The sequence below is a fragment of the Pseudomonas sp. SMV7 genome (assembly GCF_052041995.1).
In the GTDB taxonomy this organism is placed as follows: Bacteria; Pseudomonadota; Gammaproteobacteria; order Pseudomonadales; family Pseudomonadaceae; genus Aquipseudomonas.
On the sequence record NZ_JBKGGT010000002.1, the window covers coordinates 110850 to 341535 of the forward strand.

Annotated in this window: 192 protein-coding genes and 6 pseudogenes (2 of these 198 only partly in view); 102 read left to right on the forward strand and 96 right to left on the reverse strand. The window is 61.5% G+C overall.

What is annotated here, in order from left to right; all coding sequences use genetic code 11:
• The 7 genes from ACLEJP_RS03480 to ACLEJP_RS03510 form a co-directional block, all read left to right on the forward strand.
• A protein-coding gene (locus ACLEJP_RS03480; RefSeq protein ID WP_440804536.1) for a short-chain fatty acid transporter crosses the window boundary here: on the forward strand, positions 1-865 show its 3' portion. The gene continues 554 nt to the left of window position 1, outside the view; the window shows 865 of its 1419 coding nt (coding positions 555-1419); the start codon falls outside the window, past its left edge; it ends in the stop codon at positions 863-865.
• A 99-nt stretch (positions 866-964) separates the two neighbouring features.
• A complete protein-coding gene (locus tag ACLEJP_RS03485) occupies positions 965-1507 on the forward strand; it encodes a helix-turn-helix domain-containing protein (RefSeq protein ID WP_440804537.1) in 543 nt (180 codons plus the stop codon).
• Between the two features lie 250 nt (positions 1508-1757).
• Positions 1758-1934 (forward strand): EPS-associated small membrane protein EppA, encoded by a 177-nt coding sequence (gene eppA, locus ACLEJP_RS03490; protein WP_225777949.1) that lies wholly within the window; start codon positions 1758-1760, stop codon positions 1932-1934.
• A 225-nt stretch (positions 1935-2159) separates the two neighbouring features.
• On the forward strand, positions 2160-2714 hold the full coding sequence (locus tag ACLEJP_RS03495) for a polysaccharide biosynthesis/export family protein (RefSeq protein WP_225777948.1): 555 nt from the start codon (positions 2160-2162) through the stop codon (positions 2712-2714).
• Between the two features lie 24 nt (positions 2715-2738).
• The gene (locus tag ACLEJP_RS03500) at positions 2739-3854 is read left to right on the forward strand and encodes a hypothetical protein (RefSeq protein WP_440804538.1); all 1116 of its coding nucleotides are present in this window, start codon (positions 2739-2741) and stop codon (positions 3852-3854) included.
• 19 nt (positions 3855-3873) lie between these two features.
• Positions 3874-5436: a GumC family protein gene (locus tag ACLEJP_RS03505; protein ID WP_440804539.1), complete on the forward strand. Its 1563-nt coding sequence runs from the start codon at positions 3874-3876 to the stop codon at positions 5434-5436.
• 10 nt (positions 5437-5446) lie between these two features.
• Positions 5447-6253 (forward strand): CpsD/CapB family tyrosine-protein kinase, encoded by an 807-nt coding sequence (locus ACLEJP_RS03510; RefSeq protein WP_289135572.1) that lies wholly within the window; start codon positions 5447-5449, stop codon positions 6251-6253.
• Positions 6254-6292: 39 nt separating this feature from the next.
• Here ACLEJP_RS03510 and galE read toward each other — a convergent pair whose 3' ends face one another.
• The 3 genes from galE to ACLEJP_RS03525 all read right to left on the reverse strand — a co-directional run bounded on the left by galE (position 6293) and on the right by ACLEJP_RS03525 (position 11514).
• Entirely contained in the window at positions 6293-7261 is a 969-nt protein-coding gene (gene galE, locus ACLEJP_RS03515; RefSeq protein WP_440804540.1) for a UDP-glucose 4-epimerase GalE, read from the reverse strand.
• A gap of 108 nt (positions 7262-7369) precedes the next feature.
• Positions 7370-9988, reverse strand: coding sequence for a cellulase family glycosylhydrolase (locus ACLEJP_RS03520; RefSeq protein WP_440804541.1), 2619 nt, complete (start codon positions 9986-9988; stop codon positions 7370-7372).
• Entirely contained in the window at positions 9988-11514 is a 1527-nt protein-coding gene (locus ACLEJP_RS03525; RefSeq protein WP_440804542.1) for an O-antigen ligase family protein, read from the reverse strand. Before ACLEJP_RS03525 ends, ACLEJP_RS03520 begins: the two co-directional genes overlap by 1 nt.
• Before the next feature lie 92 nt (positions 11515-11606).
• Between ACLEJP_RS03525 and ACLEJP_RS03530 the strand changes: the two genes are divergently transcribed.
• The 12 genes from ACLEJP_RS03530 to ACLEJP_RS03585 all read left to right on the forward strand — a co-directional run bounded on the left by ACLEJP_RS03530 (position 11607) and on the right by ACLEJP_RS03585 (position 23680).
• A complete protein-coding gene (locus ACLEJP_RS03530) occupies positions 11607-12983 on the forward strand; it encodes an oligosaccharide flippase family protein (protein WP_440804543.1) in 1377 nt (458 codons plus the stop codon).
• 46 nt (positions 12984-13029) lie between these two features.
• Entirely contained in the window at positions 13030-13224 is a 195-nt protein-coding gene (locus ACLEJP_RS03535; RefSeq protein ID WP_440804544.1) for a hypothetical protein, read from the forward strand.
• Positions 13221-14687 (forward strand): FAD-dependent oxidoreductase, encoded by a 1467-nt coding sequence (locus ACLEJP_RS03540; RefSeq protein ID WP_440804545.1) that lies wholly within the window; start codon positions 13221-13223, stop codon positions 14685-14687. The genes ACLEJP_RS03535 and ACLEJP_RS03540 overlap by 4 nt, the downstream gene beginning before the upstream one ends.
• A gap of 104 nt (positions 14688-14791) precedes the next feature.
• Positions 14792-15409: an acyltransferase gene (locus ACLEJP_RS03545; RefSeq protein WP_440804546.1), complete on the forward strand. Its 618-nt coding sequence runs from the start codon at positions 14792-14794 to the stop codon at positions 15407-15409.
• Positions 15402-16358 carry a glycosyltransferase family 2 protein gene (locus ACLEJP_RS03550; RefSeq protein ID WP_440804547.1) on the forward strand — a complete coding sequence of 319 codons (957 nt, stop codon included), beginning with the start codon at positions 15402-15404 and terminating at the stop codon, positions 16356-16358. Before ACLEJP_RS03545 ends, ACLEJP_RS03550 begins: the two co-directional genes overlap by 8 nt.
• 8 nt (positions 16359-16366) lie before the next feature.
• A complete protein-coding gene (locus tag ACLEJP_RS03555; RefSeq protein ID WP_440804548.1) occupies positions 16367-16891 on the forward strand; it encodes a serine O-acetyltransferase in 525 nt (174 codons plus the stop codon).
• A gap of 5 nt (positions 16892-16896) precedes the next feature.
• Positions 16897-17874, forward strand: coding sequence for a glycosyltransferase (locus ACLEJP_RS03560; RefSeq protein WP_440804549.1), 978 nt, complete (start codon positions 16897-16899; stop codon positions 17872-17874).
• A gap of 10 nt (positions 17875-17884) precedes the next feature.
• Positions 17885-18886, forward strand: coding sequence for a VirK/YbjX family protein (locus ACLEJP_RS03565; RefSeq protein ID WP_440804550.1), 1002 nt, complete (start codon positions 17885-17887; stop codon positions 18884-18886).
• Positions 18887-18946: 60 nt separating this feature from the next.
• On the forward strand, positions 18947-20149 hold the full coding sequence (locus ACLEJP_RS03570; protein WP_440804551.1) for a glycosyltransferase family 4 protein: 1203 nt from the start codon (positions 18947-18949) through the stop codon (positions 20147-20149).
• Positions 20146-21333, forward strand: coding sequence for a glycosyltransferase family 2 protein (locus tag ACLEJP_RS03575; RefSeq protein WP_440804552.1), 1188 nt, complete (start codon positions 20146-20148; stop codon positions 21331-21333). Before ACLEJP_RS03570 ends, ACLEJP_RS03575 begins: the two co-directional genes overlap by 4 nt.
• Positions 21333-22085, forward strand: a complete 753-nt coding sequence (locus ACLEJP_RS03580; RefSeq protein ID WP_440804553.1) for a WecB/TagA/CpsF family glycosyltransferase — start codon at positions 21333-21335, stop codon at positions 22083-22085. Before ACLEJP_RS03575 ends, ACLEJP_RS03580 begins: the two co-directional genes overlap by 1 nt.
• 173 nt (positions 22086-22258) lie before the next feature.
• Positions 22259-23680 (forward strand): undecaprenyl-phosphate glucose phosphotransferase, encoded by a 1422-nt coding sequence (locus tag ACLEJP_RS03585; RefSeq protein WP_440804554.1) that lies wholly within the window; start codon positions 22259-22261, stop codon positions 23678-23680.
• A 27-nt stretch (positions 23681-23707) separates the two neighbouring features.
• Here the strand turns inward: ACLEJP_RS03585 and ACLEJP_RS03590 are convergent, their stop codons facing one another.
• On the reverse strand, positions 23708-24658 hold the full coding sequence (locus tag ACLEJP_RS03590) for a LysR substrate-binding domain-containing protein (RefSeq protein ID WP_440804555.1): 951 nt from the start codon (positions 24656-24658) through the stop codon (positions 23708-23710).
• 146 nt (positions 24659-24804) lie between these two features.
• Here ACLEJP_RS03590 and ACLEJP_RS03595 point away from each other — a divergent pair, with 146 nt between their 5' ends.
• A complete protein-coding gene (locus ACLEJP_RS03595; RefSeq protein ID WP_440804556.1) occupies positions 24805-26181 on the forward strand; it encodes an L-serine ammonia-lyase in 1377 nt (458 codons plus the stop codon).
• Between the two features lie 166 nt (positions 26182-26347).
• On the opposite strand, the gene ACLEJP_RS03600 is transcribed toward ACLEJP_RS03595, so the two are convergent.
• The 4 genes from ACLEJP_RS03600 to ACLEJP_RS03615 form a co-directional block, all read right to left on the reverse strand.
• Positions 26348-27025: a DUF3313 domain-containing protein gene (locus ACLEJP_RS03600; RefSeq protein ID WP_440804557.1), complete on the reverse strand. Its 678-nt coding sequence runs from the start codon at positions 27023-27025 to the stop codon at positions 26348-26350.
• A 110-nt stretch (positions 27026-27135) separates the two neighbouring features.
• Positions 27136-28431 carry an NAD(P)/FAD-dependent oxidoreductase gene (locus ACLEJP_RS03605; RefSeq protein WP_440804558.1) on the reverse strand — a complete coding sequence of 432 codons (1296 nt, stop codon included), beginning with the start codon at positions 28429-28431 and terminating at the stop codon, positions 27136-27138.
• A gap of 13 nt (positions 28432-28444) precedes the next feature.
• Positions 28445-29533, reverse strand: coding sequence for a polyamine ABC transporter substrate-binding protein (locus ACLEJP_RS03610; RefSeq protein ID WP_440804559.1), 1089 nt, complete (start codon positions 29531-29533; stop codon positions 28445-28447).
• Between the two features lie 306 nt (positions 29534-29839).
• Entirely contained in the window at positions 29840-31198 is a 1359-nt protein-coding gene (locus ACLEJP_RS03615) for a glutamine synthetase family protein (RefSeq protein WP_440804560.1), read from the reverse strand.
• A 192-nt stretch (positions 31199-31390) separates the two neighbouring features.
• On the opposite strand from ACLEJP_RS03615, the gene ACLEJP_RS03620 reads away from it, so the two are divergent.
• Positions 31391-32290: a helix-turn-helix domain-containing protein gene (locus ACLEJP_RS03620; protein WP_440804561.1), complete on the forward strand. Its 900-nt coding sequence runs from the start codon at positions 31391-31393 to the stop codon at positions 32288-32290.
• A 95-nt stretch (positions 32291-32385) separates the two neighbouring features.
• Positions 32386-34296, forward strand: a complete 1911-nt coding sequence (locus tag ACLEJP_RS03625) for an AAA family ATPase (RefSeq protein ID WP_440804562.1) — start codon at positions 32386-32388, stop codon at positions 34294-34296.
• A 37-nt stretch (positions 34297-34333) separates the two neighbouring features.
• Here ACLEJP_RS03625 and ACLEJP_RS03630 read toward each other — a convergent pair whose 3' ends face one another.
• A complete protein-coding gene (locus ACLEJP_RS03630; RefSeq protein ID WP_440804563.1) occupies positions 34334-35719 on the reverse strand; it encodes an aldehyde dehydrogenase family protein in 1386 nt (461 codons plus the stop codon).
• A 107-nt stretch (positions 35720-35826) separates the two neighbouring features.
• On the opposite strand from ACLEJP_RS03630, the gene ptrR reads away from it, so the two are divergent.
• The 4 genes from ptrR to ACLEJP_RS03650 all read left to right on the forward strand — a co-directional run bounded on the left by ptrR (position 35827) and on the right by ACLEJP_RS03650 (position 38780).
• Positions 35827-36711 carry a putrescine utilization regulator PtrR gene (gene ptrR, locus ACLEJP_RS03635; protein WP_440804708.1) on the forward strand — a complete coding sequence of 295 codons (885 nt, stop codon included), beginning with the start codon at positions 35827-35829 and terminating at the stop codon, positions 36709-36711.
• A 108-nt stretch (positions 36712-36819) separates the two neighbouring features.
• Positions 36820-37263 (forward strand): carboxypeptidase regulatory-like domain-containing protein, encoded by a 444-nt coding sequence (locus ACLEJP_RS03640; RefSeq protein WP_440804564.1) that lies wholly within the window; start codon positions 36820-36822, stop codon positions 37261-37263.
• 54 nt (positions 37264-37317) lie between these two features.
• A complete protein-coding gene (locus ACLEJP_RS03645) occupies positions 37318-38064 on the forward strand; it encodes a phytanoyl-CoA dioxygenase family protein (RefSeq protein WP_440804565.1) in 747 nt (248 codons plus the stop codon).
• Between the two features lie 194 nt (positions 38065-38258).
• Positions 38259-38780: an acyloxyacyl hydrolase gene (locus ACLEJP_RS03650; protein ID WP_440804566.1), complete on the forward strand. Its 522-nt coding sequence runs from the start codon at positions 38259-38261 to the stop codon at positions 38778-38780.
• Between the two features lie 205 nt (positions 38781-38985).
• Here the strand turns inward: ACLEJP_RS03650 and ACLEJP_RS03655 are convergent, their stop codons facing one another.
• Complete coding sequence (locus ACLEJP_RS03655) at positions 38986-41121, reverse strand: TonB-dependent siderophore receptor (RefSeq protein WP_440804567.1); 2136 nt, start codon at positions 41119-41121, stop codon at positions 38986-38988.
• A 180-nt stretch (positions 41122-41301) separates the two neighbouring features.
• Positions 41302-42192 (reverse strand): universal stress protein, encoded by an 891-nt coding sequence (locus ACLEJP_RS03660; protein WP_440804568.1) that lies wholly within the window; start codon positions 42190-42192, stop codon positions 41302-41304.
• Between the two features lie 126 nt (positions 42193-42318).
• Between ACLEJP_RS03660 and hisN the strand changes: the two genes are divergently transcribed.
• From hisN to ACLEJP_RS03700, 8 genes are all read left to right on the forward strand, one after another.
• The gene (gene hisN, locus ACLEJP_RS03665; RefSeq protein ID WP_440804569.1) at positions 42319-43110 is read left to right on the forward strand and encodes a histidinol-phosphatase; all 792 of its coding nucleotides are present in this window, start codon (positions 42319-42321) and stop codon (positions 43108-43110) included.
• 172 nt (positions 43111-43282) lie between these two features.
• The gene (locus tag ACLEJP_RS03670) at positions 43283-44014 is read left to right on the forward strand and encodes a hypothetical protein (protein WP_440804570.1); all 732 of its coding nucleotides are present in this window, start codon (positions 43283-43285) and stop codon (positions 44012-44014) included.
• Between the two features lie 267 nt (positions 44015-44281).
• On the forward strand, positions 44282-45268 hold the full coding sequence (locus tag ACLEJP_RS03675; protein WP_440804571.1) for an AraC family transcriptional regulator: 987 nt from the start codon (positions 44282-44284) through the stop codon (positions 45266-45268).
• 83 nt (positions 45269-45351) lie between these two features.
• A complete protein-coding gene (gene benA, locus ACLEJP_RS03680; RefSeq protein ID WP_440804572.1) occupies positions 45352-46710 on the forward strand; it encodes a benzoate 1,2-dioxygenase large subunit in 1359 nt (452 codons plus the stop codon).
• Positions 46707-47192, forward strand: coding sequence for a benzoate 1,2-dioxygenase small subunit (gene benB, locus ACLEJP_RS03685; protein WP_440804573.1), 486 nt, complete (start codon positions 46707-46709; stop codon positions 47190-47192). The genes benA and benB overlap by 4 nt, the downstream gene beginning before the upstream one ends.
• Before the next feature lie 73 nt (positions 47193-47265).
• Positions 47266-48276 (forward strand): benzoate 1,2-dioxygenase electron transfer component BenC, encoded by a 1011-nt coding sequence (gene benC / locus ACLEJP_RS03690; RefSeq protein WP_440804574.1) that lies wholly within the window; start codon positions 47266-47268, stop codon positions 48274-48276.
• A 148-nt stretch (positions 48277-48424) separates the two neighbouring features.
• On the forward strand, positions 48425-49186 hold the full coding sequence (locus ACLEJP_RS03695; protein WP_289135476.1) for a 1,6-dihydroxycyclohexa-2,4-diene-1-carboxylate dehydrogenase: 762 nt from the start codon (positions 48425-48427) through the stop codon (positions 49184-49186).
• A gap of 74 nt (positions 49187-49260) precedes the next feature.
• Positions 49261-50331, forward strand: coding sequence for a metal-dependent hydrolase (locus ACLEJP_RS03700; RefSeq protein ID WP_440804575.1), 1071 nt, complete (start codon positions 49261-49263; stop codon positions 50329-50331).
• A 44-nt stretch (positions 50332-50375) separates the two neighbouring features.
• Here the strand turns inward: ACLEJP_RS03700 and ACLEJP_RS03705 are convergent, their stop codons facing one another.
• The 3 genes from ACLEJP_RS03705 to ACLEJP_RS03715 form a co-directional block, all read right to left on the reverse strand.
• Positions 50376-51386 (reverse strand): aldo/keto reductase, encoded by a 1011-nt coding sequence (locus ACLEJP_RS03705; RefSeq protein WP_440804576.1) that lies wholly within the window; start codon positions 51384-51386, stop codon positions 50376-50378.
• A gap of 71 nt (positions 51387-51457) precedes the next feature.
• Entirely contained in the window at positions 51458-52978 is a 1521-nt protein-coding gene (locus ACLEJP_RS03710) for an FAD-dependent oxidoreductase (protein WP_440804577.1), read from the reverse strand.
• Between the two features lie 233 nt (positions 52979-53211).
• The gene (locus ACLEJP_RS03715) at positions 53212-54540 is read right to left on the reverse strand and encodes an MFS transporter (protein WP_440804578.1); all 1329 of its coding nucleotides are present in this window, start codon (positions 54538-54540) and stop codon (positions 53212-53214) included.
• A gap of 163 nt (positions 54541-54703) precedes the next feature.
• On the opposite strand from ACLEJP_RS03715, the gene ACLEJP_RS03720 reads away from it, so the two are divergent.
• Both ACLEJP_RS03720 and ACLEJP_RS03725 read left to right on the forward strand, forming a co-directional pair.
• Positions 54704-55801 carry a sugar diacid recognition domain-containing protein gene (locus ACLEJP_RS03720; protein ID WP_440804579.1) on the forward strand — a complete coding sequence of 366 codons (1098 nt, stop codon included), beginning with the start codon at positions 54704-54706 and terminating at the stop codon, positions 55799-55801.
• Between the two features lie 142 nt (positions 55802-55943).
• Complete coding sequence (locus tag ACLEJP_RS03725) at positions 55944-57083, forward strand: glycerate kinase (RefSeq protein ID WP_440804580.1); 1140 nt, start codon at positions 55944-55946, stop codon at positions 57081-57083.
• Positions 57084-57123: 40 nt separating this feature from the next.
• Here the strand turns inward: ACLEJP_RS03725 and ACLEJP_RS03730 are convergent, their stop codons facing one another.
• Positions 57124-57714 carry a site-specific integrase gene (locus ACLEJP_RS03730; protein WP_440804709.1) on the reverse strand — a complete coding sequence of 197 codons (591 nt, stop codon included), beginning with the start codon at positions 57712-57714 and terminating at the stop codon, positions 57124-57126.
• Here ACLEJP_RS03730 and ACLEJP_RS03735 point away from each other — a divergent pair.
• Positions 57693-58094 (forward strand): hypothetical protein, encoded by a 402-nt coding sequence (locus tag ACLEJP_RS03735; protein WP_440804712.1) that lies wholly within the window; start codon positions 57693-57695, stop codon positions 58092-58094. The genes ACLEJP_RS03730 and ACLEJP_RS03735 overlap by 22 nt on opposite strands.
• Before the next feature lie 55 nt (positions 58095-58149).
• On the opposite strand, the gene ACLEJP_RS03740 is transcribed toward ACLEJP_RS03735, so the two are convergent.
• From ACLEJP_RS03740 to ACLEJP_RS03750, 3 genes are all read right to left on the reverse strand, one after another.
• Positions 58150-60474, reverse strand: a complete 2325-nt coding sequence (locus ACLEJP_RS03740; RefSeq protein WP_440804581.1) for a putative bifunctional diguanylate cyclase/phosphodiesterase — start codon at positions 60472-60474, stop codon at positions 58150-58152.
• An 81-nt stretch (positions 60475-60555) separates the two neighbouring features.
• Positions 60556-61539 (reverse strand): SCO family protein, encoded by a 984-nt coding sequence (locus ACLEJP_RS03745; protein ID WP_440804582.1) that lies wholly within the window; start codon positions 61537-61539, stop codon positions 60556-60558.
• Between the two features lie 111 nt (positions 61540-61650).
• Positions 61651-65043: an Ig-like domain-containing protein gene (locus tag ACLEJP_RS03750; RefSeq protein WP_440804583.1), complete on the reverse strand. Its 3393-nt coding sequence runs from the start codon at positions 65041-65043 to the stop codon at positions 61651-61653.
• A 445-nt stretch (positions 65044-65488) separates the two neighbouring features.
• Between ACLEJP_RS03750 and codB the strand changes: the two genes are divergently transcribed.
• Together codB and codA are read left to right on the forward strand one after the other, a co-directional pair.
• Positions 65489-66754 carry a cytosine permease gene (gene codB / locus ACLEJP_RS03755; protein ID WP_440804584.1) on the forward strand — a complete coding sequence of 422 codons (1266 nt, stop codon included), beginning with the start codon at positions 65489-65491 and terminating at the stop codon, positions 66752-66754.
• A gap of 115 nt (positions 66755-66869) precedes the next feature.
• Entirely contained in the window at positions 66870-68111 is a 1242-nt protein-coding gene (gene codA, locus ACLEJP_RS03760; RefSeq protein ID WP_440804585.1) for a cytosine deaminase, read from the forward strand.
• Between the two features lie 12 nt (positions 68112-68123).
• Here codA and ACLEJP_RS03765 read toward each other — a convergent pair whose 3' ends face one another.
• From ACLEJP_RS03765 to ACLEJP_RS03775, 3 genes are all read right to left on the reverse strand, one after another.
• Positions 68124-69071: an ornithine cyclodeaminase family protein gene (locus tag ACLEJP_RS03765; RefSeq protein ID WP_440804586.1), complete on the reverse strand. Its 948-nt coding sequence runs from the start codon at positions 69069-69071 to the stop codon at positions 68124-68126.
• A complete protein-coding gene (locus tag ACLEJP_RS03770) occupies positions 69068-70066 on the reverse strand; it encodes a threonine/serine dehydratase (RefSeq protein WP_440804587.1) in 999 nt (332 codons plus the stop codon). Before ACLEJP_RS03770 ends, ACLEJP_RS03765 begins: the two co-directional genes overlap by 4 nt.
• 141 nt (positions 70067-70207) lie before the next feature.
• Entirely contained in the window at positions 70208-70813 is a 606-nt protein-coding gene (locus ACLEJP_RS03775; protein ID WP_440804588.1) for a helix-turn-helix transcriptional regulator, read from the reverse strand.
• Between the two features lie 240 nt (positions 70814-71053).
• Here ACLEJP_RS03775 and ACLEJP_RS03780 point away from each other — a divergent pair, with 240 nt between their 5' ends.
• Together ACLEJP_RS03780 and ACLEJP_RS03785 are read left to right on the forward strand one after the other, a co-directional pair.
• Positions 71054-72040 carry a DNA-binding protein gene (locus ACLEJP_RS03780; RefSeq protein WP_440804589.1) on the forward strand — a complete coding sequence of 329 codons (987 nt, stop codon included), beginning with the start codon at positions 71054-71056 and terminating at the stop codon, positions 72038-72040.
• Positions 72041-72097: 57 nt separating this feature from the next.
• Entirely contained in the window at positions 72098-72262 is a 165-nt protein-coding gene (locus ACLEJP_RS03785; RefSeq protein WP_440804590.1) for a DUF6021 family protein, read from the forward strand.
• A gap of 77 nt (positions 72263-72339) precedes the next feature.
• Here ACLEJP_RS03785 and ACLEJP_RS03790 read toward each other — a convergent pair whose 3' ends face one another.
• The gene (locus ACLEJP_RS03790; RefSeq protein WP_225777884.1) at positions 72340-72591 is read right to left on the reverse strand and encodes a hypothetical protein; all 252 of its coding nucleotides are present in this window, start codon (positions 72589-72591) and stop codon (positions 72340-72342) included.
• Between the two features lie 8 nt (positions 72592-72599).
• Positions 72600-73100 carry a DUF4142 domain-containing protein gene (locus ACLEJP_RS03795; RefSeq protein ID WP_440804591.1) on the reverse strand — a complete coding sequence of 167 codons (501 nt, stop codon included), beginning with the start codon at positions 73098-73100 and terminating at the stop codon, positions 72600-72602.
• Positions 73101-73252: 152 nt separating this feature from the next.
• On the opposite strand from ACLEJP_RS03795, the gene ACLEJP_RS03800 reads away from it, so the two are divergent.
• The gene (locus ACLEJP_RS03800) at positions 73253-74821 is read left to right on the forward strand and encodes a sensor domain-containing diguanylate cyclase (protein ID WP_440804592.1); all 1569 of its coding nucleotides are present in this window, start codon (positions 73253-73255) and stop codon (positions 74819-74821) included.
• A gap of 22 nt (positions 74822-74843) precedes the next feature.
• On the opposite strand, the gene ACLEJP_RS03805 is transcribed toward ACLEJP_RS03800, so the two are convergent.
• Entirely contained in the window at positions 74844-75353 is a 510-nt protein-coding gene (locus tag ACLEJP_RS03805; protein ID WP_440804593.1) for a GNAT family N-acetyltransferase, read from the reverse strand.
• A gap of 173 nt (positions 75354-75526) precedes the next feature.
• Between ACLEJP_RS03805 and ACLEJP_RS03810 the strand changes: the two genes are divergently transcribed.
• Positions 75527-75994 (forward strand): sterol desaturase family protein, encoded by a 468-nt coding sequence (locus tag ACLEJP_RS03810; RefSeq protein WP_440804594.1) that lies wholly within the window; start codon positions 75527-75529, stop codon positions 75992-75994.
• A gap of 33 nt (positions 75995-76027) precedes the next feature.
• On the opposite strand, the gene ACLEJP_RS03815 is transcribed toward ACLEJP_RS03810, so the two are convergent.
• Complete coding sequence (locus ACLEJP_RS03815; protein WP_440804595.1) at positions 76028-76921, reverse strand: bile acid:sodium symporter family protein; 894 nt, start codon at positions 76919-76921, stop codon at positions 76028-76030.
• Between the two features lie 178 nt (positions 76922-77099).
• Here ACLEJP_RS03815 and ACLEJP_RS03820 point away from each other — a divergent pair, with 178 nt between their 5' ends.
• The 9 genes and pseudogenes from ACLEJP_RS03820 (at position 77100) to ku (ending at position 84723) form a co-directional block, all read left to right on the forward strand.
• Entirely contained in the window at positions 77100-77981 is an 882-nt protein-coding gene (locus ACLEJP_RS03820; protein ID WP_440804596.1) for a Dyp-type peroxidase, read from the forward strand.
• 306 nt (positions 77982-78287) lie between these two features.
• Positions 78288-78407 (forward strand): annotated as a pseudogene (locus tag ACLEJP_RS03825) (KGG domain-containing protein); the annotation flags it as partial.
• Positions 78408-78467: 60 nt separating this feature from the next.
• Positions 78468-78665, forward strand: a complete 198-nt coding sequence (locus ACLEJP_RS03830; protein WP_440804597.1) for a hypothetical protein — start codon at positions 78468-78470, stop codon at positions 78663-78665.
• A gap of 21 nt (positions 78666-78686) precedes the next feature.
• The gene (locus ACLEJP_RS03835; protein ID WP_440804598.1) at positions 78687-80021 is read left to right on the forward strand and encodes an iron-containing redox enzyme family protein; all 1335 of its coding nucleotides are present in this window, start codon (positions 78687-78689) and stop codon (positions 80019-80021) included.
• Positions 80021-80974, forward strand: coding sequence for a methyltransferase (locus tag ACLEJP_RS03840; protein ID WP_440804599.1), 954 nt, complete (start codon positions 80021-80023; stop codon positions 80972-80974). The genes ACLEJP_RS03835 and ACLEJP_RS03840 overlap by 1 nt, the downstream gene beginning before the upstream one ends.
• Positions 80975-80980: 6 nt before the next feature.
• A complete protein-coding gene (locus ACLEJP_RS03845) occupies positions 80981-82138 on the forward strand; it encodes a carboxylate-amine ligase (protein WP_440804600.1) in 1158 nt (385 codons plus the stop codon).
• Positions 82139-82184: 46 nt separating this feature from the next.
• Positions 82185-82772, forward strand: a complete 588-nt coding sequence (locus ACLEJP_RS03850; RefSeq protein WP_440804601.1) for a 5'-methylthioadenosine/S-adenosylhomocysteine nucleosidase family protein — start codon at positions 82185-82187, stop codon at positions 82770-82772.
• A gap of 111 nt (positions 82773-82883) precedes the next feature.
• A complete protein-coding gene (locus tag ACLEJP_RS03855) occupies positions 82884-83789 on the forward strand; it encodes an SDR family oxidoreductase (protein ID WP_440804602.1) in 906 nt (301 codons plus the stop codon).
• A gap of 73 nt (positions 83790-83862) precedes the next feature.
• A complete protein-coding gene (ku, locus tag ACLEJP_RS03860; RefSeq protein ID WP_225777871.1) occupies positions 83863-84723 on the forward strand; it encodes a non-homologous end joining protein Ku in 861 nt (286 codons plus the stop codon).
• Between the two features lie 32 nt (positions 84724-84755).
• Here ku and ligD read toward each other — a convergent pair whose 3' ends face one another.
• The gene (ligD, locus tag ACLEJP_RS03865) at positions 84756-87269 is read right to left on the reverse strand and encodes a DNA ligase D (RefSeq protein WP_440804603.1); all 2514 of its coding nucleotides are present in this window, start codon (positions 87267-87269) and stop codon (positions 84756-84758) included.
• A 150-nt stretch (positions 87270-87419) separates the two neighbouring features.
• Here ligD and ACLEJP_RS03870 point away from each other — a divergent pair, with 150 nt between their 5' ends.
• Positions 87420-87884, forward strand: a complete 465-nt coding sequence (locus ACLEJP_RS03870; RefSeq protein ID WP_440804604.1) for a phosphotransferase system, HPr-related protein — start codon at positions 87420-87422, stop codon at positions 87882-87884.
• On the forward strand, positions 87881-88105 hold the full coding sequence (locus ACLEJP_RS03875; protein ID WP_289135391.1) for a metallothionein: 225 nt from the start codon (positions 87881-87883) through the stop codon (positions 88103-88105). Before ACLEJP_RS03870 ends, ACLEJP_RS03875 begins: the two co-directional genes overlap by 4 nt.
• A gap of 81 nt (positions 88106-88186) precedes the next feature.
• Here the strand turns inward: ACLEJP_RS03875 and ACLEJP_RS03880 are convergent, their stop codons facing one another.
• The 5 genes from ACLEJP_RS03880 to ACLEJP_RS03900 are packed head-to-tail and all read right to left on the reverse strand — an operon-like array spanning position 88187 to position 92497.
• The gene (locus ACLEJP_RS03880) at positions 88187-88618 is read right to left on the reverse strand and encodes a hypothetical protein (protein WP_440804605.1); all 432 of its coding nucleotides are present in this window, start codon (positions 88616-88618) and stop codon (positions 88187-88189) included.
• Between the two features lie 33 nt (positions 88619-88651).
• Positions 88652-89599 carry a lysylphosphatidylglycerol synthase domain-containing protein gene (locus ACLEJP_RS03885; RefSeq protein ID WP_440804606.1) on the reverse strand — a complete coding sequence of 316 codons (948 nt, stop codon included), beginning with the start codon at positions 89597-89599 and terminating at the stop codon, positions 88652-88654.
• Entirely contained in the window at positions 89599-90801 is a 1203-nt protein-coding gene (gene clsB, locus ACLEJP_RS03890; protein WP_440804607.1) for a cardiolipin synthase ClsB, read from the reverse strand. Before clsB ends, ACLEJP_RS03885 begins: the two co-directional genes overlap by 1 nt.
• On the reverse strand, positions 90798-91583 hold the full coding sequence (locus ACLEJP_RS03895) for an endonuclease/exonuclease/phosphatase family protein (RefSeq protein WP_440804608.1): 786 nt from the start codon (positions 91581-91583) through the stop codon (positions 90798-90800). Before ACLEJP_RS03895 ends, clsB begins: the two co-directional genes overlap by 4 nt.
• Positions 91580-92497, reverse strand: coding sequence for a DUF72 domain-containing protein (locus ACLEJP_RS03900; protein WP_440804609.1), 918 nt, complete (start codon positions 92495-92497; stop codon positions 91580-91582). The genes ACLEJP_RS03895 and ACLEJP_RS03900 overlap by 4 nt, the downstream gene beginning before the upstream one ends.
• A gap of 192 nt (positions 92498-92689) precedes the next feature.
• Between ACLEJP_RS03900 and ACLEJP_RS03905 the strand changes: the two genes are divergently transcribed.
• Positions 92690-93076, forward strand: a complete 387-nt coding sequence (locus tag ACLEJP_RS03905) for a low affinity iron permease family protein (RefSeq protein WP_225777862.1) — start codon at positions 92690-92692, stop codon at positions 93074-93076.
• 50 nt (positions 93077-93126) lie between these two features.
• On the forward strand, positions 93127-93678 hold the full coding sequence (locus ACLEJP_RS03910) for an ATP-dependent Clp protease proteolytic subunit (protein ID WP_289135373.1): 552 nt from the start codon (positions 93127-93129) through the stop codon (positions 93676-93678).
• A 24-nt stretch (positions 93679-93702) separates the two neighbouring features.
• Here ACLEJP_RS03910 and ACLEJP_RS03915 read toward each other — a convergent pair whose 3' ends face one another.
• Both ACLEJP_RS03915 and ACLEJP_RS03920 read right to left on the reverse strand, forming a co-directional pair.
• Entirely contained in the window at positions 93703-94101 is a 399-nt protein-coding gene (locus ACLEJP_RS03915) for an NUDIX hydrolase (protein ID WP_440804610.1), read from the reverse strand.
• Between the two features lie 16 nt (positions 94102-94117).
• Positions 94118-95674: pseudogene (locus ACLEJP_RS03920) on the reverse strand (CheR family methyltransferase); the annotation flags it as partial.
• A 263-nt stretch (positions 95675-95937) separates the two neighbouring features.
• Here ACLEJP_RS03920 and ACLEJP_RS03925 point away from each other — a divergent pair.
• Entirely contained in the window at positions 95938-96147 is a 210-nt protein-coding gene (locus tag ACLEJP_RS03925) for a general stress protein (RefSeq protein ID WP_114170448.1), read from the forward strand.
• Between the two features lie 144 nt (positions 96148-96291).
• Positions 96292-96561, forward strand: a complete 270-nt coding sequence (locus ACLEJP_RS03930; RefSeq protein ID WP_186685914.1) for a DUF6555 family protein — start codon at positions 96292-96294, stop codon at positions 96559-96561.
• A gap of 26 nt (positions 96562-96587) precedes the next feature.
• On the opposite strand, the gene ACLEJP_RS03935 is transcribed toward ACLEJP_RS03930, so the two are convergent.
• The 16 genes and pseudogenes from ACLEJP_RS03935 to paaF form a co-directional block, all read right to left on the reverse strand.
• Entirely contained in the window at positions 96588-96758 is a 171-nt protein-coding gene (locus ACLEJP_RS03935) for a hypothetical protein (RefSeq protein ID WP_289135365.1), read from the reverse strand.
• Positions 96759-96914: 156 nt separating this feature from the next.
• Positions 96915-98972 (reverse strand): phenylacetic acid degradation bifunctional protein PaaZ, encoded by a 2058-nt coding sequence (gene paaZ / locus ACLEJP_RS03940; RefSeq protein ID WP_440804611.1) that lies wholly within the window; start codon positions 98970-98972, stop codon positions 96915-96917.
• Positions 98973-99008: 36 nt separating this feature from the next.
• A complete protein-coding gene (locus ACLEJP_RS03945) occupies positions 99009-100241 on the reverse strand; it encodes an OprD family porin (RefSeq protein ID WP_440804612.1) in 1233 nt (410 codons plus the stop codon).
• Between the two features lie 39 nt (positions 100242-100280).
• A pseudogene (locus ACLEJP_RS03950) lies at positions 100281-101849 on the reverse strand (cation acetate symporter); the annotation flags it as partial.
• The gene (locus tag ACLEJP_RS03955) at positions 101840-102148 is read right to left on the reverse strand and encodes a DUF485 domain-containing protein (protein WP_440804613.1); all 309 of its coding nucleotides are present in this window, start codon (positions 102146-102148) and stop codon (positions 101840-101842) included. The gene ACLEJP_RS03955 and the pseudogene ACLEJP_RS03950, both read right to left, overlap by 10 nt.
• A gap of 170 nt (positions 102149-102318) precedes the next feature.
• Entirely contained in the window at positions 102319-103395 is a 1077-nt protein-coding gene (gene paaE, locus ACLEJP_RS03960) for a 1,2-phenylacetyl-CoA epoxidase subunit PaaE (protein WP_440804614.1), read from the reverse strand.
• A 15-nt stretch (positions 103396-103410) separates the two neighbouring features.
• Entirely contained in the window at positions 103411-103944 is a 534-nt protein-coding gene (paaD, locus tag ACLEJP_RS03965) for a 1,2-phenylacetyl-CoA epoxidase subunit PaaD (protein ID WP_440804615.1), read from the reverse strand.
• Positions 103931-104689: a 1,2-phenylacetyl-CoA epoxidase subunit PaaC gene (gene paaC / locus ACLEJP_RS03970; RefSeq protein WP_440804616.1), complete on the reverse strand. Its 759-nt coding sequence runs from the start codon at positions 104687-104689 to the stop codon at positions 103931-103933. Before paaC ends, paaD begins: the two co-directional genes overlap by 14 nt.
• Positions 104690-104697: 8 nt before the next feature.
• Entirely contained in the window at positions 104698-104979 is a 282-nt protein-coding gene (gene paaB / locus ACLEJP_RS03975; protein ID WP_013972614.1) for a 1,2-phenylacetyl-CoA epoxidase subunit PaaB, read from the reverse strand.
• A 25-nt stretch (positions 104980-105004) separates the two neighbouring features.
• On the reverse strand, positions 105005-105994 hold the full coding sequence (gene paaA, locus ACLEJP_RS03980; protein ID WP_440804617.1) for a 1,2-phenylacetyl-CoA epoxidase subunit PaaA: 990 nt from the start codon (positions 105992-105994) through the stop codon (positions 105005-105007).
• A gap of 208 nt (positions 105995-106202) precedes the next feature.
• Entirely contained in the window at positions 106203-107522 is a 1320-nt protein-coding gene (gene paaK, locus ACLEJP_RS03985; protein WP_440804618.1) for a phenylacetate--CoA ligase PaaK, read from the reverse strand.
• Positions 107523-107643: 121 nt separating this feature from the next.
• Positions 107644-108864, reverse strand: coding sequence for a 3-oxoadipyl-CoA thiolase (gene pcaF / locus ACLEJP_RS03990; RefSeq protein ID WP_440804619.1), 1221 nt, complete (start codon positions 108862-108864; stop codon positions 107644-107646).
• Entirely contained in the window at positions 108857-109297 is a 441-nt protein-coding gene (gene paaI / locus ACLEJP_RS03995; RefSeq protein WP_440804620.1) for a hydroxyphenylacetyl-CoA thioesterase PaaI, read from the reverse strand. The genes pcaF and paaI overlap by 8 nt, the downstream gene beginning before the upstream one ends.
• Positions 109290-110807, reverse strand: coding sequence for a 3-hydroxyacyl-CoA dehydrogenase PaaH (gene paaH / locus ACLEJP_RS04000; RefSeq protein WP_440804621.1), 1518 nt, complete (start codon positions 110805-110807; stop codon positions 109290-109292). Before paaH ends, paaI begins: the two co-directional genes overlap by 8 nt.
• Before the next feature lie 2 nt (positions 110808-110809).
• A complete protein-coding gene (gene paaG / locus ACLEJP_RS04005; protein WP_440804622.1) occupies positions 110810-111601 on the reverse strand; it encodes a 2-(1,2-epoxy-1,2-dihydrophenyl)acetyl-CoA isomerase PaaG in 792 nt (263 codons plus the stop codon).
• A gap of 33 nt (positions 111602-111634) precedes the next feature.
• Entirely contained in the window at positions 111635-112408 is a 774-nt protein-coding gene (paaF, locus tag ACLEJP_RS04010; protein WP_440804623.1) for a 2,3-dehydroadipyl-CoA hydratase PaaF, read from the reverse strand.
• 352 nt (positions 112409-112760) lie between these two features.
• Between paaF and paaY the strand changes: the two genes are divergently transcribed.
• Both paaY and paaX read left to right on the forward strand, forming a co-directional pair.
• Entirely contained in the window at positions 112761-113360 is a 600-nt protein-coding gene (gene paaY, locus ACLEJP_RS04015) for a phenylacetic acid degradation protein PaaY (protein WP_440804624.1), read from the forward strand.
• 77 nt (positions 113361-113437) lie between these two features.
• Entirely contained in the window at positions 113438-114361 is a 924-nt protein-coding gene (paaX, locus tag ACLEJP_RS04020; RefSeq protein ID WP_225777841.1) for a phenylacetic acid degradation operon negative regulatory protein PaaX, read from the forward strand.
• 60 nt (positions 114362-114421) lie between these two features.
• On the opposite strand, the gene ACLEJP_RS04025 is transcribed toward paaX, so the two are convergent.
• Positions 114422-115036: a class I SAM-dependent DNA methyltransferase gene (locus ACLEJP_RS04025; protein ID WP_440804625.1), complete on the reverse strand. Its 615-nt coding sequence runs from the start codon at positions 115034-115036 to the stop codon at positions 114422-114424.
• 211 nt (positions 115037-115247) lie between these two features.
• Here ACLEJP_RS04025 and ACLEJP_RS04030 point away from each other — a divergent pair, with 211 nt between their 5' ends.
• Positions 115248-115445, forward strand: a complete 198-nt coding sequence (locus tag ACLEJP_RS04030; RefSeq protein WP_440804626.1) for a DASH complex subunit Dad3 — start codon at positions 115248-115250, stop codon at positions 115443-115445.
• Between the two features lie 133 nt (positions 115446-115578).
• Positions 115579-115887 carry a hypothetical protein gene (locus tag ACLEJP_RS04035; RefSeq protein WP_440804627.1) on the forward strand — a complete coding sequence of 103 codons (309 nt, stop codon included), beginning with the start codon at positions 115579-115581 and terminating at the stop codon, positions 115885-115887.
• 406 nt (positions 115888-116293) lie between these two features.
• Here the strand turns inward: ACLEJP_RS04035 and ACLEJP_RS04040 are convergent, their stop codons facing one another.
• Complete coding sequence (locus ACLEJP_RS04040; protein ID WP_440804628.1) at positions 116294-116500, reverse strand: hypothetical protein; 207 nt, start codon at positions 116498-116500, stop codon at positions 116294-116296.
• A 178-nt stretch (positions 116501-116678) separates the two neighbouring features.
• Between ACLEJP_RS04040 and ACLEJP_RS04045 the strand changes: the two genes are divergently transcribed.
• From ACLEJP_RS04045 to ACLEJP_RS04070, 6 genes are all read left to right on the forward strand, one after another.
• Positions 116679-116942, forward strand: a complete 264-nt coding sequence (locus ACLEJP_RS04045; RefSeq protein ID WP_440804629.1) for a phage/plasmid replication domain-containing protein — start codon at positions 116679-116681, stop codon at positions 116940-116942.
• Between the two features lie 161 nt (positions 116943-117103).
• Complete coding sequence (locus ACLEJP_RS04050; RefSeq protein ID WP_440804630.1) at positions 117104-117436, forward strand: hypothetical protein; 333 nt, start codon at positions 117104-117106, stop codon at positions 117434-117436.
• A gap of 187 nt (positions 117437-117623) precedes the next feature.
• Complete coding sequence (locus ACLEJP_RS04055; RefSeq protein WP_440804631.1) at positions 117624-118097, forward strand: hypothetical protein; 474 nt, start codon at positions 117624-117626, stop codon at positions 118095-118097.
• 280 nt (positions 118098-118377) lie between these two features.
• Entirely contained in the window at positions 118378-120225 is a 1848-nt protein-coding gene (locus ACLEJP_RS04060; protein WP_440777627.1) for a Mu transposase C-terminal domain-containing protein, read from the forward strand.
• A gap of 20 nt (positions 120226-120245) precedes the next feature.
• Positions 120246-121139, forward strand: a complete 894-nt coding sequence (locus tag ACLEJP_RS04065; RefSeq protein ID WP_440777628.1) for a TniB family NTP-binding protein — start codon at positions 120246-120248, stop codon at positions 121137-121139.
• A complete protein-coding gene (locus tag ACLEJP_RS04070) occupies positions 121084-122217 on the forward strand; it encodes a hypothetical protein (RefSeq protein WP_440804632.1) in 1134 nt (377 codons plus the stop codon). Before ACLEJP_RS04065 ends, ACLEJP_RS04070 begins: the two co-directional genes overlap by 56 nt.
• An 87-nt stretch (positions 122218-122304) precedes the next feature.
• Here ACLEJP_RS04070 and ACLEJP_RS04075 read toward each other — a convergent pair whose 3' ends face one another.
• Positions 122305-122730: a hypothetical protein gene (locus ACLEJP_RS04075; protein ID WP_225777836.1), complete on the reverse strand. Its 426-nt coding sequence runs from the start codon at positions 122728-122730 to the stop codon at positions 122305-122307.
• Positions 122731-122820: 90 nt separating this feature from the next.
• Here ACLEJP_RS04075 and ACLEJP_RS04080 point away from each other — a divergent pair, with 90 nt between their 5' ends.
• Positions 122821-123090: a helix-turn-helix domain-containing protein gene (locus ACLEJP_RS04080; protein WP_225777835.1), complete on the forward strand. Its 270-nt coding sequence runs from the start codon at positions 122821-122823 to the stop codon at positions 123088-123090.
• A gap of 144 nt (positions 123091-123234) precedes the next feature.
• On the opposite strand, the gene ACLEJP_RS04085 is transcribed toward ACLEJP_RS04080, so the two are convergent.
• From ACLEJP_RS04085 to prpR, 8 genes are all read right to left on the reverse strand, one after another.
• A complete protein-coding gene (locus ACLEJP_RS04085; protein ID WP_440804633.1) occupies positions 123235-124356 on the reverse strand; it encodes an HNH endonuclease signature motif containing protein in 1122 nt (373 codons plus the stop codon).
• A 54-nt stretch (positions 124357-124410) separates the two neighbouring features.
• Complete coding sequence (locus tag ACLEJP_RS04090; protein ID WP_440804634.1) at positions 124411-124638, reverse strand: hypothetical protein; 228 nt, start codon at positions 124636-124638, stop codon at positions 124411-124413.
• 117 nt (positions 124639-124755) lie between these two features.
• Entirely contained in the window at positions 124756-125886 is a 1131-nt protein-coding gene (locus ACLEJP_RS04095) for a site-specific integrase (RefSeq protein ID WP_440777699.1), read from the reverse strand.
• Between the two features lie 265 nt (positions 125887-126151).
• Positions 126152-126652 carry a Mov34/MPN/PAD-1 family protein gene (locus ACLEJP_RS04100; protein WP_440804635.1) on the reverse strand — a complete coding sequence of 167 codons (501 nt, stop codon included), beginning with the start codon at positions 126650-126652 and terminating at the stop codon, positions 126152-126154.
• A complete protein-coding gene (locus ACLEJP_RS04105) occupies positions 126649-128442 on the reverse strand; it encodes a HesA/MoeB/ThiF family protein (protein ID WP_440777633.1) in 1794 nt (597 codons plus the stop codon). The genes ACLEJP_RS04100 and ACLEJP_RS04105 overlap by 4 nt, the downstream gene beginning before the upstream one ends.
• Positions 128439-129581 (reverse strand): SMODS domain-containing nucleotidyltransferase, encoded by a 1143-nt coding sequence (locus ACLEJP_RS04110; RefSeq protein ID WP_409287427.1) that lies wholly within the window; start codon positions 129579-129581, stop codon positions 128439-128441. The genes ACLEJP_RS04105 and ACLEJP_RS04110 overlap by 4 nt, the downstream gene beginning before the upstream one ends.
• 1 nt (position 129582) lies before the next feature.
• Complete coding sequence (locus ACLEJP_RS04115; RefSeq protein WP_440777634.1) at positions 129583-131082, reverse strand: SAVED domain-containing protein; 1500 nt, start codon at positions 131080-131082, stop codon at positions 129583-129585.
• Positions 131083-131631: 549 nt separating this feature from the next.
• Positions 131632-133584 (reverse strand): propionate catabolism operon regulatory protein PrpR, encoded by a 1953-nt coding sequence (gene prpR / locus ACLEJP_RS04120; RefSeq protein ID WP_326431150.1) that lies wholly within the window; start codon positions 133582-133584, stop codon positions 131632-131634.
• Between the two features lie 202 nt (positions 133585-133786).
• On the opposite strand from prpR, the gene ACLEJP_RS04125 reads away from it, so the two are divergent.
• The 7 genes from ACLEJP_RS04125 to ACLEJP_RS04155 all read left to right on the forward strand — a co-directional run bounded on the left by ACLEJP_RS04125 (position 133787) and on the right by ACLEJP_RS04155 (position 140962).
• Positions 133787-134845 (forward strand): phosphotransferase family protein, encoded by a 1059-nt coding sequence (locus ACLEJP_RS04125; protein WP_440777635.1) that lies wholly within the window; start codon positions 133787-133789, stop codon positions 134843-134845.
• Positions 134842-135198, forward strand: coding sequence for a 4-hydroxypentanoyl-CoA kinase subunit LvaB (gene lvaB, locus ACLEJP_RS04130; protein WP_010953701.1), 357 nt, complete (start codon positions 134842-134844; stop codon positions 135196-135198). The genes ACLEJP_RS04125 and lvaB overlap by 4 nt, the downstream gene beginning before the upstream one ends.
• A 53-nt stretch (positions 135199-135251) precedes the next feature.
• Positions 135252-136424, forward strand: a complete 1173-nt coding sequence (locus ACLEJP_RS04135; protein ID WP_213660793.1) for an acyl-CoA dehydrogenase family protein — start codon at positions 135252-135254, stop codon at positions 136422-136424.
• Positions 136424-137191, forward strand: a complete 768-nt coding sequence (locus ACLEJP_RS04140; protein ID WP_192440023.1) for an SDR family NAD(P)-dependent oxidoreductase — start codon at positions 136424-136426, stop codon at positions 137189-137191. Before ACLEJP_RS04135 ends, ACLEJP_RS04140 begins: the two co-directional genes overlap by 1 nt.
• A gap of 83 nt (positions 137192-137274) precedes the next feature.
• Entirely contained in the window at positions 137275-138927 is a 1653-nt protein-coding gene (locus ACLEJP_RS04145) for an acyl-CoA synthetase (protein ID WP_440777636.1), read from the forward strand.
• Positions 138928-138983: 56 nt separating this feature from the next.
• Positions 138984-139307 (forward strand): DUF485 domain-containing protein, encoded by a 324-nt coding sequence (locus ACLEJP_RS04150; RefSeq protein WP_213660794.1) that lies wholly within the window; start codon positions 138984-138986, stop codon positions 139305-139307.
• Positions 139304-140962 (forward strand): cation acetate symporter, encoded by a 1659-nt coding sequence (locus ACLEJP_RS04155; RefSeq protein ID WP_440804636.1) that lies wholly within the window; start codon positions 139304-139306, stop codon positions 140960-140962. Before ACLEJP_RS04150 ends, ACLEJP_RS04155 begins: the two co-directional genes overlap by 4 nt.
• A 49-nt stretch (positions 140963-141011) precedes the next feature.
• On the opposite strand, the gene ACLEJP_RS04160 is transcribed toward ACLEJP_RS04155, so the two are convergent.
• From ACLEJP_RS04160 to ACLEJP_RS04205, 10 genes are all read right to left on the reverse strand, one after another.
• A complete protein-coding gene (locus ACLEJP_RS04160) occupies positions 141012-141164 on the reverse strand; it encodes a hypothetical protein (RefSeq protein WP_326431162.1) in 153 nt (50 codons plus the stop codon).
• Between the two features lie 66 nt (positions 141165-141230).
• Positions 141231-142139 (reverse strand): NAD(P)-dependent oxidoreductase, encoded by a 909-nt coding sequence (locus tag ACLEJP_RS04165; RefSeq protein ID WP_326431164.1) that lies wholly within the window; start codon positions 142137-142139, stop codon positions 141231-141233.
• A gap of 54 nt (positions 142140-142193) precedes the next feature.
• The gene (locus ACLEJP_RS04170; protein ID WP_196145913.1) at positions 142194-143573 is read right to left on the reverse strand and encodes an aspartate aminotransferase family protein; all 1380 of its coding nucleotides are present in this window, start codon (positions 143571-143573) and stop codon (positions 142194-142196) included.
• Between the two features lie 96 nt (positions 143574-143669).
• Positions 143670-144920: a diaminobutyrate--2-oxoglutarate transaminase gene (locus tag ACLEJP_RS04175; RefSeq protein WP_440777638.1), complete on the reverse strand. Its 1251-nt coding sequence runs from the start codon at positions 144918-144920 to the stop codon at positions 143670-143672.
• Positions 144921-144965: 45 nt separating this feature from the next.
• Positions 144966-146390 carry a gamma-aminobutyraldehyde dehydrogenase gene (locus ACLEJP_RS04180; protein WP_409292180.1) on the reverse strand — a complete coding sequence of 475 codons (1425 nt, stop codon included), beginning with the start codon at positions 146388-146390 and terminating at the stop codon, positions 144966-144968.
• Positions 146391-146469: 79 nt separating this feature from the next.
• Complete coding sequence (locus ACLEJP_RS04185; RefSeq protein WP_440777639.1) at positions 146470-147801, reverse strand: APC family permease; 1332 nt, start codon at positions 147799-147801, stop codon at positions 146470-146472.
• A gap of 12 nt (positions 147802-147813) precedes the next feature.
• Positions 147814-148971 carry an iron-containing alcohol dehydrogenase gene (locus tag ACLEJP_RS04190; protein ID WP_440777640.1) on the reverse strand — a complete coding sequence of 386 codons (1158 nt, stop codon included), beginning with the start codon at positions 148969-148971 and terminating at the stop codon, positions 147814-147816.
• A gap of 218 nt (positions 148972-149189) precedes the next feature.
• Positions 149190-150065 (reverse strand): alpha/beta fold hydrolase, encoded by an 876-nt coding sequence (locus ACLEJP_RS04195; protein WP_054905271.1) that lies wholly within the window; start codon positions 150063-150065, stop codon positions 149190-149192.
• Positions 150062-151588, reverse strand: coding sequence for a flavin-containing monooxygenase (locus tag ACLEJP_RS04200; RefSeq protein ID WP_326431170.1), 1527 nt, complete (start codon positions 151586-151588; stop codon positions 150062-150064). Before ACLEJP_RS04200 ends, ACLEJP_RS04195 begins: the two co-directional genes overlap by 4 nt.
• Positions 151589-151891: 303 nt before the next feature.
• Entirely contained in the window at positions 151892-152470 is a 579-nt protein-coding gene (locus ACLEJP_RS04205) for a TetR/AcrR family transcriptional regulator (RefSeq protein ID WP_326431172.1), read from the reverse strand.
• Positions 152471-152858: 388 nt separating this feature from the next.
• On the opposite strand from ACLEJP_RS04205, the gene ACLEJP_RS04210 reads away from it, so the two are divergent.
• The 7 genes from ACLEJP_RS04210 to ACLEJP_RS04240 all read left to right on the forward strand — a co-directional run bounded on the left by ACLEJP_RS04210 (position 152859) and on the right by ACLEJP_RS04240 (position 161818).
• Complete coding sequence (locus ACLEJP_RS04210; RefSeq protein ID WP_326431173.1) at positions 152859-153746, forward strand: phytanoyl-CoA dioxygenase family protein; 888 nt, start codon at positions 152859-152861, stop codon at positions 153744-153746.
• A 71-nt stretch (positions 153747-153817) separates the two neighbouring features.
• Complete coding sequence (locus ACLEJP_RS04215; RefSeq protein ID WP_054905267.1) at positions 153818-154033, forward strand: hypothetical protein; 216 nt, start codon at positions 153818-153820, stop codon at positions 154031-154033.
• Between the two features lie 177 nt (positions 154034-154210).
• Positions 154211-154858, forward strand: a complete 648-nt coding sequence (locus ACLEJP_RS04220; protein ID WP_143492640.1) for a hypothetical protein — start codon at positions 154211-154213, stop codon at positions 154856-154858.
• Positions 154859-155362: 504 nt separating this feature from the next.
• Complete coding sequence (locus tag ACLEJP_RS04225; RefSeq protein WP_414703809.1) at positions 155363-156751, forward strand: DUF1329 domain-containing protein; 1389 nt, start codon at positions 155363-155365, stop codon at positions 156749-156751.
• A gap of 24 nt (positions 156752-156775) precedes the next feature.
• Entirely contained in the window at positions 156776-158422 is a 1647-nt protein-coding gene (locus tag ACLEJP_RS04230; RefSeq protein WP_416765767.1) for a DUF1302 domain-containing protein, read from the forward strand.
• An 8-nt stretch (positions 158423-158430) separates the two neighbouring features.
• Positions 158431-160845 carry an efflux RND transporter permease subunit gene (locus tag ACLEJP_RS04235; RefSeq protein ID WP_440777641.1) on the forward strand — a complete coding sequence of 805 codons (2415 nt, stop codon included), beginning with the start codon at positions 158431-158433 and terminating at the stop codon, positions 160843-160845.
• Between the two features lie 10 nt (positions 160846-160855).
• A complete protein-coding gene (locus tag ACLEJP_RS04240) occupies positions 160856-161818 on the forward strand; it encodes a WD40/YVTN/BNR-like repeat-containing protein (protein WP_440777642.1) in 963 nt (320 codons plus the stop codon).
• 116 nt (positions 161819-161934) lie between these two features.
• Here ACLEJP_RS04240 and ACLEJP_RS04245 read toward each other — a convergent pair whose 3' ends face one another.
• Positions 161935-162804, reverse strand: coding sequence for a phytanoyl-CoA dioxygenase family protein (locus tag ACLEJP_RS04245; RefSeq protein ID WP_326431180.1), 870 nt, complete (start codon positions 162802-162804; stop codon positions 161935-161937).
• Positions 162805-163042: 238 nt separating this feature from the next.
• Between ACLEJP_RS04245 and ACLEJP_RS04250 the strand changes: the two genes are divergently transcribed.
• The gene (locus ACLEJP_RS04250) at positions 163043-164296 is read left to right on the forward strand and encodes a PucR family transcriptional regulator (protein WP_326431181.1); all 1254 of its coding nucleotides are present in this window, start codon (positions 163043-163045) and stop codon (positions 164294-164296) included.
• Between the two features lie 46 nt (positions 164297-164342).
• Here ACLEJP_RS04250 and ACLEJP_RS04255 read toward each other — a convergent pair whose 3' ends face one another.
• Positions 164343-164951 (reverse strand): TetR/AcrR family transcriptional regulator, encoded by a 609-nt coding sequence (locus ACLEJP_RS04255; protein ID WP_440804637.1) that lies wholly within the window; start codon positions 164949-164951, stop codon positions 164343-164345.
• Between the two features lie 64 nt (positions 164952-165015).
• On the opposite strand from ACLEJP_RS04255, the gene ACLEJP_RS04260 reads away from it, so the two are divergent.
• The 3 genes from ACLEJP_RS04260 to ACLEJP_RS04270 are packed head-to-tail and all read left to right on the forward strand — an operon-like array spanning position 165016 to position 170693.
• Entirely contained in the window at positions 165016-166149 is a 1134-nt protein-coding gene (locus ACLEJP_RS04260; protein WP_440777644.1) for a MexC family multidrug efflux RND transporter periplasmic adaptor subunit, read from the forward strand.
• Positions 166150-166164: 15 nt separating this feature from the next.
• Complete coding sequence (locus ACLEJP_RS04265) at positions 166165-169290, forward strand: multidrug efflux RND transporter permease subunit (RefSeq protein WP_440777645.1); 3126 nt, start codon at positions 166165-166167, stop codon at positions 169288-169290.
• Positions 169290-170693: an efflux transporter outer membrane subunit gene (locus tag ACLEJP_RS04270; RefSeq protein ID WP_440777646.1), complete on the forward strand. Its 1404-nt coding sequence runs from the start codon at positions 169290-169292 to the stop codon at positions 170691-170693. The genes ACLEJP_RS04265 and ACLEJP_RS04270 overlap by 1 nt, the downstream gene beginning before the upstream one ends.
• Before the next feature lie 85 nt (positions 170694-170778).
• On the opposite strand, the gene ACLEJP_RS04275 is transcribed toward ACLEJP_RS04270, so the two are convergent.
• Entirely contained in the window at positions 170779-171336 is a 558-nt protein-coding gene (locus ACLEJP_RS04275; protein WP_326431187.1) for a TetR/AcrR family transcriptional regulator, read from the reverse strand.
• A 604-nt stretch (positions 171337-171940) separates the two neighbouring features.
• Here ACLEJP_RS04275 and ACLEJP_RS04280 point away from each other — a divergent pair.
• Both ACLEJP_RS04280 and ACLEJP_RS04285 read left to right on the forward strand, forming a co-directional pair.
• Positions 171941-172909 (forward strand): DNA-binding protein, encoded by a 969-nt coding sequence (locus tag ACLEJP_RS04280; protein ID WP_440777647.1) that lies wholly within the window; start codon positions 171941-171943, stop codon positions 172907-172909.
• 93 nt (positions 172910-173002) lie between these two features.
• Entirely contained in the window at positions 173003-173563 is a 561-nt protein-coding gene (locus ACLEJP_RS04285) for a hypothetical protein (RefSeq protein ID WP_440777648.1), read from the forward strand.
• 85 nt (positions 173564-173648) lie between these two features.
• Here the strand turns inward: ACLEJP_RS04285 and ACLEJP_RS04290 are convergent, their stop codons facing one another.
• The 4 genes from ACLEJP_RS04290 to ACLEJP_RS04305 form a co-directional block, all read right to left on the reverse strand.
• Entirely contained in the window at positions 173649-174584 is a 936-nt protein-coding gene (locus tag ACLEJP_RS04290; protein WP_440777649.1) for an HNH endonuclease, read from the reverse strand.
• 2 nt (positions 174585-174586) lie between these two features.
• The gene (locus ACLEJP_RS04295; protein WP_440804638.1) at positions 174587-176887 is read right to left on the reverse strand and encodes an AAA family ATPase; all 2301 of its coding nucleotides are present in this window, start codon (positions 176885-176887) and stop codon (positions 174587-174589) included.
• Positions 176874-180701: an NACHT domain-containing protein gene (locus tag ACLEJP_RS04300; RefSeq protein WP_440777651.1), complete on the reverse strand. Its 3828-nt coding sequence runs from the start codon at positions 180699-180701 to the stop codon at positions 176874-176876. The genes ACLEJP_RS04295 and ACLEJP_RS04300 overlap by 14 nt, the downstream gene beginning before the upstream one ends.
• A gap of 476 nt (positions 180702-181177) precedes the next feature.
• Positions 181178-185908, reverse strand: a complete 4731-nt coding sequence (locus ACLEJP_RS04305) for a hypothetical protein (protein ID WP_440777652.1) — start codon at positions 185906-185908, stop codon at positions 181178-181180.
• Between the two features lie 358 nt (positions 185909-186266).
• On the opposite strand from ACLEJP_RS04305, the gene ACLEJP_RS04310 reads away from it, so the two are divergent.
• Entirely contained in the window at positions 186267-187388 is a 1122-nt protein-coding gene (locus tag ACLEJP_RS04310; protein ID WP_440777653.1) for a hypothetical protein, read from the forward strand.
• A gap of 452 nt (positions 187389-187840) precedes the next feature.
• On the opposite strand, the gene ACLEJP_RS04315 is transcribed toward ACLEJP_RS04310, so the two are convergent.
• Positions 187841-188152, reverse strand: coding sequence for a hypothetical protein (locus ACLEJP_RS04315; RefSeq protein ID WP_440777654.1), 312 nt, complete (start codon positions 188150-188152; stop codon positions 187841-187843).
• Between the two features lie 1214 nt (positions 188153-189366).
• On the opposite strand from ACLEJP_RS04315, the gene ACLEJP_RS04320 reads away from it, so the two are divergent.
• The 4 genes from ACLEJP_RS04320 (at position 189367) to ACLEJP_RS04335 (ending at position 194000) form a co-directional block, all read left to right on the forward strand.
• Complete coding sequence (locus ACLEJP_RS04320) at positions 189367-189999, forward strand: hypothetical protein (RefSeq protein WP_440804639.1); 633 nt, start codon at positions 189367-189369, stop codon at positions 189997-189999.
• Between the two features lie 378 nt (positions 190000-190377).
• On the forward strand, positions 190378-191007 hold the full coding sequence (locus tag ACLEJP_RS04325; protein ID WP_440804640.1) for a hypothetical protein: 630 nt from the start codon (positions 190378-190380) through the stop codon (positions 191005-191007).
• Positions 191008-191110: 103 nt separating this feature from the next.
• Positions 191111-191899 (forward strand): hypothetical protein, encoded by a 789-nt coding sequence (locus ACLEJP_RS04330; RefSeq protein ID WP_440804641.1) that lies wholly within the window; start codon positions 191111-191113, stop codon positions 191897-191899.
• Positions 191886-194000 carry a hypothetical protein gene (locus ACLEJP_RS04335; RefSeq protein WP_440804642.1) on the forward strand — a complete coding sequence of 705 codons (2115 nt, stop codon included), beginning with the start codon at positions 191886-191888 and terminating at the stop codon, positions 193998-194000. Before ACLEJP_RS04330 ends, ACLEJP_RS04335 begins: the two co-directional genes overlap by 14 nt.
• Positions 194001-194855: 855 nt before the next feature.
• On the opposite strand, the gene ACLEJP_RS04340 is transcribed toward ACLEJP_RS04335, so the two are convergent.
• The gene (locus ACLEJP_RS04340; protein WP_440804643.1) at positions 194856-197732 is read right to left on the reverse strand and encodes an AAA family ATPase; all 2877 of its coding nucleotides are present in this window, start codon (positions 197730-197732) and stop codon (positions 194856-194858) included.
• Positions 197733-197995: 263 nt separating this feature from the next.
• On the opposite strand from ACLEJP_RS04340, the gene ACLEJP_RS04345 reads away from it, so the two are divergent.
• From ACLEJP_RS04345 to ACLEJP_RS04370, 6 genes and pseudogenes are all read left to right on the forward strand, one after another.
• Complete coding sequence (locus tag ACLEJP_RS04345) at positions 197996-201961, forward strand: DUF4365 domain-containing protein (RefSeq protein ID WP_440804644.1); 3966 nt, start codon at positions 197996-197998, stop codon at positions 201959-201961.
• A 322-nt stretch (positions 201962-202283) separates the two neighbouring features.
• Positions 202284-205250, forward strand: a complete 2967-nt coding sequence (locus ACLEJP_RS04350; RefSeq protein ID WP_440804645.1) for a DEAD/DEAH box helicase — start codon at positions 202284-202286, stop codon at positions 205248-205250.
• A 442-nt stretch (positions 205251-205692) separates the two neighbouring features.
• On the forward strand, positions 205693-207093 hold the full coding sequence (locus ACLEJP_RS04355; RefSeq protein ID WP_440804646.1) for a hypothetical protein: 1401 nt from the start codon (positions 205693-205695) through the stop codon (positions 207091-207093).
• A 182-nt stretch (positions 207094-207275) separates the two neighbouring features.
• Positions 207276-207922, forward strand: a pseudogene (locus tag ACLEJP_RS04360) (IS5 family transposase); the annotation flags it as partial.
• Positions 207903-208058, forward strand: a pseudogene (locus ACLEJP_RS04365) (Dyp-type peroxidase); the annotation flags it as partial. The pseudogenes ACLEJP_RS04360 and ACLEJP_RS04365, both read left to right, overlap by 20 nt.
• Before the next feature lie 4123 nt (positions 208059-212181).
• Positions 212182-212325, forward strand: a pseudogene (locus ACLEJP_RS04370) (histone-like nucleoid-structuring protein, MvaT/MvaU family); the annotation flags it as partial.
• Positions 212326-213131: 806 nt separating this feature from the next.
• On the opposite strand, the gene ACLEJP_RS04375 reads toward ACLEJP_RS04370, so the two are convergent.
• Entirely contained in the window at positions 213132-214118 is a 987-nt protein-coding gene (locus tag ACLEJP_RS04375; RefSeq protein ID WP_440804647.1) for an NAD(P)/FAD-dependent oxidoreductase, read from the reverse strand.
• A gap of 159 nt (positions 214119-214277) precedes the next feature.
• On the reverse strand, positions 214278-214688 hold the full coding sequence (locus tag ACLEJP_RS04380; RefSeq protein ID WP_440804648.1) for a winged helix-turn-helix transcriptional regulator: 411 nt from the start codon (positions 214686-214688) through the stop codon (positions 214278-214280).
• Positions 214689-214768: 80 nt separating this feature from the next.
• Here ACLEJP_RS04380 and ACLEJP_RS04385 point away from each other — a divergent pair, with 80 nt between their 5' ends.
• Together ACLEJP_RS04385 and ACLEJP_RS04390 are read left to right on the forward strand one after the other, a co-directional pair.
• On the forward strand, positions 214769-215845 hold the full coding sequence (locus tag ACLEJP_RS04385; RefSeq protein WP_440804649.1) for a catalase family peroxidase: 1077 nt from the start codon (positions 214769-214771) through the stop codon (positions 215843-215845).
• A complete protein-coding gene (locus ACLEJP_RS04390) occupies positions 215845-216432 on the forward strand; it encodes a cytochrome b (protein WP_440804650.1) in 588 nt (195 codons plus the stop codon). Before ACLEJP_RS04385 ends, ACLEJP_RS04390 begins: the two co-directional genes overlap by 1 nt.
• Before the next feature lie 170 nt (positions 216433-216602).
• Here ACLEJP_RS04390 and ACLEJP_RS04395 read toward each other — a convergent pair whose 3' ends face one another.
• From ACLEJP_RS04395 to ACLEJP_RS04465, 15 genes are all read right to left on the reverse strand, one after another.
• The gene (locus tag ACLEJP_RS04395) at positions 216603-217589 is read right to left on the reverse strand and encodes an amidohydrolase family protein (RefSeq protein WP_440804651.1); all 987 of its coding nucleotides are present in this window, start codon (positions 217587-217589) and stop codon (positions 216603-216605) included.
• Entirely contained in the window at positions 217586-218158 is a 573-nt protein-coding gene (locus ACLEJP_RS04400; RefSeq protein WP_440804652.1) for a 3-hydroxyanthranilate 3,4-dioxygenase, read from the reverse strand. Before ACLEJP_RS04400 ends, ACLEJP_RS04395 begins: the two co-directional genes overlap by 4 nt.
• 20 nt (positions 218159-218178) lie before the next feature.
• Complete coding sequence (locus ACLEJP_RS04405; protein ID WP_440804653.1) at positions 218179-218604, reverse strand: RidA family protein; 426 nt, start codon at positions 218602-218604, stop codon at positions 218179-218181.
• Positions 218597-219391 (reverse strand): 2-keto-4-pentenoate hydratase, encoded by a 795-nt coding sequence (locus tag ACLEJP_RS04410; protein WP_440804654.1) that lies wholly within the window; start codon positions 219389-219391, stop codon positions 218597-218599. The genes ACLEJP_RS04405 and ACLEJP_RS04410 overlap by 8 nt, the downstream gene beginning before the upstream one ends.
• The gene (gene mhpE, locus ACLEJP_RS04415) at positions 219388-220416 is read right to left on the reverse strand and encodes a 4-hydroxy-2-oxovalerate aldolase (RefSeq protein WP_440804655.1); all 1029 of its coding nucleotides are present in this window, start codon (positions 220414-220416) and stop codon (positions 219388-219390) included. The genes ACLEJP_RS04410 and mhpE overlap by 4 nt, the downstream gene beginning before the upstream one ends.
• Positions 220413-221345, reverse strand: coding sequence for an acetaldehyde dehydrogenase (acetylating) (locus tag ACLEJP_RS04420; protein ID WP_440804656.1), 933 nt, complete (start codon positions 221343-221345; stop codon positions 220413-220415). The genes mhpE and ACLEJP_RS04420 overlap by 4 nt, the downstream gene beginning before the upstream one ends.
• A gap of 10 nt (positions 221346-221355) precedes the next feature.
• A complete protein-coding gene (locus ACLEJP_RS04425; protein ID WP_440804657.1) occupies positions 221356-222165 on the reverse strand; it encodes a 2-keto-4-pentenoate hydratase in 810 nt (269 codons plus the stop codon).
• A 15-nt stretch (positions 222166-222180) separates the two neighbouring features.
• A complete protein-coding gene (locus tag ACLEJP_RS04430) occupies positions 222181-223641 on the reverse strand; it encodes a 2-hydroxymuconic semialdehyde dehydrogenase (RefSeq protein WP_440804658.1) in 1461 nt (486 codons plus the stop codon).
• Positions 223642-223860: 219 nt separating this feature from the next.
• Positions 223861-224580 (reverse strand): SDR family NAD(P)-dependent oxidoreductase, encoded by a 720-nt coding sequence (locus tag ACLEJP_RS04435; protein WP_440804659.1) that lies wholly within the window; start codon positions 224578-224580, stop codon positions 223861-223863.
• On the reverse strand, positions 224577-225812 hold the full coding sequence (locus ACLEJP_RS04440) for a dienelactone hydrolase family protein (protein WP_440804660.1): 1236 nt from the start codon (positions 225810-225812) through the stop codon (positions 224577-224579). Before ACLEJP_RS04440 ends, ACLEJP_RS04435 begins: the two co-directional genes overlap by 4 nt.
• Before the next feature lie 94 nt (positions 225813-225906).
• Complete coding sequence (locus tag ACLEJP_RS04445) at positions 225907-227304, reverse strand: OprD family outer membrane porin (protein ID WP_440804661.1); 1398 nt, start codon at positions 227302-227304, stop codon at positions 225907-225909.
• A gap of 75 nt (positions 227305-227379) precedes the next feature.
• Positions 227380-227694, reverse strand: coding sequence for a Zn-ribbon domain-containing OB-fold protein (locus ACLEJP_RS04450; protein ID WP_440804662.1), 315 nt, complete (start codon positions 227692-227694; stop codon positions 227380-227382).
• Positions 227682-228863, reverse strand: a complete 1182-nt coding sequence (locus ACLEJP_RS04455) for a thiolase family protein (protein ID WP_440804663.1) — start codon at positions 228861-228863, stop codon at positions 227682-227684. The genes ACLEJP_RS04450 and ACLEJP_RS04455 overlap by 13 nt, the downstream gene beginning before the upstream one ends.
• On the reverse strand, positions 228860-230224 hold the full coding sequence (locus tag ACLEJP_RS04460) for an MFS transporter (RefSeq protein ID WP_440804664.1): 1365 nt from the start codon (positions 230222-230224) through the stop codon (positions 228860-228862). The genes ACLEJP_RS04455 and ACLEJP_RS04460 overlap by 4 nt, the downstream gene beginning before the upstream one ends.
• Before the next feature lie 90 nt (positions 230225-230314).
• Positions 230315-230686, reverse strand: partial view of an ATP-dependent acyl-CoA ligase gene (locus tag ACLEJP_RS04465; protein WP_440804665.1) — the final stretch only. The gene runs 1242 nt beyond the window's last position; 372 of the gene's 1614 nt are visible here — the last part of the coding sequence; its start codon lies beyond the right edge, outside the window; the stop codon is at positions 230315-230317.

Consider the following 230686-nt stretch of genomic DNA (forward strand, 5'->3'; position numbering starts at 1 on the left):
CGGGGTGATCCCGTTCACCGAAACCATCTTTCTCTGGCAGTCCGGGGTGATGCTGGCCGCGCTGGTGGTGGTTTCGCTGGTCATCGCCTATGCCACCGCGCCAGGGCCGAACAGCGCGCGCAGCGCCCAGGACTGCGGCGTCGACCCCAGCTTCAGCGCGCCACCGGCACCCCAGCGTACCCGTCCGGGCGAGTGGCTGGAGCACAGCCCGATCCTGATCCTGCTGCTGGTGGCCTTGGCTGCTGGCTGGCTGTACCAGGAGTTCGCCAGCAAACCGGCAATTACCGCCATCTCCGGGCTGAACACCTACAACCTGCTGTTCATCATGCTCGGTGCCTTGCTGCACTGGCGCCCGCGCAGCTTCCTCGATGCGGTGGCGCGTGCGGTCCCGACCACCACCGGGGTGTTGATCCAGTTCCCGCTGTATGGCTCGATCGCCGCCATCCTCACCCAGGTGAAGGGCGTCGATGAACAGACCCTGGCCCACCACATTTCCGTGTTCTTCACCCAGGTAGCCACGCATGATACCTATGCCGTGCTGATGGGGGTGTATTCGGCAGTGCTGGGCTTCTTCATCCCCTCGGGGGGTGGCAAGTGGATCATCGAGGCACCTTACGTGATGCTGGTGGCCAACGACCTGCAGTACCACCTCGGCTGGGCGGTGCAGATCTACAACGCCGCCGAGGCCCTGCCGAACCTGATCAACCCGTTCTACATGCTGCCCCTGCTGGGTGTGCTGGGGCTCAAGGCACGTGACCTGATCGGTTTCTCGTTCGTGCAGTTGCTGGTGCATGTGCCGTTGGTGCTGGTGCTGCTGTGGGCGCTGGGTACCACACTGCAATATGTGCCGCCGGTCATGCCATGACGTTCGCCACGAAATGTGGGGCTGCGTAGCAGCCCCAGCATTTCCCCGGCAGTCCACGTATCATTGCCAGGCCGCCTTCGCCTGGGAAACCCGCGTCACATGTCTATCCGATTGAAACTGCTGCGCAAGAAACTGGGGATGACCCTGGAAATGCTGGCCGAAAAGACCGCCATGACCAAGAGTTACCTGTCCAAGGTCGAGCGCGGCCTGAACACACCGTCCATCGCCGCCGCGCTGAAACTGGCGCGGGCGCTGAACGTCAATGTCGAAGAGCTGTTCGCCGACGAACAGGCCGGCCCGGGCCGCTACAGCCTGGTGCGGCATGCCGAGCGTCAGGCCCTGGTGGGTGACGGGGCCGGGCCGGGGTACGCGGCCCTGACCAGCCAGGTGGGGCAACGCAGCCTGTTGCCGTTCCTGATCCAGCCTCCGCTGGAGTTCAGCGACCCCACCTTCAAGGAACACCTGGGCGAGGAGTTCCTGTTTGTCCACAGCGGCCAGGTAGAAGTGGATTTCATGAACGAGCGGGTCCTGCTGGAGCAAGGCGATGCCCTGCATTTCAACGCCCAGACCCCGCACCGGTTACGCTCGGTGGGGCCGCTGCCAGCGCAATTGCTGGTGGTTGTACACCACGCAGACGAATGAAACGGCGGGGCCTTGCGTCCCGTCTTCGGCTTTTCTCACCGATGAAACGTTGGCGCCAGCCAGCGCCTGCGCTCATGCACAGTTTGTCTGTCGGTATTTTGACGAGTCGGCCAGCCGCTCATTGAATTTTATTATTGTGTCGGATCATTGACGCAGTGGGTTTGTGCTCATAAGCTCAATTCAACAGCGAAACAACTCCCGCAACACCACGCCAATAACTAATTGATATTCCTCTTTAAAGGAGGGGCGTATGCGCACGGCTCTGATAATAAAGGCGATGTTCTTGCTGGCGTTGTTAAGTGGCGCGGCACGCGCTGCGGATTCGTATATCAACCAGAACAGTATCATGCCTGTTTCAACCGCAGGTTGGTTGTTTGCCTTTGCTGTCGTGGGTTTTGTGGCGGTCGCCAACAGAAGGAAAATCTGAGCCTGCCGCGGGCTTGCTTGTCAATTTGCCAAGCGTTGCTATATTGCCATTAGCCCCTGAAGGTCCACGGTTGCAGGCCATGCAACTCAGGCTGCACAGCGTCAAGGCAAGGGCGTCCAGGAAGGTGAGGCCGTCGCGGCAGGGTAGGCCGCAAAGCGGAGCGAGAGTTGGCGGGCTGTTCTCATTCAGTGCTCTTCGTCGGGCCTTTTGGCCGGAGGGACCCTCATGGTGCGTTCAATGTTTGCCGTGCTGTGCCTGTTGACGGTGTGGTCTGGTGCCGGCAATGCCGAGCCGAACGGTACCTACCTGCTCAGCCCCGGCGATGTGGTGATGGTTTCGGTGTGGCAGGAAGACAGCCTGCGTCAGGAAGCCACCGTATTGCCCGATGGCAGTATCACGTTCCCGCTGGCCGGGCGCATCGAAGTTGCCGGGCTGGATGTAACGGCAGTTGAAAAACAAGTGGCCGCCAAACTCGAAAAATTCCTCCCCGACCCGAACGTCAGCGTTGTCGTCAAGAGCATCGCCGGCAACCTGGTCTATGTACAAGGCAAAGTCATCAAGCCCGGGCCGGTACAAATGGCCGGCCCTACTGCAGTGCTGCAGGCCCTGAGCATGTCGGGGGGCCTCGACAAGTTTGCCGATGAAAGCGAAATCAAGGTGGTGCGTGGTACCGGCACTTCCCAAAAAATCCTGCCTGTGCGATATAAAGACCTGGTGTCTGGCAGGGATATGTCCACCAACATCCAACTTCAGGCTGGCGATACGCTGGTCGTTCCTTGATCTTGCCTTTAATAAGAACATTTGATGCCTTTTTTTAGAACAACTCGCATTGCAACGGCAATCTTGGTCTTGCCATTTACGGACGCGGTTCTGGCGGCAAATTGGCAATCGACGGTAGTCGTACCGACATCCGTCGAACATGACAGCAACCCGTTGCTGCTGTCGTCGGGAGAAAAGGGCATCACGCGCACGATCATCGCGCCCGATTACACCCTGATCGGCACCTTCGATCGTGACGAACTGCGGTTGGGGCTGGGCATGCATGTGATGCGCTCGTCCGACACGGCCGTGGTGGACAACCGTGAGGACCCTGATGTGAGCCTGGGCTGGCAACGCCAGACCGAACGCGGGCGTTTTGGCCTGCTGGCACGTTACAACGAAAGCTCGACATTGTCGGGAACGGTGCTGGATACCGGCGTGGTCACCACCGATGGCACGCAGAAGCTCTATACCCTGACCGGCAACTGGAGCCAGGCCGTTACCGAGCGCAGCACGTTGAGCAACGAGACTACCTACAACCGTGCCCGTTACGACATCAGTACGCTGACGGGTTACGAGGAACTGGGCAACGTGTTCACCTGGACCTACGCCTGGAGCGAGCGGACCGATGTATACAGCCGCTTCGGTGTCCGCCGTTACGAGCCCGAGCAGGACCAGACGGCGACGGCCTCGAACAGTTACAGCCCGGCGGTCGGGGTGAAGTATCAGCTGTCCGAAAGCCTCAGCGCCGATGCGCACGTGGGCGCCACTCAGGTCTCCGGTAGTGAAGGTGGCGGGCGCGGGGAGGGTGGTGTTGCGCTGCTGTACACCGGTGCGCGCGCGCTTGCCAGCTTCACCGCCGAGCGCAGCACGGTAGCCAGCGCCGAAGGCGGCTTCGCGGAACTGGACCAGGTGCGCGCTGTATGGAGCTATGCGCTCGGTGAGCTGACCCGGGTGGGTGCCGATGCCGCCTGGCAGGACAGCAAAGGGCAGACGCCCAACACCCTGCAGACCTACAGCGTGTGGGCCAGCCGCGAGTTTTCGCCGTACTGGGACCTGCGCCTGTCGCTGATGTACAAGGAACGGCAGCAGGATCACGAAGCCGATGCGAGCGCTACGATCGTGGGTTTGACATTGACGTACAGGTACCCCGACATCTGAACTTCAGGCAGGTGGCCCGATGAAGTCCGATTACGAGCTGTCCCTCAGAGATTACATCGCCATAATCAAGGACCGGGCCCTGTTGTTGGGGGTCAGCATCGTAGTCATCCTGGCGGCGACCGTCGCAGTTGCCGTGATGGTGCCACCCATCTACCAGGCGACCGGTACCATCCTGGTGGAGTCGCAGCAGATTTCACCCGAACTGGTCTCGACCAACAACGCCAGTTTTGCCGATGAACGCATCGAGGTGATTCGCCAGCGGGTGATGACCCGCGAAAACCTGTTGCGCATCATCGGCAAGTACAACCTGTTTGCCGACCAGCGCTTCAGTGAAAGCGACCGGATCGAGCAGATGCGCAGTGCCATCGTGGTCCAGAGCCTCACGACCTATGTGCGCGGGCGCGGTGAAGCGACCGTGGCGTTCAATGTGTCGTTCGAGCACCGCCAGCCGGAAGTGGCCAAGGAAGTCGCCGACGAACTGGTCACGCTGTTCCTCAACGAGAACCTCAAGCAGCGCACCGAGCGCGCCAACGAAACCACCGAGTTCCTGACCCAGGAAGCGAACAAGCTGGGGGCCGAGCTGGCCAGCCTTGAGAACCAGCTGGCGGACTTCAAGCAGGCCCATGCCAATGCCTTGCCCGAGCACCAGACCCTGCGCATGAACATGCTGTCGCGCTCGGAGCTGGAATTCCGCGAGGTCGACCGTGATTACAAGGCCGCCCAGGAAGAACTGCGTTACCTGGAACTGGAACTGTCTGCGGCCAATGCCGGGCTGGCGACCAAGGCGGTCGATGGCCCGCGGGTGGCGGCTGCCGATGAAGCCCAGGACCTGCCAAGCCTGAAGGCCGAGTATGCCCGGCTGCTGAGCCGCTACAAGGAAGCCCACCCCGATGTGGTGGCGGTCAAGCGCAAGATCCAGGCGCTCGAAGCCAGCGGCAATGCCACGGCGGCGGTTTCCACCAGCAGCCTCGACGCTGCCCGGGTGCGGGCCAAGATCAGCGCGGCACAGGTGCGCATCGCTTCACTGGCCGAGCAGAAACGCGAACTGACCAGGAAGATGGAAGGCTACGAGGCCGAGATTCTCGAGGCGCCGCAGGTCGAGCGTGGCCTGGTGACGCTGATGCGTGACCATGACAACGCGCGCAAGAAGTACGAAGAAATCCGTGCCAAGGAAATGGGCGCGAAGATTACCGAAAGCCTCGAGCAGGAAAACAAGGCCGAGCGCTTTGTCCTGCTGGAGCCACCGTTGATGCCGGAGAAGCCGGTCAAGCCCAACCGCAAGAAGATCGCCGCGCTGGGCCTGGTGCTGGCACCGGCAGGCGCTGGGGCGCTGGTGATGGTGCTGGAAATGTTCAACCAGCGCATTCGCGGCGTCGGTGCCCTGGAGAACCTGCTGGGCCGACGGGTGCTGGTGGCGTTGCCGTATATCGACACCAAGGCCGACGTGGCCCGGCGCAGGCGTTGGCGCAACTGGCTGTTGCTGGCGGCGTTGCTGCTGGTAGCTATCCTGATAGTGCTGGTGCACGTGTTCTACATGCCACTGGATGTGCTGCTGTTGAAAGTCATGTCTCGGTTTGCATAAGGAAGCAGTGATGGACAGGACCAAGCCGGCTGTGGGCAACAATCTTCACCCGGTAACCCCGGGTACCCCCCAGGCCTTGTCACCCGCCCCCGGTACGGCGCTGGCGGAAGTGCCGGGCCAGTTCGATTACGTGAACACCAAGGTAGTGCCGCTGCGCGCGGAGCATCTGGAGCGCCACCGCATTGTGGCGTACAACAAGAACTCCAACATGAACGGGCCGATCGACCTGCTGCGCACCCAAGTGCTCAGGACCATGGAAGAAAACGGCTGGCGGACCCTGGCCATCACCTCGCCAACGCCCGAAGCGGGCAAGACCGTGCTGGCCATCAACCTGGCCATGAGCATTGCCCACCACACCACCAGGACCGCATTGCTGGTGGATTTCGACCTGCGTCGGCCCAAGGTCGGCAGTACCCTGGGTTTGCCCATGGAGCAGGCATTGAACGAGTTTCTCAGCGACCAGGCCGAGTTGCAGGACTGCCTGGTCAACCCGACTTTGCCCCGGTTCGTGGTACTGCCAACCCGGGTGCCGGTGCCGATGTCCACCGAAATGCTGTCCTCGCCCAAGGTGGGCAACCTGATCAGCGACCTGCGCAACCGCTATGAGTCGCGCATCTGCATTTTCGATTTGCCACCGTTGCTCAGCTCCGACGATGCAATCACCGTGATACCTAAGTTCGACTGCGTATTGCTGGTGGTGGCCAACGGCATGAACAACAAGAAGGAGATCGAGGATTGCCTGCACCACCTGGCCAGGGTGAACCTGGTCGGCACAGTGCTGAACAAGGCAGACGAGCAACCGCGCACCTATTATTGAGCCTTTTGCCTGCAAGCAGGCATGGCGCATGCGCTAGCGCTAGCGCACCGGCCACGGATACTGCAACTCCCATTGCCACGCATGCCGCACGATCTGTTCCAGTTCGGCAAATTCCGGGCGCCAGCCCAGCATACGCATGGCCTTGCCGGCATCCGCCACCAGCCGCGGCGGGTCGCCCGCACGGCGCGGGGCATCGAGGCTGCGTATCGGCCGGCCGGTCACCGCCCGGGCCGTATCGATTACCTGCTGTACGGAAAAGCCCAGGCCGTTGCCCAGGTTGAACGCGGTGCGCTCGCCGCCTGCCAGCAGGTAGTCCACCGCCAGCGCATGGGCCGCTGCCAGGTCGCTGACATGCACGTAGTCGCGTATGCAGGTGCCATCCGCGGTGTCGTAGTCGCGGCCAAACACGGTGATTGCATCACGCCGGCCCGAAGCGGCCTGCAGCACCAGCGGGATCAGGTGGGTTTCCGGGTCATGCCGCTCGCCCAGTTCACCTTGCGGGTCGGCGCCCGCCGCATTGAAATAGCGCAGGCACACCGACTTCAGGCCATAGGCGCGCTCGAAGTCCTCGAGGATCTGCTCGACCATCCACTTGCTCAGCCCATACGGGTTGATCGGCCCCTTGGCGTGCGCTTCGTCGATCGGTACATATTGCGGGTTGCCATAGACAGCAGCGCTGGAAGAAAACACCAGGTAGCGGATACCGGCATTGACCATGGCCTGCAGCAGCGCAAGGGTTGCCGCGACATTGTTCTGGTAGTACTTGCCGGGCGCGCTGACAGATTCGCCCACCTGGATGAACGAGGCAAAGTGGAACACCGCATCGAACTGGCAAACGGCGAACAGCACGTCCAGCGCGGGTTCGTCGGCGATGTCCAGCCTGGCCCACTGCACGCCGGGGCCGGGCGAGACCAGGTCGGCGACCACCACCTCATGGCCACTGCCGAGCAGGTGCTTGACCATGTGCGAGCCGATGTAGCCTGCGCCACCGACAACCAGAAACTTCATCCATGCCTCCCGGACTCTGCTGTTGTACAGCCGCAGTGAATCATCCCTGGTCGAGACCGGGCGGGCGCTTCAGCTACAGGTCTGCTTGAGGGTAGATGGCCATATGCCCTATTTCAAGAACAGCCAGTTGGACATGTACTGGCCGTCGAACGTGATGCGGTAATGCCCATCCTGGTAGGCCACCGGCAAAGCTTTCAGCTGGGCCGGTGCCTCGCGGGCGAACAGCTTCAGGCCAGCAGGCGCCTTGATGGTCAGGCTGCCGGCAAGCGGCTCGACGTTGAACGGTGTATTGGCATCGGCCTTGGGCACGGCACGGGTGCCCAGCGACACCAGCAATTCGCGCGACTGGCCCAGGGGCTGGCCATCCAGGCTTTGCACCACGACGCTGGCATAGGCTGTCTGTGCCTGCACCTGGATAGCGCCGAGGCTGATCGAGCGGCCACCCAGCCAGCCGGTGGCGGCTTGCGTCAGCGCGCTGTCGATGGTGTAGATGCCTTGTTGCCAGTTGCGTTTGAGCTCACCGGTGTCGCTGACCGCTTCGCTGGCGTCGGCCGCCAGCAAGGTTTGCCCCGGGTCCTGCAGCACTTGTGCATCGGCCGGGATGGCCGCAGGTTGCAGCCAGGGCAGTTCCGGCGTCTGCGGCAGGGCGATCTGCAGTCGGCCCTTTTCCATGGCCGTGCGCAGCAGTGGCGAGTTGCGCGGGGTGATCTCCTGGTTGTACAGCATGGCGGGCGTCGGCGCGAATACGTAGCGGGTAGTGGCCTGGCGCACGTCTGCGCGGCGGTAGAGCAGGGCGGCGGCAGGCAGGGTGGCGAGCATGGCCGGGTCGTTGTAGGCATGCCAGTTATCCGCCGTGCGCCAGCCGGGATTGAAGGCCTGCTGGCTGTAGGCATACTGCAGCATGGCGACCCAGCCCTGGTGGCTGCCAGTAGCGGCCACGTACAGCGGCAGTGAATGGCGGTCGGGCAGCGGGAAGGGTTCGGCGTTCCACTCGCTGACGGTCATCGGTTTGCCGACCACCTGGGCGGCGGCCAGCCAGTCGATCATGCCGTCGCTGCTCAACGGGTTCTTTTCCAGCTGGCCATTGGCGCCGTAGCTGTGGGCATCGATCACATCGCCTGCGCTCAGCGCCGGCAGTGCACTGAGGCCGTTGCCGCCCCAGGTGCTGGTGGTGGCGATCGGCACCTTCACGCCGAGCTTGCGCAGGTGTGCAATCATCCCGGCATCGAAACGCTGCTCCAGGTCATTGAGAAACAGCTTCGACGGGCCGTGCTCCCAGGCACGCCAGACCCGGTCGCCCGGCAGGTCATGCTGGCGGGCGAACGCCTTGGCGGCATCCATGTAGCGTGCGCTGTGGCGGGGTACGTCCTTGTCCGGCAGCAAGGCGTTGCCGTAATGCTGGGTGAGGTCGTTCTCGTTGGTGAGCAGCACTGCGGCAATGGCCGGGTCGTCCTTGTAGGCCAGCCCGGTGTACGGGTTGACGTGGCTCAGGTACTGCTCGGCAAAGCGCTGCATGGCCTGCTGGATGCTGCGGTTGACATAGGCGTAACCCTTCAGGTCGACATGCTCCTGGCCCTTGGCGATCTCCTCGAAGTCGTCAATCTTGTCATTGGCGGTAAGCGCCCGCTGTACATGCATGTCCAGCCAGACATAGATGCCTTCGTCCTTGAGCGCCTTGATCCACACATCGAGCTTGCGCAGCGACTCGGCATCGAGCTGGCGGGTATCGCGCACCAGGGTGCCATCGCCGAACACGTTCGGGCTGACCCACGGCGAGTCATGGTGGTGCAGGCGCACCAGGTTGAAGCCCAGGGCCGACAGGCGCCTGGCCTGTACGCGGATTTCTTCGTCCGGGCTCTTGAACAATGCATAGGCGGACAGGTTGGTGCCCCAGAAGCGCGCCGGGGTGTTGTCGGCGAACATCAGTTGCTCGCCGACAGCCTTGACGAAGCCGCGCTTGCCTGCGGGCTTTTCCGCTGCATTGAGAAAGGACAGGTCTACAGGCGAGGTGCGCCAGTCCAGTTGGTCATCGGGCCAGCTGGCCGGGTCGGCCAGGCCAAAGCGCTCGCTGGGGGTTGGCCCCAGGTCGATGTCGCCGGTAACGTTCAGCACCGCCTTGATCTGCTGCCGGCCGGCGTTGATCGGGTCGCTGTAGAGGAACGCACGCACCTCGGACGGGTTGCCGCGTTCGAAATACAACTGGGCCAGCGGCGGATCGAAGCGCATCTCGATGCGTCGGCCCTGGTCTGGCTTGCCCCATGACCAGCCACGGTTGCCGGGCAGCAGCTGCGGGGCGCCCATGTCCCCGGCAATGTGCGCCGGGTCGAACTGGAACACCAGGCCACCGCCCATCACCCCGGCCTGGCGGCTGTGGGCGTCAAGGTCGAAGACCCAGCTCAGGGTCTGCGCCTGCTGCTTGCGGATATCCGCTGTCAGGTCGAAGTCCAGTGCCTTGTTCTTACCCTGTAGCGTGTAGTGGTAGGGGCCGTTGACCTTGACCGTGGTATCGAAGCCGGTCCAGCTCCAGTTGGCCGCCCAGAAGTCGAACCTGGCTTTCATCACCGGCCCACCGCCTTGGGTGACCGTGGGCAGGCCATTCTGTTCATCGACACTGGCTTGCCATTCCGATGCCCAGCCCGCCCCTGGCAGCAAGGCCAGGCCAGCCATGGCCGAGGCCCGCAGGGTTAGCACGACTGTACGGCGCAGGTGGGGCAGGTTCATAGGCATTACCCGGTTTGAAGATCCGCGTCGGCCAGCGCGGTGACCTGGCTGTGGTCAAGCCGGCGCACCATCTGGACATAGGCCACGCCCAGCCCGGCGATGGTCCAGTACACCACCGGGATGAAGGTGATGCTGCTGACGGTGAAAATGATCACCAGGATGCCGACCAGCGTCGCCAGCAATGCCCGGCCAAGCTGGCGGCGCTCGTCGTCCTTGTCGGGGAAGCTGCGCATGGCCTTGCGGATACCGTGCAGCACGGTAGCGAAGAACGCCACGAACAGGCCGAGCCCGACCAGCCCGACGCGCAACGCCAGGTTGATGTAGGTGTTGACGATGTCGATGATGCCTTCGCCCTGGATCATCGACTGCATTTCCGGGGTGTTGCGGAAATCGAACGAGCCGAACAGCGGGTTGCGCTGGATGACGATCCAGGCGTTGTCCATCAACCGCTCGCGGTAGGTGATGTTCTCCTTGTCCACAGTGCCGATGAACGGCAACAGGTCCAGTACCTTGTCGCCACCCGGCACGGCAGTCAGCAGGGGCAGCGCCAGCATGCCGGCCGCAGCCAGCAGCACCAGGCGCCTGAGCGCACCTCTGCCCAGGGCGATGAACACCACCACGATCACCATGGCGCCGATCCACGGGCCGCGCGACAGCGGCGCGAACAGCCCGGCGGCCAGCAGCAGGGCGCCCATCAGCCGCTGCCAGGGGCGGCGCAGGTAACCCTGAAGGAACAGGAACAGGCCGATGGCCACGCTCATCACGTAACCCAGGACGATGGCCTGCCCGGTGGTGACGCTGGCGCGCAACGAACCGCCCCTGCTCAGGTAGCCGGACATGCTCCACGGCACGCCCATGGCATCGATCAGGGCGCTGTACAGCAGCCAGTGGCGTACGTATTCGGCCACGCCGATCAGGGCCAGCAGGAACGACGCGAGCACGAACGCCAGCAGGGTGTCCTTGAACTCGCTGATCTGACGCAGGCCACGGCTGGCCACGTAATACGGCAGGAGCACGTCGATGAACAGGTACAGCGTCTGGCGCAGGGTGTCGGTCAGGGTGGTTTCACGCAGGTACAGCGCGCTCATCAGCAGCAGCCCGGCCGCCAGCAGCCGGTCGGGCCAGGTGCGGCCGAAGCGCAGGGTGTCACCTTGCCAGCGCAGGGCCAGGGCAGCCGGCAACAGCACGCACACGGTCAGCAAGCGGATGTGGTTGAGGTCGACCAGGTAGTTGACCAGGCCAAACCCCGGCACCTGCAGCGAAGCCGGCGGGATCAGGAACAGCAGCATGTAGAACAGCGCCATGGGGTTGTGCTCGCGGCGCCCGGCGAGGTACAGGATCACCGCGCCCGCGCCCAGGTACAGCCAGAAACTGTGCGAGACGAAGGCCAGCACGGTCAGCAGGAACCACAGGTTGCGCCTGCGCTTGAAGTCGCCCGGCGGGATCAGGTCGGTAGCAGGCCGCCGGGCCAGCAGGAAGACCACGCTGGCCAGGAACAGGATGACGATCAAAGCGCGAAAATGTTCAGGCATCGGCTATGTGCACCTTTCCCTCGGTGGGCAACGGCTAGCATCGTGGCTAATTGAAACTATAGTGACTTTTTAGTCAGTCAGAGATCGCAGTCATGCCGTCGATTGATGTGTCAGCCACCGCGAGCCTGCGCCAGCGGGCCCTCAGGGCCGGGTCGTGGAACCTGGTCTCGCAGGTGGCGTCACAGCTGATGCGCCTCGGCGGCAATCTGCTCATGGCCCGCTTGCTGGTGCCGGAAATGTTCGGGGTGATGGTGATTGCCAACACCGTTTCGGTACTGCTGCATCTGCTGTCCGACGTCGGCCTGCGGCAGAACATCGTCCAGAGCCCGCGTGGCGACGACCCGGATTTTCTCGATACCGCATGGACGGTGCAGATCATTCGTGGCTTCGTGCTGTTTGTCCTGACCTTGCTGCTGGCCGTGGCCGCCTGGTTTGCCCAGCTGACTGACTTGTGGCCGGCTGACGCAACCTATGCCGAACCGGTGTTGCCCTGGGTCCTGGCGGCCACCGGGCTGTCGGCGGTGATCTGGGGGTTCCAGTCCACCAAGATAGATGTGGCGGTACGAACTTTCCAACAGAAGCGCGTGGTGCTGGTCGACCTCGCCTCGCAGGTGGTGGGCCTGGTGGTGATGCTGGTGCTGGGCTACCTGACCCGCTCGGTCTGGGCGCTGGTCATCGCCGGCCTGGTGTCGGCCCTGGCCTGGACCCTGCTTGGCCACACCGTCCTCGAGGGGCCGCACAACCGCCTGCACTGGGAGCGCAGTGCGCTGAACGAACTGATCGTGTTTGGCCGCTGGATCCTGTTGTCGTCGATGGTCGGCGTGCTGGCCATGTACGGTGACCGCATCTGGTTCGGTGCCAGCATGACGACAGCGCAACTGGGCGTCTATTCGATTGCCGTGCTGATCCTGGGGGCGGTGCAGACCGCGCTGATGAAGGTTTTCGGGGCGGTGGCGCTGCCGGCCTTCAGCGAAGCGGCCAGGGCCAATGACAAGGAGCGCCTGAAGGCGCTGTACCACCGCTTCCGCCTGCTGGTCGACCTGCTGGTGCTGTTCGTCTGTGGTGGCTTCCTCACCGCCAGCCCGCTGCTGATCGGCTGGCTGTACGACGACCGCTACCGTGAAGCCGGGCCGATGCTGGCGATTCTTTCGCTGTCGTTCCTCACCTTGCGCTATACCTTGGCACACCAGGTGTGGATTGCCCTGGGCCTGACCAAGTACCAGGCCATCGACAACATCATCCGCCTGGTCTCGCTGTGGGGGTTGTTGCCGTTGTTGCTGGCGCTTGGCGGTGTGGACTGGGCGATCTGGGGCGTGGCGCTGCACACCCTGCCGACGCTGGTGCTGATCGTGTATGTGAATTGCAAGCTGGATATCTTCAGCTTAAAACGTGAACTGATGGTGCTGCCGATGCTGCTGGTCGGGGCGCTTTGCGGGGCGCTGCTGACAGCCTTTTGCAACTGGCTGTGAGGCGGCTTGCCGGGGTGAGACTTGAACGGGCACAGGCTACTGGACCATGGGGAAGTTGACTTATTGTGCTGCGCAGCCGGGGCGCAGGCGCTTTATCCAGAGTTGTGTCTTGCTGGGTGTCGGGGGCGCGCTGTTCGGTGCTACAGCGGCCAGTGGCGGTGAGCGTGTCGACAGCCACGGGTACGTACTGATCAATGGCTGGGTGCTGCCGTCCCGTTACTTCCGGAACGAGCAAGCATGATCAACGATTTCCAGTCGCAGAAGACGCTACGCGACGCCTATGACGTTTGCATCATCGGCGCCGGCCCGGCGGGCATCACCCTGGGCCTGCGCCTGGCGGCCGCCGGCTGGCGGGTGCTGCTTGCCGAAGGTGGCGGGCGTGAATACTCGTCGCTGTCGCAAAACCTGTATGCCTGCAAATCCACCGGCCTGGAGCTGTATGCCCAGGTATCCCGCCTGCGTTACCTGGGCGGCACATCCAACCATTGGGCCGGCCGTTGCCGGCCGTTCACGGCCTCGGATTTCGCCACGCCACCCATCGGCGGCCTGCCGGGCTGGCCCATCCCTTATGCGGAAATTGCCGCCTACCTGCCAGCCGCCATGGAGATCGTCGACTTGCCGCCTGGCTCGGATTTCGAGGCAATCAACAGCGGGCTGGTCGGTGACGAATTCGAACCAGACCGCTTTCTGCTCAGCCCGCCAACCCGGTTTGCGCAGAAGTACGCTGCGGCTCTCGAGCAGACCGAAGGCCTGGATGTATTCATCAACTGCAATTGCGTGGACCTGGAGTTCGACGAGGCCAGCGGCACCCTGGCCGCAGTGGTACTGTCCGATTACCAGCGCAATCGCCAGCGCCTGGTGGCGAGAAACTTCGTGCTGGCCACCGGTGGCATCGAGAATGCCAGGCAATTGCTCAACAGCGAATCGTTGCTGCGCGCGGGCATCGTCAGCCAGGACGGATTGGTCGGCGGCTGTTTCATGGAACACCTGAACATCGACCTTGGCACCTTCATCCTCCGCTCGGGGCTGGCCCCTGAGCCGCGCGAATACTTCACTACCGATGCCTTCACTGACGAGTACAAGGCCGGCAAGGGCAATGTCAGGGCCGCCTTGCTGGACGAGGTGCAGACCTACGGCCGCACTGCCGAGGTCAAGCATTTTCTGGAAAACCTGGCCTGTGACATGGGGGTCGCCAGCAAGATTGCCTTCGTGGCCCAGTTCAGTTGCCCCGGCGACGGTCTCATCAGCACGCTGATAGAGCAGTTCCCCAATCTGCACAGCCGCATTTCGCTGCTGGACGAGAGGGACGCGCTGGGCGTGGGCAAGGTCAACGTCAATTGGGCCCTGAGCGCCGATGACCGGCACACCATCAAGTGCATCGGCAGCGAGCTGGCCAAGCGCTGGGCCGACATGAACCTGGGCTTCATAAGGCTCAACGACTTTGTCTATGACACCTCGATACCGCTGAAGATGTCGCCGCATGCCCACCACATGGGCACCACGCGCATGGCATCCTCCGCGCAAGCCGGTGTCGTCGACAGCAACTGCAAGGTGTTCGGTGTTGCAAACCTCTACATCGCCGGCAGCAGCATCTTTGCCACAGGCGGTGCTTCCAATCCGACCTTGCCGCTGCTGCAGTTTGCCCTTCGCCTGGCCGACCACCTCGATGCCAGGATGAGCGGCGCCAGGCAAGCAGTGGGGTGATACAGGTGGGAAACGGGTAGAGTGCGCTGCGGTCAGCACCCATGACAACCAGACCGGATGCGCCTCAGGAACAGTCCAGATGGCTTGATTGCGAGGCTGGCAGGATGAACGGATGGATACGCAAGGCAGTGGCGCATTATGTTCATGCAACCGGGCGAGGCGCCTCGTTCTACCGCAGGTTCTGCCGGCCCACGCCGCTCGAGTGGGGCGCGTACCTTACCCGTTGGGGCAACTTTCATTCGGTGGGCAGGCACTTCCATGCCAACCCGGGGAGCAAGTTCCTCGACCCTTCGCTGGTGCGCATTGGCAACAGCGTGGGCCTGGCCGACTGCACGCTGATCGGCCATGACGGGGTGGTATTGCTGATCGAGCACCGCTTCGGCAAGCGCCTGGATTCGGTCGGTTTCATCGACATCAAGGACAACTGCTTCATCGGCCACGGCGCGATCATCATGCCGCGCGTGACCATCGGGCCCGAGTCGATCGTCGCCGCAGGCGCGGTGGTGACCAAGGACGTGCCGCCAGGCACGGTGTTCGGCGGCAACCCGGCAGAGTTCATCTGCACCACCGAAGAGTTGATCAAGCGGGTCGAGGCGCGTTGCGAAGCCTACCCGTGGATCGGCCTGGTCAAGCAGCGCAACGGTGCCTATGACCCCGAACTGGAACCGCTGCTGATGGCGCAAAGGCGCCAGTACTTCTTCGGGGAGGGCGGCAATGGCTAGCAAACCGGTCGATGTCATGGTGGTCAACTTCAACACGGCCGGGCTGCTGCAGCCGATGTTCGATGCGCTGCGCCGGGCTGATGGTGAACGCCTGGCCAACTACCTGGTGGTGGACAACGCCTCGGTGGATGACTCGGTGCAGCGCATGGCCCAGGTGTGCCCGCAAGCGCTGCTGCTGAGCAACACGCATAACGTCGGCTTCGGCCGGGCCAACAACCAGCTGCTGGCGCACCTGAAGGGCAAGTACGCCTTGCTGCTGAACACCGACGCCTTCGTGGCTGCCGATTCCCTGCAGAAGACCCTCGATTACATGGAAGCGCACCCCGAGTGCGGCGTGCTGGGCGTGCGCCTGGAGGGCCGCGATGGCGACCTGCAGCCCAGTTGCCGCTACTTTCCGACACCGTTCAATGTATTCGTCGGGCGTACCGGGCTAGGGCGTTTCTTTCCAGGCCTGAAGATGGTAGACGAGATGGACTGGGACCACGCGTCGGTGCGCGAATGCGACTGGCTGCCTGGCTGCTTCTACCTGGTACGCCGTGAAGTGCTCGACCAGGTTGGCCTGTTCGACCCGCGCTACTTTCTTTATTACGAAGAAGTCGACCACTGCAAGCGGGTCAAGGCGGCGGGCTGGAAAGTGGTGTTCTACCCGCACACCACGGTGGTGCACATCGGCGGCGAGAGCTCCCGCTCGGTAGCCGAACTGGAGGCGGCCAGCCGGCAGATTTCGGCCTACCAGATCGAAAGCGAACTGCTTTACTTCCGCAAGCATCACGGGCGGGCAGGGCTTGCCCTGCACATGTTGCTGGTGACCTTGGGCGACCTGCTGCTGGCACTCAAGGCGCTGTTGAAACGACGCGGTTGGGGCGCGATACGTGCCTGCTGGCGTCACTGTCGGGCGACCTGGTCCCTGCTGTTCAAGACCCGGTATGCCAGCCAACCGACCAGGTAGGTGGAGCCATGTTCGAAAATATCCGTGCCGACTTGCGCGCCCATGGTGGCGACTGGGGCGCCCAGGGCTTCTGGGTATTGCTGGTGTACCGCTTCGGCCGCTGGCGCTATGGCGTGCGCCCGGCACTGCTGCGCAAGCTGTGTTCCCTGCTGTACAAGGTGTTGTTCAAATGCGTGCAGATCACCACTGGTGTGGAGTTGCCGTGCGAAGTGGTGATTGGCCGCAACTTCGTCATCGATCATTTCGGCGGCATCGTGATCAGCGGCTATGCCCGGTTTGGCGATGATTGTCGTATCCGCAACGGCGTGGTGGTGGGCCTGAAGAACGTCGACGAGCCGATTGCACCGGTGTTCGGCAACAATGTCGATATCGGTACCGGGGCCAAGGTGCTGGGCAGCATTCGCATTGGCAACAACGTGGTGATCGGTGCCAACGCCGTGGTGCTGGTGGATGTGCCGGACGATTCGCTGGCGGTGGGGGTACCGGCCACCATCAAGGCCAGGCACGCGGCCACCACGGCGCCGGCCGGGTGAAGCCCATGGCGAGCGGGCTTGGCGTGGTGGTGATAGGCCGCAACGAAGGCCAGCGCCTCGAGCGTTGCCTGCGCTCGCTGGCGCATGGCGCGGACCAGGTGCTGTACGTCGACTCGGGTTCCTCCGACGGTTCACCGCACCTGGCCCGTAGCCTCGGGGTGGAGGTACTGGCGCTGGACATGGGCCAGCCGTTCACTGCTGCCCGCGCGCGCAATGAAGGCTTTGCCGCTTTGCAACGGCTGCTGCCGTCGATGCGCCTGGTGCAGTTCGTCGACGGCGATTGCGAGGTCGACGCTGGCTGGCTGGCGACGGCACAGGCGTTTCTCGACCGCCAGCCTGACGTGGCGGTGGTGTGTGGCCGGCGCCGCGAGCGTTTTCCGCAACGCTCGGTGTACAACCTGCTATGCGACCTGGAATGGGATACCCCGATCGGCGAGGCCAAGGCGTGCGGTGGCGACGCGCTGATGCGGGCAGACGCCTTCGCCGCTGTCGGCGGTTTCCGCAGCGGGCTGATCGCCGGCGAAGAGCCCGAGCTGTGCGTACGCCTGCGGGCCAAGGGATGGAAGGTCTGGCGGCTGGATGTCGAGATGACCCTGCACGACGCCGCCATGACCCGTTTCAGCCAATGGTGGCGACGCAGCCTGCGCGCCGGCCATGCTTATGCAGAAGGCGCCTACCTGCATGGCCAGGCGCCGGAGCGGCACTGGCTGCGCGAGTCGCGCCGGGCCTGGGTCTGGGGCCTGGGCATACCGCTGGCGACCCTGCTGGCCTGCCTGGCGTTCGGCGGCTGGGGCCTGGCGTTGGTGCTGGTCTACCCGTTGCAGGCCTGGCGCCTGGCGCGTGGCGGAGACCGATCGGCACGTGAAAACTGGCTACGGGCAGTGTTCCTGGTATTGGGCAAGTTCCCGGAAATGCTTGGGCAGTTGCGGTTCCTGCACCGGCACTTCGTGGCCGGCAAGCCGGCCTTGATCGAATACAAGTGAGGGACCACGGATGCTCGGCACGATCATCAAAAGCGTGTTCACCCTGCAACCGGGCTACTCGTTGCGGGCGCTGAACAACAAATACCGGCTGATGCGCCAGGTTGCCCGGCATTGGCCCGAGCTGAATGCCTTCGTGCAACGCATGACCCTGGCACTGGGCGAGGGGCGCTGGCGCCGGCTGGGCGTGGATTGCCTCGGCGTCGTGCAGTGGCCCTATATCAGCAAAAGCTGGGAAGCGCCGCAGCGCCTGGAGGTGGTGGCATCGCATTTCGAAGTGGTGGCCGGGCAATTTCCGCCGCTGTTGCTGCTGGACCGCGCAGACAGCCGGGTATTGTGCGAGCTGACCCGCCATTCGCCAGGTTGCCGCCTGGTGCTCGATCGGCCGATCTGGTTCAAGCGTGAAGGCGAGCTGGTGCTGAACCTGTTCCAGAATGACCTGCGCGTGGCCTCCCTGGCATTTACCCTGTGCCGCAGCCAGGGCGAATTGTGCCTGTTCATCGGTGCCGTGCAAGGCATTCACAAGGGGGTCGACAGCGAGACCTCGCTGGCCATCTACCGCGACCTGACCAAGGACTTCGAGGGCCTGCGCCCGCGTAGCCTGCTGCTCGAAGCGCTGAAGTGCCTGGCCAGACTGCTGGGGGTGCAGCACCTGTATGCCGTCAAGGATGCCTGTCGCCACCACCGACACGCGTATTTCGGCAACGACAAGGGCGAGGAACTGGCTGCCAATTATGATGCGATTTGGCAAGAGCATGGCGGCATAAGCTGCGAACGTGCTGATTTCCTTGAGCTGCCCCTGGCCCCGGCGCAGCGCGCGGAACAGGACATTCCAAGCAAGAAACGGGCGATGTACCGCCGCCGTCAGGCGTTGCTCGACGATGTTTTCGCACGTTTGCAGGCCGCTTTGGCAGGCAGCGGTCACAACCTTGGACTACAAGAGAAGCAGGGGGATGCGCCTGACGCAGGGGCATCGGCGGGACGCCGGCCACCGGTAATCGACAGCTTGAAGTAAGCGCTGGCGTTACTGTGGGAGGTCCAAGGGTTCATCATGCGGGTCTTGATCTGGATTCCTATGCGCATTGCCTATTTCGTCAACCAGTACCCGAAGGTCAGCCACAGTTTCATCCGCCGCGAAATCCTCGCGCTGGAGCGCCAGGGGGTCGCGGTGCAGCGTATTGCCCTGCGTGGCTGGGACGCGCAGCTGCAGGACGGCGAAGACGCAAACGAACGCGACAACACCCGCTATGTGCTGCGAAGCGGCATCGCCGGCCTGCTCAAACCCACCTGGCAAGTACTCTGTGCGCAGCCGCGGCAGTTTTTCCGCGCGCTGTGGCTGGCCCTGCGCCTCGGTCTGCGCGCCGACCGCGCCTGGCCCTACCACCTGGTCTACCTGGCCGAAGCCTGCCAGCTGCTGCAATGGCTGCAGGCAGGCAAGGCACAACACGTGCACGCCCATTTCGGCACCAACTCCACCGAGGTGGTAATGCTGGCCCACGTGCTGGGTGGGCCGGCCTACAGCTTTACCGTGCACGGGCCGGAGGAATTCGACAAGCCGCAGTTTCTGCACATGGCCGAGAAGGTGCGGCGTGCCGCGTTTGTCGCGACCGTCAGTTCGTATGGGCGCAGCCAGGTGTTGCGCTGGGTGGCACACGACCACTGGGCCAAGGTGAAGGTGGTGCATTGCGGCCTCGAGCGCAGTTTCCATGAGGTGGCGCCGGTCAGCCTGCCGGCGGCGCCGCGGCTGGTGTGTGTCGGCCGCTTGTGCGAACAGAAAGGCCAGCTGCTGTTGCTCGAAGCCGCGCGGATACTGGCCGCCCGAGCGCTCGGTTTCGAGCTGGTGCTGGCCGGCGACGGCGAGATGCGTGGGCAGGTCGAGGCGTTGATTGCCCGGTATGGCTTGCAGCGCCAGGTACGTATCACCGGCTGGATCAGCAGTGCCCAGGTGCGCGAAGAGATCCTTGCCGCGCGCGCACTGGTGCTGCCCAGCTTCGCCGAGGGGCTGCCGGTGGTGATCATGGAGGCCATGGCCCTGCGCCGGCCCGTGCTGACGACCTATGTGGCGGGCATTCCCGAGCTGGTGCAGCCGGGCGAGAACGGTTGGTTGTTTCCCGCCGGCGCCGTTGACGAGCTGGTGACGGCCATGGCCGAGTGCCTGGCGCAACCTGTCGAGGTACTGCAGCGTATGGGCGAGGCGGCCCGCCAGCGTGTGCTGCAACGGCATGATGTCGACACCGAGGCGGCCCGGTTGGCCGCTTATTTCAAGGCATCCGCATGATCAGTGTATTGGCTTGGTTACTCGGCATCCTGGCGCTCATCGTCCTGCTGCCGGTACTGCTGCTGTTGGGGCAGGTGCTGCTCGCCTGCCTGCCGAGGCAGGCGCAGCCCTTGGGCGGCAACCGGCGTCCGCAGGTGGCCGTGCTGGTGCCAGCGCATGACGAAGCAATGATCATCCGCGCCACGCTGGCAAGCATCACCCCGCAATTGCAGCCTGGCGACCGGTTGCTGGTGGTGGCGGACAACTGCACCGACGACACCGCGCCACTGGCCCGCGAGGGCGGCGCGGAGGTAGTGGAACGCCACGACCTGCGTTTGCGTGGCAAGGGCTATGCCTTGGACTTTGGCGTGCGCCACCTGGCCCGCCAGCCGCCCGAGGTGGTGATCGTGATCGATGCCGATTGCCGGGTCGGCGAGGGCGCGATCGAGCGCCTGGCGCGTCGTTGCCACGAAGCCGCCCGGCCGGTGCAGGCCCTGTACCTGACGCACGCCCCGGCGGGCGCCGGGACGAAAGTACAGATCGCCGAATTCGCCTGGCGGGTCAAGAACCTGGTACGCCCGCGCGGTTGGGCGCGGCTGGGCCTGCCTTGCCAGTTGATGGGCGCGGGCATGGCGTTCGGTTGGCGTGACCTGGCCCTGGTCGACCTGGCCAATGGGCACCTGGTGGAGGATGTGAAGCTGGGCCTGGACCTGTGCCAGCAAGGCAAACCCCCGGTGTTCTGCCCCGAGGCCTTGGTCACCAGCCAGTTTCCGGCCAGTCAGCAAGGCCTGAACAGCCAGCGCACCCGCTGGGAGCATGGCCACCTGGGGTTGATGCTGACCGATGCCCCCAGGCGTGCGCTGGCCGCCGTCAGGCAAGGCAACGGCAGCTTGCTGGCGATGACCCTCGACCTGCTGGTGCCGCCCCTGGCATTGCTGGTGCTGGCCCTGCTCGCGGTCAACCTGTTGGCCTGGCTGGCCTACCTGCTGTTCGGCGTCGCGGCACCTGCGTGGATCGCCCTGGGTGCGCTGCTGTCGCTGGGCCTTGCGGTCATGCTGGCCTGGGCGCGCTTCTGTCGTGAGCTGATCCCGTTTTCCGTGTTGCTGTATGCGCCGTTCTATGCGGCAAGGAAGGTGCCCATGTATCTGGGGTTCCTGATCAAGCGCCAGGTTGACTGGGTGCGCTCGAAGCGGGATGCAGACTGATGGCTGAGTGGCAGCAGCGCTGGGCCGGCATCATCGACAAGCTCGAAGCCGTGGCTGACGAGGCTGCCGCGCAGCGCCTGCTCGACCGGCTGGCCGCTGTGCAGACCCCGACCGTGCTCGGTTTCGTCAACGCCCATGCGATGAACCTGGTGGTGCGCGACGGCGCGTACGCTCAGGCATTGTCGGCGGCCGACGTGCTGCTGCGTGACGGCGCCGGCATGGCGATGCTCTATCGCCAGCTTGGCCTGGAGCCCGGGCTCAACATGAATGGTACCGACTTCATTCCCCGGCTGATGGCTGCCTACCGCGGGCGACGGGTGGCGTTCTGGGGCACACGGCAACCCTACCTGGACCAGGCCGCGCAGCGCAGCGCCAGCCAGTTCGGGGTGGTACCGGTATCGGTCCATGATGGCTTTGCCAGCCTGGAAACCTATCTGCAACTGGCCAGGGAGCAGCAACCCGAGCTGATCGTGCTGGGCATGGGCATGCCCAGGCAGGAGGCGGTAGCGGCGCAGTTGGCGGCCTCTGGCGAACCGTGCCTGATCGTCTGTGGTGGGGCGATCCTGGATTTTCTCGGCGGCAAGGTCAGCCGGGCGCCGCTGTGGCTGCGGCGTGTGGGCGGGGAGTGGTTGTACCGGTTGTCGCGCGAACCGAAGCGCCTGTTCATGCGCTATGTGGTGGGCAACCCCTTGTTTCTGCTGCGCGCCCGGCTGTACCGCCGCGGTGCAGGGCGTGCCGGACGCAGCGTGTAGACGGACGGACCTGCCTGGTCGCTGGGGGGTGGCACGTTGATGGCGGCTGGCTGCTACAGTGAGAGCAAGGTGGCGGGCTGCACGGTGCTGTTTCGCTGGCCTTGCATGGGCCGTTTGCCAGGCTTGCGGTTTGACCAAAAGGACTTGCTGCGCGTGAATTGATGAGGTCTGAGATGGTTTTCGAACCCAGAAGCAGTCGTTCCTTGCTTCAGCGAAGAAGCAGCGTCAGTAACGCCATCCAGGCCGGTCTCGACGGAATAGCCGTCACCGGTATCGCCTGGTACCTGATCTACGACCAGTTCGGCTATATCACTTCCGATTACGTGATCATGCTGTTGTTGCTGATCGGCGCACTGGCGGTGATCTACGATCACTATGCAATCTACCGCACCAACGTCGGCCTATCGATCAAGGCGTTCCGGCTGTTCAAGGCGTGGTCGGCAACCTTCTGCTTCCTGGTGGTGATGGCCTTCCTGACCAAGCAGAGCGAAACCTACTCGCGGCTGCTGGTGGTGCAACTGTTCATCATCGGCTACATCGCCCAGTTGTTCCTGCATTTTGCCGTGCGCGAACTGCAGAAGCGCTTCAGCGCACATGCGCGCCTGGACAATGCGCTGATCATCGGCGCCGGTGACCTGGCCAATTTCCTTTATCAGAAAATCAGTAACAACCCCTGGTTCGGCGAGCGGGTGCTGGGCTGCGTGCTGATCGACGCGCCCGACGAGCCGAGGCGCGAAACTGCCGAGGGCAAGCAACGCCTGCCGGTGCTCGGGCACATTGCCGAGCTGGACCAGATCGTCGCCCGGCACGCCATCCGCACGGTGTACCTGGTCACGCCGCTGGGCGGTTCCGAGGTCATCAACGAGGTGTACCTGAAGCTGCTCGACAAATGCATTGCGGTGAACTGGGTACCTGACATCTTCTCCTTGCGCCTGATCAACCACAGCGTGCGGGAAATCGCCGGCATTCCAGTGCTGACCTTGTCCGAGACGCCGCTGACGGGCATGAGCCTGTTCCTGAAAAACCTCGAGGACAGGGTATTGGCGGCGCTGATCCTGCTGTTTGCCTCGCCGGTGCTGCTGGCCGTGGCAGTGGCGATCAAGCTGGATAGCCGCGGCCCGGTGTTCTTCCGCCAGGAACGCACCGGCTGGACCGGGGAAGCGTTCCGTATCTGGAAGTTCAGGAGCATGCATGTGCACCAGCCGGAGGCGGGCGTGATCAGGCAGGCGCAGAAGAATGACCCGCGGCTGACCCGGGTCGGGGCGTTCATCCGCCGTACCAGCCTGGACGAGCTGCCGCAGCTGTTCAATGTGCTGACCGGGGAAATGTCGCTGGTCGGGCCGCGACCGCATGCCCTGCAGCATGACACGCTGTATTCGCAGGACATCGTCGATTACTTTGCCCGCCACAATATCAAGCCTGGCATGACCGGCCTGGCACAGGTGCGCGGGTTCCGCGGCGAGACCAAGGATATCGAGCAGATGATCCAGCGCGTCGACTCGGACATCGAGTACATCAACAACTGGTCGCTGTGGCTGGACTTCGTGATCCTGGTGCGTACGTTGAACGCGTTTACCGGTAAGCAGGCCTATTGAGCCGGTTCCTGCCCACAAAGCCTGTGTTCAGCTGGGTTGGTCCTTGCCCAGCGGGTGCAACTCCCTGAACACCCGTGCTTCTTCCACCAGCCAGTCATGCACCGCCCGTGCGCCCGGCTGGTTCAACCCGCCCGGCGGGTAATGCACCACGTAGCGTTTGTGGTTGGCAATCGGCACCCCGAACGGCACGATCAGCGCACCGCGCTCCAGTTCGTCGTTGAGCAGGGTGCGCCGCGCGATGGCCACGCCACTGCCGGCGATCGCCGCCTCGATGGTCAGGTGGTTGCGGTTGAAGGTATGCCCGCGCCGTACATCGAGACCGGCGGCACCGATGCTTTCCAGGTAGAACTCCCATTCAGCGTATTCCGAACTGCCACGCCAGGCGGTGATGTCGTGCAGCAGCGGGTAGTGTGCCAGGTCTGCCGGCCCGTGCAGCGGCGGGCGCCCGCGCAGCAGGGCGGGCGAGCACACCGGGAAGATCTGCTCGTCCAGCAGCGGGGTCGACAGCATGCCGGGGTAGCTGCCGTCGTTCAGGTCGATGGCCAGGTCGAAATCACCCGGGTTCAATGCCTGGGCACTGTCTTCGGCCACCAGCCGCAGTTCGATGTCCGGGTAGCGTTGCTGGAAGCGCGGCAGGCGCGGCGTGAGCCATTTGGCCAGGAACGACGGGATCGAACGCAGGCGCAAGGTGCCACGGATTTCACCCGCGTCCAGGCGCAGCAGTTCAGCTTCGATGCTGCTGTAGGCTTCGGCCACCGTCTGCGCCAGGCGCTGCCCCTCGGCGCTCAGTTCCACGCCGCGCGCCCGGCGCAGGAACAACCGGTAGCCCAGGCGTTCTTCCAGCTGGCGCATCTGCTGGCTGACCGCACCCGGGGTGATATGCAGTTCTTCGGCACAGCGGGTGAAGGACAAGTGCCGGGCTGCACAGGCGAACACATGCAGCCAGACGAACATCTGGCCATTGAGTTGTCGACGCATCGTTTAGTACCGCTAAAGCCTTGCTTAGAAAGTTTCGTTGGTCATCCGTGAGCCAGCGCGGCAGTATCGCGCAAAATCGCAATACCGCTCAATTTTTTCAGAGAACCGTGCTGCGGGTTCACACCGCTGTACGGTCAGGCATTAGCATGGCTATCAGTGTTTTCGACCTTTTCAAAATCGGCATCGGCCCGTCCAGCTCCCACACCGTCGGCCCGATGCGGGCAGCGGCGACCTTTGCCCAGGCCCTGCGTGAGCAAGGGCTGCTGGGCCGGGTCAGCCGTGTCGAGGTGCGGCTGTATGGCTCGCTGTCAGCCACCGGCGTTGGCCACGCCACCGACCGCGCCTGCCTGCTCGGCCTGATGGGGCAGTGGCCGGACCGTATCGACCCGGCCACCATCGAGTCGCGCATTGGCCAGGTCATGCAGGAGCATTGCCTGCTGCTCGATGGCAGCCACCCACTGGCGTTCGACTACAGCCGCGATCTGCTGCTGCTCGACGAGAACCTGCCGTACCACCCCAACGCCATGCGTCTGGAAGCCCTCGACGGGCAGGCCAGCCTGTTGCGCCAGACCTACTATTCGGTAGGCGGTGGTTTCATCGTCGAGCAGGCCGAGATCGATGCGCCGCGCGGCGAAGCGAACGCGGTGCAGCTACCGTACGAATTCGACAGCGCTGCGCAGTTGCTGGCGTTGTGCAAGGCCCATGGCTTGAGCGTGGCGCAATTGATGATGGCCAACGAGTGTGCCTGGCGCCCGGAGGCCGAAGTCCGCGAGGGCCTGCTGCGAATCTGGGCGGCCATGCGCGAATGCGTCGACAACGGCCTGCGCAACGAAGGCATCCTCCCCGGCGGCCTGCACGTCAAGCGGCGCGCCGCGCGCTTGCATCGCAGCCTGCAGGAGCTGGGCAAGCCCAACGTGATCGGTTCCACCCTCAGTGCCATGGAGTGGGTCAACCTGTTCGCCCTGGCGGTGAATGAAGAGAACGCCGCCGGCGGGCGCATGGTCACCGCGCCCACCAATGGCGCCGCCGGGATCATTCCTGCGGTGTTGCACTACTACATGAAGTTCAACCCCGGCGCCTGCGATGCGGATGTGGTGGACTTCCTGCTGGGCGCAGCGGCGGTGGGTATCCTGTGCAAGAAGAACGCGTCGATCTCCGGGGCGGAAGTCGGCTGCCAGGGCGAGGTGGGCTCGGCCTGTTCGATGGCCGCTGCCGGCCTGGCGCAGGTGCTTGGCGCGACCCCGCCGCAACTGGAAAACGCCGCCGAGATTGCCCTGGAGCATAACCTCGGCCTGACCTGCGACCCGGTCGGCGGCCTGGTACAGGTGCCCTGCATCGAGCGCAACGCGATCGCGGCGGTGAAAGCGATCAACGCCGTGCAGATGGCCTTGCGCGGGGATGGCGAGCATTTCATCTCGCTGGACCGGGTGATCCGCACCATGCGTGATACCGGGGCGGACATGCATGCCAACTACAAGGAAACCTCGCGCGGCGGTTTGGCTGTTGCGTTTGTCGAGTGTTAAGTAACCCGATCGGCCAACGTGGCCCGCTTGTGGGAGCGGCCTTGTGTCGCGAAAGGGCCGCAAAGCGGCCCCTGTGATTCATCCATGTCGCTGAAATCCTGGGGCTGCTTCGCAGCCCTTTCGCGACACAAGGCCGCTCCCACAAGTTCTGTGCTCAGCCGCGCTATCAGCGGGCTTTCTGTTTCGCTTCGAGGAAGCTCGCGCGCATGTCCTTGGCCCAGCCATCCAGCACCGGCTTGACGTCATTCAGGGTCAGCTTGGTGGTCTTGTTCTCCAGTTCCTGCCCTGTGCCCTTGCGCACTACCTGGGCCAGCACCTTCTGGCTGGCACCATCCAGGAACGCAGCCTCCACACCGACATCCACTTCCTGGTCGCGCCCGCCCATGGCCGTGTTGACGCCGGCCGAGATCAACGCGATGGGAATGACCTCGTAAGGCTTGAGGCCTTCGTTGCTGGTGGACACCGCCGTGATCGCAGGACGCACCACGAGCACCCCGGGCCCGGGGCCCTTGGCCAGGGGCACGACGCTGCCCATTTCACGGCGCAGGGCCTCATTGAAGTAGCGGGTGATGTCTTGCAGCGTCTGCGCCGAGATGACCTCCGTCGGCTGTGGCCGAGGGTAGAACTGGCTAGGCTCGATGAATACCTGGCTGTACTGGTTGACGTTGGCCTTGGGGTCGATCCAGCGCATCACCGGGTCGCCCGAAGGGCTCTTGGCTTCTGCCAGCCGGCTGTAGTCCTTGAGGAAGCCGGAGTAGTCCTTGGGGGCCACGCGGTTGCTGGAACAGGCAGCAACGGCGAGCAATGCGGCGCACAACAGGGTAATGCGGGGCAATGATTTCATGATGAAAACGCATCCATGATGGGTCGGCCAGAACAACGCTAGCAGGTGCGCGACAGATGGCCAGTGGCAGAGTTCAATCGACCTGAAAATGGCCCATCTGTCGCGGCTGTTCAGCCCAGTGCCTCACGCAGGCGGTACCACAACATGCCCAGCGCCAGCAGCGGCGAGCGCAGTGCCTTGCCGCCGGGGAAGGTCAGGTGCGGCACCGCACTGAACACGTCCAGCCCACGGCTGTGGCCAAGTGCAATGCTTTCGGCGAGCAGCCTGGCGGTCCAGTGCGTGACGTTCAGCCCGTGCCCGGAATAGCCCTGGGCGTAATACACGTTGCGCTGCTGGCTGAGCCGACCGACCTGGGGAAAGCGGTTGGCGGTGATGCCGATCATGCCGCCCCATTGGTAATCAATCCGCACCTCGGCCAGTTGCGGGAATACCTTGAGGACCTTGGGCCGCATGTAGCCAGCGATGTCTTTGGGGTCGCGGCCGGAGTAATGACAGGCGCCGCCGAACAGCAGCCGGCGGTCTGCCGTGAGGCGGTAATAGTCCAGGCCGACCTTCTGGTCGCACAGCGCCATGTTCTGCGGGATCAGCTGGCTGGCCAGCGCTTCAGGCAATGGCTCGGTGGCCACCACGTAGCTGCCCGCCGGCAGCACCTTGCCGCTCAGGCGTGGCTCCAGTTCATCGAGGTGGGCGTTGCAACCGAGCACCAGATTATCTGCGCGCACCTTGCCATGCGCGGTGTGTAGCACCACCGGCTGGCCATGCTCGATGCGCAGCACCGGGCTCTGCTCGAAGATGCGCACGCCCAGGCCGTGGGCAGCACGCGCTTCACCTTGGACCAGGTCGAGCGGGTGCAGGTGGCCCGAGCCCATGTCGACCAGGCCGCCAGCGTACTGGTCGCTGGCGACGATCTCGTGCAGCTGGTCGGCGCCGACCAGGCGGGTTTCCGGGCGATAGCCAAGGGCGGCCAGGTCGTCCAGCTCATCCTCGAATGCGGCGAACTGGGCGGCGGTATTGGCCAGTTCGCAAAAGCCCCAGCGCAAGTCGCAGGCAATGCCGTACCGGTCGATGCGGCTGGCCACCAGCGCTACCGAATCGATGCCGGCCTGCTTGAGATAACGCACACCGTCCTGGCCGACATGCCGGGCAAAACCGCTGACGTCATGGCCAATGCCTCGGATCAGCTGGCCGCCGTTGCGCCCGCTGGCGCCCCAGCCGATGCGCCGGGCTTCCAGCAGGACCACCGACAGGCCGCGCTCGGCCAGTTCCAGCGCCGTGTTGACGCCGGTCAGCCCGCCACCAACCACGCATACGTCGGCCGTCAGTTCGCCGTCCAGGCTGGGGTAGGGGGCCGCATCGCGTGCCGTGGCGGCGTAGTACGAGGCGGCGTGTTGGGTCGTGAAGGACATGGGGGTTCTCGGCTCAGCGGTTGGACTTGATCTTGCTCCAGGAGCGGGTCATGACGCGCATGATCTTCGGGCTCGGGGTGCTGGAGATATACAGCTTGTCGAGCACGTCCTGGGGCGGGTAGACCTCGGGGTTGTCGACCAGCGATGCATCCATGTAGGCCTGGGCATCGGGGTTGGCATTGGCGTAGCCGACCGTGGTACTGACCTTGGCGATCACCTTCGGGTCGAGCAGGTAGTTGATGAACGCCAGGGCCTGTTCCGGGTTGTTGGCGTCTTTGGGGATGGCCAGCAGGTCGAACCACAGGTTGCTGCCTTCCTTGGGAATGCTGTAGGCGACCTTCACGCCGTTGTTCGCTTCCACGGCGCGGTTGGCGGCCTGGAACACATCGCCGGAATAACCGAAGGCCACGCAGACATCGCCGTTGGCCAGGTCGGCGACGTACTTGGAGGAGTGGAAGTAGGTGATGTAGGGGCGCAGTTCGAGCAGCCGGGCTTCGGCCTTGGCATAGTCGGCCGGCTGCTCGCTGCGCGGGTTCATGCCCAGGTAGTTGAGCACGGCCGGGAACAGTTCGTCGGGCGAATCCATGAATGCTACGCCGCACTGCTTGAGTTTCTTCAGGTTCTCGGGCTCGAACAGCACGGCCCATGAGTCGACATGATCGACGCCGAGGGCCGCCTTGACCTTGTCGACGTTATAGCCGATGCCGTTGGTGCCCCACAGGTAGGGCACGGCATAGCGGTTGCCGGGGTCGTTCTGTTCAAGCTGCTTGAGCAGCTTGGGGTCCAGGTGCTGCCAGTTGGGCAGCTTGCTGCGGTCCAGCGGCAGGAAGGCACCGGCCTGGGCCTGGCGCGCGAGAAAGTGGTTGGACGGTACCACCACGTCATAACCGGTGCGCCCGGCCAGCAGCTTGCCTTCCAGGGTTTCGTTGGAGTCGAACACGTCATAGACCACCTTGATACCGCTGCTGGCCTGGAAGTCGGCCAAGGTGGTGTCGCCGATGTAGTCGGTCCAGTTGTACACGCTGACCGAGGGGGTGGCGTGGCTGGTGCTGGCGAACAGCAGGGTGAACGCAGCGGGTATCAAGGTTTGCAGATGACGCATGGGAACACCTCGTTGGTCTTGTTTTTCGAGTTCGGTGTGTTGGGGCTGCTTTGCAGCCCATCGCCGCGGTTCGTCGCCACGACAAGCCAGCTCCCCCAGGTTCTCCATGAACCTGAAGCCTGCGCTGTACCTGTGGGAGCAACTGTCTTGCTCAATTTGTAAAAGCTGGCGCGATCCCTGTTGGAGCGGGCGGGCCCGCGAACACGGGCGAAGCCCGTGCCATCCACCGCGTCGCCTGTTTCGCGGGCTTGCCCGCTCCCACAGGTACTGCGCATGGCTTGAGGTCAGCGCGTCGGGGTGGGTGAATCAGACGCTCAGCATCAGGAATTCACGCTCCCACGAGCTGATCACCCGCTTGTAGTTCTCGTGCTCGGCACGCTTGACCGCCACGTAGCCCTGGACGAACTGCTTGCCCAGGTACTGCTGCACGGTCTCGCAGTCTTCCATGTGCTGCAGGGCGTCTTCGATGGTGATCGGCAGGCGCAGGTTGCGTCGTTCGTAGGCACGGCCCTGCACCGGTGCGCTGGGCTCGATGCGCTCGACCATGCCCAGGTAGCCGCACAGCAGGCTGGCGGCGATGGCCAGGTACGGGTTGGCATCGGCACCGGGCAGGCGGTTTTCCACGCGCATCGACTCGGGGCTGGAAGTGGGCACGCGCAGGCCGGCAGTGCGGTTTTCCTCACCCCATTCGACGTTCACCGGTGCCGAGGTGTCCGGCAGGAAGCGGCGGAACGAATTGACGTTGGGGGCGAACATCGGCAGCAGCTTGGGGATGTACTTCTGCAGGCCACCGATGTGGTACAGGAACAGCTGGCTCATGCTGCCGTCTTCATTGGCGAAGATCGGCTTGCCGCTGGCGATGTCGACCACGCTCTGGTGCAGGTGCATGGCGCTGCCCGGCTCGTCGGTGATCGGCTTGGCCATGAAGGTGGCCGCGACATTGTGCTTGAGCGCCGCCTCGCGCATGGTGCGCTTGAACACCGTGATCTGGTCGGCCAGGTCCAGCGCGTCTCCGTGACGGAAGTTGATCTCCATCTGCGCCGGGCCGTCCTCGTGGATCAGCGTATCCAGGTCCAGGCCCTGGATCTCGCACCAGTCATAGACATCCTCGAACAGCGGGTCGAATTCGTTGGCGGCATCGATCGAGAACGACTGGCGACCGCTTTCGGCACGGCCGGAACGCCCCAGGGGTACCTGCAGCGGCAGGTCCGGGTCTTCGCAGCGCTGGGTCAGGTAGAACTCCATCTCCGGTGCCACGATCGGCTGCCAGCCTTTGTCGGCATACAGCTTGAGGACCTTCTTCAGTACGTTGCGTGGCGACAGTTCGATGGGGTTGCCCTGCTTGTCGAAGGTGTCGTGGATGACGATCGCGGTCGGTTCGATCGCCCACGGGATCTGGTACACCGCTGTCGGGTCGGGGCGGCAGACCATGTCGATGTCGGCGGCATCCAGCAGGTTGTAGTAGATGTCATCGTCGACGTAGTCGCCGGTGACCGTCTGCAGCAGCACACTCTCGGGCAGGCGCATGCCACGCTCGTGGAGAAACTTGGCGGTGGGCGCGATCTTGCCGCGGGCGATGCCGGTCAGGTCGCTGATCACACATTCGACTTCGGTGATCCGGTGTTCTTTCAGCCAGGTGGACAGCTGATCGAAGGGGGCGTTCATACAGACCTCTTGGGTGGGTTTGAGTGGCAGAGCGCATGCCTGGCGACTTCGTTACAACTTCCAGAAGGGGCTCCGAAGTCGTTGCGCTTCCCAGTTGACGCGCTGGAGACTATCTTGGTCGCAGCCCCTGTGGCCGATCTATCCACTTTCTCCGGCAAACAATGCACCAAAAGAGTGCAACTAGGACCGCGCGTGACAACCGCCAATGCCCTGCAAGTCCAGGCCTTCCATACCACCGATGTCACCGAACAGGTGCGTGCCACCCCGGCGTGGCAGCAGCAATACCGGCAGATGTCGCCCGGGCATTTCAGCGGTGAGTTGCGTTGCCTGGGGCTGGAGGGGGTGGAGGTGTACGAGGAGCGCCTGAACACCCGGGTCGAGCAGTTTTTCCGCGCGCCGAGCGGTTCGCTGGCGTTCTGCTTCGACCGCAGCGAGAACAGCCTGTACCTGTTGAACGAACACAGCCGCAACATCTGGATCACCCCGGAGAACTACCAGGAAGTGGCGGTGGTGTTCGACCAGGCCTTCCTGGCCGGCCATGGCCTGGACCCACAGCGTCTCGAAGGGTTGTTCATGGTGCCGCTGGGCAGCGGCCAGAACGCGCTGTTCGGCAGCTGGCTGAGCGCCACGCTGACCCGCCTGGGTGAAGCCGATTGCCCGCTGCAGGGGCAGGCCCTGGCGGAACAGCTGCTGGATGACTGCCTGTTCATCCTCGACAATGCGTGCCAACGCCTGCAGGGCGTGGCCCTGGGGCGGCGTGACGAAGAGCGGGCAATCATGCGGCGGGTCAGCGAGTGGGCGGCCGACTGCCCGGAGGAGACCTTGAACCTGGTGGAACTGGCGGCGGTTGCCGGGGTTTCCCTGCGTCAGCTGCAGCAGGCGTTCAAGGCGTTTACCGGAATGTCTCCGGCGCACTGGTTGCGCCTGCGTCGGCTCAACGGTGCGCGGCGCGACCTGTTGCGCAGCGGCGGAACGACCGTGGCCGAGGTGGCGATGCGCTGGTCGTTCTGGCATTTGGGAAGGTTTTCAGAGAGTTACCGGCAGTTGTTCAAGGAATTTCCCAGCGAGACCTTGAAGCGGGGCAGGGGCTGAGCGTCGGAAACCGGCTGCCCTCCCAGGCAGCACTGAACCCTGCATCGCTGCGCAAAAATTGCTATCGTGCCGGCCTGTTTCCACCCGAGGTGCCGATGTTCTACCTGCCTTTGCCCAGCGACCAGGCCGACCGCCTCGCCAGCGAGCCCGCTACCGAGTTCTTCAGTACCGCCAGCCTGCTGGAAGCCGCTACCGTGCTGTTCGTGCAAAACCTGCCGCGCCAGCCCGCCACGGCCTCGGCGGACGCGCAGGAGCGCCGTTTCGCTGAAATCGTGCGCATCGCCAACGAGGTCGAGAGTGCCGCACCTGGGCGTTTCCAGGGCCAGGTAGCGCAGCACTTCGACCGTGAGGCCTTCGCGATGGGCCTGGGCATGCTCGGCGACAACGGTATCGCCCTGGTGTCCAACGAGGTGGCGTACCAGGCTGACGAGCTGCTGGACGGCGAAGGCCAGTGGAACTTCCAGTTCGCCGACAGCTACCGCCAGCGCGCCACACCGCTGCACCCGGTGTACCTGCCCGCGCTGGCCAGCGACCTGATGCTCAGCGACCAGCAGCACCGGCTGCTGCGCGAGTTTCTCAGTGGCATCGACGAATCGGTGGCCGTGCAGGGTTTCGCCGGTACCGGCAAGACCTTCCTGATTCATCAGTTCGCCCGCCTGCTCGACCCCCAGCGTACGCTGTTGCTGGCATTGACCGAAGGCCAGTTGCACGCCTTGCAGGCGCGGGTCAAGGACGCGGCGGCCTATACGGCGCTGACCTTCGGCCAACTGGCCGACGAACTGCTCAACCGCGACCTCACCAGCAACGGTTGGCGCCTGCGCGACCCATACCGCACCAAGCTGTCGTGGCGCCCGCAGGAGGCGCAGGTGGTCCGCTGGCTGGGCATTCCCGACATCGGCCCGCTTGCTGCCCGCCAGGTGGTGGCGTTGTGCATTCGCGCGGTGCGGACCTTCTGCCACAGCGCCGACAGCCAACTGCAGCTGCACCATCTGCCGTGGGCCGGGCCGGGCACCACGCCGCTGGATCAAGAAGTGCTGCTGGAAAAGGCACGGTTGTACTGGCAGGAACTGATTCGCCCGTCCGCCCGGGAAATCCAGTTGCCGGTACGCGACTATCACCGGGTCAAACTGTTGTCATTGACTGCTGACGTGATCGACAGCCGCTACACCCATGTCATCGTCGACGAGGCCCACGAACTGTCGGCGCCGATGCTCGCCGTGCTCGACCGCAGCCCGCAGTCGATCATTGCCCTGGGTGACGAGTTGCAGAACCTCAACGGCCTCAGCCCGCACCATGGCAGCTTCATTCGCCAGCGCTGCATCGACCGCTCACTGCGCGCCGGGCCGGCCATGGACAAGGTGCTCAACCCACTGATCCAGGCACATCCGGCGGCGATCCAGGGTGTCTTCAGCGGCAGCGCCGAGCATTACACCCGGGTCAGCTTCTTCGACACGGTCAGCGTTCCGGAACAGCCCACCGCACTGATCGTCGATGATGAGTGGGGCCTGTTCGGCTGGTTCCAGCGCCTGGCGCACCTGAACGTGCCGTTCGTGCTGCTGAAAAGCGCGCGCAAGGACTTCGAGCTGTTCGTCGAGGACTGCATCGAACTGTATCGCCATGGCACCCGGCCGCGTCACCCGATGCTGTTCCGTTATGCCAGTTGGCAGGCGCTGGAGCAGGACAAGGGCGATGACAAGGCATTCGTTGCCGTGGCCAACATGCTGCGCAAGGGCTACACCCCCGAGCACTTTGCCAGGGCCAAGAGCCGTTACCGCTGGGACAAGGCGCCCAAGCTGTTCCTGGGGCGGGTGCGGGATGTGAAGAACATGGAGTTTGCCCGGGTCATGGTGTCGCCGGAACTGATGGTGGCGCCGCAGGTGGCTGGGAACCGCAACGAGCGCGCGCGGATGCTGGCCGGGTTGTACACCGCCTGTTCGCGGGCGCGGCATGAACTGATCGTGCCGGGGGGAATGCTGGACTGGGTCAAGGACCAGGTTCGGGGTTGAGCCAGATGGGGCTGCTTTGCAGCCCCAGGGCATCAAATCAATTACGATCCAGCCAGACCGTCTGCGCATTGGTGAACTCACGCACACCAAAGTGCGACAGCTCGCGCCCGAAGCCGCTCTTCTTCACCCCGCCGAACGCCACGCGGGGGTCGGAGGCGCAGTAGCCGTTGATGAACACGCCACCGGTATCCAGGGCTGCGGTCATGCGCTCGGCCAACGCGTAGTCGGCGGTATAGATGGTCGAGGCCAGGCCGAAGTCACTGTCATTGGCCAGCTCCACCGCATGGTCCGCATCACGGGCGCTGATGATCGCCGCCACCGGCCCGAACAGCTCCTGGCGGAACGCCGTCATGTCCGGGGTGACGTTGGCCAGTACGGTAGGCGCGTAGAAGTTGGCCACACCGTCGAGCTTGTGCCCGCCCAGCAGCAGGGTAGCGCCTTCGGCGAGGCTCGCCTGGACCTGGCCATCCAGCTCGTCACGCAGGTCGAAACGGGCCATCGGGCCGATGTAGGTGTCGTCTTCCAGCGGGTTGCCCACCTTCAGCCCACGGGTGGCGTCGACGAACCTGCGAGTGAATTCCTCCACGACGCTGGCTTCGACGATCAGGCGCTTGGCCGCTGCGCAGACCTGGCCGGTGTTCTGGTAGCGGCCGATCACCGCCGCCTTCACGGCGGCATCCAGGTCGGCGTCGGCCAGCACGATGAACGGGTCGGAGCCGCCCAGTTCCAGCACACACTTCTTCAGCGCCGCGCCAGCCTGCGCACCAATGGCCATGCCGGCCCGCACGCTGCCAGTCAGGGTCACCGCGGCGATGCGCGGGTCGTTGATGGCCCGGGTGACACCGTCCGGGGTCACGTTCAGCACCTCGAACACGCCTTCTGGCAGGCCGGCATCCTTGAACAGCTCAGCCAACAGGTAGGCACTGCCCATCACGTTCGGGGCGTGCTTGAGCACGTAGGTATTGCCAGCCAGGATCGCCGGCACGGCACCGCGCAGTACCTGCCATACCGGGAAGTTCCACGGCATCACCGCCAGGATCGGGCCCAGCGGGCGGTATTCGATGCGGGCCTTTTCCACCTGGGTCGGCTCGGCAGCGAGCATCGCCGGGCCGTGCTCGGCGTACCAGCGGCACAGGCCGACGCATTTGCTGACCTCGCCACGGGCCTGGGCAACCGGCTTGCCAATTTCGCGGCTGATCATTTGGGCGAAGGCTTCGGCCTTGGTTTCGAGGGTGCTGGCCAGCGCCAACAAGTACTCGCTGCGCTGACCCAGCGACACCTGGCGCCACTGGCGGAAGCCAACCTTGGCACGTTGCAGCGCCGCTTCCAGTGCGGCGTCGGTGTCGAACGGGTAGGCGCCGATCTGCTCACCGCTGTACGGGTCGAGGGAGATGGCGTGGGTCAGGCTGCTGATCGCGCTCATGGCGGGACACTCTCGTTGTCGTTGATCCGAGACGCCAGACTAGTGGGCTGGGGCTTTAATGAAAACTGAATAATAATGAGCGAAACATTCACGTTTGGAGAATGACTGTGGACCTGGTGCAACTGGAAATCTTCAAGGCGGTCGCCGAACAGGGCAGCATCAGCGCCGCCGCGCAGCACATCCATCGGGTACCGTCGAACCTGACTACACGCATCAAGCAGCTGGAGGAAGACCTTGGCGTGGAACTGTTCATTCGTGAAAAGAGCCGCCTGCGCCTGTCACCGGCAGGCTGGAACTTCCTCGAATACACCCGGCGTATCCTCGACCTGGTTCACGAGGCGCGCCTGACGGTGGCCGGCGAGGATCCGCAAGGCACCTTCGCCCTGGGCTCGCTGGAAAGCACGGCGGCAGTGCGCATCCCGGCCTTGCTGGCGGCCTACAACCAGCGCTACCCCAAGGTCGACCTGGACCTGTCTACCGGGCCATCCGGGACCATGCTCGAGGGCGTCCTGTCCGGGCGCCTGGTGGCGGCATTCGTCGACGGGCCGGTGCTGCACCCGACCCTGGAGGGTATGCCGGTATTCGAGGAAGAGATGATGGTCATTGCACCGCTCAACCATGCCCCGGTAACCCGCGCCCGGGACGTCAATGGCGAGAATATCTACGCCTTCCGCGCCAACTGTTCGTACCGCCACCACTTCGAGAACTGGTTCGTCCAGGACCAGGCGGTGCCAGGCAAGATTCACGAAATGGAGTCGTACCACGGCATGCTGGCCTGCGTCAGCGCCGGCGCCGGCCTGGCCATGATGCCACGCAGCATGCTCGACAACATGCCCGGCTGCAGCACGGTCAGCGCCTGGCCGATGTCAGAGGACTTCCGCTACCTGAAAACCTGGCTGGTATGGCGACGCGGTACGGTATCGCGCAGCTTGAGCATGTTCGTGAAATTACTTGAAGAACGCCGCACAACCTTATGTCCAGGCAGCGAATAGCTGCCCATCAAGGTGAATTTCGTCCAGGCGACCACGGGTCTGCACGAACGCTGTCTGTCCAGGAGGATCAGATAATAGGTAAGCCATCCTCGAACGGAGGGTCGTACCATGCGTAATCATCACTATGCCCTGGGCGCGGCACTGCTGGTCGCCCTGGCGCTGCCCTGGACCCTGGCGGCCGCCGCCGACCTGAACGCCCCGATCGACATGCAGGCCGTGCAGTTGCAGCCGCAGGAGCAGAACGGCGTACGCTACCTGCAAGGCGGCATTGGCCAGGACGAGGCCAATGCCCTGCGCAAGACCCCGGGCTATGACCTCCACGTCGAGCTCTCGACCGGCCCGGAAGGCAAGTTCCAGAGCGGTGCCAACGTGGATATCCAGAATGCTCAGGGGCAGCCTGTGCTGAGCATCGCGGATGCCGGGCCGCTGCTGTACGTACAGTTGCCGCCGGGCAAATACAAAGTCACTGGCAACGCCCAGGGCGAGACGGTGCAACAGGTGGTGACAGTCAACGGCAAGTCACCGGCGACCGTCAACCTGAACTGGCGTTGATGGCGAACGCGGCGGGAGTACAACTGTACTCCCGCCTGCAAGAGGCGCATTGTCATGAGCCTGGACCAGCAACTGCAGACGTTGGACGAGCAGGGCTATGTGCTGCTGCCTGCGCTGCTCGACCCCTTGCGCATCGCCTTGTTGCGCTGCGCCATCGATGACTTGCAGCCGATCCACTGGGACTACCAGGGGCTGCTGGAACACTACAAGTGCGTGTTCAACCGCCACCCGTTGTGGTTGCCGTTTCTTGACCTGCCAGCGCTGATCGACCTGGCCGAGGCGGCACTGGGCGCTGACTGCCATGTGATCGGGCAGACCGCATGGCGCAGTCACCCGGGCTACCCCGGCATGGCCCTGCACCTGGACCACCTGCCCATGCAGTTGCCCGACTGGCTCCGCGAACGCGGCGACTTCGTGCAACCTGTGCAGATCCTGACCGCGCAGCTGTACCTCAGCGACATCGACCAGGCGATCGGGCCGACCTGGATCGTGCCCGGCAGTCACCGCGCGGCGCGGCCGCCGCAGGCTGGCGAGGACCAGTGGCAGGGTCGCAAGGCCGAGCCGGTGCTATGCAGGGCAGGGGATGCGCTGGTGTTTCGCAGTGATGTCTGGCACAGCGGCGGGGCCAACTGCAGCGATGCACGTGAACGCGACATGCTGCAGGTGCACTACGGCCGACGCATGGTGGCGCAGAAGTTTTCACCGTACCTGAACTGGCGCTTCAACCCGCAGGTGCTGGAGGCGGCCACGCCCCGGCAGCGACGCCTGCTGGGTGAGCATGCGGAAGCGGAATACGACTGAGGTGCCGATGCCGGCACGCCAGATGCAGAGCGAAGTAATTAGCCAATAGTGGCAATACACTTTCAACTTTCTGATTATCTGGACAATAATCAGGAAAGTATTACTTCATGTGACCGGCGCTCAGGTAGCGGTCACCCAGAATATCGAGGGGCCCAAGCCCCCGCTTGTTGTATGACCATCAGGAGAAGTCATTGATGAAAACCCGTCTAGCAGCTTCGCTGGCCGCTGCAGTGCTGGCGTTTGCCGGGGCCAACCTGGCCCAGGCAGCGCAGGTGTCCGGCGCCGTTGGCGCCACCAGCCAAGGCGACATGACCTACCGTATCGGGCTGTCGTTCGACTGGGACAAGAAATGGCTGGAAAGCAGCACCGGCTACGTGAGCGGCTATTGGGATGCCGCCTACACCTACTGGGAGGGCGGTGAAGCCAGTGGCGCCCATTCGCTGTCGCTCAGCCCGGTATTCACCTATGAATTCAGCGGTTTCAGCTACACCCCGTACATCGAGGCCGGTATCGGCCTGGCGGCGTTTTCCAAGACCGACGTGGGCGACCAGCGCCTGGGCTCGTCGCTCAACTTCGAAGACCGCATCGGCTTTGGCCTGAAGTTGCCGGGGGAGCAGAAGGTCGGGATCCGCGCGATGCACTACTCCAATGCCGGGCTCAAGCAGCCTAACGACGGGATCGAGTCGTACTCGCTGTTCTACAGCAAAGGCTTCTGAGACCCCGCGGGCCGCTTCGCGGCCCGTCGCGACACAAGGCCGCCGCGCTTCCTGTCAGCGGCCTCAGCCGCGATTACTGGCACAGCCGGTGCAGCCACCGCGTCGCCTGCTCGCGGATAAATCCGCTCCTACATCGGCTTCGATTTGACGCGGTACCTGTAGCGGCCTTGTGTCGCGCGGGGCTGCAAGGCAGCCCCGGGAACTGTCAGAAGGTATACGAAACCCCGGCCTGCACCGTGCGCGGCGCCCCCGGGTAGACGTAGTTGTTGAACGCCCCCTCGTCATAACCCTTGTTGAACAGGTTCTTCACATCCAGGTTCAGGCGCACGTGTTCGTTGACCTTGTAGAAGCTCAACAGGTCGACCACGCTGTAGCTTTCCATGGTGTAGGTACTGGCCGCTGTCTGCCCGGCCCGGTCATCCACGTACTTCACGCCGACGCCCAACCCCAGTCCCTTGGCCAAGCCATCCTGAAATTCGTAGGTGTTGAGCAGGCTGAAGCTGTTGCGCGGGATATTGGCCAGGTGGGTGCCCTTGGGCAGCGTCGTGTCCTCGGTCACTTCGGCGTCAACGTAGGCATAGCCCCCGATCATGCGCCATTCCGGGGTGAGGTTGCCGGCGATGTTGATATCCAGGCCACGGCTGCGCACTTCACCGGCGGCGATCTTGTAGGTACCGGTGGGGTCGTTCGGGTCGTTGGCCAGTACGTTTTCCTTGACGATGTGGTAGATCGCCGCGTCGACGCTCAGTTGACGATCGAGCGCCTCCCATTTCACGCCCAGCTCGTAGGACTTGCCTTTTTCCGGGTCGAAGCCACTGCTACCGTTGCCGGCGGGCGTGCCCGTGTTGGGTTTGAACGAACGGGCGGTGTTGGCGTAGACCGCCACAGTATCGGTCAGGTCGTAGATCAGACCGAAGCGTGGCGTGACGCCGTTCTCGCCCTTCTGGAAATCGCGGTTGGCAGCCCGGCGATCGTCGTAGTCGTGCTCGAAGCGCTCGAAGCGCACACCGGCCAATGCCTTCAGACGCTCGGTCAGCGCCACCTGGTCCTGGATGAAGAAGGCCCAGGTCTGTAGCTTTTCATTGTCCCAGGTCGTTGGCGTCGGATTCAGCTCCGGCCGCGGTTGACCCAGTACCGGGTCGTAGATATCGATCGGGTAGGACGCGGTGGAGCGGCGGATAATCGAACTGTAGTGGTAGTTTTCGTACTCGATGCCGGTCAGCAGGGTATGGCTGAGTGTACCGGTATCGAAATGCCCGGTCAGGTTCAACTGCCAGTCGCGGTCGGTCCATTCCAGCTTGCGGTAGTTGAAGTTGCGGTCAAGCGTCCGGCCATCTGCCTGCAATCGCGTGCCCTCGACCGCATTACCCTTGAGCGAGCCATCGAGGTACTGGAAGCCACCACCCAACGTCCAGTCTTCATTGAGCAGGTGCTCGAAGCGCAACTGGGCCATGTTGTTATCGTTGTGCAGCAGGTTGTCGCTGCCTTTCTCCCAGATGTAGGTATCGCGTGAGGCGCTGCCGGTCTGAGTGGGGTAGCGGGTCAGGCCACGATCAAGAGGGTGATTGTTGCGCATGAAGTCGCCCTCGAAGACGACCTTGGTGCTGTCGTTGACCTGCCAGCTGAGCACCGGCGCCACGTCGTAGCGCTCGCTCTCCACGTCGTCGCGGAAGCTGTCGCCGCCTTCGCCCAGCAGGTTCAGGCGGTAGGCCAGCGAGCCATCCTGGTTCAGCGGCCCGGTCGCGTCCAGGGTGGCACGGTGCATGCCCTGGTCGTCGAACTGGCTGCCCAGGGTAACCTTCGGCTCCGCCAGCGGCTGCTTGCTGACCACGTTGAAGGTGCCGCCGGGGTCACCGCGGCCATACAGGCTGCTGGCCGGGCCACGGAGCACCTCCAGGCGCTCGACGGTGTTGGCGTCGGGGGCGTTGGGGTAACCGCGGTTGATCGGGAAGCCGTTGCGGTAGAACTCGCCGCTGGTAAAGCCGCGCACGGTGAAGGTGGTCAGGCCCTGGCCACCAAAGTTGTTGGCGCGGCCGACGCCGCCGGCGTAGTCAAGGCCGTCCTGCAGGCGTGTGGCGCCCGTGTCTTGCAGAACGTCCTTGGGCACCACGCTGACCGATTGCGGGGTTTCATGCAGCGCGGTGTCGGTGCGGGTGGCGCTGGCCGAGCGGGTGGCCTTGTAGCCGTCCACCGGGCCATCGGCACGTTCACTGTCGGCGCTGCTGGTAATGCTCAGGGCCTGCAGTTCGATCTGGGAGGGCGTGCCGAGCGGTTCTGGCTCGGCAAAGGCCAACGGGGAGACGGCATGAAGCACACAAAGCGAAACGAACGTGCGACGCATCGACGGGACGATCCTGAAGTAGAGCGCTGAAGGTAAGGGGCTGGAGCGGCGCAAAACTACTACGAATCATTATCAAACGCATTATTTTTATGTGGCACTGCTGTACCACTTACCAGGCAGGCGATTCGCAGCTGGCTTGTTCGCGGGCACGCTCGCGAACAAGCCAGCGAAGATCAACACTCAGCGAAGCGCCTTGATCGCCAGCACATTGCACAGCGGATGTTCCAGGACATGCGCGGTGGTCCCGCCCAGGAAGGTCTGCAGGGCGTCGTGCCGGTGGCTGCCCATCACGATCACATCTGCCCGGCTATGGCCGACGAACTGGGCAATCGCCTTGATCGCAGGGCCTTCCAGGAAGTGCCGACGCTCCAGCGGGATCTGATGGTGGTCGCCCAGGCGGTTGAACGCCGCGCGCTGGGCGGCTCGCAGGCTGCTGTCGAAGCCGGGCATGGTGACCGTGCCGGCGCCGAAGTCGGCAATGTGGGTCCTGGCCGCATCGCATACATGCAGCAGGTGCAGTTCGGCGTTGCACTGCAGGGCCAGCGCATGGGCACTGTGGATCACCTGCTGGTCCAGGTGCTCGCCAGGGCCGTGGCTGTTCAGGTCCACTGCGGCAGCGATCTGCCGGGGCAGGGGCAGGCGGATATCGCTGACCAGGTGCACGGCCACCGGGCTGTCCTTGAGCAGTTGCCAGTCCAGTGGCGTCACCAGCAGGCGCTTGAGCACGGGTTCGTGCTGCACGTCCTTGATCAGCAGGTCGCACCCCAGCCGCTCGACCCGTTCCAGCACACTGCCCAATGGGTCACGGGTGAGCAGCAACTCGGTGGACACATCCAGGCCGGCGTTGCCCAGTTGTTCGGCTTCGTCCGCCAGCCATTGGCGGTTGTCGCTGAGCAGTCGTTCGCGTTCGCGGCTGTCGCTCATCAGGCCGAAGGTGTCGACATCGTCGACGAACACATTGATGTCCAGCAAGGCCCCGTTGGATTCCGCCAACGCCGCCGCGCGCTGCAGCGCCGGCGTGTGACGCATCTGCGGGCCGAGCATGACGAACAGACGCTTGAACTGGCTCATCGCACACCTCCACGTGTGGCAGCCCCCCGGGTGATCTGGTCATGTTCAGTCTAGACCGGTGCAGCGTACAGCGGGGCGATGGGTCGGGTATGATGCGTGCCCCATCTTTGTCACGAGGCCCGTCCCATGTCCCTGAGTGCTGCACAGATCGGCGAGTACCGCGCCTTTGCCGAGCAGTTGGCCGATGCTGCCGCTGAAGCGATCAAGCCCTACTTCCGCGCCAGCCTGGATGTCGAGGACAAAGGCGGGCGTTTGTACGACCCGGTGACCGTGGCCGACAAGGCGGCCGAAGATGCCATGCGCGCGCTGATTCAGGCCCGTTACCCCGAGCATGGCATTCTCGGCGAGGAGGCCGGAGTGGCGGTCGGCAGCAGCCCGCTGACCTGGGTGCTCGACCCGATCGACGGCACCCGCGCCTTCATCACCGGCCTGCCGCTGTGGGGCACACTGATTGCCCTTAACGACGGCACGCAGCCGGTAGTAGGGGTGATGAACCAGCCATTCACCGGAGAACGCTTCGTCGGCACGCCGGAAGGCGCCTGGCGCAACGGTACGCCATTGAAGACCCGCGCCTGCCGTGACCTGGCCTCGGCGACGCTGATGTGCACTACCCCGGACATGTTCGATACCGCTGAACGCAAGGCTGCATTCGAGGCGGTTGCCGGCAAGGCGCGGCTGATGCGCTACGGCGGCGATTGCTATGCCTATTGCATGCTGGCCAGCGGGTTTGTCGACGTGATCGTCGAGGCCAGCCTGCAGCCGTATGACGTCCAGGCGCTGATGCCGATCATCGCAGGGGCGGGTGGGGTGATCAGCGCCTGGGATGGCAGCAGCGCGCAGAATGGTGGCTGCGTGGTGGCTTGCGGTGACCCGGTGCTGCATGCGCAGATGGTGAAGATGTTACGCAATGCCATGTGAGCGGCGTGCTGCTTGTGCAGCCCTGGTCGCGGGGGCTGCACATTGTCCACGGATGGTAGGGATGGAGGCTCGCTAGCTCCCCAGGCACTGCACTTTTTCCCGTTTCCGGGCTCTATGCTTGGCCAGGCTGTGCCGATACCCGGTACAGCCGCCGAATATCGACCCGGTGCCGATGGTTGCAAGCAGTCCCAAAATCCTCTCACGCCTGCTGCTGGTTGGCGCCTTCAGCTGCCTGTGCGCCTGCACCCAGGAACAGGGCCGCGACATGCTCGACCAGCTCGGCAAAGGCAAGCCCAGCGAGCTGTTCCAGACCAGTGTCGACCGCATGGCCACGCTGTCCATGCGCGACAACCTGCAGAGCTTGTACCTGCTGATGAACAAGCTGTATCTGCGCAACCCCAGCCAGTGGAAACTGTCCGGCTACGTGGATGCGGCCACTGCCGAGCGGCAGATCCGCATCGCCATCGAACACCGCCAGCCGCTGCCGCAACTGGGCCAGCGCCGTGACCTGGCGGCCTTGAGCTATGCCCTGAGCCCGGAGTTTCGCGGCGATCGGGTAGGCGCGTTCATCTACGCGATTGGCAGCATGCTGATCACGGCGCATGGCGGGCGTACCGAGTTCTACATGACCGATACCATCGACCCGCTGTTCGTCAACAACGCTGCACGCAATATCGAAAAGGCTACCTGGATGCTGAGCCAGCGACAGGATGCCAACGGCGAACTGCTGCTGTTCTCCAATGAAATCTCCGAGGAGGGCAGCAATCTCAGTTTTGCCGTGGAGTTCGGCAAGATCGTGGCACGCCTGGATTTGCTCGCCGAATTGCTGGATGAGCGGTATCGGCGGATTGGTCTGAATTATGCGCAGAGCCTGTTGTTGATGAATTTCCTGCCTGTGCAATGAATGCAGCAGGGGTGAGCAGCCGCCACACGGAAATAGCGTTCGATAATCGAACGCCTGCGCCAGCGCCCTGTGCGCTATCCGCCCGGCATTCGCGCAGATGCGTTGCCCACCCCCGGCCAATTTGCTTAAGTGGGCCCATGCACCGGTTGTCGTTTGCCCGCACCTGCGCCAACCGCCTCGATAGACTGACCGTGACGACCGCAACCACAGCCCACCGGGCCGTAGGAAGCGGCGACCAGAACAACAACGATACCGAGTGCCCTGCCTATGGAAAGCCGCCTGCTGAGCGAGCGCAGTAGCGTGTTTCATCACGCCGACCCTTGTGCTGTGTCCGCTTATGTCAACCAGCATGTAGGCCAGCATTGCATCGGTCTGTCCCGCACCACCCATCCGCAGGCCAGCCTCAGCCACCGCAAGTTTGCCGAACTCGACCTGTGCCGCATCAGCTACGGTGGCAGTGTGCGGGTCACCTCGCCAGCGCTGGAAACCATCTATCACCTGCAGGTACTGCTCAATGGCAACTGCCTGTGGCGCGGGCCCAAGCGTGAGCAGCTCCTGGTGCCAGGCGAGCTGCTTGTGATCAACCCGGAAGACCCGGTCGACCTGACCTATTCGGACGACTGCGAAAAATTCATCCTCAAGGTGCCGACCCGGCTGCTCGAATCGATCTGTGACGAACAGCGCTGGCAGCGGCCCGATGGCGGCGTGCGCTTCCTGCGCAACCACTACCGGCTGGAAGAGCTGGACGGTTTCGTCAACCTGCTGGCGATGGTTTGCCATGAAGCGGAAGTCAGTGGTTCGCTGCCAAGAGTGCAAGGCCATTACAGCCAGATCGTCGCCGGCAAGCTGTTGACGCTGATGAGTACCAATGTCTGCCGCGAGAGCCTGGGTTCACCCGGCGCAAGCCTGGAACGGATCCTCGACTACATCGAACGCAACCTGAAGCTCGAGCTTTCCGCCGAAGCGTTGGCAGAGCAGGCCTGCATGAGCCTGCGCTCGTTGTATGCGTTGTTCGACCGGCAGCTGGGCACCACGCCCAAGCAGTATGTGCGCCAGCGCAAGCTGGCGCAGGTGCATGCCTGCCTGGGCGACGCCAGTTGCGCCGTGCGCAGCGTGACCGAACTGGCCATGGACTACGGCTTCCTGCACCTGGGGCGGTTTTCCGAGGTGTATCGGCAGCAGTTCGGCGAGCTGCCGTCGGAAACCTTCCGCAACCGGCGCGGAACACACCCACCCCCTGCAGAAAACGGATAGCACCGCGCACAAAGCGGATATTGCTGCCGCCTACCAACCCCTAACCTGACCGGGTCCAGACAATAACAAGGGAGACCCTGGCCATGTCCCTGGGATTCGACTACCTCAATGCCTTGCTCGAGGATGACCGTGAAAAGGGCATCTACCGCTGCAAGCGCGAGATGTTCACCGACCCACGCCTGTTCGACCTGGAGATGAAACACATCTTCGAGGGCAACTGGATCTACCTGGCCCACGAAAGCCAGATCCCCGAGAACAACGACTTCCTCACCCTGACCATGGGGCGCCAGCCGATCTTCATCGCGCGCAACAAGGACGGTGAGCTGAATGCCTTTCTCAACGCCTGCAGCCACCGTGGCGCCATGCTCTGCCGACACAAGCGCGGCAACCGCTCCAGCTACACCTGCCCGTTCCATGGCTGGACCTTCAACAACAGCGGCAAACTGCTGAAGGTGAAGGACCCCGGCAACGCCGGCTACCCCGACAGCTTCAACTGCGATGGCTCCCACGACCTGACCAGGGTGGCGCGCTTCGAGTCGTACCGGGGCTTTCTGTTCGGCAGCCTGAAAGCCGACGTCAAACCGCTGGCCGAACACCTGGGCGAGTCGGCGAAGATCATCGACATGATCGTCGACCAGTCGCCACAAGGCCTGGAAGTGCTGCGGGGGGCCAGTTCGTATATCTACGAAGGCAACTGGAAACTCACCGCGGAAAACGGTGCCGACGGCTACCACGTCAGTTCCGTGCACTGGAACTACGCCGCCACCCAGAACCAGCGCAAGCAGCGCGAGGCGGGCGAGGAGATCAAGACCATGAGCGCCGGGGCCTGGGCCAAGCAGGGCGGTGGTTTCTACTCCTTCGACCACGGCCACCTGCTGCTGTGGACCCGCTGGGCCAACCCGGAGGACCGCCCGGCCTACGAGCGCCGTGCACAGCTGGCGGCCGACTTCGGCCAGGCGCGTGCCGACTGGATGATCGAGAACTCGCGCAACCTGTGCCTGTACCCGAACGTGTACCTGATGGACCAGTTCAGCTCGCAGATCCGCATCGCCCGGCCGATTTCGGTGAACAGGACCGAAATCACCATCTATTGCATTGCGCCGAAAGGCGAGAGCGCCGATGCCCGCGCCAAGCGCATTCGCCAGTACGAAGACTTCTTCAATGTCAGCGGCATGGCCACCCCGGACGACCTCGAAGAGTTCCGCTCGTGCCAGACCGGCTACGGCGGCGGCAGCGGCTGGAACGACATGTCCCGTGGGGCTGCACACTGGGTGCAAGGCGCCGACGAGGCGGCCAGGCAGATCGAGCTCAAGCCGCTGCTGTCTGGCGTGCGCACCGAAGACGAAGGCCTGTTCGTGCTGCAGCACAAGTACTGGCAGGACACCATGATCCAGGCCCTGAAGGACGAACAGCAGCTGATCCCCGTGGAGGCCGTGCAATGAGCCTGTATGACACCGTGCGCGACTTCCTCTACCGCGAGGCGCGCTACCTGGACGATGCCCAGTGGGACCAGTGGCTGCAGCTGTACGCCAGCGATGCCACCTTCTGGATGCCGAGCTGGGACGATGACGACACCCTGACCGAAGACCCGCAAAGCGAAATCTCGCTGATCTGGTATGGCAACCGCGGCGGCCTGGAAGACCGCGTGTTCCGCATCAAGACCGAGCGTTCCAGCGCGACCGTGCCCGACACCCGCACCGCGCACCACATCAGCAACATCGAGATCGTCGGGCAGGCAGAGGGGCAATGCCAGGTGCGCTTCAACTGGCACACCCTGAGCTTCCGCTACAAGACCACCGACAGCTACTTCGGCAGCAGTTTCTACACCCTTGACCTGCGCGGCGAGCAGCCGCTGATCAAGGCCAAGAAGGTGGTGCTGAAGAACGACTACGTGCGCCAGGTCATCGACATCTACCACATCTGATCCAGGGTTTGGCCAGTGCTGCCCGGTGCGTCCTGCGATGCGTCGTGGCCCGGCTCGCCCCGCGAGGTGCAACATGAGCTACCAGATCGCATTCAATTTCGAAGACGGGGTAACCCGCTTCATCGAAGCCAGCGGCCATGAAAGCGTGGCCGACGCTGCCTACCGTCAGGGCATCAACATTCCGCTGGACTGCCGCGACGGCGCCTGCGGTACCTGCAAGTGCAAGGCCGAGTCCGGCCGTTACGAGCTGGGCGACAACTTCATCGAGGACGCCCTGAGCGAGGACGAAATCGCCGCCGGCTACGTGCTGACCTGCCAGATGCGCGCCGCAAGCGACTGCGTGATCCGCATTCCGGCCTCGTCGCAGCTGTGCAAGACCGAGCAGGCCTGTTTCGAGGCCGCGATCAGCGAGGTGCGCCAGCTGTCGGCCAGTACCATCGCCCTGTCGCTCAGGGGTGAGGCGCTCAACCGCCTGGCGTTCCTGCCCGGGCAGTACGTCCACCTCAAGGTGCCGGGCAGCGAGCAGCGCCGCGCCTATTCGTTCAGTTCGCTGCAGAAGGGTGGTGAGGTCAGCTTCCTGATCCGCAACGTACCAGGCGGGCTGATGAGCAGCTTCCTGACCAGCCTGGCCAAGGCCGGCGACAGCATGACCCTGGCCGGGCCACTGGGCAGCTTCTACCTGCGGCCGATCCAGCGCCCGCTGCTGTTGCTGGCCGGCGGCACCGGTCTGGCACCGTTCACGGCAATGCTGGAGAAGATCGCCGAGCAGGGCAGCGCCCACCCGTTGCACCTGATCTACGGCGTGACCAACGACTTCGACCTGGTCGAGCTCGACCGTCTGCAGGCCTTGGCGGCGCGCATCCCCAACTTCACCTTCAGCGCCTGCGTGGCCAACCCCGACAGCCAGTACCCACGCAAGGGCTACGTGACCCAGCACATCGAGCCGCGCCACCTCAACGATGGCGATGTCGACGTGTACCTGTGCGGCCCGCCGCCGATGGTCGAGGCGGTGAGCCGGTACCTGCGTGAGCAGGGCATCACCCCGGCGAACTTCTACTACGAGAAGTTCGCGGCAGCGGCCTGACCGCTTCTTTCATCGCAAGCAATACGCCAACCGTGTGGGAGCGGGCGTGCCCGCGAAGAGGCCAGCGAGTTCAACGACGTTGTCTGGCCGGATGCGTTCGCCGGCATGCCCGCTCCCACAGCTGCCATGGCGAACCGGAGAAATGGATATGAACAACAGATTCCAAGGCAAGGTCGCCCTGGTCACCGGTGCCGCCCAGGGCATCGGCCGGGGCGTGTGCTGGCGGCTCAAGGCCGAAGGCGCGCAAGTAGTGGCGGTAGACCGCTCCGAGCTGGTCCACGAACTGGCCGGCGAGGGCATGCTCACCCTCACTGCCGACCTCGAACAGCATGCCGACTGCGCGCAGGTGATGGCCAGCGCCGTGGCCGCCTTCGGCCGCCTCGACATCCTGGTCAACAACGTTGGCGGCACGATCTGGGCCAAGCCTTTCGAGCACTACCAGGTGGAGCAGATCGAAGCCGAAGTGCGCCGCTCGCTGTTCCCCACGCTGTGGTGCTGCCACGCCGCCTTGCCCTACATGCTCGAGCGTGGCAGCGGCGCCATCGTCAATGTCTCGTCGATCGCCACCCGTGGCATCAACCGCGTGCCGTACGGGGCGGCCAAGGGCGGCGTCAACGCGCTCACCGCCTGCCTGGCGTTCGAAACGGCGGGCCGCGGCATTCGCGTCAACGCCACCGCACCCGGCGGCACTGAAGCGCCGCCCCGGCGGGTGCCGCGCAACAGCGCCGAACAGACCGAGCAGGAACAGCGCTGGTACCAGCAGATCGTCGAGCAGACCCTCGACAGCAGCCTGATGCACCGCTACGGCAGCATCGACGAGCAGGTCGGCGCAATTCTGTTCCTCGCTTCCGACGAGGCCTCGTACATCACCGGCGTGACGTTGCCGGTGGGGGGCGGCGACCTCGGCTGAATGTGAGCGGGGAATTGCACCTCGCGGCTGGATGAGGGTAGCTTGCGCAAACCTACCCTTCAGGAATGCCACCTTTGGACTCCATCACCCAAGCCGTTCTCGGCGCCGCCCTGCAAGGTACCGTGCTGGGCCGCATCCAGGGCCGTCGTTCGCTAGTGTATGGTGCAGCGCTGGCCACGCTGCCCGACCTGGACGTGATCATCCGCTACGCCGACCCGGTGTCGCAGATGACCTACCATCGCGGCTTTTCCCACTCGTTGTTCGTGCTCAGCGGGCTGGCCTTGCTACTGGCCTGGCTGGTCGACAAGTGCTGGCCCGGCAAAGGCTACACCTTGCCCAGGCTGTTCCTGGCATTCTGGCTGGTCCTGGTCACCCACCCATTGCTGGATGCGTTCACGGTCTACGGCACGCAATTGTTCTGGCCGTTGCAGACCACTCCGCTGAGCTGGGCGGCGGTATTCATCATCGACCCGGTCTACACCCTGCCGCTGCTGGCAGCGGTCATCTATGCGAGCATCCAGGGGCTGACGGCCAAGGCGACGCGGTGGCTGAGCCTGGCCCTGCTGTTCAGCACCGCCTACCTGGGTTTCGGCCTGGCCGGGCGCATGGCCGCCGAGCAGCGCTTCGAGGCAGCGCTCGACCAGCAAGGCATTGTTGCAAGCGAGGTACGTGCGGTGCCCATCGCGTTCAACAGCCTGGTCTGGCGGGTGCTGGCCAAGACCCCGGATGGCGGTTACTACGAAGGCATCAGCAGCCTGTTCGACCGGCAAGCTCCGGAAATGCAGCATTTGCCGCGCAACCTTGAACTGGCCGGGGCGCTCGCCGACCACCCTTTGCACCAACGCTTGCGCTGGTTCACCGATGACTGGCTGCGTTACGACCAGGTCGGCGATGCACTGGTGGTCACCGACCTGCGCATGGGGATACCCGGTAACTATACGTTCCGCTTCAGCATGGCTCACCGCGACAGCCTGGGACGCTGGATTACCGATGTCCCGGCGCTGTGGCAGGGCGCCGGGCCGGGGTCGATGTTCAATGGCGATGACCTGGTGCTGATCTGGCGACGTATCGTCGAACAGCAGCCGCCGCTGCCGCTGGCTACCTGGACCGGCCGTTACCTGGGGGACGGTACGGCCGAACGCTGACGGCCTGTGCTGCGTGCAGTTTCATGGCGGGTCAAGCCGGAGGGTCAGCTGCGAGGCACGCGCCCACTCACATAATGCGCCACATCATTGAACCCGGGCGTCGAGGCATGCCCGGGCGTTACCAGCGAGTCGATGAAGGCTTCATCCTCGGCAGTGATCTGCACCGTCAGGGCGCCGCCATAGGTATCCCACTGTTGTTCCGTCCGCGGCCCGACGATCGCCGAACTGACCAGCCGGTTGTTCAGTACCCAGGCAATCGCGAACTCGACCATGCCCACGCCCTTGGCCTGCACATAGGCCTGGATCTGCCGGGCGATGGCCAGCGACTCCTGGCGCCACTCCACTTCCATGATGCGCTTGTCCTGGCGCCCGGCACGGCTGCCAGTGTCCGGTGCGGCGCCCGGGGCGTACTTGCCGCTGAGCACGCCACGCGCCAGCGGGCTGTACGGCACCACGCCCAGGCCATGGGCGGCGGCGGCAGTCAGTTGCTCGGCTTCTGCCTGGCGGTTGACGATGTTGTACAGCGGCTGGCTGATCACCGGCCTGGGGACGCCCAGGCGCTCGGCAATGTGGCACACCTCGGCGATCCGCCAGCCACGGAAGTTGGATACGCCCCAATAGCGGATCTTGCCCTGGCGCAGCAGGTCGCCGATGGCCTGCACGCTTTCTTCCAGCGGCACCTGGTGGTCTTCGCGGTGCAGGTAGTAGATGTCCAGGTAGTCCATGTCCATGCGCGTCAAGGTGGCGTGCAGGGCATTGAAAATATGCTTGCGCGACAGCCCGCTGCGGTTGGGCAGGCCATCGGCCGGGCCGAAGCCGACCTTGCTGGCGACGATCCAGTCCTGGCGTTGGCGGGCGACCGCTTCGCCGACGATTTCTTCCGAGCGCCCGGCGTTGTACACGTCGGCGGTGTCGATGAAGTTGATGCCCTGGTCCCAGGCCTTGTCGATGATGCGCAAGGCGTCCTCGGTGCGGGTCTGTTCGCCGAACATCATGCTGCCCAAGGTCAGGGCGGAAACCTGCAGGCCACTATGGCCGAGGCGGCGGTAGATCATGCGCGTGGTCCTTATGCAGTCGGCTGAGCTGCCTGTTTTACACGCAACCGGGGCGCATTGAAAGGCGCCGCTCAGCCGATCAGGGCCAAGGCCTGCGCCAGGCTCAATGGCCGCTTCATGCGCTGGGACAGTGTCGCCATGGCATCGGAATAGCCTTTGGCAATGACCGCCTCGACCTGTTCATCGACACATTGCAAGGCGATGAAGTCGCCTTGCTCCGGCGCGCCGACGAATTCGATACGGTTCCAGTCCCGCGCATGCCCCAATACCTCATAGGTACGGCCGTGCTGGTAGGTCCAGAAGAACGGCACGTCGGCGTAGCGGCGCTGTTCGCCGAGCATGTTGGCAGCGGCAATCACCCCGTGCTGCTGGGCCAGGCGCCAGTGTTCGATACGCACCGGGCGTCCGCTGAGCGGGAAGGTGGCGATATCGCCCGCGGCCCACAGGCCCTCTGCGACGCGCATTTCGGCATCCACTTGCAGCGATTTGTCGGCGTTTGGCAGTACACCCTGAAGGAACGCAGTGGCCGGTCTCACCCCGGTACCCAGCAGCACCAGTGGCGTGTGCAAGCGTTCGCCGTTTGCCAGCAACACGGCTTCGACCTTGCCTTGGCCTTCGATGCGCTGGAGTTCAGTCGGGCCATGGAAGACGACCCCTTTGCGCTCATGCAGCTCGCGAATACTGCGGCCGATACGCTCGCCCAGCTGGCGCGCCAGGGGCACCTGATGGCGGCTAACCAGGTGCACCTTCAGGCCATACTTGCGCAACGCCGAGGCCGCTTCCAGGCCGATGAAACCGTCGCCGACGATCACCGCCGGCTGGCCGGGTTCGGCAGCGTCAAGCAACTGCGCGGCATCCTCCCGCGAGCGCAGGGTGAACACCCCGGGCAGCTCGACACCCGGGATATCCGGCCGCTGCGCCTTGCCACCGGTGGCCAGCAGGCAGGCGTCATAGTCGATCTGCTGACCGTCGGCCAGGGTGACCTGGCGCTTCTCGCTGTCCAGTATGCGCACCTTGCCATGCCTGCGTTCCAGCCGGCCCTTGCGCAGGGCGTCGGCGCCGAGCAGGGCAGGCACTTCGTCGGGCGACATCTGCCCGGCGATCACGAATTTGCTGAGTGAGGTACGGTCGTAGGCGGGCTGGCGTTCCTGGTCGATCCAGACCAGGCGGCCGGCGAAGCCATGCGCCAGCAGGGTGGCGACCGCGGCGCTGCCGGCAGCACCGGCGCCGACCACCACGAAGCAGCGGGCGTCACTGTGCCGGGGTGGTTCGATGGCGGGCAAGGCCTGGTCATCGACCCACACCTGGTCGCCGTCGACCCAGGCCTTGTAGCGGCGCAGGTCGGCCAAGGCCGGCGGCTCGCACAGCGCGCCTTCGTCAACGGCGAACGCGGCCTTGTGCCAGGGGCAGACCAGCAGGCCGCCACACACCACGCCCTCATCGAGCGGGGCGCCTTCATGGGGGCAGGTGGCCTGGTAGGCGTGCACCTGGTCGCCTTGGCGGATCAGGATGAGTTCTTCGCTGCCGGCCTGGACGCGCAGGGGGCGGTGTTCGTCAAGCTGGGCCAGGCGGGCCACGGCGTGCTGGGTCATTGGCGTTCTCCCGAGGGCCTTTGCAACCATTTGACGCCTGGGCCGGGGCGGGGATGCGTCGAGCTGACGATCGGAGAGGGTACGCCACTGCTGGCGGTAGGCGCGGATTTAGCCGCGAAGCAGGCGACGCGCTGGCTGGCACCGGCTGCGCCGATGCTCGCGGCTAACGCCGCTCCTGCAAATACGGCGACAATTCGCGCCGTGTGCAGGAGCGGATTTATCCGTGAGGCAGCTCAACTGGCCCGTGCTGTGTTCAGCGCCCCGGCGCGCGTCACGCGCAAGGCCACCAGGCTACCGAGCACGATCAGCGCCGCCAGCGAATACAGCGCGGCATCGGTGGAGCCGGTCTGGTCCTTGATGAACCCGACCAGGTAGGGGCTGAGGAAGCCGGCCATCTGCCCCACCGAGTTGATGATCGCCAGGCCGGCAACGGCCGCACTGGCGCTGAGCAGCGCGGTCGGCATCGGCCAGAACATCGGCAGGCCGGTGAGGGCGCCCATGGTGGCGATCGACAGGCCGAGGATGGCGATGGCCGGGCTGCCGGCGAAGTTCACCGCGATCAGCAGGCCGGTGGCGCCCATCAGCATCGGCACCACCAGGTGCCAGCGGCGTTCGTTGCGCAAGTCGGCCGAGCGCCCGCAGAGGATCATGAACACCCCGGCCAGCAAGTACGGGATGGCGCTGAGCCAGCCGATCAGCAACGGGTTGTCGAAGCCCATGTTCCTGATGATCGACGGCAGCCAGAAGTTGATCGCGTAGACGCCGCTCTGGATGCAGAAGTAGACGAAGCCGAAGGTCCAGATCAGCCGGTTGCCCAGCACGGCGAGCACACCGTCGCCGCTGGTGGCCGGCTTGCTGTCGGCGTCGGCCTGCAGGTCGGCGGCGATCAGTTGGCGTTCTGCCGGGCTCAGCCAGCTGGCCTTGTGGTAGCCATCACTGAGCAGGAACACCGCCAGCACACCCAGCGCAACGGTTGGCAGGCCCTGGATCAGGAACATCCATTGCCAGCCGGCCAGGCCGTGCTGGCCGGCCGCGAAGTGCTCGAGGATCCAGCCGGAGAACGGCCCGCCGAGCAGGCCGGATACCGGGATCGCCGACATGAAAAGGGCCATGATGCGGCCGCGGCGGGCGCCCGGGAACCAGCGCGAAAGGTACAGCACCACGCCGGGGAAAAAACCGGCTTCGGCGGCACCGGTCAGCAGGCGCAGCGCGTAGAACTCGGCAGGCGTGGAGACGAACAACAGGCAGGTGGACAAGCTGCCCCAGGCAATCATCATCAGCGCGATCCAGCGCCGCGGGCCGAAGCGGTTGAGCGCCAGGTTGCTCGGCAGGCCGCAGAGTACGTAGCCGATGAAGAAGATGCCGGCGCCAAGGCCGTACACCGTTTCGCTGAATTGCAGCGCATCGAGCATCTGCAGCTTGGCAAAACCGACGTTGACGCGGTCCAGGTAGTTGAACAGGTAGCAGATGAAAATGAACGGAATCAGCCGCAGGGTGATGCGCCGGTACAGCGCATTGCGGTGAATGTCCGTGCCTTGGTCAGGGGCGGGGCTGTATGCCATGATCGGGTTCTCTGTTGTTATGGTTGTCGCCGCGTCGCCTGTTCCGGCGCTCGCCCTGACGAGTCTCGGGGACAGCGGCGTGCCTGTCTTTGTGCTTTTGCACAGTGCTCGCGCCGCACTGCTGTGCCCCAGCCCAAAAGCCTAACACCGCAAGGACCCTTGAATGTTCGAACTCGACCATGACCTGGCACAGGATATCGTTGACCGGGCGATGGCCATCCTGCCGTGCAACGTCAATGTGATGGACAGCCAGGGGCTGATCCTTGGCAGCGGCGAACCGGAGCGCATCAACACGCGTCACGAGGGCGCGCAACTGGTGCTGGCCAACGGCCGCATCGTCGAACTGGATACTGATGCGGCCAAATGCCTGAAGGGCGTGCAGCCGGGGGTGAACCTGCCGCTGATGCTCGATGGCCGGCTGATGGGCGTGCTTGGCCTGACCGGCGACCCGCAACAGTTGCGCACGTACGGCGAGCTGGTGCGCATGACCGCTGAAATGCTGCTGGCCCAGCGCCATTTGCAGGCCGACCAGCAATGGCGGCGGCAGCGTTGCGACGACTTGCTGGCGCTGTTGCTTGGCGGCAGCGGTGATTCACCCCGGTTGCTTGATGAAGCCCGCCAGTTGGGGCTGAAACCCCAGCTGCCACGTGTGCCCTGCCTGTTCGAGCTGGCCTCGGGGGCACCTGGCGAAGCGCTGGCCGCATGGCTGACCAGCCGCTACCCGGACAGCTGGTGCGTCAGCCCGGCCCGCCAGTCGTTGCTGTGGTGCCGGCCCGCCGGGGTGGCGCTCGACGAACCGCGCCTGCTGGAACGCCTGGAACGTCATGGCTGGGTAGTGGAGCGTCTGGCCCTGGGCAGCGCCGCACAAAGCCTGGAGCAACTGCGCCGGGGCTACCGCCGAGTCCGCGACCTGCTGGCCTATGGCCGCGAGGTCGTGCCTGGCGAGCGCCTGCTCAGCCTGCAACGCTACCGGTTGCCGGCGCTGTTGTGGCGGCACCGCAACGATGATGCGCTGGACGAATTGCTGCAGCCCTTGCAGCGTATCCGTGCCAAGGACGGCAACGGCCAGTTGCTCGCCACCCTGCGCGCCTGGTGTGCCCATGACGGCCAGAGCCAGGCCTGTGCCGATGCGCTGGGTATCCACCGCAACAGCCTGCGCTACCGCCTGGAGCGCATCGCCGAGTTGGCTGAAGTGGACCCGCTGCGCATGGAGGGTATGCTCAGCTTGTACCTGGGCTTGCAGTTGCTGCCGGCCGACTGAGCGCTGGCCGCTCCTGGCAAAACGCCTGCGCCGGGCGCGCAGGCATTTGCCCAAACAACGCGTCCCAGGTTTTGTGCAAGCGACCGAGGCCAGCGTGGCAGCCACCTGTCAGCATGCCGCTGATCAGGACAGGAGAATCCCCATGAAGATCGTCATCGCCCCCGACTCGTTCAAGGACAGCCTCGACGCTGCCGGTGTCGCCCGCGCCATTGCAGCGGGCCTGGGCGAAGCCTGGCCGCAAGCCGAGCTGCTCGAGTGCCCGATGGCCGACGGTGGCGAAGGGACCATGCAGGCCATTCTTGCCGCCAGCCATGGCGAACTGCGCCGGCAGACCGTGCGCGGGCCATTGGGGCAACGCGTCGAAGCCGGCTGGGGCTGGTTGCCACAAAGCCGTACGGCAATCATCGAAATGGCCCAGGCCAGTGGCCTGCAACTGGTGCCGACCGGCCAGCGCGATGCCTGCCGCAGCAGCACCTGGGGCACTGGCGAACTGGTTGCCGCTGCCTTGGCCGCCGGCGCACAACGGGTGGTGCTGGCGATCGGCGGCAGCGCCACCAACGATGCAGGCAGTGGCATGCTGCGCGCCTTGGGCCTGCGCCTGCTGGACGCCGACGGGCAGGCGCTGGAAGAGGGCGGCCTGGCCTTGGCCAGGCTGGCCCGCATCGACGCCAGCGGCCTCGACCCGCGCCTGGCCGAGGTGCAGTTCGAAGTGGCCGCGGACGTCGACAACCCGCTGTGCGGCGCCAACGGCGCTTCGGCGATCTTCGGCCCGCAGAAGGGTGCCAGCCCGCAACAGGTACAGGCGCTGGACCAGGCCCTGGGGCACTTTGCCGACCACTGTGCGCAGCTGCTGGGCAGCGACGTGCGTGACTACCCTGGCTGCGGCGCGGCCGGTGGCATGGGCTTCGCGGCGCGGGCATTCATGGGCGCGCAGTTCCGCCCCGGGGTGGACGTGGTGGCCGAGCTGGCTGGCCTGGACGCGCTGGTGCGAGACGCTGACCTGGTGATAACCGGCGAGGGGCGTTTCGATGCCCAGACCCTGCGCGGCAAGACGCCGCTCGGGGTGGCGCGGGTGGCCAGGCGCCATGGGGTGCCGGTGGTGGTGCTGGCCGGAACCTTGGGTGAAGGCTACCAGCAGTTGTATGCCCATGGCATCGACGCTGCCTTTGCCCTGGCCGGCGGGCCGATGAGCCTGGAGCAGGCCTGTGCCGATGCTGCCGAACTGCTGCGCGCGCGTGCCTGTGACATCGGCCGCTTGTGGCAGCGTGCAAGGCAAAGCTGACCGCGGGGATGGCGTTGGCGCAGGCGCTCGCCAAGCCACCTCAGGGTAGCAGCGCCTGGGCCTGGCTGGCCGGGAGCTCGGCCAGCTCGCCAAAGCGCTGCGCCGCGTCGATGTAGCGCAAGGCTGACTTGGCGTCCTTCCAGCCCACGTAGCTCATCAAGGCTTTCAGTTCCCAGCCGTTGGCCGTTGCCCAGGTGGCGAAACCACGGCGCAGCGAATGACCGGTGTACAGCGCCGCCGGTACCCCGGCGCGCTCCAGCATGCGCCGCAGCAGGCCGACCAGGCTGTTGCTGTTGAGTGCGGTTTCACTCAGGTTGCCCCAGCGGTCGAGCTTGCGGAACACCGGCCCGTGGGCGATGCCGGCCACTTCCAGCCATTGCAGGTAGGCCGTGACCGGGCACAGCGCCTTCAGCGCCGGGGTTCGGTGTTGCACGCCCAGCGCTTCCCGGTCACCCTTGCTGCGCGGCAGGAACAGGGTGATGCCGACACCTGCCTGGGCCTGGATGTGCTCGACGCGCAGCCGCGCCAGTTCATCGCCACGAAAACCGCGCCAGAAGCCCAGCAACAGCAAGGCCGCGTCGCGGCGGGCGCGACGCAGGGCGGCCAGGCATGCCGTTCCTTGGCCTGGCAGGCCTCTGCTTCGAAGTACTGCACGGCGGTTTGCAGGTGCTGCAGCAACAACGGCGCGGCCTGCCTCGGCGGGTTCGGGTGCAAGGTGCGGATGCCGCGCAGCACCTGGCGTACCAACGGGGCCTTGGTCGGGTCGGGGAAGCCTTGGGCAAGGTGCCACTGGCTGAGTGCGGCGAGCCGTTGGCGCAGGGTGCTGACGGCGTGCTGGCCGGCGTGGTCGGCCAGATAGCGGGCGATGCTCTCGGCCGTGGCCGGGAGGAAGCCGCCCCAGTGGCTTTCGAAGTGCGCGATGGCGGCCTGGTAGCTGCGCCGGGTGTTGTCACGGGTGGCGGCGCGCAGGTAGCGCTCGATGTCGGTCATGGTGCGAGGGTCGGTTGGTGATGGACAGCACAATAAACCGAAATGCTGTGCCTGTCCTGCGCTGCGGGCGCCGCCATCACACGCAGGCGCTGGCCCCGCTGCGCTTGAACGGTGGGTAGTCACGCAGCTGCGTCGGCGACAACGGCCGACTGAAGTGGTAGCCCTGGGCGATATCGCAGCCGGCGAGCTTCAGGCATACCACCTGTTCACGGGTTTCCACGCCCTCGGCCACCACCTCCAGGCCCAGGCGCTTGGCCAGGATGATGGTGGAGGACACGATCGGGCTGTCGTCATGGCTGTTGGACAGTGGCGCGATCAGCGAGCGGTCGATCTTCAGCTTGCTCAGCGGTAGGGTGTGCAGGTGGGCAAAGCCGGCATAACCACGGCCGAAGTCGTCCAGGCTTATACCCAGGCCGGCACTGCGCAGGCAGTGCAGGTGCGCCACTGCCGTGCCTTCGGGGTCGAGAATGGTGGTTTCGGTAATTTCCAGCTCCAGCCGCTGTGGGGCGATGCCGTACTGCTGCAGTTGCTCCAGCAGCTGCGCCGCGAAGCCCGCCTGACGCAGTTGCAGGGCGGATACGTTCACCGCCAGCCGCGTCTCGGCGCCCTGCGCGGCCCAACCCGCCAAGGCTTCGCAGGCCAGGCGCAGCACCTCCCAGCCCAGCTCGACAATGAAACCGCTGCGCTCGGCCAGGCCGATGAAGCGGTCCGGGTAGAGCAGGCCGAACTCGGGATGGTCCCAGCGCACCAACGCCTCGTAACCCAGCACCTGCTGGGTGTCGAGGCGAATCTGCGGTTGGTAGTGCAGCACGAACTGGCGCTCGGCCAACGCGCTGCCAAATGCCTGTTCCAGGGTGAAGGCCTGGATATCGGCCAGGTTCAGTGACGGGTCGAAAAAGCGGTACTGGGCGCGCCCGGCCTGCTTCGCCGAGTACATCGCCGCGTCGGCGCTGCGGATCAGGCTGTCGATGTCCTGGCCATCGCGCGGGCAGATGCTGACGCCAACGCTGGGGCTGGTATTGACCTCCTGGCCATCCAGGGCGTAAGTGGCCGAGAGTTTCTGCACCAGTTCACGCACCCAGGCATTGATCTGCTCTTCACTGCGTTCGCCCGCCAGCAGTACCACGAACTCGTCGCCACCAAAGCGCGAGGCTTCGTCGCCGGGCTCCAGCAGGCGCTGGATACGCCCGGCCACGGCTTGCAGCAGCAGGTCGCCGACCTTGTGCCCCAGCGAGTCGTTGATCGACTTGAAACGGTCCATGTCGATGAACAGAATCGCCAGCAGCCGGCGCCTGCCGCGCTGACGGGTCAGCACCTGGCCGGCGACCTCGACGAACTGGCGGCGGTTGTGCAGGCCGCTGAGGTGGTCGGTGGCGGCGGCGTGGCTGCTGCGCCGGTGCTCGTCCTCGAGGCGCTCGATCAGTTGCCGGTTGACCTGCTGGGCGTGCTCCAGCGCGCTGAAGGCCTCCTGGCGCTTGCGCAACAGGCGCAAGGTCCACAGCAGGCTGGCGAGGATCATCAGGGTCATGCCCAAGGTGAGCCAGAACTGCCGGGCGTAGGCCTGCGTGACAGGCGCCAGGATCGCCTCCTGGCGCTGGCTGACCACGATGCTGAAGCCCCGCTCGGGTACGCGCCGGAACAGGCTCTGGTACGTTACCCCGGTCGCGTACTGGGTGAGCATGCCTGCCTCGCTGGCGCTGCCGGGCAGCCCTGGCTGCAGCGCGTCACCAGGCACGCTCATGCCACGGCTGTCGATGCGCAGCCGCTCCCGGCCATCGCCCTGCAGCAGGCGCACCAGGCCGCTGCCGCCCAGGTCGACGTGCTGCAGCAGCACGGCCAGGTAGCCGATGTCCAGCTGCACCACCAGGAGGGTGTCGATGGCATCACCTTGCAGGTCGGTCAACGGCAGCAGGAAGGGAAGCTGCCAGTCCGGCCCGCTGGCCGGCTGGCTGGGGGCCTGCACGCTGGGCAGGAACGGTTTGAAGCCGTAATCGGCGACGTGTCGTTGCAGCTGCTGCAACCAGCCTTCGGGCAACTCGGCGGCCACGTCGGCATGGCTGGCCGACAGCAGCCGGCCTTGGCGGTCGTAGAGGCCCATGCGCTTGAACAGCGGGTCTTCGCCAAGCAGCTTCGCCAGGCCTGGATTGCCCGGGCGCAGCGTTTTCATGTCGTCCCGGGTGGCCTGGCCGACAGCCTGGGCGCGGTCGACCAGCTGGCGCAGGCTTGCGCCGACCAGGGTGGCCAGGTTCAACTGCTCGGCAGCCTTGGCCGCCAGCGCGTCCTGCCTTGCACCAGCCTGCTGCGCAAGGTGCAGCCCCCAGAGGAAGGCCAGGGTCGCGGCACACAGCATCAGGATCAGCAGCCGCAGAAGGCTGGCGGAGGAAAGCGAACGGCGAATCACTGCTGACAGTTCCCGACCCTGGGTAATGGCCAGAAAATACGACAGTAAGATGACAACTTCATGACTGATGGCAAATCGCCTTTAAGGATCGCCCTTTTCCGCCAGCGGCGCCTGCAGGCGCGCGGTCTCTTCCTCCAGGTAATTCATCAACGCACTGACTTCGCCGTCGCTGAGGCGCAGGTTGGGCATGGCCAGGCGGTTGTACTGTTCATACAGCAGCATCGCCAGGGGGTCTTTCTGCGCCAGCATCTGGTCGGGCTCCTTGATCCAGCGGGCCAGCCATGCGGCGTCACGCTGGCGGGTCACACCCAGCAGGTCGGGGCCGATAGCGCGCTGCCCCGGCTCGCTGTTGCCCACGGTGTGGCAGGACGAGCAACGCGTGCGGAACAGCTGCTCGCCACTGCTGAGCGGGCGAACCTCCGGCGCCTGGGCATAGTCCAGCGGCTTGGCGCTGGCCTGTTTCCAGTTGTGCAGGCTGTTGCCCAGGCGGTCAGCGAGGATGTACGGGCTTTCAAAAGGCGAAGCCTTCATCCAGCGGCCGCTGGCCTGGTTGCCAATGATCAGGCTCAGGTTGTGGTCCTTGGAGCGGCCGTTTTCCAGGCCTTCGATATACAGGCCCAGGCTGCGGCGCAATTGTTCGATGTCAGCCGGTTCGCCGGTGAGCAGCGTCCAGCCGGGGCCGATGCCGAACTTTTCGGCGTAGCGCTTCAGGGTAGTGGGGGTGTCATTGAACGGGTCGATGCTGATGGAGTAGAAGAAGATGTCCTGGCCCACCCGGTCACCGAGGATCTTCTGCACCTGGCGCAGGCGTGCGGTTTCGACCGGGCAGGAGTCGGTGCAGCCGGTGAAGATGAAATTGATGGCGACCACCTTGTCCTTGATCAGGTCGTCGAAGAAATACACTTTCTCGCCGTCCTGGGTCAGCAGCGGAATGTTGGGGAAATAGTCGGCCCCCCAGGGCGATGCAGCAGGTGCTGCGTCGGGCTGTTGCGGCTGTAGCGGCCACAACGGGATGCTGGCCGCGAACAGCGCGAGCACGAGCAGGATACGCCAAGTGCCGGACATGATACGGTCCTCTGGATACCGGTAGCCCGACCACAAGCACATTGACCACAGGCCGCGTGCAGTGGCGATGGGCGCGCCCACGCGGGGCCGCTTGGCGGCCCCGGCTGCCAATCACTTGTACCTGACCGGCGCTGTCACGCTCTGCCCGAGTGCCGATCTCACCGTCACCGTCGCTGGCGTAGCCGGGCCATAGCCACTGGTGGTCACCAACAGCCGCCAGGTGGCCCCGCTGCCGCTAGCCGTCATGCTGGCGTTGCCCAGGTTCAACGGGCCGGCGGTGGTGGCTGCGGTCACACTGATGCTGTTGCCTGCGGCCACCGTGGTGGTCCCGCTGACCTCCCAGGTAAACTGGTTGGCGCCGAGCACCTGCACCGTGGCACTGGTCACCTGGATCTGGTCCGTCACCGCAGCCGGGCTGACCGCAATGCTGACCGTGGCCGGGGCCACGGATTCGGCACCCTTGGCGTCCCGTGCCGAGTAGTTGAAGCTGGCGGTGAACGGCGTCGCCACGCTGGCTGGTGGGGTGTAGACCACCGTGGTGCCATCGGTACTGGTATTGCCCTGGCCGGAGTTCGGTTGGCTGAGGCCGACGACGGTCAAGGGCAGGTTGTTTTCCGGGTCGGTGTCGTTGGCCAGCACGTTCAGGGTCAGCGGCTTGCCAGCCGTGGTCGCGGCGCTGTCGTTGGCTGCAACCGGGGGTTTGTTGTCCGGTTCGTTGTTGCCCTTGTTGTTGGTGCGGAAGGTTGGCAGGCCAACCGATGCCACGTACGCCACACCGTCCCAGCCCGGTAGCGGGGTCGGCATGACCTGGAACTGGCCCGGGTGTTCGAGGTCCCAGCGCAGCAGCATGGACGTGTCCTCATGCTGGGTATTGTGGCAATGCTCCATGTAGGTACCGGCAAACTCGCGGAAGCGGATGGCCATTTCCACTTCTTCCGACGAGTCGGCATCCGGGCCGATGCGGTACACGTCCTTGCGCGCCCATTTTTCCCACTCTGGCGGGGCCATGCCATCGCGGCTGAGGATCACGCCTTCCTCGAAGTGCACATGCACAGGGTGGCTCCAGCCATTACCGCCGTTGATGATCTTCCACACTTCCAGGGTGCCGTCGCCGCTGAAGCCGGCATCGGTGGACTGGTTGGCCAGTTGTGGCGCAGCGGCTATGCGGCGGGGGTCCATGCTGTAGCCGAAGCTGCCTTCGCTCTTGATGGTCCAGGGCTTGCTGTCGGTACCGTCGGAGCGCCCGAAGATGAATTCGCGGTGGCGGGCTTCCTTGAGCTTGGCCAGGTCGGTAGCCGAGTTGCGGTCGATCGTCAGCGGCAGCATCTTCATGCCCGCAGCCTTGCCTGGCTTGGCCGGCTCGTAGGCCGCCGGGTTCATGCTCAGGTCCTGGCCGCTGTAGGGCTGCACCACCAGCTGCAGGAACTTGCCGATGGCCGGGTCGCCGTTGTCCCACTGCGGGCCTTTGCTGGTCTGCTTGATCACGGCCTTGTACTTTTCCGAAAGCACGTCGGCCAGCGCAATGGCGCCTTCCGGCCCTTTGCCGCTCTGGTGTTCTTCGAGGTTGACGAAGTACAGCTTGTCGCCGACCTTGATGCCGTTCCTGGCGAAGTTGATGATGATGTCGTAGCGCTCGGCAATGCCCTGCAGCGGCAGGATGCCGTTGTTGTCCTGCAGGTTGCCGTCGCCGTTGAGGTCCATGCTGCCGTCGAACGGCACAGCGTGTTCCATGATGTTGCCGTCGTTGGCGATCATGTGGAACGGCACCCGGGCATACGACACGTTGGAGCCGACCGGGCCTTTGAATTCGCCACTGGTGCCGGCAATTTCCCGGACCACGGCCAACTTGAAGTAGCGCGATACCGAGCCGTTGAGGATACGGAAGCGATAACTGCGCGCGCGAACCTTGAGGATGGGGCGGAACTGCCAGTTGACCATGACCTGGTCGCCAAGGAAGCCGTCGGTATTGAACGGGTTGAACCACAGCTGCCCTTGGGCATCCCAGGCCTTGTCGGCGATCACCAGGTTGACGTCGTAGTCACGGTTACCCCACGGCAGGCCCGTGCCGCTGGGGAAGCGCAGGTTCACGCCATCCTGCAGGGCCTCGTTGCCACGGTCCAGGGCACTGTAGTAGTTCATCATCACGGCGTTGCCCTTGTAGACGTTCTGCGCCGTGAAATCCATCATGTGGTCGTGGAACCAGTGGGTGCTCATGGTTTCGCGCCAGTCGCCGCGAATCTTGATGCTGCCGTTCTGGCAGGTCTTCAGGCCTGGGCTGGCATCGTTGACAAACAGGGTCTCACCGGGCGAGCAGGGGAATGCCGCCCGTGGGTCCTGGGCGCGGGTGTTGATGGTGTCGTAGCCGGCCAGCTGCAGCGGCCAACGGTAGTCGTAGTACTGGCCCGGGAAGAAGTAGGCGTTGGCAAAACCGTCGCTTTCAGCGGGCGAATGGCCGTTGTGCTCGTGGGTGGAAATGGTGTGCAGGCCAAACCCGTTGTTCGCTGCTGGGTCGATGGGCAGGGCGTTGTAGTGGCGCATCAGGATTGGCTGGCCATAGCGCACCATCAGCAACTTGGGTGGGAGGGTGCCGTCGAAGGTCCATACCGACTTGTGGTTCTGCAGCGGCATTTTCGGGTGGAAGCGAATGTCGATGCCGCGGGTCGTACCCTGTGTGTTGGGGATGTCGGAGGTCTGGTAATACAGGCCGCCCGGGGCGAACTCGCCAACGGCATAGTTGTGCAGCTGCTTGCGGTCGCGCAAACCAAGATTGATGCGTGCGCCAGCCTGGGCGGTCTTGAACCCTGCCTGCGGATAGAACTCGTTCCAGCGCTGGTGCGACCAGCCTTTTCCGGGTGGCCGGCCTTCCGCCGGCGAGCCGACAGGGTGCCGGTTGAGGAACATCTCGATCTGCGCCTTCCACGGGTTGCGGTCGAGCACATTGGCATACTGGGTCGGGAACGGGTACAGGCCCGGTTGCTTGAGGAAGGCTTCCAGCGCGCTGCCGCTGGGACCACTGCGGGCGACCACGTCCGGGTCCTGCGCCGGTGCGGCACCCAGGGTGGGTACCGGGAAGGTCAGCGTTGCAGGCGGCAGCGTCGGGTCGAGTTTTTCCGTGCCGAACTCTTCGAACAGGAGCAACTGCTGGGTAAACGGCAATGCCCCGAACAAGGGACTGGGTTTGCCGTTGGTGGGGTACTTGTTGGCGGTTTGCAAGGCCGGTGGCAATACATTGTTGGCGAGTACCGTGTTGCGGTCGCCGTACACGCCGTTGCTCAACTCGAGCGAGCCCTGGTTGGCCTCTGGCATGTTGTAGAGGTCGAGCAAGGCCTGGGTCGGGTCGGCCGGCTGGTCGGTATAGGCCGACGGGTCGGTCGGCGGCGGCATGCTGTTGTCGTCCAGGGGGGCGGCCACCGCCGTGGCCAGCCCGAGGCCAAGCATCAGCGCAGTGACGGAGGAGAGCGGGAATACAGGCCTGCATGGGCGAATCGCGACAGGTGTTTTCATTGGCTTGTGCCTCGCGCACGGTTTCGTGGCGTTTTGCTAGTTACCACGGCCCGAGCAACGCCTGTGCCAAGTGTCCGGGATGTAACGCCCTGCCAATCAAGCCCTTGTGGCGCCTGGAGCGCGTTGCAAGCCACGGCGTCAAAAACGGGGCTAGCCCCCCACTAGCGGGTTACCCATTACCCAACGTCTGGGGCAAGCTGCCGGCCTGTGCCTTCGCACCCTGTCGCGCTGGGCGCCAATGACACGATCCGGCCCTGCTTTGGTGCGCCTACGCCTCCAATGAAGCCACCGGGCACACTTTCAATTCCCGTTTTCTGCGCTTTACTGTGCAACGTGCGCACCGCCTGTAGTGCGACGCGCCTGCTCCGGGCGCGGTGGCCGGCGCAGTCAAAGCGGCCTGCATCTTGCTCTCCCTGCTGCCGACTACAACCCGGAGCCCCGTGCAATGAGCTCATCCAGCGAATTTTCGCTCAGCGAAGCCCCGCAGTCGGCCCGCAAGGGCCTGCTGCCGATCGCGATGGTCCTGTTCAGCTTCACCTTCTTTACCGGCACGATGTTCGCCGGCGGCAAGCTGGGCATGGCCTTCAAATTTGTCGACATGTTATGGGTAGCCGCCATCGGCAACAGCCTGCTGGCCCTGTATGCCGCAGCCCTGGCGTTCATTGCCTCGCGCAGCGGACTGAACACCGTACTGATGGGGCGCTTCTGCTTCGGCGAGGCGGGTAGCCGGCTTTCTGACTTCCTGCTGGGTTTCGCCGAACTGGGCTGGTATGCCTGGGGCACGGCCACGGCGGCCATCGTGCTGGTCCGGTTGCTGGGGCTGGCGGACGGCTTCAGCATGCCGTTGATGGTGCTGTTCGGCCTGGGCTTCAGCATGACGGCCATCATCGGCTTCAAGGGGCTGGATGTGCTGTCGCGGCTGTCGGTGCCGTTGATGTTCGTGCTGCTGCTGGTGTCGATGTACATCGCCACCCGCGATGCCGGTGGCCTTGCCGGTCTGGCCGCGGTGCTACCGCACGAGACCATGACCTTTTCGGCTGCCGTGACCATGGTCTTCGGTACCTTCGCCAGTGGTGCCACCCAGGCGACCAACTGGACACGGCTGGCGCGTAGCGGCCGGGTGGCGGTGATTGCCAGCGTGGTGGCGTTCCTGCTGGGCAACGGATTGATGGTGGTGGCCGGGGCCTGGTGCGCGATGGTCTACCAGCAGGCCGATATCGTCGAGGTGATGATGCTGCAAGGCCTGTCGTTCGCGGCGGTGGTCATGCTGTGCCTGAACCTGTGGACTATCCAGGGGCCGACCCTCTACAACGTGTCGGCCGCCGCATGCCACCTGCTGCGCAGCGAGCGTCGGCGCAGCGCAACGCTGGCGGCAGCCGGGGTCGGGATCGTGTTGGCGATCGGCGGCATGTACGAAATGCTGATCCCGTTCCTGGTGCTGCTGGGCTCGATCATTCCGCCGGTGGGCGGCGTGATCATGGCCGATTTCTGGTATCGCCATCGCGGCAGCTTCCCGACACTGGGCACGATAAGCCTGCCGCGCTACAACCTGACCGGGCTGCTGGCCTATGCCGTGGGCGCGGTACTGGCCTGCGCCTCGCCGTGGATCGCCCCGCTGGTCGGTATCGGCGCTTCGGCCCTGTGCTACGTCGTCCTCGTCGAGCTGGGCGCACGGCGCCGGGCGCCAGGCCAGGCAGGCACCGAGCCTTGAGCCTGGCGCTGGAGCAGATCCTGCAGTTGCCCGGCCTGCACGCACTTCCGCATGAATGCTTCGGTCGCCCTGTTGATAGGGCGTATGAGCGCAGACCACCGCAAGGAGTAACAGCATGAACATTATCAACGCACGCCTGCGCGGCAAGCCTGGGTTGTTCCGCATCGAACTGAACGGCGAGCGCATCGCCGCCATCGTGCCCCAGGCCAATGGGGTGGCGCCCACGCCTGCGGGTGACCTGGATGCCGGGCAGAACCTGGTGGTGGCGCCTTTTGTCGAGCCGCACATCCACCTCGATGCCACGCTGACGGCGGGCGAGCCGAAGTGGAACATGAGCGGTACCCTGTTCGAAGGCATCGAACGCTGGGCCGAGCGCAAGGAAATCACCACCCATGAGGACATCAAGAGCCGTGCGAAAAAGACCATCGGCATGCTGGTGGACCATGGTATCCAGCATGTGCGCACCCATGTCGATGTTACCGACCCGAAGCTCACCGCGCTCAAGGCCATGGTCGAGGTGCGTGACGAAGTGCGTCACCTGGTCGACCTGCAGATCGTGGCCTTTCCTCAGGAAGGCATCGAGTCGTACGCCAATGGCCGGGCGCTGATGACCGAGGCGGTAGCCATCGGCGCCGACGTGGTGGGCGGCATTCCGCATTTCGAGAACACCCGCGACCAGGGCGTGGCGTCGGTGAAGTTCCTCATGGACCTGGCCGAGCGCAGCGGCTGCCTGGTGGACGTGCATTGCGACGAAACCGACGACCCCCAGTCGCGCTTCCTCGAAGTGCTGGCCGAGGAGGCCCGGGTGCGCGGCATGGGGCCCCGGGTTACAGCCAGCCATACGGTGGCCATGGGTTCCTATGACAATGCCTACTGCTACAAGCTGTTTCGCCTGCTGAAGCTGTCGGGTATCAATTTCGTCTCCTGCCCGACCGAGAGCATCCACCTGCAAGGGCGTTTCGACAACTACCCGAAACGCCGAGGCGTCACCCGCGTGGCCGAGATCGACCGTGCCGGGATGAACGTGTGCTTCGGCCAGGATTCCATCGTCGATCCGTGGTACCCGTTGGGCAACGGCAACATCCTGCGTATTCTCGAAGCTGGCCTGCACATCTGCCACATGCTCGGTTACGAAGACCTGCAGCGTTGCCTGGACCTGATCACCGACAACAGCGCCCGCACCCTGAACCTGGGCGAGGGCTACGGCATCGCGGAGGGGCGCCCGGCGAACCTGCTGCTGCTGTCGGCGCCGGACGATTACGAGATGGTCCGCAGCCAGGGGCATGCACTGGTGTCGCTGCGCCATGGCAAGGTGCTGATGCAGCGGACACCGGCGCTCGTGCAGCGCTTTGCCTGAGGCGGCGTGGCCTCAGGCGGTCATCGCCGCCAGGGCACAGCTTGAGATCTGCGCATCCTGTACCGCCACACCGGTCAGGTCCGCCAGGGTAATCTGGTCAGCGTGCTCCCGCCCGGGGGCGCCGCTGGCCAGCAAGGTACCCAGTTCGATCAGTTGCGTCGTGTCGATCTGGCCACTGCGCAAGGCGTGGGCAACCTCGCCGTACTGGCTGCACTGCGCGACCGAGTCGACGACGATGCGCGCGGCCCTGGCCACCAGTGCCGGGTCCAGCTCCTGCTTGCCCGGCCCGTCGGCACCCACAGCGGTGATGTGCGTGCCGGGCCGGACCCACTCGCTGCGCAACAGCGGCTGGCGGGAGGGGGTGGTGCAGACAATCAGGTTGGCTGCCCCTGCGACCTCGGCGGCATCCTGCGTGGTGCGCACTTCATAACCCAGCGCGCGGGCGAACGCACGGTAGCCAGCCAGCCCGCTGTCCTGCCGGCCCCAGACCACGACCTGACGGCAATCGGTAATGGCGCCCAGCTGTTCAAGCTGCATCCGCGCCTGCATGCCGGTGCCCAATATGCCGATGGCAGTGACCTGCGGCGGTGCCAGCAAGCGTGCGGCAATCCGCCCGGCCAGGGCGGTGCGCATGCCGGTCAGCCAACCCTCGTCCTGCAGCAGCGCCAAGGGCTGCCCGGTGTGCGCAGACAGCACCAGCATCAGGCCATCGTTGCTCGGCAGGCCTTTGCCCGGGTTGTCATAGAAGCCGGTCGAGATTTTCACGGTGAAGGTGGCGCTGCCCTCCACATAGGCCGACTTCACGCAGCAGTCGCCGTTCGCGCCTGGGAAGCTGAAGCCCTGGACCGGTGGCACCTGGACCTTGCCCGCCGAGAAGGCGATGAAGCCTTGCTCCAGGCAAAGCAGTGCGACCTCGGGGTCGAGGCTGGCGACGATTTGCGCCTTGCTGAAGCACCTCACTGGATAGCCCCGAGGAACGCGTCCAGCACGATGTTGCGGCCACACAGGATGACCGCGACACGCTTGCCGCGGTAACGCTCGGCAAGCTTCTGCATGCCGGCGACGGCGACGGCCGCGGCACCTTCGATGATCCAGCGTTCACTGCTGGCGATCTCGCGCATGGCGGCCTTGATTTCGGCCTCGCTGACCAGCACGGTGTCGGTCAGCAACGCCTGGCACAGCGGGAAGGTAATGCTGCCAGGCTCGACGCCGCCGGCTGTACCATCGGACAGCGTCTCGCGGGCGGCCACGTCGATGATCTTGCCAGCCTTGAGCGACTGCTCCAGCGCCGGGTCGTTTTCTGGCCAGCAGCCGATGATATCGGTACCCGGCTTGAGTACCCGCAGGGCTGCAGCAATACCGGAGATCATTCCGCCACCGCCGACGGCCACGAACACGGCGTCCAGGTCCGGTGCCTGCTCGAACAGCTCGAAGCCGATGGTGCCTTGCCCGGCAATGACCTGCGGGTCGTTATAAGGGGAGACGAATGGCTTGCCCTGGACCTGGGCCTGCCTGGCAGCCTCCAGTTCGGCCCCCAACGGGTCGGTGGGCAAGCCGACCACTTCAGCGCCCAGCGCGCGCATGGCCTGTACTTTATAGGCAGACGCGCCGTTGCTGGTATACACGGTGACCGGCACCCCAGCGCCTTTGCCTGCCAATGCCAGCGCCTGCCCGTGGTTGCCGGAAGACGCGGCAATCACCCCTGCACCGCGCTGGTCCACGGGCAACAGGCGGATCTTGTTGCTGGCCCCGCGAAACTTGAACGAGCCTGTGTGCTGCAAATGCTCGCATTTGAGCAGTACGTGACAGCCGCTGATAGCCGAGAGGCGGGCGCTGTAGGTCAACGGCGTGATGCTGACGGCTGGGCGCAGTGCCACATGGGCATCCTTGATCGCCTGGTACAGCGTGTCGAGGTAAGTGGCATCGACCTTGGGGAAACCTGTGGCGCTGGACATGATTGCACTCCTGAACAATCGTAGAAAGTCAGTCCACCATAGACATATTGTCTATTTCTGGCAAGGGGGTGAACCTGACCCCGCGCGCCTCTGCCTGGCTCGCCAATGTCATGGAACAAAACGGAAGAGGTTGGCTGCCGCCTAGGCGCGCAGTTCCTTCAGGTACTTGTACACCGTGGCCCGGCCCATGTTGAGCACCTTGGCGATGTAGTCGGCAGCGCTACGCCCCTCGAACGCGCCCTCGGCATGCAATGCCTGCACCAGGCTGCGCTTGTCTTTGGCCTGCAATGTCTGCAGGGACAGGTTGCGTTCCCCCAGCCAGGCATGCAGGAAGGTATTGATGCGTTCCTGCCAGTCGTTGCGGAACAGCGAATCGGGCTGCGGCACCAGCCGGCTCACCTGGAAGAACGCATCCAGCGCCGCGCGGGCCTGCTCCAGCACCGACACATTCAGGTTGATGCACATCAGGTGCTCGGCTTCACCCGCCTGGTTGCGCAGCACGCTACTGATGGAGCGGATCTTCTGGCCGTTCCAGTTGAGCTTTTCGTACGGGCCCAGGTTGACCCCGTTGAGCAAGTCTTCCAGTTCGTGGTCGATCGCCGAATCATCGCCCAGTTCACGCTGGGAGAAATTGTTGGCGATGTGAACGACGGTCTGGCTGCGCAGTTCGTGAATGATGACTTCTGCGTGCGGGTACAGCAGCAGCGCGATGCTGTCGGCGATTGCCTTGTAGTTTTCCAGGGTCATTTTCTGTCGCGGGTCGAGTGCCAGGCCCCATGGTGGCCGCAAAGCGCTAACGACACAAGGCGTCTTGCAAGGGCGGCGGCGTACATCTGCTGGACATCAGAAACCGCATGTTTTGCCTGTCACATTCGATAAGCCGTGATTATTCATTGTCAGCGCGCGTTTGCCAGGCTGGCCGCTTGCCCGCATAATCGGTACGTAATTACATGGTACATATCACATTACAAAATCGTAGGAGCAAGCATGGCCCGGGGCGGTATCAACAAGGTGGTAGTGCAACAGGCGCGTCAGGCGCTGATTGCCCGGGGCGAAAACCCCAGCATTGATGCCATTCGTATCGAGCTGGGCAACACCGGGTCCAAGACCACCATTCACCGCTACCTGAAGGAGCTGAGCGGTCAGCAACCTGTAGCCGCCGCGGGCGGCCTTGCGCTGAGCGAGGTGTTGAGCCGAATGGTCGGGCAGTTGGCCAACCAGCTGCAGGATGAGGCCGACCTGAAGGTCGAGCAGGCCGAGAGCCGTTTCACCGAACAGCGCGAACAGCTCGAAGCGCAGTTGGCGACCACCCGGCAGGCGTTGGCTGCGGCGCAACAACAGCATCAGATCGACGCAGCCGCACTGGCCGCCGAATCGGAACAGCTGCGTTCTACCCAAAGCACCTTGCAAGCCGAACAGCTGCGCAGTGCCAGCCTCAACCAGGCGCTGGGCGAGCTGCAGCTGCGCCTGGCGGACAAGGACGAGCAGGTGAAGTCGCTGGAAGACAAGCACCGCCATGCCCGCGACGCGCTGGAGCACTACCGCACCGCCAGCCGCGAACAGCGCGAGCAGGAACAACGCCGCCATGAAGCGCAACTGCAGCAACTGCAGGTGGAAGTGCGCCAGTTGCAGCAGGGCATGATCGTCAAGCAGGACGAGCTGACCCGCCTGCACCGTGATAACGAGCGCTTGCTGGCTGAGCACCGCCAGGCTTCCAGCGCGTGCAGGGCGCAGGATGAATTGCTCGAGCAGCGTGACGCGCAGATTCAGGGCCTGCGTACGATCCTGGCCCAGGCGCAGGGCGCCAGCGAGGAAATGCGTCGGCAGCTGGATGCTCAGGCGCAGCGCCTGGAGCAGCAACGCGACCTGGGCGCGGAACAGGCGCGGCAGTTGCAGCAGCTTGCCCAGCAGCTGAAGGAGCGTGATGAAGCGTTGGCGCAGTGCAGGGCGCAACTGGCCGAGGCTGCAGATTGATCAAACTTTTTCGCGCCGGGGCTTTCTTCCCTATACATTCCCGGTGGAGATAGTGCCATGCCTGAAACCCGACCCGAACGCAAACAAGGGCCTCATTCGTCCGAGCAGGCCGAGCACGAGGCTGACCTCGGCTTCGACCCCGATTCACCCGATGTCGACGACCCGCAAGTCGACCCACAGGGGCCGGCCAAGCCGCCCAGAGACGTCGAGAAAAAGCGCTAGAAGTGAATTGCCGGCAAGCCAGCCACCCCAAAGGGCGCTGGCTTGCCGGCATCAGCAAGGGCCGAGCGCGCCGACAGTCAACTGTCGGCTTGCCTGGCAGCCTCCACGCCCGCCGCCGACAGCTTGATCGGGTAGTTCACGCTGATCTGGTGGTCGCTGCCGACCGCCACGCTGCCGTCCTGGATCAGGCCGGCTTCCTGCAAGGTCTTGAGCATGCCGGCCACCGCCTTCTCACCGCGGTAGTTGTCCAGCACTTCCTTGCCAAGCCCCTCAGGGTGAGCATGCAACAGCCGGGTCAGTACTTCGGCTCTCAATGCATCGTTACTCATGGCGGGCCTCACTTGCCGTGCTTGGCCTGAAGTGCCTTGGCGTGTTCCAGATGCTGTTCGAGTTTGGGCAGGGTTTCACTGGCGAAGGCCTTCAGCTCAGCCTTGTCCGACGAGGCGGCTTCTTTCCTGAACAGTTCCACCGTTTTTTCGTGGGCGTCCACCTGGTTGTTGATATAGGCCTTGTCGAACGATTCCTCTCGCCATTCCAGGATCATCTTCTTGACCTTGTCGGTTATCGCCGCTTCATCGGGCACGGAAATGTCCAGCTTGCGAGCGATGTCGCCGAGTTTCTGGTTGGCCTGGGTGTGGTCAGTGACCATTTGCTGGGCGAATGTCTTGATCTCGGTATTCTGGCTTTTTTCCTGGGCCAGGTTACCGGTGACCACTTCGGCAATGCCGGCCTCGGTGGCCGCCTCGACGAAGTCATCGGAACTCGCCGCCAGTGCATGTACCGATGCCAGGCCCAGCACCATGGAAAAACCGACGCGCTTGATGAAGAGATTGCTCATGCCTCACTCCTTAAACCGTGACGCGACCTCAGTGTCGCGTACGGTTGAGGGTGAAGGCGGGGCAAAGGTTTAATCTTTTTCCTGGCCGGCGGTGTCCAGATGCTGGTGAACTATAGTGAACAGCGGCAAACGCGGGGTGGCCAGGGATTTCAATGTGCGCAGCCAGGAATAAGGACGAAGACGGGCTTTTCGCCATGACCGGTGAGGGCCGTGCCGTGGCGCTGTTCCGCCTGGTTCTGGCGTTCATGCTGATGGTCATGCTGGCCTTCGTCGTGGTCGAAGGCTGGCGCATCTGGCGCGATTACCGGCATGCCTTCACCAATGCCGAGAACATGGTCACCAACCTGGCCAGGGCCACGGCGCAACACGCCGAAGATGCCATCCGCCAGGTGGATGCGATCACGGCAGCCCTGGCCGAGCGGCTGGAGGGAGATGGGTTCGACCATATCGACCGGCCGCGCTTGCATGCCTTGCTGGTACAGCAGAAAAATATCATGCCGCAGCTGCATGGATTGTTCGTCTACGACGCACAGGGCAACTGGGTCGTCACCGACCAGGCAGCGATACCGCCCAAGGCCAACAATGCCGACCGCGACTACTTCATCTATCACCGCACCCACCGCGACCCGCGCGTACACATCGGCTCGGTGGTGCGCAGCCGCTCCACGGGGGCCTTGATCATACCCATTTCCCGGCGCCTGGAGCATGCCGATGGCAGCTTCGCCGGGGTGTTGCTGGGAACGATCAAAGTCGACTGGTTCGTGCATTACTACGGCGACTTCAAGATCGACGAACGTGGCGCGCTGGTCCTGGCCATGCGCGATGGCACCATCCTGGTTCGGCGGCCCTTCGTCGAACAGGTGGTGGGCCGCAGCCTGGCCAACAGCGAGATTTTCCGCAACCACCTGCCATACGCAGCAGAAGGCGTGGTGGAAGCGGTCGCGGTGGTAGACGGCACGCCACGGCTGTATGCCTATCGCGCGCTGTCGAGTTACCCATTGGTGGCGGAGGCAGGCTTGTCGCGGGAGTCGATCGTCGCGCCCTGGCGGCACGATGCGATCAAGTCGATAGCTGTGCTGCTGCTTTTGCTGCTGGGGCTGGCGGCATTTGCTGGTGTGGTACTGCGCCAGTTGCGCGAGCGGATCGTCATCGAGCGGGCGCTGCACCAGGCACACCAGACCCTCAAGTCCTTGGCCTTGACCGATAGCCTGACCGGGTTGGGCAACCGTCGGCGGCTGGATGCGGTGTTCGAAGCGGAGCTGCGCCGGGCGCGCCGCCAAGGCTATTCGCTGACCTTGGTGATGCTCGACCTGGACCATTTCAAGGCCTACAACGACCGCTATGGCCACCCGGCGGGTGACCAATGCCTGCGGCGCATTGGCGAAGTACTGCAACAGGCGCTGAAACGGCCGGCCGACCTGGCGGTGCGCTACGGCGGCGAAGAGTTCACCCTGCTGCTGCCCGACACTGACGCCCAAGGGGCGGAACTGCTGGTGCAGGAGGTACAGCAGCTGTTGCGCCGGCAAATGCTGGAACATGCAGGCAGCCCACTGGGGCGGGTATCGTGCAGTGCCGGCATCGCCACGGGGCACCCGGCGCGGGAGGAGGTGACCGCCGAGCGGCTGATGGCCGCAGCGGATGCGGCTTTGTATGAGGCCAAACGTCAAGGCCGGGACAGGTACTGCGTGGCGGAAGGCAGCTGGGCAAGCGCGGATTCCTGAGCGGCGCGTTGCGCGCCAGGGCTCAACGCCCTAAACCCAGGCGCATCGCGCAGCGGCCGACGAGGCCATGGGCACGTTCATCGGCAAGGATGCTTCGCAGCCGCGGGTCCAGGCGTGCCTCGTCAACCGTTTCGAAGCCGAAACGCGCATAGAACGGCGCATTCCACGGCACATCGGCAAACGTAGTCAAGGTCAGTTCATGGGCACCCGCCTGGCGCGCCGTATCCACCACCTGGCGCAGCAAGGCGCGGCCGATGCCTTGCCCCTGGGCCTGCCGACACACCGAAATCTCCCACAAGTGCAGCGCCTGCCGCTCGAACCGGGCACAGGCGAAACCGAGCACGCGCCCTTGCCGGCCGTCGGCAACCCAGCTGGTGCCCGCGGCGACAAAGGCCCGGTGCGCATCGGTGTCCAGCACATCGGCCTGCGCCAGCCAGGCCAAGGCCGGCCAGTCAGCGAAAGCCTGGGCAGCCGAGCGTTCAACCGCTGGCAGCCACTGGATATCGCGCTCGAGGGTAGGGCGGATGCGCATGGGCTCACTCCTTTGAAAGCGCTACGTCTTAATCCCAAGCGGGCAACCGGTCAAGGGTTGAAAGGTGACAATGGCTTCATCAACCAGCGCCGGCAAGCGGTCACGCCTGCATGGAAAAAATGCCAGGCAATCGGTACCCTTGCGCCTTCCTTCGCCTTCACCCGGACCGTTCCATGCTGTTCAATCTCGCCGTGCTGTTCGCCACCCTGGTGGCCATGGAGGGTGTCGGCACGCTGGCCCACAAGTACATCATGCATGGCTGGGGCTGGTGGCTGCACCGCTCGCACCATGAGCCACAGCTGGGCATGCTCGAAACCAACGACCTGTACCTGCTGGCCCTGGGGCTGATCGCCACCGCGCTGGTTGCCCTGGGCAAGAGCGGTCATGCGCCCTTGCAGTGGGTTGGCGCTGGCGTGGCGGGCTATGGGGTGCTGTATGTCGTGGCCCACGACGGGCTGTTTCATCGGCACTGGCCGCGCAAGCCACGCCCGGTCAACCGCTACCTCCAGCGCCTGCACCGCGCGCACCGCTTGCACCATGCGGTGAAGGGCCGCACCGGGAGCGTCTCGTTCGGGTTCTTCTACGCACCGCCATTGCAGGTGTTGAAACGGCAGTTGCGCAGCAGGCGCAGCCAGCCGTGACAATCGCGGCCGGCCCGGTCGCCGGCGCGGTCTTCAGTTCACCGCCTCACCCTTGGCCTGCAGCGCCACATGCCCGCGGCTGACCCACCAGCCAAACCCCGCCGCGGTGAAGAACATGATCAGGCTGTACAGCGCCGCCGGCACTGCCATGGTCGCGTTGTTCAGCAGCGAAGGGCTCAATGCCAGGGCAATCGCCAAGGTGCCGTTGTGAATACCGACCTCCATGCCGATGGCAATCGCCTGGCGCTTGGGAATGGCCAGCAGGCGCGGTACCCAGTAGCCCACGGCCAGGCTCAGCAGGTTGAACAGCAGCGCGGCCAGGCCCACCAGCGGCGCGTACTCGACCACGGTCTGCCAGTCCTTGGCCAGGGCCAGGACGATGGTGAAGGCCAGGAACAGCGCCGCCACCAGCTTCATCGGTTTTTCCATGCGCGCGGCAAAGGCGGGCGCAAAATGGCGCACCAGCATGCCCAGTGCCACGGGCAGCAGGACGATGGCAAACACCTGCATGACCTTGGCGAACTGCAGCGGGATGGCCTGGTCCGAGGCCATGAACCAGCTCAGCGACAGGTTCACCAGCAACGGCATGGTCAGGATCGCGATCAGCGAATTGACCGCCGTCAGGCTGATGTTCAACGCCACGTCGCCATGCGCCAGGTGGCTGAACAGGTTGGCCGTGGTGCCGCCAGGCGAGGCGGCCAGCAGCATCAGCCCGACCGCCAGCGCGGGCTCGAGGGCGAAGCCGTTGGCAATCAGGAAGCACACCAGCGGCAGCAGCAGGAGCTGGCATGCCAAACCGACCACCACCGGCTTGGGGTACTTCACCACGCGGGCGAAGTCGGCCAGGGTCAGCGACAGGCCAAGGCCGAGCATGATGATGCCCAGGGCCAGCGGAAGAGCAGCAGTGAGCAACGGTGAAGCAGTCATGGCAGGTTCCCGCGGCGATAGGTCGGCAGAAGTGTAGGCCGTGATTGATCGCTAATCGCAAAGCGCCAGCTTTGGTAACCATTTGTTGCCGTTACACCGCCCGGCGAGGCGGCATGTCGCGTTGCAGCACGCCTGTCGGCACAGTAGCATTCCCGGTTTTACCGAGGATTAGCCTGTCATGCCGTTTCAGCAAGGTCTGCTTGCCACACCGGTGCCGGTTCACGCCCGCCACCTGTTCTTCGCCATCGAAACACTGGATGCGGTGCCGGCAGCGCTGGATGCGCTGGCCAGCCGGGTTGACGGCGTGCGCCTGTCGCTGGGCGTCGGTGCGCCACTGGCAAAAGCCCTGGGCAGCCTTGTCGATGGCTTGAAGCCGTTTCCGCAACTGGACGCTGTGGTGGAGAACCCCAGCACCCAGCATGCCCTGTGGCTGTGGCTGCGCGGGGAGGAACGTGGCGACCTGTACTTGCAAGCCCAGGCGCTGGAACAGCTGTTGAGCCCGGCGTTCAGCCTGGTCGACCACGTCGATGGCTTCCTCCACCAGGGCGGCCGTGACCTGACGGGTTATGAAGACGGCACCGAGAATCCACGTGACGAGGCAGCGGTCGAGGCCGCCATCCTCAAGGCCGCCGAGCCAGGCCTCGACGGCTCGTGCTTTGCTGCGTTCCAGCTGTGGAAGCACGACCTGGAATACTTCAAGTCGCTGCCCCAGCAGGCGCAGGACGACATCATCGGCCGCCGCCTGAGCGACAACGAAGAACTGGATGACGCGCCGGCGTCTGCCCATGTCAAGCGAACCGCCCAGGAGAGCTTCGCGCCGGAGGCGTTCATGGTCCGTCGCTCGGTGTCCTGGGCAGACACCCGTGGAGCAGGCCTGGCGTTCGTTGCGCTGGGCCGTAGCTTCGACGCCTTCGAGGTGCAGCTGCGGCGCATGAGCGGCCTGGAGGACGGCATCATCGATGGCCTGTACCGCTTCAGCCGACCGCTGAGCGGTGGCTATTACTGGTGCCCACCGATGACCGCAGCGGGGGTCGACCTGCGCCTGTTGCTGTCGGCCTGACAGCTGAACACCCCGCCCCCTGGCGCATTTGCCAGGGGCACTGCGGTGGCGCAAGGCTGCCGCTGGGCTGCCCGCTCCCGAAGGCCCCACCGAGCGACTCTGTGGCGCGCCAAATATGGCGTTGCCGCTTATTTAATGCCGCTGGTCCGAACGCTTCGCAATAAACCGAATCCCTCGATATGACCGAACTCCGAACAGGTGTACGGCAGGTAATGCCGTGCATTCCGAAGTCATATGAGGTTTGAGACCATGGCCAACAAAGAGAACAGCCGTAGCGGCAATCAACAAGGCAGCCAGGGTGGTAACAAGAACCCAGGCAACTTTGCCAATGACCGCGAGAAAGCCTCCGAAGCCGGGCGCAAGGGCGGCCAGCATTCCGGTGGCGGCCGCAGCAGTGAATCGAGCCGCAAGGGCGACCGTTCGTAAGTGAGGCTACGCAGTGCCGGGGCAGCCTGGCACTGCGATTCTGCCGAAAAGGAGTGCCCCATGCGATTGCCTTCCCTGATAGCCCTGATGGGCGCCCTGACCCTGGTCGGCGGCTGTTTCGACCGTGACAGCGATCACCCGGCCAAGGATGCCGACCAGAGCAAACCGTCCCTGCAGATGCAGCAGCCCGGCGACAAGCCGGCTGCGCAACCTGCGCCGGACCCTGAACCGATGCCCGGACAGAAACCCAGCCAATAACACCCGCAAAAGGAATACGGCATGACGGTCATGACCCGCAAGACCGCCGCGAAGGTACCGGTTTCGGTAACAGCGCCCAGCCTGCAGGCCCGTTACCAGGCATTGCTGGCCGACAGCGACGCGGATAGCGCCGCGTGGCTGCACGAACAATTGGCTCGGACGCAAGATTTGCAGGATGACCTGCCTGCCGACCCCGTGCACCTGGAAGCCTGGAGCGCCGGGCACGCTGCCGAGGTCGCTGAAGCCTACGCCGCCTACCTGGCGCAACGCCGCCAGGGCAGCCCGCGGCGCTATTTTGCCAATCGCGCCCAGGCATTGTGGTTCCTCCAGCAAGTCGCGCCCACCAAGGCAGTGGACGGCGCATGGCTGCATGGCACCTTGCGCCACTGGCGGGATCCGCGCTATCACGGCCTGATCCGCACCTACCTGGAAGAACTGGGCGGTGGCGATCCGCGCTGCAACCACGTACTGATCTACCAACGCCTGCTGAGCCGGCTGGGCTGTCTCGACCTGCCTGAACTGGACGACCAGCGCTACCTGCAAGGCGCCTTGCAGCTGGCCCTGGGGCGGCATGCCGATGACTTCCTGGCCGAGCTCATCGGCTACAACCTGGGCTACGAACAACCGCCACTGCATCTGCTGATCACCACCTACGAACTGGCGGAACTGGGCATCGATGGCCATTACTTCCAGTTGCACGTAACCATCGACAACGCCGCCAGCGGGCATGCACACCTGTCGATCCAGGCGCTGCGCCAGCTGTGTCCGGCGGATGATGCAGGGGCTTTCTACCAACGCGTACGCCTGGGCTACCGCCTGAATGACCTGGGGGTCGATACGCCCAGCCTGATCAACAGCTTCGAGCTGGAGGCCGAGCTGCTACGGGTACTGGAGCACAAGCGCCACTTCGGCCAGTTCATGCATTCCGACCATTGCCGCCTGCAGAAACGCACCGTCAACCAGTGGCTGGCCGAGCCAGGCGGCATGCCGGCGTTCCTCGACGCGTTGCAGGCGCAGGGCTGGATCCGCCGTGGAGAGGCCCCTGCGAACAGCCGTTGGTGGGCCCTCATCGAAGGCCCGACGGCGCCCATGTACGGTGTGTTCACCGCCTACGAAAAACAACTGTGGCACGACTGGATCGCAGCGGGCTGGCAAGCCCCTGGTTCACGGGTGATGCCTGGCCGCTGGGAGGCGCCATTGCAGCTGGACGCACCACGGGCGCGTACAGCACAGGAAACCGACATCGAGACCTTGATCGACCGCATGGCCGGCAACCGTCATGCCACACCGCAAGGATTGCTGGCGACCCAGGCCTACCTGCGTGCCACCGGCCTGGCCCAGGAGGAACCCCGCTGATGCAGCTTGACCCACAACAGATCCAGGCTGACCAGGCTTTGCTGCAATTGGGCAAGCGCCTGCGTGCCGACGGCTACCGCTTCACCTGTGTCACCCCGGCCACCCATGCCCGGGTCAACGCTCGCCCAGGGGCGGAGCGGGCCAGGACCCTGCGCGATGTGTTCGGCTGGAGCCGCCCGTTTCCCGCGTCGCTGGTCTCCGCCGACGAGCTGGCTCAGTTACGCCAGGCGCAGGTGCTGGCCACGCGTGGCGAGTGGCTGGCGAGCACCGTTCGCTGGTCCACCCTCGAAGACTTGTTGCTGGTGCACTCGGCTTACCCCACCGAAGCCAGCGATGCGGTGTTCTTCGGCCCGGACAGCTACCGTTTCGCCCAGGTGATCCATGACCACCTGCAACGCACCCTGAAGCGCGTCGAGCATGCCGTGGATATTGGCTGCGGCACCGGTGTCGGTGCCTTGCTGGTGGCCCAGGCCGTGCCGCACGCCCAGGTCACCGCTGTCGACATCAACCCGCTGGCACTGCGCTACACCGCGATCAATGCGGCACTGGCGGGGCTGAGCAATGTCTCGGTAGAGCCAAGCGACCTGCTCGACGGCATTACCGGCCTGTTCGACCTGATCATCGCCAACCCACCGTACATGCTCGATGTGGAGGAGCGTACCTACCGCCACGGTGGTGGCACGCTGGGCGCCGAGCTGTCGCTGCGCATCGTCGAACAGGCCCGCGAGCGGCTTGCCCCCGGTGGCTCGCTGTTGCTGTATACCGGTGTGGCGATCATCGAGGGCCGGGACCCGTTGCTCGAAGCCATCCGCCTGCGCCTGGCGGGGCCTGAGTGGTCCTGGGTGTACCGCGAGGTCGACCCGGACGTGTTCGGCGAGCAACTGGGCGAGCGTGGCTACGAGCAGGTCGAGCGCATCGCCGCAGTCACACTCACCGTCACCCGCAACGGCTGAGCCGATATGCCAGCGCCTTGCACCTTCGGCATCGAAGAAGAATACCTGCTGGTCGACCTGGCCACCGGCCGCGTTCCGGCGGCGCCTCTGCCGGCGCTGGCCAGGCGCTGCCAGGACGTGCTGGGCACGCCGTTTGCCCAGGAGATGTTCCGCAGCCAGATCGAAGTGGCGTCCCCGGTATTCGCCAACCTTCACCAGGCACGGGAGTTCTTTGCCCACAGCCGCCAGCGCCTTGGCGAAGCCCTGGCGCAGGACGGCATGGGCCTGTACGGGGCCGCCAGCCACCCGTTTGCCCAGTGGCAGAAGCAGAAACCGGCCGCCGCAACGCATTACCGGCAGTTGTTCGATGACTACCAGCACGTGGCGCGACGCAGCCTGGTCAATGGCCTGCACGTGCATGTCGGCGTGCCGGCAGGTTGCGACCGGATGCAGTTGATCAATCGCCTGGTGCCATGGCTGCCGCTGCTGCTGATACTGAGCACTTCGTCGCCGTTATGGTGTGGCCAGGATACGGGTTACCTGAGCTATCGCCGGGTGATCTGTGGCGAGTGGCCGCACATGGGCTTGCCCGAACCGTTGCCCGACTGGTCCGCCTACGAGCGTTACCGGGCCTTGCTGCAGCGTACCGGGTCGCTGGCCAAGGATGGCGACTTCTGGTGGGCCGTGCGCCCGTCGCGGCGCTACCCGACCGTCGAGCTGCGCATCTGCGATGCGTGCCCGGACCTGGAAGATGCACTGTGTATCGCCGGGTTGTTCCGGCATATCGTCGAGCACTGCGTGCGCTGGGGGCACGACCCGGAGCCACTGACCCGCGAGCTGCGCTGGGTTGCCCAGGAAAACTACTGGCGCGCCATGCGCCATGGCCGCCACGGTACCTTCATCGGCCAGCGGCAACAGCAGCCGGTTTCCGCCCACGGCTGGCTCGCCCAGTTGCAGGAGGCATTTCCCGTGGACACGGCAGACGCCGAGCGCGCGATACTGCATGCGCGCCGGATCGTGGCCGAAGGCACCAGTGCAGACCGCCAGCTGGCCTGTTTCGCGCACGCCCGTGCCAGCGGCAAAACCATGCCGCAAGCCCTACGCCTGGTAATGGACCAGGTACTGGCGGAAGGCGGCAAATACCCGCTTCACACCCCCTCGGCACTTGCAATCGCGCAGGGTTGAACGACAATGGCGGCGCCCTTTGCCAGCCACCCGGACACCCCGCACCATGATGCTGACCCAGCAATTCCCTGACATTTCACTGGCTGACACCTTGTTCGTCTTTGCCCTCGAGGCCGAGGCGGGCAGTGTGTTCGCCGGGATGAACACCGTGTTCACCGGCATCGGCAAGGTCAATGCCGCCATCGCCCTGACACGGGCCATCGCCGCCAGCAAACCCAGGCTGATCGTCAACCTGGGGTCTGCTGGCAGCCTGCGTCACGGCAAAGGCGAAGTGGTGTGCTGCAACCGCTTCGTGCAGCGTGACATGGATGTGACCCCGCTGGGCTTCGCCCGTTATGAAACGCCGCTATCGGATATTCCGGTGCTGCTGGAGCATGGCGTGGTGATCCCCGGCTTGCCCGTGGAAACCTGCGGCAGCGGCGACAGTTTCGAGATCAACCACGGCGACGCACCGTACGACGTGGTCGACATGGAGGCCTATGTGCTGGCCTTGATCGCGCGCAGCGAAGGCATTCCCTTTGTCTGCCTGAAATACATCTCCGACGATGCCGGCAGCGATGCGGCCGGGGACTGGGCGGTGCAGGTGCACCTGGCGGCCGAGGCATTCAAGCGGGTGTTGTTCAGCCAGGTGTGACCGCTGGTCGGTGCTGGCACCAGGTCGAGCAAACCATCGACCGAGGGGTGTCCTCGAAACCGGTATCGGCCCTTTCGCCGGCCGGCCCGGTTTCAGCAGAGGAGTAGCCCCATGCCCAACAAACCCCGAGACCAGTTCAGCATGCAGAACCCGCTGACCCAGTACCCGCACCCACCGTTCCCGGCCCAGGGCCAACCCGCGCCGGGCCTGGACGTCAACATGCAGCCCAAGCCCGACCACGGCGAAACCAGCTACAAGGGCTTCGGCCGCCTGGCCGGGCGCAAGGCGCTGATCACCGGCGCAGACTCCGGTATCGGCCGCGCAGTCGCCATCGCCTTTGCCCGCGAAGGCGCCGACATCGCGCTGAACTACCTGCCCATCGAACAACCCGATGCCCGCGAAGTGATCAAGCTGATCGAAGCCGAAGGCCGCAAGGTGGTTGCGATTGCCGGCGACCTCAAGGACGAGCAGTTCTGCAAGGACCTGGTCGAGCAGGCCCACGAACAGCTCGGCGGCCTGGACATCCTGGTCAACGTCGCCGGCAAGCAGGAGGCACGCAAGGACATCAGCCAGATCACCCACGAGCAGTTCGACCACACCCTGAAAACCAACGTCTATGCGCTGTTCTGGCTGTGCCAGGCCGCGGTGCCGTTGATGCCGGCGGGCGCCACCATCATCAACACGGCCTCGATCCAGTCCTACCAGCCATCGGCCACCTTGCTTGACTATGCCACCACCAAGGCCGCCATCGTTGCCTTCACCAAGGCCCTGGCCAAGCAGGTGATCGAACGCGGTATCCGGGTCAACGCCGTGGCCCCGGGGCCGATCTGGACGGTACTGCAGCCCAGTGGCGGCCAGCCGCCGGAAAAAATCCCCGAATTCGGTGCCCAGACGCCAATGAAGCGCCCCGGCCAGCCGGCCGAGTGCGCACCGGTCTACGTGCTGCTGGCCAGCCAGGAGTCCAGCTACATCACCGGCGAGGTGTTCGGCGTGACTGGCGGCAACCCGCTGCCATAGGGCTGGCCGGCTAAACCTTCGCGGCTGGGTGCAGTCACTTGTGGTATCGACAAGGCAACCTAGGGGCAGATTCATGGCAAGGGCAATCTGGAAAGGCGCCATCAGCTTTGGCCTCGTGCACATCCCTGTGGCCCTGAATACCGCAGTGCGCACCGAGCGCGTGGACTTCGACTGGCTCGACAAGCGCAGCATGGAACCGGTGGGCTACAAGCGGGTGAACAAGGTCACCGGCAAGGAAATCGACAAGGAAAACATCGTCAAAGGGGTGGAGTACGAAAAGGGCCGCTATGTCGTGATCAGCGAGGAAGAGATCCGCAAGGCCCGCCCCGAGGCGACGCAGACCATCGATATCTTTTCCTTCGTCGACGCCGGCGATATCCCCCTGCAGCATTTCGACACGCCTTACTACCTCAGCCCCGACCGGCGTGGCGGCAAGGTCTACGCATTGCTGCGTGAAACCTTGGCCAGCACCGGCAAGGTGGCGTTGGCCACGGTGGTGTTGCATACCCGCCAGCACCTGGCCTTGCTGCGGCCGCTGGACGAGGCGCTGGTGATGATTACCCTGCGCTGGCCGGAAGAGGTGCGTGGGCTGGACACGCTGGAGCTGGACAGCAGCGTCACCGAGGCCAAGGTGGACAAGCGCGAGCTGGACATGGCCAAACGGTTGGTCGAGGACATGACCGGTGCCTGGTCGCCGGATGAGTACCATGACGCCTTCCGCCAGACCATCCTCGACCTTGTGGAAGAAAAGGCCAGCAAAGGCAAGATCGAAACGGTGGAGACAGGCGAGGCAACCGGCACGGAAAAAGGTGCCGATATCATCGACCTTACCGAGCTGCTCAAGCGCAGCCTGGGCGGCAAGGGCGGGGCGGCCGGCAAGAAAAAGCCGGCGGCAGAGAAGAAGCCCGCCAAGCGCACGCGCAAGGCCTCCTGACTGGCGTCAAGCTCAGCTGCCGGGCCCGCGCGTTACTGGCCCAGCAGCTTGCGCATCCGCGCGGTGATCGACTGACGCACCTTGCCCATGTCCGCCCAGGGGTCGTCGACTTCCGCCAGGCGCTCGCGCAGGTTGTTGATGTTCCATTGGTTGGCGCCCTTCAGCTGGGCCAGCTCTTCCCGCCAGATCGGTACCGACACCGGCAACCCTTCGCGCGCCCGTAACGAGTAGGCGCAGGCAGTAGTGGCGCCCTTGCCGTTGCGCAGGTAGTCGATGAAGATGCGCCCGACGCGGTTCTTCGGCCCGGACACGGCGCTCAGGCGCTCGGGGAACAGCTTGGCGAGGTAATTGACGATCGCGTGGCTGAAGTCCTTCACTTCGTCCCAGCTGGCCTTGCGGGTCAGCGGCACGACTACATGGATGCCCTTGCCGCCGCTGGTCTTCAGGAACACCTTGAGGCCCAGCTCGTCGAGCAGGGTCAAGGTCAGCTGGGTGGCCTCCAGCATGGCTTTCCAGGGCAGGGCAGGGTCCGGGTCGAGGTCGAGGACGAAGCGGTCGGGCTTGTCGAAGTCCTTGTCGGTGCCGTTCCAGGTGTGCAGCTCGAGCATGTTCATCTGCACGGCGCCCAGCAGGGTGTCGGGGCGGTTGATGATCATCGCGGCCTGGCCGGCTTCGGCTTTGTCATAGCTGAGCACGTTGGGAATATGTAGCTGGCCGGCGTTTTTCTGGAAGAACAACTCGCCCGCCAGCCCGTCAGGGGCGCGTACCAGGGCCACCGGGCGGTCCTTGAGCTGCGGCAGGATCCACTGGCTGACCTCGGCGTAATACTCCGCCACGTCGCGCTTGGTGACGCCGCTGCTGGCGTCGATGACACGCTCGGGGTGGGTCAGGCGCAGGTCACCGAACTGCTCCGGGGCCTTGTCGGGCTTGGTTTTGGTTTTGGTTTTGGCTTTGGGCAGGGTGTTGCCGGGCATGGCGCGCTCCAGGTCGATGGCAGTGGCCGGTTTGTCGTCACGCAGGCCGTGGAATACCGAATGACGCACGATCCCTTCGCGGGTCATCTGCGCGTAGGCCACTTCGGCCAGCAGGTGCGGCTTCAGCCAGTGCACGCCCCGGGCCTCGGCCCCGGTAGGCGGCCTGGGCAGGGCGGGCTTGGCGATTTCGAGCGGTTTGAGCCGCGCATGGATGCTGTCCAGCGTCGTGGCGCTGAAGCCGGTGCCGACCTTGCCGGCGTAACGCAACTCACCGCTGTCGTTGTCATGCAGTGCCAGCAGCAGGGCACCGAAGCCATTGCGGCTACCTTTCGGCTCGGTATAGCCGACGATCACGAACTCCTGGCGCTTCTTGCACTTGAGCTTGACCCAGTCGGCACTGCGCCGCCCGACGTAGGTGCTGTCCACGCGCTTGCCGATCAGCCCCTCCAGGTCCAGGCGGCAGGCACTGTCCAGCAGTGACTCCACTGGCTGGTCGAAATCGGCTGAGAACAGCAGATTGTCCGACTGATTGGCTTCAAGCAGCTGGCGCAGCGTTTCGCGGCGGTCCTGCAGCGGCACCTGGCGCAGGTCACGGCCGCCGAGAAACGGCAGGTCGAACAGGTAATAGGTGATCTGTTCGTCGTGGGCGGTATCGAACGCGTTCTGCAGCGCCTGGAAGTCCGCCACGCCCTGCGCGTTGTTCACCACCATCTCGCCATCCAGCCAGGCCGAGTCGACCCCAAGCTGACGCAGGGCAGCCACCTGGCGCGGCATTTTCGCGCTCCAGTCATGGCCGTTGCGGGTAAACAGGCGAATGTCATCACCGTCGATGCGCGCCAGGATGCGGTAGCCGTCGAACTTCACTTCGTAGCGCCAGTCGCCTGCCGGTGGCGAGTCGACCAGCGTGGCCAGCTGCGGTTGCAACAGGTCTGGCAACGGCGCAGCTTTACCACTGGCCGCGCGTTTGCCGGCTGCCGGCTTGGCCTTGGCCGGCTTGCCGCTGCTGCGCTTGGGCAGCAGGGTACGGTCGCTGAGCACGCTGTCCGGCTGCGCGTCGACGATACTGTATTCGCTTTCGCTGCGCGCCTGGCTGTCATGGGACTTGACCAGCATCCACTGCTCTTTCTTGCCAGCCAGGTGGGTGCGGAACAGGTTCCACACGCCGCTGAGCTTTTCGCCCTGCAGGCGGAAACGCAGCTTGCCTTTGGCGTAGGCCTCGCGGGCGTCACCCTCCGGCTCCCAGATGCCGCGATCCCAGACGATCACGTCGCCGGCACCATAATGCCCTTCGGGGATGTGCCCTTCGAAATCGGCGTAGTCCAGCGGGTGGTCTTCGACGTGCACGGCCAGGCGGCGCACCTTGGGGTCGAGCGATGGGCCTTTGGGAATGGCCCAGCTTTTCAGCGTGCCGTCCAGTTCCAGGCGGAAATCGTAATGCAGGTGGCTGGCATCGTGCTTCTGGATGCAGAACTGCAGGGCATGGGCGCGCCGGGCGCGCTTGTGCTTGCCACTGGGTTCGGGGGTGGCGTTGAAATCGCGCTTGCGCGCGTATTCCTCGAGGGGCTTGGCCATGGCAGGCTCCGGGGCGATTCGCTGTCTTATCGTTGGGAGGCAGCCAGGGCCGGGGGAGTTCAAAAAAGCCGCTGCAGGTTGGCAAGAAACTCTGAATCTTCCGGCGCTTGGCATAGTCGACCATGAGTAAGCCAACCGAGGGAGACAACCATGTCCAGACCTGATGACCCCAAACCCTACACGCCGACCGAGATCGACGATACCGAAGACCGCATGGGCAGCGTGCATGAACTGGACTTCAGTGATCGCCTTGACGACCGCGAAGGACGGGCGGGTGATGAGCGGCCGCCGCAGGAAGTCGCCCACGAGTTCCCGGGCCGCCGCGTTGCCGAAAGTGGCATGACCGGTGGCGAGACGCTGGGCGACAGTTTGCACGAAGACAACGTCAGCTACGACGACCTCAGCCCGGACACCCTGTTCGACGAGTCGGGCGCGCGTGACCCGCACGAACCTGGCCATGGCGGCCCGGCGGACAAGTCCCTGCGCCATGTGGACGCCGACGAGATCGGCGGCGGCATCGGTCTCGATGAAGCCGAGCTGGCCCGCTCCGCGCCGCTGGATGGCGAACCGTGGACGGACGATGTGATCGACCAGGACGAGGAGGGCAAACCATGAACGAATTACGCTGTGCCTGCCAGGAATGTACCTGTACCGTCGATGCCGCGCCCCTGGATGGCAAGGCTTACTGCTGTGAAGCCTGTGCTACCGGGCATCGCAACGGCGAACCGTGCCGCATGCCGGGCTGCAACTGCGCCCAGGTAGCGCAGCCAAAAGAAAGCAATGTCGACAATGCACTGGATGAAACCTTCCCGGCGAGCGATCCGATTTCGCCGTGATGAGTACAGTTGCAAGGGACCGCTTTGCGCGCCTTCGCGGGTGCGCCCGCGAAGGGCTGCACGGCAGCCCCGTGAGTGGCTTCAATGGGTCTGCCAGATACCATTGCTGCGTTCGCAGTCCATTCGCGCCTGGCCCAGGCTCGGCGTGTCGTAGTAGTAGGTCACCACCCGGGCATCCTTGGGCAGGGCCGGGCGGGTGGAAGGCTGCTCGTTCCCCGCAGCCTTGGGGTTGGCCAAGGCTTCCTGGGTCAGCGGGGCAATGCAGCTGCCCACGCTACCGTCGGCGCAGCGCGCGACTTTACGCTTCTCGGCACTGAGCATGTCCTTGCTCTGGTTGCTGCAGGACCAATTGATCGCTTCAGGCGGCATGTTGCCGTAGGTGTAGCAGGTGTGCTGCTCCACTGGCCGCACCGCTTCGCTGGAGGATCGGGTCATCACGTCGCAGGCTTCGGCCAGCACCTTGCCACTGACCAGGCTCAGCAGCAGCAGCAGTGTCACCCAGGCAATTCGCATGGTCACCTCCCGGCCTTGGGCCGTCGTCGATATTCAAGCCGTTTTTTCGCGCCGGCGCATGGCCTTGGCGCGCTTTTCCAGTACCAGGTAGGTGATCACCGCCAGCACCAGCGGGATCAGGTAATACAGCGTGCGGTACGCCAGCAGGGCCGCGACCAGGCTGCCTTGGCCAAACTGGCCGTGCAGCAAGCCGAGGAAAACCGTTTCCAGCACGCCCAGCCCGGCCGGGATGTGCGCCACCACGCCCGCCACGCAACTGATCAGCAGCACGCCCAGAACCGCCGGGTAGAACGCTTGGTCAGGCAATAGCCAGTCGATCAGCAACGCCATCACTGCCCAGTTGCTGGCACCCAGCGCCACCTGGCATGACGCCAGGCGCAGGGAAGGCAAGGTCAGTTCATGGTCGCGCCATTGCCAGGTACGCTTCTTGGCCAGGCCGCAGGCCAGCAGGTAGGCGACGGTGATGGCCAGCAGTACGAAGCCGATCAGTTGCAGCCCGCCGGTGCCGACCGGCCAGCTGGACGGCAGCTCTACCAGGCGCAAGGCGAACACACCGCCAGCAAGCAGCATGTAGCCCATCCAGTTGGTCAGCAGGCCGAGGGTGAGGATGCGCGTGATGGTTGGCGTGTCCAGCCCCAGCCGGCTGTACAGCCGGTAGCGCAAGGCCACACCGCCGACCCAGGTGGTGAAGTTGAGGTTGAACGCATAACACACGAAAGCCACCGGCAGCACCTGCCGCGCGGGCAGGCTATGGCCGGTATAGGTGCGGGCCAGCAGGTCGTAGCTGGCGAAGATCAGGAAACTGCACAGCGCCATTGCCAGCCCGATCGCCAGGCTGCCAGGCTTGTAGGCGAGCAACGACTGCCGCACTTCGTTCCAGTCCAGGTTGCGCGCCAGGGTGAACAGCAGCACCGGGATGAGCACCAGGAACAGCAGGGTGAACAGGCGCTTTGCCCAGGTATGCCAACGCTTTCGCTCCATCAGGTATTGCCCTCGTGCAGGTTGCCTTGCGTCTCGACTTCCGGCTGCAACGACTTCAGGCGCTTGCGGTGCGCAGGCAACCAGCCGGCAATGCGCGGGAACTGGCGGATTACGTGGAAGCACAGGAATATCAGCGGTGCCCGCCACCAGTAGCCGCGCACCATGCGCTCGAGCGTCACGGGCTTGCATTGCTGGCTGGCCAGCGCGGTCAGGTGCTGGTGCAGTCGCTCGGTGAAGCGGCGGTCGCGAATGAACAGGTTGGCTTCAAGGTTGAAGGCCAGGCTCAATGGGTCGAGGTTGCTCGAGCCGACCGTCGCCCACTCATCGTCGACCAGGGCAACCTTGCCGTGCAGGGGCCGTTCGCAGTACTCATGAATGCGCACACCGTCGCGCAGCAAGTAGTTGTACAGCAGCCGGGAAAGCGCCCGGACCCAGCGCATGTCCGGCTGGCCCTGCAGGATCAGGGTCACCTCGACACCGCGCCGGGCGGCGTTGCGCAGCTCGCGCAACAGCCGATAACCGGGGAAGAAGTAGGCATTGGCCACCACCACGCGTTTGCGGGCATTGCGCAAGGCTTCCAGGTAATACGCTTCGATGGCGGTGCTGCGTTGCCCGTTGTCACGCTCGACCAGCACGGCCGTGATATCGCCAGTCGGCGCGGTGACCGGGCGTACCTCGCTGGGCGGTTCGAGCACCGGCGACATCAGGCGACGGCTGACGGCATGCACCTGCGCCACCACCGGGCCGGTGACTTCCACGGCATAGTCCTGCTTGGCCATGGGCCCGAAATCGCCCAGATGGTCTGCGCTGTAGTTGATACCGCCGATAAACGCCCGTTCGCCGTCGATGACCACGATCTTGCGGTGCAGCCGCCGGAACAGGTTGGTGCGCATGCCCGCCAGGCGTGGCTGGGGGTCGAACAGGTGAAAGCTGACCCCGGCATCGGTCATCGCCGCAATGAAGCTGGCCGGCAGGTCTGCGGTACCGTATCCGTCGGCGACCACCTCCACCCGCACGCCGCGGCGTGCCGCCTCGATCAGCACCCGTTGCAGCTGTTGGCCGACCTTGTCGTCGAAGATGATGAAGGTTTCCAGCAGGACCTCCTCGCGCGCCTGGCCGATGGCCTCGAATACGCGGGGGTAGAATGCCTCGCCATTGATCAACAGCTCGACGCTGTTGCCATCCACCCAGGGTCGTTTCACAGCGTGATCTCCGCAGCCAAAGGGGCGTGATCGGACAGGTGCGACCACGGGTAGCTGGACAGCACCTGCGCCTTGCTGGGCATGGCATTGCGCAGGTAGATGCGGTCCAGCCGCAACAGCGGCATGCGCGCAGGGAAACTGCGGGCGGGGGTACCGAACCGCTCGCCAAAGGCTTCGACCAGGCGCTGCGAAAGCACCGCATCGGCCTTGAGCCGCCAGTCATTGAAATCACCGGCAATGATCACCGGCGCGCGCGCCGGCAAACGGTCGAGCAACTCGAGCAGCAGCTTCACCTGGCTTTGCCGATGGGCTTCGCGCAAGCCAAGGTGCACGCACACGGCATGTACCTGCTCATGGCCGGGCACCTCCAGTTGACAGTGCAACAGGCCGCGCTGTTCGTTGCCGTGGACAGAAACGTCCAGGTTGTCGAACCGGGTGATGGGGAACTTCGACAGCAAGGCATTGCCATGGTCGCCGTGGGGATACACGGCGTTGCGCCCGTAGGCGAACTGCGGCCACATGCTGTCGGCCAGGAACTCGTACTGTGGTGTGTCCGGCCAGGCCGGGTGGCGCACGGCATGCTGCTGGTGGCTGCCATGCACTTCCTGCAGGAACACCAGGTCGGCGCCGGTGGCGCGGACGGCCTCGCGCAGTTCCGGCAGGATGAAACGCCGGTTGAAGAAGGTGAACCCCTTGTGCACGTTGAGGGTGAGCACGTTCAGCCGGTGCACGGCGGTGATCTTGTCGATGATGCAACGGGGCGTGGGCAAGGTCTTGTTCACAGGTCCACCTCGGGTTCCACGCCGGGTTCGGTCATCAGGTGGTGATCCAGGTGCAGTTTTTCCAGCAGGCGCCGGGCGTCGTAGGGGGCATGGACTTTCTGGTCGTTGTCGAAGTAGCAATAGACGTCACGCGACCCGGCATCCGGTGGCGGGCCTGGCACGATCAGCTCGGCGTCGCTGGCCTGGCCGCCTTCGCTCCAGAGCTGGATGCGCTCCTTCCAGCGCCGCAGGGCCCGCGAGGTATAGCCGCTGCTGTACAACTCGACGTCGCCGTGCAGGCGCATGTAGACGAAGTCGGCCGTCACGTCTTCGACATAGGGCCATTTACCGGCGCTGTCGGCGACCACCAGGGCCACCTTGTGTTTGCGCAGCAGCTTGACGAAGGCTTCGCACAGGAAACTTTCATGGCGAATTTCCACTGCATGACGCAGGCGCTGATTGCCTTCGATGGCCGTGCCGCCGTTCCCTTGCAGGCGCTCGGCGCAACCCTCTGCACAGCGGCGCGCTGCGGCGCGGTCACGCGGCAGAAGCTGCAGAAACGCCTGGAACAGTGCCTCATCGAATTTCATGCTGGGCGGAAACTGCCACAGGAACGGCCCAAGCTTGTCCCCGAGCAGCAAAGGCCCGGAAGCGAAGAAATTGGCCATCGGCTGTTCGATGTTTTTCAGGCGCCGTATATGGGTGATGTAGCGGGGCGCCTTGACCGCGAAAACGAAATCATCAGGGGTGGCCTGGGCCCAGCTGCGGTAGCGCTCTGGTGTTTGCAGGCTATAGAACGATCCATTGATTTCGATGGTATTGACTGCCCGTGAAGCAAACGCCAGTTCGTCGTCCTGGGGCAAGCCCTTGGGATAGAAATCCTTGCGCCAGGGGCCGTAGCGCCATCCTGAAATGCCAATGCGCACTTCGCTCACGCTGCCTCCTAATTCCTTGTTGCACCGGTTCATCAATTGCGACCGGCGCAGCTGCGCGAGGGTTCAAGCAGGATTGATCGACGGTGCACCCTGCGCCGGATGGAACTTTGCCGCCCCTGGCGATTCCATCTTTTTAGCAGCCCGAGGGCTAGGAACGCTGCCCCAGCTGTGGTCACGGTGAGGAGCGATGCCATGAAATTCGACCGTTTCGCGCAATGGCTGGCGAACTGGACCGGCCGCCCGCTGAGTTTCGCCATTGCCCTGTTGCTGATAATGGGCTGGGCCCTGACCGGGCCGTTGTTCGATTACAACGACACCTGGCAGCTGGTCATCAACACGTCGACCACCATCGTCACGTTCCTGATGGTGTTCCTCATCCAGAACACGCAAAACCGCGACAACGACGAACTGCACATCAAGATTGACGAACTGCTGCGCACGACCAGACGCGCGCACAAGGCGCTGCTCGACCTGGAAGACATGGACCCGGCCGAACTGCATGCGCTGCGCAAGCAGTACCAACGCATGGGCGAGCGAGAAGAAAGCCGGGAGCGGCGACCTGACCCGCCCGCAGACTGACGGCCTGCCCATTTCACTGGAATGAATACCGCCAACCCCCGGAGGCAAGCATGCCCAGACACATCATTCACTTTACCGGCCCGATCAATTCCTCCACCTGCGGCAACCTCATCAGCACGTGCGCGAAGGCCCTGCAACAGGGCGCCGAGCTGTTGCAGCTGAACATCGCCACCATGGGCGGTGAATGCAGCTATGGCTTCACCTTGTACAATTTCCTGCGCGGGCTGCCGATCCCGCTGCACACGCACAACCTGGGAACCGTGGAGTCGATGGGCAACATCCTGTTCCTGGCCGGCGAACGCCGTACTGCCTGTGCCCATAGCAAGTTCCTGTTCCACCCGTTTCACTGGACACTGCACGGTTCGGTGGACCATTCGCGCATGGCCGAATATGCCATGAGCCTGGATTACGACCTGCGCCTGTATGCGCAGATTGTCGCCGAGCGTACCGAGGGTAGCAGCGAAGTGCTGGACGTGCCGCGCTACCTGATGGCCTATCCACGCATCCTGGGCCCGCGCGAGGCGCTGGAGAGCGGCATGATTCACGCTATCGATGAGCTGCCGATCGAGGCGGATGCCTGCCAGTGGAGCGTGCACGCCTGAGCCTGCCCGGGCTTGTGCCAGGCGCTAGCGAATGGAAGCGGCAGTCGCCTGGTCACAGGCCAGCAACGAGCGGATCAGCAGCTTGATGTCATCCTTGAGCGTCGGCACCCGGTCGATGTGGGCGAAGCAACAGTCGGCGATTTCGCGCTGGGCGGTGGGGTGCGGCGCGTCGGCGAATTCGGCTTCGAATACGTAATGCACGCGTTCTGGCGTTTCATGGCGCATCAACAGGATCAAGCTCTGTGCCTGCAGGCCGGTTTCCTCCAGCAGCTCGCGCTCGGCAGCCTGTAGCGGCGTTTCACCCGGTTCGACCTTGCCACCGGGCAGGGTCCATGCTGCCTTGGGCTTCCTGACCCATAGCCATTTATGGGCGTGCTTGGCGTGGCGGCAAATAACGGTTGCGCGAGCTTTGAGCGGTTTCATGCAAACTCCTGGTGACGCTCAGCCCCGGCAACTGGCGCCCTGAGCGGCGACCCACCGCGCTGACGTCGCGAGCGCGGTAGATACGGTTGCGTTTGTCGACCACGGTGAACAGTTCACCGGCCAGGTCGGCGGACTCTGCCGAGCCCAGGAACAGATACCCCCCCGGTCGCAAGGCGTAATGGAACATCTGCAGGATGTCCTCCTGGATCTCGCGGTCGAGGTAGATCAGCAGGTTACGGCAGACGATCAGGCCGATTTGCGAGAACGGCGGATCGGACAACAGGTTGTGCCGGGCGAACAGGACCTTCTCGCGAATTTCCTTGCGTACCCGGTAGTGCTGGTCTTCCTTGACGAAGAACTGGCGCAGTCGCGAAGGCGGTACGTCGGTGACGATCGCCTCCGGATAGGAACCGCCGCGGGCGACGCTGATCGCCCGCTCGTCCAGGTCGGTGGCAAATACCTGGACCTGGCTGTCGCGTTGCTCCACGGCCAGTTGCTCGCAGGCGAGCATGGCCAGGCTGTAGGCCTCTTCGCCGGTGGAACAACCTGCCGACCAGATACGTATTTCGCTCGCGCCCTCGGCGGGCTCCGGTTGGCTGACCAGCTGCGGCAGCACGTGGCGTTCCAGCGCCTCGAAGGCCTCGCGGTCGCGGAAGAAGTTGGTGACGCCGATCAGCATGTCGGCCAGCAGCGCAGTCGCCTCTTCGCGATGCTGTTCCAGATAGCGCAGGTAAGTGCCAAGGTCGGCTTGCCCGGTCACGTGCAGGCGGCGCTCGATACGCCGGAGCACGGTGGCGCGCTTGTAATGCTGGAAATCATGCCCGGTCACACTGCGCAACTGCAGGAGAATCTCCTCGAGCAACGGCTCGGACGCCTGCGGGTCGCCGGCCCGGGTGCCCAGCGCCGGCGGCAGGGTATCGTCATCGATCCGCGGCAGCTTTACCTGACAAGCGTTCTGCCATAGCTCCAGCAGTTTCTGTGGAATTTCCGCGGCCGGCAGGACGATATCGACCATACCGGTGTCGATGGCCGCCCGCGGCATGCTGTCGTACTGCGCGTCATCGGGCGCCTGGACCAGCGTGACGCCGCCTTGTTCCTTGATGCGCGACAGCCCGACCGCGCCATCGGCGCCGCTACCGGACAGCACCACGCAGAATGCATGGTCCTTGTGCACGTCCGCCAGGTCACGAAAGAACAGGTCGATGGCCACATGGTCACCGCGCCGCCGGTTGGCCGGCGTTACCCGCAGGTAACCGTCGTTGGTCGACAAGCGGTTGGCCGGCGATATCACGTACACATGGTTGCGCTCGATCGGCACCGGCTCGGTCACCTGGCGCACCGGCATGCTGGTGGTTTCCTGGAGGATGCGATCGGCCACGCTCTGGTGGTCGGGCGACAGGTGCAGGACGATGACGAATGCCATGCCGGAATCGGCCGGCATTTGCCGGAACAACGTGCACAAGGCCTCGAGGCCACCCGCCGAGGCGCCTATGCCGACCACGGGGAAGTCCAGATGGCTAGGGCTCAGGTTGGGATTTTGCGGCGAGGCGGGCTGGTTAGCAGTCGACTTCATGGCGGTGCCTTGTACAGACCTGACAGACGGCCCATCGACGCATCGCCGGGCATGTGAAATGCCATTATAGGCAGGCTGGCGCGGCAATCGCGAGGGGTTGGACAGAGAGCCAAAAGGCAGTGCGCCAATTTGCGACCTGGCAGTCATTTGGCGCCACTCGTCCACAAACCACGCATTGGAATGAGCGCCCGGCGCCGCCTGGGTTCGGAGTAAGGGCACGGTATACGACCGTGACTACCATTCCAACCGCAAGGAGAAACGACATGGCTCGCGATCAAGATCAAACCAGCCAACGTGGCGGCACCAAGGAAACCAACCCGGGCAATTTCGCCAACGACCGCGAAAAAGCGTCCCGCGCCGGGCAGAAAGGTGGCCAGGCCTCCGGCGGCAATTTCGCCAACGACCGCGAACGCGCCTCGGAAGCAGGCCGCAAAGGTGGCCAGAACAGCCACGGCGGCGGCCGCAACCAGTAACGCAGCGGCTGGCAACGGCAGCGGTGGCCCGGCGCACATAACGCCGGGCCACCTTTCTTGCGAAACGTTTCACAATCTTTTTGAATCTTCGCGGCGCGCTCGACTCAACACGAAGTCATCCATGGAAAAGAGGAGGGCCACGCGATGCCTAATCCGCAGTTGTACATCATCGACTACCGGTTACACGGCAAGCCGCGCAGCTTCATCATCCGCCTGGAACGCATGGACAATGCCGAAGCCTGGCATTGGGCCAGCTGCGACGCCGGTATCGGCATCATCCCCAAGTTCGGCCGCGAAAAGATCCGCAAGGTAAGCAAGCCGATGGCCGAGCGCTATGGGGTGACCGAGGTGAGCTGGCGCGCCTCCGGCAGCAAGCCTGGCCAGTCGCTGGAAGACCCTGTCACCACCGCCTGAAACCGGCTCGCCGATACACTGACCCTTCAAGCCCCGGACTCGGGATCGCTGGCAGGTACCCCAGGCCGGTTCTGTTCATCATCCGTCAGATTGGGGTCGGTATCGGGATCGTCCACTTTGTCATTGCGCCCGTCCGGCTCCAGTTCCGGCCAGTCATCCTGCACATTCCCGCCGCCCAGCCACTGCTTGTCGTTCATGCCCTTGGCCTCCATTGCAGTAAAAAAGGCCCGCCAGGCCGGCGGGCCAACACAGGAGTGAGAGGCGAAGCCATTGACCACCCCTCATGTCATCAGAACACGATGACGCGGGGGACGATCGTTCGCGTCCAGGCAGATGCCGACCAGTGGCAGCGCTCATGCTGCCGGTTGTTTCAACACCAGGGTCAGAATGTCGTAGCTCGCCACCAGCTCACCCAGCTGGTTGGTCACCTCCACGTCCCACGCCACCACGCCTAGTGGTTGCCCCAGCGGGCTGGTCTTGCCCTGGTCGATCTTGCGCTTGCAGGTCAGGCGCGCCTGGATGGTATCGCCGATGCCCACCGGGTTGATGAAGCGCAGGGTATCCAGGCCGTAGTTGGCCAATACCGGCCCTGCACCCGGGGACACGAACAGCCCGGCAGCCGCCGACAACACGAAGTAACCATGGGCGATACGCTTGCCGAACTGCGATTCCCGCGCGGCGATCTCGTCGAAATGCATGTAGAAGTGGTCGCCCGACAGGCAGCCGAAGTTGACCAGGTCGGCTTCGGTCACGGTGCGGCGGTGGGTGAGCAGCGATTCGCCGATGCGCAGCTGCTCGAAGTAACGGCGGAACGGGTGCACTTCGCTTTCGATCACTGCGCCACCGCGCACGTACTCGCCGGTAACTGCCGTGAGCATGCTCGGCGAACCCTGCACCGCCGCCCGCTGCAGGTAATGCTTGACCGCACGCAGGCCGCCCAGCTCCTCACCGCCACCGGCACGGCCCGGGCCACCGTGCTTGAGTTGCGGCAGTGGCGAGCCGTGGCCGGTGGACTCCTTGGCCGCTTCGCGGTCGAGCACCAGCAGGCGGCCATGCCAGGCAGCGGCAACCGGAATGGCCTTGGCGGCAACGCCACGGTCGGCGGTGACCAGGGTGGCCACCAGGCTGCCTTTGCCATGGGCGGCCAGCACCAGGGCTTCGTCGAGGTCGTCATAGGCCATCAGCGTGCTGACCGGGCCGAACGCTTCGATATCGTGGGCGCCGCCCTCGGCATGCGGGTCGCGCGCCTGCAGCAGGGTCGGGGCGAAGAACGCCCCTTCGGCCACGCCTTCGCCGCGCGGCGCAAAGCCGTCACTGGCACCGAACAGCTGGTCGCAACTGTGCAACAGGCTGCGCACGCGCTCGGCCACGTCGTGCTGCTGGTCATGGGAGGCCAGGGCGCCCATGCGCACACCTTCCAGCGAAGGGTCGCCGACCACCACCTTGGCAAGCCGCTCGCGCAGGCGCGTGGCAACGGCATCGAGGTGCTTGGCCGGAACGATGGCGCGGCGGATGGCGGTGCACTTCTGCCCAGCCTTGGTGGTCATTTCGCGCACCACTTCCTTGATGTACAGCTCGAATTCCTCGCTGTCCGGGGTCACGTCCGGGCCGAGAATGGCGCAGTTCAGCGAGTCGGCTTCAGCGGTGAATGGCACCGAATTGCGCACCAGGTTCGGCGTGACACGCAGCTTGGCGGCGGTGTCGGCAGAGCCGGTGAAGGTCACCACATCCTGGCCCTGCAGGCGGTCGAGCAGGTCGCCGGTACTGCCGATCACCAGTTGCAGGCTGCCTTCCGGCAGCAGGCCGGAGGCGTGCATCAGGCGCACCACGGCCTCGGTCAGGTAGCTGGTCGAGGTCGCCGGCTTGACGATGCACGGCATGCCCGCCAGGAAGGTCGGGGCGAACTTCTCCAGCATGCCCCAGATGGGGAAGTTGAAGGCGTTGATGTGCACCGCCACGCCGGCGCGCGGCACCAGGATGTGGCTGCCGGCAAAGTGGCCTTGCTTGCCCAGCGGGATGGCCGGGCCTTCGTGGACCAGGTTGCCCGAGGGCAACTCGCGGCTGCCGAAGCCGGCATAGGAGAACAGCGTGGCATTGCCACCTTCGATGTCGATCCAGCTGTCGGCACGGGTGGCGCCGCTGTGGTGGGACAGGGCGTAGAGCTGCTCCTTGCGCTCGGCCAGGTACAGGGCCAGGGCTTTCAGGCGCGCGGCGCGTTGCTGGAAATCCATGGCCATCAGGCTGGCGAGGCCGCGGGCGCGGGCGAAATCCACGGCCTCGGCGAAGTCCGGGCGTTCCTCATGGCTATAGGCAAGCACGTGGCCGTCGAGGGCGCTGCGCAGGGCCTGGGCGCCGTGCTGGCCGAGCCAGCGGCCGGCGATGAAGCTTTGCAGGGTAGGGGCGGCAGACATGCTGTTCTCCATGCTGTTCAGAGGTAAGGGGCGCTGTTACCACAGCGCCAGGGTGTAGCCGATGATCAGGCGGTTCTCGTCCACGGCGTTGGTCAGGCCATTGCCGGAGCGGAAGGTGACGTTGCGCCAGCGCAGGCTGACGTCCTTGAACGGGCCGCTCTGGATGACGTAGGTGATGTCGGTGTCACGCTCGCGCTCACGGCCGTTGCTGAGCGTGGCGGTTTCGGCGTGGCGGCCGTCGGTGTAGCGGGTCATGAAGCTCAGGCCGGGTACGCCCATGGCGACGAAGTCGTAGTCGTAGCGCAGCTGCCAGGAGTCCAGCCCGGCGCGGGTGAAAGTGTTGTAGGTCACCAGGTTGACGGTGAACGGGTCGCCGCCGTTGACGAACGGGAACGCACTGTCACCGGACATCTGTTGCCAAGTGGCGGTGAACTTGTGGGCCCGCACGCCGAGGGTGAACATGGCGTTGAAGTTGCGGTTATCGATGGTGCCGGCACGTTCGGCGCCGTCTTCGCGACTATCGAAATAGCGCAGGTCGGTGCGCAGGCTCAGGCCTTCGCCCAGCGGGCGGGTATCGACCAGGCCGACGAACTGCTGGCGGTAGATGTCCTCGAGCTTGGCGTAGTAGTAGCTGACGCTGGTTTGAGCGGTGATGGCATAGCTGCCGCCGCCGAAGTCCAGGTGGTCGCTGCTGGCGGCGCCATAACCGATGTCATCGCGGCCCGAGGAATCACGCAGGTTGGCCTTGGTCAGGCGGCCGGCATTGAAGGTCAGGCCGGCCAGGTCCTGGCTGGTCAGCAGCCCGCCCTGGAAGGTGGAGGCCAGCAGGCGGGTATCGTTGTACACCACCACCGGCAGGATCGGTTGCAGGGTGCCCAGGCGCAGGGTGCTCTTGGCCAGCCGCAGCTTGCCGGTCAGGCCCAGTTCACTGTAGTTGTCGACCGGCTCATGGCTGTTCGGGCCAAAGGGCAGCAGGCCAGTGTTGCGGCGGTCGCGGCTGGAGTCGAGCTTGATACCCAGTTGCCCCATGGCATCGACGCCAACGCCGAGCGGGCCCTCGGTGAAGCCCGACTCCAGCTTGGCGGTGAAGCCCTGGCCCCATTCCTCGGCCTTGGCCTGCGTCGCGTTGCTCTGGCGGAAGTCGCGGTTGAGGTAGTGGTTGCGCAGCTCCAGCCGGGCGTGGCTGTCACCGACGAAGTCGGCCAGCGCCGGCAACGGCAGGGCGATGCTGGCCAGCCAGGCGGCTGACAGAAAGTGTGTCCGGTTCATTGTTGTTGTTCTAGCCGACATGGTTGTTCTTCCTTGCAGTCAGTGCTTGCTGGCGCCGGCAGCGCCGATTCCGGTCATGGAGCGGATGAACTGCGCCAGGTAGCGGCCACGTTCCTGGCTGGCGCGTTCGGAGCTGTCGGTGACCGAGAACACCCAGGCACCAAGGAACGCCAGGCTCATGGAGAACAACGCCGGGTTGCTGTAGGGGAACAGCGCGCTTTCGTGATGCAGCACGTTGACCCACACCGCCGGGCCCAGCACCACCAGCAGCACCGCCGAGAGCAGCCCGGCCATGCTGCCGCACACCGCGCCACGGGTGGTCAGGCCTTTCCAGAACATCGAGAGCAGCAGTACCGGGAAGTTGACCGAGGCGGCCACTGCCAGCACCAGGCCGGAGAGGAAGGCGATGTTCTGCGACTCGAACAGCAGGCCAAGAATCACCGCCAGCAGACCGATCAGCAGGGTGGCGAGGCGCGACACGCGCATTTCCTCCTGTTCGCTGGCCTGGCCCTGGCGCATCACGCAGGCATACAGGTCGTGAGATACGGCCGAGGCCCCCGACAACGCCAGGCCGGCGACCACGGCGAGAATGGTGGCGAAGGCCACGGCGGAGATGAAGCCGAGGAACAGGTTGCCACCCACTGCCTGGGCCAGGTGCACGGCGACCATGTTGCCACCGCCGACGATCGCGCCAGTGGCATCGCGGTAGGACGGTTCGGTGCCGACCATGACGATGGCGCCAAAGCCGATGACGATCAGCAGCAGGTAGAAATAGCCGATGAAGCCGGTGGCATAGAACACGCTCTTGCGCGCTTCCTTGGCGTCGCTGACGGTAAAGAAGCGCATCAGGATATGCGGCAGGCCGGCCGTGCCGAACATCATGCCCAGCCCCAGCGAAATGGCATCCACCGGGTTGGACAGCAAGCCGCCCGGGGCCATGATCGCCTGGCCCTTGGCATGCACGGCAACGGCACTGGCGAACATCGCCTCGGTGTTGAAGCCGAAGTGCCGGAGCACCATGAACGCCATGAAGCTGGTGCCGGACAGCAGCATCACGGCCTTGATGATCTGCACCCAGGTGGTAGCGAGCATGCCGCCAAAGGTGACGTAGGCGACCATCAGCACGCCGACCAGCATCACCGCATACAGGTAGCTGATGCCGAACAGCAGCTCGATCAGCTTGCCGGCGCCGACCATCTGCGCCACCAGGTACATCAGCGCCACCACCAGGGTGCCGAAGGCCGAGGTGAGGCGCACCGGGGTTTGCGCCAGGCGGTAGCTGACCACGTCGGCAAAGGTGTACTTGCCCAGGTTGCGCAGGCGCTCGGCGATCAGGAACAGGATGATCGGCCAGCCGGCGAGCACGCCCAGCGCGTACAGCAGGCCGTCGTAGCCGTTCAGGAACATCATCGCCGAAATGCCCAGGAACGAGGCGGCGCTGATCATGTCGCCGGCGATAGCCAGGCCGTTCTGCATGCCGCTCAGGCCTCCGCCGGCGGTGTAGAAATCACTGGCCGAGCGGGTGCGCAGGGCCGCCCAGCGGGTGACCAGCAGGGTGAAGCAGACGAACACCATGAACATCGAGATGGCTGTCCAGTTCATTGTGCGCACTCCTGCTTGACCTTGTCGTTGAGCGGGTCGAGCACGTTGTTGGCACGATGCACGTAGATGCCGGTCAGGGCGAAGGACAGCAGTACCATCAGCACACCCACCAGCATGCCGACGGTAGTCACGCCACCGCTGAGGGACTGGCCGAGGGTGCTGGGGGAAAATGCCACCAGCAGGACGAAGCCGTAGTAGGTCACCAGCATGGCCAGGGTCAGGCCGCCGTTGAGGCGGCGTGTGCGCCGGACCAGGTGCTGGAAGTCGGGGTGGTTGACGATGCTTTCGATGCGTTCGGGGGTCATGGGTTGCGATCTCTGGGTGTTGTAATTGTTTTTTGCGAGGTCACGCGGGTGTTGCGGTGTTGCTCGGGGCCTCTTCGCGGGCATGCCCGCTCCCACAGGTGCGGCGGTGTGCCTGAGGCTTGTGCTATTCCTGTGGGAGCGGGCGCGCCCGCGAAACAGGCGACGCGGTTTCAGAGCTGGTCGAAATCGAGGACCACCTTGTCGCTCACCGGGTAGCTCTGGCACGACAGCACATACCCGGCCGCTACTTCGTAGTCCTCCAGGGCATGGTTGCTGTCCATCTCCACCTCGCCTTCGATGACCCGGCACTTGCAGGTGGAGCACACCCCGGCCTTGCACGAATACGGCAGTTCGGCGCCGATGGCATTGCCGGCGTCCAGCACGTTGCGGGTATTGCGTGGCAGGTCGAAGGTGAGGGCGCGGCCATCGCTGATGACCGTGATCTGGCTGAGTGCCGAGTCCACCTGGCGCGCCGCTTCGCGGGCCTCGCGTCGGGCTTCGCTGCCGGCGGCGGCGAACAGCTCGAAGTGGATGCGGTGCCTGGCCATGCCGTTGGCCTCGAGGCTGTCGCGCACGGTCTCGGTCATCGCCTGCGGGCCACAGATGAACGCCGCATCCAGGCTGGCTACATCCAGCCAGCGCGAGAACAGCTGGCCGCACTTGTCGGCATCGATGCGGCCGTTGTACAAGTCGACATCCTGTTGTTCGCGGCTGAACACGAAAATCAGGTTAAGGCGCTCGAGGTAACGGTTCTTCAGGTCTTCAAGCTTGTCGCGGAACAGCGCCCCGGAGCTGGAGCGGTTGCCGTACAACAGGGTGAAGCGGCTGTGCGGTTCGCTGGCCAGGGTGGTGGCGATGATCGACAGGACCGGGGTAATGCCGCTGCCGGCGGCCACCGCCAGGTAGTTGCCGTGGCGGGCCGGGTCCAGCGGCACGAAGAAGCTGCCCGACGGCGCCATCACCTCCAGCTGCTGGCCGGCCTTGAGCACGTCATTGGCAAACGCCGAGAAGCGCCCGCCCGGCACGCGCTTGACCGCCACGCGCAGTTCGCCGTCCTGCACGGCGCTGCAGATCGAGTAGGAACGGCGGACTTCTTCGTTGTCCAGCTGGGTACGCAGGACCAGGTACTGGCCCTGGGTGAAGCGGAACGTCTCGCGCAGCTGCTCGGGCACGTCGAAGGCAATCGATACGGCATCGCGGGTCTCGTTGCGCACTTGCTTGATGGTCAGGCTGTGAAACGGGCTCATGGCGTTCTCCACGGCTCAAAGGCATTTGAAATAGTCGAACGGCTCCAGGCACTCGCGGCAGCGGTACAGCGCCTTGCAAGCGGTGGAGCCGAACTGGCTGAGCAATTCGGTCTGGGTGCTGCCGCACTGCGGGCAGCACACCTGGGGCGCCGCGCCGAGCAGGCTGCGCTTGCTGCTACTGCCTTGCGGCGGGGCAATGCCATAGGCCCGCAGGCGTTCGCGGCCCAGCTCGCTGATCCAGTCGGTCGTCCAGGCCGGCGTCAGCCGGCGCTCCAGCGCGGGCGCCGGGAAACCCGCCTGCTCCAGCGCCAGGCAGATATCCGCCTCGATCACTTCGGTGGCCGGGCAGCCGGAGTAGGTCGGCGTGACCACCAGGTGGAGGTGGCCGGCACGCCAGTCGAGGCCACGGACGATGCCCAGGTCGACCACACTGACCACGGGCACCTCCGGGTCCATGACCTGGGCCAGCACCGCCCAGGCACGTGCCAGGTCGTCCGCACGTGGCGCGCGGGCGCCACGGTCGCCGGCAATCAGTTCACCAGGTTGCATCGGGGTAGGCCCTTGGCAGGAACTGCATCTCGGCCAGCAGCAGGCCAAGGTGCTCGGTGTGAAGACCTTTGCGGCCATCCAGGTAGAACTGGCTGGCCGCTTTGGGCAGCGGCAGCTCGACCGCAGCGAAGACGTCGCCAACCTGCTTCAGCCAGCCTGCGCCGACGCTGACCGGGTCAGCGGCGATACCTGCCTGGGCCAGTTGTACCTCGTTGTCACTGCCGGCCGTGAGTTCGACGGTGAAGCGCCACAGCGCCGGGATGGCGGCAAGCATGCGCTGGCGGCTTTCCTCGGTGCCGCCGCCCAGGCGCTGTACCCATTCGCTGGAACGGCGCAGGTGGTAGGTGACTTCTTTCAAGGCTTTGCCAGCGATACCGGCAATGCGCTCGTCGCGCGAACCGGCCAGGCCCTGGAGCACAGCGAAATGCCAGGCGTCATAAAGGAACTGCTTGGTCATGGTCACGGCGAAATCGCCATTGGGTTGCTCGACCAGCAGCAGGTTGCGGTAGGCCCGTTCGTCGCGACGGAAGGCCAGGGCATCGGCGTCGCGGCCGTCATCCAGCAGCTCGGCGGCATATTCCAGCCAGTTGCGGGCCTGGCCGACCAGGTCGAGGCCCACGTTCATCAGGGCCAGCTCTTCTTCGATGGCCGGGGCCCGGCCACACCATTCGCAGAGGCGCTGGCCCTGCACCAGGGCACTGTCGCCGAGCAGCAGCAGGTAGGGGATCAGATCGTGCTTGTGCATGGCCAACCTCACATGTGCCCGACTTCGTCAGGCAGTTCGTAGAAGCTGGCGTGGCGATAGACCTTGTCGTCCGCCGGGGCGAACAGTGGGTCTTTCTCGTCAGGGGAGGAGGCGGTGATCAGGGCCGAGGGTACCACCCACAGGCTCACCCCCTCGCTGCGGCGGGTATACAGCTCGCGGGCGTTCTCGATGGCCATGGCCGCATCGGCCGCGTGCACGCTGCCGACATGCTTGTGGTTGAGGCCGTGCTTGCTGCGCACGAACACTTCGTAGAGGGTCCAGACAGACATTTTCGATCTCCGCATCAATCGCCGCTCAGGCGGCGTTCTTGTTCTGTTGCTTGCGCGCGTAGGCCACCGCAGCCTCGCGTACCCAGGCGCCGTCCTCGATGGCCTTGCGCCGGGTGGCGACACGCTCCTGGTTGCACGGGCCATTGCCCTTGATCACTTCGTAGAACTCGTCCCACTGGATTTCGCCGAAATCGTAGTGGCCGCGCTCGGCGTTCCACTTCAGTTGCGGATCGGGGGCGCTACAGCCGAGCAGCTCGAGCTGCGGCACGGTCTGGTCGATGAAGCGCTGGCGCAGCTCATCGTTGGTCTGGCGCTTGATTTTCCAGGCCATGGACTGGGCGCTGTTGGGAGAATGTTCGTCGCTGGGGCCGAACATCATCAGCGCCGGCCACCACAGGCGGTTGATGGCATCCTGGACCATGTCACGCTGGGCCTGGGTACCGTGGCGCATCATGGTCAGGAGCATTTCGTAGCCCTGGCGCTGGTGGAAGCTCTCTTCCTTGCAGATGCGGATCATGGCGCGCGAGTAGGGGCCATAGGAGGTGCGCTGCAGCACCACCTGGTTGACGATGGCGGCGCCATCCACCAGCCAGCCCACCGCGCCCATGTCGGCCCAGCTGAGGGTGGGGTAGTTGAAGATGCTCGAATACTTGGCCTTGCCGTTGTGCAGCTTGGCGATCTCTTCGTCACGGTCGGCGCCCAGGGTTTCCATGGCGCTGTACAGGTACAGGCCGTGACCGGCTTCGTCCTGGATCTTGGCCATCAGCTGCAGCTTGCGCTTCAGGCTGGGGGCGCGGGTGACCCAGTTGCCTTCGGGCAGCATGCCGACGATTTCCGAATGGGCGTGCTGGGAGATCTGCCGGATCAGGGTCTGGCGGTAGGCCTCGGGCATCCAGTTCTTGGCTTCGATCTTGATTTCGGCGTCGATCTTTTCCTGGAAGTTGCGCTCTTCGGGCGACATCTCTTCCAGCGACTTGACGCGCTTGACTCCGGTTTCCACTAGCTGTGCGTACATGTGCTGCGACTCCTGCTAAGGCATGAGTCATTTGTAAGCGATACAAAACACAACGTCAAACACATTTACGTGTATCAAATAAGATTTATGTATCGCTTTGCTGGCCGAAGGGGCTGCTGCGTCGCGAAAGGGGCGCGGCAGCCCGCGCAATCCTTCAGGCAAAAAAAAGCCCCGACGATTGCCGGGGCCGAACAGGCAGCCGAATGAATCAGCTGGCCAAGCGTTTGTCGAATACGTGGCAGGCCTTGCCCTCGGAGCGCTTGAGCGTGCCGCAGGGTTGCAGGCACACCTGGGTGCTGATGCCGATATAGGTCTTGATCTGCCTGGCCAGTTCGCCGGTCAACGACTTGCGCTGGCCTTCATCAAGGTGCTGGCAGTCCGAACGCAATTCCACATGCACGTCCACGCTGTCCAGGTTTCCATTTCGATACAGATGGATCTCATAAAGCTCTGAAAGCTGTTTTATTTTAAGTACCTGCTCCTCAATCTGGGTCGGAAACACGTTGACCCCGCGAATGATCAGCATGTCGTCGCTGCGACCGGTGATCTTGCCGATCCGCCGCATTGGCCGGGCGGTGCCGGGCAGCAACCGGGTCAGGTCGCGGGTGCGGTAGCGCACCATGGGCAACGCTTCCTTGCTCAGCGAGGTGAACACCAGCTCACCCAGCTGGCCGTCCGGCAGTACCTGGCCGGTGGCCGGGTCGATGATCTCGGGGTAGAAATGGTCTTCCCAGATGGTCGGGCCGTCCTTGGTCTCGAGACATTCCATCGCCACCCCGGGGCCCATGATTTCCGACAGGCCATAAATGTCGAGGGCATCGATGCCCAGGCGCTGCTCGATCGAGCGGCGCAGCTCGTCGGTCCAGGGTTCGGCACCGAAAATGCCCAGCCGCAGCTTGAGCGTGTGCGGGTCGATGCCCTGGCGCTCGATCTCGTCGGCCAGGTTGAGCATGTAGGACGGGGTGACCATGATGATGTCGGGCTGGAAGTCGCGGATCAGCTGCACCTGCTTCTCGGTCTGCCCGCCAGACATGGGAATCACCGTGCAACCCAGGCGCTCGGCGCCGTAATGCGCGCCCAGCCCGCCCGTAAACAGGCCATAGCCATAGGACACATGCACCTTGTCACCCTTGCGCCCACCGGCGGCGCGAATCGAGCGGGCCACCACGTTGGCCCAGGTGTCGATGTCGTTCTGGGTGTAGCCGACCACCGTCGGCTTGCCGGTCGTGCCACTGGAGGCATGCAGGCGCACGACGTCCTGCTGGGGCACGGCGAACATGCCATAGGGGTAGTTGTCGCGCAGGTCGTTCTTGCCGGTGAAGGGGAACTTCGCCAGGTCTTCGAGGCACTTGAGGTCGTCAGGGTGGGCGCCGCACTCGGCAAAGCGCTGGCGGTACAGCGGCACGTTGTCGTAGGCGTGCTTCAGGCTCCAGCGCAGGCGCTCCAGCTGGTGCTGGCGCAGGGCATCCACGCTGGCGGTTTCCATCGGGTCCAGCAGGGCACGATCGGCATCATGGTACATGTTCATGGCTTCACTCGAATTGTTCTTGTACGCCGCGCGGCAGCAGTAGCGGGCTGCGCGGTGAGTGTCATGAGCGCAGCATATACGGCTGCGTTCGGTTCGGTAACGGGCCGGTGGTCGGCGCCGCTCAAAGGCGTTCGATGACCATCGCGATGCCTTGGCCAACGCCAATGCACATGGTGCACAGGGCGTAGCGCCCGGCGCTTTCCTCCAGCTCGTGCAGGGCAGTGGTGACCAGGCGTGCACCGCTCATGCCCAGCGGGTGGCCCAGGGCGATGGCCCCGCCATTGGGGTTGACCCGCTTGTCGTCGTCGGCCAGGCCCAGCTCGCGCAGCACCGCCAGGCCCTGGGCCGCGAAGGCTTCGTTGAGTTCGATGACGTCCATGTCGGCCAACGACAGCCCGGTCAGCTCGAGGACCTTGCGGGTAGCCGGCACTGGCCCCATGCCCATCAGCCGCGGTTCGACCCCGGCTGCGGCCATGCCGACGATGCGCCCGCGGGCCTTGAGGCCATGGCGACGGGCGGCGGCGCTGCTGGCCAGCAGCAGCGCACAGGCGCCGTCATTGACCCCGGAGGCATTGCCGGCAGTGACGCTGCCACCTTCACGGAACGGGGTGCCAAGCCTGGCCAGCTGTTCCAGGGTGGTGTCGCCACGCGGGTGCTCGTCGTGCTCGACCACTTTGGCCGGGCCTTTGCGTTGCGCGATTTCGACCGGCACGATTTCCCGTGCCAGGCGGCCACGTGCCTGGGCCGCAGCAGCCTTGTGCTGGCTGCGCAGGGCGAACGCGTCCTGGTCGGCGCGGGAAATGCCGAACTGCTGGGCAACGTTCTCGGCGGTTTCCGGCATGGAGTCGGTGCCGAAGGCAGCCTTCAGCAACGGGTTGACGAAACGCCAGCCGATGGTGGTGTCGAACAGCTCGGCCGCGCGGCCGAACGCCTGCTCCGCCTTGCCCATGACGAACGGCGCACGCGACATCGACTCCACGCCGCCGGCCAGCATCAACCCGGCTTCGCCGCAGCGCAGCGCGCGGGCAGCAGTGCCAATGGCGTCGAGGCCGGAACCGCACAGGCGGTTGATGGTGGTGCCGGGCACCTCGATGGGCAGCCCGGCCAGCAGGCTGGCCATGTGCGCCACGTTGCGGTTGTCCTCGCCAGCCTGGTTGGCACAACCGAGAATCACATCGTCGATGGCCTTCCAGTCCAGTTCCGGGTGCCTGCGGATCAGCGCCTGGAGTGGAATGGCCGCCAGGTCATCGGCCCGCACACTGCTCAAGGCCCCGGCATAGCGGCCGATGGGGGTGCGCACGGCGTCGATGATCAAGGCATCGGCCAGGGTGTGTTCAGTCATCTTGCGTCTCCTGCGCCAGCACCGTGCCGCGCACTTTGTAGGACTTGCCATGGAACATCGCCAGCAATTCACCACGCTGGTTCTCGATGCGGACCTGGTACAGACCCGTGCGGCCCTTGCGGCTGAGCTCGCTGGCCTGGGCGGTGAGCACGTCATCGCACAGTGCCGGGGCCAGGTAGTCGATACTGCAGCCCAGGGCGACGGTGGCCTGGTCGTAACTGTTGCAGGCGAAAGCGAACGCCGAATCGGCCAGGGCGAACAGGAAGCCGCCGTGGCAGGTACCGTGGCCCTGGATCATGTCGGCGCGTACCGGCATGCGCAGGGATGCCTGGCCGGGGCCGGCAGCCAGCAGCTGGATGCCCAGGCCCTGGGTGGCCTGGTCGCGGGCGTACAAGGTATCGGCACAGGCTTGTGCCAGTTCGACTTCAGTCATGCAGGCTGCCTCCTTCGGCTTCGCAGCGGCGCAACAACAGGGACGGGCGGTAGCGGCTCTCGCCGTAGCTGCGCTGCAGGTTGTCGAGCACACGCAGGGTCTGGGCAATGCCGATGTTCGCCGCCCAGGCCAGCGGGCCGCAGGGGTAGTTGACCCCCGCGCGCATGGCCAGGTCGATGTCGGCGGCGCTGCCGACGCCCTGCAACACGGCATCGGCGGCCTCGTTGGCGAGCATGGCCACGGTGCGCAGCACCACCAGGCCAGGCAGGTCGGCGACCGGGGTAACCCGCAGGCCGGCGCATTGCAGCAAGGCCACCGCCTGGTCGCGGGCGTGGTCGCTGGTGTCCGCCGACCAGCTGATGGCAAGGCGTGTGGCGCTGGCGTAGTCCAGAGCCAGGTCCAGCAGCACCAGGTTGCGCAGGCCGTCTTGCCGGGCCCGCTGGCTGGCCAGGCGGCCATCCGACAGCGCCAAGGTGGCTTCGCCGACCTGAATCACGCCGCTACCGGCACGCTGGACCACGGTGATGCCGCTCGCGCGCAGGCGCTCGACCAACGGCTGCAACACCCCAAGATGGCCTTCGACGACGCAGGCCTCGGCTGTAGCTGGGCTGTGCAGCTCATGCGGCTGCGCACGCCCGGCCCCTTCGGCATAGCTGTAGAAACCCTGGCCCGTCTTGCGGCCAAGGCGGCCGGCGTCGACCAGTTCCTTCTGCAGCAACGAAGGCTGGAAGCGAAAATCGCCGTAGAACGCTTCGAACACCGAGCAGGTGACCGCGTAGTTGACGTCGTGGCCGATCAGGTCGGTCAACTCGAATGCGCCCATGCGGAAACCGCCAGCCTCCCGTAACAGCGCGTCCAGTGTCGCGCAATCGGCCGCGCCTTCCTGCAGCAGGCGCAGGCTTTCCGCGTAGAATGGCCGCGCCACGCGGTTGACGATGAACCCCGGCGTGGAGCGCGCATGCACTGGCTGCTTGCCCCAGGCCTTGGCGGTGGCATGAATGCATGCGGCAACGGCAGGGGCGGTGGCCAGGCCCGAGACCACTTCGACCAGTGCCATCAGCGGTGCGGGGTTGAAGAAATGCATGCCGACCAGCTGTTGCGGGCGCTCCAGCCCGGCAGCCAGGCTGGTGATGGACAGCGACGAAGTGTTGCTGGCAAGGATGCAGTCGCCAGCACACAGGGCTTCCAGCTGGCTGAACAAGGCTTGCTTGACCTGCAGGTTCTCGACAATCGCCTCGATCACCAGGCGCGCATCGGCCAAGGCTTCAATACTCTCCACCGGGCACAGCCGGGCGCTGATCGCTTGCCGTTCGGCAGGCTGCAAGGTGCCTTTTTCCACAAGCCGGGCAAGTTGCCGATCGATACCGGCCAGCGCCTGCACAGCAGCGCCAGGGCGGTTGTCGTAGAGTTTGACCGGGTGACCGGCCTGCGCCGCGACCTGGGCGATGCCAGCCCCCATGGCACCCGCGCCGATCACCGCCACCGGGGCATTGCTTGCAAGTGCACTCATGATCAACGCCCCTTGAATGCCGGGGTGCGCTTGCCGATGAAGGCGCTCACCCCTTCACGGTAGTCGTCGCTGCGCCCAGCCAGACGTTGCAGGTCGCGCTCCAGCTCCAGCTGTTCATCGAAACCATGGTCGAAACTGGCGTTGAGGCCGCGCTTGATCAGGGCCAGGCCGTAGGTTGGCTGGGTCGCGAGCTGGCGGGCGAGGGTCAGGGCCTCGTCGCGCAGGGCAGCATCATCCACTACGCGGTGGATCAGCCCCCATTGCTGGGCCTGCTCCGCGCCGAGGCGCTCGCCCAGCATGGCCAGGGCCTTGGCCCGTGCCATGCCGACCAGCCGCGGCAGCAGCCAGGTGCCCCCGGAGTCCGGCACCAGGCCGATCTTGCAGAAAGCCTGGATGAAGCTGGCCGAACGGGCCGCCAGCACCAGGTCGCAGGCCAGCGGGATATTGGCACCAGCGCCGGCCGCCACGCCATTGACCGCGCAAATCACCGGCAAGGGCAAGTCACGCAGGGTACGCACCAGCGGGTTGTAGAAGCGCTCGATGGATTCGCCCAGGTCCGGCCTCTCGGCGCCGGGGGCGACATTGCGCTCGGACAGGTCCTGGCCGGCACAGAAGCCGCGGCCTTCAGCGGTCAACAGCAGCACCCGGGCATCACTGCTCTGGCGCACCTGTTTGAGCGCTTCGCGTACTTCCAGATGCATGGCGGCATTGAAGCTGTTCAGCTGCTCGGGGCGGTTCAAGGAGAGGAGGGCGACGCCGTCCTCGATGGAAAACAGGATGTGCTGGAAGGTCATGACAGACTCGCTTCGTCAGGCTAGGGAAGATGATCAGCGGCCCTGGAAGCGGGCCTGGCGTTTTTCCTGGAAGGCGCGAATGCCTTCGTCGCGGTCGGCGGTGCCGGCCAGCAAGGTGAAGGCATGACGCTCGAAGCGCAGGCCGCTGGCCAGGTCGGTGTCAGCGGCCTTGAGCAACGCTTCCTTGGCCAGGCGCACCGCCAGCGGCGCCTTGGCGGCGATGCTGCGGGCGACCTGCATGGCGCGCTCTACAGTGAATTCGGGCTGGGTGACTTCGCTGACCAGGCCCGCCTGCAGGGCGTGGCGAGCGGTGATGGTCTCGCCAGTCAGGACCATTTGCATGGCCAGCGGCTTGCCTACGGCTCGCAGCAGGCGTTGGGTGCCGCCAGCGCCGGGGATGATGCCGAGGTTGATTTCCGGCTGGCCGAAGCGTGCATCGGTGCCGGCGATGACGATATCGGCGCACATCATCAGCTCACAACCACCGCCCAGGGCATAGCCGTTCACTGCAGCGACCAGCGGCTTGCTGAAGGCGGCAATGCCTTGCCAGTGCGCAACACGCGGGTCATTGAGGATGCCCACCAGATCGCGCTCGGCCATCTCGCGGATATCGGCGCCTGCGGCGAATGCCTTGCGATCCCCGGTGATGATTACCACGCGGGCCCGCTCGTCGTGCTCAGCCGCCCTGAGTGCCGCGGCCAGTTCTGCCAGCAACTCGGTACACAGCGCGTTCAGGGCCTCGGGCCGCTGCAGGGTAATGAGCTGGATGCCCTGTTCGGGCGCCTGCACGTCGAGATATCGCGGCATGTCGGGTTCCTCTGGCTGCACGCACGGCACATCGTGGGGCCGGCATTTATTGGAGTTGTCTGCAGGGACGTGATGCTGGGTCATGTCCAGGTGGCACCAGTATATGCATCACCTGATACAATTACGCAACATCTAAATCTGAATGCCGTATCCTTTTAAGATGTGACGGGATGTTCGACAGCGGCGCTGCCAAAGCGCTGTGAAGATGTGAATAGCGAGGAGATCCAGCGCTTAAACCGGAATTACAAGGTGAGTTTTACGAGAAAAGCGATACGTGAACAGGGCGATTGACGGCCGATACAATGTGATACAACATCTGTCAGCGTTTGTTATCATTTGAGGAGCTTTCGCCATGCCTTGCTATCGCCTGGACGGCCTGACGCCCGTGGTTCATCCCACAGCCTATGTGCACCCCAGCGCCGTGCTGATTGGCGACGTCATCATCGGCCCCCGTTGCTATGTAGGCCCACTGGCCTCGCTGCGGGGGGATTTCGGCCGCATCGTGCTGGAGGAGGGGGCCAACCTGCAGGACACCTGTGTGATGCATGGCTTTCCCGGCGGTGACACGGTGGTCGAACGCAACGGGCATGTCGGGCACGGCGCCGTGCTGCACGGCTGCCGCATCGGTGAAGACGCCTTGATCGGCATGAACGCCGTGGTCATGGACGGCGCCCGGGTGGCGCCACGCTGCATCGTCGCGGCCACCGCATTCGTCAAAGCGGGTTTCGAATGCGCAGCACAAAGCCTGGTGATGGGCTCGCCAGCCCAGGTCAAGCGTTCGCTGAGCGAACAGGAACTGGCCTGGAAGCAGCGCGGCACCGCCGAGTACCAACACCTGGCACAGCGCTGCATGAACAGCCTGGTGGAATGCCTGCCACTGAACGAAGCCGAGCCCGAACGCCCACGCATGGAAGACACCGGTGTCAGGCCCAAAGGTACGGCACCGGCATGAGCCTGGCAGCGTCACGCCATGGTCAGACGGTCCGCCGCACAGGTATAGTCGGTGCTTTATCCGCGCACAGTTCGCCCATGAGCAATCTCGCCCCACTGAACAACCTGATCACCCGCTTCCAGGAACAGACGCCGATCCGCGCCAGTTCCCTGATCATCACTTTGTACGGCGACGCCATCGAGCCTCACGGCGGCACCGTCTGGCTGGGCAGCCTGATCAACCTGCTGGAGCCGGTCGGCATCAACGAGCGGCTGATACGCACGTCGATCTTCCGCCTGACCAAGGAAGGCTGGCTGACCGCCGAGAAGGTCGGCCGGCGCAGCTATTACAGCCTGACGGGTACTGGCCGGCGGCGTTTCGAGAAAGCTTTCAAGAGGGTCTACAGCCCCAGCCAACCCGCCTGGGACGGCGCCTGGACCTTGGTATTGCTGTCGCAACTCGAGGCCGGCAAGCGCAAAGCGTTGCGTGAAGAACTGGAGTGGCAGGGGTTTGCTGCCATGGCGCCGAACCTGCTGGGCTGCCCGCGGGCAGACCGCGCCGACCTGACGGCCACCTTGCGCGAGCTGGAAGCCGCTGACGACAGCATCGTCTTCGAAACCCACACGCAGGAAGTGCTTGCCTCCAAGGCCATGCGCGCCCAGGTCCGGGAAAGCTGGCGTATCGACGAACTGGGGCAGCAGTACAACGAGTTCATCCAGCTGTTCCGGCCGCTATGGCAAGGCTTGAAAGAGCAGCCGCAACTGGATGCGCAGGATTGCTTCCTGGCCCGCACGTTGCTGATCCACGAGTACCGTCGGCTGTTGCTGCGCGATCCGCAACTGCCGGACGAGCTGTTGCCAGGTGATTGGGAGGGAAGGGCCGCGCGACAGCTGTGCCGTAACCTGTATCGCCTGGTGTTCGCCAAGGCTGAAGAGTGGCTGAATGCTGCGTTGGAGACGGCTGATGGGCCGCTGCCGGATGCGAATGAAGGGTTTTACAAACGTTTCGGCGGCCTGCTGTAGGACCGCCAAATTATAACTACGCTAAATGAATATTTAGTGTAGTTATAAGTGAAATGCATATCATCGGGGCAGGCGACGGGCTAGCCAAACCGTTTGCCCGCCACATTCCGCGTCCTCCACGATGTGCTCCAGCACCCCGAAACCGTGGTCGTTCAATCGAGCGGTGTATTCCTCAGGAGCCAAGCTGGCGTGATAGAGCGTTTCGCCCTGGAATTCACCCAGCGCTTCGCCATGTGCAGGCCCACTGGTAAACATCAGCAGCGCACCGGGTGCTGCGTGGCGCTCGAAGACCGGAAACATCCGGCGTTGGTCGTCAGGCTTGAGATGGAAAAAGCTGTTCCAGGCGAGAATGCCTGCGAACTGGCGATCAAGCGCCAGCGTGCGCATGTCGCCATGAATCCATTCCTGCGTTGGAAATCGCTTGCTGCACAAGGCGAGCATCTGCGTAGACGAATCCACACCGACAACAGATACGCCGGCATCGATCAGATGGCGTGCGACAGGTTGACCAGAGCCGCAGCCCAGGTCCAGCACGGTTGCCGTGGGTGGCAGCAACGAGCGGAAGCGTTCGATCCATTTGCGATCAACGAAATGGTTGGAGCGCAGATCGTTCCAGATCGATGCGTGGCGATCGTAGAGACTGATGATCTGATCGGCGGATGGATGGTGCGGCATGGATTGGGGCATCCTTGGTTGTGGAGGTCGAACGTCCGTGATGGGTTCCAGGGTTCAAATGTATCTGAGTAGCGGCCCGTGCGGGAAACATGAAACTGCGCATAATGCACAGACCTTATGTTGAGCGTCGTCCGGATACTGCCAGCGGCTCCGGACGTCGCGTAACATAGGGTCGATTATGCGAATCCCTCTCATGCTCTCAGAGCGCGCCGTGCGCGACGCTAAGGCCTACATGGCCAATCCTGACCCCGAACACGCGGTCGAATCCCTCATTGATTCCTACGGCAACCTTGTCAGCGATCTGCGCAAGCTGCGCTCGAGGGTTCGCCAGTTGGACGACGAGTCCGCCGAGCTGGACGTTCTTATCAGCAAGCTACGAGAGGTCGCCCGGCTGATCGACGACTTGTGATTGCTAGCAAATAATCGTGCCGGCGGCGCCGTCCAGGGCATCAATTGCTAGCATTTCTCTCGATGGAACTGCTAGCATAATTGCGCCTGGTTATCGGTGATTGATGACCAAATTGCTAGCAAAAGGATTCGCAATGTCTGACACCAAGCTGCTCACCCTGCGGGATGTTCCTGTGGAGCTGGTCCACACGGCCAGACGCCTGACCGGTAAAGGTACCGGTAGCCAAGCATTCATCGCATGTGTGTCGCTCGCCGAGCATCAGGCCGACCAGATCGCCGACATGCGGGAGCAGATTCAGTCGCTTCGGGAGCAAGTGAAGGTCTATCAAGGCGTGCTGCGGGATGCGCATCAGGCCGCGGTGCAACTGGCGGAGGTTGCCGGGCAGGGCGATATGTTTACGCCGTCGTCGGAAAACCCACTGCGCCCGGGCTACCGTCGCTAGCATTTTTCGTTGGCCAGCTGCTGCACCAGGTCGAAAAGTGCTAGCAGTTTTTCCTGCAGGAGATCTCCTCCAGGATCAATTTTGCTGTCAGTCACTGACAGTCAGGAGGAGTCTTTGGCGGCGGGGTTTAGCGTAGCGCGGACCCCGTCGCCAATGACTCCACCAGTCCGCTCTTTGCTTTTCGCCAAATTGCCCCGGCGCGGTCTCGAATGGTCAAGGGCCGCGACCCCGGCTTATCGTGACAGCGCTCCACCGTCACGATAAACGGAGTCCCGGAGCGCAGCGCCCCTTTACCACACCTCGCCCCTTTATCCTCTGAGGTGGGTGGCTGGGAGGCGCTTTTCCTCCCGGCCTCCCGCCGATGCATCAAAGGGATGCCCGCCGGAGGCGCTCTTGATCTTCTGCGTCAGTGAAGCCGCAGCCCGCTGATGCCTTTGATCACTGCTGTTGCAGCGACGACCTTGATCAGCAGATCGAGCACCCATAGAGCGCAGCCGCCCATGATGATCCCCAGCGCGATCTGCTTGGCCAGCCAGTTGCCGCTGCGCTGATGTGAGGCATAGCGCCGCCCGGGCGCGTCGTCGTCCATTACGGCCCGCAGGTCGTCTTCCATGATGGTTCCTTGATGGGATTGGATGGAGCCGCCGAAGGCGGCGAGGGGGTGGGGGTGCTGTTACACCCTCACTTTACCCCGGATGGCCGGGGTGAAATGGGCCATCCTGCCATCATGCCGTTCTGCTTGACAATAAAAATATGGGAGTCCATATATTTTGGAAACTGAAGGTGGTCCTATGCCAGTACTCTGGCTTGACATCCCCCAAATGCTCATCGACGCCGGCGTTGTCAGCAATCTTTACGCCGCTCGCACCACTTCCAATTACGCCTTGATGTGGTCTCAAGGCGCTCAGCTCGACCTCTCAAAAAGCTCTACCAACCTGCATAGAGCCAGGCTTAGAAAGATCGGTATAGACATCAAGAAGCCCTATCAAGGTGAGCTTTACTCGCTTGAAGACTCAAGATCAATTATTGCCCAAAGGAATTCGATTGTGAGCTAACTGAGTCAGCCGGGCAGGGGAGTTGCCGCTCTCAAGTGCCGACGACATGCATTTACTCAGGATCTTTATAATCCAGCCCGCAGGCATAGATGCCTACCCGAGGCGTTGCCGCTCCCCGGGAGGCTTACCACTTACGATCTGACATAGAGGGAAAGATCGCCATGGCTCCAACCACTACTCAAGTCGCCGATGCGCCTGGGTCCCGCATGCCTGCGCCAGCATTACTGAACATGGCTGAACTTGAAAAAATATCATGTTCAACGCGCGGCGCTAGCACCATCCATCCTCTGCAGTTGGTGGGTAAGAGCATCAGATTTGCTGAGCTTCAACCTGTGTATTCTGAATCGTTCGACGATCCGATCTACCAGGCCGCAATTTCTCAGTCCGTTGTCTTAGCTGTTTGCCTCGGCAGCCCTAAGCATGGAATTGAAACAAGTCTTTTGCTTAGCGGGGGCAGGGGTCTGATCCGTACTACTCAGACATTTCCAATCTGACCATCTTGGATGTTCTGTGAAGATCTAGCCTCAACGGGATGCGGACGAGAACGGTGCTATTGAGAGCAATCAAGGTAAAGCCTTATAACTAAACTAAATGAATATTTAGAGTAGTTATTCCTGTGGGCATATTTGAAGGCAGGGTAGCCCATCTGGTGAGCTAGCGCTTAACTGACGGAGAATTTTGATGCAGCAGCGCCTTACGCCTTGGATGATCGAAAGCGCTTATCGCTATTGGGAGGCCGCCAAACACCTGCTTACTGGGCACGACATGATGGCAGTTGCCCAAGTAAACGCTGCGATCGGTATGGAGATTTTGCTGAAAAGCTTCGTCGCTGTGCCCAATGGCAACCACGGCCAGATCAATGAAACCTACGACCTTGACGCCGAATTGATCAAGCATGCACATCGCGAGCTGCAGCTTGCCAGCAGGATTTCGGCTGACAAGCGTGTCGACAAGCACGATCTGCTCACGCTTTTTTACGCAGTCCCTGCGGATATCCGCATGCGCCTTCGACTCGACCAGGAGGAAGAATGGATTGAACGTTACCGCAACGTCTTCACAAACGCTCGGTATCCATACGAGGCCAACTCGGCAATGGGCTACAGCGACACGCTGGTCTACGTACTGGGCCAAATGATCGAGAACGTTGTGAAGTAGTATCGAGAGCAAATCTGCCGTGACGTCTTCATCGTTTGCTATGGCATGACGCCGGCGGATTTTCTGGCCAAGGCTGGAAAGGAGTCTGATCAGTCGTGAAGCTGTGTTGATGTCGAGACTTTGGAAACACGCGAAAAATCTAACACACTGATTCCTCTGAATATTTTGTAAATTCGGAGCGTCTAGTCGCTCAGATTTTGCATTTTTCGCATGTTTAACTAACCTTGAGGTATTTTTCGCACATTCAGTTGCGTTTTGCATTTCCGCAGAGGCCGCATAAATGGATCGGTTCACTATCAGGCGTGGAGCTTTGGTTTTTGCAAGCGCCAGAAAATTAGAGATATTGGAGTCCGTATCGGCAAGCAAAATTAAGGCGCGGGATCTTGCTACAGGCGAGATTGTAACTATATCGCCAGGAAATATAGAATTTGAATTCGAGATTAAATACTCTGACTCCGAAGCGTTGCCGCCAAAGAAAAACACCCAAAAACCAACCATCGATTTGTTTAGCGAAGATGAACTGAAAGTTGCGGATTTTCGCTACACCACGCTTTTGCCACTATTATCACGCAAGCCCATTCCAAAAAATGAAATAGACGCCGCGGGCAAAACCTTGAATTTGAGCGTATCCCAAATCTACCGCCTGCTTGCTCTGATGGAACCAGATAAGGGTTTCGTTAGCTTGATACAGAAGAAAAAAGGGCGGTCTGTAGGGATGAAGCAGATTGATGGCGTTGTAGAAGATCTTATCAAGTCTGCAATAGATGATCACTACGAAGGCAGGGCAATTACGACAGAGGCAATATATGAAATAATCAGAAAACAGTGCATAACTCAGAATTTACCCGTGCCAAGCCTAGGAACTGTATCCAGCAGGATCAAAGAACGGCCTCGTCGGGAGCTGTTGACGAAGACTGTGGGAAAAAAAGCCGCTGATCAGGAGCTGTCGGTGCGGGGAGGAAAGATTCTCCCGACTGCTCCGTATGAATTGATACAGATTGATCATGCCCTTGTAGACTGCATTATCGTGGATGGGGAAACTCGCAGGCCATTGGGCCGCCCTTGGGCGACTTTGGCAATCGATGTATACACCCGCGCAGTCGCCGGGGTTCACTTGTCTTTGAGCCCTCCATCTTCAATGTCCGTGGCTTTGTGTATTTCGCATACTATTTTACCAAAAAATCAGTGGCTCAAAGCATATGGGTTAGATGAGTTCGAGTACCCTTTTTATGGCGTGCCCAAACGAATTCATGTAGATAACGCCAAAGAATTTAGATCAAGTAATCTCCAGAATAGTTGTCGCTGGTACCGCATAGACCTTACCTACAGGCCAAGAAGAGTTCCTCACAATGGGGCGCATATTGAGCGGTTGATTGGTACCTTCATGAAGAGGGTTCACTTGTTACCCGGCGCAACGATGTCTTCTGTGAAGGAGCGAGGAGATTATGATAGCGAAAAAACTGCTGCCCTTTCATTTGCGGAATTTCGCGAATGGTTTATCACGGAAATAGAAAAATATCACAAGAAAAAACACTCAGCCATTGGCTGTTCGCCATTGTTTCAGTGGGAGCGTTACTATAAGACTGACGATGGCGTACTGCATTACCCCCAGATCATCGAGGATAGGCGTAGGTTGCTTATTGACTTTATGCCCATTAAAAAAAGACGCATTAGTCGCTCCGGCATCAAACTCAACTGCGTCGAGTACTATTCTGCGGCACTTAAAAGATTCGACATAAACACCCGATGCCAAGTGAGGTATGACCCTGAGGCTATCGGCAAAATCTGGGTACTGCCGGAAGGGGAAAGTAATTATATAGAATTAACATATTCTGATGTCAGGTTTCCAAATGTAACACTGGCGGAATTTAAGCATGCGCGAAAACAGCTCGCTGCTGAGAGTGATCGGCGGGTAACTGCAGCTGAAACATTTGCATTGATAAAGAAAAATGATGATTTGGTCGAACGTGCAGTTTCACTTACTAAGCAAACCCGAAAAATGAATGAACGTAAAAAAATCCGCAGTGAAGACCCTGGGCACCCACTGAATCGGCAGACCAATATACAACCTAAGCCGGCTAATGTGGATTATGCCCGTAAACCCACAGCGTTCGACATTGAAGACTGAGACGCCTAGGAGTGTGCGCCATGAAAACTGGTGAATCATTAGATCACATAATGCCCGCCCGCCGCCAAGCAGTCAGCTGGAGCGATGATAAGCGGGTGGGTCTTATTTATGCTGACTGCTGGATTAACTATCCTGAGGTTAAAGCTATTAGAGGTACGGTACGCGCAGTTTACGGCATGCCAGCTAAAATTCAGGCGCAATGCGTGATGATATCCGGCGACCCAGGAATGGGTAAAACTAGTTTGTTCTCACGCATTGAGTCGGATTTGGAGACTCTTCGCAAACGCTCGGAGGAACCACGCGGATACATCTCTTTTACTGTGCCTCCGGATCCTACGTTATCTGGATTTGAAGAGTCGATCGAGAAAGCTCTAGGGATATCGATTGGTCGGATTCGAGGCGGGATTTTACCGACCTCTCTGACGAGGGCTGTCGAAATGAGAAGAATTAGGATGGTGTTGATCGATGAAGTCCATAATCTCCTCAATGCGAACAGGGTTGATCAACGAAAGAATCTTTCCTTTTTTCGGGCGCTTAGTAGTCCGCCTTTGTCACTGTGCATTACTGCTTTTGGAACGGAGGACGCTCATCACGCGATTAGCAGTGACAGCCAGTTGGCTCGGCGTTTTCAGCGATACCACTTACCACTGTGGAGTGAAAATGAAAATTTTCGCTCTTTTTTAGCAGCTTACGAGAGCTATTTGCCTCTGAAGAGACCGTCTGAGCTCTGGGGGGCAGGCAAAGTTAAATATCTTTTGAAAGAGACGGCCGGGAATACGGATGCCATTGTCAAGCGCATTACTCGGGGTGCAGTCTGGGCTATATTGGACGGGAAGGAGAGCATTGATTTAAAGTGTCTTGAAAAAGCTGAAGGAATTCCCCCTTATTTCGAGTCTTTCGATGATGAGGGTTAATCAGAGCTTCGCGGGGCTACTCAAGCCGCTTGTAGGCGAGTCCATCTCAGGCTGGATTGCAAGGGGGCAACACTCTAAAAATCCTTTTCTTTTTGATCGGGCCGCAGATGCAATTGAAAAGTTTGGGGCGGCGGATGCAGATGAAACCACCTCGGGATTATTGCGCAGAGAGTTAACGCAAATTTTCGATGTGAACTCTTCATTGTTCGACTATCTCTTCGCCGATTACGGCTCATGGTTAAAGCATCCGGCAAATTTGCGAGTGGACATGTGCGAGTTATGCTTGTTCGAGGATTTTTCAACTTATCGACGCCCGACGACTAGGAGTATATGGGCTTACAGTTGGTTTAATATTTGTCACGTACACGGCAATCTAATCCGTGATCTTGGCAGCACTATACCTTCCCAAGCTATTGCCAATGTGTTGAATCACTACATGGGAGCAATCCCCCGACCTTCATCGCTCAGCATGCAGAGTCCGCTGTCTATTCGTAAACTTAGAATGATTGCCTCGCGCACATTCAAAACCCTTAGCCTCATGGCCCTTTCTTTTCAGCAGTGGTACATTTCAGCGTTAAAGGCTGGCAAGGTTCACATACCTGGAGCAGCGTCTACAGTCGCCCTGATTGATTTTGAAATATTCATGTCTGATCTGATCGCGGTTATTGGAAAAAAACGCAGCTACCCTTATCACCAAAAATCTTATATTGCACGGCTACTGGATATAAAAGGTGAATGCTCGTTAAGTGTGCGACTATCGCCATCAGCGGGACCCGAGGCATGCTTGTGTTTTGAGGTCAGAGAGCACCCTCCTGAAGTCCGTATGGCGATGTTTGCACTCCTGGGTCTGTTCATCGGTGTGCCCCACTGCGTTCGAAGTTGGCAGCAAGGAGAAGACTTTCAGGTGCGAAGCGATAATCTTGATAGGCTCTGGTGGGGCATGCACAGTGAGCTTGGGCAGAATTTGGGGTACTTGGAATGGTTAGAGAACCGCTCGCGCAATTGGAATGCTGCCATCAAAGAAAGATATAGCCACTTACTTGTTGACTGGTGGCATAACAGGCGAGCGAGGACTTGATTCAGAAGGGACTGCAATTAGATCGTACCTTCCCGCCGTCGTCCGCTGAGTCGTCATTAAGCAACCAAAGGCGTGTGATCAGCGTGCTCATCCAGAGCGGCCAGCGACGTAGAGGATCGGCGTAGTCGACTTGTGATCGAGGCCTTTCACGCATTCCTCGTAGGAAGCACCATCGATCAGCGCCACTGTAACGGTTTGGCGCGCCCCATCAGGATTGGTTGCGATTGATTGGACAGGCACCATGGACCACTGACCTGCGCCATCGTTTCTGGGCAGAACGCTCATCACGCTCGTGATCGCAGCATCGCTGGGCAAGTCATGCATGAGCTGAAGAAAGTGATCTACACATGACACCAAAAATACTCGCTGGAAATCGAAACCCTCCTCGGTTTGCTTTAGGCAAACGTATAGCCAGGGAGTGACTAATTCTCGCTCGATGATCGCCCATTGCCTGGAGCCGTCCCTGTATTGCAAACCGCTGCGTAGCTCAGCGCCCGGATGAGTCACGAACATGCAGGCTACCTCGCACTGAAAATGAACACTATAGATTGTAGTCCTTTAGTGTTCAATGTCGCTTCATCGTTCCTTTTGCAGGAGTCGCAAATGGAACTGAATGATGCTGTCGGCCTGGCATTACGGAATGCACGCCTTCGCAAGGGCTTCACTCAGGAGGATTTTGGCAGCATCAGCAGTCGAACCTATATCAGTTCCCTGGAACGCGGGATGAAAGCGGTCACCGTCAACAAGCTCACGTCGATCGCCGACCTGATGGGCGTGCACCCACTGAGCATCTTGGCCGAAAGTTTTGTGCTGCAATCGGGGGGCAATTTGGACGAGCTGCTGGCCCGCGTCAAAGCCGAACTGTCTGCTTAGTGTTGACACAGAAATGCGTTGGGTGCAGGTCTGCTGGTGTTCGCTCGTCGCTTCACGTGCGCGCGCTCCTGGTTGATCTTGCGAGAACCTGTCCTGCAATTCATCGCGTGGATTCATTCGGCTCCGGCTCCAATTGCGCCGGCGCTATTCTTCCGATTCGTCGACGGTACCGAAGCCGAGTCCGGACCTCAGTAAGTTACCCTCGTACAGACGCGATTTGAGCTCGCCGTGAGCGCTGCGGATCGCCAGCACGGTGGCATAGATCTGATAGCGGGTGTCAGCTCGCTCAATACGGTTGACCTGCAATACGCTGCATAGGGTTTGGGCGCCGCACAACCACAACGCTCGCGCCGAGCCCGAGGTTCCTTCGTGGCGATTGAAGACGAAATGGATGTCCACTTTGTTCGCGCTGCGGTGCGCGCGTACCAGATCCTCGCGCGGATCGGGCGAGTTTATGTTGCTGAAGAAATGCCGCCCCTGGACATAGATGATGTCACCACTGGTGATCAAGGCGGGTAGGGTGCCGCGGTCGAGGTCATCGGAAATGTTCTGCGGCACGGTGTGCTCCAGCACGCAGGACAACATCTGGACCATGTACTGGTACAAGTGGTGAGCGGATCTGGCGTTATAGGGGGAGCGCCCACGTTCATCCAGTTCAACGACGCCGATGGCGGCACAGAGCCCGTGCTGGCGAGCTTCTGCAAAGCCGGGTAGGCGCTGCAGATCAACCCCGCTGGCCCTCGCCAGCTCGAACAGCCGCAGGTGGTTGAAGTACCACCAGTGGCATGCCTGCACCTGCGTCGATTGATGGATAGCGAGCCGGTCCATATGAGCAACTTGACGCTCCCACGCCAGCTTCGCGGCGAGTAATCGCTCTACCGACAGTGTCACCTCCAAGCCGCGCTGGTTGTGAGCTTCGCCATGATGCAGCGTACACAGCACGGCGAGATTGGCCGGCGCGTGATCGCGACTCTTGGCCCAGGGTTGGATGTGGTGAACCACCACTGGCCGGGTCGCCTCGCGACACACACAGCACAGCCAACGGCTGGCGAACAGCACTTGGAGCAAGGCCTCTGATGGGATCGGCGGCCGATTCCCCTTGTACAGGCGGGCAATGGTCGGCTGATCGATGCTGAGCGCCTCAAGCGCGGCCACATCGCATTGCTGCAGCTTGCTCAGTGTCCAGCCTGCCAGCCGTAGGGCTTGGGCGAGGCGGGTGTCCATGCCCCTGGCCAGCAGTGCCAGTTCGGTTGGGTTCTTGGTCACTCCGGTGCTCTCTGACGCCGACGATGCGGTGGCTTGTCAGTGCGGGCTGCCATGTCAATCCACCAGGATGCTTGGGATGGCACGACCTCTGGCAATGTCGCTCTTCACGTACTCGTCATCGCTTTCCCGACGGGTAAGTATGCCGAATTCGTACAGCTGCTCAGTGCGACCATTGAGCTCACCCACTACCTCGCCACGGGCGCCCGCGGGAAGGAGTTTCAGCTGGCTTCGCAGCTTCTCGAGTTTCTCCAACTGCACGCGTTTAATGTCCGACTGCTCCATTGATGCCTCCGAGGCTGGTTGAAAGAAGTCTAGATTACGGCACAAACCGGCTGACTAGACGAAAGCGAGCCTGTCCGAATGCGCTTGCGGTTCGGCCAGGTAGAGCGGCCCACGCCCCTACGTCGCCTTTGCAGTCTCCTTTCCATTCGCGTCATCGGGTGGACCGGACTCATCAGAACTGCGTTCATCGAACTGCGCGGCCATGGGCAGCAACTGACTGGCACGGCTCCCCAGGAGTGAACCGGCTTGGAAGTAGCCCATCACGGTGCCGACGCTACGGTGCTCGGTCATCGCCATCACCTCACCCAGCGGTACCCCCTGACGACCAGCTTCGGTAACAAATCCCGAGCGCAGGCTGTGCGCGGCCCAATCGCCTTCAAGTCCTGCCAGCTGTGCACGACGCTTGACGATACGCGCCACCTGATCGCCGGATAAGCCTGCTGTGCCGACCCTACCGCCTTTGTACAAGCGGCGAAACAACGGGCCCTCGCAGCCCGGTGCTACAGCGAGCCAGGCGTTCAGCGCCTGAGCCGCCGGTCCCTGCAGCGGCTTTTCCCGACGCACGCCGCTACTATCTGTTTTGGTTGCCCCAAGTGCATATAGCCAGGTGTCGGCGTCCAGACGGCGAAGGTCTTCGATCTGCAAACCCACGATTTCCGAGCGGCGCCGGCCACCGCCGCTCCAGGCCAGCAATAGCAGGGCGCGATCGCGCGTACCACGCACGCCGTCAGTGCAGGTGGCAAGCATCGCCTGCAGCGGCTCCAACACCACTGCGGTTTTCTTCCGCACGGATACGCCTTGGCGCGACTGGGCCTTGCGTGCCTCTCGAAGAAGCGTCTTCACCGTAGGAGCCTCACTTGGGTTATCCCAGTTTCGCAGGCGATGCCATTTAGCCAAAACTGCCAAGCGGTGGCTAACTGTGCTGAACGAAAGTGGCCCCGGCTTGCCCTTGATCTTGGCTTCCACCAACGCGGCATCGACGGCCGGCGGCAGTAGGTGTGTCCAGTTACCAGCAGTATCGGGCCTGGCCAAGTGGTCGACGATGAATTGCACGGCGACCTCGGGTGGCAACGCGCCGTCGCCGAGCGAGCGGCGATAACGCAACCGTAGCCACGCGGACCAGTAGGTGAGGGCGCTCTGGTAGCTACGCACGGTATTAGCCGCAGTGCCTGCCGCGATGAATGCCTCAGCAGCGGCGCGGGTGCTGTCGGCCAACTCTGTAAGCACCAGCGGCTGGGAGGAGGGCATCTGTACCGGCTCTGTCAATTTCATCTCTCTCAACGCTGCAATAGGTTCGGATAACCTGTGGCTTATCAGGCCTAATATAACGAAGAGGTCGGCATGACGATATCCATGATCGTGAAGGGCCGTTATCGACCCAAAGAGGACAGCCGCGAATAACTTCCCTAATCCATGATCAGCCATCCTTGCATTCACGCTCATGCCTTGTGACGTGAGGGGTTTAGGTGCTGTCATTGACAGGGCGAGTAGGGATTGAGTGATGAGTGACCGTTCAAATATTAATTGATTGTCTTAATTTAACGCTTGGACCATTGGCGGGAAACACTGTAGCGCTCAGCTTTACTACTTCCGGAGGGGTCCCACCTAATATGACTAGAATGGGTTCACGACACGAATATTTCGAGTTTGTGGCGATAGACCGCATTGCTCGTATATCGGGGGTACTTGGCTCCGGTGAGCCACCAGGATGATAGTGCCACTCTCCAATATAGTGAGATCCTTCATTCCAACGCTCGGCAAGCAACTCCTTAAGCCCGATGATTCCACGTTGAAAGGTAACTGAACTACTGATCGAGTCCTTGGGATGCGACGTAATCTCCGAAATTAGGGCGATACTTCCGTCGCTACTGTATTTTCCGATTAGTATGCCACCTGTTTCATGTGTCCCTGCTCGTATGCAGTCAATCACCATTTGGCTTAAAACTTCGGCTTCAATGGTCACTGTGTATGAGTCACTAGAACTCACAAATGACAATGGAGCTGGGTAGTTCATTTCACTAGCTCGATTGTGCCGTCCGGCATCTGTTGGAAATACTCGTAGCGCCGTCCTGGATTCATAACTGCTCTACGGATGAATTTGCTACCAATTGCCCCCCATAGCTGAACATCATCAGCAGTCGCAGGGAAAACTGCATGCCAGCACCCAATGCCTTCAATCTGTGCGTCTAGTTCGTTCATAGTGGGGCTGGGAGAAGATGCAAATTGGGACTTGGCATCTATAGCTGGAAAGCTTGATTCGGAGGCTGAATACGCGAAAAGACCTTCAGCTCGCCATGTCATTGCTAGGCTCACAAATAGCTTTTCACTTTTCCAGTCAAACGAAGCCAAGGCATCCAGTACGTCATCGTCCCCCGTGCAGTCGACAACCATGTCATAGCCTCTGACTGCTTGTTTCACCTGTTCGGTGTTGGGTGGAAACACCGCATCAAAGGCCCGGACCTTTGCGTCGGGCATGCACTCGTTGAGGTGCATGGCAAGGGCCTTGGCCTTCTTGTGTCCGACAGCGTGCATGGAGAGCGAATGGCGACTTAGATTGCCCATCATCACCCAGTCAAAATCCAGAATGCCTAGTTCGCAAACGCCCATTCGAAGGAGGTTCTCCGCGACTGAGCTTCCCAAGGAACCTGCACCTATGAGCAGAACTCGACGTCTGCACATCTCATTCTCGGCAGCCCCCCTTGTTCGAAGCTGGTCTGTGGCCCAGTTGGCTGTTCGCTGCCACTCCAAGGCGTCTTTAGATGTAGCAATCTCAGCATCCCAGTAGCGGTAGTTGTGCTCGCAGGACCGGAAGCCCTTTCTTCGTGATTTCTTATTGGAAAGTGAGGGTGATTTAGTCGCGAACCAGTGCATTCGGGATGGTGCTAGCCCAACCTGCTCTGAGATAGGGAATCCGAGTAGCAGTATCGAGGGAGGGGCTTTGAGGGGATTTCGTCTAACAGCGCGCCCCATTTCAACGAGTAACTCTCCAAGGTTGATGTGGTTTGCGGCTAGCCATTCACTCAACTCCAGCCACGATGCTGGAACCTGCCACGGAGGCATGACTGGAATCTCAGGTAGGACAAGCCATACGGCATCGCAGCTTTTACCGTTGCCCAGCATGGAGGCCGGCCATTCCATGGACCTGATGACTTCGCCGTCGGACCGTTCGAATTTCGTGATGACCCGGGTGCTATTCGCCCCCCGCAATTGGCTTATGCTTGCATACCCCCATCTACCCTGATGTGGTATCCAGTGCAAAATGCCGCCGGAGGCTTCTCGAAATCCCAATAGCGGGAAAAGGGATTGCCCAGGTAGTGCCGGCAGTTCGAGTGGGTCTCCCGCAACGTTAAGAGAGCCGCTAGCAGCCGCGTCAAGCCACTTCAGCAAACGCTGTAGTAACCAGGGCAATCGTTCGGCTAGGTTGCGGGGCTCGTTCGACCAGCTAGTACGGTTGAAAACGGCGATAGGCTTTTCCAAACATGGTTTGCCAAGTTTCCAGGGACGCGGCGGGCATGTTTTGCCATTGTAGTCTTGATGAGGAAATGTAGACGTGATGCCGTGAACAGCATCCGGATAAATGTGAGCTGTCTCTCCATTGGCAGTTGGCATAACCACCATGTGCCAGCTTGATTCGTTTGGTACGAACTCGGTCGCTGGTACAGAGAGTCGCGCGCAAAATTGTAGCGACCATTCTCCTTCTGCGTGCAGCCGCCAGCTGCTGTCTGTATCGAGGCGTGCATCGCAGTTGATGGCATCGACGACAGACAGCAGGACCGGGGGGGTAATCGGTTGGAGGGAGGTCACGCGAACCGCTCAGTAGTGTTTGGCTGGGCAGACTGGGTCGGTGCGGTAAAGCCGCCGTTAGGCTTGTCACCACCCCTTGGGCCCGGTAACGGGAATTTGCTCCCCAACAAGTCTCTCCACAACTGACCGCTCTCTTGGGCATCTGTGCTGTTGAGTGCTTTCCTGGCTAGCTTGGCTGCCTCCCCTACTGCTGCGTAGAAGGCCTTGAAGTCCTCAATCGGCAAGCGCGCTAGGACGTTGTGCTCTGGTACTCCGTGGTCCGCAAGTGTTGGGACAATGTTGAGCTGGTTGTAGCTGGACCAGGTGCTCATGAAGCTCTCCAAGGTCTGAACCAAGCCCGTTGCCATTGAAGTGCTACCGTCGGCCAGAACATGCCCGATCATGTGTTCCAGGGGATAGCCTTTTGGGTATTTAGGAAGACGCTCTGCATTCTCTTGGCGCCACCACTTCATTGCCCGTACAAGGTTTACGTAGTGGCCGTTGCACGCACGATTTTTCGCAGCAGTCCATTGGATCTGCGCGAGTGGGTGAGTACGCCCCCAGTTGCCAGCATCCCGATCAGGAAGAAACAGTGGATGAGGCTTCCACTCCTCCTGAGGTGCATCCTGGAAAAGCATGGCGTTCCCAAGCAGGCCGCTAGGTGGTGTCCAACTGCGGTTCAGTCGCCAGCTGGCCTCTTCTTCGAGCGAGTTGGTGGTCAACACAGATTGAGACCGGTAGAGCTGTTCTAGGAGGCTACGACTTGAGCCGTCGCTTGGTAGAGCTGTGATTACTAGGTCTAGATCCACGTAGGAAAGCTCAATTCCAAATGAGCGGCCCTGTGGCCGCCATTTCCCTTTGTAGTACCGCTCCAGAAAAGGCTCGAACAGATCCATCGCCTCTTTCGGTGTCAGTCGGTTGTAGTCCAGATTCGTTACTACCACGACATCAACGTCGGGGCGTTTTTCTCCTAAGGGGCGGACCGCTGTTGATCTTCGAACGCTGCCTTGCAGGAAGGTAGCTACGACGATGTCTTTGAGTTTTTCATCCGCCTCGAGCCGGTTGCGCAAGGTTTTCGACCCGATTTTCCAATCTTCCTGCTGCCGGATCGTTGGTCGAATTCCGGCAAGGAACTCCGTGAATTGTGGTTTGAGTTCCATGTCATTGAACCTTGAAGGTGGGGTGGTAGCTACCGTCGATACGGCGGTTGAAATCAAACTCGTAGAAAACGCATGGGCCCATGGCTTCGACGTGTTGACCCACGAAGAAGTTAACCGCATTCGGCGCCGCGCTGAACACGTGAATCTTAGCGCCGAATGGAACACGGATCTTGGCTACTGCTCTGGCAACATCATCAGCCAGACGGGCGGCATGGGCTCCACCCGCTACTGCGTTTTGTCCGGGCCCCTCTGCCGGAGTGATGTGCAAAATCTTGCCTATCGTCGGCTGTTTGGCAACGTAATCCCGCACATCGTCCACAGCATCTCGAGATATGCTCAGCACGAGCGCAATGTCTGGGCCAGCATGAAGTTGTTCAGTCGTGATAGAGGCCGCGGGCTTGTCTTTGCCGTCATCTGCTCTCCAAACGGAGGTACCTGAGCGCCCCTTCTGAACGAGTTCTACCTCCATGCCGGATTTCAACCCGAGGCAGCGTCCTGCCAGAAATGCGATCGAGGTATGAACATCCAGAAAAAGCCGAATTCGACGTTCCGCTTGCTTTATTCGCGCGAGGAACGACTCAACAGCTGGTTGGATCGCAGATGCCCAATCCTCGCCTGGTCTGAGATGACGGCCATCAAAGTGCTGCAAGAGTGAAAGAGTGTTTTCCGGTAGCGCGTCTATTCTATCGTTTGGACCATCTGTGAATGAGCGAAGGGCTACGTTGAGGCGATTCTCAGGTGGCTCGGAGCGAACCCAACCTTCCTCTTTGCAAAGAGTTTCGAACTGCTCACGGGTAAACTGATACAGCCCTTTGCTCTTGAGAGACCTTGCAGCAGCGTCGAAGCGAAATTCCGAACTGTCATGGCAACTGATCAGGCCCACTACCCGGAAACGAAGGTTCACGTCATCGCGTAGCTGGGTCAGAGATCGCTGGGCGGTGGCAATATGTAGGCCTTCCAGTACTTTCATCAGTTCATCATCCGATGCGAGTTTAAGGTGTTCGCGCCACAACTTGCGAACCTTGCCCATTTTGCTGCCGTCCGTTTTTCCAACCGAGAGTTTGTCTAGCCGCAGGGAATAGTCCACGGCCGAGATGATTTCAGCCAGTGGATCGTTGTCTTTGACACTGTCGATCGTAACGAGGTGAAAAGCAGCGTTCGGAGGGGCGCTCTCTTTTGCCTGTTTCAATCTTTCCAAAAGAGACACCGTTTCGGCGCCTATGAAGGCAGGGTCGATGAGATCCGCGTAGCCGAATCGTCCCGCGCCGGTGACATGGAATTTGATCTGATGGTAATCCACCGAGATCCGCACGGGGCCAGTGCTCGCCCGCGGAGGGTCATAGCGAATAATTACATCATCGAACGCTTTTGGCCCATCAGCCTCGTAGGAGACCTCAATAACGTGCGACTGGTCTGGATCTCTTAATGCGGAGGCATGAATCCAGAAAAAACGAGCTTGATAGTCATGCCCGTGCCATCCGGCCGAAACAGCGTTTGCCATGCTCAACTCCTTTTGCAGCTTAATGGCGAAACGCTATCCTCTCTTCACGTTGGAATCAAGCTGGAACGATGGTTAGTCGACCGGTGACTAAGCCCGAACCGGCTTAGCCGGCGATCAAGTTATAGCGCCGCGTTTCGCGGAAGGTAACTCATGACCGATTTCTGCCCTTCGTCAAGGGCAGCTTCGGGTCGAAAGCGGTCAGTCGCGTCCAGACCGGCTGAACATGCACATCGCGAAAACGCACCTCCGGGCGCCATACTGTCCTACTCCGACTGCTCCGACTGCATCAGCATGGTCCTCAGGCGACTGAGCAAGAATGCCGGACGATACAGTACACCGCGCATAGTCGCCGGATCTGATATAGGGCGAAGCGCTCGCAGAATGAGTATCTCCAGTTAACTAAACAGGTTGAGCGCCCCCCACAACAAAGTCGCTAGCAACCCGGCGATGTACGTCGAGCCATTCAAGTTGGCGGATGATTAGACGGTGTCGGGCCTTGAGACTGTCCAACCAGACGTCATGGGTTGAACATGGGGTTGGGGCTTTCATTCAGTTGGCAGATCGCAAGCGCCGCCACAAGGTTGTGCGGCTGATGCCGAGACGGCGGGCGGCTTCGTCGAGGTTGCCGTGGCAGCTTTCCAACGTTTCCTTTACATAGCGTAGTTGCGCGACCTTGCCGATGGTGTGCAGGTCCGTTTCGCCTGACGACTTTTTCCGGGCGGGTGAAGGGGGAGGGCCTTCGCAAAGTTCAGGTAGCACGCGTGCCAGGTACTGCTCGTTCACGCGGTGTTCTTCAAGCAGTTCGCGTGCCGAGAGCATCGCGCGCTCGATCACATTCTCCAGTTCCCGGACATTGCCCGGCCAGGCATAGCGTTCAAGGTACGGCAGCAGTGCGGCGGGGATGTCTGCAGCTCCCGGTGGTTGCCCCTGAACGAGCAGGCGCTGGCTGATGCCCCGGCAGATCAGGGCAATGTCCTCAGGGCGCTCTCGCAGCGGGGTGGTCTGCAGACGCAGGATGTTGAGCCGGAAATACAGGTCGGTACGGAAATCGCCATCGTCCATGGCGCTGCGCAGGTCCTGGTGGGTGGCGGCAATGATGCGCACGTCGATGGCAATCGGTTCGGTGCTGCCCAGGCGTAGGACTTCGCGCTCTTGCAGCACGCGCAGCAGGCGTGTTTGCAGCGAAACCGGCATGTCGCCGATCTCGTCGAGGAACAGCGTGCCGCGGTGTGCCGCTTCGAACAGGCCTTGCTTGCCACCTTTGCGCGAGCCGCTGAAGGCGCCTTCCTCATAGCCGAACAATTCACTTTCCAGCAACGACTCGGGAAACGCCGCGCAGTTGATGGCGACAAAGGGGCCTTGCCGGCGCGGGCTTTCGTTATGGATTCCCTGGGCGAGCAGTTCCTTGCCGGTGCCGCTTTCACCGGTAATCAGGATGGTCGAATGGCTGGTGGCAAAACGCTTGGCCAACTGTAGCATCTCGCGGTTGGCCTTGCTGTTGCCGTTGAGCTGGTCGAGCCGGTAACGGGCAGTGAAAGCACCGGGGCGGCGGGTGGATCGGATGCGCTGGTCGGCACGTTGCACAACAGTGATGTCCTGGCAGGTCAGGACCAGGCCGGTACGTTCGCCGTTCTCCAGGATAGGCAGTAAATTGCTCACCACGACGTGCGAGCCGAGCCGCATCACGCGATTTTCTTCACCCGTGCCTTCCTGCAGCGCCTGCTGCATGTCCAGTTCCGGGCACAGCTGCTGCAGCGGCCGGCCCAACGCTGCGCTAACCGGCAGGTCCAGCAGCTGCGCAAGGGCCGGGTTGAGCGACTGCACCACGCCTTGGTTGTCGACCGCTGCAACGCCGTCGGGGATATGCCGCAGCACGGCATTCAGATGCCGCCGTTTGGCGATCTCGACGCGTTGAGTGTCGAGAATGCCCAGGGCTTCCTCCAGCGCTTTGCGCGCGGTTTCTTCGCTCAGCGACAGCACGCCATGCAGCCCTGCCTGCTCCGCCAGCTCCACTACCGTCGACGAGCCGATGATGCTGCGACAGCCTAGCTGGGCCGCCTGTTCGACGGCCTGGCGCGCCTCTTCCAGGGAGGTGTAGGCGGCCTGGTGAACCTGGACGGTGAAGAGCGCGGCCATGGCTTGCAGGTCGTGGTTGATGTGGTTGTAGCTGAGCACGGCCACCTGGGAGGAGCGTTCGCGGGCCTGCCCCAATGCCCGTAGCAGGTCGCCACTGCCCACGCGCATCGCCAATACCGGGCGTGTCAGGTGTTTGCGCAGGTAGGCGGCGGTCGCCCCGGCGCAGACGAACACATCGACCTTGCCTGCCTGCTCCAGTTCTCGGGCGGTTTGCAGTGCTTCAGCCACCGAGGTGTCGAGGACTTCGATACGGGTATCGGGGTAGTCCGTCGTGAGCCCGGCCACCACATGGGCGAGCCGGCTCCGTTGTTGGGGGCGCTGCAAGTGGCTGATCAGCACGACGACCTGGGAGGCAAGAGCATCCATCACGGGGCCTGTTCATATTTGAAATGTTTCGATAATGAATCAATAGCTTGCAAATATGCAACGAGCAGCCTGACTTTCGCTCATCGGTGAGTTGTCAGAACCCAGGCTGCATGCGGCCTGTGGCTGACGCTTGACGAGTTGGCCCAGGCCTTGCTCTTGGGCTTGTGCCAACCCAGAAACCAAAGGCAGGGCCTACAGACCCATGAGCAGTTCACCAACGATTTCCCAGGCCAGCGATACGTTCGCGGCCATGACTGACGATCATCGCCTGGCCGAGTTCATCCGCGAGCAGGCCTCGGCAACGCGGGTAGTCATCCAGGCGCGCAAGCGCCTGAGCGGTGGCGCCATCCAGGAAAACTGGCTGCTGGACCTGCTGATCGAAGGCGGCCCGTGGGCCGGTGCCCGGCGCTGGGTACTGCGCAGCGATGCGCTTTCAGCGCTACCCGCCAGCCTTGACCGTGAACAGGAGTTCGCCGTGCTGCAGGTGGTTCACCAGGCCGGCGTGAAAGTGCCACGACCGCTCTGGCTGTGCCGCGATGTACGCGTGCATGGGCGGGCGTTCTTCCTGATGGAGTATGTGCCGGGTATCGCTGCCGGTCGCGCGCTCAGCGCCGGCGCCGGCCCTCAGGGCCGGGTGCAACTGGCGGCGCAGCTTGGCGCCAACCTGGCGCGTCTGCATCAGGTCCGCCCGCCGTGCGCCACGCTGGGCTTCCTGTCCGTTCCGGACAGCTCGCCGGCCCTGGCGACCATCGATGCCTACCGCCGCTACCTCGACACCCTCGCCGATGCCTATCCGGTGCTGGAATGGGGCCTGCGCTGGTGCGAGCTGCATGCGCCGCGCAGCAGCACCCTGTGCCTGTTGCACCGTGACTACCGCACCGGCAACTACCTGACCAGCGAAGACGGGCTGGAGGCCGTGCTCGACTGGGAGTTCACCGGCTGGGGCGACCCTTGCGAGGACCTCGGCTGGTTCACCGCCCGCTGCTGGCGCTTCACCCGCCCAGACCTCGAAGCCGGTGGCATCGGCCAGCTGGAGGACTTCCTGCGGGGTTATCACGAGGTCTCCTCGCTGTGCATCGAGCGCAGTCAGCTCCACTACTGGCAAGTCATGGCCACCCTGCGCTGGGCGGTGATTGCCTTGCAGCAAGGGCAGCGCCATCTGTCCGGTGAAGAACCGTCGCTCGAGTTGGCACTGACAGCCCGGCTGTTGCCGGAGCTCGAACTCGAAATCCTGCACATGACCGGAGCCGAAGCGCCATGACCCAACCCAACGCCCACGAATTGCTCGAGATTGCCCGCGCGACGCTTCTGGAACAACTGCTGCCAGCGCTGCCTGGCGAGTTGCGTTACCCGGCCCTGATGATCGCGAACGCCATGGCCATTGCGGCCCGCGAAAACCGCTTGGGTGCTCAGGCCGAGGATCAGGAACAAGCGCGTCTGGCCGCCTTGGTCGATGACGCGCCGTCGACATTGCCCGACCTGCGCCGCCAACTGGCTCGCGCCATTCGCCAGGGCAGCCATGACGCCCCGCAAACCCGGCGCACCCTGGTCGAGACATTGCGCCAGATCACCGTTGCCCGATTGGCGATCAGCAACCCCAAGGCCTTGCCCTGAAACCGAATCGACCACCCCATTCCTCCGATAGACAAGAACACACAAGGACAGCCATGAACTTCACTCTCCCGGACGAACTGCTCGCCTTGCAGGCCACGACTCGAGACTTCATTGCCGAACAGGTCATCCCATTCGAGAACGACCCCCGCCAGGACAGCCACGGCCCCAGCGACGCACTGCGCCAGGACCTGGTGGCCCGCGCCCGCGCCGCTGGCTTGCTGACGCCTCACGCCAGCCGCGAAATGGGCGGTCTGGAACTGAGCCATGTGGCCAAGGCGATCGTCTTCGAAGAAGCCGGCTACTCGCCGCTGGGCCCGGTAGCGCTGAATATCCATGCGCCGGACGAAGGCAACATCCACCTGATGGACGTGGTCGCCACCGAGGCGCAGAAAGACCGCTGGTTGCGCCCGCTGGTCCAGGGCCATGCCCGTTCCTGCTTCGCCATGACGGAGCCCGCGCCCGGCTCCGGCTCGGACCCCTCAATGCTGCGCACCACCGCCACCCGCGATGGCGACGACTACCTGATCAATGGCCGCAAGTGGCTGATTACCGGGGCCGAAGGCGCCGACTTCGGCATCATCATGGCGCGCATGGAGGATGGCACGGCGACCATGTTCCTGACCGACATGAAGCGCGACGGCATCATCCATGAACGTCAGCTGGACTCGCTGGACAGCTGTTTTACCGGCGGTCACGGGCAGCTGCGTTTCGACAACCTGCGTATCCCGGCGAGCGATGTCCTCGGCGAGATCGGCAAGGGCTTCCGTTATGCCCAGGTGCGCCTGGCGCCCGCACGCTTGACTCATTGCATGCGCTGGCTCGGTGCCGCGCGCCGCGCCCACGACATCGCCTGCGACTATGCGCGCACCCGTGACGCCTTCGGCAAGCCGCTGGGCGAGCACCAGGGCGTGGGCTTCATGCTCGCCGACAACATGATGGACCTGCACGTGGTGCGACTGGCGGTCTGGCACTGCGCCTGGGTGCTCGACCAGGGCCGGCGCGCCAATGTCGATTCGAGCATGGCCAAGGTGATCAGCGCCGAGGCGCTGTGGCGGGTGGTCGATCGTTGCGTCCAGGTATTGGGTGGCCGCGGGGTGACCGGGGACACCGTGGTGGAGCGGATCTTCCGCGACATTCGCCCGTTCCGCATCTATGACGGTCCGAGCGAAGTGCACCGCATGAGCCTGGCGAAGAAGCTGCTCGACCAGCGCCTGGAGGTCCACTGATGCAGCCGAACCTTGTCCGACTGTTCGCCCTTGACGGGCGTCGCGCCCTGGTGACCGGGGCCTCCAGCGGCCTGGGCCGTCACTTCGCTATGACCCTGGCCGCTGCAGGCGCCGAGGTGGTGGTGACCTCCAGGCGCCAGGCGCCGCTGCGGGCGTTGGTGGAGGCCATCGAGGTGGCTGGAGGGCGGGCGCGGGCCTTTGCCCTCGATGTGACCAGCCGTGAGGACATCTGCCGGGTGCTCGATGCCGCCGGCCCACTGGATGTCCTGGTCAACAATGCGGGGGTGAGCGACAGCCAGCCTTTGCTGGCCTGCGATGATCAAACCTGGGACCACGTGCTCGACACCAACCTCAAGGGCGCCTGGGCCGTGGCCCAGGAAAGCGCCCGGCGCATGGTGGTGGCGGGGAAGGGGGGCAGCTTGATTAATGTCACCTCGATCCTCGCCTGCCGTGTGGCCGGTGCCGTCGGCCCTTACCTGGCGGCCAAGGCCGGCTTGGCCCACCTGACCCGCGCCATGGCGCTGGAGTTGGCGCGCCATGGCATCCGGGTGAATGCCCTAGCGCCCGGCTACGTGATGACTGATTTGAACGAGGCCTTCCTGGCCAGCGAGGCCGGTGACAAGTTGCGTTCGCGTATCCCCAGCCGACGCTTCAGCGTGCCGTCGGACCTGGACGGCGCCTTGCTGCTGCTCGCCAGCGATGCTGGGCGGGCGATGAGCGGCGCTGAGATCGTGGTCGATGGCGGCCATCTGTGCAGCAGCCTGTAACGCGCCCTGGCGCAATAACAACAAGAACAGGAGGTAGGTGTGTGCGTGCAAAATCTGAGCAATGTGTCAATGAGGTGCCTGCCATGATGGTTCCAACCCTCGAACATGAGCTTGCTCCCAACGAAGCCAACCATGTCCCGCTGTCCCCGCTGTCGTTCCTCAAGCGTGCCGCCCAGGTGTACCCGCAGCGCGATGCGGTGGTTTATGGCGCAAGGCGCTACAGCTACCGTCAATTGCATGAGCGCAGCCGCGCCCTGGCCAGTGCCTTGGAGCGGGTCGGTGTTCAGCCGGGCGAGCGGGTGGCGATATTGGCGCCGAATATCCCGGAAATGCTCGAGGCCCACTATGGCGTGCCCGGTGCCGGGGCGGTGCTGGTGTGCATCAACATCCGCCTGGAGGTGCGCAGCATTGCCTTCATTCTGCGTCACTGCGTGGCCAAGGTATTGATCTGCGATCGCGAGTTCGGTGCCGTGGCCAGTCAGGCGCTGGCCATGCTCGATGCGCCGCCTTTGCTGGTGGGCATCGACGATGATCAGGCCGAGCGCGCCGACCTGGCCCTCGACCTGGACTACGAAGCGTTCCTGGCCCAGGGCGACCCCGCGCGACCCTTGAGTGCGCCACAGAACGAATGGCAGTCGATCGCCATCAACTACACCTCCGGCACCACGGGGAACCCCAAGGGCGTGGTGCTGCATCACCGCGGAGCCTACCTAAACGCCTGCGCTGGGGCGCTGATCTTCCAGTTGGGGCCGCGCAGCGTCTACCTGTGGACCTTGCCGATGTTCCACTGCAACGGCTGGAGCCATACCTGGGCGGTGACGTTGTCCGGTGGCACCCACGTGTGTCTGCGCAAGGTCCAGCCTGATGCGATCAACGCCGCCATCGCCGAGCATGCCGTGACTCACCTGAGCGCCGCCCCGGTGGTGATGTCGATGCTGATCCACGCCGAGCATGCCAGTGCCCCTCCGGTGCCGGTATCGGTGATCACTGGCGGTGCTGCCCCGCCCAGTGCGGTCATCGCGGCGATGGAGGCGCGTGGCTTCAACATCACCCATGCCTATGGCATGACCGAAAGCTACGGCCCCAGCACATTGTGCCTGTGGCAGCCGGGGGTCGACGAGTTGCCACTTGAGGCCCGGGCGCAGTTCATGAGCCGCCAGGGTGTCGCCCACCCGATGCTCGAGGAGGCCACGGTGCTGGATACCGATACCGGCCGCCCGGTTCCAGCCGACGGCCTTACCCTTGGCGAGCTGGTGGTGCGCGGCAACACCGTGATGAAAGGCTACCTGCACAACCCAGAGGCCACCCGGGCCGCATTGGCCAACGGCTGGCTGCACACGGGCGACCTGGCCGTGCTGCACCCGGATGGCTACGTGGAAATCAAGGACCGGGCCAAGGACATCATCATTTCCGGCGGCGAGAACATCAGCTCGCTGGAGATCGAAGAAGTGCTCTACCAGCACCCCGATGTGGTCGAGGCCGCAGTGGTGGCGCGCCCGGATTCGCGCTGGGGCGAGACCCCTCATGCGTTCGTCACCCTGCGCCCAGATGCGCTGGCCACGGTCACCGAAGCGGACCTGATCCGCTGGTGCCGTGAGCGCCTGGCGCATTTCAAGGCGCCGCGACATGTGTCGCTCACGGAGCTGCCCAAGACCGCCACCGGCAAGATCCAGAAGTTCGTCCTGCGCGAGTGGGCCCGGCAACAGGAGGCGCAGACCGCCGACGCCGAGCCTTGATCGAGCGGCAACACCTGCACACCCCATAACAACAAGTACATTGATCGAGGTGTCCCATGTCCAGCCTGTTATACGCGCGTGTTCGCGCCAGTGCCCGGTTCCAGCAACTGGTGACGCGCAGAAACCGTTTTACCCTGAGCCTGTTCGTGCTGATCCTGACCACGTTCTATGGCTACATCGCGTTGGTATCGTTTTGGCCCGAGCTGATCGCCAGGCGCCTGGCCGAGGGGTCGAACATGACCTTCGGCGTCGCGGCCGGCGGTTTCCTGTTCGTGTTCTTCTGTGCGCTGTCGGCGTTCTATGTGTACCGGGCCAATGGCGAGTTCGACCGCTTGACGCAGGCGTTGGTTGCCGGGTTGGAAGAGGAGCAGGGCGCATGAAGACACTACTGCCTCTGGCTTTGTTGCTGCACTCCGGCCTGCTGTTGGCATCGCCTGCGCTCGACGCGGGTCAACGTCAGCCGCTGAACCTGCATGCCATCGGCATGTTCATGGTGTTCGTGCTCTTCACTTTGTGCATCACCTGGTGGGCAGCGCGGCGCACCCGCTCGACGGCGGACTTCTACAGCGCCGGTGGCGGCATCCTGGGCTGGCAGAACGGCCTGGCGTTGGCCGGTGACTACATGTCCGCCTCGACGTTGCTGGGGATCACCGCGCTCATCTACACCTCCGGCATGGACGGCTACATCTACCTCATCGCCTTCTTCGCGGGCTGGCCGGTGTTGCTGCTGTTGATGACCGAGCGGTTGCGCAACCTGGGCCGCTTCACTTTCGCCGACATCACCTCGTACCGCCTCGACCAAGGCAAGGTGCGCACCATGGCCGCCATCGGCTCGCTGACCGTGGTGTGCTTCTACCTGGTGGCGCAGATGGTCGGGGCCGGGCAGCTGATCAGGCTGCTGTTCGGCCTGGACTACCACATCGCCCTGGTGATCGTTGGCGCGCTGATGATGCTGTATGTCACCTTTGGCGGCATGGTGGCAACTACCTGGGTGCAGATCATCAAGGCGTTCCTGCTACTGGTAGGCGGTTCGCTGGTGCTGTTCCTGGCGCTGCGCGAGTTCGACTTCAGCTATGACACGCTGGTCACCCAGGCCATGGACACCCATACCCTGGGCGAGCGCCTGCTGGAGCCCGGCAGCCTGCTGGCCGACCCATTGACCGCGCTGTCGCTGAGCCTGGGGCTGGTGTTCGGCACTGCCGGGCTGCCGCATATCCTGATGCGCTTCTTCACCGTGAGCGATGCCCGTGAGGCGCGCAAGTCGGTGCTCTATGCCACCGGATTCATCGGCTACTTTTTCAATGTCATTTTCCTGCTGGGCCTGGCGTCGATCGTGATCGTCAGCCAGCAGCCGCAGTTTTTCGAAGGCGGGCTGGTGGGTGGCAAGCTGCTGGGCGGGGGCAACATGGTGGTCATGCACCTGGCCAAGGCGGTAGGCGGCAACCTGCTGCTGGGCTTTTTGTCTGCCGTGACCTTCGCCACCATCCTGGCCGTGGTGTCAGGCCTGGCGCTTGCGGGTGCTTCCGCCATCGCCCATGATCTCTATGCGCGGGTGATCATGAAGGGCGCGGCTAGCGAGTCGCAGGAGCTGCGGGTGACCAAGCTGGCCACCCTCGGGCTTGGGTTGGTGGCGATAGCTCTGGGCATCGTGTTCGAAAACATCAACGTGGCCTTCATGGTCGCGCTGGCGTTCGGCATCGCAGCGTCGGCCAACTTCCCGGTGCTGTTCCTGTCGATGTTCTGGTCGGGGTTGACCACGCGCGGCGCGTTGGCCGGTGGCTACGTGGGGTTGATCAGCGCCATGGGCTTCGTGGTGCTTTCCAAGCTCGTGTGGGTGGATGTGTTGCACTTTGCCGAGCCGCTGTTCCCCTATACCCAGCCTGCGCTGTTCTCCATGCCGCTGGCGTTTGCGGTGGCGTATGGCGTTTCCCGGCTAGACCGGACTGCGCGAGCCAAGGCAGAAAGGGCGGCGTTCGCCGACCAGTTCGTAAGGGGCCAGACCGGCCTTGGCGCCAGCGGTGCGGTCGATCATTGATTACCTGCGGCCGCTGGCGGATGCGTGCCAGCGGCCAGGTGATACCTCGTTAATACCCCCTGAAAATCTCGCCGATGTTGGTGATCGGATGCCCCATGTGCTGCGCCGCCGCTCGGTTGACGAGAGAAGGCCTGGGGGCAAGCAGGGCACTCAGGAAAACGGCCAGCGTCAACACGGCCAGTAGAAAACCAAATCGGCGCATATGATCCTCCAGCGATTTTTATTGTTGTTGTCTTCAGGTTCGATCCGAAAGGCCAGTATCACGCGGTTAGTGCCCAGGCGCTTTGTCGTGGGCGAATGACTGGGTGATGACTGCAATGTCCTGGTCGCCATAGCCCATTGATGCCGCGCGCTGCGCGACTTGGCATACCGCGTCGAACACTGGCGTCCAGGCCCCCTGTGCATGCAGGGATTGGGCAATGTGCGCGAAGGCATCTACATGTACATCGAGCCTCGCCTGGTCGCCTGCGAAATCCTGCGCTTCGAGCCGGCGTGCCGCTTCCTCGAGTGCGTCGGCGACGAAAAAGCGTGACGTGTCGAGCAGGAGCCTGGCTGTCCTCGAAACCGACAGGCCAAACCGTTCGCTCGCACCCACGGCCTCGAAGAACGCAACCATCACGGCAAACGCATGGGCGTGGAGCACGCTCGCGAAGGCCAATGCTTCGCCCCAGGGAAGGAACACCGTATGGCCGGCGAGCCCTTCAAGCAGCGACCGGTGCTGCTCGAAGGCCTCACGATCGCCGGTATGAATACTGTGGCTTTCGCGATGGCCGACGTTGCGCGGGTAGGCCACGATCATCCCTTTGACGTAATGGCCGCCCGCCCGATTGACGAGGCCCTGAAGCGCCGGTCCCTCGTCCTGGGCGTTGGTGGTGTAATCGACGATCGTACGGTTGGCCAGTGCATGCATCACACCTGGCATCCCGAGCACCTCGTGGGTCGCGTGGTTGTCCAGGAGCACGAAGATCGTGGCCGGGCTTGCAACCAGCGCGGTTTCAACGCTGTCGCACAGGTGAGCGCCAGCGGCGACGAGCGACGCAGCCTTGCCGGGTGATCGATTCCAGATCGCCACGCGTTTGCCTTGCTTGAGCAACGCGTGTGCCATGAGCGTTCCCATCGCACCGAGCCCGACCACGGACACATCAAACTCGAAACTTTCATCATTTTGTTCGCGCACGTTCAAAGCCTCTTGATTGTTGTTTTATGTGAGGCCCCACGGGAGAGCCTTTGCTCACCGCAGGTTCTGCGATCGGGCCCAGTCTGTTGCGTCAGCCAACGTGCGCTCGAAGGCGCTGAAGATCGCTTCGATGTCGCCCTGCGTGGTAATCAACGGCGGGCAGAACGCGATCGTGTCGTAGAGGGCGCGAATGATCAGCCCATGCTTGTGGGCCTGTTTGAACACGTAGCCACCCAGTGCACCTGGCTGGGCGAACGGTTGGCCGGTGGCCTTGTTCGCAACCAGTTCGATCCCGCCCATCAGCCCGACGCCTCGGACGTTGCCGACCAGCGGGTGGTCTTCGAACGCGCGCAGGTGGCGCTGGAACATGGGGGCTAGGCGCTGGACATGGCCAACCAGGTCGCGCTCTTCGATGATGCGGATGTTTTCCAGCGCAACCGCGGTGGCGACGGGGTGACCCGTGCAGGTCAGGCCATGGGCGAATGCCCCCAGGCGCTGGCTCTGGCTCACCAGTACATCGTTGATGGCATCGGACACCACCACGGCCGCCAGCGGCTGGTAGGAAGAGGTGAGCTGCTTGGAGAGCACCATGATGTCGGGCTGGATGTCGTACAGCTGAGCCCCGAACATCGTGCCCAGCCTGCCAAAACCGGTGACGATCTCGTCGATCACCACAAGAATGTCGTAGCGCCTGCACACTGCCTGGATCGCCGCCCAGTAGCCAGTGGGAGGAGGGATCACGCCGCCCGCTGCGATCACCGGTTCGCCGACGAAGGCGGCAATGCTTTCCGGCCCTTCGGCGAGGATGTAGCGCTCCAGTTCGTTCGCCAGGCGGGCCGAAAAGGCTTCCTGCGTTTCCCCTGGCCGGGCGAACCGGTAGAAGTTCGGGCACGTCAGGTGGTGAACCGGGATGGCCGGCAGGTCGAAGTCGCGATGAATCGAGGGGATGCCGGTAAGGCTCCCGGCAGCGATGGTGGCACCGTGATAGGCCTGCTGGCGAGAGATGAATTTCTTCTTGTGCGGTTTGCCCAGCGCGTTGTTCACGTACCACAGCATCTTCACTACCGAGTCGTTGGCTTCGGAGCCTGAATTGGTGAAGAAAACATGGTTCAGGTCGCCCGGCGCCAGCTCGGCCAGCTTGGCGGCGAGCGCCGCCGCCGGGGCGTTGGTCTTGTGGCTGAAGCTGTGGTAGTAGGGCAGTTGCCTGAACTGCTCGACGGCGGCGTCGACTAGGCGCTTTTCACTGAAGCCCAAGGCAACGCTCCACAGGCCCGACATCGCCTCGATGTAGGCGTTGCCTTGCTCATCGAAGACCCGCACGCCGTCGCCGCCGGCGATCACGAGGGGGCCGATTTCCTGGTGCTGCGCCAGGTTGGTGTTGGGGTGTATGAATGAAGCCAAGTCATTCTGGATGGTTGAAGTGACGTTGCTCATTGGTGTGATTTCCTGCCACGGACGGGTTGTCGACTGCATGCGATGAGCCTGCATGCGGCGCTGTATCGATACAGGCCGCACCGCAGGCCCGTGCAGTTACTGGCTAAACGCTGCCGCGACCGATTCGCCGAAGGCTTTCAGGCCTTCTTCAAGCTGGTTGGTCGGGGTGTTCACCGGTGGCATCAGCTTGATGATTTCGCCGTTCGGGCCGCAGCGGTCGACCAGCACACCCGCCTGCAGCACACGCTGCTGGGCATCCTTGGCGAATGCGACGTTGCCGCGACCGAAGTCGATGCCGGCGATCATGCCGCGACAGCGCGCGGAGGCGACGCCAGGAATTTCAGCGAAACCGGCGACCGCGCGCTCCATGGCCGCGCAGTTGGTGGCCAGCAACTTCAGGAACCACTCATCGCGCCAATAGCCGAGCGCGATCTGGGCCGTCAAGAAGGCCAGTTGGTTGCCGCGGAAGGTGCCGATGTGATCGCCCGGTTGCCACACATCCAGCCCGGCGCGAATCAACACGATCGCCATCGGCAGGCCGAAGCCGCCGATCGATTTGGCGCAGGTGATCAGGTCTGGCACCACCCCGGAGCGCTCGAAGCCGAAGAAGTCGCCGGTGCGCCCGCAGCCGGCCTGGATTTCGTCGCAGATGAGCAACACGCCGTAATCGCTGGTCCACTTGCGCAAGCGTTGCAGCCATTCGTTGGAAGCCGGGTAGACGCCGGCCTGGATCTGCACGGACTCGACGATCACCGCCGCTGGCAGCTCCGAGCCGCTGCCCTGGTCGTTGGCCAGGCGCTCGAGGAAGCCAATGCTGTCGAATTCGCCGTAGGGGCTGTCTTCGTACGGCACGAACACCACGTCGGTGGAAAGCCCAGGGCCACGGCGAGTGCGGTTGCCGGTGACGGCCAGGGCGCCGGCGGTCATGCCGTGGTAAGCCCCATAGAACGAGACGACCTTGGTACGCCCCGTCGCCTTGCGCGCTAGTTTCAACGCCGCCTCGACGGCGTCGGCACCGGTCGGGCCGGTGAACTGCACCTTGTAGTCCCAGCCGCGCGGCTTGAACAGGTCGCGCTCGATCGCTTCGAGAAACTGGCGCTTGGTGGTGGTGTGCAGGTCGAGGGCGTGGGTCACGCCGTTGGACGACAGATACGCGATCAAGGCATCGCGCATGCGCGGGTCGTTGTGGCCATAGTTCAGGGCGCCGGCGCCAGCGAAGAAGTCCAAGTACTCGCGGCCGTCTTCGCCCCGGATCTTGCTGCCTTGGGCGGTATCGAACACCAGCGGCAAGTCACGGCAGTACATCCGCACGTTAGACTCGAGCCTTTCGAATGTCTCGATGTTCATGCAAACCTCTTGAAAAATGATCTGGGCTATCTGGGTCGTGGGCGGTCAGTGTTTGAACATCACGTGGCGAACCACGGTGTAGTCTTCCAACCCGTACATCGACAGGTCCTTGCCGTAGCCGGACAGCTTCACGCCACCATGGGGCATTTCGCTCACCAGCATGAAGTGGGTGTTGACCCAGGTGCAGCCGTATTGCAGGCGAGCGGCCAAGCGATGGGCGCGACCCACATCGGCGGTCCATACCGACGAGGCCAGGCCGTAGTCCGATTCATTGGCCCATGCCAGTGCCTGGGCTTCGTCTTCGAATGGCGAAACCGTCACCACCGGGCCGAAGATTTCACGGCACACCACCTCGTCCTCCTGCGTAGCGCCGGCCAGGACCGTCGGCTCGAAGAAGAAGCCGCCGCCCGCAGCGCGCTTGCCGCCGGTGACCACCTCAATGTGAGGCAGTTCCTTGGCACGGTTCACGAAGCCCTCGACACGCTCCAGGTGCTCTTGGGTGATCAGCGGGCCCATCTCGGTCGCCGGGTCATCCTGAAGCCCGCACTTGATGCTGGACACGGCTTCGCCGAGCTTGCGCACGAACTCCAGGTACACCGCCTTCTGCACATATAGGCGGCATGCGGCGGTGCAGTCCTGGCCGGCGTTGTAGAAGCCGAAGGCGCGGATGCCTTCGACGGCGGCGTCGATGTCGGCATCGTCGAAGATCAACACCGGTGCCTTGCCACCGAGCTCCATGTGCATGCGTTTGACGCTGTCGGCGGTGCCTTCGATGATGCGGCTGCCGGTGCGCACGGAGCCGGTCAGCGACACCATGCGTACCTGGGCGTGGCTGGTCAGCGGCTCACCCACCGAGGCGCCGCGACCGTGCACGATGTTGACCACACCGGCGGGGAAGATGTCGGCGAGCAACTCGCCCAGTTTCAAGGTGCTCATCGGCGTGTGTTCCGACGGCTTCAGCACGACGGTGTTGCCGCCGGCCAAGGCTGGGCCCAGTTTCCAGGCCGCCATCAGCAGGGGGTAGTTCCACGGCGCGATGGAGGCGACCACGCCCACCGGGTCGCGGCGGATCATCGAGGTGTGGCCCGGGATGTACTCGCCCGCCGCCGAGCCCTGCAGGCAGCGCACGGCACCGGCAAAGAAGCGGAACACGTCGGACACGGCTGGCAGTTCGTCCTGCAGCACGGCGGTGAACGGCTTGCCGCAGTTGTCCGCCTCCAGGCGGGCGAACACCGGCGCCTGGGCGTCGATGCGGTCAGCGAGCCTGAGCAGCAGTGCCGCGCGGTCCTTGGGCGGCGTTTGCGACCAGGCGTCGTAGGCTGCATCGGCGCTTTGCACCGCGGCATGGACTTGGGCGCGACTGGCTTCGGTGGTCTGTACCAGGACACTGCCAAGGGACGGGTTGTACACGTCGAGGTTTTCGCCTTCGCCGGCCACCAGGGCACCGTTGATCAGGAGTTTGGTTTGCATGTCGATTCTCGCCATTGAACGGCAAGGCCAGGGCCTTGCCTTGTGGTTGTCGTCAGGGCATTCGATAGGAAGCTGGCCGCTACGCCAGCGCGTCGGGCACCGGGTTGCGGAAGAAACTGGTCCGGCAGGCGAGGTAAACCGCGCCCAGGGCGAGCCAGATACAGCCCATGATCAGTGCGTCTTTATCCAGGCTGGCCAGCATCCAGCCGGCCGTGACCAGGCCGATGAGTGGGAAGAGCACGCCGCGCAGCAGGCCAGCGCTGTCCTTGACCTGTGCGTCGAAGGTGAGCCGCAACGCGCAGAGGTTGACGGCGGTGAAGGCGAGAAACGCGCCGAAGTTGACCAGCGACGTCGCGGTGGCGATCGTCAGGCCAAAGCCCGCGGTGCCGAAAATGCCGCAGAGCAGGATATTGAAGACCGGGGTCTTGTAGCGAGGGTGCAAGGCCCCGAACAGCTTGCGCGGCAGTTGGTTGTCCCGGCCGAGGGCGTACAGCAGCCGGCCCACGCTGGCCTGGAACGACATGCCCGCGGCGAAGTGGGCGATGATGATCCCCGCCAGGACCAGCGCGAAGAACAGGTCGCCGCCGATCATGCGGGCGATCTCGAAGGCGGCCCCGTCCACGAACTCGAAGGCGGGGGAGGGGTGCGCCAGGTACATGAAGTACGAGGAGCCGACGTAGACCGAGCCGCCGATCAAGGCGACCAGCAGGATGGCACGCGGCAGCGTGCGACCCGGGTCGCGGGTTTCCTCGCTGAGCGTGGACAGCGCGTCAAAGCCCAGGAACGAGTACGCGGCAATGGCGGCGCCGGCCATGCTGGTGGCGAAGGGCACATCTTGGTTGAAGAACGGCTTGGCCGAAAGCAGCCCACCAGGGCCATTGGCAGCCACGATGTAATGCACGCACAGGCCGATGAACACCACGATGATCGCCAGTTGCGCGCCCATCAACAGCAGGTTGAAGCGGTTGGCGACCTGGATGCCCAGCACATTCAGCAGCGAGGTAGAGACGATGAAACCGGTAATCCACACCCACTGCGGCACATCTGGAAAGGCCATGTTGAGATAGCTGGCGCCAAGCAGCCAGATCAGCATCGGAATGAAGAAGTAATCGAGCAGTGCGGCCCAGCCCACCATGAAGCCGAGGTTGGCGCTGAGCATCTTGCGGGTATAGGTGTAGGCCGAACCGGCTACCGGGAACACCCTGACCAGCCGGCCATAGCTCAACGCCGTGAACACCACGCCCGTCGCCGCGATAAGGTAGGCCATCGCCGTGGTGTTGCCACTGGCCTGCGAGATCACGCCATAGGTGCCGAAGACGATCAACGGGGCAAGGAACGCCAGGCCGAACAACAGGACCGAAAACGGGCCCAGGGTGCGCTTCAGCGAAGCGCTGGGGGTTGATTCGCTCATGACTGACAGCCCTCACGCTACGAAGTGGTAAGCAGTGGCGACGATTTCACGGTAGGTTTCCACGGTCATCTCCTTCGCATTGCTGCCATCGGAGAAGTTCTTCTTCGACTTTTCAGCGATGGCCAGGAAGTCTTCCTCGCGCACGCCTTTCACCTCGGCGAAGCGGGGGATGCCCAGGTCCTTGCTCATCTGGAACAGGTAGCCGACGGCGGCCTCGGCGGCCTCGACCGGCGAGAGGTTGGGTTCGATGCCCAGTGCGTAGGCGACCTGCGCATGGCGAATGATGTCGGCATCGCGGTTATGGCCGAACACGAAGGGCAGGAAGATCGCGTTGCCCACGCCGTGTGGCGTGTCGTACATGCCACCGATGGCTTCGGAAATGCAGTGCACGCTACCTACGTCCGCATTACCGAAGGCCATGCCGGCGATCAGGCTGGCCGCCAGCATCTGCTCGCGGGCGTGCAGGTTGCCGGGTTCCAGCACGGCGGGCTTCAGGTGTTGGCTGATCAGGCGGATGGCATGCAGCGCCAGGCCGTCGCTGATGGGGTTCGACACGCGGCAGGTGTAGGCTTCGATGGCGTGGGTCAGGGCATCCATGCCGGTTGCGGCGGCAATCGACGCGGGCAGCGTGTCGAGGATATGAGAGTCAAGCAAGGCCAGGACTGGCCCGAGTCGGTAATCATGCACGCTCATCTTGTAATGACGGGCGGTGTCGGTGATCACCGAGAAGCAGGTTACTTCGCTGCCGGTGCCAGCCGTGGTCGGAATGGCAACGATAGGCGGGATGGCATGGGTGAGCGTGAACGACCCTTCGTAGTCCTCGATCCGTCCCTCATGGCTGAGCAGCACGCTGATGGCCTTGGCTGCATCCATGGCACTGCCCCCGCCTACGGCTAACAAGCCATCGATACCTTTGCCGCGATATCGCTGCGCGATCTGATTGACGTCCTCGCTGCGCGGATTGGCCTTGATGTCCGACACTTCCTCGAAGGCGATGCCTGCCTTCTCCAGGCTGGCGTAGACGCTGTCCAGCAGGCCCGCCGCCTTGACCCCAGGATCGGTCACGATGAGCACGCGGGCCAGGCCAAGTGAGTGCAGGTGTTCACCGGTGCGCTCGCGCAGACCAGGTTCCATCACGATTTTGCTGGGGAGTAAAAACTTGAAGTCCATACGTACCTCTTGCTCAATTGTTGTCATTGTTGAAAGGGCAGTAGAGGAGCACCTGCGCCAGGCCGTGGATAACAGCTCAAGCGGGTGATGTGTGGCCTGGCATTTCGCGCAAGCCAGCATTTTGTTGTTCTTGGTTTTGCTTGAACCTGGTCGAAGGCCTCCTTCGGGGGGTAAAAAGAGGGGCGGCCAAGCTGCACGCCCCTGAAAGGGTGATCGTGCTACAGCATGTGTCCTGCCAGCAGGGACAGCAGCGTGCCGGACAGGCAAGGTGGGAAGTCGTGCCCCATCCCTGGCAGCAGCACCAGGCTGGAACCACGGATAGCTGCTGCCGTGGCGTACCCGCCGCTGGTTGCGACCATGAGATCTTCATCGCCATGGATGACCAGGGTGCGGCAATGAACCCGTTGCAGTTCCTGGGTGCGGTCGCCGGAATTGATGATCGCGCCGATCTGCCTGGCCGTGCCGATGTTGCTGGCCTCGCCACCGCCTCGCTCCCAGGCCAACAAGGCATAGTCACGGAAGGCGGGCTCATTCCATTCCAGGGTCGAGCCGATCAGGCGCATGATGTCCAGGTAGTCGCGAACGCTTTCCTGCTCGCTGCGCGGCGGGCGGCGCAGCAACTGCCTAATGGATTTCAACGCCGGCTGGCCGACGCGCAGCGATCCGGTGGTCGAGAAGATCGAGGTGAGCGTCCTGATACGCTCGGGGTAACGGGCAGCGAGGATCTGGGCGATCATGCCGCCCATCGACATGCCCACCACGTGCGCCGTTGCCAGGTTCAGGCCGTTCATGAGCCCGATCACGTCATTGGCCATGTCACCCAGGTCATAGCCGGGGGTGCGCTTGCGCAAGAACTGCTGCATGGCCGTGGGAGGCACTACGTCGGTGAAGAACGACCGGCCCGAGTCGCGGTTGTCCAGCGTGATGACGCGAAACCCCCGCTCGACCAGGCCGGCGATGATCGGTTGCGGCCAGTAGGTCAATTGCAGCCCCAGGCCGACGATGAGAATGACCGCAGGCGCCGTTTCGAGCCCGTGGCTGCGATAGCAAATAGGGCGCTTGCCAGGCAGTTCGCAGAAGCGGTCGGGGCTCATCCGCGGCTACCCTGTTGTTGCAGCTCGACGTTCGCGCACCGGGGCGTGCTGGGTACGGAGGAGAACGCTAGGCACTTGTCAGCCACAGCGCCGCGGCGCAGGAGTTTGGTATCGCGGAAGTAATCCATCGACATCACCCAGGGCTCGCTTGGCCCTTGGCGCGGAATGCTGTCCAAGGCGCGTTGCACATAACCGGCACCGAAATCCAGCAGAGGGCGGGTCTCGATCCCGTCTGGCGCCCGGGGTTCGCAAACGTTGTAGCCGTGGTTGTCCATGAAACCCAGCAAGCGACAGAAGTGATCGCACAGCAGGCACACTTTCAAGGTCCAGGAGGAGTTGGTGTAGCCCACCGCGAACGCGAAGTTGGGTACACCGGATAGCATGGTTCCTTTGTAGGCAAGAGTGTCGCTCAGCACCACTGGCTTATCGTCCTTGTACAGACTGATCCCCCCGAACATCTGCACATTCAGCCCCGTGGCGGTAATTACGATGTCAGCTTCCAACGCCTTGCCGGATTTCAGCAACAGACCGGATTCGGTGAACCGCTCGATATGGTCGGTGACGATGTCGGCCTTACCCGCGCTGATCGCCTTGAACAGATCGCCTTCAGGTACCGTGCACAAGCGCTGGTCCCAAGGGTTGTAGGGCGGATTGAAATGGACGTCGACCGGGTAGCCTTTCGGCAGCTCCTTGCGCGTCAGCCACAGCAGCAGTTTGCGGGAAAGCTTGGGGAAGCGCTGGCAGAAGGCCCAGAAGGCCAGGGTGATCCTGGCGTTCTTGTAGCGTGTCAGAGAGTAAGCGGTTTGCTCGGGCAGGATCTTGCGCAGAAACGCCGCAACCGCATCATTGGCTGGTTGGTTGATGATGTAGGAGGGCGTACGCTGCAGCATGGTGATGCTGGCGACTTTGTCCGCCATCGCCGGAATCAGGGTCACTGCCGTCGCGCCGCTGCCAATCACTACGACACGTTTGCCCGTGTAATCCAGGTTCTCTGGCCAGTGTTGCGGATGAACGATCTGCCCCTTGAACTGTTCGGCTCCCTCGAAGCGGGGGCTGAATCCTTGGTCGTACCTATAGTAGCCGCCCGCGCTGAACAGCCAGCGACATTCGATTGTGCGGGCCTGCCCCAGGTGACCGTCCTCCACCCGCACCGCCCACAAGCCCTTGTCCGTTTGCCAGTTCGCCGAGATGACTTTCTGCTTGTACTGGATCAAGGACTCCAGCTCATGCTCGTCGATCGCTTCACGCAGGTACTCGAGAATGTCTGCGGCGTCCGCCAATGATTTCGCCTTGGTCCAGGGCTTGAAGTCGAAGCCGAAGGTGTACAGGTCGGAGTCAGAGCGGATGCCGGGATAGCGGAACAGGTCCCAGGTGCCGCCCATTCGCTCACGAGACTCGAGAATCGTGAAGGTCTTGTGAGGCTGATGGCGTCGCAGATAGGCGGCCGCGCCGATGCCAGACACACCGGCTCCCATGATCAATATATCGAGTGGCTCAACCGGAAGAGCAGTGTGCGAGGACATAGGGCTTCCCATTATTGTGTTATAGGGGGTGATCTTTTGACTTGATCATTTGACCATGATGAGACGGCAGATTACCCGGGGCAAGGTGCAAAATGCACCGACAAGCAATTTTTTTGGGATGATTTGAACCTGGTGGGATTGGGGTAGGGGGTATTGCGCGTCGGGCGACTCCAGGTTTTGGCGTCGTTATGACAGGGCGGTATGTGGGTTTGGGTGGCAAGAGGCGACAGTCCGTTTGTCTGTCAGACCCTATGGATACCGGATTGCCGTGTCACACCGGACCACGGCAATCTGAATGACGTCTCAGTAGCTGGCCACCAGCAGCTTAACCGCCTGGCAAGCCGTTTCTGTCTCAGCCTCCAGGCGTTCGAGGTTGCCGTGGGCGGTCCAGGAGAGAAGCAAACCATCGAAAAGGTTGATGAGCAGCCGACTGACTGTGGTGCGTGCGGCCTGATCCAGCGCATCGCCGGTCGCCTTCTGGATGGCCTGTTGGGTGGCTTCGATGGAAACGGTATAGATCTTCGCTGCCATTTCCGGGTCATTGCGCAGGTTCCAGAAGAACAGCTCGAACTGGGTTATGGCCCGTTCGGGGTGTGCGATGAACCACTTGACCAACTGGCGCAGCATTTCCCCTACCGATTCGGCGGGGAGAGCGTTTGCCGGAGCCTGCAGCGATTGCTGCGGCATGTTGATCAAGGACTCGTAGACCGCATAGAACAAGTCTTCCTTGGTGTGAAAAACGTAATGCAGCGAGGCCAGCGGCGAATCTGCCGCTGCCGCAATGCGCCGCGTCGTGGCGTTGGCTATGCCGTGTTCTGCGATCACCCTGATGGTCGCTTCAATGAAATCCTGTCTGCGTTCTTCCGCGCCTATCCGAGCCATTCAGCGTTCTCCCCTTTTGGCCTTGCGCCAACCGCCGGGTCCGGCGTCGGCGGTGACGAATGCTATCGCAAAGTCCTGGCCCAATCCATGAGATGAGTCGATGCAACCCTTTCCGTCTGCGGTCTTGCCGTCGGTATGTGGCCATTGCCCAGAGGCAGATGCTGACTGCCGTACCTCACCGAGGCCGGGGCAGTGGTGAGGTGGTAAAAAAATCAGATCAAATGACTTGATCAAATGACTATATTCAATAATCATGGCAATGCCGAGCAGATCATTACGGGCTTCGGCAGCGGCATAAGAGGTTGCTGTGGTGGTTGCGCCGGTGGGACGAGGCGGTTGCCCGGGCTCGCTGGATAGAACAATGAAAAACCGGACAGGTAGAAGGCAGATGGATACACAAAAACTCTCGACGGTCAGCAGTGATGCGTCGGTGGAACAAGTGGTGGAAATCATTCGGCGTGACGGCGGGGTCATCATTGCTGATTTCGTCTCGCCAGAGACGCTCAAGTGCCTCACCGAAGAGCTGGACACCTACTTGAATGTCACGCCCTGCGGAGAAGACCCCTATTTCGCAGGCATGCAGACCCGTCGTATCGGTCGCATCATCGGGCGAAGCGATACGGCGGTGGAGGTGGCACTAAACCCGTTGTTCATCGGCGCGGCCAGGCAGATCCTGCAGACACCAACCCATGTCTGGGTGGGCAGCGACCGCATCGAGATGGCACCTGACATTCAACTCAGCATTACCCAGGCCATTCAGATCGGCCCGGGCCAAGGCCTTCAGCCCCTGCACCGCGACGATGCCACCTCGCTGTGGCGACATCCCCATTTCGGGCGCGAGGCCCGTCTGCAGATCATGCTGGCCATCTCGGACTTCACCGAAGAGAACGGTGCCACGCGCGTTATTCCGGGCAGTCATCAATGGGATGACGAGCGCGGGCCGACCCAGGAAGAAACCATCGCCGCCGAGATGAAAGCAGGCTCTGCGCTGTTGTGGCTGGGGTCGGTCTATCACGGCGGTGGCGCCAATACCACAGCGTTTCCTCGTACTGGTCTGACCATGGCCTACGACTTGGCCATCCTGCGCCTCGAAGAAAATCACTTCCTTTCCATTCCCATTGAACGGGTTCGCCAGCTCCCCGCAGAAATGCAACGCCTGCTGGGCTGGAGTGTGAGCTCCACGCTGCTGGGCTGGGTGGAAATTGATGGCCAGATGCGTGACCCACAAGAGCTCTTGGGCATGCCTGCTTTTTCCGAACCGGGAAAAGGCTTCTGAGATCCTGAGTTTACACAGCCTGCTGCGTATTGAATTTCTGCCCTTTTGGGCGCAACCAAGGAGATGACACCATGGCGTTCTCAATCGACTCGAAAGTTGGCGAGCTGCTGGATAACAGCACTACGAGCCAGATCCTTGAAAAGCACCTGCCCGGTATCGGTAAACACCCACAAATTGGCATGGCCCGTGGCTTTGCCTTAGTGACGGCGGCAAAATATTCTGGCGGGTTTATTTCTCAGGAAACGCTGAATAAAATCGACAGCGACCTGAGGTCTCTGGTCGACTAATCGCGGCCATGCTGACCTGCTCGTATAACTTAAGTTACCGGTGCAGGTCAAATAATTCAGCCCGTATTTCCCCGCTGATTGGGTTTGCAATAGTCGTCCGATTGGTTGCCGATTTCGACATGCAGTGTGATGTCGATCCTCAGATTGAGAGAGGCTGTTCTCGTGGAACTGATAGAAGTGAGTATCCTGGGCTCATGTATATTGCTAATCATCTGTGGCTTGTATTATGGGGCGGCATTCATCGGGCGAAGAAATTATCTGCTCGGCGGAGAGTTTTTGATTGTCGGGATATCCGCAACGAATTTCGCGATCTTCCTCGTTACGGGCTGGCTGGCAAATTATAACGTTGCCATATTCCTCGATGCTTTTTCCCGGGGCGTTGGTATTCCTGTTATTGCAACGCTTGGCTTGATGGCGGTAACGCACGATTACAAGCCGTCCCCGGTGAATGACATTGTGTTTTTCCTGGCGGGCTTTACGGTTGCAGCCATTTACTTCATGTCGAGTTCATTCAAGCAGTTCCTGCCTTATTTTTATATGGTGATGTGGCTGGCTTACACAGCGTACCTGGCCTATTTCATTTGGCGACTGGTTTGTGCCAGAGAGCTTCTGCATGCGCTGGCTACCACCTTGGGCGGAGTGGCGGGGCTAACGATAGCATTCCGGTATGACTTCTTTCCGATTCCGGGTGACGATTCAAAGGTGGTATTCATGACCTTTGCTTTCTTGACTTGGTCGTACTCGATTGTGCAATCGTTCTACGCCTATGGTGCACTTCAGCGTTCTAGAAGTGCCTCAGTTGAGGCGTTACTCAATGTTCGTTGAATTGAGGGCGCAGGTGCGTCGTTGTGCCGCCAATCCCTTGATTCGAAGTAACTCCATGTCGGGCCATAGGCCCGCTTCTTTACCGCCTCCAGGGGCGGTTTTTTTATGGGTAATTGATTCATTTCCATGGCTGGGTTTCCAATGGAAATATTTAAGGCTTGCTCAATGTAAACGGCAGCTTGCAATGGGTAAGTATAATTAGCAATGCATCATGGTTGGGCATGCGCTGGTAACACATGTTTCTTTACTTCCCATTAAGGTGCAGGCATCTGAGGAACATAGATCGCCACTATCGACTAAACACCTGATTTATCTAACTTAATCATTCCACGAAACTTCTGGCATGTGGATTGCTTTCTGATCACCCGACATGGTCATGTGACCATGTCAAATGATCAGCTTGCGATAGGTGCCCATTTCCGTGTGGATGGTCGGGTTGCCGGTCCAGGCCCTTTGTTCGAGGAGCCTCCAATGAAAGAAGTATCTACAGGGCAGAAAGACGACATGTCCGCCGGCTGTATTTTCAGGCAGCTGCTGGTTACCCTCGCGGTATCGACCGCGATGTGCTCGGTACAGGCCGCACCCCAGGGGGCCGGGGAGCTGGGTTCGAAGCTGACGCCATTGGGCGGTGAGGTGGCTGCTAGTTCAAGCGGGGATATTCCGGCCTGGACTGCTCCGGGGCCGCAAGGGGGGGGCTGGAGCTATGGCCAGGTGCGGGGGGACCACTGGAAGTTCAAGGATGACAAACCCCTCTACAGCATCGACTCGAATAGCGTGGCGCAGTATGCGAGCAAGCTGTCCCCCGGCCAGCTCGAACTGTTCAAGAAGATTCCGGGCTATCGCATGGAGGTCTACCCGACCCGCCGCACCTGTGGCGTACCGGACTTCGTGGCGGATAACACGCGGCAGAACATTGGCTTCGCCAAGCTCGACTCCACAGGGGTTGCCCTCGAGGACGCCCATGTGCCGGGCATCCCGTTCCCTCTGCCCAGTACAGGCGCAGAGGTGATGTGGAATATGAAGATGCGCTATCGCGGCCTTGGTGTCGAGATTCCCAAAAGCATTTCAGGCATTTCGCCGCGCAAGGGTGGGGAGTGGTTACGCCAGTCGTCAGACACCTTTTTCTTCACGCCCTGGGGAAAGAAAGGCAGTGCACTTTTTTCGTCCATTGGCCGCTTGGAAAACGCCACGTTCTCCAGTTACCGGGAGCCAGCGGCGCTGGCCGGCCAGGCTGGTGTGCAGACGACTGTAGCCGGCGAGCAGGCCACCACCTTCTACTATTTCCCCGGCCAGCGTCGGGTCAGGCGCATGCCATCGTATTCCTACGACGCTCCGCAGATCGGGCTGGACAACCAATACACCGTCGATGAGGCGAACGTGTTCTTCGGAGCCATGGACCGCTTCGATTGGAAACTGATCGGCAAGCAGGAGCTGCTGGTGCCGTACAACGCCTTTGGCGCCTATGACACCGCAGCCAAGGTGGAAAGCTTCGCCGGCGACGATTCCATCGCGCCACAGTCGCGCCGCTACGAATTGCATCGTGTCTGGGTCGTCGAGGCCAATGTTCGCCAGGGCATGCGCCACCAAGCACCCAAGCGCCTGTTCTACATCGACGAGGACAGCTGGAACCCGTTGCTGGCCGTTGACTATGACAAGCAAGGGCAGATCTGGAAGGTGCGTGAAGGGTTCTCGATCCCCGTCTACGAGACCGGCGCGTGCGATGTGCAGGCCCAGGTCCAGTACAACCTCGCCGATCATCGTTACCTGTTCGACATGACCTCGATCGGCGCGGGCAAGAACGATATTCGCTGGCTCACCGAAGACAGTGGCAACCCTCGCCTGAAACGCGACTTCTTCACCTCCGACAACCTGCGAGCCATCAGCGAGCGCTAAACCGACGCCAGATCGAGAGCCCACATGAAAAAAATAATTACGAAAGCGTCAGGCCTTGTCATCGTGTGCGCAACCCCACTGGCAATGGGGTTCACCTTTGAAACCGAAACCCTCAATGGCTCCTTCGACTCCACGATCACCGCAGGCATGGGCCTGCGTACCGAGTCGCGGGGCTGCAACCTGATCAACCAGGGGCCGACCGGGCACAACGTGCCCTCCGGCTGCCTGGCGCAGAGTTCCGGCGTGGCGGACCAGGGCGACCTGAACTACGACCGCGGCGACATGTTCACCAACTACCTCAAGGGTACCCATGAGCTGTTGCTGAAGATGCCCGAAGACTTCACCTTCATGGCGCGCGGGACCTGGATCCGCGACTTCGCTGCCACCGATACCACCGGCACGCTGTCGTTCAACACCCCAGAGAGCGTCGGCAGCAACGGGCTGAGTGACGACGCCCGCGACGACCTCGCCTTCAAGGCTCGCCTGCTGGACCTGTGGGTGAGCAAAGGCTTCGACATGGGCGGGCAGCGGGTCCGCGCGCGCCTGGGCAACCAGGTGATCAACTGGGGTGAAAGCCTGTTCGTGGCCGGTGGCATCAACAACACCAACGCCTACGACTACCAGGCCCTGGCACGTCCCGGCGTGCAGCTCAAGGAGGCCGTGCTGCCCGCGCCGATGCTCAGTGTCGCTTCGGGCCTTGGCTCGGGTGTCAACGTCGAGGCCTACTATCAGTTCCGCTGGAACAAGAGCGAGTTGCCGCCGGTGGGCAGCTACTGGTCCACCAACAACGCGCTGGGTGAGGGCAGGGGGGACTACGGGTTCTCCGAGAAGGACGCCCGCGACAGCGGCCAGTGGGGCCTTTCGCTGCGCTGGCAACCAGAGGACAGCGACATAAACTACGGCTTCTACGTGATGCGTTATCACGACAAGTTGCCGTCATTGCGCGTCGCCATTCTTGACCCGGACACCTTCGCCGCTGCCCCCACCTGGGAGTACCAGGAAGACCGGATGATGTATGGCATCAGTGCCAACATGCCGATCGGTGACTGGGCCGTCGGTACGGAGCTTTCGTACCGGCCCAAGGATTCAGTCATGCTCAACCCGGTCATCGACCTATGCTCCAGCAATGGCGGCAAATGCTGGAAGGACGAAAAGAAGTTCCAGTGGCACCTCACCGGCCTGTACAGCTTCACGCCTTCGAACTCCCCGACGCTGCTCGACTTCACCGGAGCCAGTACGGGCACCTTGCTGTCCGAGCTTGTGGTCATCAAATACCCAGGGCTGCATAACGAGGTCAATGGCGAGCCACTCGCTGCAGGGCTCAATACCTGGCAGCTGGACCCTGCGACAGCGCCCAAGCCTCGTGGCGACAAGACGTCCTCTGGCATCAACCTGGACTTCAGCCTGACCTATGACGGCACGTTGCTGCCGGGTTGGCAGGTCACGCCAGGTGTCTTCTACTCGCGCTCGCTGGGGGGCAGGACGCCGAACCTGAGTGCGACCTTCACCGAAGACGCGAGCAGCATGAACCTGTATCTGAACTTCGTGCGAAACCCGGCCAGTTGGCAGATCTCCCTCAACTACGCGAAGTTCATGGGCGGCGACACGCCCTACGACCAGCTTTATCGTGACCGCGACTATGTCGGCATCGCGATTTCCCGCACCTTGTGAGGCCCGCCGTGAACGGTTCTGTAAAGTTATCCGAAGCTCCGGCACCTGGCCTGCTGTCACGTGTCGAGGGTGTGTTCTTCGGGCATCGTCGTCTGGTGCTAGCGAGCCTGGCGGTGTTCACGCTGATCATGGGCTGGTTCGCCGTGCAACTGCGCATGGATGCAGGCTTCGAAAAGCAATTGCCGGTAGGCCACGAATACATCAAGACATTCGAGGCCTATCGCAACGACCTGCTGGGAGCGAACCGGCTGACCATCGTGGTCAAGGCCCGACAGGGCGATATCTGGAGCGCCCCGGGCCTGAAACGGCTGTATGACGTCACCCAGGCGGTGACCTTCCTCCCGGGGGTTTCCCGCAGCAGCGTGCGTTCGTTGTGGACGCCCAATGCCTTCGTCAACGAAATCACCGAAGAAGGTTTTCGCGCTGACCCACTGGTACCAGGAACGGTTTCGCCCGAGCACCTGGATGACCAGGTCATCGCGACGATCGCCAGCTCCACCGCCCAGGGTGGTTTCATCGGCACGCTGGTTTCCCGGGATCAGAGCAGTGCGATGATCACGGTGGAACTCAACGAATACGACACCAATGGCGCGCACCTTGACTATGTGGCGTTCAACCACAGGCTGGAGAAAGAGATCCGCCAGCAATTCGAGGATGGCGATTTCGAAATCCAGATCATCGGTTTTGCCAAGCAGATCGGTGATATTGCTGACGGGGCTTCAGCCGTGCTGGAGTTCTGTCTGCTGGCGTTGCTGCTGACGGCGGGGGCGGTGTACTGGTATTGCCACTCGCTGCGCTTCACGCTGCTGGCCCTGGTCTGTTCGCTGGCCTCGCTGGTGTGGCAGTTCGGTAGCCTGCGCCTGTTGGGGTACGGGCTCGACCCGTTGGCGGTGCTGGTGCCCTTCCTGGTATTCGCCATCGGGGTGTCCCATGGCGTGCAACAAATCAACTTCATCGTCCGCGAGATCGCCACCGGCAAGAGCGCCGAAGCGGCGGCGCGTTCGAGCTTCACGGGGTTGCTGATTCCCGGGACGCTGGCGCTGGTGACCGCGCTGGTTTCCTTCGTGACGCTGTTGTTGATCCCGATCCCTATGGTGCGGGAACTGGCGATCACGGCCTCGCTTGGCGTGGCCTACAAGATCATCACCAACCTGGTGATGTTGCCGTTGATGGCGTCGCTGCTGAGTGTCGATGACAAGTACGCAGCCGCCCAGGAAGTGTCCCGGCAGCGCCGCACCCGCTGGCTGCGTGGCCTGGCCCGGCTCGCCGAGCCACGCAGGGCACAATGGGTGCTTGGCTTTGCCTTGGTGGTATTCCTGGTGGCGATCTGGCAAAGCCATGACCGTGTCGTGGGCACGCTGCAGGCGGGCGCGCCGGAGTTGCGCGAGGACGCCCGCTTCAATCGCGATGCGGTTTCCATCGCCGGCAACTACGACATTGGCCTGGACTGGCTCAGCGTGGTGTTCGAAGTCAACAAGGAGCCCTCTGGCGAAGACAGCCAGGTGGCCTGCGAGGATGTTGCCCTGGGCCAGTACCAGGATCGCTTCGTGTGGGCTATGCAGGGGGTGCCCGGTGTCCTGTCGGTAACGTCGTTTTCCAGCAACATGCGCCAGTTCAATGAGGGCTACAACGAAGGCAACCCGAAGATGGCAGCGGTGCCCATCGACCCGATGAACTACGCCGCCCTGGCTACCGAGGTTGCGCGCACGCCCGGGCTGATGCGCACCGACTGCAGCATGACCGCAGTGCACCTGTACCTGGCCGATCACAAAGCCACCACGATCAACCGGGTAGTGGATGCCGCCAAGGCATTCCGCAGCGAATACCCCCTGCCAGGCATCTCGGTGCGCCTCGCTTCGGGCAACGCCGGGGTGCTGGCAGCCATCAACGAAGAAGTGGAAAAAAGCGAAACACCCATGCTGCTTTATGTCTATGCCGCCATCGCATTGCTGGTGTTCGTGGTGTATCGCGACTTGCGGGCAGTCCTGGTGTGTTGCCTGCCGCTGACCATCGGCACCTTCATTGGCTACTGGTTCATGAAGGAGCTGCAGATCGGACTGACCATCGCCACCTTGCCGGTGATGGTGCTGGCGGTGGGCATCGGCGTCGATTACGCCTTCTACATCTACAACCGTCTGCAACTGCACCTGGCTCATGGGCAGTCGATTACCAAGGCCGTGGAATACGCGCTGCTCGAAGTGGGTGTCGCCACTATTTTCACTGCCATCACCCTGGCTGTGGGCGTGGCCACCTGGGCCTTCTCGGAACTCAAGTTCCAGGCCGACATGGGCAAGCTGCTGGCCTTCATGTTCATCGTCAACATGGTCATGGCCATGACCGTGCTGCCGGCCTTCGCCGTGTGGCTGGAGCGGGTATTCCCACGTAAGCGCCCCGTGCGCATGATTGGCGCGCTGGTGCACTGAGGAGAGAAGCATGAAGTTCAGGGTTTCATTCACCGCAGCCTTGCTCGCAGCAGCAATGCCGCTGATGTCTCTTCAGGCCGCGCCGTTGCAGGCCGTACCGGCCGTACAGGCGAGCAATGCCACGCAGGCCACCATGCTGGCCGCCGGTTGGGCGGGGGCGCGCATGGTGGCCGTGGGCGACCACGGTGTCGTGCTGTTGTCCGACGATCAGGGCATGCAGTGGCGCCAGGCGAGGTCGGTACCGCTGTCCACGCCATTGACGGGCGTGTCTTTCGTGGATGCCAAACGCGGCTGGGCGGTTGGCCACTGGGGCGCGATCCTGGCCACCACCGATGGCGGGGAGTCCTGGCAGGCCCAGCGACTGGCCACCGAAGAAGACCGGCCACTGTTCGCGGTGCACTTCTTCAATGCCCGGCAGGGTGTTGCAGTAGGCCTCTGGTCGTTGGTGCTGACGACCGAAGATGGGGGCCAGACGTGGGCTGAGCAGCCGCTGCAGGCTCCGCCGGGGGCCAAGCGGGCCGACCTCAACCTGATGGGGTTGTTTGCCGACAGCCGCGGCAGGCTGTACGCCACGGCCGAGCATGGGCAGGTGCTGCATTCCGAAGACCAGGGGAAGAACTGGCGTTACCTGGATACCGGCTACGAAGGCACCCTGTGGTCTGGCGCAGTACTGGCCGATGGGCGTCTGCTGCTGGGTGGCCAGCGCGGCACCCTGTTGCAGGGTTCAGCGGACGGCAAGGGCTTTCGCCGAGTGCCAACGCAAAGCAAAGGCTCTGTCACGAGCGTAGCGGTAGCGGGCTCTCGTGTGTTGGCGGTCGGGCTGGATGGGCTGAGCGTGCAGAGCAGCGATGGCGGGCACAGTTTTCAGGAAACGCAGACCGCTGATGGCCTTTCACTGACGGCGGCGTTGTTCAACGCCGAGGGCGTACCTGTCTTGTTTTCACGCCGAGGGGTTATGCCCTGCCAGGAGTGAAGGGCCGGCCACTCGTTCAGAGGCCAGGCATCGCAAAGCGATGCCTGGCGTGTTTCCTTGCCTGGGCGTCTGGGTGGTCGTGGCACCATCAGGCCCAGGCAAGTCAACGCTGGACGCTAGAGCTGAAGGTAATCCGCCAGGTCTGCGTAGTTATGTTGCCAAAGGCCAGGGCTGCCATTGGGGTATTGGGAGCGGAAACCGAGAATCTTCTGGACCCGTGGAGAAAGCGTGCGTACCAGCTCGAGCGGCACGATCAACGGGTAGGCTTCTTCAGGCGTGATGATCGAAGCCTGCATAGGGATGGTCAGCCCGCGACGGTAATGGTCGGCGGTCACGTTGGCACCGCCGCCATGAACGACTTTCCCGCCGAACAGCATGGCATCGCCGGCTTTCAACAGGGCGGGGATCGTCATCTCTGGGGTGCCTGTGTCGTAAAAGTCATCCCAGTCCTGGCTCCCGGGGATCAAGCGCGTGGCGCCGTTTTCCTCGGTGAAATCGGTCAGCGCCAGCATCAGGTTGGTGATGGCGCGTGGTGCATGCCTGTTCATGGCCACGAACGGTTGGTACTGCATCATGTCACGGTGCAGCATTTGCGCTTTGTTGCCTGGGCCGATCTCGATCAACTGGGCCGTGGTCAGCCACCAGTCACCGCACTCCGGGGCGTAAAGCACGTTCCCCAGTTCGTGAAAGAGGTCGTCATCGAGAATTTCCTCACGAAAGGTCTTGCTGTGAGTGACGAGGTTGGTAAGCCGTTTGGTCTGGTGGCCATGGAACTCGGCGATCAGCGCGTGCTCGTGCCTGGAGCCGGCATCGAGCGCGGCCAGGGGGGCGTCGAGTTCGCTGTTGATTCGTGCGACTTGTTCAGGGGTCATGAAGTTGCGGATGATCACGGCACCTGCCTGGTCGCTCAGCAGCGCAATTTCTTGCGCGCAAGTCGAGCGGCTTACAACTGGCAGGCTTGGCGTGGAGTCGCGAGAGGCTGACATTGAGAACACTCCGGATTGAAAGGAACGGTTGCGCAGGCGGGTTGACGTTTGGTCAACGGGCATCAGGAAACAGGCCTGCTTGCTACTGCGCTAAACCCAGGAAAGGGACATGGAGCGCCACGGTGCCTCCTTGTTCTTTTTGTTCAGGCAGTGCGTTCATGCTAGGTTTGCACTGGCCCTGCGCCAAGGTACGAACTGCACCATTTTCCAGCCGATTTTTGAGTGATTTGCACCGCCCATGACCAGCACGCCATCGCCCTGGCCACGCCCCTCGGAAGCCGTTCGCGAGCTTATGCGCAAAGGCGCCGAACTCGCTCAGGCGCTGCCACCTGAGTGGGTCGAGCGGCTGAACCAGTCACTGTTCTCTTCACCCGAAGATGCCAGGTTGCTGGAGGACCCGGTTATCCTCGCGTCGTGCCGGCGCGCCAACCGGGCAGAGTTGCTGCATTGGGCCAATGCCAACCTGCAGCGCCCTGGTGAGCCGGTGGAGCCCTACGTGTCTGCTGACATGGTGGACACGGCCAGGGAGCTCGCCCGCAGGGGGCTGTCCGAGCTGCTGATGAATGTTGCAAGGTCGACACAGAACGCAGCCTGGGACCTCTGGATGAAGATGGCCTTCAGCCTGACGCAAGATCCCGTGGTGCTCGAGGAATTCCTGAAGGTCTCGTCGCGTTCGATCTCGGAATTCATCGACAGCAACATGCGTGTGGTGACGCAGATCATCCTCGAAGAAAAGAGCGCCCACGCCCATGATGATCCTGTCGATAAACGCAGCCTGGTCAGCCGGCTGCTCGATGGCAGGGATGTGGACGCGGAGCAGTTCGGCAGGCGACTGGGCTACAGCCTTGCGCAGAGACACCATGCCTGCCTCGTCTGGAGCGAAACCCCGGACGCCGAGATTCGCCCCCTGGAAGATATGGCGCGTGCGCTGGCGCAGCTCACGGGCACGGTAGCGCCCCTGATCGTATTTGCGGGCACTGCGACCCTGTGGGCCTGGAGCAGTGCGGCAAAGCCGCTGGACCTGAACCTGCTGCAAGGCGTCACTCGACAATTTCCCAAGATTCGCGCGGCAATCGGTTCGGCGGGCGCGGGGATGAATGGGTTCCGGCGCTCGCACCTGGAAGCCTTGACCACCCAGCGGTTGATGGGCCGTTTGGCGGGTTCCCCCGCCGTTGCCACGATCGATCAGGTGAGGATGGTGTCGTTGATGACCCAGGATGCCCGCGCGGCCAGGCAGTTCGTCTTGAGCACCCTGGGGCGCCTGGCGACCGAACCCACGGTGCTTCAGCATTCGTTGCACGCCTTCCTGGCCAACGGCTGCAACATCACCCAGACCGCCGAGGTGCTGGGCACCCATCGCAATACCTTGCTGCGCCGACTGGAGCGCGCCCAGGACCTGCTGCCTGTCCCGCTTGCCGATCATCGCATCCAGATCGCCGCCGCTCTTGAGCTGGTGATCTGGAGTACGCCGCTCGATGGCGACGAGCAATAGCAGTTATCCCCTTCCTTTGGCGCAATAGCGCTTAACGGCGGTTGCCCTACGCGGGCGCCCAACAGGGCGCCCGCGTTGCAATGCCCTGCAGAAACGCGTTCTCCAGCATCTTTGCACGCTCTATTGGCGCATGCCCTCGCTGGCGGGCATCGACCATGCCGTGCAACAGCGATACGAACATCTCGGTCAGCAGCGCCGCGGTGACATCCGCTCGAAATACACCCTGTCGCTGGCCGCTGAAGAACAACGCATCGAGCGTTTCCAGATAGAGCCGCAGGTCGTGTTGCACGCTCATGTGCACAGGGTAACGGGAAGCCAGGAAGGCGATCAGTTCGCCTTGGGCCAGGTGTTCGCGAATCAGCTGACGCAACGCGGCCAGGGGCTCTGTGGAAGCCAGCGCGCCGCTGTTGTCGAGGATCTGCATGAGCGTGTTTTTGGCGTGCTGTTCGAGCTGGCTATCGAGGTTTTCTCTCGTCCCGCAGTAACGGTGCAAGGTAGCCCGGCTGATGCCAGCCAACGCCGCCAGTTCACCCATGGACGCTCTGGGTCGCAAGGCGGCAGCGGCATAGAGGGCCTTCACCAGCTTGGTGGAAAGCGATGAAGGAGGGAAGCCTGAATTGGTCATGAGGAGTCTTTTTTGATTTTTGTGAGACATAATTGACTCATATGGGTTTGAAAAGTAGCATTCGCCCCGTTTTCAATCAAGGCTCGGGTGAGTGATGGGCAAGACAGGTTCGATAAGAGTGGGCGTACTGGCCGTGGCGATTACCTTGGCCGGGTGCGAGCCCGCAGCAGAGCAGGACGGCGCAGCCAACGCGAGCTACCCGGTGGAAATCGTGACGTTGGCCTCCGAGCAGGTGACCCTGGCCGCTGAGTTGCCGGGCCGGGTCGAGCCGATGCGGGTCGCAGAGGTAAGGGCGCGGGTGCCGGGTATCGTGTTGCACAAGCGCTTCGAGGAAGGGGCTGACGTCAAGGCGGGGGATATGCTGTTCCAGATAGACCCGGCGCCGTTCAGGGCTGCCCTGGCCCGCGCCGAGGCGGACCTCGCCCGTGCCCAGGCCGTGCAGCAGGAAGCCCTGGCACGTGTGAAACGCTATGAGCCGCTGGTCAAGATCGAGGCGGTCAGCCAGCAGGACTTCGACAGCGCCACTGCCGAGTTGCGCAGTGCCCGTGCGGCAGTACGTTCCGCGCAGGCCGATGTGCAGGCCGCACGCCTTAACCTGGGTTACGCCACTGTCACTGCGCCGATCTCCGGACGCATTGGCCGTGCGCTGGCCACCGAAGGCGCTTTGGTGGGGCAGGGGGAGGCGACGCTGATGGCACGGATACAGCAACTGGACCCGATCTACATCGACTTCACGCAATCTGCTGCTGACGCGCTGCGCCTGCGGCAGGCGGTCATGGACGGCGCACTCTCGGCCGACAGCCAGGGTCTGACCGCGCAAGTGGAAGGCACCGATTTCCAGCGCTCAGGCGAGCTGATGTTCACCGATGTGAGTGTGGACCGCGGTACCGGCCAGGTCGTCCTGCGTGGGCGTTTCGATAATGCCGACGGCATCCTCTTGCCGGGCATGTATGTGCGCGTGCGCACACCTCAAGGTACCGACAACCACGCCATCCTGGTTCCTCAGCGTGCGGTCCAGCGAGGCAGCGATGGCCAGGCACGGGTCATGGTCGCCGCCAATGGCATCGCCGAGGCACGCGTCGTGCGAACCGGTGTGATGCAAGGCTCGCGTTGGCAAATCAACGAAGGGCTCAAGCCAGGTGATCAGGTGATCGTCGGTAGCCCGGCAGGGTTGGCTCCCGGTATGCCGGTGGCGCCGGCACAGCAACAAACGGCTGCCGCCCAGTGACGCGAGGAACGTGAGATGTCCAGGTTTTTCATCCGTCGCCCGAACTTTGCCTGGGTCGTGGCGTTGTTCATTTCACTGGCAGGATTGCTGGTGATTCCATCCTTGCCCGTGGCCCAGTACCCCAATGTGGCGCCACCGCAGATTTCCATCACTGCCTCCTACCCCGGCGCTTCGGCCAAGGTCATGGTGGAGTCGGTGACCAGCATCATCGAACAGTCGCTCAACGGCGCCAAGGGCCTGCTGTACTACGAGTCCACCAACAACTCCAACGGCGTGGCCGAAGTGATGGTGACCTTCGAGCCTGGCACCGATCCGGACATGGCGCAGGTCGATGTGCAGAACCGCTTGAAACAGGCCGAGGCGCGTATGCCTCAGGCGGTGCTGACCCAAGGGCTGAAAGTCGAGCAGGCCAGCTCCGGTTTCCTGCTGATCTACGCCCTGACCAGCACGGTCGGCAACCGTGGCGATACCACGGCCCTGGCCGACTATGCCGCGCGCAACATCAACAACGAACTGCTGCGCGTGCCCGGCGTGGGCAAGCTGCAGTTCTTCGCGTCCGAAGCGGCCATGCGCGTCTGGGTGGATCCGCAGAAGCTGGTGGGTTATGGCCTGTCCATCGACGACATCAACGCGGCGATTCGCGGCCAGAACGTCCAGGTGCCGGCCGGCAGCTTCGGCAGCACGCCGGGCGCCAGCGAGCAGGAGCTGACCGCGACCCTGGCCGTGCAGGGCACCCTCGACACGCCAGAGGCGTTCGCCGGCATCGTCCTGCGCGCCAACCCGGATGGCTCCAGCGTGCGTCTGGGTGATGTTGCGCGCATGGCCATCGGTAGCGAGAACTACAACCTATCGGCACGTCTGAATGGCCACCCGGCGGTGGCCGGCGCGGTGCAGCTGGCGCCGGGCGCCAACGCCATCCAGACAGCGACGCAGGTCAAGGAGCGCCTGGCCGAGCTGTCGCAGTTCTTCCCCGAAGGGGTCGAGTATTCGGTGCCGTACGACACCTCGCGCTTCGTCGACGTGGCCATCGAGAAGGTGATCCACACCTTGATCGAAGCCATGGTGCTGGTGTTCCTGGTGATGTTCCTGTTCCTGCAGAACGTGCGCTACACCCTGGTGCCCTCGATAGTGGTACCGGCGTGCCTGCTCGGGACGCTGATGATCATGAAACTGCTCGGCTTTTCGGTGAACATGATGACCATGTTCGGCATGGTGCTGGCCATCGGCATCCTGGTGGACGACGCCATCGTGGTGGTGGAGAACGTCGAGCGCTTGATGGCCGAGGAAGGCCTGTCGCCGGTGGAGGCGACCATCAAGGCCATGGGGCAGGTTTCCGGGGCCATTATTGGTATTACCCTGGTGCTGGCGGCGGTATTCCTGCCTTTGGCGTTCATGTCCGGTTCGGTGGGGGTGATCTATCAGCAGTTCTCTGTGTCTCTGGCTGTCTCGATCCTGTTCTCCGGCTTCCTGGCCCTTACCTTCACCCCTGCACTGTGCGCCACGCTGCTCAAGCCAGTGCCCCATGGCCATCATGAAAAGGGCGGTTTCTTCGGCGCCTTCAACCGTGGCTTCGCCCGTATCACCGAGCGCTATTCGCTGCTCAACAGCGAGCTGGTGGCGCGTGCCGGGCGCTGGATGCTGGCGTATGTCGGCATCCTGGTGGTGCTGGGCTATTCCTACCTGCGCTTGCCGGAGGCCTTCGTGCCGGCTGAAGACCTGGGCTACAGCGTCGTCGACGTACAGCTGCCGCCGGGCGCCAGCCGGGTACGTACAGACTACACCGCCGAGGCGTTGGAGAAATTCCTGATGTCTCGTGAGGCGGTGGCCAACTCGTTCATCGTCAGCGGCTTCAGCTTCTCGGGCCAGGGCGACAACGCAGCACTGGCGTTCCCCACCTTCAAGGACTGGTCGCAGCGTGACAAGACACAATCGGCGGAGGCGGAAACGGCAGCGATCAACGCACAATTCGCCGCCAACGGTGACGGCACCATCACCGCGGTCATGCCACCGCCCATCGACGGCCTGGGCAACTCCGGCGGTTTCGCCCTGCGCCTGATGGACCGTGGCGGCCTTGGCCGTGAAGCACTGCTCGCCGCCCGCGACCAACTGCTGGCCCGTGCCAACGGCAATCCGGTGATTCTCTACGCGATGATGGAAGGCCTGGCCGAGGCGCCGCAGCTGCGCGTGCACATCGACCGGGAAAAGGCCCGAACGCTGGGGGTGAGCTTCGAGGCCATCAACAGCACCTTGGCCACTGCTTTCGGTTCGGCGGTGATCAACGACTTCACCAATGCCGGGCGCCAGCAGCGCGTGGTGGTGCAGGCTGAGCAAGGCGAACGCATGACCCCCGAAAGCGTGCTGCGCCTCTATGCCCCGAATGCCAACGGCGAGCAGGTGCCGTTCAGCGCCTTCGTCACCATCCAGTGGGAAGAGGGGCCGGTGCAACTGGTGCGCTACAATGGCTACCCGTCCATCCGCATCGCCGGCGACGCTTCGCCGGGGCACAGTACTGGCCAGGCGATGGCCGAGATGGAGCGTCTGGTCAGCGAGCTGCCGCCGGGTATCGGCTACGCCTGGACGGGCCTTTCCTACCAGGAGAAGGTGTCCAGCGGCCAGGCGGCCAGCCTGTTCGCCCTGGCCATCCTGGTGGTGTTCCTGCTGCTGGTGGCGCTGTACGAAAGCTGGGCGATTCCGCTGACGGTCATGTTGATCGTGCCGATTGGTGCCTTGGGTGCGGTGTGGGCGGTGACGCTCACCGGCATGCCCAACGATGTGTATTTCAAGGTCGGGCTGATCACCATCATTGGCCTTGCGGCGAAGAACGCCATCCTGATCGTCGAGTTCGCCAAGGAACTGTGGGAGAAGGGCTACAGCCTGGGCGACGCCGCCATCGAGGCCGCGCGCCTGCGTTTCCGTCCGATCGTGATGACCTCCATGGCGTTCATCCTCGGCGTGGTGCCATTGGCCATCGCCTCCGGCGCGGGGGCGGCAAGCCAGCGCGCCATCGGCACCGGCGTAATCGGCGGCATGCTCAGTGCCACCTTGTTGGGCGTGGTCTTCGTGCCGATCTGTTTCGTCTGGGTGTTGACGCTGCTCAAGCGCAAGCCCGCACCTGAGCAACCGGTCGAGGTCGCCAAGTGATGATCAAATTCAATCGTGTGCTTCCCTTGGTCCTGTCCTTGACCTTGACCGGTTGCTCCCTGGCGCCCACCTATCAGCGCCCAGAAGCACCGGTGGCGGCCGGATGGGGCGATGCTGCCGGTCATGCCGGCCGTTCGGTGGAGCAGATGCAGTGGCAGGCTTTCATTGTCCACCCGGTGCTGCGTCAGCTGATCGCCAGTGCGCTGGACAACAACCGCTCCTTGCGCCAGACCCTGCTCGACATCGAGCAGGCCCGCGCCCAATACCGGATCGAGCGGGCCGACCGGGTGCCTGGGCTGAACGCCAGCGCCGCGGGCAATCGCCAGCACCTGCCTTCGGCACTTTCGAACGATGGCCGCGAAGGCGTCACCAGCACTTATCAGGTGGGCTTGTCATTGCCGGAATATGAAGTGGACCTGTTCGGACGGGTCAAAAACCTGAGCGATGCGGCCCTGGAGCAGTACCTGGCCACCGAGGAAGCCGGGCGTGCCGCACGCATCGCCCTGATCGCCGAGGTGAGCCAGGCCTACCTGACCTTGGACGGTGCCGAGCGGCGCCAGGCGCTGACCCGCCAGACCCTGGCCAGCCGCGAGGACTCTCTGGCGTTGGTCGGTGAGCGTCGCGCTGCCGGCACGGCCACGGCGCTGGACCATCAGGAGGCGTTGGGGCTGGTCGAGCAGTCTCGTGCCGAGCTTGAAGTCACCGTGCGCCAGCAGCGCCAGGCCTACAACGCGCTGGTGCTGTTACTGGGCAGCGCCGAGGCGGCCAAGGCGATGCCCGTTGAGCGCCCAGATGAGCCAATGGTGCTCAATGACATTGCGCCGGGCGCGCCGTCGGCATTGATCGAGCGCCGTCCCGATATCCTCGCTGCCGAACACCGGCTGCGTGCGCGCAATGCCGATATCGGCGCGGCGCGGGCAGCCTTTTTCCCGCGTATCAGCCTGACCGGCAGCTTTGGGACCGCCAGTGCGCAGATGTCCGGGCTGTTCGACGGTGGCTCGCGTAGCTGGAGCTTCATGCCGCAGTTGTCACTGCCGTTGTTCGACGCCGGGCGCAACCGTGCCGGGCTCAGCCTGGCCGAGGCACATAAGGACTCGGCCGTGGCCGCCTATGAAGGCGTGATCCAGGTCGCCTTCCGCGAAGTGTCCGACGCACTGGCTGCCACCGACACCCTGCGCCGCGAACAAACCGCGCGCCGGGCCCTGGTCGACACCAGCCGTGCGACGCTGGCATTGGCCAAGGCGCGGTACGAGGGTGGGGTGGACAGCCATTTGCGTTATCTGGACGCGCAGCGCAACAGCTACGTGAACGAAGCAGCCTTCATCGAAGCCAGTACCCAGCGCCAGCTTGCGTTGGTCGACCTGTTCCGCGCACTCGGTGGCGGCTGGCCGGGCAAGGGCTGAAACAGCCTCCTTTGGTTGGCATGTCCAGCCACTTGGCCCCAGAGACCGATGTCCTGGGGCCTTTTTTTGGGCTGGCGAAGGCAGGTCAGCGAGCAGGTGCCGCAGCGCCGTCGAGGAATAGCAGCTCCAGCGTCTGCACGGATGTCGCGCTGGCTGCTCGCCCGCGTCGTTCGGCATCGACGATGCCGTACACCATGCTCAGGAACATTTCAGTGAAGATCGCCGCGCTGATATCGATACGGAAAGCGCCCGCTTGCTGGCCACGCAGGAAGAAGGCATCCAGTGCGTCGGCATAGGCCCGCCACGGGCGGTTCGCCTCGCTGTCGTCGAACGAGTCCGGGCGGTACTGAAAGAGCAGGAAGATCATCATCTCGCGATGCTTGAGGTGCTCGACGATGAGGCGATGCAGGGCTGCGCTGGGGTCGCTGCCGTGCAGGTCAGCGTTGCCGATGACCTGAGAGAGGACCTGGTCGCCATAGCGCTCCAGCATATTCACCAGGTTGTCACGGGTTCCACAGAAACGGTGCAGGGTCGCCTTGCTCACGCCCGCCGCCTCGGCCAGCTCCTTCAATGTGGCTCGGGGGTGGACGACGATCGCGTCGGCCAGCGCTTTGAGCAGGCGCTCATCGGTAGGGAGGTGCATCAGAAGATTCCACACTGCATATCGTGCAAGCATTGTGAAGGAAAACGACTCATAGGACACCCATTTGAGTAAATAATGGCTCAAACAGGGCTTGCAGGTCGTAGACGTACGGGTGCTTGCTTGCACGTGTACCGGCACCGCCTCTTTCGGTGTGCCAGAACGAGGGAGGCGGCGAAGTTCAGGGGCAGAGTGAAGCACTCTTGGGATGGCGCCGGGATTAGGGAAGGCGACTGAGGACTTGGCGATTTTGGATGAGGAAATCATGACAATAAAGGCGTCAATCAAGGCCTTCCCGCGCTCTGCGCTAACGGACTCGGATTCGAAAGGCAGCGCCGCCATAGCCTTCTTGCGCGATCACCGCGATCGCCGCCGCCAACAACTCGGACCTTTTGGCGTCGCGATCTCAAACCGGGCGCCCACGACGGGCAAGCGGTGATTAACGCCTCGGCCGCGGCGCCACTGCTTCTACCGCCAGGGGAACTGAGACGGCAATTCCTAGTAATTATGTATTATTTCATACGTTGAACGTATTATAAATTAGTTTTTGTCGCGATTAGATCGGATAAGATTTAATTATCAGACCTAAAAGGATGGAGGGCAGGGCATGGCAGTAGGCGTACCGGAAAACGACGTGTTTGCCGCCGCGGACGCAGTTCTCGCCCGCGGCGAGCGGCCCACCGTGGAGCGCGTGCGCCTGGAACTGGGGCGGGGCAGTCCGGCGCGGGTTGGCGCCTTGCTGGATCAATGGTGGGAACAACTGGCCGGCCGCCTGCGCGGCGAAGCCCGCCTGCCGGGATTGCCGGCGGAAGTGGCGCAGGCCTTTGTGGCCATTTGGCAGCAGGCAACCACCTTGGCTCAGGGGCTGGCCGAGCAGGGGTTGGCCGGCCAGCGCCAGGTCCTGGCCGATGAGCGCGAAGCGCTGAGTGCTCTGGAGGCTCGTGCCCGCCTGGAGGTGGTCCAGGCGCGGCAGCAGACAGCCGAGGCCGTTACCGCACGGCAAGGCGTCGAAACCCGCCTGTCTGACCTGGATCAGTTGCTGGTTCAGCGTCAGGCGCAGATCGACGACCTATGCCGCCAGCGGGACGAACTCCAGGCGCAGCGCGATGATGGTCGCCACCAGTTGCTCGAGCTTCAGCAACAGCTACTGGACAGTCGCGAGCAGGCGGAGCGAGCGCGAGACGAACAGCAGCGTTACACCCGTGACGTCGAAGACCGGGCCTATCGCGAAATTGATCGGGCCCGCGAGGAAGGCAAGGCGCTGGGCACACAACTCAAGGACGCTCAGGGCCGGCTCAGTGCGGCCCAGCAGAGCGCGGAAGCGCATCAACTGGCCTTGGCCGATGCCCGGGAACAGGCACAACTGGTGCGTAGCCAAGCTCAGTTAGCGACCACGCAGCTAGAACAGGCTCAGCAACAAGCAAGGACCACGGGTGAACAGGTTCATTCCCTGCAAGCTGCATTGCAGGCTGTGCGCGAAGAATTGGTCGCAGCCCGTGAGCGGGCAATCGCAGCCGAAGCCCGCGCTGAGGCGCTGGCCAGCCGCCCCCGGCGCTCAGTGAAAAGTCGCGGATGATTCAGAAAATGCGCAATTCATCCGGTTCAGTATGTTTGAACCTCTCGCCAATCACGCGGGTAGCTCTCGCCGCCAACAGCCGGAGTAAAGTAGTTGTCGTCTGCAAAAAAGAACCTGTGGCACTGGCTGTCTACAAAGCCGGGCTTGCTCCTGGCCCTGTTGCTCAATGTCATTCAGAGCTGGATCACATACCGCTTCTTCGGGATAGATGCATCCGCGATGGCATACCTGATGGGCGCTTTTACCGTCTTCATCTTTTTAGTCGACAACCGCGACGACCGCTTTCTCAAAGGTTTCTTTCTGATTGCGTATGGCGTGATGATCCAGTTTTCCTACGACTTGGTATTCAAACAAGCATTGGAAGGCTCGCACTGGGCAGATAACGTCAAGATGCTGCTCATGATGATTACGATCGGTTCTACTGGGGCAGGCGGAAGCTTAATCGCCACGCACAGTGATCGCAGCTCAACCGACCAGGAATCCAATACCAATCAGGCCAATGGTGAGGCGGCTTTCAGTCGACTCGATACACTCGAACGTCAGGTGCAGGGGCTGGATCGCAAATTGGACCGATTGATCAAACAAGCGGGGCTGGCGAGCGCTTGCCTGTTGTTCGCCGGGCTGATGCTAATCATCTTGCTGTTAGCACGCTGAGTCAGTGCGCAAATGTCGCTGCAATCGGAGACACAGTCGCGCCGGGGCTGTGAGTCAGTCCGCCTCAGCACGCCCACGGCGAGACTCAGATGGCTAGACGGCGTTTGAAATTCTCTAGCCAAGTCTTGGCCATTGCCGAATAGGGCGCTTCTGGCGCAGCTGCGGCCTTGAGTTCCTCCAGCATGCGGTCACGTAGCAGCCGCAGCCGTGTGGCAACACCGGCTGCTGGCGTTCCTCGTAGCTGAAGCGCGGCATCTGGCGCCTCCAATGCGTCGATCGAGGTGGCCAGGTCAATGATGAGGTCGCCAAGAAACTCCATGCTACGCAGGACACGATTGCGGTCTTGCAGCAGCTTGAGACGGTTTAATCCGTACACCTGGATTGAAACTGCACCGCGCTGTTGCTGCTCTGGGGAACCGGTTGGCACGATCAATCCCGTGGGGTGCGCGGGATCAACGCTGTACAGCAGATGAGCGGTTGGATCGTCATTGCAGGGATTGAGGAGCAATGGCTGCTCCCTGGAGAAGTCCGTACCTTCCGCGGTAGTTCTTACCCCGCCAGCGGCCAAGGGAAAGCTGTTTTTCTTTCCTGCTTGGGTCAACGTCGGAGAGGTGCTGGCGGCCAAAACGGCCAAGCTTGAGGACGCCTCCACAATCACCTGACCGCGCTTGCGATTGCAGTCGATGCATGATGGCAGCAGGTTTTCCCACTGCATGGCGATCCACCAGTAACCGCCATGGGTGGCAGCCTCGGTGACACCCCCCTTCGGCCGATAATGCTCGATATCGACCGGCGCCGAGGCGGCATAATAGGTCTCACAGTAAGCACACTTGCCGTGAAACATTTTCTCCAAAGCCCGGCGGACATCATCCCCCTTGTAGGCCGTGTACTCGAAACTCTTCTTTTTTTTGCCAGCCGGCGCGGGGGTGGCGCGGTGCACGCGTACTCGCGCAAGTTCATCGCTACCGGCGGCCCCAAGTTGAAGGGAGGCGGGAGTAGGAGCACGCTGGACCTGACGCATGATCACAAGCCCTCCAATGCGGCGAGGATTTCGTCTTTGGCCTTACGCCGTAACGCATGCAATGCCTCACTACTCGCGGCGCGTCGCCGGGCCAGGTACTCGGCGACAGCCTGCTGCACGAGCCGATGTGCCTCGCTTGAGCCGATGGGCAGGGCACCGTTTATGTCGCGTTGGAAGCCGCTCAACATCTGCTGATCATCGATACTCAAAAGTTCGCCACGGCTACGCTTGGCCATCAAGTCGGCAACATTGGCCAGATGGCGATCGGTGTATGCGTCGTCGGTGGAGAGCATCTGGAAAAAATCCGAAGTGAGTAGCTGCTCGAGCCGAAGTTCCGCCACCGGCGGAAGGCCGGAGATGCTTTCGATGGCGATCGGGAATTGACTGTCCAGCCGAGCCTCCGAAGTGGCGATGCGTTGCACCACCGCGACTTCACCGTCTGCCATGCCGCGCAAACACAACGGGTCATGCGTGGTCACAATAAAGGTCATGTTCGGCAGGGCCGCGCGCAGGCGAGACATCACCTGTACTTTCCAACGCGGATGCAAGTGGGCCTCGATTTCATCAATCAGGATTACCCCACGTGCTGCCTGAAAATTCTCGAATCCAGGATAAACTCTCGGATTCATCAGCCCTTTGAAAATGTCGCAAATCATTGCCAACATTGACCGATAGCCAGAGGAGACGGCGTGAAGCGGTGTGTGGTTGAAGCGTGTTGAACCGTCCAAATCGGTCACGGTGGTGACCATGCACAATGCGCCGGTTGCCGGCATGCGTTGAATGACTTCGAATTCACCATCGATTGCCAATACATCGCGCAGTGTGCGAATCACCATGTCGAAGCGATCTTGTTGGAGCCTGCTTAGCCAGGGCTCGGGATTGGAGAGCGGATGACCGTCAAACAGACTGCGCACATGGGTATGTGCAGTCGCACGATGGCTGGTCCGACCGTATCGACGAAAAGCACCGTAGGCAAAGACAGGGACCTGCTGGTTGCCCAGATCGCTGTCGTGGGTGGGCTGTTGCCGGTCGATGCCCAATTGAACCCAGCGTTGGTTGGTCAGTTCGATTCGAATGTGGGTCTTCGCCCTCTCCCCTGACTGTTCAACGCCGAGCTGAGTAGGGTCAATTACCATGTCAGCCCAGGGTACATTGAGTGCGCTGCGTACCGCCGAAGGGACGAGGGTCAAGGCGATGGCTTCCAGAATAGAACTTTTTCCAGTGGCGTTTTCACCCAGAATGACCAACGAGGGAGCCAGTGCTCCATGGTGCTCCACAGGGTTCGCCGATGGCTCGTTAAGCCTGAGGTCCAGACGTTCAATAGCTTTAAAGTTACGAATTTGAATAGCAATCACGGCATCCTTTGCCGGGGGCAGGCGCCGGACCTGCGTGCCATGGGCGCGAAGATACGAATCCTCACGCTGCAGCAGGTGGCGCGCCTGATCCAATAGCGCTGCGGCATTGGGGATCGCAGCCCATTTGTAAAGGGCAGGGCGCACACGCTCGACAGCCAAGTGCCGCCCGATGCCTTTGATCGATAGATGTTCGAGCAGGCGCCTCAGCAGTAAATACCACGTACCCCCGAACTCCAGGCTCTTGAAATCAACCAGCGGGTCAATGTTCTTGAGCTCTCCTGAAACCACGCACGTGTAAAGAGCTTCCAAGCGCCTTTGATAAACCTGATAGCGTTGATCGCGGCGCTCCCCGCGGTTGAGGTCGAAGATGGCAATGGTTTGCTCGCCGCGCGGTGTGCCTGCCAACAATTCACCGTCGAGTGTGGGGATCAAGTGCTTGGCAAACTGTCGCTCCTGGGTGGGATCCAGCAGCAAGGGCTCCTCTTCGGGCGAACCAAAAGGCCAAAGCCCTTTGCCACTGGTGACATACGCCTGAACTTGGTCCAGCGCTGGTGGCCGGCAGCGCGCTCTGCGAACTGGAAACTGCGGCTCAATCGGCATGCAGCCGTGACAGATGGGCAGCAGGTTCTGCCACGCGTCGGCAAGCCACAGGTAATAAAGATGCGCGTCACTGGAGCGCGCAACTGGCAGCGCGTTACCTGGCGGACGGAAGCGATGAATGACCAGCGTAGCGCTGGCTTCACAGAAAACGCAGCGCTGCCCGCTCATGTCGGCCAGCGCTTCCAACAGGTGCGGCTCTTCCGGGCTAAATCCGATGGCCGGCACGCTGGTTTGCGCCCGTCGCTGAGGCTCCAGCTGCCAAAACTCCAGCATCGCTTTTCGCGACGCCTGGGCTTGGGGGGAGCTGAGAGCGGCTGGAGGAGTCATGGGGCGGTCAACGTACTGCATTGTCGACCTCCAATACCGGGGAGAGGAGGGTGCTGGTCCGAATGAGACGACGCGCAGCGTGAGCGACCTCCTCGATGCGCCATGGTTGCATATCTCCGTCAGTGGTTGCCCGGCTGACAGCACACGCACGCATGTAGGTGCAAAAATGCTGAACCGGGTGTTTTTCGGCAAGTTCGAGAATCGCACGGTAGGTGATCTCAGAAGATTGCTCTTGGAGCATGCCGAAAAGGCGTTCGCGCGCGTCCTGAGCATCATCACGTACCGTTGGGGAATACACCCCGCCTCCGGCCCGATTAAGGTCGTTCTTCACTCGGATGACGCTGTGCATCAGGAGGTACAGCTCTTTCAGGTAAGTTGGACTGTTGAAGCCGCCAATGCTCAGGACTGCATCACGTCGACCTCCCAATAGCTCTACGCTGAAGGTTTCGCCGAAGCGCTCGGCAGCAGCTCGGGATAACTTTCTCAGGGCTGTTTTCAATGCCGGAAGCGACAATGTCGGGTCGGCGTCGGTACGGACCGCGTACCAAACGGGCAATTGCTCGCCCGGCGTCGCAGGGTTGCTGATCTTGTCAAACGCCAGCCCGGCGATCTCGGCCGCTGGTAAGTTGTCATTACCGATGATGCGCCGGCTGTAGCGCAGGCATTCAAGGTTCAGTACCTGATGGTTCATCAGCCATTGCTTAAGCAACGGTGCCAGCGTTGAATGCAGTACGGGCGCGTGATAGACCACATCGTGCAAGACATAGAAAGAACGCTGCTCCGGCTGGCTGGTGGACAATTCCCAGTCAATTTCGCGGTAGAAGAATGCGGTCGCCTCAGGCAGATGCTGTCGACAGAAGCTATCAAACCAGAAAGGAAAACCATTGAGCTCGAAGAGCGCGTAGCGCAAGGCCGACTCCGCTTCCCGTGCGTCTAATTTGGCAATGTGTTCATGGTTCTGCAGTTCAATGGCGAGGCCAGTCAACCCGAACATGACCGCAGCGGGAATACTGTTCGGCTCTGCGCCTTCTGAGCGTAAAGTGGGTTGGTAGGCTCGCCAGAAAGCGATGGCTGCATCCCGATAGGCTTCGGCAACCGCCAGGCCAAACTCCGGGATCAGTGCGCTCCAGTCACTGCCATCAAGCTGCGTGGACGATCCGGAGGCGTCACGAATATGCTCCATCAGATGAAACTGAAAGTTACTCACCTCGCTCGGTTGCAAGCCAGGCGGGTGACGCACTAGATCGGGCTTGGCCTTGAGGCGCTCGACAAAATGTGTCCACTGGTTACTTTCTCGTTTTTGCTGTCGCGCATGCTGGCGACGGTACTTTCTTTCCTGTTCCTGAAAGCGCACGAGTGTGGGATCCGGTTTCGGGTTGAGCAGTGCAAGCAGAGTTTCCTGCAAAGCAGCATGGCCATGCGTAGTGGCCAGCAATTGCTCACGCCAGAGTGTAGGCTTGCCATGGTCATTGAAGGTGCGATAGGCCCTTGCGAGCGCGACAAACTGGTCGTCTTCTAAAGGTCGCTGCCTAACCCAGTCCAGAATTCTGGGGAAGCTGTCCGCAGCAAATGCCCAGAAGTGCCATGAATAGCTAACCAGCCAATCGTCCTTGAGGCTTTGATTCCTGCGTGCCTGCCGCGTGCGGCAGTCCTCGATGCACCTCCAAAACAGCGCGTCGTTCAGCTCTGGCCACGCGGGAACCAAGGTCGTCAATGCGCCTTTGATATCGCCCAGTTCGCTACCGTGCCACTGCATAAGCTCAGGGGCCGCCGCAAGAACTCTCAGGGTCGTGGAGGACATGGCGGCTGGAGCCCGCTTAGCGATTAAGTGCTCTACGCATCGCAAGGCGATTGGCATTAACCAGTAGTACGCTTTCGAAAGCTCGCACTCCCCACGCTCCAGATGCGGCTTTTTCTGGAGGTAAGTCAGCAAACCGCTGGCAAAAGCGTGCAAGTCATCGGCTGACGTGGATTCTGAACAGCCCGCCAAGCGGTTGACGAAATCCGTCAGGTTGCCAGCGAGCCCACTGGAGTCGTAACGTTTGTAGTCCACCGATCGGGCAAGTGTTTCCAGAATAAGGTCAATCGAGGCTTTCTGTGGCGGTGCATACGCGACCAACTCGGCAAAGACCGTGCGGGGTATCTCCCCCCCGCTGTCCAGAATGGCTCGCCAAAGCTCGTTGAGGCGCTCGTTGTCCGCCAAGCACCCAACTGCGCGTACTGCTACCAGTCGAGCATAGTGACCGCGTTGAGGGTCCGCAGCAATACGGCTAAGTGGCGCAAGACTCTGAGTCATCTTTCCTTGCCATACCAGGCGTCCCAGAATAAACATCACCCGGTCATCTTCGAAATGCTTTTCGATGAGCTGAAGTGTGAAGGGTTCCAGCTCGGGGGTGGCAATTCGCACGATTGCACTGTTATCCAGCCCTCTGAGCGACGCACGCGGGTCTGTGATCTGTTCAATTACCCGTTTTAGAGTTGTCTCGCGCTCAATGAGGGGCAACGCTGCGGCGTCTCCGCCCTCAACAACGACTTCTGGGTAGTGCGCAATGACTCGCTCACGGATGCGTTCGTCGAACAAAACCAGCCAAGGCAGGAGAGGGCGCAGGCGTGCACTCAAAACCGTCAGCCCATAGCGTGAGCGAAACATCCAGTTCTCGATTTCATTGCGATTAGTGTCGGTACCCAACTGCTGGTGGATCCAGCGCGCGGCGAGTAATTCCCGCACCTCGCGATGACGGAAACGCACTTCTCCGTAGACCGGCTCACCGAAAAGCCCGCTGGTGAGCAGAGCATGGAGCTCGGCCGCAGACCATTCGGGCAGCAACACCATCGGGTCGATGCCTTCACCGGTTGTTGTAGCTTGCAATCGCACGTTAGCGACGCCAGTCAGGACTACCGCGATGGCAAGCAATTGGGCGCCGTCCTGCAGACGTGTGAGCGTTAGCGAAGGTGTACTCAATTCTGCCTGGCTTAACTGCCGGGTAACACTTTGCTCCAGGATGTTCAGCCGGCTCCCCAACACCTGATCGGTTTTCCAGGCGTGAATCAGGTCGCGTAAGTCGAACGGTAGTTGTGCCAACGTGAACAGATTACTGCGTTCTAGTTCGTGCAAAAACGTCGAGCTATTCGGCACTTCGCTGCACTCAGCGAAAGTCCGGATGTCTTCGGCCGATAACGCGGTCATTTGGTAAACGTTGAGTGTGGGAAGAGGCTCTTCGTTGGTGTGCGCGGTAAACCGTTGTGCAGTGACTTGGTCTGCGATCAGACTGACACTGGGCTCTTCTTGTTCACCCTCAAGCGTGATCATGTCAGCGTGAAACGGCAGAATTGCTTCAAGCAGTGTACGGTCTCGCTGCGGGCGCCAGGCATACGGGCGGCTCGACACATAAATGTGCGCGCGATTGCAAGCCAATCCCACTCGACCGGCAAAATTGCGCAGTGCTTGTTCGAATACCCGCGCCGCTGTGAGGCGAATTTCATCTACAGAATCGAGGAAAAACCAACCTTCATCGGAACTTGCTTGCCAGCTGAGGAATGCCTCTGCCGACCCTACTTCGAAAGCCTGCTCAAATTGCTCCGAGAGGTCTTCGATACGGATAAAAAACGCAGCTTTACCCTGGTCTTTCAGTCGCCGTGCGGCCCCTTCCAACTCGTAGGTTTTCCCGGCGCCAGCTTCGGCGAGAATGACCACACGGTATTCGTCGAACAACTGTGCCCATGTCTTGACGTCAGACGAAGCGCTTGGGAGCAAAAGTTCTCCAAGTGGAATATCGTCCTTCTGATAGGTTTCCGGGACAAGGCGGAAACCCCGATTGAGTGGTACCTGGGGCATATGGCATCCCTGCAATGAAGGTTCAAAGTTTTCTTAGCGGTGTGCCTTATCAGTTGGCTGGCATTTCGCCGTGCGCCCGTGTGGTTTTGAGGTATGAGCGCAAATGGGGCCTAGCCGCCGACTCTGCATCAAGACCGCGAAGCTCGGTCCGACGGATTTCACCGTTTGGTAAATAAACCAGGAGGGTGTCGTCGCACACCTCGTACTCCGCGTAGTGGGTAACGCCTTCATGGATCAAAGAGAACTGCTGCACCATCCGACTCCTGATGAAAATAGAAGAGCGCTAGCGTACGCTCGCTGCAACTCAACACGATTGGACCGGGCGACGCCAACAAATCAGGTCAGCCCTCGTCGCAAAGCAAATGGCCACTATAGAGGGTGGTATCGCGCCCGAGAAGCTTCGCTCTGCTGCAAATCTGATCAGCGCACGTGAGGGTGGAACGAGGCGTAACCGACCGAACTGTTGCCAGGGAGGACTATGGATGGTTGGCCAACGCCCAAGGTCCGACGTGCGGGCTCACTTTTTTCCCCAAGAAGCGATTGCCGAAGTCTTTCTCACGCTTCTTCATTGCAGAGCGAAGATGAGAGCGATTTATCTCGTAGTTGATCAATCGTAGCGTTCGCTCCGTCGGTGGCAGATCAGCGCCCATTTGGTCAACGGCCATCCAGGTCCATGCACGACGGTCTGCCGAAGCGCAAAACAGTAACCATGCTCCATACGCTGATTCAGCATCAGCGGCGCTCCAGTAGACCTCCCACCAGTGACGAGCGCAGGCTTCGGTATGGCGCAGCAACGCATTGTCGCTAGAGCGTGTAGTTGGTTGATCAACAAACCCTTCTGGCCAGTTGAGATCGGTAGGCAGACGGTTGCCGCAACTGAACCCTTGCAGGCGAGCCCCACGCTGCTGCCGCCAGGCCAACGGCGAGCTCAGATCGGCTTGAATAACACTGGACAGCCATGCGTGTCCCTGATTGGTGTAGGCGCAGATGCTGAGGTCCAATAGCCCAGCGTCGGTGTTGGTTGCCTTGATATCGAGCACCGCATCCAGCAGGGCTTGCGCGGCCGGCGACGCAGGCACGCGAAACAGCAGGTGCAACAAGTCGGGGACTTCGGCTTTGCCGAGGAAGCGGGTGCTCATGTTCTGGTGTAACTGCAACCAAAGCGACGCTGCACGATTTGCATCCCGATGGAATAAGGCCTCGCAAAGGGCCAGATAGAAACCCTCATTTAACCGAACGCGGCGGAGGAAGTCAGTGGAGCTGTCGGCCGTGCCACTCAACCACCGTTTGATCACTGCGGGACAGTGGTCGATGATCACAAGAAAATCGGCAGCGTCGAAGTCCTGCAGGTAGAACTGCGCACCGCGTCGGCGGGCGTCTCTGACTCGCTCGATGGTACTGTCGATTGCGGCTTGTCGCGCCGCTACCTGGGCTTCGGAGTTCGCCGCCATCATCTGCTCAAGTGACAGATTGGCAGAGTCTAAGGATTCAGTGACCGAGAAGCAGGTGGGCGACTGCTCTCGATCTTCCAGACGCACGGACAGCGTGCAGGGGGAGGGCGCACTGTCATGGGCCGTCAACTCCAGCACCGTCGAAAGTAACTCGCTAACCATGTGCGAGTCTGCGGCAGTCGCTTCTCGCTGGTTCAGCGCTTGCAGCAGCAGCCATGGAGCAGCTTGCTGGCAGACCTGATCAAACGGCCAAGCAGTGGAAGCTGCCAGCACGGCCAATGAGCCCCAGTGCGAGGCTTCAACTGCGTCTTCGTGGTGCCATTGCCACTTCGATTTTCCTAAGTATTGCCCGAGGCGTGCTGCGTTCGACCGAAAGGCTACCTGGAGAAGAGGGGTGCGCGCATCGCCTTCGGTAGCTGCCAGCTGATGCTCCAACCAATTCCAGTCAAGCGAACGAAGGTTGGGCTGCAGACTGAGCACGGCCAGAAAGTCGCTGATGTGTTTTTCCGAGCCGAACCGGTAACGCAGCAACAGCTTACTGATTTCTCCAGGCGAGAGCGGCATGACCGCTTTCAACATGTCGGTGTAGAGCACCGGCAATGCTGCATCAACGACCATCTCCGCTTGCCGGTAAGCAGAAAGCCCTGACATTTCCATGGTCAGTAAAAGGCTGTCGATTGCCACCTCGTCATTGTCTGTGTAAGGTCTCTGGCCGCGAGCTTGAGACCGGGCCCGGCGGACGGCAGCTGCAGCGTAAGCGCTGTTGTCGGTGAACAGCAGTCGCTCTCGTTGAAAGGCGGCCAGGGCCAGGTACAGTTGATCAGCCGGTCTCGCTGGCAAGGACGCGAGCTTTTCCCGCTGCTTGGCCACCAGTGCATGCGGGGCGACGCGCGTCATCGCAGCCAGTGACCGCTCGAAAAAATGGTCGGTAGGGGTCGGCGCACGCTGGTTATCAAGCTCCAAGACCTCAATCGCTGCAAGACTGTCTGCTGCCTCGTCTTCAAATGCGGCTGGCACAGTGAAGGCGGGATCTGTCCAAAACAGCTGTGCGCGGTCGACACGCGTGCGCATGGGCAAGCTGTGATCCAACAGCACCTGGGTACTGTGTTGCCGCTGCAGCGGGTAAAAGCTTCGGCCCGGATCACGGAGGTAATCCTGTTCGTAATCGGCCTTGTCCAGTGATGGATTGCGCTGCGTGGCCAGGCGCTCATGCTGCTCAACACCCGACAACCAGAGTAATAGCGCCGAACAGCGTGCGCCTAGTTGAGGGTTAATGCCTGGTTCGTAGCGCCAGTAGCAGATCCGGTCCGCCGCTGTCTTAAGCTCAATGGCTGTACTGAGAAAGTCGACGCCGTTGAGCAAACACAGCCACTTGAGCTCGTCCCAGACCTCACTGCGACCGCGGATCGCCAAGTTCAAGGCCGCGAGCTCAAATAGCGGGCGGGCATCAGTGAGCGGATAGCCTTCCAGCAACAGGGGAATCATGCTGAGGTGGTGAGTGGCGACCTGCGAAACCAGGGTAATAGATAAACCCAGAACCTTCAGCGGACCATCGATATCGACGCCGACCCTGTCCATGACACGTTTAGCTCGCGCGTCATCAGACTGTAGGTGGCGTCGCTGTTCAGATTCAACGTCCCGCGATACTTGGCTAAGCCACGACTGGACGCGACCCAGAATGGCAGCGCGAAGGGTCATGTCAGATCTTGACGTTGACCGCAGTGCTTCGACAGCCCACAAGCGTGCGGTCCGCTGTCCTGCCTCGCCTGGCCGTTCTATTGTACCCAGTAACGAATCCACCAAAGGCCCGGCGATGCGACGCAACTCGCTCGCATGCTGACTGGGGAGGTTTTGAGAGGACAACCATTCTGAAACTAACGCGGTAGATACCTTGAGCGCCGTCGGCTGATCACGTTCGACCATAATGGAAACTGCGGCACGTAGAATCTCTGAGCGCTGATCCAACCCTGCGATGGGGTCGAGCCAAGTATAAGCTTCGTGCAAAATCCCTTCTTGACCAATCTCACCACATTCGTCGAGATGGTGTAGAAGCGCCATACCCAACGCGTGCTGTATCAGCGGACCTGTGAGCTTCACCGCTGTCAGGGAAGATTCGACAAAGCGTGAGTCGAGGATATCACTCATGCGCTGGGCCACCTCAGACGGGCTAAGATCGGCGCGTCCCGTGCTGCTGGCCAAATCATTCAGGGTGTAAAGGCGAGGTGCTGTACGTTGCTGTTCGGCAACCGTTTGCAGCCACTGACGCCACTCCATCTCATTGAAGGACCGTCCCGCGCGATGACCAAAGCTGTCGCGCCCATACTCCCAGAGCAGCCGATGCACAGTCACCTGCCCAACATCGATCAAGCGTTCACCGAAACGAACCACCAGGCTAAATAACCGCGGCGTTTGCGCAAGTGGAACCAAATCCTCATGAAGAGCATCTCGATTTAGCCCCTCAGCAGCCAGGCGTTGATCCAATTCGCCGCCAGCTACGCCATCGTAGACGCCAACCTCGATGCGTTGTGGGGCAGACACCAGCGCACGCAGGCGATTAAGGGTCTGCTCATAATGATGCTGACGGGTTGTCAGCACTACCCGGACTCGCCCAGCGAACGTGGGAGTCTGCAGCAACGCGAGGAGGGCAGCCCATTTCACTGCTGGCTCCTGGTTGATGCCATCGAAGAAAACCAGCAGCGCCGGTTCATGCTCGGTCGGAAGTTCCAGCAGCCGGTCTATCCGCCGGTGCCAATGCTCGCGGTCGCGGGTCTGTGTGACCTCGAACATCCGTTCTGCTAGAAGACGTTTGATTGCCGTTTCAGAAACATCATTAAACCCGGACATGGCGTTCGAAGGAATTACCACGACCATTGGCAACGCTTCTGACTCACTGACGAGCCAGTCCAGCACCGCCCAGGTTTTACCATTGCCCTCGAGTCCCAATACAACACCAGGTGCGTTGGCGGCGTTAGGATTTCGCCACCATCGATTCAGGGCGCCATAGCTTGCATGCCGGCGAATGGTGGTGATACTGGCGCCGCCCGCCGCATTCTGGCCCAAGGCCGCGGTGGACACGGATGGAGAGTTCCAAAGCGCGCGTAACTTTTCAATGGCGAGGTGGCGCAATCGCTCATAGCCCGCACCCCATTGCGAGAGGTCACGTTTGAGTCGTGATAGCGTGACTGCGGCATCTCCTTGAAGCGTGGCCGCCAATACTGCCGCCTTATCGCCGGCGTATCTGCGCACCACTTCAGGTGCGGCACTGCACAATGCGGCCAGGGCAGGGAAGCCATCGGCCTTCCAGTCGATAACAACGATTGGCACCCCGAGCTCGTCCGCTAAGCCTGCAAGCTTCAGCTCTAGTTGTTCAGACGCTTCGCGCGTGGCCGCGAGGATCCAGCTTTCTAGCGCAGCGTCCGTAGCCAACGCCTCCAGCACCTCACCGAGCAGTTCGCGCTCACTAAGCGGGGTGTTATCACCGTAACGCTTGCACTCGATACGCAAACGACGGTTCTGCCGACCCGAGGTTCCGGCGTCACCGCCATGTTGAAAGCCGGTTCTTGCTACGGCAATACCGATATCTAGAAGCTCACTCAGCAGTGACGCGACCATGCGCTCAAATTGCCCAGGTGTCAGTTCACGTTGCAGAATCGTGCGCAGCTCGGCGAGATGACCTTGCGGGGTAGCGGGGCGCACAGACATTATGGGGATAGCCTTGTTAAGGGGACTGAAAGCCTTGAGGGCATCGCTACTCATGGCATTTCCTCAGCTTATTATCAGTGGCCACCACTTGGCCAGCAACGTATCGACTCTCTGGCACTCGCCGCGCTCGTAGGAAGGTGGTGGCACACGCTGGTAGCAACCATTTCCACTTCCGCTATGAGCGAACAAGAACTGGCTGCGAGCGCCTCGACAAGCAGGATCTGCAGGTTGCAGCTTGCTAATGGGCCAACCGGGGTACTGCTGGTTATCATGGCGAATGCCTTCAACGACAACTAGAACATCCACACACATGTCAGCATCGATATCATACGCCGCGCCACATCCAGCACTCTCATACCTCTCGATCGATCAGATTTGCGAGATGCACGCCCTTTTCATGAAGGGTGCCACCGTGAAGAGCCTGCTGGCCGAGTACGGAATTGAAACCACGCAAAAGCAGCTTCAACCGCTGCTACCTCTGCGGATCTTGAATGACCAACCATGCCCGGGTTGTGGTGCTCCGTTACAGCAGAAATGGGCAACAAAGACATACGGTTTACCTCCGGCATTCTGCAAGCCCTGTGGCCATCAACAGCTCAGTGTTTGCACCTGTCGGTACTGTCTGCGCAAGCGACTCAAGCGTGCAAACCGAGAGTGGTCTGATAAGCGAGTGACGTTCTCACAGCTTTGCCTCAAACACAAAATACTACTTATGGCACTGCTTTTGACCCAACAGGACGACATTGCGGGCGTGCGTGAAGCCAATTCGATCGGCCCTTTTGCCCCAGGCTTCAGCAGCACCGAGGGCTTCATCAGTGAGTTGTGGAGCGCGGGAGCCATTGTGCTGACCCGCGCCCCCGAATGGGTAACCTCGAACTATCGCTCGGAATGGATGTATGTGCCAGAAGCGTACGGTTGGTCGAGCAATGTCAGCGCGAACACCGAAGAAGAAAAAGCGCTGACCGCATGGGAGGTCATTGAGCGCCTGCGTAGAGACTTCGATACCCATCTGCAGCTTTCTGATGAACCGGAGCTGATTGCCCTGATCAAGGAATTGGCAGAACACGCTGGCTTTGCCTACCTGGAACAGCAGATGGGTAAAGAGAAGCTCGATATCAGCGCTGGGGCGGCCACGCGTAAGGTGTTGCGTTGCATGATTGAAACATTACCTTTGGCAGATATTTGCGCTATAGGGTGGCAGGCTGCCAAAAACTGCGGCAGAGCCTACACTAATAAGGTTGCTACTAGCCGAAAACATGCAGCCAACATGCTGCCCGGGCAAATGGCGCGCGTTGCCGAGTCCCGAGCATTGAAACCCGACACCTGGAAAGTCGACCGAGCATTCAACCGTGTTTCTCGTATCGAGCGTGTGCTCCATGATGAGCTCTTCGGCGGCCAGGACACATTTTTCAATTGGCCGCTGGATCGCTACTGCGAAGAAGTCGTCTTGCCTCGTCTACATAGTGGGCGGAGAGTCACACACAATAGAGCTCCATTAAAGACTTGCCCGCCTGCTACCGTACTGAAGGGTTGATAGTTTCTCGCGGCAATACGCTATGGCTGGTGAAGTTGCTCAAATAGCACAATGCCGGCCGAACTCAGTGTCAGACCACGCGTCGCTAAGCTCAGCATTGCGTCTTTAACCAGATCAGGTAGATTGCAAACGAGACGACCAGCGTTTAAAAGGCGAGGTTTGCCAGAACTCTGCTGGTTATCGCTGATGTGGAGTCTTTTCTGGAGTGTGGTTATGGGGTCGAGGTGAGCAAGTGGGGTAGGGTAGAACAGGCGATGCGCTAGCTGAGTTATATACCTGCTAAGCCGGCGCGCATTCCTGCCCCTGCTTTCGTGCCCAAACTGAATGGCTGTCAATTGTGACTGAGTTCCGATCTGATATCGCTGTGAAATCACGCCGAGCAGAGAAGATCACTCATGCGATAATAACTAGGTCGAGAAGCAATACGACCATTTGCGATTTGTAGAGAGTATCTACCGGCTCCCGGCGCCACCGAAATATTCATCCTTTGCGACCAGACCGAGATTGTCGGTGAGATCCTCGCCACCCTCGCTGAACAGATGTTGAGTTCGCCGTTCCTGCTTGAGATAAGCTAATGTTTGGAAGAAGCAATCCTCACACATGTGCAGTTCATACCGCTCCCCATCATGGGCAGCGCCATAGCCCCAGTGTGCTTGTAGGGTCCCGAACTGATGCCCGCCAGTATCCAAGCGGGTGGAGCAACGGCATACATCGCACACAACGTCTGTAACGGTCTCTACTTCGACTCTTCCGGTTATTTTCATCGCTGACTCCTAAAAACACCTCGGACTGTAGTGAAGAGGTAGACGATCACAGTCAAACGCCATCCATTCAGGGACCACGATCAGCAACCCTGAGATCTTTGATTGCACAGAGGCAGTCGCTCTGTTCTATTCATGAATTGATGGCTTTACCTTATAACTACACTAAATGACTATTTAGTTTAGTTATAACCCCATCAGGAGAATTTACGTCTGGAGGAGCACAGCTAATCCCTTGAGCAATCAGTAATGTTTCAGAAGGATCGCATAACTAACTCTTGGTGCTCGGCACAGTCAGAATCTGCCGCGGGGTGGGCGCTGAACTTCAGGAGGTACGTTAGCATGCATGACCCCAGCGTACAAATTGGAGCCCCATGTGCATGGCGGCCCCGGCATCGTGAAAAACACCCTGTAAACTACTTTTTTGACGTGTTAACTACAGTGGTTTACAAGTCAAAAAAGTAGTTTACAACCCCCGTAAATAGGCCTCCCAACCGACATTTCGCTGCTAGTCGCACTCACGTGAAAAAGCAGCACAACCTTAAGCCGGCCCGCAGACCTATAGAGCATCATAATCGATCACTCATGGGGATCCCGCCGCCGGTGAGCATGCTTACAAGCCTCACGGTGGAATGCGCGTTAAAACGTTCCGAAGGGCCCTTGGTGTTCTCCATGCCGACTGGGACTTCAAAAGGACTGCACAACGTCATGAACTCTGATGCTAGGAGCGTCGTGGCCACTGCGATGTCGCATATGACGGTTCATGTCAGTCTGGTGCTGGCTCGGACCCGACAGATGAAACTGCGGCGGCGGCTAGTATTTGTTAAAATCGGAGGAAGCCTGAGCGTTGTCCGCCAGGGGATTACTGGCGCAAAGCCCCGGCGTTGGGCGAGGCGTATTCGCAGATTTGTTTGAAACAATGGCTTGATCTGTAGCGCAAGAAAAACCGCTCAAGGCCCATGTGACTGGGGCTTTCGCATAATTGTCTGTGATTTCGCATTTTTACCTGACGTCGACAGTTGAGATCTGCCTACTCACGGCTCGGTATCTCCACACAAAGATTCGCATAATGAGTATTATGTTAAACCAGATGCTATGTCAGAAATGTTCATGAGCTGCCTAAGCCACTGATTCGACGAATGCGGTTTGGACGACTAGTTTTGCAACGGGCCATGTCCATAGTGTTCATGAAGAGTCCTCGAGTGAGGTTGCTGCCCATGAAACTGATTCAGTGCCGTTTCTCTTCTGGTCAACGACTACCGCTGCTCGTGCAAGCTGGTGACGCAGCGCCGTTGCCCATGCTTGTCCCTTTCATTTACGTCCAGCTCAAACTCAAGCATCGTGCATACAGTACCGCCGCAGCGCACCTGCGCTCGATCCAGGCTTTTTACACCTATGCCAAAAGCCGTGACCTCAATATTGATGAAGCCATCTTGGCCTGCCACTTCGAGGCGATTCTTGCGTTACTGGACGGTTACGCCATCTGGCTCCAAAGTCGCCGCCAAGCCGACAACCTGGTGGCCCGAATTGGCAAAGCTGACACTGTATTTTTTCAGCAGATCGGTTCACGAACACGGGACCAGTACCTGCGCTTGTTGAAGAAATACCTGTCTTGGTGTGTGACCCGTTACCTCCCGCGCGCCCGTCAGAACTCAGCCACACACGCTGACATCGACGTGGTATTTGCCGATGTCGCCGACGTCATTGAGCGGCGATTTGAGAGCCATATCATCAATGCTCGTCCCGACCGCACTCGTTACCGCAGCCTGACAGATACGCAACTACAGATCGTTCGGACAGTGAGAGGTCTACGAGCACTATATCCAGAGCGAGCGGCGCCCTTGGCGTGACGGTAAACCGATTAAATTGCCGTACCGCTATTTGTTCATCTCGGATCGAGGCCGCCCGTTGTCGGTTCGCGCATTGTCTAACGTCCTCGATCGGCTGTTTCTGAACATTGAACTGGCGCATCCAGGGTTGTTGCCTACTCTCTCTGCACATGACTTTCGTCACACCTTCGCCGATCGTTTCTTGGCTTACCTGGTCGAGCAACGTAGGTACGACCTAGACCGCGCTACGGACGAACTCCGACGAGTCTGCGGGTGGGCTGAGACTTCGGCGATGCCACGTCGTTATGCAAGTCGTTATCTAGCCGAGTCTGCGAACCGCCATAACGCCCAGCGTGCCTCGGCAGCTTGGGGCCGACTTGACAGTTAAGGAGGTTCGTCGTGACTAAATCATCCGATCGCGAACAGGCATCACCCTCCTCCTTTCCTCCGGCCTACGTGTTCGAGGGCCCGGCTCTGGTTGCGATTCGAACTCGCACCACTGATCAGCCAAAGTACGTCGATACCCGTTTGCCGATATGGACCTGGTACGACGGTGAGCTCGCAATGACAATCGATTGGGCTGAGCTCCATCTCAATCCTGACATCATGCAAATTGCCAAAGCGTTCGTTGCATATGCACTCGAAAAATACGCACCGGTAACGGCATTTAAAGCATCCGGAGTGTTTGGACGGCTAGCTGAAAGCGAGATCTCACGCAAATTTCCTTGGACAAGGCAAGAAGTGGTCACGATATTAAGTGCATGGAAAAAATCTCGCGAAAGCATCATCTTTTTTAGAACCTTCTATCGATGGGCGCTTGGTCGAGGAATATTGGGCTTCGACAAAGAAACATATCTCGCATTTAAAGAGATAAAGACGAACCGCGTTGATCCTTATGAGCGGATATTCTTATCCCAGTCCGGCCTAGCCCTTAATGAAGAGATTCGACTCCTTAAGCGCATTGAACGAGACCTTTCATCTGATTCTTGGGAGGAATTCCAGCTAAATATAATTCTTCACTTAGGGTGAAGAGCTCGCGCCGAGGTCGATCCAATTTCATTCACTAGACGTTACGGATTTTGAGTTCATTGAAAGCGCTGATCATGAGAAGTACTACACCCTATGGCTACCCATGGCTAAAAAGGTCGGCCAGCGCAGACCTGAGCGGCGCCCCCGCAAAATAACCACCCGCCTCGGTGAGAAAATCTCACGCCACGTTTTAGAAATTCAACGCCGTTTTGGTAGCGACTGTGGACCACTATTCGTCAATCCTTGTGGACGGCGTCTCTCGGTTATTGAAATCGGTTCAGGCCTCAAACACGAGCTGGGGGAAGCTGGGATAGATAGGCCGAATCAGGTAACCATGTTGTTGCGTCATCACCTCGGGCAAGGCTTGGCGGATCAGGGAACTCCGGCAGACATGATTGCCGAACTGCTCGGCCACAACAGCACGGTTGCAGCGCGTGCTTACGTTACGGCCACCCCCAACATTGCCCGGGTCAAAGAGAAAGCACTAGGTAAAAGCCCGGCCTATCAACGCATCATGCGCAGCTTATTAACTGGGGAAATCGTCCAACGCCGCGATGCGGCTCCTGAAAGAGCCGTCCGCGGTGTCATTGATACGCAATACATAGGCGATATTGGTGCCTGCGCCCTGCCCGTTCATACCCACTGTCCCTACAACCCTATATACGCGTGCTACACCTGCAAGAAGTTCCACCCCTTTGCTGACGGCCGCCATGAGCAGGTAAAGGATGCGCTCCAGCGGGAGGCCCAACGGTTCATTGATATGGCAGAACTAGCCGGTGACCTCATACACAACCGGCCCCTCGCCCAGCATCAGACAACCATCCTAGCGGTAAGCGCTACGATCGAGCGCTGCCGGCAACAAAATGAGGATGCTGCAGATGACGCTGTCTAGAGCAAGTCAACGCCTCGAAGGTTTTGTTACACAGGAACAAGCGATTTTCCATTCGCTACCGATTTCAACACCGTGGGCGTCATCGTTATGGGGCGTCGGAGGCTGGTTACCACAACGGGGAAAGCAAAATACGCTCACCTTCGAAACGCACCGGCAAGCACTCGAAAAAACGGGCTATCCTACTCCGGCGAAGGGCCCACTCCCTCTCGTGTTCCAAGATTTTAACAAGGCCCTGATTGTGTATTTACAACGCACCCGGAGCCTGAAGTTTTCAATGGTGGCTGCATACAATATTGCCGTCCGGCGGCTGTATAACCCCTTGTTTGAGCGCGGAGTATCCGACCCCACACAATTGACACGTGGCGACTTTGATCGCGTCGTGGGATTTCTCCGTGAGAGCGGCTACAAGAATCTCTATGATGCGATCTCTCACCTCCAAGTAATAGCGGATACGATTGATAATCTGCAATTAACCGAGATCGCCATCCACTTTGAGCATGATGCGAAACCGGAAAAACGCCGGCACGATTACATTTCACTGCACGATCCTGATCGAGCGGTAAAACAGCGTAAATCTGATGATAAATTACCTTCTCGTGAGGCGATGGAGGCATATGCGATATGTTCGAACAATCCACTTAGTGACGGCGAAGAAATTTTGCTGCGAGTTATTGACTTATTGATAGCGACTGGGCAACGAGGTAACGAAGTAACAGTAATACCCTATGATTGTTGGGTCGAAAGGCCGATCAAAGGGGCGACAGGAGAAGTAGTTGTCGATGCCCATGGCAAGCCTCTGGTCGAATGCGGGATTAGATACTTTGCAGAAAAGCAATTTCAATCACGGGTTCACTGGCTGGCTGAAAGCGATATTCCTCTAGCCAGGCGCGCAGTAGAGCGATTAAAAACGCTAACCACGGAACAACGAAAAATTGCCGCCTGGCAAGAGCTCAACCCAGGACGTATTTGGAGTTACCCCCCTCAGTCAGTGATCTCCGATGCAAAAGTCTTGGACTGGCTAGGCTTTAGCGGAGCAAGAAGCGCAAGCAGAAATCTATACCTTTTCCTCACACGCAACGGTGTCCATCCGTTTGACAATGAACCGGACGATAAGCGAGGAAGGTCGTTAAAGCGGCGCTACGTCGCTGGGGAGATTGAGCGGTTGATCGTCCCGAAGCTCCGTGGGCACGCGGTGCTGACAGAAAATGTCGGGGGACAGATTCGTATTGTACTTAGAACCAGCGAAACGCTTGCCATCGCTTTCGACGGGCAATTTCGTTTCGGTGGACGTGAGGCGAATGTGTTTCGTGCGGTCCCGCGTCGGGTCACCATCCTGGATATCAATCACGCATTAGGTGACGATGAAAAATACACGTCCATTTTTTCGCGCCGTTCATTAACCGAATCCGATGGGACTCCGATTCGCCTCACAAGCCATCAGCCTAGACACTGGCGGAACACCATTTATCACTTGACCGGAATGAGCGATGTTCAGCAAGCGTTGGCCCTGGGGCGCAAACGCCTCGACCAAAATGTTTATTACCAACACACGAGCATTGAAGAAAACACCGCTGCCCATCATGAGTTCCTGGCGTTCAATAGCTATCGCGAGCGCCTCGACTTTCTACATGCAGGCATAAGAGATAAGCGCATTCATGGCGCTTTGACCGACAGTTATCATGCTTTGCTATCAGATAAAGGTACAACAACTGCAGAAGCATTCCTCACCGTACACGCCACGGCGCTGCATGTGACCCCTTTCGGAGGTTGTATCCACGATTTCTCCCAAGCACCCTGCCCTAAGCATCTTCAGTGCTGGAATGGCTGCTCGCATCTACATCTGATGGGCACTCCATCGGAGCGGGTCAACCTTGAAGAACAAGCTAAGAATCTGACGAAGGCAATATCCATTATGCGAGACGCAGGGACCGGAGAGGCAGGCAGCGATGTATGGCTAGCAGACCAGGAAGACAAGCTCAACAATTTAAAATCTGTCCTTGCACGCGATACCAGTGGAGGTGTGCAACGCGTGTTTCCAAATGGGCGTCCAATCACGGTTGCGGACTCGGACAAACGACACAGTTCGGTATCAGATGACTAGGGGCAACTATGGCGCGACGACAGACATTGAGGGGCAGCACTCTTGACGAAGCAATAGACGCTCTCCTCGCCCAGATGATTAGCTCAGGAGTGGAGCTCGCTCCCATTTCCCGACCGGAGGTTCAGCGCCGACTGGGCCTGACAAGCCGAGCTACGCTAGGAGGTGAGCGTGGAGACAGAATTGAGGCCGCCCGTATTGTTCAAATGAGAGAAAGCGGGAGGGATCCGGATGGTGCCCGCCGACGCAGAAGTCTCGAAGAGCGTATTGCAAGTCTTCAAGCGGAGAACGCTGCGTTGGCAAGACAGCGAGACAAGCTTTTCGAGGCTCTGTCAGTAATAGCACACAACTGCCTTATGAACGGTTTGGACGTAGAGTCAGTAATGGCACCGTTGAGAAACACCCAATAAATCAGATTAGTAGTCTTCGTATCGACTACAGATTACGGCATGGTAACCCGCCCACAGTGCTAGACAGGACTGCGTCAGATCTGACGACTACCCATTACGGTACACGTATCCTGACTACTTCGTTCCAGACGCAAAACGTTGACATGTGCGCCTACCGCTCGTAGAGTCTGTCGGTAGCCCTTGAGGCACTTGAGCTTTATCTCCCCTTGAGGGATCTGCAAAGCCCGGTAACGACCGGGCTTTTGCCTTTCTGCTGTGTTGCACTGAACTCTCGTAAGACGTTCCCTCGTATTCACCCTTTTATCGCTGTTGTGTTTTCAGCCAGACGCGGATTGCTCAGGGCTCTTCGTACTCGGTCTCAGTTTTAGGGCAACGAGGTATCTACAAAACGCAGGGCGATTCAAACTGATCATTCGAACAACCATCCAGACGGTGGCTTGCAACACGGCTAGGTAGGCGGCAACTCAGCTGGCAGATCCCTGGCTCGCTCGCGGTCAGCAACGCTCACTACGCAGCGCTCAATGAACTGGAGCTCTTGGGTGAGCTCAATGGCGCGCTTTTCCAGCGCTTTTAATACGGCCTGATGTTCTTGCTTCACCTCTTCCGGAGCCCTGGCGAGTCCTACCAATTTTCTGCGGCCCTTCTCAATTTTTTCATTCACCTCTGCAAGGTACCTTTCTCCTGACTCTCTCTTTTTGTCCATGAAGAGCTGGCATTCCAGAAAGCGGATGGCATCGTAGATTTTAAGGACCTCACCACTTGTCTTGGAGTGCACAAAGTTCAGGCTTCCTTCATCAAAGGCGTGGTGCTCCTGGTTTTGGCCACTCCAGTTCACCAAGTCATTCTTGATGAAATTGAAATGCGAAAGGTCGTAGTCAATGAAGGGCTCCACCAGCTTGAAGGTGTGCTCCAGGCTCACCTGCAGGTACATACTCTTCTTTAGCTGCGATTTGTTGAAATTCGCGGTCACCTGAACGCCGTTTTCAATGCAGAACTCTAGCACCATGGACTCGAACCAGATCCGGCAATACAGCAATGCTTGCCTAACGTCATAGACCGACAGCGCCACGTGCACCTTTCTCTGAAAACCGCCTGCATGATCGATGACCACGATGCCTTTGTTCGTATAGCTGAGCACATGGTTTGCATGCTGGTCGGATTGAGGATGGCGATCAGCGATGATGCAGAAGCGCTCCCAGAAGAGGCGATCGTGGGTCGTCACCACCATCTGGATCCGGCGCAGGTAGTCATCATTGAAAAACAAGTCGATGATATTGGATCGGTGATCCGTATCGATCGCGTTGACGACGTCATCAAAAACGATGAGCGGAAAATTGTTTTTCTCAGCCATCGCCAAGAGAATCGCCAAGCCCAGCGCCCTCAGATGCCCTTCGCTGAGCACAGCAAACGCATCCAGCAGGGATCCGTCCACGTTGGTGATCTTGATCCGGTAGCTCTCCGTAAGCTTTTCAAAGGCCAGCGTCTCTATCTGCTCATGGTCATCGTCGTGGTTATTGATCGCTCGGTAGTACTCGGCAGCCTTGGCTTCGATCCCTGTAATGCGCGCCTTTTCAAGCTCCAGCTTGTAGTCCAACAGGTCGCTGTAGAGCGTTCGGTATTCAGCCTCAAGATCCTTGAGCAACTGGTTGAAATGGCTGTTATCCACCGAGTCATTGAGCAAAGCCGTTCTCTGCCCTATCAGCGCAAGCATCCTGTTATTGGCGTCCGTGAACCCGGTTAGCGCCTGGGTTTTGAGGTCAAACTGTCGTTTCAGCGACTCATCGACCTGCTTGAGGTGTTCGATGAGCGCATCCAGACGAGCCGCTTGAACCTCCGCCTGATCAACCTCCCGTTGCTTGCGCTCGCAGGCACGCAGATAGGCCTCGATCTGGACTGTACTGTCAGCGCAGAGCGCGATGAAAGCATTAAGGACAGACCCCGCCACTGTCGTGCGGTCAGTCGCCGTATGGAACTCGATGAGCACCGCTTCCAATGCGTCCATCGCCAGTGGACAGGGTACATCGGCATAGGCATTGGCCTTCACGGAATTGACCCCAGTCGCGATCCTTGAAGCCCAGAGGACAACCTGAGCGTCATTTTTCAGTTTGGATTGCTTCAGGGCCTCCAGAGCTTCGAGCGCCTTGATCTGATCACGAGCCCTTTCAAACGGGTTCACTGTGACTTGGTCAAGTGGGGTCAAACAGGCGGGACAGGTCTGCTCAGACGGCTGTTCGGCGGCTTCCAACGCTTCCAAGGCTTCAAAAACAGCGCGATAGTTAACGTCACTGGCCATTTGCAGAAACAGTGTTTCGACCTGCTTCTTGCGGCTGAGTAACCGCCTGGCGATGGCAGATGTACGTGCAACATGCTTGATGGGAATGACCACCGGTGCTTTGGCTGCTCGCAGTCGCTCGGCCCCACGAATGTGCATGTCTATCGTCTTGCGCAGCCGCTGCACCTTTAGACGAATTTCGTAATCTTGATCGGCCCTCAACCCCAAGAGTTGGCAGGTCTGCGAAATCGCAGCGTACAGATCTGTCCTGTGCTTGCTACGCAGTTGGCCAAGTTCTGTTCTAGCGCGTTCAAGGTTCGTCAGGGCCTCGGCCTGGTCGGCACGCATGAATGCCTTGAGCGTAAAGCTGTCAGGGCGAACGAAACGAGAAATGACTTCCTGAAGCTCTTCCAGGCCGAACAAGGTCGCCAACACATCACTTTCGCCACTGCCTGTGTCTTTGGAGCCCAAGAGCGAAAACTCCTGAAGGCGATTGCGATCAATAAAGCAGCTCGACCAACTGATACTGGGCGCAATTTTGAGCTTATTCGTTCCCAGGAGAGCGAGCTGGGGCTTGGTTTCCCCTCGCGCAATGTACTGCTTGAGCTTGGTCTTGCGCCTAGCGGCTTCCTTGATGTCCCCAGTGGTGCAAATTTCGATGGCTTCACAGAGCGATGATTTACCGCCGCCATTGGGTGCGTAGAAAATATTTTTCAGCTTACTGAATCGAATGAACGTGCCTTTGTCGTCGGCACCAAACTCGCCAAAGCCCCGGAAATTCCTGACGCGCAGGTAATCCAACGCCCCCAAGCCCGAGGGGGGTGTCCGATCCAATTCAGGCCTTTTATCGAGCACTTTCTTGAAACGAGCAGCGACCCGCTGGTAGTTGCGACCCAGCAGTTGATCCGACGCCGTGGTGATGTGTGACTTGATGTGGTCGGAGTAGCGGCCCTTGCTTTGGTTGGCCTGGTACATACACCAAAGAAGCACCAGGTACGCATCAGTACGCCCCTCAAGGTTGTGCTTGGCAAAACTTAAAAGGTACTGACTCATTGCGCCTCCTCCCTGTTACACATCAGCGTAACCGGACTGGCATCAGTAAGCCATTACCGAGCGCTTTGGATGAGCCGGGCCTCGGAAAAACTTTGGGCAGTCTCGTACAAAACAGGCACGCACCCAACCTGACTCACACCTCCAGATACAGAGATATTGATCCCAAGTGCGGTTTGGGGGCCTGTATACTCAGGACAAATAGTGCTGCATCAGAACGCAGTTCGAGCCTCCAGCACCCATTTTGATAATACCGAGGAAGCACCATGCCAGTTGACGGGCCTCTACCTGGGACGGGTGATCAGCACGACATCAATGCCGATGCAACACGTTGCCTGATGGCTCGACATCCCAAGGATTGGCGAGTGCAAAGCCTGGAAGGGACTGACGACTATGGCTATGACTTCCAAGTGCAGACCACGCCGAATCAACGTGCGACGGATATTTTCCGTATCCAACTTAAAGGCACCCGCTCTCCGAGCCTGACGGCGGATGGCGAATACATTTCGGTATCTCTGAAAGCCACCACTGTCCGCTATTACGCCCGTGCCGTAGAACCGGTGCTCTTGGTGATCTGCGACCTATCGGTGAACGAAGATCCTGTCGACTGCCCCCTCTTCTATGTTTGGCTCAGGGATGAGCTGAGTCGCATCTCGGTCGACGATCTGTCCGCCGAACGCAGATACGTCACCCTTCGTGCGCCCACAAAGAACGTACTAAAAAGAGCTACGGATCTCTCAAAGGACATTCGCCACCAGAACGAACTGTCTCGCATGGGGCATATCCTGAGTGAGCGCACAGAGCAAACACACCCAGGGATGCAAGCAGATGACCGCTTAACCCTGGTTCAGGGCGTGGTAAAAGGCGTGGCTGCACGAGGCTCCGCACTGATGAACGCCTTGGCAGGCCCAACGGAAGACTACTGGGTCAACCCAGCTCGCGGCACGCTTGCCTGGAACTTGACTCAGGCCAAGGCAGATCTACAGGTCACCGCGCTGGATCGAGCGAAGATCCAGCTCGATGAGGCAGAGCCAAAACTCGAAGGGTCGGCCACCCTTGAGCGTGCAGAATATTGGCGCCTACGTGGCAACTGGCAGGTTCAAACGGGAGATAACAAAGCGGCAGTCTCTTCCTACCAGAACGCGTACGGGGTAACGCCGCTCCCCAAGTTCCAAGCAGCCCAGGTGGAAGCGGAGATCCGCATCCGATTCGAGAACGATAGCGACTCACTTGCAGAGCTACATGATTTACTGGAAGGTGAAGATCCAGCCATCATTGCCATTCGCTCCCGGCTGCATGCCGTGCAAGGGCATTACGAGTTGGCCGTTGAGCAGGCGAATTTGCTTGCGGAACCTCAACGGTCTTTCGCCAGAGCGTTTGCACATTGGCTGTCTGAAGAACCGGCAAATGCCCTGACGGACTGCGAGGCGGGCCTTGAAGCCTGTGACGCGTCCGATGACATTCGTGAACTTTTGCTGTTGCTTAGGGCCCGAGCCAAATTTTCCCTCGCAGTGGCCACCGCCACTACGCCGCGACGTGAATCTATCCCACCCGCAGGTCTTCCGGGTGTAGACCTTCAAAAGCTCGAGGAAGCTTGGGTTGCGATTAACGATGCTGTCCTGTCCATAAAAGCATCTGGCTGGGGCTCCAACATAGAGCAGCTCGTCGACATCTGGGGGGCCACAGCATCGGCCCTTGGCAAGGCAGAGTCGATACTTCCAGACCTGAAGGATGCTGCGCAGAAGCGTCCGGACTTGCCCCATATCCATGAGGTCTTACGCGGCATTGCGGGTCAGTTGGCAGACTTCACCCTCGCGTTGTCGGCAAATGATCAGTTGCCCGACTCACCTGACAAGCAGCTCTGGAGCACGCTTTTGCTCTATGAAACCCGTAAATTTCGGGCATGCTATCAAGGCTTTGGCGCATACGTCGGTAACGTGGATCGCAGCCATCCCCTGTTTGGGTCGGCTGTCACCGCAGCCTCAATTTCGGCTCACAAATCAGTTCAGACCGGCCTTGTGAACCAGTGGATGGGGCTGCTCGAAGCAGATCCTGCTCTGGCCCCCGAAGCCGCCCTCGCACAGTTTTACCTTCAGTTGGAAATCAGCAGGTTGGCCAAGGATGAGGCGTTGAGGACGCTGCAGGCCAGGTATGAGGAACTGGATCGGCCCGTCAGTATTGCACTCACCCTCATCCACGAGCTTGACCCCACCGATCCGCAAAGCGCGCAGGCGTGTGTTCAACTCTCCGAAAGGATCACTGAGCACTATGTCCTCTCGCCTGCGGTGGCTGCGCGGCTTGGTTTAGCCTTGGTGACTTTGAAAGATTGGCAAGGCCTCGTAGAGCTGTGTCAAAGCAATCGAGTCCGAGTTGAGCCTGGTGATCGAATGGGGGCCTTCGAGGCGTTGGCACTTGATCACTTGGGCGAAACGGAAAAGGCCCGCGATCGGTTGTTGAAAATTGTAGCCACAGGATCTGACGACCCACTGGCCCTGAACACCTATGCGACGATTGCCACACGTTGCGGATACGTCGATGACGCCGTGGAGGCAGCGGAAAGAGCGCTCGAAACTGCGAGATCCAAAGGGGAACAATTGGAGTTCGTGAAATTACTGTTCTTTCTCATCCAGTTTTCCGACCCAACGAGCGACCGGCTACTGGAGCTAGCCCTACGAGCAGGCGAATTGGTAGATCAGAGTGTCGAGAGCCAGGAAGGCACCTACTTGATGATGCACCTGAGCGGCACTCTGGGGGGACGCAGTGACATCGAACTTGCCAGGGATAGAGAGCAGTTCCGAACACGCGCTGAAGCATTTTTCAGGAATTTCCCGAATTCCCGGATGCTCTGGAGAGGCGAAATTCGAGAGGGCGCCTCTGGCACGGAGTTGGTGGAAAGCCTGAAAGCACTGACTGGAATGACGCCCGACAGAGAAGCGTTCCAGAAACGGATGGAGCGATCCCTACAGCAGGGATTAAACACCGTCCCTTTCTCGTGGCGCCCGCGGCTGGTGCTGTCTTACATTTCCGATATTGTACACCTGTGGGAAGTTGCCAAGGTGTCCAGCCGGGATGATCGCCAGTATCACTTGGCGATGGTCAACGATACGGGGTGGCAACCGATCGGTGCCGATGCCCTGCGCAAGCGAGTGCCTTTGCTGGATTGGACAGCGCTGTTAGTCCTTAACGACTTGGGGCTGATCGACGCCGTCATTACTTTCTTCGGTCAAATTGCGGTTTCCAGGGCCACGATGGAGGAGCTTGCCGAGTTCACGAACCCCATATTTGGAAGCCCAAAGCGAAGCAAATGTTTGGAGCTACAGAACGCTTTGAAACCCCATCTAGCCTCGATCCTCCAGCCCTCCCCTCCAGAGGAGGCAAGCGAAGCATCGCCCGCCAGGGTCATTGGGCGCAGCAACAGTGAAATGGTGGAGATACTCGGCAAAGAGCCGGAACGGTACCGGCTCTATTCTGATGACGAGTCGCTGCGGATATTTTGTGCCGCAGGTTCCGAGGTCGATGGTTTCTGCACGCTTGATGTCCTGGCCGCACTGACAGAGGTTGGGCAGCTCTCCCCCATTGAAAAAGCCGGCAAAATTGCGCAGCTGTGCGAATGGAAGGTCAGGGTAATCGTGCAGCTGTCCGAGATTGTACGGCTGCTTCCCCCGGCTGTCTTTACTGCACGAACCGTACGTCAAGCCGTAGAAATCCTTGACGCAGAACCCAGGTTCATCTCAGTAATCTCGGCGCTCTGGGATTACCGCGCGACCTTTGAGAAAGTGTTGGAGCATGCCGCATCGGTGCTACGTATTCTGGTGGATCAGGCTTTGCTTCCTGAGATTGGGCTAGCAGCGCTGATGCGACACTGGCATGTCAAAGCAGCCATGAAAAGTGATGCCCCTGATCAGGCCCTTGAGACCATTGTCATTTTGATCATCGCCGCCGCACTCAGGGGGCATTTGCCAAAGGCCAGCGCTAAAGGACTCTGGGCGGTTTACAGGCTGTTAGTCGAATCTCATCATGGTGACCAGATGGACGAGCGTCTTGAGAGGGTTGCTATCCGGTTGCTGGGTTCGAAATGTGCTCAGTTGGAATCCGTAGCGGTTAGCGAAGGGTTGCGAATCTATACCGAGCTCAATGAGAGCCTAACGAGGGGCACAATTGACCAGTCCGAGTTCGCCAACGCCTACACCACAGCACGAATAGCGGCGCAAAGACCCAAATTCGGAGGATGAGTGCGGCGCCGCAAGCGCTGGACTGTGCGCGGTTTTGGCGTGGTCGAGCCTGAGGGGCACCATTTCTCTACAAAGACTGGTCCGGAAGCTGCTCTGACGATGTGGGCCTGGGACAAGATCCCAGTAGAGGTTTGCGAGCTGCAGCCCTGGAATTGCGTCGCGTCTATTGGAAACCAGTGGCGATTCACGGGTGGAACCTCAGTCCCCATGCCTGCTGAAGCAAGCAGAAGCTAGGAGATGCTGAAAGAAATTTGTACCTTCACCACTTGTTTAAAGTCCGTCGCAGATTACGATTGGTTAGAAATATCCAAGGATGGTCGAAATGGCTGGCTTTTTCGTAGAACAGGCGGGATCACTCAACCTTCTTCAGCAAGCTGACGCGCCTAATAGCGGCTTCAGGCCGGGCCAGCTTGGCGCAATGCATGCAACATTGGCCCATTTCTCTGTGCAAGACGATCCCGCGATCATCTGCCTGCCCACTGGCTATGGAAAGACATCATTGATGATGTCGCTACCGCTTCTGCTTGGAGCAACCCGGATCCTCGTCGTCGAGCCATCAAGTGCTCTGCGCAAACAGGTGCACTCGCATTTTTCCACCCTGTCAACACTCAGGCGCATCGGTGCGCTACCTGAAGATGGGCCGCTACCTTCCGCTCACTTGCATTCGGGGCGGCCGATAACACCCGAGGCTTGGGAACAGTTGCGGGAGTTCGACGTCGTGATCTCAACCCCCGGTAGTTCTTCGCCAATGATTGCCCCAGGCGCAGCGCCCGACCTCTTTGACCTGGTAATTTTCGATGAAGCTCACCATGCGCCGGCGGACTCCTGGGCAGCGTATCTTGATCACTACTCGACCGCTCGATTTATATTCTTGACAGCAACACCCTTCAGGCGCGATGACCGCGTTATTCCGGGCAAGCTAGTCTACCGATATCCTGTGATGAGAGCCGTATCTGAAGGGGCGTTCGACCCTATCGTCTTTAGGGAGGCCCCAATAGATAACGAGCTTGATGATGAGCATGTTGATCGGGTGATTGCCCAAACTGCAGTGGCACAGCTCGAAGAAGATATTGCTAACGGTTTTGATCATAGGCTTTTCGTACGCGCCTCGACCATATCTTCCGCGCAAGCGCTCGTCCCGATCTACGAGCAATTGGGCGTTTCCGTCGCCGCCATAAGCAGCCGACTGACCAAACGACAACAGGACTCAATTGAAGCAAAGCTCATTTCTGGTGAATTGAAGGCCATCATCTGCGTAGACATGTTTGGCGAGGGCTATGACTTCCCAAAACTGAAGGTCGCCGCGTTGCACGCACCCCACAAATCACTGGTACCCACAATCCAGTTCATCGGCAGATTCGCTAGGATCGACAACGCCACGGGACGCCCAACCCTCATTGCACCGGCATTCAGAGTGCGTGAGGCAACCGCGACTCTGCTCAGAGAGGGAGTCGATCTGGCTCGGATGATTGATGATGCCGCGCTTGCTGAGATCCAGGGCGCAGTTGAAGCCCAAGAATTCATCGAAAGCTTGCCGGTGCGTCGGATGACTGAATCTGACTATGAATCCGTGTCTGCGTTGTCCTTCAATTTGTACGCGCACGTCCGAGGGTTTCACTGCAGTCGCAGGCCGGATTTCGACTTGCTGGGAGAAAAGGTCGGTCGAGTGCTTCGGATTGTGAAGCAGTGGGGAACGCCAGATGGCAATCTGTCTCTCGTATTGACAGCAGATGAAGCACCTCCGAACTGGTCGACCTCAAACACGCTCACTGATATTCGGCACGAGGCCTTCTTGCTGATGTATTTTCCTGAATCGAGCTACTGCTTCATCGGCTCAACCCTCAGGACAGAGAAGCTGTACCTGACCATCATGGATATCGTTTGCCGTGCCGGCAGCCGAGGGTTGAGCTATGAAGAAACGAGCCGAGCGAGGGCCGGACTGGAGGGGATGAGGTTTTTTGCTGTTGGCTTGCAGAACACGACCTTCAATTCGCAAGTCGAAACTTATCGAACCCTAACTGGCCCTCAAGCCGAGCGCGCGGTCACTGCCGGTGACAGCCGCGCTTACGCTCAGGGTCACTACTTCGGGAGTGGCATGAACGGCCAGGTGCGTGAAACCATCGGAGCCAGTAGCAGCTCTAGAATCTGGAGCAATCAGCGCCTATCCGTTCCTGACTTCTTTGCCTGGGTGCAGACGCTTCATGGGCGCATCGTAGGAGATGCTGCGTTTAGCCAAACACACCTCGACTTGGTCAGAACCACTACGACTCTTCGGGAGCTACCAGAAGCGGTGATGGCAGCCAACTGGTCGCGGCAAGGCCTCACTCGCAATCCTCGTATTCACTTCAGGACTACGCAAGAACAAGAATTACAAACCTCTAGGCTTGTGGAATGGGATATCCAGGACTTTGAGTGCGATCCACAAGCCGGGCACTTGGATTTTTCGATCGTTCATGCTGAGGGGCAGATCCGTATGCGCCTGAGTCTTGAGGGTGGCCAACTGATTCGCTGCCTGGAAGCAGATGCCACGATGACGATCGAGTCTAGCCAGGATGGCTGGATGCCATTGGCCGATTGGCTTAGTGAGCACCCTCCTATTTTCTATGCAACAGATAAGTCTTCGTTTGAAGGGCTAAACAAAATCGCTGCCCCTCTTCTCAGATCCCTCGCACTTGCTCCAGGTGATGCGGAGTCAATCGATTGGACAGGTTGCGCGATCGAGGTGGAGTTCCTGCCGAACAACCAGGAGCCTCGCACACTGGCGCGACGTGCAGAGCTCAATGGCCAAGCAACTGTGCAGGAGCACTTGGAGCAATACCTTCTGACGCTTCCTGATCTCCGGTGTTTGTATTACGACCATCGCTCAGGCGAGGCCGCCGACTACATCTGCGTTACTGTCAATGCAGCCCATGAAGTGAACGTAACCCTCTATCACTGTAAAGGTGCAGGAGGGCCAGCTAATGGAGGGCGAGTTGGTGATGTATATGAGGTTGCGGGACAGCTGGTAAAGTCAGCTTACTTCTGCAACGTCGCGACCTTGCTGCATCATATGGAAGATCGCATGCATCGCAGACACACATCTCCTTCGTACTTTGTCAGCGGGGACTGGGATGAAACCTACGAGTTGCTGCGGTCAACACCTGCAACAGCTCTTACCTTCACGGTGGTAGGCGTTCAACCTGGCATTCGGCGCACCATGGTTGATGAGCGCATGAGCGATTTGATGGCGTTCTGCATAGGCTACGCACGTCAGGGCGCGGCAAAAGCTTACTGGCTAGTGAGTGAGTAGCTGTAGCGGGTGCTGGAAGATGCGATGTGTTGAGGTTTCGCACCGCCCGGTCTGAACTTAAATTCTACTTGGCACTACCACAGATCGGCGCCCAGCCATTGCATTGCAATGGCTAGCGGTTACCAAGATGCCTCGAGAATTATCCAAATGCACTCAATGAATCGCTGCCCTCCCCGATTCATCGCTGGTTGCTCGACGTATTTCTTTTGTATTCCAGCACCTGATGTCAATCCGATCGTGAATGGCCCAGCATAGTCGAGCCCATCCACTTGATTACACGCTCAAGCGCGTATGAACTGCGCCACTGAGCGTGCAGTCGGATAAGGCGCTTCACCTGCGCCAAGACCATGCTCCATGGTTCGCGAAGACTGCCCGTCGAATATAGCCACCATCCAATCTCAGTGGTTATAGTCTCAGCCACACTAGGATGGGCAATGAATACATGACCTACGCACTGATAGACAACGCCACCCTCACTGCCGTCCAGCGCGCCACCGGCGCGGTTGCGGTCAAGACCAGCGATACGATCAATGGAGACCTGTGCGCGTTAGAGAATTTCCTGCAAGGCAACCTCTTTTACGACGACCTCCTCTGCATAGACAACTACAAAGCAGATCACAGAGAAAGCCGCAAGCAACAATTCCCCTACCTCAGGTTCTTGTCGCCTACCGAGTTCGGGCTGGACGGGGTTGATACGCTCGCTCAAAAAGAAGCATCGCTGATTCGTCCTGAAATTCGCGGCGGCGAGTTCGTGGATGAGGACTTTAGTGCCCTTTTGGAGCAACTGAAAATGAACATGGTCTGCACCTGGGATCAAGCCTCCAGTGTGTATTACCTAACCATGAGGATGCTGGGCTACCGTGGGTCCGACGACTATGGCAAATACAGTGCCCTAAGCGCAGCAATCTTCGCAGAGTTAAGCGATGCCAGTGAAACGCGCGGACGTTGGTCGAAAGATGTCAAACTAGTGGGTTCGGATGGCCACGAATTCAGCAAGTCAGAGTTCACCGGAGAGTATCCTGGTGCCTACGGAGGTCCCACCAAGCAACTCGAGATGTTCGTCGCCTCGCTGAACTGGCTCGCGTACAAATCAATTTATTACACGACTGCAGCCAAACACCTGAAAGCAGACTCATTCATTCATCCCATCAGGCATGCCTATCAAGTGCACTGGATGAAGAAAGCCGGCGCCTTCGGCCATGACTTCACCGCTCGCCTCCTGGCAAACCTCTCGGACAAAACCAGTACGAGCATTTCGGAAATCCAGTCGCATGGAGCGACTCAGACCGTTGCTTTGGACCTGCCCTTGTTTTCGGCATGGCTGACTCAATCCGCCGGAAGCGTTTCCGGTGCGATCGAGGCAGCTCGACAGATCCGCAGCGAAGACCATTTCGTAACGATGCGTGAAACCCTAAAGGCCATTCGAGTTGCCTTCGACGAGCAAGGGCTCGCGAGTGGAAACAAGCGCATCACCAAGCTCATGGATGATGTCGACAAAATTTGCGGCGACCTTAAACGCAGCTACGGTCTCAGGTCTGCCCAAGGTATCCAGGGGAGCTTTCTAATCAAAGCGGCAAGCTCTGTTACTAGTCTATTTGGGGTTTCGTTACCCGACCGGGATTTCGCTCTCTCCACTCCCGAGTTCTTGAAGTCAGAATCGACTAAGGCGTTTACAACGGTTGTCAAGGACATCACCAAGGAACTCACTGCCATGGAGCGCTTGGGGGGGGTGCGGGATCTGATGGCCAGGTGCTTCAAGATTGAGGGTGAAGACTTCGGCGGGCCGAAGGTTCAAGAGCCAAAGTTCCGATGGGTGAAGTCTGGGTGGCAGATGCCTATGTGAAGTAGAGTCACCTGCGTATTTTAGGGGCTAATCCGTCATACGAAACGAATGGGACTTTACGAAACCCCAAGAAACCAATCGGCGCCCTTTGAAAATTGAAATTCGATAGGGTTCCCAGTCATCTACGGAAAGGAATCCTGTGATGACAAAAGCGTTACGAACTCTCGGACGAAGCCTGGGATGTGGTCTCCGATCTCTTCATCGAAACTCATGGCCGAGGGAGGCCACGCCTGAGCGATCGGCTGATGCTTGATGGCGTGCTCTGGGTACTCTGCTCGGGCACTGTATGGCGAGATATGCCGGAGCGCTTCGGCCCTTCGTCAACGGTGTATCAACGGTTTCGTGGCTGGCGAAATGAGGGGACATTCGATCAGATGCTCAAGCGCTTGCACCTGAGATTGGATGAGCAAGGCCTAATCGATCTGCAAACCTGGATGATCGACTCAACCGCCGTACGCGCAACCCGAGCCTCATCTGGCGCCCGGAAAAAAGGGGGCCTGACGAGCCTGCCGATCACGCTCTAGGTCGTAGTCGCGGTGGCCTGACAACCAAAATCCACATGCTCTGCAATGCCAACGGGACACCGTTGCGTTTTCTCCTCTCTGGCGGTCAAGCCAGTGACATCAGCTATGCCCAGCCATTGCTGGACGACGTCAGCATTCCATCAAGCCAACCTGGCCGACCGCGTAAACGCTGCAAATGGTTGCTTGCTGACAAGGGCTACGACGCCGAAGCGCTACGCCGCTACTGCGACCAATGTCGAATGCAGCCCGTCATTCCAATGCGCTCGATGAAGCGCAAACCCAAGCCTGGCTTATGCCCGTTCGCCGGCGCCGATCGAGCAGATGCTGGAAAACATGTTCGTCGGCAAGCCACCAGGCAATTACGACCGCTTGCTGGACTACAGCCGGGCAATGACCGAAGGGCTGTTCTTCGTTCCTTCGTTGGAGGGGTTTAGCGAATGATCATCATTCGCCACTTGTATCACCACCGAGACTTAGACTTTATGCTTTGAGCCCTCCCCAACCATCACGCACCGCTGCAAGCACCTCATTCCAATCACCATCTCTGGTGAGATGCCGTAGACGCCCCCCAGATCAGTGCTTCAAGTGAGCTTTGGAGCATCCACACGACGTTTTTCCGATTTATTCCCATGCTCCTAAGACGACACCAAGAGTTTTCCTCGTCTTGCTGGACTGGTCAGTGAATAAACATAATGGGAGAGAGAAGAGTACGGTCACGCAAAGGACAGGCATTACGATGAATGAGTATTCGGAAAGCTGGCGGCACCTGAAAGCATTGTTGGCAGGTTATGCGAAGAACGAGCCTGACGTTCGGGCTCCTTCTTACGAGGATCAGCGACACGCAAAAGCACTCTCCATTTTCCTCAATCTCGCCGATCTGGCGACTCCGAGTCTTAATCGAGAAACGGTGGAAGCGGTGTTGACCGGTCAGCTCGAATGGCCTCGGACAGAAGGGGAACCATATCTTGGCACCGACATTCCTCTTTCACGATTCGAGGAGTTGGGGTTGGTATCATTTTACGCAGGCTGGTGTGCTACACATGCGAACCCTGTGAGAGATGAAACCCTAGTCGACCCTTCCTTAGTTCCGCTCGTTGAAACCATTGAGCATCTCAAGGATGTTCAATGGGGTCGAAACGGCTGCATTCGACCGCATTACGCCTGCGGTGAGGGCGAACTGAAGAAGCTACTTCAGGCCGAGTTTGGTGATCGCCTTTCCGCTGAGCAACTGCTGCCCGAGCTGGAACTAGATGGTGGCATTTTTAGATTGATGCCCGGCAATCATAACTTCAGTGCTGAGATCAGTACGCAGCTTTGGGTGGATTTGCGCCGTAATCATCCACCTGGAGAAGCCTTCAATCGATGGATGATGTGCTTTCGGGTGAACTGCGAGTGGGCAATGCCCGTGATTTTTGACCGTCTCCAGTACAAGGAGCGCAAAGAGTTCCATGACCTGCTTGCTAACTTTCTCGCAGAGGACCCGGCGCTAGCCACGAGTATCGATTGGTACGTCAGGCAGTGCATCAATGAGTACGACTTTTCAGGGCGCATTCGACCCACGGAGCTTCATAGCCAATTTGTAATCGATCAGCGTACTGGTCTATCGGAATCAACGACAAAGGAGAAGGAGCTGCCTAGACCTACGCTGAGCACGCTAGACGAAATTTATCCGGCTCCGTACGGCGAGGTGTCAACCCTGCTTGAATTCGTCACACGACTGCAAGGGGCGTGGCTGAGAGAGGGAAGCCATTTTTACAGCTGGCTGATGTCGACCGTAGTAGAAGCCAGTATCCGTATTGATACTGCGCATCTCGCCTCCTCAGGTTTGGTGGAAAACCTTGTTGCGTTGGCAAATGCTCGACCAGTCCTCAAATATCTGCTTTACCTCACCCTGCCCAATTATGACGCCCCCAACTACATGGTTCTGTTACTAGCCCACAAGGAGACCAGCGATGTGGCATTCCTTCATCTCGCTAAGCGGACCTTCGAGCGATCTCACAACCAAAGTGCTATATACCTACAAAAACTAGGGGACGGATATCAGCAATTGCTCTGCCGCGAGTATGTGCAGGCCATTCAAGACGAGTCAGATTTTTTCCCCCGTTTCGTTTCCGTGCTGAAAGAACTCGGTGAGCAGTGCGCATTCCATTCACCTGATTTCTTCAAAGGGCTCGAGTATCGCCTCATACTTACACTGCTTGACTCGCTAACAGATGAGCAGGTTAATGGTCTTGCCCAAGCATTCGCGGGATTTGACGTCGACGTAGAGATGTCATGGTATGATCAGACGCGTCATCATTTCAAATATCTTTTGGGTTTTTGGCTCATTGATCGTATCGAGCTCACAGGTATAGATCCGACTGAAGCTATCTGTGAAGAAGTCCGCCAATCTCTACGAGAGCGGTACAAAGCGGAGTTCGGTGCCAGCTTCGCAGGCCTGAAAAGCCTTGAGCCAAACTCATTCTTCGGGACACTCTCATGGAAACAGCTTTTCGTAGGAGAAGGCCAGGATTTCATGTTGAGTCTTTCCAGTCGATGTGATGAATGGCCGGAACAACTCAACGCCGACAGTCAAGATGCTTACAGTGTCGCCCTCGCAATACGCCACCATCTGCAGGTTTTGATCAGCGCTGGCCGCGCCTCTTCCGAGGTCAGCGCACAGCAACTGATAGCGGGCAGAATCCAGGAAATCATACGAACATGCGGGTTCAGAAATCGAGAAAAATACGTTCGGCTCTTTGAAGGGTTTGGTTCCGACAAGTTTGATTGCTGGCAACAGGTCTGCGACTACTCAAATTCATTCTCAGATGAGTTGTTCAAGGACTTCATCGCTCGGTGCGCCCCTTCCATCCCTCTTAACCTTCTGTTTGAGCTTCTGGAGAGGACCTCCGTCATTGCACGAGCGCAAAAACTGCAAGAAGCGATCGATAAGCATCCTGCTGAACTGGACGATCAGCTTGGCTTGCAAGCAATTGAGGAAGCATTCACCTCGGCAATGAACACTGGGCGGACGCAAATAGCGTTAAGGATGCTTTCATTTGCGAAGAAAATTCTTGCAGAGGAGCGATTTACAACGGCCACTGGTCGACACATTGTTCATACCCGTAAAGTGTGGCAGAGCTATGAGTACAAATCTCAACTCCTTGAGCTTTATGAGCGTCACAATCAAGAACCCACCATCTTTCAAAATCTTGCGAACGAGCTTCCAAATCCCCACGACTTGCGCGCATCTCGGCAGTCAGATGATCGAACGCATCATAATGAGTGCGACTATTTCAAACGGCAGGTAATCGCGACAGCATTTTGCGAGACAGAACCTTCCAAGACTGTGGCTATCATGGAAGCGCTGTATCGGGAAACCAAACGCAAGAACCACGGGTTCGTGCTTCTCTATGGTCACGTCAAATTGTTTGTTGTCGATTCTAACAAGCTCAGGCTCAAAAGTGCTTTGGCCAGCTTCCAAACAGATTCAAGAATGGAGTCGCCAGATCAAATGGCTGAATTTTGGGTGGCAACTGTTCTAGAAGCCTACCAACTCAGCGCAGCACCAGGAATCGAGCAATTTTGGGCTCAGCTTAGCCCCGACCAGCAAGGGCGAAGGCTAATTTTCACTCCGTATTGCAAGGCGCTTTTAGCACAGCGAGACTCTTTTAGTGTCAAAAAGATCCTCGCCCGCTACAAGGAAATCAATCACGCGACAATGGACGAGCTTGGGATTGATGATTTGATATCCGAACTAGCTGAGATCGAGAAGGATGCCCCGTCGACAAAGGACTTCATGCTGCTCATGATCGAGAGTGGCCAACGGTCGGTCGCGCAGCTGCGGCAACATTACAACCAAATTATTGCGAAAGACTTTGAAGGCTATGTGGAGGTGGTCAAGCCAAACCTGGCCCCTCATGAATATCTCAGAGACACCATGCTCGCCGTCGCAGGCGAACTCGTCCTTCGCAAACGTAACCTTCAAGTTGGGTTCAAGGATACCGAAGGGAATGTGAGTTTTGACGGCATGACCCTGGAGGATTGGATCAACGATTGGTTCGTATCACTGTTCGATCAGCGAATGTCGCATGCTAACCTCTCCTTGAGAGATCAAAAGCGCGGTGGGCATTCGGCTTCTGGTAAAGGTCCAGGAGAAATTGACGGCTTCATCACTTCAAGTGACAGCAGGCGAGTGGGGATTTTTGAAGCGTTTCGCCTCTTTTCTGTAGACACTACGACAATTGGAGATCACCTCAACAAAATTGCGGGGTATGACGGTGAGTCTCTCAGCCCTGTGGTGATGGTCGGTTATTGCGATGTTAAGAACTTCGCAAATCTCGTGGAAGGCTATAATTCCTACGTTTCAAATCAGGTATATACTGGTTATACAATCAGTGACGGAACTCCTAGTGCATTGAGCGTGCTCTATGATGTAGATCATATTTGGCTAGCGAGCGAGACTCGGCGCAGAGGAGGTAAAGACATAATCTTCTACCATCTTTTGATCAACCTGCACTTCTCACCGACAGTTGAAACTCCCAAGAGCGGAAAGCAAGGGGCGTCAGTACCTCCGGTTGAAAGGGCTCGCCGCGCGCGTACTACTCAGATCTACAAAAATCCTCACAACGGTGAAGTGGTTGAAACCAAGAGCGGCAACCATAAAATCCTCAAGGCTTGGAAAAGTGAGTATGGTGGCGATGTGGTTAAGTCTTGGCTTGTTCAATAAGCTACCAGATTAAGGCGACAGCCACTCCAATGGAGTGGCTTGTTTTGCGATCTGGCGGTGAGCGCTCGATGAACAGACCTTTCATAATCCCCTAAGGAAACTCCGAACAAGTTGCTCACCAGCCGAAAATGGACGGTTACCGGTGAGCGCGATGTTCAGAACATTGGGGTTTTCTAGTGCATGTAGCAGCTCACTCTCATACCGGGCCGATCGGCCATCCGTCACAATGACGGGAGTCAAGGGCTCAAAGAAGGAGTCAACGTTGTCCTCCTAGTGACGGGTAGAAAGCACCCTCCACGCGGCTCTCCCTCCAACCACAAGCGCTTCCCACGCCAAGCCTAGACGACTTTTGATAGCTCCCAGCATCTACCCCGATCTCATGCAATGGCCTTCCGTGTCCCGCTGAGCAGGCGAATGACCGCTAATAGTCCAGTCGATGCAGCTTTGGCGCTGCAACAAAATCCATAGAGGCTATATGCCATATTCGGTCGCGAAACACCACGTAAGCGCGCCTCTTACTGAAGTGGAACATACCTGAACCATCCGGATGGATGGGCGACGAGACTAATGACGGGAAAGCTAGATCTATGAACACCAATCGATGAACAGATGCGTTCATCTCAGGAGCACTGAGCGAGTAATCGAGCGCTATTGTGGCGCTTATGAACATTCGACATCGCCCACTTGTTAAACGCTAGATTATGTAATGCGTGTTCTAGCCTCCTAAGCCACGACACCGGTCAACGCAGCAATGAGCACCGCGCCTTTCTCGCTTTCATCAAGCAGCTCCTTGCTTGGCGGTGGCCCTAGCCGAACCAGTCGCGTGGTTCCCACAGTCGCCGATCCAATTGACCATGCACCGCAGTGGCGCAAATAGTCGCTTGGCCTGTGGCGACGCTGATTTGTTTGAGCGAGCCAACCACATCTCCCACTGCATAAAGCCCCTTCACGTTGGTGCATTGATGGGAATCGACAACCAGCGCACCTTGCTCATCGACTTCAGCACCCAGCGCCGAAGCCAGGCCTGAGCACGCGTCAGACCCTAGGCACGGATAGACGATATCGAAGTGAAATGAACCGCCCTTCAGGGTTTGTACCTCGACCTGATCTCCGGCCAACCGGATGACGTCCACCGCCGCGTCTTCCACCAGCTGGATTCCAGCTTGAAGCGCTTCACCGGCAACTCCCTGGCATTCTGCAGCACCGGCCTTCATAAGCACTGTCAGTCGGTCAGTGAAGTTGCGCAGGAACAGAGCGTGGCGGATTGCGCACTCCGCTTCACCGTAGACAGCAACATTGTCTCCGTTAACTTCGTAGCCATCACAAATTGCACATAGGCGAATCCTCGATTGCGCAACCGCGTCGTAAGCGGCCTCAACAGGAGGAAGCACATCCTTCATGCCAGTGGCCATGATTACCGTTCGCGCGGTGACCGCACGGCCGTTGAGCGTGGCGACAAACCCAGACCTCTCGTGGGCTAACCCCTCGACACAACCAGCCTCGATCAATGCGCCATATTGAGTGGCTTGCTCCGCCAAACGCGCGAGCAACTCCTTTCCAGAAATGCCCGGTGGGAATCCCGGATAGTTATGCGAGCGAGGAATCATCCTTGCACGACTGTGGCCGCCATCGGCGACCAGCACTCGCCTATGGAAACGGCTGAGATAGATTGCAGCGGTCAATCCGGCAGGGCCAGCCCCGATGACAAGGCATTCGAAATCATATTGACCATCCAGGTTCGCTGCGTCGCGCTCGGGACTACCATATTCGGGGGGGATTCCATGGGTGCTCACTTCGGGCTTCTCGCAGTCTGTAAGTAAGCAGTGGACTACCAATAGCTGACATCGGGTGCCTGTGGGCGACAGATGGCCGTACTGATGCTAGGCACCCTCCCCGTAAGGTCCGGGTGACCGAGACGCTTGGAGAGTGTTCAGCAAACCAGCGGCGATTCACTAGGCATCAGGGACTTTATGCAGATTCAACTCCAGCCAGTCGGCAAGCGCTGCAACATGCGTCGCGGCTTCCTCACCAAAAGGCGTCAGATTGTATTCGACATGCGGCGGGATAACGGGATAGGAAGTCCGGCGCACGAGACCATCGCCCTCCAGCCGCTGAAGGGTCTGCGACAACATCTTTTCGCTGACGCCGTTCACTTTGCGGCGCAGCTCGCTGTAACGCAGCGTGCCGTCGAGCAACGCAATGAGGCATAGCATTCCCCACAGGCTCGTTACGTGAGAAAGCACTTCCCTGGCCTTGCATTTGCCAGTGAACAGGTCGCCGCGCCTGAGTTTGGCGGTCAGCGTGCGCTCATCAAGCGCGGATGAGCCCTGGGAGTTGCCAGTATTCGAGCGGGATGCAGTCATGGCACTAACCAAAAGGTGCGTACTTCCGTAGACGGGTGTAGCGAACTTATAGTGCGTGCCGAGCATTGGTCAAGGTTAGGGTGAGTGCGTTGAAACTTCCCACATTCAACAGAAGCTGGCTTCCCGTTCTGGTCATCGCGTCCATCGTCGGGGCCCTGGCACTGTCATTCGTCTGGGCTGCAGGACTGATCGGGGGCCGAACGACCACACGAACGTTCCTCGGTGACTCGCTGGACCACTTCGAACCGGGCTATCGCCGAGCGCATGGTAAAGGGATCTGTTTCACAGGGGTCTTTCGTAGCAACAACGCAGCGGCGTCGCTCTCGACGGCTCGGGTTTTTGCTCAGGAAGAAGTCCCGGCCATCGGGCGCTTCTCCATCGGATCCGCTGATCCGCATGCTGCGGATACTTCTACCGCTACCGTGAGCATGGCCTTGTTATTGAGTGCCGACGACAAGTCGCAATGGCGGATGAAGCTGAACAATGCCCCCTACTTCCCTACGCGTGATGCCGAGGGATTCCTGGCGCAAAGGAACGCTTTCGAGCCTGACCCGGCAACGGGGCAGCCTGATCCCGCACGCGTCGCTGCGTTCTTCACGAAGTACCCGGAGGCCCGCAAGGCGGTGGAGTACAAGGCGACTGCTCCTTCGCCGAGCAGCTTCGCGCAGGCCCAGTACAACGTCATCAACGCCTTTGTCCTGCTTGCGGCGGATGGGAAACGGCAGCCCGTGCGCTGGTTCATGCGGCCCCATGCGCCCTTCCATGGTCTTTCTCAAGAAGAACGGGCGCGATCCAGCCACGACTTCCTGTTCGACGATATCAAGCAGCGGGTAGCACAAGCGCCCGTTCGCTGGGACCTGGTACTGCAATTGGCGCAGGCGGGGGATCCGGTCGATGATCCTTCACAACCCTGGCCCGCCGAGCGACAGCAATTGGTCGCCGGCACGCTGGAAGTGACAAGTGTTCGCGATCAGCGCGAAGGTGGCTGTCGCGATATCAACTTCGACCCCACCCTGGTGCCGTCCGGGATCGCGCTTTCGAACGATCCTGTGCTGGCAGCGCGCGCCGGTATCTACTCGCACTCTTACAATGCACGTCTGCGCGAAATCGCGCTCGGCAAGGCCACCGACGCCATTGGCGAGAAGGATGACAAGTGATGCAAGATGTACCAACCTCCCATACGCCAAGACCCCGACACTTCAACTTGACCGCCAGGCTTCTGCACTGGGTGATGGCCATCGCCATCATGACCATGCTGTTCATCGGGGTCGCCATGATGAGCTCACTGGCCCTTCGTCCCGTATTGATCGACATGCACCAGCCGCTGGGGATCGCCATCCTCTGCCTGGCACTGGTACGCCTGGCCAATCGTCTATGCCGGCCGGTGCCGGCACTGCCCGCGAGTGTACCCCGCTGGCAAGCCGCAGCCGCGCATCTGTCGCACGCCTTGCTCTACCTGTTGATGGTCGGGTTGCCATTACTCGGCTGGGCGGTGCGGTCGGCAGGCAACTGGCCCGTGATCCTTCTGGGCGACTGGAGCCTGCCTGCAATCGTGCCCGATAACCCGGTGCTCTACGCATGGCTTCGGCTGGCGCATGGAACGCTGGCGTGGCTTCTCTTTGCCATCATCCTGGGGCATCTTGGCGCCGCATTGAGGCACGCCTGGGTTCTCAGAGACGGTGTCTTCTCCAGCATGGCCCAAGGAAACAGCAGAGAAAAAAACGTGAATCCGCCTAAAGGGTAACGCCTTGATGCTGCCTGTCGCACAGCCTGCGTTGGCTTTGGATGTGAAGCGGTCGGTGGTAACCGACCGCTATCGAACCTACGGAATACGCTTTATTTCATGACTCCGCCTGGTCACCACGACTCGTTAAGGTAGTCAACAAAGTCCTGTAGCCCGGTGTCCTTGGCCGATCACACGCCGAAGAAGCCCCGGGCATTGTCGGCGCAGATACACGCCTTATCCCGGTCGCTCAGCTGCGGATGCTCCAGCACTCCAGCACCAATGGCCTGCTCGCCCAGCGGGAAAGGTGAATCGGACCCGAGCATTACGCGGTCAGCGCCCATTACATCCACCAGCAAACGCAGCGCACCTGGGTCGAACACCGCCGAATCGACAAAGAACCGTTTGACATAGCTGGACGGCACTTGCGGGCAATCCTCTCGGACAATGTCCCTGTGGCGCCAGGCGTTATCCACCCGTCCCAGGAGGAAGGCGAAGCCGCCGCCGCCATGGGCGAAACAGATGCGCAGGGACGGCGGCAAGCGTTCGAAAGCGCCAGAAAGTATCAGCGAAAGAATGCCCAGCTGGGTCTCCGCCGGCATCGCGACCAGCCAGGGCAACATCCATTTTTTCATGCGCTCGCGGCCCATCATGTCCCACGGGTGCACCAGCAACGGGATATCTTCCACTGCACAGTGATGCAGGAAGGTCACCAGGCCCGCGTCGTCCAGATCGTGGTTGTCCACATGGTTGCCAATCTGCACGCCGATATGGCCACAGGCCTTGGCCCGGCTAGCCTCGCGACAGGCCGCATCAATATCTTGCAGGGGTACCTGGGCCAGCACCTTGAGGCGATCGGGTGCGATGGCCGTCATCTCCAGTGCACGATCGTTCATCAGTTGTGCCCACGGTAGCGCCTGCTCGATGGGTTGGTCGTAACCGAACATCACCGGGGTAGCGCACATCACCTGGATGTCCAGATTCTGCTCGTCCAGGTGCTCAACGCGTCGTTGCGGATCCCAGAGCACGTCATGTACCGGACGGAACGGTTTATCACCGATCATGATCTGGCCCTGACGCCCCTCGGTATGCAGCCAAGGACCACGCTGGGGATTGAAGCGTGCGGCCTCGGCCTGACTGATGCGGGGGAAAAAGTGCGAATGGATATCGATTTTCATACGCAGTGATTCTCCTGCAGGGTCTTGTGCCAGGTCTGCCAATCGCGACCAGGGTGAATCTCGCCGCAACCAGGGCACCGACGCTCTTCGTCGTTGGTGCTGTAGAACTGGTCGTATACCGGTGGCAGGTCGGCAACAATGCTCTTCAGCTTCAATTCATAGCGTCGAACCACGCTGCCGCAGTGGGCACAGGACCATTGCAGGGCGTCGAACTTCCCCTCCGGGCGGCGATGCTCCACCACCAGGCACAGGCTGCCGGGCTCGGGACGCTGCGGCGAATGGATAACGTGTGGGGCCATCAGGTAAATGTCGCCTTCCCTGAGGTCTACACGCTCGTAGCGCCCTTGGTCCCAAATGTTCAAATAGGCATTGCCCTTGAACTGGTAGAAAAACTCTTCCACCGGATCGTCATGGAAGTCGGTGCGCTGATTAGGCCCACCGACCACGGTGACCATGTAATCGCTGCCCTGCCAGATCTGCTGGTTGTTCACCGGCGGCTTGAGCAGGTGCTCGTGCTCGTTGATCCAGCTGTTGAAGTTGAACGGGGCGCTGAAGTGGTGCTTGTCCATTGAAATTGTCTCCCTGCGGTTCAACGAGAACGCGGCGCGTACGCTATGGCCTTGATTTCGATACGAAGGTGCGGGTGCGGCAACTGGTGTACGGCTACGGTGGTGCGGGTTGGGCCGCTCTCGTCGAAGAACTCGGCATAGACCTCGTTGTATCCGCCAAAATCGTTCATATCGACGAGGAAGCTGCTGATCTCCACCACGTCTGAAAGGCTTGCACCTGCAGAGGCAAGGATATCGCGCATGTTCTCGATCACTGCGCGGGTCTGCGCTCGAATGTCCAGCCGGGTGGTGCCCATGGCATCCACCTCGACGCCGACGAAGCTGTTGTCCGGGCGTCGCGAGCTGGTACCCGAGACGAAGAGAAAATCGCCAGCGCGCTTGACATGCGGGAAGCGCCCACGCGGTGTGGCTTTGCTAGCGACAACCGTGGCCTTGACGTCACTCATGGCTGACACCCCCGTTTTCACCACGAACGCGAAAGCTGCTCTGCCCCACCCCCTGGACATCGACGCTGACATGCACGCCTGGCTGCAAGGCCACCGCCGCGCAGGCGGCACCTGCCAGCACCAGGCTGCCGGCGGGCAGTTCAAGTTCGGCCGCGTGCAGCAGGCGCGAGGCTTGCACCAGGCTGCGCAGCGGATTGCCGAGGATGGCGGCAGTGGAGCCGGCCTGAGCCACACAGCCATCCAGGCGCAGCACTACGCCTGCGTTGTCCAGCCCGGAGAAATCCCGCGACCAGGGGCCGACGGTGAGGCCCGCCGAGGAGCAGTTGTCCGCCACCACATCCTCCAGGCTGAACTTGAATGCCTGGTAGCGAGAATCGATGATCTCCAGCGCGGGGGCCACGGCCTCGACGTAGTCGGCCGCTTCCAGCAGGGTCAGCGGGCGATCGATGGCGCGGCGGGTGAGAAAACAGACCTCCGGCTCGACGCGTGGGTGAATGTAGCGAGCCAAGTCCACCAGGCCGCCGTCTTCTTCCACCATGGTGTTGCTGAGCCAACCCCAGATCAGGCTGTCGACGCCCATTTGCACCATCTTCGCGCGGCTGGTGAAACCGAGCTTGATGCCAATGCAGTGCTCACCATCGGCATAACGGCGCTGCATGGAGGCGCGCTGGATACGGTAGGCGTCGCCCAGTGAAAAGGGGCTGCTGCTACTGAACTGCGCCACGGGTTCGGCTCCTCGCGCAGCCCGGTCAAGCGCGTCGGCGATACGAGCAATATCGGTGTTCATGGACGTTTCTCCAGCGATGGCTTCAATAGGTCGAGTGCGACGTCGACGATCATGTCTTCCTGGCCTCCGACCATGCGGCGCTTGCCCAGCTCGACGAGGATGTCTACCGCCTTGATGCCATAGCGCGCAGCGGCCACTTCGGCATGGCGCAGGAAGCTCGAGTAAACCCCGGCATAACCCAGCGCCAAGGTTTCCCGGTCTACCCGCACCGGGCGGTCCTGCAGTGGGCGTACCAGGTCGTCGGCGGCATCCATCAGCGCGTAGAGGTCGGTACCGTGATTCCAGCCGAGCTTGTCGGCGGCAGCAATGAACACCTCCAGCGGCGCGTTGCCGGCACCGGCGCCCATACCGGCGAGGCTGGCGTCGACACGGTCGCAACCCTCCTCCACCGCGGCGATGGAGTTGGCCACGCCCAGGCTGAGGTTATGGTGGGCATGAATACCGGTGTGGGTGGCCGGGTCGAGCACGGCCTTCACCGCGCGGAAACGCGCACGGATATCGTCCATGTTCATCGCCCCACCGGAGTCGACCACATAGATGCAGGTAGCGCCGTAGCCCTCCATCAGCCTGGCCTGCTGCGCCAGCCCTTCGGGCGTTTGCATGTGGCTCATCATCAGGAAGCCGACCGTGTCCATGCCCAGCTCGCGGGCGTACTCGATGTGCTGGCGCGACACATCTGCCTCGGTACAGTGGGTGGCCACGCGGACGATGCGGGCACCGGCGTCGTAGGCGTTCTTCAGGTCATGGAGGGTGCCGATCCCTGGCAGCAGCAGCGTGGCGATCTTGGCGTGGTTGACCGCGTCGGCAGCTGCTTCGATCCATTCGAGGTCGGTGTGGGCACCGAAACCGTAGTTGAAGCTGGAACCCTGCAGGCCATCGCCATGAGCGACTTCGATGGAGTCGACCTTGGCGCGGTCCAGAGCCGTGGCGATGGCCCGCACGTCATCCAGCGTGTACTGGTGGCGGATGGCGTGCATGCCGTCGCGCAGGGTCACGTCGCTGATATAGAGTTTCTTGCCGTTCATGCCGAGGCCTCCATTGCTTGCGCCATGCGCTCGGCTGTAGCCAGCGCGGCGGAAGTCATGATGTCGAGATTGCCGGCGTAGGCCGGCAGGTAATGGGCCGCGCCTTCGACTTCGAGAAAAATGGAAATCCTGAGGCCGGTGAAGGTCCCCTGCCCTGGCAACTTCAGGCCGCACACTTCTTCGAACTGCACCTGCTGTTTGAGGCGGTAGCCCGGCACGTAGGCCTGCACCGCGGCCGCCATTTCCTCGATGCTCGCCGCGATGCGCTGGCGGTCAGCGGTCTCGCTCAGCACGTATACCGTGTCGCGCATCATCAGCGGCGGCTCGGCGGGGTTCATGATGATGATCGCCTTGCCCCTGGTCGCACCGCCGATCACTTCGATTGCCTTGCTGGTGGTCTCGGTGAATTCGTCGATGTTGGCGCGGGTGCCGGGGCCCGCGGACTTGCTGGCGATCGAGGCGACGATCTCGGCGTAGTGCACCTTGGCCACTCGCGATACCGCCGCGACCATGGGGATGGTCGCCTGGCCGCCGCAAGTGACCATGTTGACGTTGGTCGCCTGCAGATGTTGCTCGAGGTTGACCACGGGCACGCAGTAGGGGCCGATGGCAGCCGGGGTCAGGTCGATCATGCGCAAGTCGGCCTTGTGCTGGCGCAGGAAGGCGTCGTTCTTCACGTGGGCCCCGGCACTGGTGGCATCGAAGACGAAGTCGATCTCCTTGAACAGCGGCAGCCGGGTCAGGCCCTGCACCCCTTCGTGGGTAGTGGCCACGCCCAGGCGGGCGGCACGGGCCAGGCCATCGGAAGCCGGGTCGATGCCGACCAGCGCGGCCATCTCCAGGTGCTTGGCGTTGCGCAGGATCTTGATCATCAGGTCGGTACCGATATTGCCGGAGCCGATGATGGCAACTTTGCGTTTATGGCTCATTCGGGCCTCCTTACTGGGCTTGGGCGAAGGACGCAGTGACGCGGCCCAAGCCCTGAATCTCAGCGGTAAAAACATCCCCCGGGCTTACCGGCACCATTGGCCCCAAGGCACCAGTCAAGACCACGTCACCAGCACGCAGTGGCTCGCCGAGACGGACCATGGTGTTGGCCAGCCACACCGCTGCATTCAGTGGGTTTTCCAGGCAGGCTGCGCCGGCTCCGACCGATACGGGTTCGCCGCGCAAGCTCAAGCGCATGCCACAATTGACCAGGTCCAATTGGCCGAGGGACACCGGCTGGCTGCCGAGAACGAACAGCCCGGACGAAGCATTGTCGGCGACCGTGTCGAGCAGACTGATGTCCCAGTTGGCAATACGACTACCGACGATTTCGATGGCCGGCAGGGCGAAGGCAGTGGCACGGATGATGTCCGCCAGGGTGTGGTGCTCATGGCACAGATCGCGCTCCAGGACCAGGGCGACCTCTGCCTCTATCTTTGGCTGCTGGCAGTCACTCCAGCTGATAGGCTGGCCATCGCCCCGCGCCATCTGAGCAAACAGCCGACCAAAGTCCGGCTGATCCACCCCCAACTGGCGCTGCACGACGCTGGAGGTCAGGCCGATCTTGTGACCTACCGGACGCCAGCCAGCGGCAATGTCGGCGGCGTTGTTGTACTGCTGCACGGCGTAAGCCTGCTTTAGCGCGGGTTCATCTTGCTCGGCGGCGGCACGCTCGATGAGATCGCGTACTGGCGCACACGGCCTGCCCTGTTCACGAGCCTGGCGCAAGCTCGCTGCTGCTTCGGCGGTTGCTGGATGCATGAAGTTCTCCTGTCCTTACGGATTGACACAAATGGTGGTGAGCTCGGAATAGAAATCCAGCGAGTGGCGCCCTCCTTCGCGGCCAAGCCCAGACAGGCGTGCGCCGCCAAACGGCGTACGCAGATCACGCAGGAACCAGGTATTGACCCACACCATGCCCACATGGATACGTCGAGAGAAATGGTGGGCGCGCTTCAGATTCCGGGTCCACAGCGAGGCGGCCAGGCCGTAAGCCGAGTCATTGACGCGCTGCAGCACTTCGTCATCGCTATCGAAGGGCGCGATGTGACAGACCGGGCCGAACACTTCTTCGCGGATGCAGCGAGCGTCATCGGCCAGCCCGGTCCAGATAGTCGGCTGGACGAAAGCCCCCTGGTCGCGCTCGTCGCCAAATTCCGGCACGCCGCCACCACTGACCACTGTGGCGCCCTCCATCACCGCCAGCTGGAAATAGCCCAACACCTTGTCGCGATGCTTATGGGAAATCAGCGACCCCATGTTCACGCCGTCTTCGTCGGGGTAGCCGATTTTCAGCTTCTCGGCACCCGCCTTGAGCGCCGCGACAAAGCGCGCGTAGATCGACCGCTCGACATAGACCCGCTCAGTGCAAAGGCAAACCTGGCCAGAGTTGGTGAAGCTGGAACGCAGCACACCAGCAACTGCCGCGTCAAAGTCGCAATCTGCGAAAACGACTGCGGCATTCTTGCCACCCAATTCGAACGACACCTCACGTACGCCCTCGGCAGCAGCGCGCATGATGGTCGAGCCGGTGCGCGACTCACCGGTAAAGGTGATGGCATCGACGTCAGGGTGCCGGGTAAGAAACTCACCGGCAGAGTCAGGGCCGAAGCCATGCACCAGGTTGAATACACCTGCGGGAACCCCCACCTCGTGCATGACCTCGGCCAGCAGCGTGGCACTGGCAGGCGTATCTTCCGACGGCTTGACCACTACCGAGTTACCACAGGCCAACGCTGGCGCGACTTTCCAGGTAAGTAGCAACAGCGGCAGGTTCCACGGCGAGATAATGGCCATCACGCCGTGCGGCTTACGCACGGTATAACTGAAGACATCCGTGCCATCGCCGGTGCGCATCTCAAAGAGCTCGCTACCGCCTTGTCGCACCAGATCCGCGAAAGTACGGAAGTTCTGTACACCCCGCGCAACATCCAGGCTGCGCGCTTGATGCACGGGTCGGCCGGTATCAGCGACTTCGGCAGCGACGAATTCTTCGAATCGACGCTCGATGCCATCGGCGATACGCTCCAGAAAATCGGCTCGCTGGGCAGCGCTGAATCCAGCCCAAGGCCCAGACTGAGCGAGCCTCGCCGCTTCGACGGCAGCATTCACCTCATCTTCGCCAGCCTCACATACCTGGCCCAAGAGGCTCCCGTTGACCGGCGAGATATTGTCGAATCTGCGGTTACTGCCGACGAAAGTTCCAGCAATATAATGGCGAAATAAAATATTGGACACAGCAACCCCCTGAGCAGGATGTTTTCCATAAGTCGAAGAAGTCCGTCTATAAATAAATAGAACGACCTTCATCTTGTATAAGAAGCAGGCGCAACTATTTTCGAGTTGCAAACTTGTCAGGCATGCCTTCAGCAATTGCGCGCCAACATGAACTTGACGCAAATAACTTGTTGATCCGAATGCTTGATCATCCGGAGCCGCCGCAAGGGCAACAGCCGGTTACAAGTAGCGGGCGAAGTCGACCTGTACCGCTGCCCGATCAGCCGCGAGCTTTTGCGCAACCTGCAGTGCCATGGGGTCTGGATAGACTTCAGGAGCACCGCTGGCCAACCCTGCCACGATCGCTTCGGCCACTTCCCGGGGGCTGGCCTTGTCACCCGCGACGCCATGGCTCATCGCCGTATCGATCACACCGGGGAGCACGGCCATCACTTGCACCTGGCCGGCCAGCTCAGCCCGAGCTGCCTCGGTCAGGCGCAACGCGGCCGCCTTGGACGCACACAGCGACCCCATTGCTGGCAAGGCCACCCGCGCCAGGATCGACAGGACGTTGACCATGGCGCCCGAGCGCTCGACAAGCGTCGGTGTAAAGGCACGCATCATCGCCAGGGTGGCGAAATAGTTGACGGCCATCTCATGGGTAGCGGCTTCGGGTTCGTCGGTGCCCAGTAACCGCTGCTGTCGATTGACGCCAGCGTTATTCACCAGGATATCGATCCCTACCCGCCCCGCGACCTGTGCTACCTGCTGCGGCTGCGTCACGTCCAGAGGCACGACCTCCACCTGCGGGTGATCGAACATCAGACGCTCAGGGTTGCGGCAGGCAGCGTAGACACGCCGTGCTCCGGCGGCCAGAAAGACCTCGATCAAGGCAAGGCCCAGCCCGCCGTTGGCGCCGGTGATCAGCACATCCTTGGCCATGGCAGAGAAAGCGCTCACAGGTGCTCGCTCGTGGCCCAGCGGGCCATCAGCGTGTTCGAAGGCAGCGATTCATCCAGCAATTTCCTGGCAGTTTCGATGCCCGCCACCGGAAGGCCTTCGGGATCGAGCAGGCCGATCTGTACCAGCACCGAAGCCTGGTCCCAGTAGATATGCTCGTGGTAAAGCTTGTCGCCGCGGAAGTTGACCACCGCCACCATGGGGATTTCCACGTATTTGCCGGTGGGTGCTATCCCGGGGAGCATGTAGTCCATTTCGCAGGTGTGGGTGAAGGACATGATGAATTCATCGACGACCTGGTAGGCGCCGACCGTACGGGAAACCGGAATCATCTTGGTGTCCTCCGGGTTGGCGTGGACAAAGTGATGCTGATAGAAGCGCCCGAGTTGCTGGCTGCCCACCCCACCGGTCAGCGTCGGAATGTGGTTCACGTAAGGCTCGGCGACCATGGTCCTCAGGGTAGCCGGCACGTCTCGGGTAACGAACTCGTGATGGATGTGCTCATCCCACAGGTCAGAAAGGTTGTAGGTCGGCCCGATGTACTTCTTCAACGCTGCGATGGTGCGCCCATGGGCCATGAGGGCTGAGGGTTTGTGGAAGTGATCGCTGCCCAGCCGGGCAAAGGCATGGTCGGCACCTTCGTAGGTATACAGCTCCACGCCTGGGCAGCCACGCAGCACCTCGGCGATCTGCGCACGGGTCGCGGCGTCGCACATGCCGTCGAGTTCGCCGTGGTGCAGGACCAGCCCGCCGCTCAGCCCATCGGCTTCATCCAGGTACTGCTCGATGCCCATGCCGTAGTAGCCCACCGCAACAGCGGCATCGGTACGGGTGGCGGTGAGGTAGGCGAGCTTGCCCCCCAGGCAATAGCCCACAAAACCCACGGCGGGCTCGGTGACCTCGTCCAGGGACCGCAGCGTGTCGAAGGCGGCAGCGATGTCGTCCACGGCCTTGTCCAGGTCCAGTGCGCTGTAGAGGCTCAAGGCCTTGTCGAAATCCGCAGGCGTGTAGCCTAGGTCGATACCCGGCTCCAGCCGCCAGAACAGGTCCGGTACCAGAACCACGTAGCCTTCCTCGGCATACATCTGCGCCACTTCGCGCATGTTGGCGTTCACGCCGAATATTTCCTGGCCCAACACGATGCCGGGGCCCTTGCCTTCAGGCGGCAGCGCCAGATAACCCTTGAAACTACCAGCCTGGTCTCGCGCCAGAATATCGATGTATTGGCTCATCTCATTACTCCTTTTACGGTAAGCGAATCAGGTTTTGCTCGGCAGGTATCTTTTGCCGAAGCAGCCGTTGATGAAGCGCTGCCAACAGCGCTCTCTAAAGCAGCTTGAAAGGGAATTCGGTGATCAGGCGAATCTCGTCCATGTCACCGCGTGGCTCGGCCGAATTACCGCGGTGCACGCCGTAGCGCGCCCTCAGGCTGAGGTTTTTTGCCGGCCCGCTTTGCACCACATACTGCATCTCGATATTGCGCTCCCAGTGACGCCCCCCATCCTGATAGCCGAGCGAGTAATAGGAACTCTCCGGCGCGATATTGGAGCCTTTGCCACCCTGCCCCTGGATGTAGCGAATCATGAACTTCAGGCCAGGCACGCCACGCGCGGTGAAGTCATAGTCGTAGCGAACCTGCCAGGACCGATCGTTGGGCGCGTTGAAGTCACTGAGCTGCACGTTGTTGGCCAGCTGTGCCACGGTGGTCTGCCCGTCACGGAACGCCATATAGTCGAAGGGCGTGTCGCCCTGCACCTTCTGGTAGGCAAGCACGATGGAATGAGCGCCGAACTTGACACCCGGGGCAAAGGACCAGGTCAGGTTATCGATGGGCCCGCCATTGGCGGCACCGATGTCGACCGTGCGGTACAGGCTGAAATTCAAGGTTGGGGTCAGGCCCTCGACCAGGGCAGGCAAGTAGCGAAACCCCAGGTAATCCTGGCGCCAAAGATCTTCGGCACGTTGAGTGCCGAGGTAGCCTTTGACTGCACCCTGCTCGTAATTCAGGCTCAGATAATCGACCGTATCCGTCTCCGTGGCGCCATACAGCGAACGCAACGTGCTGTCGTTGCGGTTCTCCGAAGGCGCCTTGCCGGCGGTGATGTGGGCGGCATCGAAGGTCAGCGGCTGCAGATCACGGTTGGTGAGCTGCCACGCCGTCACCGTTTGCGGCAACAGGCGCCCGGAGCCCCCATCGGTGAAGAATACCGGGGACGTGCGCAATTCCATCGACCCGTACTTGAGCACCGTTTCACCGACCTTGAGCTTGAGCGCACCACCGCCCACGCTGTATTCATCCGCCACCTCCCCGTCGTTCCTGACGTGCAGCAGGTTGGTGCCGGTCTTGCCACGACCACTGTCCAGCTTCAAGCCCGCATACAGATGCGCGTCGAAACCCAGGCCGACGACACCAGGCGTGAACGCGGAGATGTAGTCCAGCGTCAAGCCTTGGGCCCACTCCGCGCGGTAGCCGTTGACGGTGCCTGGCCGGCGGTTGGCACCACCGTTGCGGAAGTCGCGGTTGAGATAGAAGTTGCGGGTTACACCGGACAAGGCTCCCTGCTGAAAATATGTTGAAACATCGGCCCATGGGTCATCTGCCAAGGCCGGCTGGCAAGCCAGCGCCAGCCCTAGGCCGGACGCGAGCCGGTAATCGATTGCTGAAGGCATAACCACACTCCTGGGTACTCGTGTACACCACGCGCAAGGCCCTGGGCCGTGCATGGTCGGAGGCTGACTGGCTGAGCGCAGGCCGACAGCGCCCGCTTCGGCGGACGAAGTCGGCTCGGACAGTGTTGATTACAAGTCGCGGCAGGCCGGATGGGCTACGATTCGCCGGTGATCATCGATGGCGAGTTCGACCACGGTTCCGGGAGGCAAAGGTCCTGCGGTCTGGGCGATCACCACTGGCCCTTCGCGCAGCTCGACGCTGGCCAGGTGAAGGTGCTCTGCGCCAGCCATGCCGACACGCGCGCGCACCACGGTGGCCTGGGCAACCCGACCGAGCTGGGCGGAGACTTCCTGCCATTGCGCCTCGCCACATCGCGGGCAGCAGTAGCGCGGTGGGAAACTGGCCTGGCCGCAACCGACACATTGCTGGATCACGAACGCCATGCCACACCCCCTTGCCACCGTTCGAGCACCACCGCGTTGGCGCACATGCCATAGCGGTACTGGACCATGCCATAGCCGGTCACCACCGCCAGGCGAGCATCGCTAACCTGGCGTTGACCGGCGTCGCCAAGCAGCTGGGTGATGGCTTCGACCAGCCCATGCATGCCCCCCGCCGCTCCCGCCTGGCCGGCCGAGAGCTGCCCGCCAGAGGTATTGACCGGTAATTCGAAACGGCTTATTCGCCGGAGTGCGCGTCGGTAGTCGTAGTCAGGGACAAAGCCCAGGTCAGCGAGCTGGATCAGGGCCATGACCGGGTAGTCGTCATACACGCAGGCCAGGTCCATGGCATCAGGCCCGGTATTGGCGCGGTCCCACAGCGTGTCGGCAATCTTTGCCAGCGGCGTCTGCAGGCCATCGCCCGCCTGGTGGTCATCGTTGTGAAGCGCCTTCACCGCGCGCACCGCCACGTTCACCCTGTTGCGGGCGAGATCGGCCCGGGTCAGCAGGATCGCGTTGGCGCCATTGACCACCGGCACGCAGTCAAAGCGGCACAGCGGGTCGGCCACCATGGGCGCGTCCAGGTACTGCTCCAGTGTCAGCGGCTCGCGGTAAACCGCCAGCGGGTTGCGCTGCGCCCAGGCGCGCTGGGCAATGCACAGCTGTGCATAGTCTTCGCGCCCAAGGCCGGTGCGTTGCGCATGACGCTGGGTGAGCATGGCGAACACCCCATTGGGCCCGCCGTGCTGGAGCGGCTTGAGGTACTCCTCGGTGGTTTTGTTGTAGTGGTCGACCAGGGTTCTGAAATCTTCCGGCGTGAACGTATCGCCCGCCACCAGCACGATCACGTTGGCATCACCGTGCTGGATGGCACGCACGGCGTGCTGCAGCATATTGATCGCGCTCGCCCCGCCATTGCGATCGTCCATGCACCAGCTCAGGGTCAGCCCGAGGCGCCACGCCAGGTCGATCGCGTTGTCCGGCCTGTGGGTGAAGGACGCCACGCCCAGGCCGTCCACCTCATGCGGTGCCACACCGGCATGGCGGAGCAATTGCTGTACTGCCCTGCCGAGCAGTTGCGACGTCGATTCGCCCGTGCCGCGCCGGCTGTACGGCACCTCCAGTGCCCCAGCGATCAGCGCCACGGCGTCGTTGTTTGCTGAGCGGCTCATGGCCGTCCTCCCTTGGCCCGCACGCGGGTCTCCTTGGTGAAACACAGAGAGATGGCCGTGACCAGACCCAGCCCCATCATCATCAGGGACACTGGCCAACTGGCTTGGTAATGGGCCAGCAAGGCGGTAGCGATCATCGGCGACAGGCCGCCAGAGAACACGGAGGCGACTTCATGCCCCAACGCCATCCCGGAATAGCGGACCTCTGTGCTGAACAGTTCGCCCATAAGGCTGGGCTGGGTCCCGATCATGGCACCATGACAGATGGCATTGCCGAGCAGAAAGGCCAGCCAGATCCAGGCCGGTTCGCGTGTCTCGAGCAGCCAGAAGAATGGAAAGGCCACCAGTACCATCCCTACGGCGCCCACCATGTACACTGGCTTGCGCCCTACCCGGTCCGACAGGCGTCCCCAGAACAACATGGCCACCAACTCCACGCAGGTGGACACCGTCACGCCTGCCAGCATCACGCTATTGGGCACACCGAGAAACTTGCCGTAGACCAGGGCAAACGCCAGCATGAGGTAGGAACCGCCGTTTTCAGCCACCCGCAGCCCCATGGCCATCAGCACTTCGCGCGGGTGTTTGCGCAATACATCCAGCACCGGCATGTGCGACGTCTTGCCGGTTGCCTCGGCCCGCTGGAAATCCTGGCTTTCGGGCAATGCGCGGCGGATGTACACGCCCAGGCCAAAAATGACGATCGAGATCAGAAACGGAATGCGCCAGCCCCAGCTGTGGAAATCCTGCTCCGGCAACAGCTGGACCACATAGAACACCCCAGCGGACAGGACAAACCCGCCGCCCACACCGATCTGGCTGATCGATGCATAGAAGCCGCGACGCTCAGGCGGAGCCGACTCGCTGATCATCAGCACGCCGCCGCCCCACTCGCCGCCTGCCGCGATACCTTGCAGGATACGTAACAGCAGCAACAACACAGGTGCCCACACCCCAGCCTGGGCGTAGGTGGGCAACAGCCCGATCAGGAACGTTGCGCCCCCCATGATCGAGAGTGTCCACACCAGGGCTTTTTTGCGCCCGTACTTGTCGCCGACATGGCCAAATATCACGCCACCGAAAGGCCGGGCAAGAAAACCTACTGCGAACCCGGCCAGTGCCGCGATCGTACCGACCAGGGGATCGGTGCCCTTGGGAAAAAACAATTCCCCGAATATGAGCGCCGCCGCTGTGCTGTAAAGAAAGAAGTCGTACCACTCCAGCGCGTTGCCTGTGACCGAAGCCAAGACGATCTTGCGAAAGGTTTTTCTGTCGATCGGTGTGCGGTTATCAACCCCCGCGGAAACATGACTATGTCCCGACTGGGTGTCAGATAATTCAAGCGAATGCGTGCCCGTCATGGCGGTCTCCGTCAATGACTGAATAATTATGAACGCTGTTGTTATTGTTGTTGCATCGTTTGTTATTGCACGGCAGTCAAAACCAAGTAATCAGGCGCGTTTAAGCCTATAGCCGGAGCACTCTAGATCCCACGCAGTGGCGGTAATGCCGAGTGCTCTCAATTTATATTTCTGCACTTTGCCGTTTTCGGTTTTCGGCAACTCGCTGACAAAATCCAAGTACCGCGGCACGGCGAAATACGCCAACCGGGATTCACAATACTGGGTCAATTCCAGCGGATCGAGCCGAGCCCCCCCCTTGATCACGATCGAGGCCATGACTTCATCTTCGGCCAGCTCCGACTTCACCGCATATACCGCCGCGAGTTCCACTGCGGGGTGGCTCAACAGCACCTGTTCCACCTCGAAAGACGAAATGTTCTCGCCCCGGCGCCGGATGGTGTCCTTCAAGCGGTCAACAAA

Excerpts from the sequence above, each read along its gene's own strand:
- ACLEJP_RS03485 (WP_440804537.1), top strand. The coding sequence starts at position 965 with ATGTCTATCCGATTGAAACTGCTGCGCAAGAAACTGGGGATGACCCTG.
- eppA (WP_225777949.1), top strand. The coding sequence starts at position 1,758 with ATGCGCACGGCTCTGATAATAAAGGCGATGTTCTTGCTGGCGTTGTTA.
- ACLEJP_RS03495 (WP_225777948.1), top strand. The coding sequence starts at position 2,160 with ATGGTGCGTTCAATGTTTGCCGTGCTGTGCCTGTTGACGGTGTGGTCT.
- ACLEJP_RS03500 (WP_440804538.1), top strand. The coding sequence starts at position 2,739 with ATGCCTTTTTTTAGAACAACTCGCATTGCAACGGCAATCTTGGTCTTG.
- ACLEJP_RS03505 (WP_440804539.1), top strand. The coding sequence starts at position 3,874 with ATGAAGTCCGATTACGAGCTGTCCCTCAGAGATTACATCGCCATAATC.
- ACLEJP_RS03510 (WP_289135572.1), top strand. The coding sequence starts at position 5,447 with ATGGACAGGACCAAGCCGGCTGTGGGCAACAATCTTCACCCGGTAACC.
- galE (WP_440804540.1), bottom strand. The coding sequence starts at position 7,261 with ATGAAGTTTCTGGTTGTCGGTGGCGCAGGCTACATCGGCTCGCACATG.
- ACLEJP_RS03520 (WP_440804541.1), bottom strand. The coding sequence starts at position 9,988 with ATGCCTATGAACCTGCCCCACCTGCGCCGTACAGTCGTGCTAACCCTG.
- ACLEJP_RS03525 (WP_440804542.1), bottom strand. The coding sequence starts at position 11,514 with ATGCCTGAACATTTTCGCGCTTTGATCGTCATCCTGTTCCTGGCCAGC.
- ACLEJP_RS03530 (WP_440804543.1), top strand. The coding sequence starts at position 11,607 with ATGCCGTCGATTGATGTGTCAGCCACCGCGAGCCTGCGCCAGCGGGCC.
- ACLEJP_RS03535 (WP_440804544.1), top strand. The coding sequence starts at position 13,030 with ATGGGGAAGTTGACTTATTGTGCTGCGCAGCCGGGGCGCAGGCGCTTT.
- ACLEJP_RS03540 (WP_440804545.1), top strand. The coding sequence starts at position 13,221 with ATGATCAACGATTTCCAGTCGCAGAAGACGCTACGCGACGCCTATGAC.
- ACLEJP_RS03545 (WP_440804546.1), top strand. The coding sequence starts at position 14,792 with ATGAACGGATGGATACGCAAGGCAGTGGCGCATTATGTTCATGCAACC.
- ACLEJP_RS03550 (WP_440804547.1), top strand. The coding sequence starts at position 15,402 with ATGGCTAGCAAACCGGTCGATGTCATGGTGGTCAACTTCAACACGGCC.
- ACLEJP_RS03555 (WP_440804548.1), top strand. The coding sequence starts at position 16,367 with ATGTTCGAAAATATCCGTGCCGACTTGCGCGCCCATGGTGGCGACTGG.
- ACLEJP_RS03560 (WP_440804549.1), top strand. The coding sequence starts at position 16,897 with ATGGCGAGCGGGCTTGGCGTGGTGGTGATAGGCCGCAACGAAGGCCAG.
- ACLEJP_RS03565 (WP_440804550.1), top strand. The coding sequence starts at position 17,885 with ATGCTCGGCACGATCATCAAAAGCGTGTTCACCCTGCAACCGGGCTAC.
- ACLEJP_RS03570 (WP_440804551.1), top strand. The coding sequence starts at position 18,947 with ATGCGCATTGCCTATTTCGTCAACCAGTACCCGAAGGTCAGCCACAGT.
- ACLEJP_RS03575 (WP_440804552.1), top strand. The coding sequence starts at position 20,146 with ATGATCAGTGTATTGGCTTGGTTACTCGGCATCCTGGCGCTCATCGTC.
- ACLEJP_RS03580 (WP_440804553.1), top strand. The coding sequence starts at position 21,333 with ATGGCTGAGTGGCAGCAGCGCTGGGCCGGCATCATCGACAAGCTCGAA.
- ACLEJP_RS03585 (WP_440804554.1), top strand. The coding sequence starts at position 22,259 with ATGGTTTTCGAACCCAGAAGCAGTCGTTCCTTGCTTCAGCGAAGAAGC.
- ACLEJP_RS03590 (WP_440804555.1), bottom strand. The coding sequence starts at position 24,658 with ATGCGTCGACAACTCAATGGCCAGATGTTCGTCTGGCTGCATGTGTTC.
- ACLEJP_RS03595 (WP_440804556.1), top strand. The coding sequence starts at position 24,805 with ATGGCTATCAGTGTTTTCGACCTTTTCAAAATCGGCATCGGCCCGTCC.
- ACLEJP_RS03600 (WP_440804557.1), bottom strand. The coding sequence starts at position 27,025 with ATGAAATCATTGCCCCGCATTACCCTGTTGTGCGCCGCATTGCTCGCC.
- ACLEJP_RS03605 (WP_440804558.1), bottom strand. The coding sequence starts at position 28,431 with ATGTCCTTCACGACCCAACACGCCGCCTCGTACTACGCCGCCACGGCA.
- ACLEJP_RS03610 (WP_440804559.1), bottom strand. The coding sequence starts at position 29,533 with ATGCGTCATCTGCAAACCTTGATACCCGCTGCGTTCACCCTGCTGTTC.
- ACLEJP_RS03615 (WP_440804560.1), bottom strand. The coding sequence starts at position 31,198 with ATGAACGCCCCCTTCGATCAGCTGTCCACCTGGCTGAAAGAACACCGG.
- ACLEJP_RS03625 (WP_440804562.1), top strand. The coding sequence starts at position 32,386 with ATGTTCTACCTGCCTTTGCCCAGCGACCAGGCCGACCGCCTCGCCAGC.
- ACLEJP_RS03630 (WP_440804563.1), bottom strand. The coding sequence starts at position 35,719 with ATGAGCGCGATCAGCAGCCTGACCCACGCCATCTCCCTCGACCCGTAC.
- ACLEJP_RS03640 (WP_440804564.1), top strand. The coding sequence starts at position 36,820 with ATGCGTAATCATCACTATGCCCTGGGCGCGGCACTGCTGGTCGCCCTG.
- ACLEJP_RS03645 (WP_440804565.1), top strand. The coding sequence starts at position 37,318 with ATGAGCCTGGACCAGCAACTGCAGACGTTGGACGAGCAGGGCTATGTG.
- ACLEJP_RS03650 (WP_440804566.1), top strand. The coding sequence starts at position 38,259 with ATGAAAACCCGTCTAGCAGCTTCGCTGGCCGCTGCAGTGCTGGCGTTT.
- ACLEJP_RS03655 (WP_440804567.1), bottom strand. The coding sequence starts at position 41,121 with ATGCGTCGCACGTTCGTTTCGCTTTGTGTGCTTCATGCCGTCTCCCCG.
- ACLEJP_RS03660 (WP_440804568.1), bottom strand. The coding sequence starts at position 42,192 with ATGAGCCAGTTCAAGCGTCTGTTCGTCATGCTCGGCCCGCAGATGCGT.
- hisN (WP_440804569.1), top strand. The coding sequence starts at position 42,319 with ATGTCCCTGAGTGCTGCACAGATCGGCGAGTACCGCGCCTTTGCCGAG.
- ACLEJP_RS03670 (WP_440804570.1), top strand. The coding sequence starts at position 43,283 with ATGGTTGCAAGCAGTCCCAAAATCCTCTCACGCCTGCTGCTGGTTGGC.
- ACLEJP_RS03675 (WP_440804571.1), top strand. The coding sequence starts at position 44,282 with ATGGAAAGCCGCCTGCTGAGCGAGCGCAGTAGCGTGTTTCATCACGCC.
- benA (WP_440804572.1), top strand. The coding sequence starts at position 45,352 with ATGTCCCTGGGATTCGACTACCTCAATGCCTTGCTCGAGGATGACCGT.
- benB (WP_440804573.1), top strand. The coding sequence starts at position 46,707 with ATGAGCCTGTATGACACCGTGCGCGACTTCCTCTACCGCGAGGCGCGC.
- benC (WP_440804574.1), top strand. The coding sequence starts at position 47,266 with ATGAGCTACCAGATCGCATTCAATTTCGAAGACGGGGTAACCCGCTTC.
- ACLEJP_RS03695 (WP_289135476.1), top strand. The coding sequence starts at position 48,425 with ATGAACAACAGATTCCAAGGCAAGGTCGCCCTGGTCACCGGTGCCGCC.
- ACLEJP_RS03705 (WP_440804576.1), bottom strand. The coding sequence starts at position 51,386 with ATGATCTACCGCCGCCTCGGCCATAGTGGCCTGCAGGTTTCCGCCCTG.
- ACLEJP_RS03710 (WP_440804577.1), bottom strand. The coding sequence starts at position 52,978 with ATGACCCAGCACGCCGTGGCCCGCCTGGCCCAGCTTGACGAACACCGC.
- ACLEJP_RS03715 (WP_440804578.1), bottom strand. The coding sequence starts at position 54,540 with ATGGCATACAGCCCCGCCCCTGACCAAGGCACGGACATTCACCGCAAT.
- ACLEJP_RS03720 (WP_440804579.1), top strand. The coding sequence starts at position 54,704 with ATGTTCGAACTCGACCATGACCTGGCACAGGATATCGTTGACCGGGCG.
- ACLEJP_RS03725 (WP_440804580.1), top strand. The coding sequence starts at position 55,944 with ATGAAGATCGTCATCGCCCCCGACTCGTTCAAGGACAGCCTCGACGCT.
- ACLEJP_RS03735 (WP_440804712.1), top strand. The coding sequence starts at position 57,693 with ATGCCGTTCCTTGGCCTGGCAGGCCTCTGCTTCGAAGTACTGCACGGC.
- ACLEJP_RS03745 (WP_440804582.1), bottom strand. The coding sequence starts at position 61,539 with ATGTCCGGCACTTGGCGTATCCTGCTCGTGCTCGCGCTGTTCGCGGCC.
- ACLEJP_RS03750 (WP_440804583.1), bottom strand. The coding sequence starts at position 65,043 with ATGAAAACACCTGTCGCGATTCGCCCATGCAGGCCTGTATTCCCGCTC.
- codB (WP_440804584.1), top strand. The coding sequence starts at position 65,489 with ATGAGCTCATCCAGCGAATTTTCGCTCAGCGAAGCCCCGCAGTCGGCC.
- codA (WP_440804585.1), top strand. The coding sequence starts at position 66,870 with ATGAACATTATCAACGCACGCCTGCGCGGCAAGCCTGGGTTGTTCCGC.
- ACLEJP_RS03770 (WP_440804587.1), bottom strand. The coding sequence starts at position 70,066 with ATGTCCAGCGCCACAGGTTTCCCCAAGGTCGATGCCACTTACCTCGAC.
- ACLEJP_RS03775 (WP_440804588.1), bottom strand. The coding sequence starts at position 70,813 with ATGACCCTGGAAAACTACAAGGCAATCGCCGACAGCATCGCGCTGCTG.
- ACLEJP_RS03780 (WP_440804589.1), top strand. The coding sequence starts at position 71,054 with ATGGCCCGGGGCGGTATCAACAAGGTGGTAGTGCAACAGGCGCGTCAG.
- ACLEJP_RS03785 (WP_440804590.1), top strand. The coding sequence starts at position 72,098 with ATGCCTGAAACCCGACCCGAACGCAAACAAGGGCCTCATTCGTCCGAG.
- ACLEJP_RS03790 (WP_225777884.1), bottom strand. The coding sequence starts at position 72,591 with ATGAGTAACGATGCATTGAGAGCCGAAGTACTGACCCGGCTGTTGCAT.
- ACLEJP_RS03795 (WP_440804591.1), bottom strand. The coding sequence starts at position 73,100 with ATGAGCAATCTCTTCATCAAGCGCGTCGGTTTTTCCATGGTGCTGGGC.
- ACLEJP_RS03800 (WP_440804592.1), top strand. The coding sequence starts at position 73,253 with ATGTGCGCAGCCAGGAATAAGGACGAAGACGGGCTTTTCGCCATGACC.
- ACLEJP_RS03805 (WP_440804593.1), bottom strand. The coding sequence starts at position 75,353 with ATGCGCATCCGCCCTACCCTCGAGCGCGATATCCAGTGGCTGCCAGCG.
- ACLEJP_RS03810 (WP_440804594.1), top strand. The coding sequence starts at position 75,527 with ATGCTGTTCAATCTCGCCGTGCTGTTCGCCACCCTGGTGGCCATGGAG.
- ACLEJP_RS03815 (WP_440804595.1), bottom strand. The coding sequence starts at position 76,921 with ATGACTGCTTCACCGTTGCTCACTGCTGCTCTTCCGCTGGCCCTGGGC.
- ACLEJP_RS03820 (WP_440804596.1), top strand. The coding sequence starts at position 77,100 with ATGCCGTTTCAGCAAGGTCTGCTTGCCACACCGGTGCCGGTTCACGCC.
- ACLEJP_RS03830 (WP_440804597.1), top strand. The coding sequence starts at position 78,468 with ATGCGATTGCCTTCCCTGATAGCCCTGATGGGCGCCCTGACCCTGGTC.
- ACLEJP_RS03835 (WP_440804598.1), top strand. The coding sequence starts at position 78,687 with ATGACGGTCATGACCCGCAAGACCGCCGCGAAGGTACCGGTTTCGGTA.
- ACLEJP_RS03840 (WP_440804599.1), top strand. The coding sequence starts at position 80,021 with ATGCAGCTTGACCCACAACAGATCCAGGCTGACCAGGCTTTGCTGCAA.
- ACLEJP_RS03845 (WP_440804600.1), top strand. The coding sequence starts at position 80,981 with ATGCCAGCGCCTTGCACCTTCGGCATCGAAGAAGAATACCTGCTGGTC.
- ACLEJP_RS03850 (WP_440804601.1), top strand. The coding sequence starts at position 82,185 with ATGATGCTGACCCAGCAATTCCCTGACATTTCACTGGCTGACACCTTG.
- ACLEJP_RS03855 (WP_440804602.1), top strand. The coding sequence starts at position 82,884 with ATGCCCAACAAACCCCGAGACCAGTTCAGCATGCAGAACCCGCTGACC.
- ku (WP_225777871.1), top strand. The coding sequence starts at position 83,863 with ATGGCAAGGGCAATCTGGAAAGGCGCCATCAGCTTTGGCCTCGTGCAC.
- ligD (WP_440804603.1), bottom strand. The coding sequence starts at position 87,269 with ATGGCCAAGCCCCTCGAGGAATACGCGCGCAAGCGCGATTTCAACGCC.
- ACLEJP_RS03870 (WP_440804604.1), top strand. The coding sequence starts at position 87,420 with ATGTCCAGACCTGATGACCCCAAACCCTACACGCCGACCGAGATCGAC.
- ACLEJP_RS03875 (WP_289135391.1), top strand. The coding sequence starts at position 87,881 with ATGAACGAATTACGCTGTGCCTGCCAGGAATGTACCTGTACCGTCGAT.
- ACLEJP_RS03880 (WP_440804605.1), bottom strand. The coding sequence starts at position 88,618 with ATGCGAATTGCCTGGGTGACACTGCTGCTGCTGCTGAGCCTGGTCAGT.
- ACLEJP_RS03885 (WP_440804606.1), bottom strand. The coding sequence starts at position 89,599 with ATGGAGCGAAAGCGTTGGCATACCTGGGCAAAGCGCCTGTTCACCCTG.
- ACLEJP_RS03905 (WP_225777862.1), top strand. The coding sequence starts at position 92,690 with ATGAAATTCGACCGTTTCGCGCAATGGCTGGCGAACTGGACCGGCCGC.
- ACLEJP_RS03910 (WP_289135373.1), top strand. The coding sequence starts at position 93,127 with ATGCCCAGACACATCATTCACTTTACCGGCCCGATCAATTCCTCCACC.
- ACLEJP_RS03915 (WP_440804610.1), bottom strand. The coding sequence starts at position 94,101 with ATGAAACCGCTCAAAGCTCGCGCAACCGTTATTTGCCGCCACGCCAAG.
- ACLEJP_RS03925 (WP_114170448.1), top strand. The coding sequence starts at position 95,938 with ATGGCTCGCGATCAAGATCAAACCAGCCAACGTGGCGGCACCAAGGAA.
- ACLEJP_RS03930 (WP_186685914.1), top strand. The coding sequence starts at position 96,292 with ATGCCTAATCCGCAGTTGTACATCATCGACTACCGGTTACACGGCAAG.
- ACLEJP_RS03935 (WP_289135365.1), bottom strand. The coding sequence starts at position 96,758 with ATGAACGACAAGCAGTGGCTGGGCGGCGGGAATGTGCAGGATGACTGG.
- paaZ (WP_440804611.1), bottom strand. The coding sequence starts at position 98,972 with ATGTCTGCCGCCCCTACCCTGCAAAGCTTCATCGCCGGCCGCTGGCTC.
- ACLEJP_RS03945 (WP_440804612.1), bottom strand. The coding sequence starts at position 100,241 with ATGAACCGGACACACTTTCTGTCAGCCGCCTGGCTGGCCAGCATCGCC.
- ACLEJP_RS03955 (WP_440804613.1), bottom strand. The coding sequence starts at position 102,148 with ATGACCCCCGAACGCATCGAAAGCATCGTCAACCACCCCGACTTCCAG.
- paaE (WP_440804614.1), bottom strand. The coding sequence starts at position 103,395 with ATGAGCCCGTTTCACAGCCTGACCATCAAGCAAGTGCGCAACGAGACC.
- paaD (WP_440804615.1), bottom strand. The coding sequence starts at position 103,944 with ATGCAACCTGGTGAACTGATTGCCGGCGACCGTGGCGCCCGCGCGCCA.
- paaC (WP_440804616.1), bottom strand. The coding sequence starts at position 104,689 with ATGCACAAGCACGATCTGATCCCCTACCTGCTGCTGCTCGGCGACAGT.
- paaB (WP_013972614.1), bottom strand. The coding sequence starts at position 104,979 with ATGTCTGTCTGGACCCTCTACGAAGTGTTCGTGCGCAGCAAGCACGGC.
- paaA (WP_440804617.1), bottom strand. The coding sequence starts at position 105,994 with ATGTACGCACAGCTAGTGGAAACCGGAGTCAAGCGCGTCAAGTCGCTG.
- paaK (WP_440804618.1), bottom strand. The coding sequence starts at position 107,522 with ATGAACATGTACCATGATGCCGATCGTGCCCTGCTGGACCCGATGGAA.
- pcaF (WP_440804619.1), bottom strand. The coding sequence starts at position 108,864 with ATGACTGAACACACCCTGGCCGATGCCTTGATCATCGACGCCGTGCGC.
- paaI (WP_440804620.1), bottom strand. The coding sequence starts at position 109,297 with ATGACTGAAGTCGAACTGGCACAAGCCTGTGCCGATACCTTGTACGCC.
- paaH (WP_440804621.1), bottom strand. The coding sequence starts at position 110,807 with ATGAGTGCACTTGCAAGCAATGCCCCGGTGGCGGTGATCGGCGCGGGT.
- paaG (WP_440804622.1), bottom strand. The coding sequence starts at position 111,601 with ATGACCTTCCAGCACATCCTGTTTTCCATCGAGGACGGCGTCGCCCTC.
- paaF (WP_440804623.1), bottom strand. The coding sequence starts at position 112,408 with ATGCCGCGATATCTCGACGTGCAGGCGCCCGAACAGGGCATCCAGCTC.
- paaY (WP_440804624.1), top strand. The coding sequence starts at position 112,761 with ATGCCTTGCTATCGCCTGGACGGCCTGACGCCCGTGGTTCATCCCACA.
- paaX (WP_225777841.1), top strand. The coding sequence starts at position 113,438 with ATGAGCAATCTCGCCCCACTGAACAACCTGATCACCCGCTTCCAGGAA.
- ACLEJP_RS04025 (WP_440804625.1), bottom strand. The coding sequence starts at position 115,036 with ATGCCGCACCATCCATCCGCCGATCAGATCATCAGTCTCTACGATCGC.
- ACLEJP_RS04035 (WP_440804627.1), top strand. The coding sequence starts at position 115,579 with ATGTCTGACACCAAGCTGCTCACCCTGCGGGATGTTCCTGTGGAGCTG.
- ACLEJP_RS04040 (WP_440804628.1), bottom strand. The coding sequence starts at position 116,500 with ATGGAAGACGACCTGCGGGCCGTAATGGACGACGACGCGCCCGGGCGG.
- ACLEJP_RS04045 (WP_440804629.1), top strand. The coding sequence starts at position 116,679 with ATGCCAGTACTCTGGCTTGACATCCCCCAAATGCTCATCGACGCCGGC.
- ACLEJP_RS04050 (WP_440804630.1), top strand. The coding sequence starts at position 117,104 with ATGGCTCCAACCACTACTCAAGTCGCCGATGCGCCTGGGTCCCGCATG.
- ACLEJP_RS04055 (WP_440804631.1), top strand. The coding sequence starts at position 117,624 with ATGCAGCAGCGCCTTACGCCTTGGATGATCGAAAGCGCTTATCGCTAT.
- ACLEJP_RS04060 (WP_440777627.1), top strand. The coding sequence starts at position 118,378 with ATGGATCGGTTCACTATCAGGCGTGGAGCTTTGGTTTTTGCAAGCGCC.
- ACLEJP_RS04065 (WP_440777628.1), top strand. The coding sequence starts at position 120,246 with ATGAAAACTGGTGAATCATTAGATCACATAATGCCCGCCCGCCGCCAA.
- ACLEJP_RS04075 (WP_225777836.1), bottom strand. The coding sequence starts at position 122,730 with ATGTTCGTGACTCATCCGGGCGCTGAGCTACGCAGCGGTTTGCAATAC.
- ACLEJP_RS04080 (WP_225777835.1), top strand. The coding sequence starts at position 122,821 with ATGGAACTGAATGATGCTGTCGGCCTGGCATTACGGAATGCACGCCTT.
- ACLEJP_RS04090 (WP_440804634.1), bottom strand. The coding sequence starts at position 124,638 with ATGGAGCAGTCGGACATTAAACGCGTGCAGTTGGAGAAACTCGAGAAG.
- ACLEJP_RS04095 (WP_440777699.1), bottom strand. The coding sequence starts at position 125,886 with ATGCCCTCCTCCCAGCCGCTGGTGCTTACAGAGTTGGCCGACAGCACC.
- ACLEJP_RS04100 (WP_440804635.1), bottom strand. The coding sequence starts at position 126,652 with ATGAACTACCCAGCTCCATTGTCATTTGTGAGTTCTAGTGACTCATAC.
- ACLEJP_RS04110 (WP_409287427.1), bottom strand. The coding sequence starts at position 129,581 with ATGGAACTCAAACCACAATTCACGGAGTTCCTTGCCGGAATTCGACCA.
- ACLEJP_RS04115 (WP_440777634.1), bottom strand. The coding sequence starts at position 131,082 with ATGGCAAACGCTGTTTCGGCCGGATGGCACGGGCATGACTATCAAGCT.
- prpR (WP_326431150.1), bottom strand. The coding sequence starts at position 133,584 with ATGGATGCTCTTGCCTCCCAGGTCGTCGTGCTGATCAGCCACTTGCAG.
- ACLEJP_RS04125 (WP_440777635.1), top strand. The coding sequence starts at position 133,787 with ATGAGCAGTTCACCAACGATTTCCCAGGCCAGCGATACGTTCGCGGCC.
- lvaB (WP_010953701.1), top strand. The coding sequence starts at position 134,842 with ATGACCCAACCCAACGCCCACGAATTGCTCGAGATTGCCCGCGCGACG.
- ACLEJP_RS04135 (WP_213660793.1), top strand. The coding sequence starts at position 135,252 with ATGAACTTCACTCTCCCGGACGAACTGCTCGCCTTGCAGGCCACGACT.
- ACLEJP_RS04140 (WP_192440023.1), top strand. The coding sequence starts at position 136,424 with ATGCAGCCGAACCTTGTCCGACTGTTCGCCCTTGACGGGCGTCGCGCC.
- ACLEJP_RS04145 (WP_440777636.1), top strand. The coding sequence starts at position 137,275 with ATGATGGTTCCAACCCTCGAACATGAGCTTGCTCCCAACGAAGCCAAC.
- ACLEJP_RS04150 (WP_213660794.1), top strand. The coding sequence starts at position 138,984 with ATGTCCAGCCTGTTATACGCGCGTGTTCGCGCCAGTGCCCGGTTCCAG.
- ACLEJP_RS04155 (WP_440804636.1), top strand. The coding sequence starts at position 139,304 with ATGAAGACACTACTGCCTCTGGCTTTGTTGCTGCACTCCGGCCTGCTG.
- ACLEJP_RS04160 (WP_326431162.1), bottom strand. The coding sequence starts at position 141,164 with ATGCGCCGATTTGGTTTTCTACTGGCCGTGTTGACGCTGGCCGTTTTC.
- ACLEJP_RS04170 (WP_196145913.1), bottom strand. The coding sequence starts at position 143,573 with ATGAGCAACGTCACTTCAACCATCCAGAATGACTTGGCTTCATTCATA.
- ACLEJP_RS04175 (WP_440777638.1), bottom strand. The coding sequence starts at position 144,920 with ATGAACATCGAGACATTCGAAAGGCTCGAGTCTAACGTGCGGATGTAC.
- ACLEJP_RS04180 (WP_409292180.1), bottom strand. The coding sequence starts at position 146,390 with ATGCAAACCAAACTCCTGATCAACGGTGCCCTGGTGGCCGGCGAAGGC.
- ACLEJP_RS04185 (WP_440777639.1), bottom strand. The coding sequence starts at position 147,801 with ATGAGCGAATCAACCCCCAGCGCTTCGCTGAAGCGCACCCTGGGCCCG.
- ACLEJP_RS04190 (WP_440777640.1), bottom strand. The coding sequence starts at position 148,971 with ATGGACTTCAAGTTTTTACTCCCCAGCAAAATCGTGATGGAACCTGGT.
- ACLEJP_RS04195 (WP_054905271.1), bottom strand. The coding sequence starts at position 150,065 with ATGAGCCCCGACCGCTTCTGCGAACTGCCTGGCAAGCGCCCTATTTGC.
- ACLEJP_RS04200 (WP_326431170.1), bottom strand. The coding sequence starts at position 151,588 with ATGTCCTCGCACACTGCTCTTCCGGTTGAGCCACTCGATATATTGATC.
- ACLEJP_RS04205 (WP_326431172.1), bottom strand. The coding sequence starts at position 152,470 with ATGGCTCGGATAGGCGCGGAAGAACGCAGACAGGATTTCATTGAAGCG.
- ACLEJP_RS04210 (WP_326431173.1), top strand. The coding sequence starts at position 152,859 with ATGGATACACAAAAACTCTCGACGGTCAGCAGTGATGCGTCGGTGGAA.
- ACLEJP_RS04215 (WP_054905267.1), top strand. The coding sequence starts at position 153,818 with ATGGCGTTCTCAATCGACTCGAAAGTTGGCGAGCTGCTGGATAACAGC.
- ACLEJP_RS04225 (WP_414703809.1), top strand. The coding sequence starts at position 155,363 with ATGTCCGCCGGCTGTATTTTCAGGCAGCTGCTGGTTACCCTCGCGGTA.
- ACLEJP_RS04230 (WP_416765767.1), top strand. The coding sequence starts at position 156,776 with ATGAAAAAAATAATTACGAAAGCGTCAGGCCTTGTCATCGTGTGCGCA.
- ACLEJP_RS04240 (WP_440777642.1), top strand. The coding sequence starts at position 160,856 with ATGAAGTTCAGGGTTTCATTCACCGCAGCCTTGCTCGCAGCAGCAATG.
- ACLEJP_RS04245 (WP_326431180.1), bottom strand. The coding sequence starts at position 162,804 with ATGTCAGCCTCTCGCGACTCCACGCCAAGCCTGCCAGTTGTAAGCCGC.
- ACLEJP_RS04250 (WP_326431181.1), top strand. The coding sequence starts at position 163,043 with ATGACCAGCACGCCATCGCCCTGGCCACGCCCCTCGGAAGCCGTTCGC.
- ACLEJP_RS04255 (WP_440804637.1), bottom strand. The coding sequence starts at position 164,951 with ATGTCTCACAAAAATCAAAAAAGACTCCTCATGACCAATTCAGGCTTC.
- ACLEJP_RS04260 (WP_440777644.1), top strand. The coding sequence starts at position 165,016 with ATGGGCAAGACAGGTTCGATAAGAGTGGGCGTACTGGCCGTGGCGATT.
- ACLEJP_RS04265 (WP_440777645.1), top strand. The coding sequence starts at position 166,165 with ATGTCCAGGTTTTTCATCCGTCGCCCGAACTTTGCCTGGGTCGTGGCG.
- ACLEJP_RS04270 (WP_440777646.1), top strand. The coding sequence starts at position 169,290 with ATGATCAAATTCAATCGTGTGCTTCCCTTGGTCCTGTCCTTGACCTTG.
- ACLEJP_RS04275 (WP_326431187.1), bottom strand. The coding sequence starts at position 171,336 with ATGCACCTCCCTACCGATGAGCGCCTGCTCAAAGCGCTGGCCGACGCG.
- ACLEJP_RS04280 (WP_440777647.1), top strand. The coding sequence starts at position 171,941 with ATGGCAGTAGGCGTACCGGAAAACGACGTGTTTGCCGCCGCGGACGCA.
- ACLEJP_RS04290 (WP_440777649.1), bottom strand. The coding sequence starts at position 174,584 with ATGCGTCAGGTCCAGCGTGCTCCTACTCCCGCCTCCCTTCAACTTGGG.
- ACLEJP_RS04295 (WP_440804638.1), bottom strand. The coding sequence starts at position 176,887 with ATGCAGTACGTTGACCGCCCCATGACTCCTCCAGCCGCTCTCAGCTCC.
- ACLEJP_RS04300 (WP_440777651.1), bottom strand. The coding sequence starts at position 180,701 with ATGCCCCAGGTACCACTCAATCGGGGTTTCCGCCTTGTCCCGGAAACC.
- ACLEJP_RS04305 (WP_440777652.1), bottom strand. The coding sequence starts at position 185,908 with ATGAGTAGCGATGCCCTCAAGGCTTTCAGTCCCCTTAACAAGGCTATC.
- ACLEJP_RS04315 (WP_440777654.1), bottom strand. The coding sequence starts at position 188,152 with ATGAAAATAACCGGAAGAGTCGAAGTAGAGACCGTTACAGACGTTGTG.
- ACLEJP_RS04320 (WP_440804639.1), top strand. The coding sequence starts at position 189,367 with ATGAAACTGATTCAGTGCCGTTTCTCTTCTGGTCAACGACTACCGCTG.
- ACLEJP_RS04330 (WP_440804641.1), top strand. The coding sequence starts at position 191,111 with ATGGCTAAAAAGGTCGGCCAGCGCAGACCTGAGCGGCGCCCCCGCAAA.
- ACLEJP_RS04335 (WP_440804642.1), top strand. The coding sequence starts at position 191,886 with ATGACGCTGTCTAGAGCAAGTCAACGCCTCGAAGGTTTTGTTACACAG.
- ACLEJP_RS04340 (WP_440804643.1), bottom strand. The coding sequence starts at position 197,732 with ATGAGTCAGTACCTTTTAAGTTTTGCCAAGCACAACCTTGAGGGGCGT.
- ACLEJP_RS04345 (WP_440804644.1), top strand. The coding sequence starts at position 197,996 with ATGCCAGTTGACGGGCCTCTACCTGGGACGGGTGATCAGCACGACATC.
- ACLEJP_RS04350 (WP_440804645.1), top strand. The coding sequence starts at position 202,284 with ATGGCTGGCTTTTTCGTAGAACAGGCGGGATCACTCAACCTTCTTCAG.
- ACLEJP_RS04355 (WP_440804646.1), top strand. The coding sequence starts at position 205,693 with ATGACCTACGCACTGATAGACAACGCCACCCTCACTGCCGTCCAGCGC.
- ACLEJP_RS04380 (WP_440804648.1), bottom strand. The coding sequence starts at position 214,688 with ATGACTGCATCCCGCTCGAATACTGGCAACTCCCAGGGCTCATCCGCG.
- ACLEJP_RS04390 (WP_440804650.1), top strand. The coding sequence starts at position 215,845 with ATGCAAGATGTACCAACCTCCCATACGCCAAGACCCCGACACTTCAAC.
- ACLEJP_RS04395 (WP_440804651.1), bottom strand. The coding sequence starts at position 217,589 with ATGAAAATCGATATCCATTCGCACTTTTTCCCCCGCATCAGTCAGGCC.
- ACLEJP_RS04400 (WP_440804652.1), bottom strand. The coding sequence starts at position 218,158 with ATGGACAAGCACCACTTCAGCGCCCCGTTCAACTTCAACAGCTGGATC.
- ACLEJP_RS04405 (WP_440804653.1), bottom strand. The coding sequence starts at position 218,604 with ATGAGTGACGTCAAGGCCACGGTTGTCGCTAGCAAAGCCACACCGCGT.
- ACLEJP_RS04410 (WP_440804654.1), bottom strand. The coding sequence starts at position 219,391 with ATGAACACCGATATTGCTCGTATCGCCGACGCGCTTGACCGGGCTGCG.
- mhpE (WP_440804655.1), bottom strand. The coding sequence starts at position 220,416 with ATGAACGGCAAGAAACTCTATATCAGCGACGTGACCCTGCGCGACGGC.
- ACLEJP_RS04420 (WP_440804656.1), bottom strand. The coding sequence starts at position 221,345 with ATGAGCCATAAACGCAAAGTTGCCATCATCGGCTCCGGCAATATCGGT.
- ACLEJP_RS04425 (WP_440804657.1), bottom strand. The coding sequence starts at position 222,165 with ATGCATCCAGCAACCGCCGAAGCAGCAGCGAGCTTGCGCCAGGCTCGT.
- ACLEJP_RS04440 (WP_440804660.1), bottom strand. The coding sequence starts at position 225,812 with ATGAGCCAATACATCGATATTCTGGCGCGAGACCAGGCTGGTAGTTTC.
- ACLEJP_RS04445 (WP_440804661.1), bottom strand. The coding sequence starts at position 227,304 with ATGCACGGCCCAGGGCCTTGCGCGTGGTGTACACGAGTACCCAGGAGT.
- ACLEJP_RS04450 (WP_440804662.1), bottom strand. The coding sequence starts at position 227,694 with ATGGCGTTCGTGATCCAGCAATGTGTCGGTTGCGGCCAGGCCAGTTTC.
- ACLEJP_RS04455 (WP_440804663.1), bottom strand. The coding sequence starts at position 228,863 with ATGAGCCGCTCAGCAAACAACGACGCCGTGGCGCTGATCGCTGGGGCA.
- ACLEJP_RS04460 (WP_440804664.1), bottom strand. The coding sequence starts at position 230,224 with ATGACGGGCACGCATTCGCTTGAATTATCTGACACCCAGTCGGGACAT.